Below are 222,565 nucleotides of genomic sequence, written 5' to 3'. Positions count from 1 at the left end.
GGTCGTCACGATGGACTTCATGACGCAGGTGCAGGCCTACATGATGTCGCAGCAGTACGAGAGCCTGCTCAAGAAGGCGAACTTCAAGGGCGGAGTCCCGAGCCGCTGATGGCCAAGGAAGACACGATCCAGATGCAGGGGGAGGTGGTGGAGATGCTGCCGAACGCCACCTTCCGCGTGAAACTCGAGAATGGACACGTGGTGCTGGGCCACATCTCCGGGAAGATGCGGATGCACTACATCAAGATCCTGCCCGGCGACAAGGTCACGGTGGAGATGACGCCCTACGACCTGTCGCGCGCGCGGATCACGTTCAGGGCGAAGTGATTCAGCAGTCAGTTGACAGTTGTCAGTTGACAGTAGCATCGGCGATACCGGTGGCGCGCCGTCGAAGGCGCGGCGGGACGGCGGCGAGGAGAGCGAGATGAAGGTACTGGCGAGCGTGAAGAAGATGTGTCGCAACTGCAAGATCATCAAGCGCCACGGCGTGGTGCGCGTGATCTGCACGGAACCGCGCCACAAGCAGCGGCAGGGCTGAATCCACTGTCAACTGACAACTGTCAACTGACAACTGAATAGAGCAGGAGCGAAGCGATGGCTCGTATCGCGGGCGTCAACATCCCCAACCACCAGCACGCGGTGATCGCGCTGCAGGCGATCTACGGCATCGGCCCGGCGCGCGCGAAGGCGATCGTCGCGGCCGCCGGCGTGGTGCCGTCGACCAAGATCAAGGACCTGAACGACACGCAGATGGACAAGCTGCGCGAACAGGTCGGCCGGTTCGCGGTCGAGGGAGACCTCCGCCGCGAGACGACGATGAACATCAAGCGGTTGATGGACCTCGGCTGCTACCGCGGCGTGCGCCATCGCAAGGGACTGCCGGTGCGCGGCCAGCGCACGCGGACCAACGCGCGCACCCGCAAGGGTCCGAAGAAGGGCCGCACCGTCGCGCTGTCGAAGGCAGCGCCGGCGAAATAAACAGGAACCCCGACGATGGCACAGCAACCGTCCCAGAAGGCCGCCATGGCGGCGCGCGCCCGGAAGAAGGTCAAGAAGAACGTCTCCGAGGGCATCGCGCACATCCACGCGTCCTTCAACAACACGATCATCACGATCACCGACCGTCAGGGCAACGTGCTCTCCTGGGCCACCTCCGGCGGCGCCGGATTCAAGGGCTCGCGGAAATCGACCCCGTTCGCGGCGCAGGTCGCGGCCGAGGCCGCCGGCCGCGCGGCGCAGGAGTGCGGCGTCCGGAACCTCGAGGTCCGCATCAAGGGGCCGGGCCCGGGTCGCGAGTCGGCGGTCCGGGCGCTGAACGCGCTCGGATTCAAGATCGCGTCGATCTCCGACGTGACCCCGGTGCCGCACAACGGCTGCAGGCCGCCGAAGCGGCGCCGCGTCTGATTCCCCAACCTTCGATCACTGGATAGCGACTGTGGCCAGATATACCGGACCCAAGTGCAAGCTGGCGCGACGGGAGGGAACCGATCTCTTCCTGAAGAGCGCGCGTCGATCGCTCGACTCCAAGTGCAAGCTCGAGATGAAGCCCGGCCAGCACGGGCAGAAGTCGGGCATGCGCATGTCCGACTACGGCAACCAGCTTCGCGAGAAGCAGAAGCTCCGCCGCATCTACGGACTGCTCGAGCGCCAGTTCCGCCGTTACTTCGTCGAGGCGGCCCGCCGCAAGGGCTCGACCGGCGAGAACCTGCTGAAGCTCCTCGAGTCGCGGCTCGACAACGTCGTCTACCGGATGGGTTACGGCTCGACCCGCGCGGAGGCGCGACAGCTCGTGACGCATGGCGCGATCCTCGTGAACGGCAAGCGCGTGAACGTCCCGTCGGCGCTGTGCCGTACCGGCGACGTCGTGTCGGTCGCCGAGAAGGCGAAGGCGCAGCTCCGGATCACCGATTCGCTGCAGCTCGCCGAGAAGGTGGGTTTCCCGGCATGGGTCGACGTCGATCCGAAGAAGCTGCAGGGCACGTTCAAGGGCGCGCCCGACCGCTCCGAGTTCGGCCAGGACATCAACGAGAGCCTCGTCGTCGAGTTGTACAGCAAGTAAAGGCCCGGTGCAGGTCCGGTCGCGCCGCGTCGTGGCGACGCGACCGACGCCGGGCGACGCGTTTTTCCTCTTTCACGAGGATTCCGAATGCAAAGCAACGTTCTCCTCAAGCCGCGCATCATCGATGTCCAGAGCATGTCTCCGTTCCACGCGAAGGTCGTGATGGAACCGTTCGAGCGCGGCTACGGCCACACGCTCGGCAATGCGCTGCGCCGTGTCCTGCTGTCGTCGATGCCGGGATACGCTCCGACCGAGGTCCGCATCTCGGGCGTGCTGCACGAGTACTCGGCGCTCGACGGCGTGCAGGAAGACGTCGTCGACATCCTCCTCAACCTGAAGGGTGTCGTGCTGAAGCTGCACAACCGCGACCACGTCGTGCTGAAGCTCGCCAAGTCGGACGAGGGCGCCGTGACGGCGGCCGACATCGAGCCGAACCACGACGTCGAGATCATCAACCCCGAACACGTGATCGCCCACCTGACGGCGGGCGGCAAGCTCGAGATGGAGATCCGGGTCGACAAGGGCCGCGGCTATCAGCCGGCGACCTCGCGCGTGAAGCCGGAAGGCGGCCGTTCGATCGGTTCGATCCTGCTCGACGCGTCGTTCTCGCCGGTCCGCCGCGTCAGCTACGCCGTGGAGAGCGCGCGGGTCGAGCAGCGCACCGACCTCGACAAGCTCGTGCTGGACATCGAGACCAACGGCGTGGTCGAGCCGGAGCAGGCGGTCCGCTACGCGGCGAGCGTGCTGGTCGAGCAACTGTCGGTGTTCGCCGACTTGAAGGGCACGGATGTCCCGGTGGCGGAGCGCAGCTCGCCGCAGGTCGATCCGCTCTTGCTGCGTCCGGTCGACGACCTCGAACTCACGGTGCGCTCGGCCAACTGTCTCAAGGCCGAGAACATCTACTACATCGGGGACCTGATCCAGCGCACCGAAACCGAGCTCCTCAAGACGCCGAACCTCGGCCGCAAGTCGCTGAACGAGATCAAGGAAGTGCTCGCCTCGCGCGGGCTCTCCCTCGGCATGAAACTCGAGAACTGGCCGCCGGCCGGACTCGACCGTCCGTAACCCCGAACAAGCAAAGAAGAAGAACCGAGCGCCGTGCGAATCGGCGCCGTCACGCTGAAGGGCCGAAACCATGCGTCACCGCCACGGACAACGCAAGCTCAACCGCACCAGCAGCCATCGCGTCGCGATGCTGCGGAACATGACCAACTCGCTCTTCACCCACGAGGCGATCAAGACCACGCTCCCGAAGGCCAAGGAGCTGCGCAAGGTCGCCGAGCCGCTGATCACGCTGTCGAAGGAGCCGACGCTCGCGAACCGCCGCCTCGCGTTCGACCGGCTGCGCGACCGCGGCGTCGTGACCAAGCTCTTCGCCGAGCTGGGCCCGCGCTACAAGGCTCGTCCGGGCGGCTACCTGCGGATCCTGAAGTTCGGCTTCCGCCAGGGCGACAACGCGCCGATGGCGCTCGTCGAGCTCGTCGACCGGCCGCTGGCGGCCGAAGCGGGCGAGGACGCGAAGGCGGAGTAACGCCGCCGCGTCGCACGAGCGAAGGCCGGGCCGCGCGCCCGGCCTTCGCGCATCCGGGCCTGCGGATGCGCCGGGCCGCGTCGTGTACGATGCGGCCCCATGGACGGAAAGATCCTCGTGACGGGAGGAGCGGGGTTCATCGGGTCGCACGTCGTCGTCGCGCTCGCCCGGTCCGGCGTCGAGCCGCTCGTCATCGACACCTTCGTCAACAGCTCGCGGTCGGTCGTCCCGCGGCTTTCGGAGCTGTGCGGTCGCCCGGTCGAGGTGATCGAAGCGGACGTGCGCGACACCGAGGCGCTGCGCCGGATCTTCCACGACCACGCCATCTCCGGCGTCGTCCACTGCGCGGGACTCAAGGCGGTCGCGGAAGGCGAGGAACGGCCGCTCGCGTATTGGGACGTCAACGTCGGCGGCACGGTCGCGCTCGCCGAGGTGATGGGCGAGGCGGGCGTCGCGCGACTCGTCTACTCCAGTTCGGCGACCGTCTACGGGCAGCCGGACGTGCTTCCGGTCCCCGAGGACGCCCCGCTCAAGCCGCACAGCGTGTACGGCCGCACGAAACGGTCCGCCGAGGACTTCCTGCGCGACCTCGCGCGCGCCAACGCGAACTGGCGCATCGGGATCCTGCGCTATTTCAATCCGGCCGGGGCGCATCCCTCCGCGCGCATCGGCGAGGCTCCCGCCGCCCGCCCGCAGAACCTCGTGCCGCTCCTGTGCCGGATCGCAGCCGGCGAGATCGGCGAGCTCCGGGTGTTCGGCAGCGACTGGCCCACGGAGGACGGAACCTGCGTGCGCGACTACCTGCACGTGCAGGACCTCGCCGAAGGGCATGTCGCCGCGCTGGCCCACCTCGCGACCGCCCCGGGCGCCGCGACGTTCAACCTCGGCATGGGGCGCGGCTGGTCGGTGCTGCAGGTGGCGCACGCCTTCGAGCGCGCGTGCGGGCGGCGCATCGCCCGGATGTTCGCGGCGCGGCGCCCCGGCGACGTCGCGTGCATCTACGCCGACCCCTCGCGCGCGGAAACGCAGCTCGGGTGGCGCGCGACGCGCGATCTCGAGACCATCTGCGCCGACGCGTGGCGCTGGCAGCAAGCCGGCGGGCGCTACTGAGGCGCCGCGGCGCGGCCGCGCGCGATCATCGAGGGGAGAAGCGCATCGTCGCGACGATCGCCGCGCGGTCCGAGGTTGCGTCACCGCGGCGGAGGTCAATCACCGGCGAACGCGGCGCCTTCGACCTTCAGCGCCTCGGCGCGGATCTCCTCGGTGAGCCGCGCCTTGAGCGAGGAGAACGACGGCGTCGTCTTCACCGTGTAGTGGCGCGGGTGCGCGAGCGGCACCGCGACGTCGGCCTTGATGCGGCCGGGGCGCGCGCTCATCACGACGACGCGGCTCGCCATGAAGATCGCCTCCTCGATGTCGTGCGTGACGAACAGCACGGTCGTCTTCTCGCTCTCCCAGATCGCGAGGAGCAGCTCCTGCATCAGGCCGCGCGTCTGGTGGTCGAGCGCGCCGAACGGCTCGTCGAGCAGCAGGATCTTCGGCGCGTTCGCGAGCGCGCGCGCGATCGCGGTCCGCTGCTGCATCCCGCCCGACAGCATCTTCGGGTAGTGGCGGGCGAAGCCGTCGAGGCCCACCTTGTGGATCCAGTGGGCGGCGATCGACGCCTGCTCGGAGGCGGGCAGGCCCTTCTCGTTCAGGCCGAAGCGCACGTTCTCCTCGACGGTGAGCCAGGGAAAGAGCGTGTAGCTCTGGAACACCATGCCGCGGTCGGCGCCCGGGCCGGTCACTTCGACGTCATCGAGGAGCACGCGGCCGGTCGTCGGGCGGTCGAGTCCGGCGACGATCCGCAGCAGCGTCGACTTGCCGCAGCCCGACGGGCCGAGGATGGTGATGAAGTCGTTGTCCGCGACATCGAGCGAGATCGGCGTCAGCGCGACCGTCGCGGCGCCGCCGCGCACGCCCGGGAACGTGCGTCCGACGGCATCGATGACGAGCTTGCTCATCGACGTCCTACGCGAGGCTCCAGGGGAAGAGCTTCTGGTTCGCGGCCTTGAACGCGAAGTCCGAGACGAGACCGATGAGTCCGATCATGATGATGCCGAAGATGATCTGGCCGGTGTTGAGCAGCGCCTGGCTGTCGGTGATCATGTGCCCGATGCCCGACGACGCGCCGATCAGTTCGGCGACGATCACGTAGGTCCACGCCCATCCGAGCACGAGGCGAAGCGTCTCCGCGATCTGCGGCGCGGCGGAGGGCAGCAGCACACGGCGGACGATGCCGGTCGATCCCGCGCCGAGCGTGTAGGCGGCCTCGACGAGGTCCCGGCGCGTCGAGCCGACGGTGACCGCGACCATCAGCACGATCTGGAAGAAGACACCGAGGAAGATCACCATGAGCTTCTGCGTCTCGCCGATGCCGGCCCACAGGATGAGCAGCGGAATGAACGCCGAGGCGGGCAGGTAGCGCGCGAACGACACGAACGGCTCGAAGAACGCCTCGACCGGCTTGTAGGCGCCCATCGCGATGCCGAGCGGCACGCCGGCGAGCGCGGCCAGCACGAAGCCGCCGAGCACACGCCAGACGGTGATGCCGACGTCGGCCGCGAAGCCGTGCTTCGCGAACAGCGTCCAGCCTTCCTCGAGCATCGTGATCGGGTCGGCGAGGAAGGTCTTCGACACGAAGCCGCCGAAGGTCGCGACGCTCCAGGCCGCGACGAACAGCACGAAGAACGCGATGCCGAGCGCGACCTTGCGCGTCCGGCCAACGGGAACGAGCGGCTTCATGACGCCGTGGCGCGGGCGTCCGCCCGATAGCGCGGGGCCTCGAACGTCGGCCTGAAGGCCGACCCACGGGATGGGGTGGGTCGGGCTTCAGCCCGACGGCGGCGGGACACGAATGTCGGCCTGAAGGCCGACCTACTGGATGAACCGGGTGTCGGCGAGCTTCGAGAGATCGGGGATCGCCTTGATGATGCCGATCTCGAGCAGGAGGTCGGCGGCCTCCTTCGAGAACTGCTGGTGGGGACCGGCGAAGAACGCCTTGTTCGCCGCGCGGTCCTGCCAGCGCAGGTACTTCTGCGACGCCTCGAACTGCTCGCCGGACTGCTTCACGTCCGCGCCCATGATCTCGAAGCTGCGCTTCGGGTCGTTCCGGATCATCTCGACGGCGTCGAAGTAGCCGTCCGCGAGCGCGCGCGCCGCTTTCGGGTTCTCCGCGAGGAACTTCGGCGTGCAGCCGAAGGTGTCCATGATCATCGGGTAGTCGAGCGTCGTCGCGATGATCCTGCCGGCCTGCGGGTTGGACCGGACGGTCGAGAGGTACGGCTCGTAGGTCATCGCCGCGTCGTTCTGGCCGGCGACGAACGCCTGTGCGGCGGGGCCGGGTTCCAGGTTGACCACCGTCACGTCCTTCACCGACAGCCCGTTCTTCTTGAGGAACCAGGCGAGCGTGAAGTACGGCGCGGTGCCGGGCGCCGACGCCGCGACGGTCTTGCCCTTGAGTTCGGCGATCTTCTGGACGTTGTTGCGCACCGCCATGCCGTCGGCGCCGTAGCTCTTGTCCATCTGGAAGATCTGCGTGGTCGGCACGCCGTTGGCGTTCCACACGATCCAGGTCTCGACCGTCGTCGCGGCGCACTGGATGTCGCCGGACGCGATCGCGAGATGACGGTCCTTCTGCGGGATCTTCTTCAGCGAGACGTCGAGCCCGTGCTTCTTGAAGAGTCCGGCTTCCCTGGCGAGCGTGAGGGGCGCGAATCCGGTCCAGCCGGACAGTCCGATCGCCACCTTGGTGTCCTGCGCGGACACGGGCTGGGCGGCGGCGAAGGCCAGGACGGTGAGCGTGACGGCGAGGCGGCGCATGGCGGAAGGCTCCGGGGCAGGCGGGGAAACGAGCATCTTGGCGAGGCGCTTCGCGGCTGTCAACGGACGAAGGTCGCTCGTCGCGATGGCATACAATGCGCCGTCCCGCGCGCCCGGCAGCAGCGCCCGGCCGGGTCCACGATGACGAGCTTCCGCCTGCTTTCCCCGCACGACTTCCGGCGCGTGCCCTGGCGCAACGGCGGTGGCACCACGGCCGAGATCGTCACCTGGCCGGCGGACGCCGGTGGCGATGCGTTCGCCGGGCGCGTGTCGATCGCGAACCTCGACCGGGACAGCGTGTTCTCGGCCTGGCCGGGGATCGACCGGACCTTCGTGCTGCTCGACGGCGACGGCGTCGTCCTGGTCCACGATGGCGCTGAAGTCACGCTGACCGCGCTGCACGATCCGTATCGGTTCTCCGGCGATCGTCCCTCCTCCTGCCGGCTGGTCGGCGGATCCGCCCGCGCGTTCAACCTGATGGTTCGCCGTGGCGAGGCGCGCGGCGAGGTCGTGGTGGCGGGGGGCGCGAGCGCCATCGCGGGGGCATGGCGTTCATGCGTCTGCTACTCGGTGCGCGGAAAGAGCGAGTGCCTGCTCGCGGGCCGGGCGCCGGTGCCCCTCGCCGAAGGGTGCGCCTTCGTCGTCGACGCTCGCGATCCCGAGGCGGCATTGCACGTGAATCCGCTCGAGCGCGGCGCCGTGGCGATCGTCGCGTCGCTCGCGTCTGCAGCGTGAAGGTGACATGACACGGCGGATTCATGCCGATCGCGCGCTGCTGCCGCAAGGCTGGGCGCGCGACGTGACCGTCGTCATCGGTGCCGACGGGGCGATCGTCGAGGTTCGATCCGGCGCCGCGCGCGACGGCGCGGAGGACGCCGGCGGGCCGCTCGTGCCGGCGATGCCGAACCTGCACTCTCACGCGTTCCAGCGCGGCGTGGCCGGCCTCACCGGGCGATCGAACACGGACGGCGACGACAGTTTCTGGACCTGGCGGCGCGCGCTCTACGCGTTCCTCGACCACCTCGACCCGGACCGTTTCGAGGCGATCGCCGCCCAGGTCTACGTCGAGATGGCGAAAGCGGGCTACGGCGCGGTCGCCGAGTTCCACTACGTGCACCACGACGCGAAAGGGCGGCCCTACGCGGATCGCGCCGAGATGTCGCGGCGCGCGCTCGCGGCGGCGCTCACCGCCGGGACGCCGCTGACGCTCCTGCCGGTGTACTACGCGCACGGCGGATTCGGCGCGGCGCCGCCGTCGTCGGCACAGCGGCGGTTCGTGATGTCGGTCGACGAGTACGCCGCGCTCGTCGATGCGCTGGTGCCGCTCGCGCAAGCGCGCGGTGCGGTCCTGGGCGTCGCGCCGCACAGCCTGCGCGCGGTCGCGCCGGACCAACTCGGCCGCGCGGTCGCGGCGGCCCCGCTCCGTTCGCCGGTGCACATCCACGTCGCCGAACAGACCGCCGAGGTGGACGACTGCCTCGCGTGGTCGGGGCAGCGTCCGGTCGCGTGGCTGCTCGACCATTGCGCGGTGGACGAGCGCTGGTGCCTCGTGCACGCGACGCACATGGTCGATGCCGAGACCACCTCGCTCGCGTCGAGCGGAGCGGTCGCCGGACTCGCCCCGACGACCGAGGCGGACCTGGGCGACGGCACGTTTCCGGGCGTCGCCTTCGCCGCTGCCCACGGCCGATGGGGCGTCGGAAGCGACTCGAACACGATCGTCGATCCGTTCGCCGAACTGCGGCAGTTCGAGTATTCGCAGCGCCTCGCGTGGCGCCGCCGCAACCTGATGCGCCATGGCGCGGGAGACTCGGTCGGTGCGTCGATGTGGCTCGCGGCGGCGCGTGGCGGCGCGCAGGCGTGCGGGCGGCGCACCGGCGCCATCGAGCCGGGCGCGATGGCCGACCTCGTCGTGCTCGACGCGGAGGAACCCGCGCTCGCCGGGCACGGGGACACGATCCTCGATGCGGCGATCTTCGGGCCCTGCCGCGCGCCGGTGCGCCACACGATGGCGAGCGGCTCCTGGATCGTGCGCGACGGCCGCCATCGCGATGAGGAGGCCGTGTGGTCGCGGTTTCGCGCGGCGATGGGGCGTTTCCCGGATGCGGCGGCATGAACGCGCCGTCCCGTTTCGATGTCGTGCTGTCCGGCGTGCATCTCGCGACGCTCGACGGCGAGGGCTGGGGCATCGTGCGCGACGCCGCGATCGGCGTCGTCGGCGACACGATCGCCTGGCTCGGGCCGCGGGTCGACCTTCCGAACCTTCCGGCGGCGCGGCGCCTCGCGTTCGACGGCGCGTGGGCGATACCCGGACTCGTCGATTGCCACACCCACCTCGTCTACGCCGGCAATCGCGCGGGCGAGTTCGAGCGACGCCTCGCCGGCGCGACCTACGAGGAGATCGCCCGTTCGGGGGGCGGCATCCTGTCGACGGTGCGCGCGACACGCGCGGCGGGAGCGGGCGAACTCGCCGACGCGAGCCGGCCACGCCTCGTGGCCCTCGCCGCCGAGGGCGCCACCACCGTCGAGATCAAGTCCGGCTACGGCCTCGAACGCGACGCGGAGCTGAAGCAGCTCGAGGTCGCGCGGAGGCTCTCCGCCGAACTCGGTGTCGACGTGCGCACGACGCTCCTCGCCGCGCACGCCGTTCCGCCGGAGTTCGCGGGGCGCGCCGATGCGTGGATCGATGTCGTGTGCGCGGACATCGTGCCTGCGGCGGCGCGCTCCGGACTCGCCGACGCGGTCGATGCGTTCTGCGAACGGATCGGCTTCACGCGCGACCAGACGCGGCGTGTCTTCGTCGCGGCCCGCGCGGCGGGATTGCCGGTCAAGCTCCACGCCGAACAGCTCTCCGACCAGGACGGCGCGGCGCTCGCGGCGGAGTTTCGCGCGCTGTCGGCCGACCACCTCGAATGGCTCTCGCCGCGCGGCATCGCGGCGATGGCCGCCTCCGGCACCGTCGCGGTGCTGCTGCCCGGGGCGTACTATGCGTTGAGGGAGACGCGGCTGCCGCCGATCGACGCGCTGCGGAGCGCGGGCGTGCCGATGGCGGTCGCGACCGACTGCAACCCGGGCACCTCGCCCACGACCTCGCCGCTGCTGATGCTGAACATGGCCTGCACGCTGTTCCGCCTGACGCCGCTCGAGGCGATGCGCGGCATGACGCACGTCGCCGCGCGCGCGCTCGGGCTCGCCGACCGCGGACGGCTGCGGGTCGGCATGCGCGCCGACGTCGCGGTGTACGCGGTGGGCGAGCCGGCCGAACTCGCCTGGCGCTTCGGCGGCAATCCCTGCGTCGGGACGCTTCGTGCGGGCGTGCCGCACTTCGCGGGGGTATCGTGAGTCTGTGGCGGCTCGCGCGCGGCGAATCGCCGCTCGTGATCGACGTGCCGCACGCGGGCACCGACGTGCCCGACGCGATCGCAGCGCGCATGACGGCGGAGGCGCGAACGCTGCCCGACACCGACTGGCACGTCGAGAAGCTCTACGCGTTCGCGCGCGAGACCGGCGCGACTCTGCTCGTGGCGACGCACTCGCGCTACGTCGTCGACCTCAACCGCGACCCGGGCGGCGTCGCGCTCTATGCGGGCGCGGACAACACGGAACTCGTGCCGACGCGCACCTTCGCCAACGCCCCGATCTGGCGCGATGGCGAGGTGCCCGACGCCGCCGAGGTCGCCGCCCGCATCGAAGGCTACTTCACGCCGTACCACGAGGCCCTGCACGCGGAGATCGACCGCGTGCGCGCGATCCACGGTCATGCGGTGCTGCTCGATGGCCACTCGATCCGGGCGGAGGTGCCGCGCTTCTTCTCGGGCCGCCTCCCCGACCTCAACCTCGGGACCGCCGACGGCGCGAGCGCCGATCCCTCGGTCCAGGCGCTCGCGGCCGGACTCCTCGCCGGCGAGCGCGGCTTCAGCTCGGTCGTGAACGGGCGCTTCAAGGGCGGCTTCGTCACGCGCCGCTACGGACGCCCGCGCGAGGGCGTGCACGCGCTGCAACTCGAGATGGCGCAGGCAGCCTACATGGACGAGGCGCCGCCGTACCGCTTCGATCCTTCGCGCGCGTCGACGCTGCAGGCCCTTCTGCGGCGATTGGTCGCGGCGCTCGCGGACTGGAGGCCGGCGCGGACGTGAAGCGGCTCTACAGCGCCCACAGCCGGGTCGATGCGTGGCTCCTGCGCGACCGGCTGCTGCACGCGGACATCGAGGCGCACGTCTTCAACCAGCACATGTCGTCGATCGTGGGCGACGTCCCGCCCGACGTCGCCGGGCCGCAGGTGTGGGTCGACGACGAGGACTACGCGCGCGCGAAGGACGTGCTCGCGGCGTTCGACGCGGAGCGCGCCCGCGCGGGCAGCCTGCGCTGCGCGCACTGCGGCGAGGACAATCCGGCGACCTTCGACTTCTGCTGGAAATGCGGCCGGTCGCTGTGATGCGACGCGTTCCGTCGCGTCAGGTGCGCGGCGCGTCGTCGAGCAGCGCCCGCGCGCGGTCAGCCGCGTCCTGCGACAGAGGGGCCTCCGCGCTGGCGGCAGCGCGACGCCTGCGCACGATCAGGAACCACGCCGCCCCGCCGCCCGCGAGGAGCAGGAACGGGCCGAACCACAGGAGCCAGGTCGCCGGCTTGACCGGGGGCTGGTAGAGCACGAAGTCGCCGTAGCGCGCGACGAGGAACGCGCGGATCTCGTCGTCCGAGCGGCCCGAGGTCGCGAGTTCGCGCACTTCGCGCCGCAGATCCTCCGCGAGCGGAGCATTCGACTCGGCGAGCGTCTGGTTCTGGCAGACGAGGCAGCGCAGTTCGGTCTCGAGGTGCTTCAGCCGCGCGTCGAGCGCGGCGTCGCCCGTCTGCGCCGCCACGGACGCGGCGCACGCGAACGCGAGCGGCAACACGAAGCGGACGAGACCGGAGGTGGTCACGATTGCTGCAGCTTGCGCACGAGCGGCAGGATGGTCTGCTGCAGCGCCTCGGAGGTGACCGGCCCGATGTGCTTGTGGCGGATCACGCCCGCCTTGTCGACGACGAAGGTCTCGGGCACGCCGTAGACGCCCCAGTCGATGCCCACGCGGCCGTCGGCGTCGACGACCGACAGCGTGTACGGATCACCGTGTCGCGCGAGCCAGGCGAGGCCCTCGTCGGTCTTGTCCTTGTAGTTCAATCCGACGATCGGCACCGCCTTGGAGTTCGCGAGTTCGACGAGCAGCGGGTGCTCGACGCGGCAGGAGACGCACCACGAGGCCCAGACGTTCAGGAGCCACACCTGGCCGCGGAAGTCGGCGGTCGCGATCCTGCGCGAGGGGTCGTGCAGGTCGGCGAGCGCGAACGCCGGCGCGGGCTTCCCGACCAACGGCGAGGGCACCTCGCGCGGATCGCGGAACAGGCCGACGAACAGGAACGCGACGATCGCGGCGAAGATCGCGAGCGGGACCGCGAAGCGCCACTTCATCGACGGCGTCTCCTCATGCGCGCGCCGCCGCGAAGGTCGCCTGGGCCTTCGCGCGGACGGCGATCCGGTAGCGACGGTCGCTCACCGCGAGGAAGCCGCCGAGCGCCATCAGCAGGCAGCCGGCCCAGATCCAGTCGACGAACGGCTTCACGTAGATGCGTACGCCCCACGCACCGTCGACGCCCGAGGCGCCCACCGGCTCGCCGAGCGACACGTACAGATCGCCGGTGACGCGCGTGCGGATCGCCGCCTCGGTCATCGACTGGCCGGACGCCGCGTAGACGCGCTTCTCCGGATGGAGCGTGTCGACGAGGACGCCGGCGCGGCGGACCTCGATCGTGCCGACCAGCGACTGGTAGTTCGGGCCCGGGCGCGGAGCGACGCCCTTGAACGCGAACGCATGGCCGCCGACCTCGACCGACTCGCCCAGGTCGAGGCGCACGTCGCGCTCGACCTCGTAGGCGTTCACCAGCGTCACGCCGACGATGAACACGGCCACGCCGAGGTGCGCTGCCAGCATGCCGTACCACGAGGCCGAGTTCGCGCGGAGCTTCGCGGCGAGCGTCGCCTGCGGAGAGCCGCGCAGGCGCCCTGCCACGAGTGCCGCGGTCGCCGCGACCACCCACAGCGCGAGGAACAGTCCGAACGCGACGCCCGCCGACCAGCGGCCCATCGCGAAGGGCAGGAGCAGCGCCGCGACGGTCGAAGCGGCGAGCGCGACGCGCAGGCGCGTCCACAGCGCGAGGAGGCTCGCGCTGCGCCAGCCGGCGAGCGGCCCGACGCCCATCAGGAACACGAGCGGCGCCATCAGCGGGACGAACACCGCCTCGAAGTAGGGCGGGCCGACCGAGATCTTGCCCGCGTTGAGCGCGTCGAGCGCGAGCGGGTAGAGGGTGCCCAGCAGCACGCTCGCCATCGCCACGACGAGGAGGATGTTGTTCGCGAGCAGCATCGATTCGCGCGACACCGGATCGAACGGCGCACCGCCGCCGACCGCCCCCGCGCGCGCCGCGTAGAGCACGAGCGAGCCGCCGATCACGACCACGAGGAAGCCGAGCACGAACACGCCGCGCGCCGGATCGGTCGCGAAAGCGTGGACCGAGGTCAGCACGCCGGAGCGCACGAGGAACGTGCCGATGAGCGAGAGCGAGAACGCGAGGATCGCGAGCAGCACGGTCCAGTTGCGGAACGTGCCGCGCTTCTCGGTGACCGCGAGCGAGTGGATGAGCGCGGTCCCGACGAGCCAGGGCATGAACGACGCGTTCTCGACCGGGTCCCAGAACCACCAGCCGCCCCAGCCCAACTCGTAGTAGGCCCACGCGCTGCCGAGCATGATGCCGAGCGTGAGGAAGCACCACGCGACCGTGGTCCACGGTCGCGACCACCGCGCCCAGGTCGCGTCGAGGCGCCCGCCGAGGAGCGCCGCGATCGCGAAGGCGAACGCGACCGAGAAGCCGACGTAGCCCATGTAGAGGAGCGGCGGATGCACGACCATCCCCGGATCCTGCAGCAGCGGATTGAGGTCACGTCCTTCCGGTGCGGGCGGCACGAGGCGCTCGAACGGGTTCGAGGTGAGGAGCAGGAACGCGAGGAAGCCGACCGCGACCAGACCCATCACGCCCAGCACGCGCGCGAGCATCGGGGCGGGCAGGTTGCGCGAGCGCAGCGCGACCGCCGCGGACCAGCCTCCGAGCATCAGCGTCCACAGCAGCAGCGAGCCCTCGTGCGAGCCCCAGGTCGCCGCGAACTTGTAGCGGGGCGGCAACGCCGAGAACGAGTTCTGCGCGACGTTCGCGACCGAGAAATCCGACGCGAGGAAGCTCGCCGCGAGGCAGCCGAACGCGATGGCTACCAGCGCGAACTGCACGAGCGCGGCGGGGCGCGCGAACGCCATCAGCGCCGCGTCGCGTCGTGCCGCGCCCCAGAGCGGGACGACGCCCTGCGCGAGCGCGACGCAGAACGCGAGGATCAGGGCGAGGTGGCCGAACTCGGGGATCATCGCGCTCCCACCGTCAGCGGCCGGACGATGACATGCTGCCGCCCTTGTGCGCCTGCTCGATCGCGGCGGCGGCCTCCGGCGGCATGTAGTTCTCATCGTGCTTCGCGAGCACCTCGGTCGCGCGGAACACGCCGTCGGATCCGATCGCCCCTTGCGCGACGACGCCCTTGCCTTCCTTGAAGAGGTCGGGCAGGAGGCCGGTGTAGACGACGGTCATCTTCTGCGCGGTATCGGTCACGACGAAGCGCACGGTCAGCGAATCCTTCTCGCGCTGCAGGCTGCCCGACTCGACCATGCCGCCGATGCGGAACGGCCGGCCGACCGGCGCCTCGTTCGCGAGCACCTGCGACGGCGAATAGAAGAACACGAGGTTCGACTGGAACGCGTTCAGCACCAGCGCGACCGCGACCGCGATCGCCGCGAGCCCGGCCGCGATCCATGCCAGGCGACGATGGCGCGCCTTCATCGCAGCTCCCCTGCCGTCCCGCCCTCCGGGAACGCCTCCGCGAGCGCGCGCCGCCGCCGGGCGCGAAGCGCGACCGCCTCGACGACGATCGCGAGCGCGCACGCGCCGTAGGCCATCGCGACGTACCAGCCGTAGCCGCCCATCGACGAGAAATCGCTCATGCCCGGCCCTCCAGTGCCGCGTGCGGGCCGATCCACGCGGCGCCACGCTCGCGTTCGAGCACGATGGCCGCGACCCGCCACAGCGCCGCGGCGATGCACCACGCCCACGCGGCGAGGGTCATCAGCAGCATCCCGGCGAGCATCGTCTTCGCCATCGTCGGCGCCGCGGTGAGGCTCACGCTCGCGCCCTGGTGCAGCGTGTTCCACCAGCGTACCGAGAAATAGATGATCGGGACGTTCACCGCGCCGACCAGCGTGAGCACTGCGCATGCGCGGTCGGCGCGTCGCGGGTCGTCGATCGCGCCGCGCAATGCGATCACGCCGAAGTACAGGAACAGGAGGATCAGGGTCGAGGTCATGCGCGCGTCCCAGGCCCAGTAGGTGCCCCAGGTCGGCCGGCCCCAGAACGCGCCGGTCCACAGCGCGAGCGCCGCCATGATCGCCCCCGACGGCGCGAGCGCCTGCGCCATCATCGACGAGAGCCGCGTGTTGAAGCCGAGCGCGAGCGCGCTCCAGAACGCCATCACGAGGTAGACGAACATCGCCATCCACGCGGTGGGGACGTGCACGTAGATGATCCGGTAGGCCTCGCCCTGCGTCGCGTCGGTCGGCGCGACCACGAAACCGACGTAGAGACCCGCGACCGCGAGCGCCATCGCCGCGATCGCGAAAACGGGCGCGAGCCGGCGCGCGATCGGGTAGAAGGTCGCCGGCGAAGCGTAGAAGTACCAGCGGTTGGCCATGAAATCTCAGTCGAGCGCGATGCGTACCGCCGCCGCGGCCGCGAACGGCGCTCCGAGCGCGGCGGCGATCAGCCCGGCGCCGAGGAGCGAGAGATTCGCGTCGACCGCGAGGCCGGCACGGTACGCATCGACCGCGCCGGCACCGAAGATCAGCACCGGCACATACAGCGGCAGCACGAGCAGGGCGAGGAGTCCGCCGGCGCCGCGCGCCCCCAGCGTCAGCGCAGCGCCGATCGCGCCGATGAGCGAGAGGATCGGCGTCCCGAGCGCGAGGCTCGCGCCGAGCACGCCGACCGCGCCGCGGTCGAGCCCGTAGGGCAGGGCGGCCAGCGGCGCGAGCACGACGACCGGCAATCCCGTCGTCAGCCAGTGCGCGGCTATTTTACCGGAGACGATGGCGGCGAGCGGCCAGGGCGACAGCGCCATCTGCTCGAGCGTGCCGTCCGCCTGGTCCTGAGCGAACAGCCGCGGGAGCGAGATGAGGGACGCGAGGAGCGCCGCCACCCACAGGACGCCCGGACCGAGCGTCGCGAGGACGGTGCGATCCGGCGAGGTCGCGAGCGGGAACAGGGTGGCCACCACGACGTAGAACGCGACCAGCACGGCGAGTTCCGAGCGCGTGCGCAGCGCGATGCGGAGATCGCGCGCGAGCGCCCACGCGAAGGCCGCGAGTACGCCGTCGCGCTCGTCTCCTTCCGCCGGGACGGTGACGCTCATCCCTGGAGCGCGAGCGGCCGCATGCGCGCGGGCGGCAGCGCGAGCGGCGCGTGGGTGGACAGGACGGCGAGGCCGCCTGCCTCGAGATGGCCGGTGACGAGCACCTCGAGCGTCGCGACGCCGTCGGCGTCGAGCGCTGTGGCGGGCTCGTCCAGGATCCACACGCGCCGCCGCGAGAGCGCGAGACGCGCGAGCCCGATGCGGCGCCGCTGGCCCTGCGAGAGCGAGCGTGCCGGCAATCCCTGGCGGGAGCGAAGGGACACGCGTTCGAGGGCGCTGTCAACCGCCGTCTCGTCGACCGGCATCCCCGACAGCGCCGCGAGCGAAACCAGGTTCTCGCGCGCCGAGAGTTCGTCCTTCAGCGCCGCGGCGTGGCCACTCCAGGTCACGGCGGCGCGAAGCGCGGGCGAACCCGGCACCACGCGCGCGCCGTCGAGCCGGACCTCGCCTGATTCGGGCAACGTGAGTCCGGCGAGGACGCGCAGCAGCGTGGTCTTGCCGCGCCCGTTGGCGCCGGTGACGACGAGCGCTTCGCCCTCGCCCACGCGGAAGCCCAGGCCGGCGAACAGGGGCGCGTTGCCGCGCCGCGCGGCGAGGTCGTGCGCTTCGAGCATCGGTGGGGCGGGCGATCGCCGGCGTGCGGCGGGGGCGGACCGGGAAGCGTCCAGGAACGCGGATTATAGCGGCGCCGCGCGGGCTCCCATGGCAGACGTCCGTCCGTGCCGAGGCTATGATGCGGCTGCCTGCCGGGCGTTGCGCCCGTTCGACCACGACGAGTTTCGCATGGCGACCGACCTCCGAATCCGACGCCGCCGCGTTCGCACCTGGCTGTGTGGCGTGGCCGCGATCGGCGCGGTCGCGGCGGCGTCCGCGTCCGCGCAGGGCTCTCTCACGGCGGAACTCGCCATCGCGCCAGCGACGATCCGGTCGGGCGGACCCGCGCAGATCGAGGTCGCGCTCGGCAACACGGCCGACGACGCGACGATCGGCGGCATCGCGTTCGATGTCGTGTTCCCGCCGGTGATGCATCGCTGGGGCACGCCCTCGTTGAACCCATGCGGCGGTGTCGTGACCGAGACCGCGACCGGATTCCGGTTCCGCAACGGTTCGCTCGGCGCGTCCGCATCCTGCGTCGTGACCTTCCCGATCACCGTCGAGCAGGACGACGACGGCGACGTCGCGCTCACGCTGGGTGCCGTGAGTTCGATCGACGGCGGGACGGTCGAAGGTCTCACCGCGAGCGTCCGCGTGATCGGCGGCATTCCGCCCACGATCACCTCGCCCCCGCCGCCGGCGCGCGGATACCTCGGCCTCGTCTATCGACACGTCGTCACGGTGACCGGCTCCGCGCCGGTCGCCGTCGAGGCGAGCGGGCTGCCGCCGGGGCTCGCCTACGACGATGCGACCCGCACCCTCTCAGGCAAGCCGACGCAGGCGGGCGAGTTCCTGATGACGCTTCGCGCCGTCAACCACGTGGCGTTTGGTACCGCGCAACGGGTCGTCGTCGTGGTCATCAATCCTCCGCTGCAGTTCACGTCGGTCGCGCCGTTGTCGCCGCCGTTGCCCGTCCTGGTGCCGGCCGCGGTCGTCGTGGAAGCCGCAGGCGGCCTGGCGCCGTACGCGTTCGAACTCGCAGGGGGTTCGCTGCCGCCGGGGCTCGTGCTCGGACGTTCGGGCAAGATCGGCGGCGTTCCGACCGCGCCGGGCACCTTCCGATTCACGCTTCGCGTGCGCGACAGGCTGTTCCAGTCCGCGACGCAGGACTATGAGCTCGTCGTCGGCGACGGCACCGGATCGGGGGGCGTCCTCGCCCTCGATCTCGCTCCCAACCCCGCGGTGATCGGGCAGTCGGTCGTGATGACGGCGACCGTGGCGTCGCTCTCGGGGACGCCGACCGGTGTCGTGGACCTGTGGGTCGCCGCCAGGGGGACCCGTTGTCCCGACCCGTTCGAGAGCGGCGACGCGCCGGTCACGTCGATCGCGCGCACGCTGCCGCTCGCGAGCGGCGGTGTCGCGCACTTCGTGTTCACCGACCTCGGTGCCGGGACGTTCCGCGTGTGTGCGCGCCACCGTGGCGGCGCGGATGCGCCCGTCGCGATGGCCGGCCCGTTGGAACTCTACGTGATCAAGGGCGTCGTGCTCGACGCGGACAAGGCGATGGACGGCGCCGTACCCGTGCCCGGTCCCGGACCGCTGATGCTGGTGTTCGTCGCCTGCGCGGTCGCGTTCGCGGGAGCGCTGCGCCTGCGCCGTCGCTCCGCGCGGCGTGCCGATCAGCAGTTGCCCGGCGCCGCGCAGCGGCGATAGCCCGCCGCGCCTTCGATGACGCCCGAGCGCGTGTTGAAGAAGTAGTCGAGACCGAGCCCCTGCGCCCCCGGACCCGCGAGGAATCCGGCGAAGTTCGTCGCGATCAGCGACTGGCACGCGCTGCCGCTGCAACTCCCGGCCGCGCCGATGCCGGTGGTGGAGAAGAGCGGTCCCACGAGGCTCGCGGTGCCGCCCAGCGTGTAGGTCGCGTCGGTGAACCCGACCTGCAGTCCGTTGACGCTGACCCGGGCGGTGCCGAAGTCGACGCCGATGCGCCCGCCCGAGACGAGCGTGCCGACCGCGCCGGTGGCCGAATCGGTGGGCCGCGTGCCGCCGATGAGCGCGAACTCGACGATGCCGGAAGTCGGAAGCTCGGTCGAGGCGATGCCGTAGACGTAGTGCAGATTCCCGCCGTCGTTGTTCACGATCACGCCGTTGGGGAGCTGCTGCGCGATCGACGAGCCCGGCCCCATCCACCGGCCCCAGTTGAGGTTGGCGCCGCCCGACACGCTGCTGCCGGCGTCGACGAGGCTCGCGGTGCCGAGCGACGCGATGAGGGTTTCGGTGTCGATGCCCACGAGCCGGCCGAGCGGGTCGAACCTCAGGCGTTCGGAGGCGACGTCGGTCAGGATCTCGAGCGTGGCTTCGTCGGAGCCGACGACCCCCACGATCGGCGGCGCGACCGGCTCGCCGAGCGCGAGGTCCTGCGTCGACTGGTAGGGGTAGCGCACGGTGGCGAGGAGCGACGAGTACGGACCCTGTGCGAACTCGGGCACGCGGCGGAACCCGGCGGCGTCCGCGACATTCACCGGCGCATCGACGATCGCGCGCGACAGGAACGCCGGTGGACCCATGAGCCTCTGCGGCGCGCCGCCGTCCGGCACGACGTAGAACTCGCGCTGGCGGAAGGTGGCGGTGAACGCCGGCGCGGTCGCGATGGCCGATCCGTCGTACACCGAGACATACAGGCCCGGCGCGGCGGGAGCATCGGCGCCCGGGTCGCGACAGGCCCCCGGCGCGCAGACGCCGATCTGGAGGTGCAGGCTGCGCACGTCGATCGCCGCCTGCGGCGTCGTCACCTGCATCACTTCGCGCGGCACCGGGCCGGTCAGCGGCCATTCGCTCGGGGGCCATTCGCTCGGCGGCGTCGCGGCCCGGATCGCGCCTCGCGCGAGATGGAGCGTCGGTTCCTCGCCGAGCGCGGCGATGCGCAGTTCGGACGAGGGCGCGATGGCGATCACGGCTCCGCCGGCGAAGCGCAGCTGCGCGCGGGCGTGCTCGCCGGTCACGATCGTGTCGCCGGCGCCGAGGCGCGCGCCAGCGGTGGCCGCGACGCGACCCGCGCCGCGGGCGATCGCGACCTCGCCGGTCGTGAACACGAGTTCGGCCGGTTGCGCCGAGGCGAGCGCGGGACCCAGTACTGCGGCGAGAACGAGGAGCGCGCGGGCGAGGACCGCGGGAAGCGGCGGGGCGGACGTGCGCACGCGGGTCATGCGGTCACCCTCAGGGGAAGTCGTAACGCAATTTCGCGCCCACGACCAGACGGTCGTACTGGTAGAGCGCGATGTTGGAATCGTTGCGCGTGAACTGCGCCTCGATGCGGCCGGTGAGCGACCTGGTGAAGAAGTAGAGCGCGGCGAGCGAGGCGCCGTAGTAGTCGTCGACCCGGTCGAGACCCAACAGCGGCATCGGAGCGCGGTAGTCGCTGCGCTGGAACGTGAACGCCCCGTTCAACGCCCACGCGGGTCGGGGCGAGAGCGTGAGGTCGGCGGTCGCGCCGTAGACGTCGCGCGACAGGTAGTCGAGGTCGTAGCGGTTGTCCTCGCGCGCGCCCACCGCCGACAGGTTGAGCACGGGCTGCCAGAGCGAGCGCCAGACACGTCGCGCCGCGAGCGACAGCGCGTAGAAGTCGCTGCCGCGCGCCTCGTTGACGCCGGGAAACGCGATGCGCGCGTACTGCGGCGTGATGCTCCCGGTCACGAGTTCGTTCGCGAGGTAGCGCCATTCCACCGCGAGCCCGTCGGAATAGCGGTAGCGGTCGCCGCCGACCAGCAGTTCGCCGTGCGCGTAGGTGCCGTAGATCGTGTGCGCGCCGCGCTGCCAGCTCGCGCCGAGCAGCGCGGCGCCCTGCGCGATGTCGAACTCGCTCGCCCCCGCGTTGAACTGGCCGCTGCCGGCGAGTCCGCCGTAGAGCGTGACACCGGGCGCGACCGGGTAGTGGACGTCGACCTTGCCGGCGAGCCAGCCGAATCCCGCCTCCTGCTCGACGCCGAAGTCCGCCACGGTGACCGAGCCCAGCACCGGCAGCGCGATGCTCGCTTGCTGCACGCCCGCGTTCACGTTGCTGTCGTAGCCGCCGCCCAGTTCGATCCAGCCGCGCACGCCGGGGCGGATCTGCGCCTCGCGCGCGTCGATCGCTTCGAGGTAGCGACCGATGCTCGTGCGCACCGCGGGCGGCGGATCGGTCGCGAGGACGGCGTCGAACGCGCGGCGCGCACCGATGTCGTCGCCGGCATCGAAGTACGCACGGGCGAGTTCGAGGCGCCCGCGCGCGTCGGCCGGATGGCGCAGCACGTAGCGCTCCAGCGCCACGACGCCTTCGGGCGCGCGTCCCAGGTCGACCGCGGCGATGCCGCACCACAGGTCGAGCTGCGGTTCGGCGACCCGGTCAGCCGCCTCGCACAGCGGCCAGGCTTCGAACGAGCGGCCCGCCTCGACCAGCGCGCGGATCGTGTCGGCGGGCCGCGCCTGCGCGTGCGCCGTCGACCAGCTTGCCGCTAGCGTGATCGCCGCGAATGCGGCGGTCCTGACGACGCGTCGGGTGAGGGGCGCCATGGGGCGCGGGGATCATATCAGGAGACAGGAGTCAGAGGACAGAGGACAGAGGCGGCGGCGTCTCCGGTGGCGGCGCATCGAGCGCCGATGCGAACTCCTCGCAGGTCGGTGGCGCAACGAGCGCCGTTGCGAACTTCTCGCAGGTCGGTGGCGCATCGAGCGCCGTTGCGAACTCCTCGTGGGTCAGGCTTTAGCCTGACGGGGTTCATCGCATCGGAGCGGAAGGCGTCCGGTTGAAGCCGGACGCATGACGACCGCGCACCGACGCGCAACGTGCCGCCAGCGACGCCACGCGGATCCTCCCTACGGCAGCACGCGATCGATCGTGACGACGATACCCGCTGTGCCCGGCCGCACCGGAGCGCTCGTGCCGGCGAGATCGCCGCTGGCCGGCGTCGCGCTGCCCGATGCGGAAACGCGCGCCTCGACCACCACCTCGGATGCGCTCGACAGCGTGGCGTCGCGCGACATCGCCATCGAATCGTCGAGCGCGAACTCGAACGGCAGGTCGCGCGCGGCGCGCCGCACGATCGCGAGCGGCATCCGCGAACCCTGCGCCGCGCGCGCGTACACGAACAGCGTCGCGTCGGGGGTCACTTGCGCTGCGAGTTTCGGCGCGACGACGACACGGCCGGCGACGCGCGCCGCGGCAGCGGGCGCGGCAGGCTCCGCTGCCGCGCGCGGCGCGCCGCCTCCGAGCGTTGCGATCGTCTCGCGAATGCTCTTCGCGTCCTCGCTCTCCGGAGGCACGACCGCCAGCAGGCGCCGCCAGTAACCGATCGCGGCCTGGTCGTCACCGCGCTCCATCGCGGCCGAAGCCGCCAGCGCGAGGGACTTCGGATGGCGCGGGTCCGCCGCGAGGGCCTGCGCGACGAGTTCGGTCGGCCGCCCGGCGAGCGTGCGACCTTGCGCCATGCCCAGAGCGTCGGCCCAATCCGCGAGCACGCCGGCATCGTTGGGGAGCCGCAGGGCCGCCTGTTCGTAGGCTTGCGCCGCCTCCTGGTAGCGCTGCAGCGCGTCCATCGAGCGGCCGAGCAGCAACCAGCCCTGCGGATCGTCGGGGTGCTCCTTCATGCGCTGCGCGAGGCGGTCGACCATCGCGACGATCTCGGCATCGGTGAATCGCGACCGCGCGGCGTTCGCGTCGAGCGCATCGGGCCGGCCGAGCACGAGGTAGGCGACGAGCGCCGTCGCGGGCACGATCGCCACCAGCGCGATCGCGACGATCCACGACGCGCGTCCTGGCGGCACGGCGGGCGCGGGCGGCGCGCTGGCGAGTTCCGCGCCCAGCCGCGCCACCAGTTCCGCGCTGGTCGCGTCGCGCTCGTCCGCGCCGATCGCGCCGGAGGCGACGTCCGCGTCGAGTTCGTGTTTCCGGTCGCGGTAGACCGCCGCCGACGCTTCGGCATCTGCCGGATGCTCGCGCGAGCGCCCGGAACGCAGGAGCGGCACGACGAGGACCGCGAGCGTGGCGAGGACGAGAACGAGCGCGAGGGCCCAGAAGAGCGTGCCGGTCGACATGGATCGGGCCGACCAGGTGTGAGGGCCGGCGACGGTGGAACCCGGCATTATAGGGGGCCGATGCTGCGGCGCCGGTTTCCAAAGGGCGCCCGCCCCGATACACTGGCCTCGCCCTCCCGCCCGCGCCCGACCCGGCGAACCTCCATGTCCGATCAACGCTCGCTCCGCGAAGCCTCGCTCGAGTACCACCGTCTCTCGCCGCCCGGCAAGATCGCGATCGCCCCGACCAAGCAGCTCTCGAACCAGCGGGACCTCGCGCTCGCGTACTCGCCCGGCGTCGCCGCCGCCTGCGAGGAGATCGTGCGCGATCCCGCGCAGGCGCGAAGCCTCACCTCGCGCGCGAACTTGGTCGGCGTCGTGACCAACGGGACCGCGGTGCTGGGGCTGGGCGCGATCGGCGCGCTCGCCGGGAAGCCGGTGATGGAGGGCAAGGCGGTCCTGTTCAAGAAGTTCGCGGGGATCGACTGCTTCGACATCGAACTCGACGAGCGCGATCCCGACAAGCTCGTCGACATGATCTGCGCGCTCGAACCGACGTTCGGCGGGATCAACCTCGAGGACATCAAGGCGCCCGAGTGCTTCTACATCGAGCGCGCCTGCCGCGAGCGCATGAAGATCCCGGTATTCCACGACGACCAGCACGGCACGGCGATCATCGTCGGCGCGGCGATCGTCAACGGGCTGCGCGTCGTCGGCAAGGACATGAAGGACGTGAAGCTCGTGTGTTCGGGCGCCGGCGCCGCGGCGCTCGCGTGCCTCGACCTGCTGGTGTCGCTCGGCATTCGCCGCGAGAACATCTGGGTGTCGGACATCAAGGGTGTCGTCTACCAGGGCCGCCAGGAGGAGATGGACGACCACAAGGCGATCTACGCGCAGGCGACGCCGGCGCGTACGCTGAAGGAGATCCTGCCGGGAACCGACGTGTTCCTGGGCCTGTCGGCCGCCCGGGTGCTGAAGCCCGAGTGGCTGCCGATGCTCGCCCGGGATCCGCTGATCCTCGCGCTCGCCAATCCCGAGCCCGAGATCATGCCGGACATCGCGAAGGCGGCGCGCCCGGACGCGGTCATCGCGACCGGCCGCTCGGACTTCCCCAACCAGGTCAACAACGTCCTGTGCTTCCCGTTCATCTTCCGCGGCGCGCTCGACGTCGGCGCCACGACGATCAACGAGCCGATGAAGCTCGCGGCGGTGCGCGCGATCGCGGACCTCGCGATGGCCGAGCAGTCCGAGGTGGTCGCGCACGCGTACAACCTCGAGAACATCCGCTTCGGCCCCGAGTACCTGATCCCGAAGCCCTTCGATCCGAGGCTCATCGAGCGCATCGCGCCCGCGGTCGCGCGGGCCGCGATGGAGTCCGGCGTCGCGACGCGCCCGATCGAGGACTTCGACGCCTACGGCGTGCGGCTCACGCAGTTCGTCTACCACTCGAGCCTGCTGATGAAGCCGATCTTCTCGGCGGCGAAGCAGGCGCCGAAGCGCATCGTCTACGCGGAAGGCGAGGACGAGCGTGTGCTCCGTGCGGTGCAGGTGGTCATCGACGAGGGCCTCGCGAAGCCGATCCTCATCGGCCGCCCGGCGGTGCTGCAGCAGCGCATCGAGCGCTTCGGCCTCCGGCTCGTGCCGGGCCGCGACTTCGACGTCGTGAACCCCGAACAGGACGATCGCTTCCGCGAGTACTGGACCGAGTACTACCGGCTGACCGAGCGCAAGGGCATCTCGCAGGAGTACGCGAAGATCGAGCTGCGCCGGCGCAACACGCTGATCGGCGCGATGATGATCCACCTGGGCGACGCGGACGGGATGCTGTGCGGCACCTTCGGCACCCACCAGATGCACCGCCGCTACATCGACCAGGTGATCGGACTGCGCCGCGGCGCGAAGACCTACGCCGCGATGAACGCGCTCATCATGACCGACCGGACGGTGTTCATCGCCGACACCTACGTCAACGCCGATCCGACGGCGGAGCAGGTCGCCGAGATCACGATCCTCGCGGCGGAGGAGGTGCGCCGGTTCGGCATCACGCCGAAGGTCGCGCTGGTGTCGCATTCGAACTTCGGCACGAGCGAGGCGCCGTCCGCCACCAAGATGCGCCGCGCGCTGGCGATCGTGAACAGCCTCGATCCCGACCTCGAAGTCGAGGGCGAGATGCACGGCGACGCGGCGCTCTCGGAGGAGGTGCGCTCGCGCGTGTTCCCGAACTCGCGCCTCAAGGGCGAGGCGAATCTCCTCGTCATGCCGACGATCGACGCCGCGAACATCTCGTTCAACCTGCTGAAGGTCAGCTCGGGCAGCGGCGTCACGCTCGGGCCGATGCTCCTCGGCGTCGCGAAGCCGATCCACATCCTGACCCCGTCGGCGACCGTCCGCCGCATCGTCAACATGACGGCGCTCTCGGTGGTCGACGCGAACATCGAGCGGCAGGCCGCGCTCATCTGAGGCGCTGCTGTCGCGGCGCCGGGCCGGTGGCTGGGCCGCCGACGCGCGCGCGGGCGCGCCGTGGTGCACAATGCGCGGGTCCGGCGAGAGGCCGGTTCCAGACGACGGGAGAGGGCATGAAACGGGGAGTCAAGGGCGCCCTGCGGGGCGCATGCGCGATCGTGCTGGCGGTGTTCGCCTGGACGCTCGCCGGCGGCGCGGTGGCGCAAGACACGAAGGTGAAGTTCCAGCTCGACTGGCGCTTCGAGGGGAACGCGGCGCCGTTCCTGCTCGCGAAGGCGAAAGGCTACTTCGCGCAGGAGAAGCTCGACGTCGAGATCGACGCCGGCAGCGGCTCGGGCAACGCGGTGAACCGCGTCGCGTCCGGGGCCTACCAGATGGGCTTCGCGGACCTGGCGTCGCTGATCGAGTTCGTCGGCAACAACCCGACCGCGCCGAACAAGCCGGTCGCCGTGATGATGGTCTACGACGCGACGCCCGCCGCGGTGTTCTCGCTCAAGAAGACCGGCATCCGCGCGCCCGCCGGCCTGCAGGGGAAGAAGATGGGCGCCCCGGTGTTCGACGCCGGGCGCCGCGCGTTCCCGATCTTCGTGAAGGCGAACCACCTCGACGCCTCGAAGATCGCGTGGACCGCGATGGACCCGCCGCTGCGCGAGACGATGCTCCTGCGCGGCGACGTCGACGCGATCACCGGCTTCTACTTCACGAGCCTCCTCAACCTCAACCGCGGCGGCGCGAAGGACGAGGACATCGACGTGATGCTCTACGCGCAGCACGGCGTCGACCTCTACAGCAACGCGATCATCGTGTCCGAGCCGTTCCTGAAGGAGAAGCCGGAGGCGGTGCGCGGCTTCCTGCGCGCGATGACCAAGGGCCTGCGCGACGTGCTCGCCGACCCCGACGCGTCGATCCGCTACGTCAAGGAGCGCGACGCGCTGATCGACGAGGCGCTCGAGAAGCGCCGGATGCGCCTCGCGATCTCGAGCGCGATCGTCACGCCTACGACGAAGGCCGAGGGCGTCGGCGACGTGAAACCGGCGCGCCTCGCGAACATGGTCGTCCAGGTGTCCGAGGCGTTCGGGTTGAAGAGCCAGGTGAAGCCCGAGCAGGTGTGGAACGGCAGCTACCTGCCGCCGCGCGCCGACCGGATGATCGTCCCGAAGTAGCCGGAACATCCCGGGATCCGATCGCAGAGCGGCGGCGCCCGGGTATCCCCGCGTGACCGCCGTCGCCCAACCGCCGTTCGTCGACTTCCGCAACGTCTGGCTCGCCTACGAGGGCCAGGACGCGTTCGCGGTCGAGGACCTGACGCTCTCGATCGCGCCGGGCGAGTTCGTCGCGATCGTCGGCCCCTCGGGCTGCGGCAAGAGCACGTTCATGAAGCTCGCGACCGGCCTCAAGGCGCCGACGCGCGGCGAGGTCGACGTCGAGGGGGTCCGGCTCACGCGCACACTCAAGATCGCCGGGATGGCGTTCCAGGCGCCCACGCTGCTGCCGTGGCGCACCACGCTCGACAACGTGCTGCTGCCGCTCGAGATCGTCGAGCCCTACCGCTCGACCTTCAAGCGTGAACGTGCCACCTACGTGGCGCGCGCGAAGGCGCTGCTCGCGACCGTGGGCCTCGCCGGCTACGAGGACACCTACCCGTGGCAGCTCTCCGGCGGCATGCAGCAGCGCGCGTCGATCTGCCGCGCGCTGGTGCACCAGCCGAAGATGCTCTTGCTCGACGAGCCGTTCGGCGCGCTCGACGCGTTCACCCGCGAGGAACTGTGGTGCGTGCTGCGCGACCTCTGGGCCGAGCACCGTTTCACCGTCATCCTGGTGACGCACGACCTGCGCGAGGCGGTGTTCCTCGCCGACACCGTCTACGTGATGAGCAAGCGCCCGGGCCGCATCCTCGCGCGCCGCGCGGTCGACCTGCCGCGTCCGCGAGATCTGGAGGTGACCTACAGCGAGGCGTTCACCGGGCAGGTCCACGAACTGCGCGAGCGGATCGGCATGGTCCGCAAGGTATCCTGATGTCGAAGGCTGCGCGCCCCGGACTGGAGCAGCTCGCCCCGTGGCTGCTGTCGGCGCTGATCCTCGTGGTCTGGCAGTTCGTCTGCTGGGCGTTCGACATCTCGGACTTCATCTTCCCGTCGCCGCTGCAGGTGGCGCGCTCGCTCGTCGAGTACGCCGGCCCGATCGCGGGGCACGCGTGGCGGACGTTCTGGACCACGATGGCGGGCTTCGCGATCGGCGTGGCGGTCGGCGTGCTGCTCGGCGTGATCGTCGGTTCGTCGCGCTTCATCTACAACGCGCTCTACCCGCTGCTCGTCGCGTTCAACAGCGTGCCCAAGTCCGCGTTCGTCCCGATACTCGTCGTCTGGTTCGGCATCGGCACGGTCCCGGCGGTGCTGACCGCGTTCCTGATCTGCTTCTTCCCGATCGTCGTCAACGTCGCGACCGGGCTCGCCACGCTCGAGCCCGAACTCGAGGACGTGCTGCGCGCGCTCGGCGCGACGCGCTACGACGTGCTGACGAAGGTCGGCCTGCCGCGCTCGCTGCCGTTCTTCTTCGCCTCGCTCAAGGTGGCGATCACGCTCGCGTTCGTCGGAACCGTCGTGTCGGAAACGGTCGCGGCGAACGAAGGGATCGGGTACCTGATGATGTCCGCCGGCTCGTCGATGCGCATGCCGCTCGTCTTCGCCGGCCTGTTCGTGATCGGCGTGATGGCGATGGCGATGTACGAACTCTTCGCGATCCTCGAGCGCCGGATGACCGGCTGGGCGCACCGCGGGCAGGCGGCCGCGCCCTGAGGACCTCCCCCGACCCACTACTTCGCGAGGCTCCGATGCGTCCCCCGTGCCTCCAACGCAGTCTGACCGCGGCAGCCGCACTCGCCGCCGCCGCGCTCGTCTCCCGCGCGCATGCCGGACACGGCGACATCGCCGGCCTGGGCGACGGGATCCTGCACGTGACCTCGGGCAACGTGTTCATGCTCGGCGCGGTCGCGGTCGGCATCTGGGCCATGGCCTTCCCGTGGAAGCGGGCCTGGATCCTTTCCGTGGTCTTCGTGGCCGCGATGGCGGCCGGCGCGTGGGCCGGCCTCGGCCGGCCGCGCGAGGAAGGCGTCGAGATCGTCGTCGTCGCCTCGCTGGTCGTCATGGGCGCGCTCATCATGCGCGCGAACGCGTTCTCGCTCCCCGGTGCGGTCGCGATCTGCCTCGTGTTCGGCGCGCTGCACGGCTACGCGCACGGCACGGAGGCCGGCCAGAGCGGTGCATTCGGCGCACACGTGGGCGGGCTCACCATCGCCACCGCCGCGCTCGCGATCGCAGGCATGGCGCTCGGCCTGATGCTGCGCCTGTCCTCGCGCTACGGCCTGCGCATCGCCGGCGCCCTGGTCGCGCTCGCCGGACTGTGGTTCGCGGCCGGCCTCGCGCGGTAGCGCGGTCGCGCCCCGGCCGAACGGTCAGGTGTTGGCCACCGCGCCCCGACCCGCGAGCCCGATGATCGACAGGAACTCGCGGCGGGTGCGCGCATCGCTGCGGAAGGCGCCGACCATGCGGCTCGTCACCATCGAGACGCCCGACTTGTGCACGCCGCGCGTCGTCATGCACTGGTGCGCCGCCTCGACGACGACCGCGACGCCGCGCGGCTTCAGCACCTGCTGCAGCGTGTCGGCGATCTGCGCGGTCATCTTCTCCTGGATCTGCAGCCGCTTCGCATAGACCTCGACCAGCCGCGCGAGCTTGCTGATGCCGACGACGCGCCGGTCGGGCAGGTAGCCGATGTGCACCTTGCCGATGATCGGCACCATGTGGTGCTCGCAGTGGCTCTCGAAGCGGATGTCCGAGAGCACGATGATCTCGTCGTAGCCGTCGACCTCCTCGAAGGTGCGCGCGAGCACCTGGTTCGGGTCGTGGTGGTAGCCGGCGAAGAACTCCTCGTAGGCGCGCACGACGCGGCCGGGAGTCTCGAGGAGCCCTTCGCGCTTCGGGTCGTCGCCCGCCCAGCGGATGAGCGTGCGGACCGCTTCCTCGGCTTCGTCACGGCTGGGGCGATCCGGTGCGCGCTCGCGCGATCGGGTTGCTGGCTTGCGGGCGGTTCCGGGCATGCGATGCTCCCTCGTCGGCGTTCGATCTCGTATGGACGCGCGCTGCGAGCCGCACGTTCCGCAAGGGTAGCCCAACCCGGCGCGCCCGGAGCCCGTCGGGTAAAATCCGGCCCCACGGAGAGGTGGATGAGCGGTTTAAGTCACACGCCTGGAAAGCGTGCGTAGGCTAACCCCTACCGCGGGTTCGAATCCCGCCCTCTCCGCCAGCTCCTTCGCAATGTATTGATTGTTAAGGACAAATCGGAAGCGGTTCGAAGTCAAGGTGTCCCAAAGTGGTGACCCAAATTCCGTTGTGGAATGGGGTTGCCGATGGACCGTTTCGCATTCGCTGTCGCGCGCATTGCCACGCTTGTCGCGACTCGCGCGCGTCTTCGCGCTCTCCACGGACGCTCGTCGTCACGGAGTGAACGTCGCGGCCTCCGCGAACGATCAATTCGCGATCGGCGGCCCACGGTTTCCCAGCATGCTTCGTGGGTGCGCGCGTTGTGGGGCGCACCGGCCTGCCACGTCGCTACGCCTGGCTCGCGAGGGGCATGATCATGCGCCTGGCGAGCTTCCTGAAACGCAACCGGCACGGCGTCTTCTACCTGCGCTGGGTCAATCCGTTCGCGAAGCCCGACAGGCACGCCGTGTGCAGCACCGAGGTCGCCATCTCCTTGCGCACGACCTGTCGTCGCAGAGCGGCGGCGATCAGCCGCGATCTGAGCGCCCTGTCAGCGATCGGCATATAGGAGCCACCTCGTGATTGGCGTATAGGAGCCCGCTGGCTATGGCGGCTGCCGGCAATTCGCGTGGCGGCGCGCAGCGGCGACCCTGCGGCAGTCGCGATGCATGCGGACTTCCGCCGGGCGGTGGCCGCCTGGGTCGAGCAGCTGCATAGCGATCCTGTGCGCGTCGGCGCGAGAGCGGATCTGAATCGGTCCGACACCGACCTCGTAACCGGTGCGCCGCTTCCGGACGTGGTCGGCAGAATCCAAGACACCCCGCTGGGCCTCGCGGCGCGCGCCTTGCCGTCGAGTTCCGCGATTGCCGGGTCGACCGATCCTGCCGTGGCTCCGGCAGCGCCGGCCGCCGCGACGATGGTGCAGTCGATCGCGCATTCGCTCACCACCAATCGACCGGTGCGCACGCGCAAGACAACCGGCGAGTACGAGCGCATCTTCACAGCGTTCGCCGCCTGGTGTGCCGATCGCCGTATCACGACTCTCGCGCCGATCACCGCGGCGCACCTTGCGGCGTACAAGAAGCACTTGGTCGAAGCTCGGCAGCTCGCGCCGAAGACCATCAACAAAGCACTCACCGCCCTTGGCCAGCTGTTTCGCGATGCCCAGGCCGCCGGGCATTATCCACCCGCATTGCCGGTGCCCACTTGCGGCCATCTGTTCAAGAAGAAGGCCGTGAGCAAATCGGTGCGCTCGTGGCTGCCCCTCACGCCGGAGGACCTCACGCGGGTCTCCGATCCCGCCACCTTTGGTGCCTTCGTCAAACCGCACGAGTTCTGGGTCCCGCTCCTGCTGCTGCATCAGGGGTTGCGCGTCGGCGAAGCGTCACAACTGTCGACATCCGACATCCGCGAAGAGGATGGACTCTGGGTGCTCGAGGTAACGGACGAGCGAGAGGGAGCCTCGGTGAAGTCGGACGCCTCGCGGAGGATCGTCCCGTTGCATCCGGCATTGGTCGACCTTGGACTGCCCGACTATCTACAGGATGTCCGGACCACAGTAGGTGAAGGGCTACTGTTTCCGTACCTGCGCGTCGATTGGGTCAATGGGTTCGGCGACGTTCCCGGCGAGTCGCTGAAACGCTATCTCAAGCGGATCCTCGCCCATCCGCGCAAGCGCTCGCATTCCTTCCGACACACTGTCAATGGGATGCTCAAGCAGGCCGGCGTTTCCGAGGAGCACCGTGCCGAATTCGTCGGCCACGAGCATGACATCGTCAATTCCACCGTCTACGCAGAGCGGCTCGCGCCGACGGCAATGGCGAGCATCGTGTTTCCGTTTCTGAAGTTTCCATTGGACTACCCGCGGCTTCGCTACCAGGCGGGACGGTTAACGGAGATCATCCAGGCCGAACTGGGGCGCCGCCGGCGGCACGAGCGTCGGCGTACGGCGGCAAGGGCCAGGATCGCGTCGCCTTGAGCACTGCGACGAAGAGATCCGACAACCGGCTGCGGGCGGCCGTGGCTTCCGCCGGTGACGACGTAGCCACGCGCTGGCGGCAACCGGCCGCGTGCGCGCTACACGCACTCGCCGAGGCGATTCCAATCATGGAAAGGCTCCTCCCAGATCAAATTGAGCAAGCGCGGAGCGCACTACGCGCCCGCGGAATTCTCTACGCTCGATGCTCCGCGGTCACCGGCTTCCCCTCCGGCGCGCACAGCTTGCCCGCGTTCGCCGCCTTGACCCAGTTGCGCAGCGTCTGCTCCACCAGCCCCAGATCGCGGGCCACGGCACCCACCGCCTCCCCAGACTTCACCCGCTTCACCGTCGGCTCCTTGAACTGACCTGCAAATGGCCCGTCGCAGGGGTATATTTGAGGCTATCAGCGCCCCCGAGGCGATTCAAGTCATGGAAAGGCTCCTCCCAGATCAAATCGAGCAAGTGCGGAACGCACTACGCGCCCGCGGAATTCTCTACGCTCGACTTTTCGGCTCGGCAGCGCGAGGCGCTATGTCGTTCGACAGTGACGTGGACTTGGCCGTGTCGGCCGATGCGCCTTTGACAAGTCAGCAGAAACGGGAGCTCATCGAGGACGTCTCGGCCATCGTTCTGCGCCCGGTTGATGTTGTGGATTTCCGTACCGCTCATGGTGCCGTCTTCGACGAAGCACTCGATGGGCATGAGCTGTTCTGTGACAGCGAAGAAGCCAAAGCAGAGGCTCAGTACCGTCGCGTAACAGTGATTCAAGACGATCTCGAGTTCGCGAGGCAGGCGTTCGATTCCGCGAAGCATCGGATGTTTGTGCCATGAACTTCAGCCGCGATGTGCTCATCTCGAAGCTGGGCCAATTGCAGGACGTGATTGAAAGAATCCAGTCAAAGCGCCCGGCGACGCTGGACGTTTTGCTCAAGGACCGGGACGTTCAAGACATTCTCTCGAAGAATATTGAACGTGCGGTGCAGATCTGCGTAGACATTGCAACGCACATCGCGACGTCAAGCGGCATGTCGCCAAAGACCGCCGGCGAATCGTTCAAGATGCTCGTCGCGGCTGGAGCGCTTGATGAGAGCGTCGCGAAGGCCATGACGAACGCGGTCGGCTTCCGTAACATCGCCGTGCATGATTACGTGCGTATCGACTGGGAGATCGTGATGAAGATCGCGAGCGAAGGCCTCGACGACCTTCGGGCTTTTGGCGCATGGACGACGAAGCTGTGTGGTCATTCGACGCCACCGCCACCAGGAGGCCGGCGCTAACGTCCCCCATTTGTTTCTCCGAGCCCGCTTCGGTGTTGGCGGCACCCTCCGTCACCCGCCGCAACCGCGCCCACCGCCAGTAAAGGCGATCGCCGAGCGGCACTCGACTGCGTGCTGATCGCCCCAGGAAAGGTGATGTCACGATTGCCTGTCCCAGGTCGCAGTGGCGAGTATCACGATCGACGCGGACCTCCTCATGCAGCGCGTGCTGGTAGCGGTGCCAACGCCGGTCACTGGGCGTGCCCGAAATCGTTTGGCGCGACGGAAGCGACGCAGAACCGCGCCGGCGAAACATAGCCGAGCGTCGAGTGCTTGCGCCTGCGGTTGTAGAACACCTCGATGTAGTCGAACAGATCGGCGATCGCCGCCTCGCGCGTCGCGTACCGGGTGCCATGCACGCGCTCGTTCTTCAAGCTGTTGAAGAAGCTCTCGGTCGGCGCGTTGTCCCAGCAGTTCCCCTTGCGGCTCATCGAGCAGGTCATGCCGAACTCGACCAGCTTGTCCTGGAACACGCCGCTCGCGTATTGGCTGCCCCTATCGGAGTGATGCATCAATCCAGGCGCCGGCTTGCGGCGAAACCACGCCATCGTCAGTGCATCGACCACGATATCCGCCGTCATCCGCGGCTTGATCGACCAGCCGACCACCTCGCGGTTGAACAGATCGAGCACCACGGCCAGGTACAGCCAACCCTCATCGGTCCAGATGTACGTCAGATCGGCCGTCCCACCCGATTGGGCGACGCCGGCGCGCAAACTCCCGGGCCAGCAGGTTGTCCGCCACCGGCGGCGCGTGCCTGGAATCGGTCGTCGCCTTGAACCGGCGCTTGTGCCGCGCCCTCAGGTCATGCTCCCGCATCAGCCGCTCGACCCGCGCCTTGCTCACCTGGTAGCCGCGCTCCCCCGCAGCTCCCGATACATCCGCGGCGAGCCGTAGGCCGCCTTGTGCTGCGCGTGCACGCTGCGCAGCAGCGCCAGCAGTTGCCCATCGGTCAGCCGTGTGCGATCCGGCCTGCCGCCACCCTTCCAGGCCCGATACCCGCTGATGCTCACCGTCAGCGTGGTGCACATCGTCGGCAGCGGAAAGTTCTTCCGTTGCGTGTCGATCAGGCGTACTTCACAGTGCATCTTTCGCGAAGTACGCCGTCGCTTTTTAGGATTTCATTCTCCATCCGCAGCCGCGCGTTCTCGGCCCGCACCCGCGAGAGCTCCATCTGCTCCGGCGTAATCGCCTTGGCTCCCGGCGGATTGAGCTTCCCCGCCTTCGCCGCCTTCACCCAGTTTCGCAGCGTCTGCTCGACCAAACCCAGGTCGCGCGCCACGACCGCGACCCCCTGGCCGCTGCGAACCCGCTTGACCGCCAGTTCCTTGAACTCCGCCGTGAACTCCTGCTTCGGTACCTTGAACATTCCCAGCCTCCATTTCGCCTATCCTATCCAAAGACCCTTGGAAGACGAAATTCGAGGGGAAGCTCACGGCGGGGGAGCAAGCCCATGGCTACGGTGGCAGCCCCACGAATACCAAAATCCTCGATGTGTCCCCGGCGGCCACCCAAACTCCTCCACTCGTGGCCACCCCAATTTCCCCCACCTGATCGAGCATAGCGGCGCCTGATCGGGGCGCCGCGCGGCGGGACGTTACCGTTGCCCCTCACCATCGTGAGGGGGAAGGAGTGAACGTCTTGAAGCCGGAGTTGTTGACCACGATTCGCACGCTGCTCGCGCAGGGTGCGACGCAGCGGGAGATCGAGCGATTCACCGGGGTGGATCGCAAGACCATCCGTCGCTACCAGCGGGCAAATTCCTCCGGGGTGGCCACCGGCGCGGAAGCTGGGGACGAGCAAATTCCCCCACCCCGGCCACCGGCGCCGACGCTGTCGGCGTGTGCGCCGCACCGGGCCTGGATCGAGGCCCAGGTCGAGCTCGGGCGCAACGCCGTGAGCATCTACCAGGACCTGGTGGAACTGCACGGCTTCGCCCACTCCTACAACTCGGTGAAGCGCTTCGTGGCGAGCCTCAAGCGCCGCGCACCGGAACGCTTCGACGTGCTCGAGTTCCTGCCCGGGGAGGAAGCGCAGGTCGACTACGGCCAGGGCGCGCCCACGTTGCACGCCAACGGCAAGTACCGCCGCCCGTACCTGTTCGTGATGACGCTCAAGTTCTCGGGCAAGAGTTTCCGCAAGGTGGTCTGGCAGACCAGCCAGGAGACCTGGGCACGCCTGCACGAAGAAGCCTTCCGGGCCTTGGGCGGGTGCTGCAAGTACGTCGTGCTCGACAACCTGAAGGAGGGCGTGATCCGGCCCGACATCTACGCCCCGGAATTGAATCCGGTGTACGCGGCGATGCTCGCCCATTACTCGGCGGTGGCCGACCCGTGCCGGGTGCGAGACCCCAATCGAAAGGGCACGGTCGAGAACGCGATCCAACATACCCAGACCACGGCCCTCAAGGGTCGCCGTTTCGAGTCGATCGAAGCGCAGAACGAATGGCTCGCCCACTGGGAGGAGCGCTGGGCCGCCCCGCGTATCCACGGCCGCAAGAAACGGCAGGTGGCCGAGCTCTTCCGCGAGGAACAGCCGCATCTGCAGCCGTTGCCGGCGAGCGGCTTCGCATTCTTCCGCCAGAGCGTGCGAACCGTCGACGACGCCGGCCTGGTGCAAGTCGAAGGCTCCTACTACGCCGCACTTCCCGCTGCCCCTCATGGCGAAGTCACGGTGCGCGCCTTCGCCCAGTCGATCGAGATCCTCGATGCCCGCGGCCAACTGTTGCGCCGCCATCCAAAGGCTACGCGCAAAGGCGCGTTCGTGCTCGAGGGCACCGACCGCATCTTCAATCCCTCGCGCGAGACCACGCGAATGCTCGCGCGCATGGACAAGATCGGCCCCCGCACGGCAGCCTTCGCGCGCGAGCTCTTCGCCCGCCTCGGCCGCCCGGGCCAGCGCGCGATCTACGGCCTCGTGCAACTGCCGCGCCGATACACCCGTGCCGACATCGAGGCAGTCTGCGCGCAGCTGCTCGCCGCCGACTGCCTCTCCTACGCGGCGGTAAAACGCGCGCTCGACCGCCGGCAAGCCGCCGCCGCCTCGCCGCCGGCCACCACGAGCGTCGAAGGCCCGCAGATCCGACCGATCACCGACTATCAATCGTTCTGGGAAACCCACACCCGGACGCACCACGACGACGGAGACCTCGATGGCCATGTCCATCACTGAGCTCGAACGCGCGCTGCGCAGCCTGCGCCTGTCCGGCATGCGTGCCACCCTCGAAGCTCGTGCCCTGCAGGTCGCCAGCCACGAGATGGACTTCATCGAAGCGTTCTCCTGGCTCGTGCAGGACGAACTCGACCGCCGCCGCTCACGCTTGCTCGATCGCCGCTACCTGCTGTCCGGGCTCACCGAGCGCAAAGCCCTCAAGGACTTCGACTGGAGCTACAACCCGCGGCTGCCCAAACGCGACGTGCTCGAACTCGCCACCCTCAAATTCATCGACACCCACGAGGATGCACTGCTCATCGGCCCGCCCGGCACCGGCAAAAGCCACGCGGCCAAAGCGCTCGCCCTGCTCGCCGTCAACCGCGGCTACAAAGTCCTCTACCGCGAAGCGCATCAACTCATCGAAGACATCAGCGAAGCGCGCGAGCTCGGCGCACTACGGAAACTGCGCGCTCAGCTGCGAAGCGCCGATCTGCTGCTCATCGACGACCTGTTCTTGCGCAAGCTTCCGGCCACCGCCGGCGACGAACTGGCCGACGTGCTGATGAGCCGCCACGAAAAGGCCGCCACCGTCATCACGTCGAATCGGCCGCTCGAGGACTGGCCGAAGCTACTCGGCGATGTCGTCGTGGTCACCCCGCTGCTCGACCGCCTCATGCATCACGGACACCTACTCAAGTTCGAAGGAAAGAGCTGGCGCCTGAAGGAGGCCGCCAGCCGCATTGCCAAGCACGCATCAGCCCACTAAAGTTCCACCCGTCCCACCGCACCGGGTGGAGGAATTTGACCCGGCCACAGGTGGAGGAGTTTGAAGTGGCCGCCCGGGATGTGTATCGACGTCATCGACGAGGACGCTGAGCTTCCCCTCGAATTTCGTCTTCCAAGGGTCTTTGGATAGGATAGGCGAAATGGAGGCTGGGAATGTTCAAGGTACCGAAGCAGGAGTTCACGGCGGAGTTCAAGGAACTGGCGGTCAAGCGGGTTCGCAGCGGCCAGGGGGTCGCGGTCGTGGCGCGCGACCTGGGTTTGGTCGAGCAGACGCTGCGAAACTGGGTGAAGGCGGCGAAGGCGGGGAAGCTCAATCCGCCGGGAGCCAAGGCGATTACGCCGGAGCAGATGGAGCTCTCGCGGGTGCGGGCCGAGAACGCGCGGCTGCGGATGGAGAATGAAATCCTAAAAAAAGCGACGGCGTACTTCGCGAAAGATGCACTGTGAAGTACGCCTGGATCGACACGCAACGGAAGAACTTTCCGCTGCCGACGATGTGCACCACGCTGACGGTGAGCATCAGCGGGTATCGGGCCTGGAAGGGTGGCGGCAGGCCGGATCGCACACGGCTGACCGATGGGCAACTGCTGGCGCTGCTGCGCAGCGCACGCGCAGTACAAGGCGGCCTACGGCTCGCCGCGGATGTATCAGGAGCTGCGGGAGCGCGGCTACCAGGTGAGCAAGGCGCGGGTCGAGCGGCTGATGCGGGAGCATGACCTGAGGGCGCGGCAGCAAGCGCCGGTTCAAAGGCGACGACCGATTCCAGGCACGCGCTGCCGGTGGCGGACAACCTGCTGGCCCGGGAGTTTGCGCCGGCGTCGCCCAATCGGGTGTGGACGGCCGATCTGACGTACATCTGGACCGATGAGGGTTGGCTGCGGCCTGGCCGTGGTGCTCGATCTGTTCAACCGCGAGGTGGTCGGCTGGTCGATCAAGCCGCGGATGACGGCGGATATCGTGGTCGATGCACTGACGATGGCGTGGTTTCGCCGCAAGCCGGCGCCTGGATTGATGCATCACTCCGATAGGGGCAGCCAATACGCGAGCGGCGTGTTCAGGACAAGCTGGTCGAGTTCGGCGCGACCTGCTCGATGAGCCGCAAGGGGAACTGCTGGGACAACGCGCGCCGACCGAGAGCTTCAACAGCTTGAAGAACGAGCGCGTGCATGGCACCCGGTACGCGACGCGCGAGGCGGCGATCGCCGATCTGTTCGACTACATCGAGGTGTTCTACAACCGCAGGCGCAAGCACTCGACGCTCGGCTATGTTTCGCCGGCGCGGTTCCTGGCCGGTTGGATCAGCAGTCAGCACGAGCAAGCCGTGGCAGCATGACCCCGTTCCCTTGGCGGACGAAAAACAGAGGGAAGCTCACGCTTTCCGCAATCCGGATGGCTCACGCGCGACGTGGGTTGTCCCCGTGCCGGCATGGCGAAAGTGGGCGGTCTTCGGCGCGTGCTCTGCCCCGGGGCTCGCGCTTTTCGCCACCATGGCCGTAGGTCAGATTCAAAAGGGCTTGGACCTCGAGAATGCCGTCATCGTGACTGTCTTCGCGTTGCTGTTTGTCGGGTGGGGCTACGAACTCTTTGGGAAGGCGCGTCCGACCAAGCGCCTGTACTCGACTGAGTGGCAACCAATCCCAAATCGTGAACGCTACAAGCGGGCGGCCAAGTGGCTCGGTGCGTCACTGGTGCTGGGCACGTTTTTCGTATGGGCGCTCTTTGCGACTAAAGCAGAGAGCAGCCAATACCTTTGGCCGGCGGCGTGCTACCTCATTTTTGGCATCCCAGGCGTCTACCACCTGACGCAGCATCGCGAGCTAATGCTCACGAAGCAAGCGCTTGCCGCGAAGGCCTACTACACGAAACTCGACGAGAAGCCGCTACAGACCAATCGCGTGGCTGACGCGTTGGAGGGCGGCGGCGTCCGCGGATACCGCGCCAGGCTTGGACGGCTGCTCGCACGTCGTAGCACGCGCTATGTGCTTGCGGTGATTGCGTTCGGCTTGGCTTGGTACCTTGCGATGGACGAGCCGCACACAAAGAATGGGACGACCGCAGCATGGTTATCGTTATTTGCCGGCGTCGCGCTCGCCTGGGACCCGCTGCGCTGGCTGCTAATACGAACGCATTAAATAAAGTGACGAATGTGACTGAGCGGGGGTACACTGCCGAGACGTCGGTTCTTTGGGAGCGTAGGCATGCGGCCTCCAAGTCTGAATGTCGAGAGTCCTAAGGCGCGGCAGGAGTTGCTGGCGTTGGTCGAGCAGGTACCGGGAGCTTGGATCGGCATGAAGGTGGCGGCGCTGCTACTGGTTATGGAGGGACAACGCCCCAGCTGGATCGCCGAAGTTCTCGGACTGACCCGAATGAGCCTGTCGCGGTGGATTCATGCGGTCAATGAACAAGGGCCGCGGAGCTTGGTGCCCCGACCGAAGCCCGGCCGCCCCGCCGCACTGACCGCCGACGTGCGCCGCGAGTTGGAAACTCATCTGGAGCGTTCGCCCCAAGAGTTCGGGCTGAACCGACTGCAATGGGACGGGCCGACGTTGGTGACCCACCTGAGGCGACGCTTCGGCATCGCGCTGAAGGTGCGGCAGGCGCAGATCTGGATGCATCAACTCGGCTACAGCATGAAGCGCGCCAGCCACGCCTACTTACAAGCCCACGCCGAAGACGCACAACGTTTCCAGCGGGCTCTGAAAAAAAACTGCAGCGCCTTGAACCCGACGAGACCATCGTGTTCCAGGACGAGACCGGCTTCACCTTGCACCCACGCCTGGGCTTCGGCTGGGCTCGGCGCGGAGAACGATTGCGCGTTCCCACCACCAGCCAGCATCACACCCGTCTCAACCTTTCCGGATGGGTGGCGCCGTTGCTCGGTCGCCACGGCATGATCCGCACCGAACACGGCAATCGCGAGGGATTCCTCGACGTATTGCGTGATCTCCATCGTCGCTTGCGGCAGCGCCGCATCACGTTGTACGTGGATGGCGCTGGCTGGCACAAGGGGGAACCGGTCCGCGAGTTCCTGCGCACTCACCCGCGCCTGCAACTGCAATACCTTCCGCCGTACCAACCGGCCCTGAACATGCAGGAGCGCATCTGGCGCCGGATTCGCCACGAGGCGACGACCAACTGCTGGTTTGCCACTCTCGACGACATCTGGGCTACGGCACAACGCACCACCGACGCCTGGACGCCACGCAAGCTCCAACGACTTTGCAACATTACTTAACACGTTCGTATTAGTTCATTGAATCATTGAAATCGGATGTATTGTCCCCACATGATGGGGTATGGAACGAATCACTTTGAGCGAAGAACATCGGGCGGATTTGCAATCTTTGACGCGCTCGCGCCACGGCAGTGCGGCGGTGGTGCGTCGGGCGCGCTGCATCTTGTTGTGGTCGGCGGGAGAGCGACGGGTGGACATCCGCGACAAACTGGCGTGCAACGACGGCTTCATTACCCGCTGGACCCGTGCCTATGCCGAACAGGGGTTGCCGGGACTGGTGTCGTACTACCCGGGACGCGCGCCGCGCCAGCCGGCCGAGAAGATCGAGGCGCGAGTGCTCAACTACACCCTCAAGCGCACGCCGCGCGACGGCTCGACGCACTGGAGCAACCGCAAGCTCGCGGCCGAGTTGGGCGACATCAGCTTCATGAGCGTGCAGCGCATCTGGCAGAAGCACGGTCTGCGTCCGCATCGGCTGCGCCGCCATGATGTCCAACGATCCGGATTTCGAGACCAAGGCGGCCGACGTGATCGGCCTGTACCTCAACCCGCCCGAGCACGCGGCGGTGTTCAGCGTCGACGAGAAGACGGCGATCCAGGCCCTCGACCGCAAGGACCGGATGCTGCCGCTCTCCCCGGGGCGCGCCGAGAGTCACGGCTTCGAGTACAAGCGCAATGGGACGCTGAGTCTGTTCGCTGCCTTGAATACCCGCACCGGCGAGGTGATCAGCAAGACCGCCGCCCGCCACACCAGCGAGCAGTTCGTCACCTTTCTCGAAGAGATCAAGGCTTCGCAACCGGCCGACCGGGAAATCCATGTGATCTGCGATAACGTCAGCAGCCACAAGACCGAGCGGGTGCGTGCGTTCCTGCAGGCCAACCCGAATGTGCAGATGCACTACACGCCCACCTACTCGTCGTGGCTCAACCAGGTCGAGAACTGGTTCTCGCGCATCCAGCGCAGTGTCATCACCCGTGGCGTGTTCACCAGCGTCAAGGATCTCGACAAGAAAATCATGCGATTCATCCGCCAGTACAACAAGGACGCTCGGCCCATCAAGTGGAAGTACGACAATTCCAGACGTCGATATCACGCCGATTTTTCCGTTTCAGTGAACTAGGTGCTGGCGTCGTCATCGCCATATTCGTGCTCTTGTTCAAAGGCATTGCCGCGTTGCCGGTGAGTGTCGCCATCATCATTGGCGCCCTAATCATCGCAAGCAGCATGGAAGGCAAGAAGTAGAGGAGTCCAATGAACCAATGTGTCCGCAGATTGCGGAGTCCGGACTCCCGCCAAGATTCATAGGGGAAACCGCCCCAGCGTAGTCCGGAGCAGGCCAGAATCGGCCGGTTGCATCCGGGGCAACTGGGGGCAACATTGGGGGCAACTTCCCCCAAGACTTCCGGAGTTGCCCCCATGCCGCTGGCCGCCGGCGCGAATCGCTGCGCGAAGTCCGGCGAGCGTGCGCGCCCGAGGATCGCGATCCGCTCGCAGACTGGCCGCAGGATCTGTGCGACCGGCGCGTCGATCAAGGTCGATTCAGGTCGCAGCCGCGGTCACGACCCGGCGCCCTGACGATCGAACCATTGCACTTCGACGAGCCGGGGCGCGAGCAGGATGCCCTGCCGGCTGCGCACGACCACGCGCGCTTCGACGCCGAGGGACGGATTGGCGGCGCGTACCTCGCCTTCCACGGCGTTCATCAGGCGACCGAAGTCCGCCTCGCCCTGCGGACGTTGGGGCGCAACCGTGAAGCCGCGCGCGGCGAACTCCTTCGCGTAGAACGCGACGATCGGCGCAACGTCCTCGTGGCTCAGGAGTTCGAGGCTGCCGGCCTTCGACGGACGCCCCTTGTCGTCCACCACTCGCGAAGCGGTGATGCGAAGCGCTCCGGGCATCACCGGAATCCAGTCGGGCAGCGTGACGGCGGGGCCCGATACCTTCGTGGTCCGTGACCCGTCCGCGTTCTGGAACCAGACGGTCTGCTCACCGATGACGCGCGCGGTCACCCAGCCGAAATAGGGATCGCCCAGCAGAATGCCGATCAGCACTCCGACCGCCACGGCGATCGCACCGAAGAGCCCGCGTCCCATCGGGACATTGTGCCACCGGCGCGGACCCGCGGGCGGCGACGGCTTCGCGCTAGACTCCACGTTTCCAGCGCTTCGCGCACGACACCTGAATCGACTCGATGACATGGCGCGTCCGACGCTGAAACTCAACAAGGCGCTCCCGGCACCGGCGACGCCGCGCGAGCCCACCTCGCGGGCGATCCGAGCGATGCGCGGGGTGCGACGGTCCACCGCGGATCCCGCGACGTCTGCCGGTTCGCCGCCCGATCGTGCGGCGAAGGCGTCCGCGGGCACGGCACCGCCCGCGACCGCGCACGACAGGGGAAGCGCCGCAGCGACGTCCACGCCCACACCGCCGGTCGCTCGCCGGCGTCCTCGGGAGGTCCCGGCCAACGCACCGGACAGCCCGCGGCGCAGGCACCGCGACCGCCGCAGGGGCGGGGCGCCGCCTGCCCGCGAAGGCGCACGAGTCGCGAAGCCTGGCGGCCGCCCGCCACCGCGTCCGGTCGTGGTGAAGGCGGAATCGGACGACCCCCGCCTGTCGAAACGGATGAGCGAACTCGGCCTGTGTTCGCGCCGCGAAGCCGACGAGTGGATCCGGAACGGCTGGGTGCGCGTCGACGGCGCGGTGGTCGACACGCTGGGGACGCGGGTGCCGGCGAGCGCGCAGATCACGATCGAGCGTGCGGCGTCGCGCGAGCAGGCCGAGCGCGTCACGATCCTGCTCAACAAGCCGATCGGCTACGTCTCGGGGCAGGCGGAGGACGGCTATCGCCCCGCGTCGGTGCTGATCACGCAGGAGAATCGCTGGACCGGCGATCGCGCGCCGCTGTCGTTCCGCCCGCAGCACCTGCGCGGGCTCGCGCCCGCGGGACGGCTCGATATCGACTCCACCGGGCTCCTCGTGTTCACGCAGGACGGCCGCATCGCGAAGCGGCTGGTCGGCCGCGATTCCGAGGTCGAGAAGGAGTACCTGGTGCGCGTCGAGGGCAAGTTGTCGGCCGAGGGCTTGCGGCGGCTCGGACATGGGCTCGAACTCGACGGCGTGCGGTTGAAGCCCGCGAAAGTGTCGTGGCAGAACGAGGATCAGCTTCGCTTCGTGCTGCGCGAAGGCCGCAAGCGCCAGATCCGGCGCATGTGCGAACTCGTGGGGCTGGAAGTCGTGGGGCTCAAGCGCGTGCGCACCGGCAGCGTCGTGCTGGGATCGCTGCCGGTGGGGCAATGGCGCTACCTGCGTCCGGATGAGCGCTTCTGATGCGCCGCGCGCGCGGGCTCGAGCCGGGTCGGACGACGAGGAGGCATCGCACCGATGCGTGACCTCGAACCTCTGCGCGTGCGGCTGCGCGCGTTCGCCGCCGAGCGCGAGTGGGAGACCTTCCACTCGCCGAAGAACCTCGCGATGGCGCTCGCGGGCGAGTGTGGGGAGTTGCTCGAGGTGTTCCAGTGGATGACCGAGGCCGAGAGCCGCGCGCCCGATCCGAAGGCGCGTGCCGCCGCCGCCGAGGAACTCGCCGATGTGCTGCTCTACCTCGTGCGGCTCGCCGACGTGCTCGACATCGACCTGATCGATGCCGCGGCCCGCAAGCTCGACGCCAACGCGCAGAAGTATCCGGTGGACAAGGCGCGCGGCCATGCCCGCAAGTACACCGAGCTCTGACGGCGCCGACGCGCCGCGGATCGCCTGGAGCGAACAGGGCGTGGTGCACGAAGCGCGGTGGCGCTCCGAGCGCGGCGCTCCTGCACCGTCGCGCGTGGTGGTCGCAGACGACCGCACGGCGGCCGATCACGCCTACGGCCTCGCCGCGCAGGGCACGGGCCTCCTGTGGCGCGGCGACTTCCAGAATGCGCGCCAGCTCCTGTCCGCGATGGCCTCGCGCCTCGACCGACCGGCGCGCAGGGCGCGTGGCGCACGATCCGCGACCCCGGCGTCCGGGGATGCATCCGGCGCGACTCCGGCCGAACGCTTCCACCGGATGCGCCAGGCGCGCTCGCAGCGCGCACGCACGCTGGGGATGCTGCTCATCCCCATCGACGCCGACTACGGCGTGCCGCTGCGCCGCGCGCCGGACCTGCGCCTCGCGTGCACCGAGGCGTGGGGCGCGCCGGACGCCTCGGCGTCGGTCGCCTCGTTGCGCGAACTGCTGGGGATCGTCGGGGCGCACGAGTGGCGCCGGAAGGGCGTCGACGTGCCCGCGCTCGGTGCGCGGATCCACCCGCACTACGGCGTGTTCGCGCCGGTGCGCGGCGAGTACGTCGACCTGGTCGCCCGCGCAGCACTTCCCGATGCGCGGCGCGAGCACGACGTCGCGTTCGACCTCGGCACGGGCACCGGCGTGCTCGCGGCGCTCCTCGCGCGCCGTGGCTTCGCGCGCGTGATCGCGACGGAGCGCTCGCCGCGCGCGCTCGCCTGCGCGAGCGACAACCTGCAGCGGCTCGATCTCGACGGACGGGTCGAACTGGTTTCCGCGGACCTCTATCCCGAGGGCCGCGCGGCGCTCGTCGTCTGCAATCCTCCGTGGGTGCCGGCGCGGCCCGCCTCTCCGATCGAGGCGGGCATCTACGACGAAGGCAGCGCGATGCTGAAGGGCTTCCTGCGCGGATTGTCGGCGCACCTCGTTCCGGGCGGAGAAGGCTGGCTGCTGCTGTCGGACCTCGCCGAGCATCTGGGACTGCGCACCCGCGACGAACTCATCGCGTGGATCGCGGAAGCCGGCCTCGTCGTGGCAGGACGCGACGACGTGCGCCCGAGCCATCCGAAGGCATCGGACGACGCCGATCCGCTGCACGCCGCGCGGGCGGCGGAGGTCACGTCGCTGTGGAGGCTCGTGGCGCGGTCTGCTCGGCCGGCATAGCCCATTTACATTTCAATCCGGTGATGTAGACTCCCTTCGTCCACCGGGCTGCGAAGGCCGCGGCTGGCGAAGAGGAGCAGATGGCGGAGGCGCGGCTGCCGGGCGTGTCGGTCGAGGTGCAGGACCTGGCGCGTCGCTTTGCGCGCGGCGCCGATCGGCGGGTTGCGGGCGTGAACGGCATCAACTTCACGGCCCAGCCGGGCGAGTTCATGACGCTGCTGGGGCCGTCCGGCTGTGGCAAGACCACGACCCTGCGGATGATCGCGGGCTTCGAATCCCCCGACGCCGGCCGCGTTCTCATCGGCGGCGAGGACGTGAGCCGCACCCCCGTCTATCGGCGCAACATCGGCTTCGTCTTCCAGAGCTACGCGCTCTTCCCCCACCTGACGGTCTTCGAGAACGTTGCCTATGCGCTGCGCGTCCAGAAGATGGCGGAGCGCGAGATCGGCGCGCGCGTCGCGGCCACGCTGGAGACGGTCGGCCTTCCCGGCTACGAGACTCGCCATCCGGCGCAGCTGTCCGGCGGTGAGCAGCAGCGTGTAGCGGTGGCGCGCGCGGTGGTGATGCGCCCCAGGGTCCTGTTGTTCGATGAGCCGCTGTCGAACCTCGATGCCAAGCTCCGTGTCCAGATGCGCGAGGAGCTGCGGCGCCTCCAGAAGGATCTCGCCATCACGACGATCTACGTTACCCACGACCAGGAGGAGGCGATGGCCGTCTCCGACACGATCGTGGTGATGGAAGCCGGCGAGATCGCCCAGGTCGGGACGGCCGAGGATCTCTACTGCACGCCTGCTTCCGAATTCGTCGCCCGCTTCATCGGCAAGACCAATACGCTTCCCGCGCGCGTCGAAGGCACGCGGCCCGGCATCGTCGACCTTCGCGTTCTCGACCGGTCCTTGGCGGTGGCAAGCGAGCTGCCGTGGAGCGTCGGCGAAGAATGTACGCTGGTCGTCCGGCCCGAGGCACTCATGATCGAGGCCGAGGCGAGTGGCGCGGTCGAGGCCGTCGTACTGGACCGAACCTTCCTCGGCGAGAAGGCCGAGTATGCGCTGGCGGCCGGCGACCTGCGGCTGCAGGCAGTCGTCTACAACGACGCGCGGCGGACGGGGTTCCCCATCGGATCGCGTGTCGGCCTGCGCTGGAAGCCAGACAACGCGCATTTGATCAAACCGGCTCCGCGATCGAGTTGAGTCCCGTGAGCCACATGTTGGCACACCCCCCCAACGGAGGAGACCATGAGCAGAAGAACCGTCTTGCGGGCCATGTTTGGCATGGCCGGCGCCGCGATGATCTTCGTCACCACGGCCGTCACCGCACAGGCCCAGGAGAAGCTGCGCGTCTACACGGCCTGGCCCGAGCCCTTCTCCGCACCGCTCTTCAAGGCGTTCACGAAGCAGACGGGGATCGAGATCCAGTTCGTGCGCCAGTCGGCCGGTGAACTTCTCGCCCGGCTGCAGGCGGAACGAAGCAATCCGCAGGCCGATGTGATGTTCGGCGGTCCGGCGGACACGTTTCACGCCGCCAAGAACGCGGGGCTGCTCGAACCCTACAAAGGTCCCGGCTGGGCGGCCACCCCGGACATCTACAAGGACCCGCAAGGGTTCTACACCGGCTTCGCACGCCTGACCATCGTGTTCATGACGAACGCGGCGTTTCTCAAGGAGAAGAAGCTGTCCGCACCGACCTCCTGGGCCGACCTGCTTAATCCGGTCTATCGGAACCAGATCCAGACGGCCGACGCCCGCACCTCCGGCACCGCCATGACGCGCCTTCTGTCGATCTACTACGCGTTTGGCCAGGACGAGGCCAAGGCGCTCGACTACCAGAAGAAACTCAACGCCAACGTCCAGTCCTACACCAAGAGCGGAGCGGGTGGCGCCATTCCCGTCGCCATGGGGCAGGCGGCGGTCGCGCTCCTGCACACGGTGGAAGCCCTGGAGACCAAGAAGAAGGGGTATGACGTCGTGATCACCGCGCCGAAGGAGGGCGTGGTGGAGGGGATCGAGGGTATGGCGATGATCAAGGGCGCGAAGAATCGCGAACTGGCGGCCAGGTTCCTCGACTGGGCGGCCTCTCCCGCGATGCAGGATCTGTTCGTCGCCAACAGCATCTTCGTCCTGCCCGCGCATCCGCAGGCGAAGCCCGAGCCGGAGATGGCGGAGATGATGAAGGCGGTGAAGCTCTACCAGGTCGACCTGGAGTGGGCCGGCGCCAACCGCAAGCGCCTCGTCGATCAATGGGTCAACGAGGTGGCCCGCTGATCTGGCGCCCGCCGGGCGCCTCCCGCGATGGCCACCCTCACCACGGCCCTCGGCTCGGCATGGCGCGGGAAGCCACGCGATGCCGGGCTGGGGCCGGTGCTGGTCGTGCTATGGGTGTTGGTTGTCTCGTTCATCCTCTTTCCGCTGTTGCAGCTCGTCACGCAGGTGGTGCACGGCGAGGGCGGCTTCACCGGGAGGATCCTGCGCGATACGTTCGCGCACCGGACCACCTGGGTCGCGCTGCGCAACAGCATCGTGTTGGCGATCCTCGTCGGGGGGATCGGCACCGCGATCGGGTTTGCGATGGCGCTCCTCGCGACGCGGGGGAACCTCGCCAGGTGGGCGCGCCTCGCGATCGACGCCGTCATCCTCCTGCCCCTGGTGTCACCTCCCTTCGCGGTGGCAATCTCCATCATCCTGGCGCTGGGACCGCGGGGGCTCGTCAGCTATTCCGTCTTCGGTCTGGAACATTTCGTCATCTACGGCTGGCACGGGGTATTGATCGCCGAGACCCTGACTTATTTCCCGCTCGCCTACCTGGCGCTGAAGGGCGTGCTCGCCAACGCCAGCGGCAGCATCGAGGACGCGGCGTTCAGCCTGGGCGCGGCGCGCTGGCACGTGTTCCGGACCGTGACCCTCCCAATGGCGATGCCCGGCCTCGCCAACAGCTTCCTGCTGCTCTCCGCGGCCTCGCTCGCCGATTTCGCGACGCCGCTCGTCCTGGCGTCGACCAAGTTCCCCGTCCTGCCGACCCAAGCGTATCTGCAGATCACTGGCATGTACGACCTCGAGGGCGGCTCTGCGCTCGCCTTGCTGCTCGTCTTCCCGGCCCTCGGCATCTACATGATGCAGCGCTACTGGATCGGCGAACGTTCTTACGTGAGCGTATCGGGCAAAGCCGCGTCCGGCGGCGCGCTGACGACCCTCTCGAGCGGCGCGCTGTCGCTGGTCTGGGCGATCACACTCGTGGTGGTGATGCTCGTCGTGGTCTTCTACGGCATCATCGTCTATGCCTCGCTGGTCCAGGCGCTGGGCGCCAATCACACGCCCACCCTCATCCACTACACCACCGCCTTCACCCAGGGATGGCCGGTGTTTCGTGACACGCTCATTGTCGCCGGCATCAGCATGCCGATCGGCAGTGCCTTCGCCGTGATCCTGGGCTATGTGCTGGCACGCTATTCGTTCCCGGGGCGCCGGGCGCTCGAGTTCACCTCGATGCTCGACTACGCGCTGCCGGGCACCATCGTCGGAATCGCCTTCCTGATCACCTTCAGCCGTCCGCCGCTGGTGCTGACCGGAGGTGCGGCGATCCTGGTGATCTGCTACGTCTTTCGTTACAGCCTGGTCGGCACGCGGACGACGATCGCGCTGCTGCAACAGGTCGATCCGGCGATCGAGGAGGCCTCGGCCAGTCTCGGCGCCGGGCCGTTTTCCACCTTCCGGCGGGTCGTGACGCCCCTCGTCCTGCCGGCCTTCGCGGCCGGGATGACGGTGCTGTTCATCCGGGCCATGACGGCGATCAGCGCGACTGTGTTCCTCGTCTCGCTCAACTGGACGCTCGTCACCGTCAAGATCCTGGAGGGCATCACCAACGTCGAGCTGGGCCAGGCCTCGGCCTATTCCGTGCTGGTGATCCTGATCATCTTCGCCGTCGTGGCGCTGACCGGTGTGCTGCTCCGATCGCTCACCCGCGGGATGCGGAGTCCCGGCATGCTACTGGGCGGCTGAATGGACGGCATGGAACCCGGCGCCCCGTGGCCGGAAGACTCCGCGCTGATCGACCGCATCCGGCGGACCTTGGTGCAACTGCCGCGCGCGGAACGGCGCTTCGCGGAGCTCGTGCTCGACAAGCCGAACGTCACCGTGACCTGGACGGTGACGGACGCGGCGAACTTCGCTGGCGTCAGCGAGCCCTCGGTGATCCGGTTCTGCCGGCGGGTCGGCTGCGCCGGATTTCCCGATTTCAAACTGGAGCTGGTGCGCGCGCTCGCCAAGTCGCGCACCGAGGACCGCTCCGAGTTCGAACCGCGCGATCCGCTTGCCGGCATCGTAGGCAACGTGTTCGACCGGGCCGCAAGCTGCCTCGCGGACGCGCGGCGCGATCTCGATCTCGATGCCGTCACGCGCGCGATCGACAGGATCGCCACGGCCCGCCGGCTGGAGATCTACGGTTTCGGCATTTCAGGCTTCATCGCCAGCGACGTCCAGCACCGCATGTCCAGCATCGGCGTGAACGCGGTCGCCTATTCGGACCCCTACCTGCAATCGGTGGCGGCCCCGCTGCTCACGCCCGCCGATGCGATGCTGGCCCTGTCGCTGTCGGGACGAACGGGTTTCCTCGTCGAGAGCGCGGCGATGGTGAAGTCGACCGGCGCCCGGGTCATCGCCCTCGCTCCGGCGGGCTCGCCCGTTTCGGAGGTTGCCGACATACAGATCCACGTCAACTTGCACCGGGAGGACCGCCCGTTCGTTCCCCTCACGGCGCGCCTCGCCTTCCACGCGGTCCTGGACGCGATCGTCGCCGGTGTGGCGCTGCGCAGGCCATCGAGGCGACGAGCGCGCCGGGACGGGCGCCCCGCACCCCCGGGGCGGACGGCGGCCCGGTAGGAAAGGGGGCGGCTTCGACCGCGAATCGCGCCGGACTCCGCGGGCTGGCCCGGCCCGGAGAGCGACACGCGCTCCCACGCAGCGCATCCGAGCGTGCGCGCGAACGGACGCCAGCGAGCACTCGGAACGTTCATCGCGCGAGCCGTGCGACGCGCGTGCTCCGATCTATCGGACGATGACGTTGCGGAACTGCCACGGATCGTCGAGATCGAGATCCTCGGGATAGAGTCCATCGCCGCGGTTGTCGAGCGGCGTCCAGTCGGTGTAGGCGCCGACCAGCTTGCCGAGGTAGGACTCCTGGATCGAGAGGATGCGGTCGTGGTCGAGTTCGTCGGCCTCGACGACGCCGCGGCGCGGGTTCTCGATCGCCCAGATCATCGCGGCCACCACGGCCGAGGTGACTTGCAGGCCGGTCGCGTTCTGGTAGGGCGCGAGCGCGCGCGCGTCGTGGATCGTCAGGTGGCTGCCGTACCAGAACGCGTTCTTCGCATGCCCGTAGAGCAGCACGCCCAGTTCGTCCATGCCGTCGACGATCTCGTCGTTCATCACGCGCACCGACTCCGGGTGGCGCAGGTTGTGACCCTGGAATTCGTGCAGCGACAGGATCGTGTCGTCGCAGGGGTGGTAGGCGTAGTGGACCGTCGGGCGATAGACCGCCTCGCCGTCCTTCTCGATGGTCAGGTAGTCGGCGATCGAGATCGACTCGTTGTGCGTGATCAGGTAGCCCTGGATCGGGCCCGCGTTCGGGGTCCAGGAGCGCACGCGCGTCGTCGCGCCCGGTCGCGTGAGGAAGATCGCCGCACGGCAGCCGTGGACGTGGAACGTGGCCTCGGGCGGGATGTGGCGCTCGTGCGTGCCCCAGCCCAATTCGGCGGGCTGCAGCCCCTCGGAGAGGAATCCCTCGACCGACCAGGTGTTGACGAACTCGTTCGGCTGCTTCGGGATGTCGGCCCACTGGGTGTCGCGCTCGGCGATGTGGATGCCCTTGACGCCCAGGTCGCGCGAGAGTTCGGCCCACTCCTCGCGTGTCTCGGGCGCGACGGTGCGACCGAGGTCGGCGGCGAGCCGCACCAGCGCGTGCTTGTACAGGTGGCTCACCATGCCGGGATTCGCGCCGTGCGCGATGACCGCGGTCGGGCCGTCGCGGTGGATTCCCCGGACCTCCTCGCGCAGCGCGTAGTTCGTGCGCATCGCGAGCGGCTTCGACCGGTCGAGGTAACCGCCGGCCCACGGTTCGATGCAGGTGTCGATGTAGAGCGTCCCGATGTCCTTGCACAGGCGGATGAGCGCTGCGGACGACACGTCGACCGACAGGTTGACGAGGAAGCCGCCGCGGGCGAGCGGCGTCAGCATCTTGCGGTAGTTGTCAGGCGTCAGCGCGCACTTGATGAAGCGCACGCCTTCGAGTTCCGCCAGCCGCCGCGCGCTGTCGTCGGGGTCGATCACGACGATCTTCTTGCGCGGCGAGTTGATGTGCCGCAGGATCAGCGGCAGCGCGCCCTTGCCGATCGAGCCGAAGCCGACGATGACGATCGGTCCGTTGAATTCCGCGGTCGCGGGCGAGGTCGGCAGGGAGGGCGTGGGGGTCTCGTTCGTGGCCATGGCGTCCGGGTCGTGAGAGGCGAATCGTCGGCGCGTCGTCGCGCCCCCCGAATATACGACGGATGCGCGGCCCGCCCCGTGGACGGTGATGCGTCAGCTTCGCGGGCCGGACCCGCGATGCTCACGCCGTCCCGACATCACGAAGCCCCAGAACGAGAAGGCGCTCCCCGGCGGGAACCGGACGAGGCGGTCGACCTCGCCCAAGAGCAGCATGTCGACGAGCGCGTCGACGAAGCCCTCGACCGCGTTGGAGCCGAGGTGGAGTTCGCCCGCGCCCGCCGGGCGGAAGCGCTTCGGCCAGGTCACGACGCCGGGCAGCACGCGCCTGAGCATTGCATCGATCTCGCCGCTGTCGGTGCTCAGGAACACGACGGGCGGCGTGTCGCTCTCTTGCGCGAGCGCCGCCACTGCCGCTCGCACGTCGTCGGCGATGGCGAGGAGCGTCTGACCGGGTCGGTGCCAGTACGGTGCGTGCGTCCCGATGTCGCCGCCGTTGCCGTGCCGCACGTGGACGCCGACCGTCGGGCGTCCGGCGAATCGCTCGCGCACGAACCGTTCGACCGCGTCGCGCACGTCGTCGCGCACGCGAAGCGAGGACAGGAGGCGCCTGCTGGTGGGGGCGTCTGGGGCGAGCGGCGCGATGCAGCCGTCGAACACGACGACCGGGGCGGCGACGTCGGCGCCGGAAGCGATCCGTTCGACGACCTGCGCGTGGTTGCATCGCTCGCCCGCGACCGGCGCGTCGGCGAGCATCGCGCCGGTCCATCCGATCGGCCAGGTCGGCCCGGAGATCTCGAATCCCCGTCCGGCATCGACGACTTCGGTCGCCACGCCGTCCCAGACCATGGGTGCGGTGAAGGCGAGCGCGAACAGGTTGTCGCTGGGAGCATACGCGGTGAAACGCCAGTCGATCACCAGAGCGCGATTCGTCGCCTTCGCGTAGCGATGCGCCGCGAGCAGCGACACGAGGCAATCGCCCAGTCCGGTCCAGCGGCGCGCGACGACGATGCGGCGATCGCGCACGTCAGCGGTGGGCGCGACGCGGCGGGTCGTTCCGGGACAGGGCCGCCGACACGAGTTCGGTCACCATGGCCACCGCGGCCTCCTGGACCGGCGTCGCCGGTCGCTGCGACGAGACGGCGATGGCGAGCGAACTCGTCAGCGCGGGACGCACGATCGGACGCGCGACGAGCTTGTGCGCGACCTCGGCCGTGCTCGCCGCCCGCCGCGACAGGATCGCGTGGCCCTGGCCTTCGGCGACGAGTTCGAGGATCGCACCGACGGCGTCGACCTCGAGCACGACCTGCGGCCTCGCGCCGATCGACGCGAGCCGCGACTCGACCAGCGCCCGGATCGTGTGTGGACGGCTCGGAATGACGAGCGGATAGTCGGGGAGTTCGCGGAGCTTCACCGTGGCCGCAACGCGCCGCGTCGTGCGCCGGCTGACGAGGCACAGCGGCTCCTCGATCAGCGGCGTCAACGCGATCGCGGGCGAGGGGGCCGGGTTGTAGGGCACGCCCACGTCGACGCGGCCGACCGCGACCCATTCGAGGATGTGGACCGACAGTCCCTCGACGATGCTGATCGACGCTTTCGGATAGAGGCGGCGGAACTCGCGCACGATCTGCGCGGTGTGCGCGCGTGCGAGGGTCGGCGGCAGTCCCAGCACGACCTGCCCGACCGGCGCCCCCTTGACGTCGTCGACCTCGCGGCGCGCGCGCTCGACCTGCTGCAGGATGCTCCGGGCGTGCACCAGCAGGCGCTTGCCCGCCTCGGTGGGCGTCGCGCCGCGGCCGTTGCGCAGCAGCAGGTTCTGGCGCAACTCGACTTCGAGCGAGCGCACCTGCCGGCTGATCGCGGGCTGCGCGACACCGAGCATCCGCGACGCTCCGGTGAAGGTGCCGAGGTCGACGACGGCGACGAAGTATTCGAGCTGCTTCAGGTCCATGATCCGATGCCGGGACGGCATAGCTGTTAGTCTACCCATGCGCCTGTCCGCGGGGGCGGCGCCGGCGCACACTGGGAGCCACGCCCACGCCATGAACGCTCCGCTCGCGATCGTCTCGTCGATGGCCACCCGGCAGGTGCTCGCCGAGCTCCTCGCCGCGTACGAGAGCCGCGCGGGCCAGCCGGCGGCCTTGTCGGCGATGGGCGGCGTCGACGCGGCGAAGCGGCTGCGCGCGGGCGAGGCGTTCGACGTGGCGATCCTCGCGTCCGATGCGATCGGGGAACTCGCTCGCGAGGGCCGGCTCGTCCCGGGCAGTCGCGTCGATCTCGTGCGCTCCGGCGTGGCGATCGCGGTGCGCGCCGGCGGGCCGCGGCCGTCCATCGCCACCGAGGACGACGTGCGGCGCGCGGTCCTGGACGCCCGCGCGATCGGCTATTCGACCGGACCGAGCGGAGTGAGGCTCGCGAAGCTGTTCGAGCGCTGGGGCATCGCCGGTGCGATCGCCGAGCGGATCGTGCAGGCGCCGCCCGGTGTTCCGGTCGGCACGCTGGTGGCGCGCGGCGACGTGGATCTCGGGTTCCAGCAGCTCTCCGAACTCCGGGACCTCCCGGGCATCGACGTGCTCGGACCGCTGCCCGATCCGATCCAGATCGTCACGACCTTCTCCGGCGCAGTGACGGCGACCTCGGCACGGCCGGACGCGGGGCGCGCGCTGCTCGCCTACCTGGCCTCGCCTTCGGCGGACGTCGCCAAGCGCCGCCGCGGGATGGAGCCCGCGTAGCCGTCCCGCACGGTCGAGACGCTTGGCATGCCGATCCGGCATAACTGATAGTGCCGGCATAGCGCTTTTCAACCGATGGCCCGGGGGGCACACTGTCCGGAACGACAGGATCGCGGGCCGCGCCCGCGGTTCGTGGCGCCGCGAGGGCCGTGTTCCGGGCGGCGCAACCATGAAGGAGAGGGCATGAGCGAGTTCGGCAGGCTGGGCGTGGCGGTGCGCACCATCGCGCGCGCCGACGCGGGCGCGGTCGATCGCCTCGCGCGTGCCGGGGTGGCGACCGTGCACGAGGCCCAGGGCCGCACCGGCCTCATGAAGCCGTACCTGCGTCCGGTCTGGCCGGGCGCGGCGGTGGCGGGGACTGCCGTCACCGTGCTCGCGCACCCCGGCGACAACTGGATGCTGCACGTCGCCGCGGAGTTGCTGCGACCGGGCGACGTCTGCGTGGTCGCGGTCACGACCGACAACGACGACGGCATGTTCGGCGATCTCCTCGCGACCTCGTACCGGGCGCGCGGCTGCCGCGGTCTCGTCATCGATGCCGGCGTGCGCGACGCGGCCGTGCTGTCGGCGATGAAGTTCCCGGTGTGGTCGAAGGCGATCCACGCGAAGGGTACGGTCAAGGCGACCGTCGGGTCGGTCAACGTGCCCGTCGTCTGCGCGGGGATGCTGGTGAATCCGGGCGACGTGGTCGTGGCAGACGACGACGGCGTGGTGGTCGTGCCGCGCGAGCGCGCCACGGCCGTCGCGGACGCGGCACAGGCGCGCGAGCAGAACGAGGAGGCCAAGCGTGCGCGCCTCGCGGCGGGCGAACTCGGGCTCGACCTCTACGGCATGCGCGAGCCGCTGGCGAAGGCCGGCCTCAAATATGTCGACTGACATGACCGCGCGCACGGGCGAGGTCCGCGGGCCGGCAGCAGAAGCCGCGCAAGGTTCAGCGGCGACCCCGCGCACGACCGGGCAGCAGATGGACGCCGATTGGATCCCGTTCGACCCGAATCCGTCGAAGCCGCGCTTCCGGCCGCCGCCGGGCGCGGTAGACGCGCACTGTCACGTGTTCGGGCCGGGCGACGTGTTTCCCTGGGCGCCGGAGCGCAAGTACACGCCCTGCGACGCGCCGAAGGAGAAGCTCTACGCGCTGCGCGACTTCCTCGGGTTCGAGCGCAACGTGGTCGTGCAGGCCACCTGCCACGGCAACGACAACCGCGCGCTGGTCGATGCCCTGCTGCACTCGCAGGGCCGGGCGCGCGGTGTCGCGTCGGTCGCGCGGGGCGTGAGCGACGCGGAACTGCGGGCGATGCACGAGGCGGGCGTGCGCGGCACGCGCTTCAACTTCGTGCGCCGGCTGGTCGACTTCACGCCGCGCGAGGTGCTCGTCGAGATCGCGCATCGCATCGCGCCGCTGGGCTGGCACGTCGTCGTCTACTTCGAGGCGAAGGACCTGCCCGAGCTGCGGGATTTCTTCACCGCGCTGCCGACGGTCGTCGTCGTCGACCACATGGGCCGGCCGGATGCGGGGAAGCCCGTCGACGGCCCGGAATTCCAGCGTTTCGTGACGCTCATGCGCGAGCACCCCAACGTCTGGTCGAAGGTGAGCTGTCCGGAACGCCTGTCGGTGTCGGGGCCACCCGGCTACGACGACGTGGTGCCGTTCGCGCGGCACCTCGTCGAAACCTTCCCCGACCGCGTGCTCTGGGGCACCGACTGGCCGCACCCGAACATGAAGTCGCACATGCCCGACGACGGGAAGCTCGTCGACTACGTCCCGCGCATCGCGCCGACGCCCGAACTGCAGCGCGCGCTCCTCGTCGACAACCCGATGCGACTCTACTGGAACGACGCGCGCCCGACATGAAATACAACGAAGCGTTCAGGGACATTCCCGGCACGACGGTGTTCGACGCGACGCAGTCGCGGCTGGGCTACCACCTCAACATGTTCTGCATGTCGCTGATGAAGGACGCGAACCGGAAGGCGTTCAAGGCGGACGAGCGCGCCTATCTCGAGCGCTTCCCGATGACCGGCGAGCAGCGGCAGGCGGTGATCGACCGCGATTACAACCGGATGATCGCGCTCGGCGGCAACATCTACTTCCTCGCGAAGATCGGCGCGACCGACGGCTTCTCGTTCCAGAACCTCGCCTCGAAGATGACCGGGATGCCTGAGGACGAGTACAAGGCCATGATGGTCGCCGGCGGACGTTCGCCTTCGGGCAACCGCAGCAAGTCGGATCCGGCGCGATAGCGATGGCGCGCATCACCGCCGGCGTCACGACCTCGCACATCCCCGCGGTGGGCGCGGCGATCGACCTCGGCAAGACGGGCGAGCCGTACTGGCAGCCGGTGTTCGCGGGCTACGAGTTCTCCAAGCGCTGGATCGCCGGGCACCGGCCCGACGTCGTCGTGCTGGTCTACAACGACCACGCGTCGGCGTTCTCGCTCGAGATCATTCCGACCTTCGCGATCGGCTGCGCCGAGTCGTTCGCCCCGGCCGACGAGGGCTGGGGCCCGCGGCCGGTGCCGGTCGTGCGGGGCCATCCGGAACTCGCCTGGCACATCGCGCAGTCGACGATCCTCGACGAGTTCGACATGACGATCGTCAACCGGATGGACGTCGACCACGGGCTCACGGTCCCGCTGTCGCTGATGTTCGGACAGCCGGCGGCGTGGCCGGTGAAGGTGATTCCGCTGGCCGTGAACGTCGTCCAGTATCCGCCGCCGACCGGACGCCGCTGCTGGAACCTCGGCCGCGCGATCCGCAAGGCGGTCGAATCGTTCGACCGGGACCTGAACGTGATGGTGTGGGGCACCGGGGGCATGTCGCACCAGTTGCAGGGTCCGCGCGCCGGCCTCATCAACCGCGTGTTCGACACCGCGTTCCTCGATGCGCTCACGCGCGACCCGCAATCGCTGGTGCGAAAGCCGCACGTCGAGTACGTGCGCGAGGCGGGCTCGGAAGGCATCGAACTCGTCATGTGGCTCGTCATGCGCGGCGCGCTCGACGAGCGGGCGCGCGAGGTCTACCGCTTCTACCACGTCCCCGCGTCGAACACCGCGGTCGGGCACATCATCCTCGAGAACCCGTCATGAAGCTCTGCCTCGCCGGCGCCGGCGCGTTCGGCATCAAGCATCTCGAAGCGCTGGCCAGGATCGACGGCGTGCAGGTGACCTCGCTCGTCGGCCGCACGCGCGAGCCGACCGCGGAAGTCGCGCGCCGCTTCGGCATCGGCCACGTCGCCACGGACCTCGCCGAGAGCCTCGCGCGAAGCGACGTCGACGCCGTGATCCTCGCGACGCCGACGCCGATGCACGCGAGCCAGTCGATCGCCTGCCTCGAGGCGGGAAAGCACGTGCAGGTCGAGATTCCGCTCGCCGACTCGCTCGCCGGCGCACAAGCCGTGCTCGCCGCCCAGCGCGCGTCGGGCAAGGTCGCGATGGTGGGGCACACGAGGCGGTTCAATCCGAGCCACCAGTGGGTGCGGCGGAGGATCCTCGCCGGCGAGTTCCACCTCCAGCAGATGGACGTGCAGACCTACTTCTTCCGGCGCCGGAACATCAACGCGCTCGGCCAGCCGCGCTCCTGGACCGACCACCTGCTGTGGCACCACGCGGCGCACACCGTGGACCTGTTCGCCTGGCAGGCGCGCGGCGAGGTGATCACCGCGCATGCGGTCCAGGGTCCGATGCACCCGGAACTGGGCATCGCGATGGACATGTCGATCCAGTTGAAGAGCTCGACCGGCGCGATCTGCACGCTGTCGCTGTCGTTCAACAACGACGGGCCGCTCGGGACCTTCTTCCGCTACATCGGCGACACCGGGACGTACATCGCGCGCTACGACGACCTCGTCGACGGCAAGGACCGGAAGATCGACGTCTCGAAGGTCGACGTGTCGATGAACGGCATCGAGCTGCAGGACCGCGAGTTCGTGGCGGCGATCCGCGAGGGTCGGGAGCCCAACGCGAGCGTCGCGCAGGTGATGCCCTGCTACCGGACCCTGGCGAAGCTTGAGCGGGACCTGGCGCAGCAGCCCTGACGGGGAGGGGCTTGGCGATCGGTTGACGCGGAGCAAGGCCGGCGGCCCGGGCGAAACGCAGACTGGACCGATCGCGGAGGGCGGCGCCCCTATGGGGACCGGACCGCGACCACGGGACACCCTGAGGAGACGGACATGGGTACAGGCAAGCGGGACTACGGCATACCGGGAACACCGATCTTCGACGGGCACATGGCTCAGAAGGGCTACGCGCTGAACGCCATGTGCTACTCGTTCAACTCGGCGGAGAACCGCGAGGCGTTCAAGCGGGACGAGGACGCGTACTGCGCGAAGTTCGGGCTCTCGCCCGAGCAGCGCGCGGCGGTCGCGCACCGAAACGTGCTGGAACTGATCGCGGCGGGCGGCAACATCTACTACCTCGCGAAGTTCGCGGGCATCTTCGGGCTCGACGTGCAGGATGTCGGGGCGCAGCAGACGGGCATGACGAAGGACGCCTTCAAGGCGAAGCTCGTCGAGGCGGGGAGGTAGCCATGGCCACCATCGTGGGCAGCATCATGACGTCGCATGTTCCGGCGATCGGCGGCGCGATCGCGAAGCACCGTGAGTCGGAGCCGTACTGGAAGCCGTTCTTCGACGGCTATCCGCCGGCGCGCGCGTGGCTCGATCGCGTGAAGCCCGACGTCGCCGTCGTGTTCTTCCAGGACCACGGCCTCAACTTCTTCCTCGACAAGATGCCGACGTTCGCGGTCGGTGCGGCGCCGGAGTACCGCAACACGGACGAGGGCTGGGGCATTCCGACGCTGAAGCCGATCCAGGGCGATCCGGCCCTGTCGTGGCACGTCATCGAGGCGCTCGTCGCCGACGAGTTCGACATCACGACCTGCCAGGAGATGAAGGTCGACCACGCCCTCACGTTGCCGATGGCGCTGCTGTGGCCCGGCGGCGGCGACTGGCCGGTGCGCGTCGTCCCGATCACGATGAACCACGTGCAACATCCGCTGCCCTCGCCGAAGCGAAGCTGGCGGCTCGGCGAGTCGGTGGGTCGCGCGCTGCGGTCGTGGAAGAGCGACGCCCGGATCCTCGTGATGGGCACCGGAGGCCTGTCGCACCAGCTCGACGGCGAGCGCGCCGGCTTCATCAACAAGCCGTTCGACCTGATGTGCATGGACGCGCTCCTGACCGACCCGCTGAAGCTGACCCGCTACTCGGCGCTCGACCTCGTCCGCGAGGCCGGCGCCCAGGGCACCGAATTCATGGCGTGGATGGCCGCGCGCGCGGCGCTGCCCGGTCGCGTGACCAAGGTGCACTCGAACTACCACGTGCCGATCTCGAACACGGCGGCGGGACTGATGGTGTTGCAGAACGACGACGCCGCGCTGGCGAAGGCCGCGTAGGCTGCATCGCCCCGGGCCGCGCGCCGCTGGCGGGCGCGCGGCCGGGGGCACGAGACGGGGATGGACCACCGATGATCATCGACTGCCACGGCCACTACACGACGGCGCCCGCCGAACTCGAGGCCTGGCGCAAGCGGCAGGTCGCCGCGCTCGCGGATCCGTCGAAGGGTCCGCGGCGTTCCGAACTCGTGATCCGCGACGACCAGATCCGCGAGAGCCTCGAGAACGCGCAGCTCAGGATGCAGCGCGAGCGCGGGACCGACCTCACGATCTTCTCGCCGCGCGCGAGCTTCATGGCGCACCACGTCGGCAACGAGCAGACGAGTCGCGAGTGGTCGGAACTGTGCAACGACCTCGTCCATCGCGTATGCCAGCTCTACCCGGACAACTTCATCGGCGTCTGCCAGTTGCCGCAGTCGCCTGGCGTGAAGCCGGAGAACTCGATCCCCGAACTCGAGCGCTGCGTGAAGGAGCTGGGGTTCGTCGGGTGCAACCTCAACCCCGACCCGTCGGGCGGTCACTGGACGGAGCCGCCGCTCACCGACCGCTGGTGGTATCCGCTCTACGAGAAGATGGTCGAGCTCGACGTGCCGGCGATGGTGCACGTCAGCACGTCGTGCAATCCGGCGTTCCACGCGACCGGCGCGCATTACATCAATGCCGACACGACGGCGTTCATGCAGTTCCTGACTTCGGACCTCTTCCGCGACTTCCCGACGCTCCGGTTCATCATCCCGCACGGCGGCGGCGCGGTGCCCTACCACTGGGGCCGCTACAAGGGCCTCGCGCAGGACATGAAGCGCCCGCCGTTGAAGGAACTGGTGCTGAACAACGTCTGGTTCGACACCTGCGTCTACCACTATCCGGGCATCGAGCTCCTGACCAAGGTCGTGCCGGTCGACAACATCCTGTTCGCCTCGGAGATGGTCGGCGCCGTGCGGGGGATCGACCCGGATACCGGCCACCACTACGACGACACGCGCCGCTACGTCGACCAGGTGCAGGCGCTGTCCGCGGAGGACCGGCACAAGATCTTCGAAGGGAACGCGCGCCGCGTGTTTCCCCGGCTCGGCAGCCGCAGTGCACGTGCGGTCAACGCCGCCGCACGGCGCGGCTGACGTTCGCTTCGCGCCATCGACGCGCCCGAGCAACGCGACGCACGACCCGCCCCACCACGACTCGAAGGAGGAGAACCATGAAGAACCGCTTCCAGCCTGCTCGCCGCCGCGTGCTGCAGGGCGCCGCCGGCGCCGCGGCGCTCGGAGCCCTGCCGCGCTTCGCGTTCGCCCAGAACGCGCCGGTGAAGATCGGCCTGATCCTGCCGATGACCGGCCCGTTCGCGTCGACCGGCCGGCAGATCACCGCGGCGTGCCGGCTCTACATGGCGCAGCACGGCGACAGCGTCGCCGGCCGCAAGGTCGAACTGATCATCCGTGACGACACCGGCCTCGCGCCGGAGACGACCAAGCGCATCGCGCAGGAGATGGTCGTGCAGGACAAGGTGACGGTGCTCGCCGGCTTCGGCCTGACGCCGCTCGCGTTCGCGGCCGCCCCGGTCGCGACCGAGGCGAAGGTGCCGATGATCGTGATGGCGGCGGGCACGCAGGTGATCCCGCAGCGCTCGCCGTTCATCGTGCGTTCCGGGTTCACGCTGCCGCAGAACACCGCGCCGGTCGCGCTGTGGGCCTCGCAGAACAACCTGAAGCGCGTGTTCACGCTCGTGACCGACTACGCGCCCGGCCTCGACTCCGAGAAAACGTTCCTCACCCGGTTCAAGGAAGCCGGAGGCACGATCGTCGAGTCGGTGCGCACGCCGCTGCGCAACCCCGACTACGCGCCTTTCCTGCAGCGCGCGAAGGACTCGAAGGCGGACGCGCTGTTCGTGTTCGTCCCGTCGGGCGAGGGCCTCGCGCTGATGAAGCAGTTCGACGAGCGGGGATTGAAGCAGGCCGGGATGAGGATCATCGGCCCCGGCGACGTCGTCGACGACGACATCCTCGTCAGCATCGGCGCGCCCGCCGTCGGCGTCATCACGTCGATGCACTACTCGGCGGCGCACGATTCGCCCGAGAACAAGACCTACGTCGCTGCCATGATGAAGGCGAACCCGGGCATGCGCCCGAATTTCCACTCGGTCGGCGGCTTCGACGGCATGCACCTGATCTACGAGGCGGTGAAGAAGGCGCCCGGCGGCACGGGCGAACAGCTCGTGAACGCGATGAAGGGCATGAAGTGGACGAGTCCGCGCGGGCCGATGTCGATCGATCCCGCCACGCGCGACGTGGTCCAGACGGTCTATCTCCGGGAAACCAGGATGGTGAACGGAGAGCCGTGGAACATCGAGTTCGCGAAGTTCGAGAACGTCGGGCCGGGAGGCCAGATTTGATCGGCGCGGAACGCGCCTCGGCGATCGCACCGCGCAGGACCGGGCGGCGGGCGGGCACGCCGCCGGCCGCCCGGTCGCGGATCCCGCTCCGGGCGGGCGCGCCATGATCGGCAACGCGCTCGGCGTCCTGTTCGACGGCATCGCCTACGGCAGCCTGCTCTTCGTCATCAGCATCGGCCTGTCGGTCACGATGGGCCTGATGAACTTCGTCAACCTCGCGCACGGCGCCTTCGCGATGCTGGGCGGCTACGCCTGCGCGGTGCTGATGAACCGGGCGGGCGTCCCGTTCCTCGCGACGCTCCCGGTCGCGTTCGTCGTGGCGGCGCTCGCGGGCATCGTGCTCGAGCGCACACTCTACGTGCGCCTGTACCGGTCGACGCCGCTCGACCAGGTGATGTTCACGATCGGCCTCGTGTTCATGTCGATCGCCGCGACGACGTACTTCTTCGGACCGTCGCAGCAGCCGGTGCACCTGCCCGACTTCCTGCGCGGGCAGGTCCAGGTGGCCGGGATCGGGCTCGGCGCCTACCGCATGTTCCTGATCGCGGTCGTCGCCGTGATCACGCTCGCGCTGCACCTCTTGCTCGTGAAGACGCGCTTCGGCGCGCAGGTGCGCGCGTCGGTCGACAACGCGGTCGCTTCCTCGGGGCTCGGCATCAACGTGAACCGGGTGTTCGGTGTCACCTTTGCGCTGGGCTCGGGCCTCGCGGGCCTCGGCGGCGCGCTCGGCATCGACGTGCTCGGGCTCGATCCGACGTTCCCGTTCAAGTACATCGTGTACTTCCTGCTCGTCGTCGCGATCGGCGGCGCGGGCACGATCAAGGGCGGACTCGTCGCAGCGATCGTCCTCGGCATCTGCGACGTCGCCGGGAAGTACTACGTCCCGGAAATCGGCTCGTTCATCATCTACTTCCTGATGGTCCTCCTGATGATCCTGTTCCCGGCGGGGCTCTACGGGAGGCGGGCGTGACCGGGGCGGAGGCGTCGATCGCGGACGCCTTGCCCGCAGCGCAACTCCCCACCGACCGCTGGCGCGCGTCCGAGATCGTCTTCTGGATCGCGCTGGTGGCGGTGTTCTTCGCGTTTCCGCAGCATCGCGTGCTCGCGAGCCAGATCCTCGTCACCGGCCTGTTCGCGGTGTCGCTCGACTTGATCCTGGGCTACGCGGGCATCGTGTCTCTGGGCCACGCGGCGTACTTCGGCATCGGCGCGTACACCGCGGGTGTGCTCGCCGTCCACGGCTGGGGCGAACCGATCTCGGGCCTCGTCATCGCGGCGGCCGCCGCCACGGTGGTCGGCTTCGCGACGAGCTTCCTCGTGGTGCGCGGCTCGGACCTCGCGCGCCTGATGGTCACGCTCGGGATCGGGCTCATGCTCTACGAGGCGGCGAATCAGATGTCGTCGATCACCGGCGGCGCCGACGGGCTGTCCGGCGTGGCCATGAACAGGCTCTTTGGGGTGTTCTCCTGGGACCTGGCCGGCAGCACGGCGTACGGCTACAGCCTCGTCGTGGTGTTCCTGATGTTCGTGATCGCCCGACGCATCGTCGCCTCGCCGTTCGGGCTGTCGCTTCGCGGCGTGCGCGAGAACGTCAAGCGGATGCCGGGGATCGGCGCGCCGGTCCAGCGGCGCCTCGTCGCCGTCTACACGGTGAGCGCGACCTTCGCCGGCGTCGCGGGCGCGCTGCTGACGCAGACGACGCAGTTCGTGGGCCTCGACGTCTTCGGATTTCCGCGCTCCGCCGACCTGATGATCATGCTCGTCCTGGGTGGCATCGGGCGGCTCTACGGCGGGCTCGTCGGCGCGGCGGTGTTCATGGTCGCGCACCACTGGCTCTCCGACCTGAACCCGATCTACTGGCAGTTCTGGCTCGGCCTCCTGCTCGTGCTTGTCGTGCTGTTCGCGCGCGGCGGCATCCTCGGTGCGCTCGATTCGCTTCGCACCCGATTCGCGAGGAGCGGGCGGTGACGGCGGCGCTGCGCACCGAACGGCTGTCGAAACACTTCGGCGCCTTCAAGGCGGCGAGCGAAGTGTCGCTCGCGTTCCCACGCGGCGTGCGCCACGCGCTGATCGGCCCCAACGGCGCGGGCAAGACGACGCTCATCAACCTCCTGACCGGTGTGCTGCCGCCGACCGGAGGGCGCGTGTTCCTCGGCGACGAGGACGTGACAGCGCTGCCGCCGCACCAGCGGGTCAAGCGCGGCGTGACCCGCACCTTCCAGATCAACACGCTGTTCGGCAGACTCTCCGTGCTGGAGTCCGTCGTGCTCGCGGTGAGCGAGCGCAAGGGGCGCGCCGGCGTCTGGCACCGGACGGTCGCGTCCGGTCGCGGGGAGGCCGAGGAGGCGCTCGCGCTGCTCGCGACGCTCCACCTGTCCGCGGAGGCGAACACGCTGACGCGAAACCTGCCCTACGGCAAGCAGCGCCTGGTCGAGATCGCCCTCGCGCTCGCCACCAGGCCCTCGATTCTCCTGCTCGATGAGCCCGCGGCCGGCATTCCTGCGGGCGAGAGCGCGGAACTCTTCGAAGTCATCGCGAAGCTGCCGCGCGAGGTCACCATCGTGTTCATCGAGCACGACATGGGGCTCGTGTTCCGGTTCGCCGAGCGCATCACGGTGCTCGTGGGCGGGCGCGTGCTGACCGAGGGCGCGCCAGACGAGATCCAGCGCGATCCGCGCGTGCGCGAGGTGTACCTCGGCGAGGCGCAGCATGGCTGAGCTCTTGCGCGTCGAGCACCTGACCGCCGGATACGGCGAGGGCGTCGTCCTCGACGACGTGTCGTTCGAACTGGAGGAGGGCGACAGCCTGGCGCTGCTCGGCCGGAACGGCGTCGGCAAGACGACGCTCCTCGTCACGCTGATGGGGCTCACGCACCTGCACCGCGGGACGCTCCGCTGGCGCGGCGGCGACCTCGCCGCGCTGCCGACCCACGCGCGCAGCCGGGCAGGACTCGGATGGGTGCCGCAGGAGCGGTTCATGTTCGCCTCGCTCACCGTCGAGGAGCACCTGACCGCGGTGGCGCGACCGGGGAAGTGGGACCTGCGCGGCGTCTACCGCGTGTTCCCGCGGCTCGAGGAGCGCAAGGCGAACCTCGGCAACCAGCTCTCGGGCGGCGAGCAGCAGATGCTCGCGATCGCGCGCGCGCTGATGGTCAACCCGTCGCTGCTCCTGCTGGACGAGCCGATGGAAGGGCTCGCGCCGATCATCGTGCAGGAGCTGATGAACGTGATCCGCGAGCTGGTGGTCGAGAGCGGCATGGCGGTGATCGTTGTCGAGCAGCACGCGAAGCTCGCGCTGTCGCTGACCCGGCACGCGATCGTGCTCGATCGCGGGCGCGTCGCGCATCGGTCGTCCAGCGACACGCTGCTCGCCGACCCGGCGACGCTCCAGAAGCTGGTCTCGGTGGCGTGATCGGAGAGGGCCGGTGAAATCGCTTCGCATCATCGAGGACGAGCACCGCGCGATCACCGCGGTGATCGAGGGCCTGCGGCACCTCGTCGCGGCGATCCGCGACGGCAGCATGGCACCCGACCACGGATTGCTCGGCGCGCTGTTCCACTACATCGAGGCGTTTCCGGAGAAGCTGCACCATCCGAAGGAGGACGACTATCTGTTCGCGCGGCTGCGCCTGCGGCGTCCCGGGGCAGCGCCGGTCCTCGACGCCCTGTCGCGCGAGCACACCGTCGGCAACGAGCGCTTCCACGATCTCGAGGCGATGTGGGAGCGATTCCGTGCCGACCCCGGCGCGCTCGACACCTTCGCCGACGGCGTCGAGCGTTACGCGCACTTCCACTGGAAGCACATGCGAAAGGAGGAGGACGAGGTCTTCCCGCTCGCCCGCGAAGCGCTCACCGCGGAGGACTGGACGGCGATCGATGCCGCGTTCGCGTCGAACGAGGACCCGGTCGTCGGCGTGCCCGCGTCGAAGGCGTTCCGCGAACTGTTCCGCCGGATCGTCGCGATCGCGCCGCCGCCGTGGGGCGTGGGGCCGGAGGCGAAGCCGCGCTGAGGGTGCAGGCCCCGTCGGCCGCGGTCCCGGCTCGTGGCCTGTGGCAGCCTTCGGTCCGCAGCGCGTCGGACCAGTGGCGCGGTTGCCAACGGTGCCTTGCCGCCACGACTCCCGGGCATGCCGCTGCCTCCCCGCCTTCATCGTCCACGTGGACGATGGACGGGATCACGCCGGTTCGCTCAATCTGGTGCCGTGATCGAGGAATGACGCCGCGAGGAGGCGAACGAGCCTTCGGATGCCGCCCGCCAGACCCAAGACCGAGAACCTGGCACCGCTGATCTTCCTGGCTCGAGGGGAGAAGGTGCTGCTCGACACTGACCTGGCCGCGCTCTACCGCGTCCCGACGAATGCCCTGAATCAGGCAGTCAAGCGAAATCGGAGCCGGTTTCCCAGCGACTTCATGTTTCGCCTGACAGCGGAGGAATACGACCGCGTCCGCGAGCGACCGCACATGTCATCACAATCTGTGATGACATCCCCGCGTCGACGGGCATACCGCTACCGCCCCTACGCCTTCACCGAGCAGGGCGTGGCCATGCTCTCCAGCGTCCTGCGCTCGGCGCGCGCGGTCGAGGTGAACATCGCGATCATGCGCACCTTCGTCCAGTTGCGGCGCCTGATGGACTCCAATCGCGACCTCGCGAGAAAGATCGAGGCCATGGAGGAGAAGTACGACGAGCAGTTCTCCGTGGTGTTCGATGCCATCAAGAAACTCATCGCCGCCGACGATGCGCGCAAGGCTCTACCCACGCGCCGCATCGGCTTTGTCGCCTGACCGCCCCACGCTCCTGAACCGAACTTTCGCGGAAAGTCGCCCATGTCGGGTCTGACCGCGCATCCTGACTACTGCTCGTTGCGCGCCTCGCAGGCGAGCGCCTCGGCATCCGCTTCGTCGCCGACAGTCGAGTCCAGCCGCAGCTTCGCGAACTGGACGAAGGCGCCGACGAGGCCCGACTGGATGCGCTCGCGCGGATAGACGGCCGTGAGTTGCCGCGTGATCGGCGGCGAGAGCGGGATGCCGGCGAGCAGGCCCAGGCGCACTTCCTTGCGGATCGAGACGCGCGACATGATCGCGATGCCCATGCCCGCGGCGACGAGCCCCTTGAGCGCTTCGGGACTGCTCGCCTCCATGACCACGTTGAGCGTCGCCGGTTCGATCCCGGCCTGCGTCAGGTAACGGTCGATCACCTCGCGCGTGCCGGAGCCCTGCTCGCGCGTGAGGTAGGCGTGCTCGACGAGGGCGCCGGCAGCCACCGACTTCCGTTGCGCCAGCGAATGGCGCGGCGTGCAGACGACCTGCAACTCGTCGCTGCACAGCCGTTCGCCCGCGAGCGTCGGCAGGTACGAACCGCCCTCGATGAATCCGACGTCGAGTGCCCGGTCGCCGAGGCGCTGCTGGACGACCTCGGAGTTGCCCGCGAACAGGCTCGGCACGACGCCCGGGTAGGCCGCCTTGAACTCCCCGAGGATCTGCGGCAGCAGGAAGTCGGCGATGGTCGTGCTCGCACCGATCAACAGCGGACCGGCGACCTGGCCGCCCAGGTCCTTCAGGCGCGCATCGAGCTCCGCGGTCAGCCCCAGGATCTTCTCGGCGTAGCCGAGGGCGACCACGCCCGCGGGCGTGAGGCTGATGCGGCCGTGGGTGCGGTCGAACAGCCGGGTGTTGAAGTGGTCTTCGAGCTGGCGGATCTGGAAGGTCACCGCCGGCTGCGTCATGCAGAGCGCTTCCCCCGCCTTGGTGAACGAGAGATGCTTCGCGACCGCGTGGAACACCTGGAGCCGCCGATCCGCCATGCCCGGTCCCCGTTTCGAGGGGACTATTCAAGCACAAAACCGGCGCCCCCCGGGGCAGGGGCGCGCCGTGCGGCGCTACGGTTTCTTCGGCGTCTTGTACTCGACTTCCTTCTGGAACTTCTTCCAGATGGTCTCGAAGCCGACGAAGCCCTTCTCGTTCGGCGGCATCTGCCGCGTCGTCACGTAGGGCGTCACGCCGTCGGGGACCTTGGCCGGTGGGGGTTTGTGGTCGCTCATGGTTCGCCTTTGCAGTTGCGGATGAGGATTGCCGTTCACACCGATCGCAGCAGCGACGCGTCGACGTCGGCGCCCTTCGCGATCGTCCCGCCCGCGCGCGTCTCGTCGTCGGTGGCGTCGCGCACGTTCAGGATCTCGAGCGCGAACACGACCACGCGGCCGCACAGCGGGTTGTTGCCGTCGACCGTGAGCGTGTCGTCGTCCAGGTGGGTCACGACGAAGCTGCGGGTCTCGCCCCGGTCGTTCTCCATCAGGATCGACGTGCCGACCTTCCGATACTCCTCGGGGACGTTCTCGATCCGGTCGGAGAATACGAGCGACTCGTCGCGCGGGCCGAAGATGTCGTTGCCGTCGATCGGCACCTCGATGACGTCGCCGGCGGACTTGCCTTCGAGCTGCATGTGGACCGCGGGGGCGAGGATCTCGTTGTGCCCGTGGACGTAGCCCAGCGGAAATTCGACCTGCGTGAGGACGTGGCCGGTCTTGCGGTCGGTCACCTTGTAGGTGAGTTCGACGAACTTGCCGGTGCGGATGACCTCGCTCACGTCAGTCTCCGGCTCGCCGATCAGAAGATGGAAGCGCCGAAGATCCGGAGCTTGCCGTCCTCGTAGCCCAGCACCAGCCGGCCGAGCCATTCGCCCGGCTTCCTGGTGCTTCGCTGCCGGAACAGCACCGTCACATGCTCGCCGCGCCGGATGGTGCCGAGCGCGTCGAACTCCGCCGACAGGTTGCGCGCGAGTTCGCTGTGCGCGAACTGGTGGCCGGCCGCGACCTGATCCATCGCGCGCGCGAGCGAACCGGAGAAATTGCGCGAGAACTCGCCGTACTTGCCCTCGTTCGAGTACTTGACGAGATCCCCCCACAGCGGCTTCGCCAGCGCCAGGATCTCGTCGTCGGTCTTCTCGGTGAGGTTCACGCGCGCGCGGCGATCGCTGCTACTTCTCGTCGGCCACGAGGTGGTAGCAGGGCGCCTTCTCCATCGTGTATTCGCCGGTCTTCGGGTCGCGGCGCGACACCGTCAGCACGTGCCAGTTCGCGTCGTCGACCTTCATCGCGTCACCGCGGTAGTAGTAGCCCGGCCAGCGCGTCTCCTTGCGGAACAGCGTGTGCTGGGTGACGCACTCGGCCGCGCGGTGGCGGTGCTTCAGCTCCCAGGCGCGCAGCAGTTCGTGGATGTCCTCGGCGGCGAGGCTCTGGAGATCCTCCTCCATGATCGCGAGCTTCTTCAACCCGATGTGCAGCAGCTTCTCGTTGGTCATGTAGTTGACGCTCGCCCCGCCGCAGTACTCGTCCATCAGCTTCTGCAGCCGGTCCAGCCCCTGCTTGGGGTTGATGTAGTGCGGGTTGACCGAACCGGCGACGATGGCGTTGCGGTAGATGCGGTAGTGCTCGAGCGGCTTGTAGATCTCCTCCTTGCGGCGGTCGATCTGGGCTTGCGAGACGACGATGCCCTCGCCCTTGCCGTCGTCGATGTACTTGCAGGCCGCCTTGGCGGCGAGGCGCCCCTCGGTGAACGACCCCGACGAGAACGCGTGCGGCGTGCCGCCCACTGCGTCGCCGGCGCCGAAGAGGCCCTCGACCGTGGTCATGCGGTTGTAGCCCCAGAAATACTCAGGCGGCGAGAGGTCCTCCGGACCCGAGCACCACGCGCCCGAACCGGTCGCGTGCGAGCCCATGACGTAGGGCTCCGAGGTGGTGAGTTCGGGGTTCTCGTTCTTCGGGTCGACGTCGGTCGCGGCCCACAGCACCGCCTGGCCGACCGTCATGCCGAGGAAGTTCTCCCAGCCGACTTCCTCGAGGTGCGGGTCCTGGAAGGCGCGCATCGTCACCATGTGGATCGGGCCACGGCCCGCGTTGACCTCGCTGATCAGCGCGTGGTTGCGCAGGCAGGTGGGAATCGGCCGATGCGTGAGGTGCGAGGCTTCCGGGTCGAGGTACTCCTTGCCGACCATCTTCTGCAGTTCGGGGAACCACTTCGACTCGTACTCCTCGCCCAGACCGTTCTGCGTGTAGGTCTTGAGGTGCAGGAAGTAGGCGCCGACCGGGCCGTAGCCGTCCTTGAACCGCGCCAGCACGATGCGGTTCTCCATCTGCGTCATCTTGGCGCCGGCGTCGATCAGGAGGCCGTAGGCGGATGCCGACGACCACGGCGCGTACCAGGTGCGGCCGGAGCCTTCGCCGACCGAGCGCGGCTTGAAGATGTTGGACGCGCCGCCCGCGCCGCAGATCACCGTCTTCGACTTGAACACGTGGTAGTCGCCGGTGCGGACGTTGAACCCGACCGCGCCCGCCACCCGGTTCTCCCGGCTCTCGTCCATCAACAGATGGGTGACGCAGATGCGGTTGAACACCTTGTCCGCGGACTTCTTCGCCGCTTCCGCGACGATCGGCTTGTAGGACTCGCCGTGGATCATGATCTGCCAGCGACCTTCGCGCAGGTACCGCCCGGTCTTCGGGTCCTTCATGATCGGCAGGCCCCACTCCTCGAACTGGTGCACCGTCGAGTCGACGTGGCGCGCCATGTCGAACAGCAGGTCCTCGCGCACCATGCCCATCAGGTCGATGCGGGCGTAGCGGACGTGGTCCTCGGGGTTGTTCTCGCCCCAGCGCGTGCCCATGTAGCAGTTGATGGCGTAGAGGCCCTGCGCGACCGCGCCCGAGCGATCGATGTTCGCCTTCTCGGCGATGACGATCTTCTTGTCCTGCCCCCAGAAACGCGCCTCCCAGGCGGCGCCCGTGCCGCCGAGTCCCGCGCCGACGACGAGGATGTCGATGCCGTCTTCGATGATGGTTTCGTAGGCCATTAGTAGGACACCCCTTTTTTGAGCTTCAGGCCGGCCGTCGCGAGCGTGCGCAGCCCGTCGCCATCCATGCGGATGTACTTCGGCTCGTTGTAGAGCAACTCGCTGTCGCGCATCTCCTTGCTGGGCGCGGGAACGTCGGCGAGCTTGGGAATCGCCTGGCCCCAGGGCTTGGTGGTGATGGGCGACAGGAAGTTCTTCTCGGTGCCGTTGCGGAACTTGATCCGCCACGCGATCGTGCCCTTCTGCTCGTCGCGGTGGACGCGCACGCTGTGGCCGAGCGGGGCGAAGTCGGCGTAGCCGCGCACGTCGATCGCGTGCTGCGGGCAGGCCTTGACGCAGGAGTAGCACTCCCAGCACATGTTCGGCTCGATGTTGTAGGCGCGCCGATAGGTCTTGTCGATGTGCATGATGTCCGAGGGACAGATGTCGACGCAGTGTCCGCATCCGTCGCACCTCGTCATGTACACGAAGGTAGGCATGGTGACTCGCTCCTGGTTCGGTTCCGCGGGCTTCCGGCGGGCGGGTGTTCGGGTCAGTAGTGGCGCGGCGCGTCGCGCTTGATGCCGAGGCCCATGTCCATCGGGGCGTCGCGCAGCAGTTCCATCGAGTGCCGTTCGCGCTGCGCGGGGTCGTCGCGGGTCTGCAGCGGCAGGTTCATGTTCGTGCCGTCGGCCTCGGCGATCCGCTTGTCGAACGCCGCCGCGGGCTTGAAGAACATGTGCGCGAATTTCGACCAGTACACCCCGACGAACAGCACGGTCGTGGCGAGGAGGTAGAGGCCGAAGAAGACGCGGGACGCCGAACTGCCGCTCGCCTGCAGCCCGGCCCACAGGACGCCGAGCGTGACGCTCGCGAGGAGCGAGAGGACGAAGAGGTCGGCGCGCATCAGCCGCAACGGCGATTGGCCTTCGGCTGCGACGTCCACGCGGATGAAGAACCAGAACCAGTAGCCGCCCACCATGACCATCAAGGCGCCGAGCCACCAGAGCTGCGGCACGATCGACGGCGTCGTCGTCGCGGCGGTCGGATAGCAGTACACCATCAGCGCGGTGGTGACGAGGTACAAGATGAACCCGTACATCGCGAGCAGGTGGGCGACGCGGCGGCGCGGGTTGCAGAATTCGCCCGACGCGAGGACGTCGACCGCCAGCGTCCTGGCCGCGATCGCCGCCTTGTTGACCGGCTTCCCCCGGGCGCGCGTCTTGCGCGCATTGGCGAAGAAGTACTTCGCGCTGCCCTTGTGGATCATGTCGAGGACCGTGCCGACGATGACCGCCAGGACCATCAGGCCCACGTACCACTGCATGAATCCGGCGGGCAGACTCTCGGATACCGCCGCGAAGGCGTTGCTGCTGAACATCGGGGGTCCTCCCTGCGGGACGATCGGTCGAATCAACCGGGAAGTATGGGCTGCGAACCTGGGCGCGTGGAACGAATCGGATGATACGGCCATAAGGCGGGCGTATGGAGCCCGGCCGCGGCTGCGCCGGAAGCGGGAGCCCGGGCCGGCGCCGGGGAGGGGCGGAAGGGGCGGGCAGACCCCGGTTTCGCGGACATTGTCGGCGCGCCCCGGGTCTGCCAGCATGCGGAGCCACGAGCGCGGTCCCCGCCCTCGGCTCCGGAAGAGGCATGTGAAGAGCGAAGACTACGGCGTCCACCATCCTGTTGCGGGAGAGATGCGCGAGGCCCGCGAGTTGCGCGATCGCCTCGCCCAGCAGGGCACGTCCGGCACGCCGAGTCCGTTCAAAGGCCAGGGGATCGGCGCCGCGAGCGGCTGGGCGTTCTTCTTCGGCATGGTCGGCGCCATCCTCGGCGGAATCGTGGGCGGCGTGACCGGTGCGATCGTCGGCGCCGTCCTGACGGCTGGCGTGTTCATGGCCTTCGCCTTCATCGCCGGGAAGACGATGTTCATCTGGAACCGGGGGCCCATCATCGTCTGGTTCGTCGTGGGCGGCGTGCTGTTCTTCCTCGTCGGCGGGATTCTGCACGGCGAGGGCATCAACTGGGCGTTCGTCGGCGCGCCGTTGGCCGCCGCGTTCCGCTACATGATGAAGGATGTGAAGTAGCGAGGCGCGAGGTCGGGAAAGTCGAGTCCGCCCCTGCTTTCCCTTGGGGGCATTCGCCGCAGAGGCGCCCGACCGAAACGGAACGCTCGCGCCCGACCCGGTTTCCCGCCAAGAGGGGTCAGACGCCGCCCCAGACGTCGCGGGCGACGTCGATGCAGAGCCGGAGCTTGGCGGCCTGCGTGGCGACGGCGATGTCGTTGCCGTGGACGGTCGAGCTGAAGCCGCACTGCGGCGAGACGGCCATCTGATCGACCGGCATGTATTGCGCCGCGAGATCGATCCGGCGCTTGACGTCGTCCTTCGTCTCCATCCGATCGAGCTTGGTGCTGACGAGCCCGAGGACGACGGTCTTGCCCTTCGGGACATGGCGCAGCGGAGCGAAGTCGCCCGAGCGCGCGTCGTCGTACTCGAGGAAGTAGCCGTCGACCGCCAGCTCGTTGAACAGCACCTCGGCCACCGGCTCGTAACCGCCTTCCGCCGCCCAGGCGCTCTTGAAGTTGCCGCGGCAGAGGTGCACGCAGACCGTCATCGACGCCGGCTTCGTCGCGATCGCGGCGTTGATGAGTTCGGCGTACCGGCGCGGCAGCTCGTCCGGATCGTCGCCGCGCGCCTTCGCGCCCTCGCGCATCTTGGCGTCGCACAGGTAGGCGAGGTTGGTGTCGTCGAGCTGCAGGTAGGTGCAGCCGGCGGCGGCGAGGTCCGCGATTTCGTCGCGGTACGCCTGCGCGATGTCGTCGAAGAAGTCCTCCATCGCCGGATACGCGTCCTTGCTGATCGCGCCGCGGCCGCCGCGGAAGTGGAGCATCGTCGGCGACGGAATCGTCACCTTCGGCGTGCGTGTGGCGACCGACTTCAGGAACTCGAAGTCGCGGCGCTGGATCGGATTCGAGTGACGTACCTTCTTCGTGACCTGCATCACCGGCGGCGCGAAATCGACGTTGCCCGCGTTGCTGTGGAAGCTGATCGCGATGCCGCCCCTGGTCTCGACGCCATCGAGCCGGGTCAGGAAGTCGATGTGGAAGTAGGTGCGGCGGAACTCGCCGTCGGTGATGCCGCGCAATCCCAGGTCCTCCTGGAAGGCCACGATGTCGCGTATCGCGGCGTCCTCGACCGCACGCAGCGCCGCGGCGTCGATCGCCCCCTTCGCGAACGCTTCGCGGGCGTCGAGCAGCGCGCGTGGGCGCAGGAAGCTTCCGACGTGGTCGGCGCGAAACGGCGGCGTCTGGCGGACGGGGGCGTGGGACGAGGTGGAAGGCGGAGACATGGCGGGCCGTCGCAGCGGAAGTGGGTACTTGAATTCTAGACGCAGTTCGGCTGGCCGCGGGCACCGCGGATCGCATGTGGGTCCGACTTCAGTCGGACGCCTTGCGTCACGGGGTCACGAACCCCGTCAGCCTGACCCACGAGAACCGAAGCCCGACCCGCTGCGATCGAGCGAACTGTCCGAGGCGCTACAGCAACCCGCGCTGCGCGAGATTGCGCATCAGCGCGCCGGCGCCCATCGTCCAGGGAGCGACGGTGTCGCTCGTCCTCACGCGATTGACGAGCGCGCCGAGTGTCGGTGTCGCGATGGTGACGATGTCGCCGACGACATGCGTGAATCCCTGCCCGGGACCGTGGCGGTCCTTGACCGGCGCGAACATCGTGCCGAGGAACAGCACGTAGCCGTCCGGGTACCGGTGGTTGCCGGCCATCGCCTGCTGCGCGAGGTCGAGCGGGTCGCGGCTGATCTCGGACATCGGACTCGCGCCGTCGAGCACGAAACCGTCGGGTCCCTCGACGCGCAGCGCGAGGTCCGCGCGGCGGACGTCCTCCACGCCGTAGTGCTCGTCGAACAGGCGCACGAACGGGCCGATCGCGCACGACCCGGTGTTGTCCTTCGCCTTGCCGAGCAGGAGCGCGCTGCGGCCCTCGAAGTCGCGCAGGTTGACGTCGTTGCCGAGCGTCGCGCCGATCACCCGCCCTTCGGCCGACACCGCGAGCACGATCTCCGGTTCCGGGTTGTTCCACGACGACTTCGGGTGGATGCCGATGTCGGCGCCGGTTCCCACCGCGGACATCGGCTGCGACTTGGTGAAGATCTCCGCGTCGGGGCCGATGCCGACCTCGAGGTACTGCGACCACGCCTTCTCGGCGATCAGCGCCTGCTTCACGCGCGCGGCCTCGGGCGAGCCGGGCTCGACCGCGAGCTTCTCGCCGATGATCGCGACCAGCGCCGCGCGGACGCTCTCGGCCTTCGCGGGATCGCCGCGCGCCTGTTCCTCGATCACGCGTTCGAGCATGCTCGACACGAACGTGACGCCGGCGGCCTTGATCGCCTGCAGGTCGTTGGGCGCTATGAACCAGGGCTTGCGCGCGTCGCGCGAGGCTTCGTCGCTGTTGGCGAGCAGGTCCGCGGCCGGTCCGACCTGCGGCAATCCGGCCGTGCGCGCCGCGCGCAGCGGGTCGGGCAGGTTGAGCAGTTCGCTCGTCGTCGGCGCGACCGCAGCGAGGTCGAACACCGCGCCGTCGCGCACGACGACCGGGGAAGGGCCGTCGCGATCGGGGAGCCAGACACGCCCGATCAGCGTCGCACGGGATGCGTCGCGCGGCAGCGCGCGGATGGGATCGAGGGAGGCGAGCATCGCGGTCCGGTCGTCGAACGGTCCGCGCATCATAGCGCGCCGCCGCGCGAGGGCCTCCGCGCTCAGGACGCGATGGCGATCGCGCGCACGTCGATGGCGCTGGCCGGGCAGGTCCGCACGCACGCGCCGCAGCCGGTGCAGCGCGCGAAGTCGACGCGCGGGTCGGGCACCGGACCCGCGTGCACGCGGAACCGGATCGCCTGCGCCTCGCAGGCGTCGCCGCAACTGCGGCATTCGACGCCCAGGCGGGCGAGACAGGTCGCGTCGATGCGGGCGACCGCCGTCCACGGCCGCGCGGACGCCGCGCGCGCGGCGAGATCGAACGCGGGCTCGGGGCAGACGTCGGCGCATGCACCGCAGAACGTGCATTCGCCGTCCGCGTAGTCGACCCGGGCGAGGTTCGACGCGAGGGTCAGCACGTGCGTCGGGCAGGCGTCGACGCACTTCGCGCAACCGGTGCAGGCGCGGTCGAACGCGTCGGGGTCGCGCGCCCAGGGTGGCCGCAGCGTGCCCTGGACGGTATCGTCTCCCAGGACCGCACGACGCACGAGGCTCGCCGGCACGCCGGTGTCGGCTTGCCCAGGCGTTGTGCGCTCCTGTCGGCGGGCTCCCATCGTCGCAGTCCTGACGATCGCGTCGATGTCATTCTAGGCGCGTCCGGCGCCCGTGCGCGCAACTATTTTCACCCTGTTGCGGCCGCCGCGGGACGCCCTCGCTGATCGGTGCTTCGCGGCGCGACACGATCGCCGTCCCCGACGATCCTCCGGCGCCACTGCGGAACCCGAGGGGCTCGCCCCGGGCGGCTCGCGCGACGTCCGCGTCGCCATCGCCGTCCGGCTTTTCACGGCGGCGGCTTCGTGCCAGAATCGCGCCAACCCATCGATTCCGAGGCATCACGCGATGCTGGATCGCGACGGCTTTCGCCCGAACGTCGCCATCGTCATCGCCAACGGCAGGAACCAGGTCTTCTGGGGCAAGCGGATCCGCGAACATTCGTGGCAGTTCCCGCAAGGGGGCATCAACACCGGTGAGACGCCCGAAGCGGCGATGTACCGGGAACTCCGCGAGGAGGTCGGCCTCCTTCCCCAGCATGTCCGCGTTCTCGGCCGGACGCGAGACTGGCTGCGCTACGAGGTGCCGCAGCACTGGATCAAGCGCGAATGGCGCGGCAGCTACCGCGGCCAGAAGCAGATCTGGTACCTGCTGCGCCTGACCGGACGCGACACCGACGTGTCGCTCCGCGCGTCCGACCACCCCGAGTTCGACGCGTGGCGTTGGCACGACTACTGGATCCCGCTCGACAACGTCATCGAGTTCAAGCGCGAGGTCTACCGTCGTGCGCTGATCGAGCTCGAGCGCTTCCTGCATTCGCGCCCGCAGACGCGGCGCGAACGACTGTTCGGCGTCCACCATCCGGCGATGCCGGACGGCTACGCGGAGCCGGTCGAGGGAACCTGAGCCCCGGTCCGTCGCGGGTTCAGAACGGCCGGCGCGCACCCATCGCGTAGCCGGCGACGACGAACAGCGCGATCGCGCACAGCACGACGATCAGGGTGAACGGGATCGCCTTGTCGGCGCTGCACTTGCGCAGCACCGGCGCGCCGAGGAAGAACGTGTAGAGCGCGTAGACCGCGACCACCCACATCACGAGCTGGGCGAACGCGCCCAGCAGGTGCAGGATGCCGGCGAGCCAGACGACCGTGCAACTGTACGCGACGAGTTTCAGCGACGCGACGTAGTCCCGCTCCCCCCCGAACGATGGCGCGATGACGTCGACGATGAGCGCCAGCACCGCAGGCACCACGAGCGCCGTGACGTACGCCGACACCGCGACGCGCAGCGCCCAGGATACGCCGAGCTCGGAGTAGCCGAAGAGCATCGCCACCGGGCCGATGGCGGCGAGCATCAGGATCCAGCCGGTGTAGACCGACATCGCGGTCGCGGGCTCGGCGGCGATCGACGACCACTCGTGCGCGGGCTCGGTCACGATGCCCCTGATCCGGTCGATCACCGCCATCGTTCGTCCTTCGCTCTGCGGGCGAAGGTCAAGTGTAGGCGAGCGGGGCGCCCCTGTCGATTGCAGGGGCGCTCTGGACGTTGGACGTTGAACGTCGAACCCGCTCTACGCGAGCAGGACGAGATTGTCGCGGTGGATGAGTTCGGGCTCGTCGACCCATCCGAGGATCGACTCGATCCGGCTCGACGGCTGGCCGAGGATGCGCGACACGTCGGACGCGCCGTAGTTGACCAGGCCGCGCGCGATTTCGCGTCCGTCGGGCGCGAAACAGCCGACGACCTCGCCGCGCTCGAATGCGCCGTCGACCGCGGTCACGCCGATCGGCAGCAGGCTCTTGCCTTCGCGCGCGAGCGCGCGCACCGCGCCGGCGTCCAGGCGGAGGCTGCCGGCGAGTTGCACGTGGTCGGCGAGCCATTGCTTGCGCGCGCCGAGCGACTGGGCCTCCGCGACGAGTTCGGTGCCCACCGCCTCGCCCGAGGCGAGACGCGCGAGGACGTCGGCTTCGCGGCCGCTCGCGATGACCGTCGAGGCGCCCGAGCGCGCAGCGCGCTTCGCGGCGAGCACCTTCGTCAGCATCCCGCCGCGGCCGATCTCGCTGCCCGCGCCTCCCGCCATCGCTTCGAGCGCGGGATCGCCGGCCCGCGCGGTGCGCACGAGCGTCGCCTTCGGATCGCGGCGCGGATCGGCCGAGTAGAGTCCCGGCTGGTCGGTCAGGAGCACCAGTACGTCGGCCTCGATCAGGTTGGTCACGAGCGCGCCGAGCGTGTCGTTGTCGCCGACGCGGATCTCGTCGGTGGTGACCGTGTCGTTCTCGTTGATGATCGGCACGACGCCGAGCGCGATCAGCGTGCGCAGCGTGCTGCGAGCGTTCAGGTAGCGCCGGCGGTCCGCGAGGTCGTCGTGGGTGAGCAGGATCTGCGCGGTGTGCAGCCCGTGCTTCGCGAACACGGCTTCGTAGGCCTGCACGAGTCCCATCTGACCGACCGCGGCGGCGGCCTGCAGGTCGTGGATCGCCTTCGGCCGCTTGTCCCAGCCGAGCCGTTGCATGCCTTCCGCGATCGCGCCCGAGGAGACCAGCACGGCCTCGCGGCCGTCGCGTTTCAGCGCGGCGATGCCCGCGGCGAGGCGCGTGACCGCGGCGTGGTCGAGTCCCCGGCCGTCGTTGGTCACGAGGCTCGAACCCACCTTGACCACCCAGCGCCGGGCGCGCGCGGCGGCGGTCACGATGCACTCTCCGCGCGCTTCCGTCTTGCGCGCACCGGAGCGGGGGTGAGCACCGTCGGCGTGCCGGATGCCGGCTCCGCCACCGCGGACAGCGCAGGATGGGCGTCGAGCCAATCCTGGATCGCCCAGGTGAGTGCGCGGCAGCCTTCGCCGGAGATGGCCGAGATCGGGAACACCGGCCCCTTGTGCCGTAGCGCCTCGACGAATGCCGCGACGCGCGCCTCCCGCTCGTCCGGCGGCACGAGGTCGAGCTTGTTCGGCACGAGCCAGCGCGGCTTCTTCGCGAGCGCGGGATCGTACTTCTTCAACTCGGCGGCGATCGCCTTCGCCTCGCGCACCGGGTCCGCGTCGGGATCGAGCGGCGCCAGGTCGACGACGTGGAGCAGGAGCCGCGTGCGCTGCAGATGACGCAGGAACCGGTGGCCCAGTCCCGCGCCTTCCGAGGCGCCTTCGATCAGGCCGGGAATGTCGGCCACGACGAAGCTCCGCCGCTCGTCGGTGCGCACGACGCCGAGCGAGGGCGCGAGCGTGGTGAACGGATAGTCGGCGACCTTCGGTCGCGCCGCCGACACCGCGCGGATCAGCGTCGACTTGCCCGCGTTGGGCATGCCGAGGAGCCCGACGTCCGCGAGCACCTTGAGTTCGAAGCGGATGCGGCGTGATTCGCCCGGTTCGCCCTTCGTGAACTGGCGCGGCGCCCGGTTGGTGCTCGACTTGAAGTGGATGTTGCCGAGCCCGCCCTTGCCGCCCCTGGCGAGCGTCGCCTGCGCGCCATCGGTCGCGAGGTCGGCGATGGCCTCGCCGGTGTCGGCGTCGGTGACGACGGTGCCGACCGGCACGCGCAGCACGACGTCGTCGGCGCCGCGGCCGTACTTGTCGGCGCCCATGCCGTTCTCGCCGCTCTTCGCGCGGTGGATGCGCGCGTAGCGGTAGTCGATCAGCGTGTTGATGTTGCGGTCGGCGATCGCGTGGATGCTGCCGCCGCGGCCGCCGTCGCCGCCGCTCGGCCCGCCGCGCGGTACGTACTTCTCGCGCCGGAACGCGGCGACGCCGTTGCCGCCGGCGCCGGCGTGCACGTCGATCACCGCCTCGTCGACGAACTTCACGCTGGACTCCGGTCGAAGAGCACGAACCGCTCGGTGTTGTCGCCGCGGCGCGATCCTTCCCATACCCGCTTCCAGCCCTCGATCGCGGGCGCGTTGAGGTCGGGGCGGTTGACCTGCATGAGCAGGTACCGGCAACCGCCGCCTTCGCCGGACTCGACGCGCTGGGTCGTGATCCCGGCGAAGTACGCGAGGAGCGCGCGCTGCGCCTCGCCCAGGTTGCTGCTCGCAATGCAGGCGTCCGGCGGCAACTGCGCGCGCAGCGATTCGGCCACCACGCGGTAGCTGCGCCGCGAGTCGATGTAGGGGAGCCAGATCGTCGACACGAGCGCCCACAGGAGCGTCACGCCGATCGCCCAGTTCAGTACCGCGCGGCGGTTCGAGCGCCGCGCCGGCCGCACCATCACGACCCACAGGATCGTCATGCCGAGCGCGGCGAGCATCGCCCACAGCTTGAACGACGGGCGGAAGCCGACCTCGGTATCGCGGAACAGGCGCGCGGTCGTTTCCGACATGCCGTACAGGTATGAGTCGATCCAGACGCCCCAGACGAGGATCGCAGTGAGGCCGAAGGTCAGGATGCCGAACCAGTCGAGCGCCCCGGAGAAGCCGCGCTTCAGCGAATCGACCTCGATCGACGCGAGCAAGGCGAGCGGGACGAGCAGCGGCATCGCCGAGATGAGGCGCGGGTCGCGCTCGAGCGCGAGCCCGGCGAGGATCACGAGCGCGAGGACGCCGGGAAGCACGACGCCCGCATCGCTCAGGCCGCCGTTGAAGCCGCGACCGCGGATCCACAGCATCCACAGCACGAGCGGCACCGCGGGCCACGCGAGCCAGGGCAGGTTCTTCGCGATGTAGAGCGGGTCGAAGCCGCCGTCGGCCGCCGGGGCGAAGTAGTCGCGCCAATGCTCGGCGGACGTCCACGCTTCGAGGAGCGCGGGCGAGCGTTCGAGGAGCGCGAGCGGCCACCACGCCGCCAGCGGCAGCGCCACCGCGATCGCGACCGCCGCCGTCGCGACGTGCGCGCGCGTCCGCCACAGCGGCGACGCGCCCGGGAGGAGCAGGGCGGCGATCGTGATCCAGATCGGTCCGCCCAGTCCGCAGGACAGGAACGCGACCGCGGCGCCCATGCCGATCGCGACGCCTCCCGCGACCGGCCGGCGCAGCGCCAGCGCGAAGCCGTAGAGCGCGACCGCGATGCCCGCGGTCAGTCCGAGTTCGCCGGAGAGCGCGTGCGCGCGCTCCCACATGCCGATCGACCCGACGAGCACGAGCGCCGGGAGCCAGCGGAACGCGCGGCCGTTCAGTTCCCGGCTCGCGAGCGAGGTGAAGACGAGCACCAGGGCGAGCAGCAAGCCGGCCGCGAGGCGCGCGGCGTTGTGCGGGGCGAGCGGCGGCGCGAAGAGTTTCATCGCGCCCGCGGCGAGGGCGGGCACCAGCGGACCGCGTTCGAGCCACGGCTCGCCGGCGAGCATCGGAACGACGACGTCACCGGACTGCGCCATGCCATGTGCGATGCCGAAGGTGGTCGCGTCCTCCGCCTTCCAGGGATCGTGGCCGACGAGCCCGAGCGCGATCCACGCGAGGCAGAGCAGGACGAGGCCGGCCTGCTTGAGCGAGCGCTGCGGACCCGATGGGGAGACCGCTTCCGGGTCGACGGGCTCGGGGGGGGCGGATCGGGGTGCGCGCATGCGGTTTGACGCGGTGGCTTCGCCACGAACGAAAAAGGCAGCCGAAGCTGCCTTTTCGCGCGGCACCGTGCCGTTCGACTCGCGGCGCCGGATCAACTGCGCGCGGCAGCGGCCTTGGCCGCGGGCTTCGCCGGCGTCGCCTTCGCGCCGTAGCGCTGCTTGAACTTGTCGATCCGCCCGGCGGTGTCCATCACCTTCTGCTTGCCGGTGTAGAACGGATGGCAGGACGAGCACACTTCGATGTGCAGCGACTTGGCGGGCGAGGCGGTGCGCGTCTCGAACGTGTTGCCGCAACTGCAGGTCACCTGGATCGCCTCGTACTTCGGATGGATGCCGGTCTTCATGGAGTCCTCTCGTCGCGGGCCGGGCGCGCCGGCTGCGCGGGCCGGCCGCCACGCGGGTCCGGGACGGTCCCACGCCCCTGCGGCGGGCAATCGATAATTATGCCGTGATTCGGTCGACGCCGCAACGGGAATCCGGGCGTCGGGCCGCCGAAGGGATCCGCGGCCTGGTCGATGGAGCGCGCCCGATGGTCGCGGCGGGCGCCCCGCCGCTACGGTTGTGTCGGACTCAGACGCGGCGCGAGGTGCCGATCCGGCCCGTCCGGGCCCCGCGCAGCGCGAACGCCGCGAACAAGGCCAGCAATCCGGCCAGCGCGATCGTCCCCCATTCTGCGAGGGTCGGGACCGCCAGTGGCGCCGCGACCGACGTCGTGATCGCGACATCGTCGATGCGCTGTTCCGCCGCGAGGCTGCCGGTCCGGGCGCCGAACGTGAACTGATACTGGCTCGACGGGACGTATCCCGGCAGCAACGCGTTGGTGAACACGATCGCGCCGGAGTTGAAGTTCAGGTCGAGTCCGCCGCCGTCGACATGGATCGACACCGGCACGAACGCGCCGGCGGTGAAGAGCGTGCCCGTCGTTGCAGCGACCTGCGTGCCGTTGACCATGATGCGGATGACCGGCGGCGTCGGAGTCTCGCCGTTGTCGTAGATGTCGAAGACCACGGCGATGCCGGTCGGTGCGCCGGACTCGCCGTAGGTGCCCCCTGGAGGTGGGCCGAAACTGAAGCTCACGCCGTCCGCCGGCGGAGTGGACCCGGGCCCGATCGCCAGCGTGAAGGAGGCGTCGAAGCTCTGCACGGTGCGCCCGGGATCGAGGTTGTCGATCACCAGCGAGCCTTCGTTGCCCCCCGCATTCGGTGTGAGCCTGACGCTGCCGCTGTCCACGACGGCGCTGCCGCGCAGGCTCGCGGCACCCACGCCCGACGAGAAGTCGTTGCTGTAGCTGCCGGCGAAACAGGTGCCGGAGAAGCCGACGGCCAGTACCGTGGTGATCGCGAGAATTCGAGTTTTCAAGGGCCCTCCCTGCCGCTGGGGGCCTTCATAGCCCCGGGGCGGGTGGTGGGTCGGGCTTCAGCCCGACGGGGCGGGTGGTGATGCGATGAATCGTGTCGGCCTGAAGGCCGACCCACGGGACGGGTGGTGGGTCGGGCTTCAGCCCGACGGGGCGGGTGGTGATGCGATGGATCGTGTCGGCCTGAAGGCCGACCCACGGGACGGGTGGTGGGTCGGGCTTCAGCCCGACGGGGCGGGTGGTGATGCGATGGATCGCGTCGGCCTGAAGGCCGACCCACGGGACGGGTGGTGGGTCGGGCTTCAGCCCGACGGGGCGGGTGGTGATGCGATGGATCGTGTCGGCCTGAAGGCCGACCCACGGGACGGGTGGTGGGTCGGGCTCAGCCCGACGGGGCGGTGGTGATGCGATGGATCGCGTCGGCCTGAAGGCCGACCCACGGGACAGGTGGTGGGTCCGACCGACGGGCGGGCGGTGATGCGATGGATCGCGTCGGCCTGAAGGCCGACCCACGGGACGGGTGGTGGGTCGGGCTTCAGCCCGACGGGGCGGGTGGTGATGCGATGGATCGTGTCGGCCTGAAGGCCGACCCACGGGGCGGGTGGTGGGTCGGGCTTCAGCCCGACGGGGCGGGTGGTGATGCGATGGATCGTGTCGGCCTGAAGGCCGACCCACGGGCAGGGCGGCGGTGGTGGGTCGGGCTTCAGCCCGACGGGGCGGGTGGTGATGCGATGGATCGTGTCGGCCTGAAGGCCGACCCACGGGGCGGGTGGTGGGTCGGGCTTCAAGCCCGACGGGCCCCGGCGACTCAGCCCCGCCGCATCGAATCGAAAAATTCGGCGTTGTTCTTGGTCGCCCGCACCTTGTCGACGAGGAACTCGGTGGCCTCGAGGTCGTCCATCGGATAGAGCACCTTGCGGAGCACCCAGACCTTCTGCAGGACCTCGGGCTTCAGCAGCATCTCTTCCTTGCGCGTGCCCGAGCGGTTGACGTTGATCGCCGGGTAGGTGCGCTTCTCGGCCATGCGGCGATCCAGGTGGATCTCCATGTTGCCGGTGCCCTTGAATTCCTCGTAGATCACGTCGTCCATCCGCGAGCCGGTGTCGATGAGCGCGGTGGCGATGATCGTGAGCGAGCCGCCTTCCTCGATGTTGCGGGCAGCGCCGAAGAAGCGCTTGGGGCGCTGCAGCGCGTTGGCGTCGACGCCGCCGGTCAGCACCTTGCCGGAGGCGGGCACGACGGTGTTGTAGGCGCGCGCGAGCCGCGTGATCGAGTCGAGCAGGATCACGACGTCCTTCTTGTGTTCGACCAGGCGCTTCGCCTTCTCGATCACCATCTCGGCGACCTGCACGTGGCGCGTCGCCGGCTCGTCGAAGGTCGAGGCGACCACCTCGCCGCGCACCGTGCGCTGCATCTCGGTCACTTCCTCGGGGCGCTCGTCGATCAGGAGCACGATCAGCACGCACTCGGGGTGGTTCGCCGCGATCGAGTGCGCGATGTGCTGCAGCATCACCGTCTTGCCGGACTTCGGGCTCGCGACGAGCAATCCACGCTGGCCCTTGCCGATCGGCGCGATGATGTCGATGACCCGTCCGGTGAGGTTCTCCTCGGCCTTGATGTCGCGCTCGAGCACCATCGGCTCGTCGGGAAAGAGCGGCGTCAGGTTCTCGAACAGGATCTTGTTCTTCGACGCCTCGGGCGGCTCGCCGTTGACCTTGTCGACCTTGACCAGCGCGAAGTAGCGCTCGCCGTCCTTCGGCGTGCGGATCTCGCCCTCGATCGTGTCGCCGGTGTGCAGGTTGAAGCGGCGGATCTGCGAGGGCGAGATGTAGATGTCGTCGGTGCCCGCGAGGTAGCTCGTGTCGGGCGAGCGCAGGAACCCGAAGCCGTCGGGCAACACCTCGAGGACGCCGCCGCCGAAGATGCTTTCGCCCTTCTTCGCCTGCGTCTTCAGCATCGTGAAGATCAGGTCGTGCTTGCGGAGCCGGTTGGCGCCGTCGATCTCCATCGCGTTCGCGAGGTCGACGAGTTCGGAGACGTGCTTGGCCTTGAGGTCGGACAGGTGCATGGACGGAAAGGAAGAGTGCGCGCGGGTGGCGCTCTGGGCGGGACGGCCGACGGGGCGCGGCCGGGAACGACGGGGTTCGGGGTCGGGGAGGCGCTTCGCTTCGCTCGCCCCGATCAAGCCGGGGGGCGGTGCGCCTCTCGGGCGCCGGTCAGGGTGCGGCCGGCGCCTGTGGTTCGAGGAGGGGGAAGGTAGCGGTCTTACAGGTTGCTGTCAAGGAAGGTGGTCAACTGAGCCTTCGAAAGAGCCCCGACCTTCTGTGCATGCGGCTGCCCGTCGCGGTAGAGGATGACGGTCGGAATGCCGCGGATCCCGTAGCGGGCGGGAGTCGCGGGATTGGCGTCGATGTCGATCTTCGCGACCTTGAGCTTGCCCTGGTACTGGCGGGCCACGTCGTCCAGGATCGGCGCGAACATCTTGCAGGGACCGCACCATTCGGCCCAGAAATCGACCAGCACCGGCTGGCCCGCGGAGAGGACATCCTGTTCGAAATTGGCGTCGGAGACGTGCTGGATCAGGTCACTCATGGAAAGCCTCGGGAGGCGTGCGGCCCGCGGGAAGCCGGCGGGCGAGGGTCGGCGGGAAGGCGCCCAAGGTAACGGTTGGGCGCGCCGCGCGCAAGCGGCGGAAGGGGACATCGGGGCGGTCTGCTAGAATTCAAGGCCTGCATCCCGTATCGCCCCGCCGGCCTTCCCGGACATGACCTACGTCGTCACCGAGTCCTGCATCCGCTGCAAATACACCGACTGCGTCGACGTCTGCCCGGTCGACTGCTTCCGCGAGGGCCCGAACTTCCTCGTCATCGACCCCGACGAGTGCATCGACTGCACGCTGTGCGTCGCCGAATGCCCGGTCGAGGCGATCTACGCCGAGGACGACGTGCCGGCCGACCAGGAGGCGTTCAAGGCGATCAACGCCGAGCTCTCGAAGAAGTGGAAACCGATCATCGAGCGCAAGCCCGCGTTGCCCGACGTGGACGACTGGAAGGACGTCAAGGAGAAGAAACACCTGCTCGACCGCGGCGGCGTTTGACCGGTCCGCGCCGCAAACCCTAGAATCGCGAGCTTTACCAGCCGACCCCGGCGTCCGTTCCGCTGAACGGTTCGCCGTCCCGACCCGAAGAGTCCATGAATCGAACCCAGATCGTCCTCGCCCTGGCCGCCGCGCTCGCCGCGGGCGCCGTCGCGGCGCAAGGCGCCGCCCCCGCGGGCGATGTCGCCAAGGGCCGCGAGAAGGTCCAGATGTGCCGGGGATGCCATGGCATCGATGGCTGGCGGACCGCGTTTCCCGAGGTCTACAACGTTCCGAAGATCGCCGGGCAGCATCCGGGCTACCTCGTCGCCGCGCTGAAGGAATACCAGGACGGCAGCCGGACGCATCCGTCGATGCGCGCCATCGCCGCCACGCTCTCCGACCAGGACATGGCGAACATCGCCGCGTACTACGCGCAGCACGGCCTGACGACGCAGGTGAAGTGATGACGACCACGCTCCGCGTCACCACCCTCGCCGCCGCGCTCGCGTTCGCGGCACCGGTCGCCGCCGCCGACCTCTCTGCCGGCAAGCAGAAGGTGCAGGAAGTCTGCCAGGCCTGCCACGGCATGGACGGCCTGTCGGCGCAGTTCCCCGATTATCCGAAGCTCGCGGGCCAGCACCCGGACTACCTCGCGAAGGCGCTGCGCGACTACAAGTCGGGGGCGCGCAAGAACGCGGTGATGAGCGCGATGGCGGCGGGCCTGACGCCGAAGGACATCGACAACGTCGCGGCCTATTTCTCCGGACAGACCGGTCCGTTGCACTCGCGCTACTGACCGGGAATCGCAAACGACGAAGCGGGGCGCTGCGGCGCCCCGCTTCGTTTGCGCGGCCCGGCCGGGCGCGGCGCGCCGGAGCTCACCCTCCGCGCGTGCGCGCGCCGGCGGGTCAGCTCCGGCGCCGCAGGCAGTCGAGGTAGACCGTCGCGTCGGGGCCGGTGCCAAGGCGCTGCGCCTGCCACATCGTCTCGCCCAGGCATTCGAGCACCGCGTGCAGCGCGTCGTGCTCGTCGCCGTGCGCCGCGGCGAGCCGCTGGTACTCGGCGCGAAGGCCCGGCGGCTGGTCGATCGCGAGTTGCTCGGCCACCGCGAGGTGCAGCGACAGGTGCAGGAACGGGTTGGTCGCGCCGCCCTCCGGCGCGAAGTCGCGTTCGAGGTGCCGTTCGCCGTCCTCGATCATCGCGTGGTACTCGGGATGCATCGCGATGAGCGATGCCGCCGTGCGTTCGAGCGCGGAGAGCGGCTCGCCCGCGCGGAACTTCGCCCAGGCTCCGATCAGGAACCGGCGCGCCTCGTCGCGGGAGGGCGTGAACATCAGCGCGAACGGCCGCGGCGCGCTCCGGCGCGTGCGGTCTTCGCCATCGGCTGGCGGCCGCGAGCGGGGGGTGCCGGCGGCCGCGTCGACGGCTTGCGCACCGGTTTCGCGGCCGCCTTGGCGGATCGATCGTCGTCCGGCAGGTTCTTGTCGCGGAACTCGCAGAGGTCGGCGATCAGGCACGACCCGCATTTCGGCGATCGCGCGACGCACACGTAGCGGCCGTGCAGGATGAGCCAGTGATGCGCGTCGCGCAGGAATTCCGGCGGCGTCGTGCGCTCGAGCTTGCGCTCGACCTCCGCGACGTCCTTGCCCGGCGCGAGTCCGGTGCGGTTGGCGACGCGGAAGATGTGGGTGTCCACCGCGATGACCGGCTCGCCGAACGCGGTGTTCAGCACGACGTTCGCGGTCTTGCGTCCGACGCCAGGCAGGCGCTCGAGCGCCTCGCGCGTGCGCGGCACTTGGCCGCCGTGCTCGCGCTCGATGAGTTCGGCGAGCCCGACGACCGCCTTCGCCTTGTTGCGGAAGAGCCCGAGCGACGCGATGAACGGCGTCAATCCCTCGACGCCGAGGCGCGCGATCGCCGCGGGCGTGTTCGCGACCGGATAGAGCTTCGCCGTGCACCGGTTGACGCCCTTGTCGGTCGATTGCGCCGAGAGCACGACCGACACCAGCAGCTCGAACGGCGTCGTGTACGCGAGTTCCGAGCGCGGGCTCGGGTTGGCTCCGCGCAAGCGCGTGAAGATCTCGCGGCGCTTCGCGTCGTTCACGACTGGCGCGCGGTTCCGGCCGCGCGTTCCGGAGGCTTGGGCGCGGGCGCCCCCGCCGCGGCGAGCTCCTGCAGCCGCGCGAGCCTGGCGGGTTCGCGTGCGGCGAAGCCGGCGTCGGAGGCGAGGAGTGGAAGGGCGCGCCTCGCCCAGGTCGATGCCGCGGCCCCATCGCCGCGCGCGGATGCGATCTCGGCGAGTTCCTCGAACACGTAGCCGTCCGGCGCGCCGGCGCGGTCCAGCTCGTCGGCGAGCGCCGTCTGGATCGCCTGCGCCTCGTCGAGGCGGCCGACGGCGCGCATGCCGCGCGCGACGGTCCACCGGGCGATGCGGGTGCGCGTGGCGTCGCCCATGGATTCGCGAGCCTGGAGCGCGCGCTGCCAGTAGGCGAGCGCCGTGGACGGATCGCCGCGTTCGAAATACAGCCAGCCCAGGTTGTTCAGGAGCGAGGCTCGCCAGCCGCGCGCGCGCGGATCCTTCGATCGCTCGGCGGCCGCGAGCGCCTGCTGGTTCCAGCTCGCGCGCGCGGCCGGCGGCGCGGCGATCCCCAGCATGTGCAGCGCATCGATCCGGTAGAACTCGGCGCCGGCTTCCGGGTCCGCGCCCGCGGCCGCCGCCGCGTCGGTGAAGAGCGGCACGGCGCGTTCGGGCGAACCCGACGAGTTGAACACGCGCCCGCGTTCGAGCAGGTAGCGCACCCGCACGCGGATCGCCGCGCCGTCGAGCTTCGCCTCGACCGCGTCGAGCGTGCGGTGCGCGGCATCGAAGGCCCGCTGCAGGCCCTGCGCGCGCGCGATCTGCGTCTGCAGTTCGAGCGCCTGGCGCGAGAGGGGATCGGCCTTCGCGGCCTCGGCTCGAAATCGCGCCTCCGAGGCCGCCGGATCGTCGTAGTTCCAGAGCTGGTCGATCGCTTCGGACACCTGGGCCTCCACGGGAAAGGCGGCGAGCGCGGCGGCGAGCACGAGCAGGGCGGCGGACCGGCGGGCGGCGCTCATCGCACGGCAGCGTTCTTCGCGCGTCGCGCCTTCGCCCGCTCGATCGCGTCGGCGATCGCGGCCGCTCGTCGCATCCGCGCATCGTCCCGATGCGCCGCCGAGCGTCGTTCGGCGATCCGTTCGCCCTGCGCGAGGCGTGCGTCGCGCGCGACGTGCCGCAGGCGCGCCGCCTTCGCGTCGGCGGGGCTCCACAGCCGCGACGACGGCACCATCGCGATGCAGTCGACCGGGCAGGGCGCGATGCACAGTTCGCAGCCGCTGCACAGCGCCTCGAGCACCGCGTGCATGCGCTTCGGCGCGCCGAGGATCGCGTCGACCGGGCAGGCTCGAATGCAGATGGTGCAGCCGATGCAGCGCGACTCGTCGACCACCGCCACGGCGAGCGCCGCGGGCGCACCGCACGCGGGGTCGAGCGGCAGGGGTTCGCGCCCGGTCAGTGCGGCCAGTGCCTCGAGCGTCGCCTCGCCGCCGGGCGGGCAGCGGTTGATCGGCGCATCGTCGTCGACGATCGCGCGGGCATACGCGACGCAGTCGGGATAGCCGCAGCGCGTGCACTGCGTCTGCGGCAGCAGCGCATCGGCGGCCAGGACGGTCGGCTTTCGCAGCGCGGGGACCATCCGGGGATTCTAGCGCGCGGTCCCCTGCTAGACTCGGCCGGGCGGCGCGGCAGCGTGGGCGGCACCGCACGATGCTCCGTGGACGACACCTCGACGATCTCCGGCGCGCCGGCGCTCTCTTCGCCCCGCGCGCCGGGCGTGGGCGCCCGGGCCGCGTGGCTCGCGCTCCGCGCGGTCGGCTGGCGCGTCGTGCTGGCCGGGCCTGCTCCGCCGAAATGCGTCGTCGTGTTCTACCCGCACACGTCGAACTGGGACTTCGCGATCGGCCTGTGCGCGAAAGCCGTCGTCGGCATCGATGTGCGCTGGGCCGGCAAGGACACGTTGTTCGCCACGCCGCTCGCCCCCTGGTTCCGCCGCTGGGGCGGCATCCCGGTCAACCGCCGCGAACGCACGGGGTTCGTCGGGCAGATGCGTGCCGCGTTCGAGGCGCACGTCGAGTTTCGCCTCGCGATCGCGCCGGAGGGCACGCGGTCGGCGGCGCCGCACTGGAAGAGCGGATTCTGGCATCTCGCGCGCGAGGCCCGCGTGCCGATCGGACTCGCCTTCGTCGACTACCGTGCGCGGGAGATCGGCATCGGAGCGTGGATCGAGACGACGGACGATGCCGATGCGGACGTCGCGCGCATGGCCGCGTACTACGCGCGGTTCACCGCGAAGCGCCCTCGGAATGCGGGGCCGGTGCGGCTACGCGAGTAGCGGGTCGCCGCCGTCGCGTCGCCGGAGGGGAGCAGGGTCCCCGGAGCATGCCGGCCTGGCCGCCCGCGTCGGGGTGGGGGAGAATGGGGCGCGAGCACCGCCATGCCCCACGACCACCACGACCACGCACCGTTGCCGCGACGGCACGGACACGCCCACGCGCACGCGCCCGACCATGACCACGGCGCCGGAGGCGGGCATGCCGCGGCCCGCGGCGCGCTCGTGCTCGCGCTCGCGCTCACCGGCGGCTTCGCGCTCGTCGAGGCGCTCGCCGGCTGGTTCGCCGGATCGCTCGCGCTGCTGTCGGACGCCGGACACATGGCCACCGACGCGGCGTCGCTCGGCCTCGCGCTGTTCGCGCACGCCTACGCGAGCCGGCCGCCGACCGCGCGGGCGTCGTTCGGCCACGGGCGCGCGGAGGTGCTCGCGGCGTTCGTCAATGCGATGGCGATGCTCGCGATCGTCGTGGCGATCGGAGTCGAGGCGGTGCACCGGCTCCTCGCACCGCAGCCGGTCGCGGGCGCCACGGTGCTCGGCGTGGCGCTCGTCGGCCTCGCGGTCAACCTGTTCGTCGCGTGGCGGCTGTCGAGTTCGTCGGGCTCGGTGAACACGCGCGCCGCGCTGCTGCACGTGATGGGGGACCTGCTGGGTTCGGTCGCGGCGATCGTCGCGGGCGCGGTGATCCTCGTCACCGGCTGGACGCCGATCGATCCCATCCTGTCGATCGTCGTCGCGCTCCTCATCCTGCGCTCCACCTGGCGCCTCCTGCGGCAGACGACCGACGTGCTGATGGAGCGCGTGCCCTCGCATCTCGACTATGCCGCGATCGGACGCTCGCTCGCCGCGATACCCGGCGTGCGCGACGTGCACGACCTGCACATCTGGTCGATGGGCGCCGACGAAGTGTCGCTCTCCGCGCACATGGGCGTCGCGTCGGGCGAGGCGTGGCCCGCGGTGCTCGCGGCGGCGCAGCGCCACCTGCGCGAGCGCTACGCCATCCGGCACGTCACGCTGCAGCCCGACTGGCCGCGCGCGCCGCGCGCGGTGGGCAAACGCGTCATTCCGGTCGCCGAGAGCCGGCGATAGCCTCCGCCGGCGCAGCGCATCGGACGCAACGGGAGGCGTCCGGGTGCGCGCCCCGCCTCAGAGCCACCCGGCCTTGCGGAACCGGTAGACGAGGTAGCCGTCGATGGCCACCATCATCCCCACCGCGAACGGGTAGCCGAAGAGCCACTTGAGCTCCGGCATGTGCTCGAAGTTCATGCCGTAGACGCCGGCGATGAGCGTCGGGATGGTGATCAGCGCACCCCAGGCGGCGAGCCGCTTGGTGGTCTCGCTCTCCGCGAGGTTGATCAGCGTGAACGACACCGAGATCGCGGTCTGCAGCATTTCGCGCATCTGCTCGACCGCGGCGTTCACGCGGTTCAGGTGGTCGTAGACGTCGCGGAAGTACTCGCCCAGCCCGGCGCAGAGCGCCGGCACGCGCCCGCCGTAGAGCTTGCCCGCGACCTCCATCAGCGGACCGACCGCGTGCTTGAGCGTCATGACCTCGTGTTTGAGGTCGTAGAACGCCTCGATGCTGGCGCGCGTCGGCGTCGAGCGGAAGATGGCCTCCTCGTGCCGCTCGAGTTCCTCCTCGAGCGAATCGAGGATCGGGAAATAGCGATCGACGACCGCGTCCATCAGCGCGTAGAACACGTAGCCCGAGCCGTGGCGCAGCAGTTCGGGTTCGCGTTCGTTGCGCACGCGCACGTCGGTGAAGCCCTTCAGCACGTTCTTGCGCACCGAGAGCACGTAGTTCCGGCCGATGAAGACCGCCACCTGGCCTTCCGAGAGTTCGGCGTCGGGCGTGGCGCGCTCGACCGTGCGCAGGATCGCGAAGAGGTCGTCGCCGTATTCGTCGAGCTTGGGTCGCTGGTGCGGGCGCTTCGCGTCCTCGACCGCGAGTTCGTGCAATCCGAATTCCTGGGCCAGCTTGTCGATCTCGCCGTCGGGAGGATCGGCGGCGGCGACCCAGACGAAGCAGTCGGGCCGTCCCACGTAATCGCTGATGTCGTCGATCGGGATGTCGGCGAGCTTGCGGCCGTTCTGGTAGGCGACGCAGTTGACGAGCATGCCCGGCATGATAGCGAAGCACGTGCCGTTGTCGAGGCGTCGCGAACCGCGGATGTGCGATCCTTGCCGGCATGGGCATGGATGGGAGACGCCTGCCGGCGGGTGGTTGGCCCGGCGATCGCGGGGACGACCGCCGCCGGCAGCCTGACGGGCGCCGTCGGCCTCGCCGCGGCCCCGCCGGCGGTGCCGCCGCGCCCGCCGCACCGGCGCCCGGGGCGACGCCGCGTTGAGCGAACTCTCGCGCCCGCGCGAACTCGCGCTGCTCGGCACGCTCGCCGCCGTGCAGTTCACGCACGTCGTCGACTTCATGATCATGATGCCGCTCGCGCCGCAACTCATGCGGCTGTGGGACATCGGCCCGAAGGCGTTCGGAGCGCTGGTCTCGGTCTACACCTTCGCCGCGTCGGCGAGCGGGCTCCTCGCGGTGTTCGTGATCGACCGCTACGACCGCCGCCACGCGCTCCTCGTGGTCTACGCCGGCTTCACGGTCGCGACCGCGCTGTGCGGCGTTGCGCCGGGTTACGAGGCGCTGCTCGCCGCGCGCGTGCTGGCCGGCGCCTTCGGGGGTGTGGTCGGCGCGCTGATCCTCGCGATCGTCGCCGACGTGATCCCCTGGGCGCGCCGCGCGCGCGCCAACGCCCTCGTGGCGAGCGCGTTCTCGCTGGCCGCCATCGCCGGCGTGCCGGTCGGGCTGTGGCTCGCCGCCCATTTCACCTGGCGCACGCCGTTCCTCGGCGTCGCGTCGGTGGCGATCGTCGTCGGCACGCTCGCCTGGCGCGTGGTCCCGCCGATCGCCGGGCACGTCGAACACGGCCGTTCGCACGGAGCGCTCGCGCGCCTGCGATCGGTCGTCGTCGTCCCCAACCACTGGCGGGCGTTCGCGTTCGTCGTTTCGCTGATGTTCGCGGGGTTCACCGTGATCCCGTTCATCGCCGCCTACTCGGTCGCGAACGTGGGCATCACCGAGGCCGAGCTTCCGGTGATGTACGCCGCCGGCGGGCTCGCGACGCTCTTCACCGCGCAGGTGATCGGACACCTCGCCGACCGCTACGGCAAGCAGCGCGTGTTCGCCGTGGTCGCGCTCGCCTCGATCCCGGCGATCCTCGTTCTGACCCACATGCCGCGCGCCACGCTCGCCGCCTTCCTGCCGGTGTCGGTGGCGTTCATGGTGCTCGCGACCGGCCGGTTCGGGCCGGCGATGGCGCTCGTTTCGGGGAGCGCCGAAGCGCGCGTGCGCGGCAGTTTCATGAGCCTCAACGCCGCGGTCCAGCAGTTCGGCGCCGGCATGGCGGCGTTCGTCGCGGGCGCCATGATCGGCGAGGCCCCGGACGGGTCGCTGACCGGCTACGGCGGCGTCGGCTGGCTCGCCACCGCGTTCACGCTGGTGGCCATCGCGCTCGCGTTTCGCGTGAAGGTGGTGGATGCGCAGCGTCCCGGCGGACCGACGGCGGTATCATCGAACCCCCTCCCGGCGCACCGCCGCGACCCGTGATCATCCGCTCGCTCCTCGACACCGACCTCTACAAGTTCACGATGATGCAGGTCGTGCTGCATCATTTTCCCGGCGCGCAGGTCGAGTACCGGTTCCAGTGCCGTACGCCGGGCGTCGACCTGGTGTCCTCGATTCCGGACATCGAGCGCGGCATCGCCGACCTGTGCTCGCTCGGTTTTACGGCCGACGAACTCGACTACCTGCGCCGCTGGCGGTTCTTCAGGAGCGATTTCATCGACCTGCTCGGACTCTTCCGCCTCGACGCGCGCTTCGTGAGCGTCAAGCCGCGCGAGGGCCATCCCGGAGAGATCGACATCGCGATCAAGGGGCCGTGGCTGCACACGATCATGTTCGAGGTCCCGCTGCTCTCGATCGTGTCGGAGTCGTGGAACCGGCGCCGATACCCGTCGCCGGACCGCGACGAAGGACGGCGGCGCCTCGCGGCGAAGATCGCGCGGATCAACGCCGTGGCCGATCCCGATTTCCGCATCGCCGACTACGGGACGCGCCGGCGCCACGGGCGCGACTGGCAGGAGGAGGTCGTCGCGACGCTCAAGGCCGGCATCGGGCCGAAGTTCGTCGGCACGAGCAACGTCGACCTCGCGCGCCGTCACGATCTCACGCCGCTCGGCACCATGGCGCACGAGTACCTGCAGGCCTGCCAGGCGGCCGGTCCGCGGTTGCGCGACTCGCAGCGTTTCGCGTTCGACACCTGGGCCAAGGAGTATCGCGGCGACCTCGGGATCGCGCTGTCCGACGTCTGCGGCATGGACGCGTTCCTGCGCGACTTCGACCTCTATTTCTGCAAACTGTTCGACGGCGTGCGTCACGACTCCGGCGATCCGTTCGAGTGGGGCGAGAAGCTGCTCGCGCACTACAAGTCGATGCGCGTGGACCCGAAGTCGAAGGTCATGGTGTTCTCCGACCAGCTCGACGTGCCGCTCGCGATCCGCCTCTTCGAGCGGTTCCGCGGACGCAGTCAGGTGGCGTTCGGGATCGGGACCAACCTCACCAACGATCTCGGGCACCCGGCGCTGTCGATCGTGATCAAGATGACCCGCTGCAACGGCCAGCCGGTCGCGAAGATCAGCGACGAGCCGTCGAAGTCGATGGACTATGATCCTTCCTACGTCGCCTATCTCCGCGAAGTGTTCCAGGTTCCGCCCCACGAAGCGGCCCGTGCGTCCGTGCGCCCGGCCTCCCCACCATCGCCCTGATCGGAAGTTGCGCACGGCGTCCGGCCGTGGCATCGTTCGCACCCTTATGAAAACCCTTCCACGTCTGCGTCCGCTGTCGGCCACGCTCGCTTCCGCGCTGGCGGTCATCATGATTCCCGGTTGCGCCACGGTCGAGCCGGCGGGAGGGTCGGCGACGAACGCGTCCGTGTCCGCGGCACACGTCATCCGCGGTTCGGTCGTCTACCGGGAGAAGGTGGCGCTGCCGGACGACGCTGAACTCGTCATGGAGCTGATCGAGGTCAGCCGTCCCGACCGTCCGGTCAAGATCGCGACGAACACGATTCCCACCGCCGGGCGCCAGGTGCCGCTGCCGTTCACGCTGCCGTTCGATCCCGCGCGGACCGCGGTGGGCGGCATCTATTCGCTGCACGCAACCATTCGCTACGGCGGCAAGACCCGGTTCGTGACCGGGACGCGCGTCAACATCGACGTCAAGGCCCTGCCGCTGGCGCTGACGATGCTGGTCGTCGCCGGCGAGGCCGAATCGACCGCGGAAGACTCGCCGGCTCCCTCGGCCGGTCCGAATCGGGGCGGGCCCGCGCCTGGGACCATGCCCGGGCGCGGCATGGCTCCCCCCGGAATGCCCAGGCCCCGGTAGCCACGACCCCCGTCAGACTGAAGTCTGACCTACGAGGAAGGCGAGGCGTCTCGGGTCATGCGTGGGTCCGGCTTCAAGCCGGACGTTTTTCGTGTCGTCGTGACGAATCCCGTCAGGCTTGAAGCCTGACCCACAAGGTCGGCGCTTCGGCGCTCATTGCGCCGCCACCGGAATCTCCGGCGCGTCTGTCCTCTGTCTTCTGTCCTCTGACTCCTGACTTCTGTAGAGTGGCGCGATGGCCACACCCGCCACCGGCGCACGACCGGTCGCCACCCGCGACCCCTCCAGGAGCGGCGACCGGCGCCTGCGCCTCGACGACATCCTGAAGCTGATGGCGGCGGACGGCCTGGTGCCGCGCGCCGACGCCGACAAGCTCGCCCGCGCGCGCACGCGCCAGTACGAGCACCCGCTGGAACTCGTCGCCGCGCAACACTGGAAATCCGCGAAGGCGCCGCACGCCCCGCTCACGCTGGAGTGGCTGGTCGAGTGGCTCGCCGGCAAGCTCGGCGTGCCCTACCGGCACATCGACCCGCTGAAGATCGACCTGACCGCGGTCACCTCGACGATGTCGAACGCCTACGCCGAGCGCTTCCGGATCCTGCCGGTCGAGGTGGCGGCGGGCCGGCTCGTGGTCGCGACGAGCGAGCCGTTCGTGACCTCGTGGGCGAAGGAGCTGTCCGCGATCCTGAAGCTCGACGTCGCGCTCGAGTTCGCGAATCCGGTCGACATCAAGCGCTACCTCGGCGAGTTCTACAACCTCGCGCGGTCGATGAAGAAGGCGGCCGAGGCGCAGCCCGGCCAGGTGTCGCTCGCGCGGAACTTCGAGCAACTGGTCGAACTCGGCAAGCGAGGCGCGCTCGACGCCAACGACAGCCACGTCGTCCACATCACCGACTGGCTGTGGCAGTACGCGTTCGAGCAGCGCGCCTCCGACATCCACATCGAGCCGCGCCGCGACGTGGGCCTCGTGCGCTTCCGGATCGACGGCGTGCTGCACCAGGTCTACGCGATCCCGACGCCGGTGCTCGTCGCGATGACCTCGCGCATCAAGCTGCTCGCGCGCATGGAGATCGTCGAGAAGCGGCGCCCGCAGGACGGGCGCATCAAGACGGTCACGCCGGGCGGCCAGGAGGTGGAACTCCGGATCGCGACGATGCCCACGGCCTTCGGCGAGAAGATCGTGATGCGCATCTTCACGCCCGAGGTGCTGGTCCGCGACTACGCGGACCTGGGCTTCACGCCGGACGACACCGCGCGCTGGGAGCAGATGGCCCGCGAACCGCACGGCATCATCCTCGTCACCGGGCCGACCGGCTCGGGCAAGACGACGACGCTCTATTCGACGCTGCGCCAGCTCGCCACGCCCGAGGTGAACGTGTGCACGATCGAGGACCCGATCGAGATGATCGAGCCCGCGCTGAACCAGATGCAGGTACAGCCCTCGATCGGCGTCGACTTCGCGAGCGGCGTGCGCACGCTCTTGCGGCAGGATCCCGACATCATCATGGTGGGCGAGATCCGCGATCGAGATACCGCCGAGATGGCGGTCCAGGCGGCGCTGACCGGGCACCTCGTGCTCTCCACGCTGCACACGAACGACGCGCCGACCGCGGTGACGCGCCTGCTCGACCTCGGCGTGCCGGCCTACCTGATCAACTCGACGCTGCTCGGCGTGATGGCGCAGCGCCTCGTGCGCACGCTCTGCCCGCACTGCAAGCGGCCGGGCGAGCCCCCCGAACCGGAGATCTGGTCGATGATCACCGCGCCCTGGCGCGTGGAGCGACCCGCCTCCGGCACGATGGACCCCGTCGGCTGCCTCGAATGCCGGATGACCGGCTACCTCGGGCGCATCGGGCTCTACGAGATCATGCTGATGACGCCCGCCCTGCGCAAACTCGTCGACGACCACGCCGACGACGTCCGGGTGCGCGAGCAGGCGTACAAGGACGGCATGCGGCCGCTGCGCGTGTCCGGGGCGATCAAGGTCGCCGCCGGCATCAGCACCGCGGACGAAGTGATGAAGGTCGCGCCGCTGGGCTGACCTACGCCCGGCGTCCGGCTTGCCGCCAACGATCGCGTACGAACCCGATCCGGGACTGCCGCCGCCGGCGTGGTGCACCCGCGCGCGGAGTTCTTCCTCTCGAGCCCCGCGGCGATCACCGACGCGGCGGCGCTCGACCTCCTTCGCGCCGAGCGCATGCACATGCTGTGGCGCTCGACCGCGCTCTGCCACTTCCACTGGGGGTGCGCCAAAACGATGGAACGCTACGCCCGGCATTGAACCGCTCGGCAAAACGGCACCGTCCGCGCCGTCGACCGCGCGATGGACGGCGGGACGGAGACCGGATGGCGCGCGGTACTCAGAGCTTCGAGAAATGCACCCTGCAGGGACGCAGCTCCTGGCGGACGCCGATGCCGCCCGCGCCGTCGAACTTCGCCTTCACGGTGTATGCATAGGGCGTGCTCGTGGCGACGTTGCCCACGGTGAACTTGGGGTCGCCGGTGTGGCCGGACACGTTGAATCGGGCGGTTCCGTCGGCCTGGATGTCGCCTTCGAGCAAGAGCGAGTTCGGCGCGCCCTCGGTTCCGCGCAGCGCGCGCATCCGGCTGTCCTTGACCGTGCCGGTGACCTCGACCCGGTAGCCCTGGGCGCCCTTTTCCGGTGCGCAGGCGATCGTCACCGACCACGCGCCGTCGAATGGGTGTCCCGCGTTCGAACCCGAGCCTGCCGTAGCCGGGGGAGCCGCCGGCGCGGAAACAGCCGGCGCCGAGGGTCCTTGGGGCGCTGCGTCCCTGGACGCCGAGGCGAGCACCGCGGGTGCCGCGGCCGTGGCCTGCTTCCGCGCATCGGCCCGGATGCGTGCCGCGTCCGCTTCCGCCTGTGCGCGGGTCCGCGCGGCTGCGGCGTCGGCTTCCGCCCGGGTCTGTGCCGCACGCTGCGCCTCCGCATCGGCGCGGATCTTCGCCGCGTCGGCTTCGGCCTGGCGCTTGATCGCCTCGGCGTCGGCCCGGATCTTCGCGGCATCGGCCTCCGCCTGTGCGCGCTTCGCGGCGTCGTCGACCGCCGGTGCGGCGGGCGCCGCGACCTTGGGAGCGGCCGCGCGCGAACCTTCCCCGATCCAGCCCGCCTGCCACGCTGCAATGGCGGCGACGACGACGAGCGCCACGGCGCCGCCGGCGACGAGGCCGGCCGGCTTTCGTGCTGCCGCGACCGTGGGCACCGGCGCTGCGGCCTTCGCCGGGGACGACGCAGGCGCGGTCCCCGAGATCCGGTACACGCGGATCGGGCGCGAGATGTTCTTGAGCGGCTGCTCGCCGATGTCCTGGAAGCCGAGATCGAGCTTCCCGGTCACCTGGTCGTATACCGACGACGAGATGCACACGCCTCCCGGCTCGGCGATCGACTCGAGCCTCGCCGCGACGTTGACGCCGTCGCCCAGGATGTCGTTGTCCTTGACGACGACGTCGCCGAGGTTCACGCCGACGCGGAAGATCATCCGGCGGTCCTCGGGCAGCGAGTCGTTGCGCGTCCGGATCGCGTCCTGCATCTCGATCGCGCAGCGCACCGCCTCGACCGCGCTCGCGAACTCGGCCAGCACCGAATCGCCGGCCGTGCCGATGATGCGACCCTGGTGGAAGGCGATGATGCCGTCGATGACCGCGCGGTGCGCCGCGAGGATGCGGATGGTGCCTTCCTCGTCCAGCGACATCTGCTTGCTGTAGCCGACGGCGTCGGCGGCCAGGATGCAGGTCAGCCGGCGCTTGACGTTCAACGGATCCATGGGTTCCCCTGTGCCGCCGGCGAAGGGTTCCGGCCAGCGTGCGGATGATGCCTCCGCCACCGGGGGAGGTGCAATGCCGGCCGACCCGCGGGTCAGGGCGAGCGCAGCGAGGCGCCCATGTCGGGCAGCCGGTGCGCGATGCCCTTGTGACAGTCGATGCAGGTGCGCTCGCCGGTGAAGAGGAAGGCGGAGTGCGTGGCGGCGGCGCGCGGGCTCTGCCGGGTGATGTCCATCGACTCGGCGCTGTGGCAGTTGCGGCATTCGAGCGAGTTGTTCGCCTTCATCCGTGCCCACTCGCTCCGCGCGAGGACGAGGCGGTGGTCGACGAACTTCTCGCGCGTGTCGATCGTGCCGAAGATCTTGCCCCAGACCTCCTTCGACGCCTGCATCTTGCGGGCGATCTTGCTCGTCCATTCGTGCGGCACGTGGCAGTCCGGGCAGTGCGCGCGCACGCCGCTGCGGTTCGAATAATGGATCGTGCGCTGCAGTTCCGGGTAGACGTTGTCGCGCATCTCGTGGCACGAGAGGCAGAAGGTCTCGGTGTTGGTGAGCTCCAGGCCGGTATTGAACGCGCCCCAGAACACGACCCCGGCGGTGAACCCGCCGAGCACGAGGAACGCGAGGCTGAAGTGCCGGCTCGGGCGCCAGATCGTCGCCCAGTAGCGCTTCGCGAGTGCGACGAGCCCGCGCATCGCCTATTTCTTCTGCGCGCCGGCCGCGGCGCCGCCGCGCAGGATCTCGTCGACGTCGACGAAACGGTTGCCGACCAGCGGCTTCGCGTCCTCCTGCGGCACGTGGCACTGCTCGCAGAAATAGCGCCGCGGCGAGATCTCGGCCAGGAAGTTGCCGTCCCGGTCCATGTAGTGGCTGACGCTCACCGCGACCGCCTGCGTCACCGGCGCGCGACCGCGGCTGTGGCAGCCGAGGCAGGCGTTGACGTTGAGGTCGACCTGGTAGCCGTCGATCTTGTGCGGGATCGTCGGCGGCTGCATCGAGTACGAGCGCTCGCGGCGCAGGTCGCGGTTCTCGGCGTTGCCGAGCGGAGGCGGGCGGGTTTCGTCGGCGACCGGCGTCGTGCCGCGCAGGCGGTCGGTCAGCGGGGACTGCGCCAGCGCGGCGAACGCGGCGAACGCCGCGACGGCGGCCAGAAGGATCGCGCGCATCATGCGTCTCCCACCTTCTCGATCCGGACCGCGCACTTCTTGAAGTCGGTCTGGAGCGAAATCGGATCGGTCGCGTCGAGCGTCACCTTGTTGATGAGCTGCGAGGCGTCGAACCACGGCACGAACACGAGGCCGCGCGGCACGCTGTTGCGCCCGCGCGTCTCGACGCGCGTGCGCATCTCCCCGCGCCGCGAGACGATCTTCACCTCGCTGCCGCGGCGCACGCCGAGCGCCTTCGCGTCCTCGGGGTGCAGGTACACGACGGCGTTGGGGAACGCGCGGTAGAGCTCGGGCACCCGCCGCGTCATCGAGCCCGAGTGCCAGTGCTCGAGCACGCGGCCGGTGGAGAGCCAGAACGGATACTCGCTGTCCGGCGATTCGGCCGCCGGCTCGTAGGGGAGGGCCCAGATCACGGCCCGACCGTCGGGATTGCCGTAGAACTGGAAGCCCGCGCCCTTCCTGACGTAGGGGTCGGTGCCCTCGCGGTAGCGCCAGCGCGTCTCCTTGCCGTCGACGACCGGCCAGCGCAGGCCGCGCGCCTCGTGGTAGACGTCGAACGGCGCGAGGTCGTGGCCGTGGCCGCGGCCGAAGGTCGCGTACTCCTCGAAGAGGCCCTTCTGCAGGTAGAAGCCGAACGCCTTCGCCTCGGCGTTCGCGTAGCCCGCGTCGACCTGCGCGAGCGGGAAGCGGTCGACGTTGCCGTTGCGGTAGAGCACGTCGTAGAGCGTCTTGCCGGCGAGTTCCGGCTTCTTCGCGATCAGCTCGGCGGGCCAGACCTCCTCGACCTTGAACCGCTTGCTGAACTCGACGAGTTGCCAGAGGTCGGAGCGCGACTCGCCCGGCGCGTCGACCAACTGGTGCCAGAACTGCGTGCGCCGCTCGGCGTTGCCGTACGCGCCTTCCTTCTCGACCCACATCGCGGTCGGCAGCACCAGGTCGGCCATCAGCGTCGTGACCGTCGGGTACGCGTCCGACACGACGATGAAGTTCGCCGGATTGCGGTAGCCGGGCAGGCCCTCCTGCATCAGGTTGGCGGCCGCCTGCATGTTGTTGTTGACCTGGACCCAGTAGCAGTTGAGCTTGCCGTCCTTGAGCATCCGGTTCTGCAGCACCGCGTGGTAGCCGGGCTTGTCGGGGATCGTGCCGGCCGGGAGCTTCCAGATGCGCTCGGCCTCGGCCCGATGCTTCGGATTCGCGACGACCATGTCGGCGGGCAGCCGGTGCGAGAACGTGCCGACCTCGCGCGCGGTTCCGCAGGCCGACGGCTGGCCGGTGAGCGAGAACGGGCTGTTGCCGGGCGTCGAGATCTTGCCGGTCAGCAGGTGCAGGTTGTAGACGAGGTTGTTGCACCACACGCCGCGCGTGTGCTGGTTGAAGCCCATGGTCCAGAACGACATCACGCGCACCTTCGGGTCCGCGTAGAGCTCGACCAGCTTGTCGAGCTGCGCCTTCGGCACGCCGGAGAGCCGGGTCACGTACGCGGCGTCGTATTTCGAGACGTACTTCGCGTACTCGTCGAAGGTCATCGGCTTGCCGCCGCCCGCCTCGCCGGCGTTCTTCGCCGCCTTCTGGCGCGGATCCTCCGGGCGCAGCCCGTAGCCGATGTCGTCGTTGCCGAGCTTGAACGTCGTGTGGCGGTCGACGAACTCCCGGTTGACCCGGTTGCTGCGGATGATCGCGTTCGCGATGTGGTTGAGGATCGCGAGGTCGGTCTGCGGCTTGAAGATGACCGGGATGTCGGCCAGCTCGAAGCTGCGGTGCTCGAACACGGAGAGGACCGCGACCTTCGTGCGCGGCGCGGACAGGCGGCGGTCGGTGACCCGGGTCCACAGGATCGGATGCATCTCCGCCATGTTCGAGCCCCACAGCACGAACGCGTCGGCGTGCTCGATGTCGTCGTAGCAGCCCATCGGTTCGTCCATGCCGAAGGTGCGCATGAAGCCCTGCACCGCGGAGGCCATGCAATGGCGGGCGTTCGGGTCGATGTTGTTGCTGCGGAAGCCCGCCTTCATCAGCTTCAGCGCCGCGTAGCCCTCGAACACCGTCCACTGGCCGGAGCCGAACATGCCGACCGCGGTCGGCCCCTTCTCCTTCAGCGTGCGCTTCCACTGCGCGGCCATCTCGTCGAACGCGCGGTCCCACGACACCGGGGCGAACTCGCCGTTCTTGTCGTACTTGCCGTCCTTCATGCGCAGGAGCGGCGTCGTGAGCCGGTCCTCGCCGTACATGATCTTGGAGAGGAAGTAGCCCTTGACGCAGTTCAGCCCGCGATTGACCTCGCTGTTGATGTCGCCGTGGGTGGCGACCACGCGGCCGTCCTTGACCGCGACGTTGACGCCGCAGCCGGTGCCGCAGAACCGGCACGGCGCCTTCGACCACTTGAGCCGCGTGAGCGACGCATCGGTGACGACGTTCTGCGCGGCGCCGGGCAGCGGTACGCCGGCCACGGCGGCAGCCGCTGCCGCTGCCGATTGCTTAACGAAGGTTCGGCGCGTGATCTTCAAGTTCCACCTCGGTATCCATGGCGGCAGAGCTCTCGCCGTGCTGGTAGACGAGCGAGGCCGCGAGTACGCCGTCGAGCGTCTGGATGCGGACGAGCGCGTCGGCGATGGCGGCCTCGCCCGGACCTTCGAGCGTCACGACGAGCCTGCCGTCGGCGCTGGAGGCGTGGACGTCCGCTCCCGGGACGGCTCGTACCGCCCGGGCGACTTGCGCAACGGCTTGCGGCCAGGCGTGCACGACCAGCCCGGCGATGTGCACTTCGGCGGAGGCGGATGTGTTCATCCGGTCGGAGGGCCCGCGACGAGCTGGAACATCCAGACGGCGAATCCGTAGCCGGAGACGATCAGCACCGACAGCACCGGCACCATGACGACGGTCAGGAAGAGGAAGCTGCGAAGCTCCTCGCGACGGCTGCTCTCGATCTCGCCTTCGGACATCCGCTTCCCCGGGCTGGCGCTGGCCGGTTGTCGAGAAATGCAAGGCTTCGGCGGAACGCCGCGCGATCGACCGAGCCTGCTGCGGCCGAAGTGTGCCGCAAACGCCGCGCGATTGCCACGGGTCGCCGTCGCGTCGACCGGGCAACTCGCGTGGAGGGTGGCGGACGAATCGTGCGCCGCGATCGCGTCAGGGAGCGCCCGGCAGCGTGTCGCGCATCGCGGAAGCGAGCGGAGCCTGCCCGTGCGCGTCGAGCGCGTCGGCGGCGGCGCGCCGGTCGCGTTCGTCCTTGTTCTGCGAGAGCTTCCATTTGCCGACGATGCGCTCGACGGCGACTTCGATGCCGACGATGCGCGTGAGCATCTCGTCCAGGTAGGCGGGGTCGGCGTCGCCCATCTTCCACGGATCCGGGTCGCCGGTGCGCGCCTCGTGGCGGCGCGTGAGCCGCGCGACGACGCCGCGCACGAACCGTTCGTCGTCGCGCACGCGCACGCGGCCGTGGACGTGCACGACGCGGTAGTTCCAGGTCGGCACCTGCCGGTGCGCCTCGTGCTTGCTCGGATACCAGTTCGGCGAGACGTACGCGTGCTCGGCGCGGAAGATCACGAGCGCCTCGTCACCGTCGCGCAGTTCCTGCCACACCGGATTGGCGCGCGCGACGTGCCCGATCAGCGCGCCTTGCGATCCCTCGCCGGGCAGGAGTTCGAACGGCAGGTGGTTCGCGTCGAGTCCTTGACGGCCCCGCACGACGAGCGCGCCCAGCGGATGGTCGGCGATCAGTGCGTGGAGTTCAGCGGTGTCGCGGCATTCGAAGTGCGCGGGGTTGTACATCGGGCCGGGGCTCGTGGTGATCGGGGATTCGGGGAGGGCGCGCGAGCGGTTCGAAGGTCAGGTTCCGCGTCGGGCCGTCGGTCTCGTGATGCGCGCGGGCGCGGAGCCGGGGGCTGTCGGGGCGGCAGAACCTGCTCCCGCGTTCGCGGGCACCAAGCCGATCATCCCAGCAGCGCGCGGAAGTCGCCGGCGAGCCGTTCGCCGTGCTCGCTCGACAGTGGGAAGCTCCCCTGGAGCGCGAGCCGCATGAAGTCCCGCTCGCCCGGCTCCGCAGGCGACAGGCATTCGGCGAGGTAGAACGCAACGACGGGCGGTCGACCGGCGGCGAAGCGCACGGTCAGGCGGAAGTCGTAGGTGCCTTCGAGCGTGACGCGTCCCGAGCCCGCCGCCTTCGCGTCCTGGAGATCGCGGAGAAACGCGTCCTTCCGGAGGAGCGCGATGTCCCCGTACGACACTTCGCGGCCGCCGAGCGAAGCCGCGATCCAGAAGCTGCTCGCGCCGATCTCGGGCATCGGCTCGAACGCGATCCAGGCGTCCGACCGGTCGCTGGCGATTCGCATCGACGGCCCATCCTGTTCCGGGTTCGCGGAACGCGTGCCTCGCGTCAGCGCTCGCCCAGCGCGAGCTTCGCGCCGAGCCCGGCGAAGGCCGCCGCGAAGCCGACCCGGAGCCGGTCCTGGACCTTTGCGGACTCGATCACCCGCCGGCGGAACGCATGCGCGATCAACCCGTAGACGACGAAGACGGCGAAGGTCATGCCCATGAACACCGCGCTGAGCTTCAGGAGTTGCGTCGTCGGCGCGCTCGCGCCCGGGTCGACGAACTGCGGCAGGAACGCGAGGAAGAACAGCGTGAGCTTGGGATTCAGGATGTTGAGCAGGACCCCGCGGGTCACGATCGAGGTCGCACTCGCCTTCGCCACGCTGCCGTCGACCACGAATGCTGACCGGTCGCGCCACGTCGCGAAGGCCAGGTAGAAGAGGTAGGCGACGCCGGCGAACTTGAGCGCCTGGAACGCGAGCGCGCTCGCGTGCATCATCGCCGCGAGACCGAGTGTCGTGGCCGCGAGGTGCGGGAGGATGCCGGCGGTGCAGCCGAGGCTCGCCCACACGCTCGCGCGGCGTCCCCCGATCAGGCCGGTGGACACCGTGTAGATCACGCCGGTGCCCGGGATCAGCACGACGACGAGCGAGGTGAGCAGGAATTCGGGACCGATCATGGGGGCTCCGAGGCGAGGCGCGACGCAACGATAGCAGGTCCGGACGCGCGGCGCGCCGACATCGCTGCCGACGATGGCCGGACGGCGGTCGCCACGGGCGAACCGCCCCGGCTCAGGCCCGCAAAGGGAGCCAGGCGCCGATGGCGATGAAGACGCCGCCGCAGGCGCGGTTGAACGTCCGGCCGATGCGCGCGAGCCACCCGGTGACGCGGTGCGCCAGGCTCGCGAGCAGGAACTCGGTGACCAGCTCGATGGCCACGAACGTCGCGGCCATCACGAGGAACTGGACGAAGACGTTGCGCGCCGGATCGACGAACTGCGGCAGGAACGCCGCGAAGAACAGGATGCCCTTGGGATTGGTGGCCGCCGCGAGGAAACCCTGGCGGAACAGCGAACCGTTGTTCGCCGCGGGTGGCGTGCCGCCGCGTTCGATCCTGATCGGCGGCGCGCGCCACACCTGGATTCCGAGCCAGACGAGGTAGGCCCCGCCGAGCCACTTGAGCACCGTCAGCCAGACGAGCGAGGCCTTGAGCAGCGCGCCGATGCCGAACATCGACAGCGCGATGATCGTGACGAAACCCAGCGCGCCTCCACCGAGCGTGTAGAGCGCCCGGCGGCGGCCGTGCAGGGCGCCGTGGGTGAGCGCGAGCAGGCTGTTGGGCCCCGGCGAGAGCGACAGGCCGAGCGCCGCGAGGAAGTAGATGAGCCAGACGTGGAGGTCCATGGTCGCATTCGGGTGCGCCCGGACATTCTCTCATCCGGGCGCCCATGCGTTGCGACGGTATGCCGCGAGGTCGTGCATGGCGCCGGGCGAACGCCGCGTTGTCGGATTTCCTTGCGCCGTCTGAATCTACCGGGGCGCCGGAACGCGGCGCCCCGGAGTGCCTGCGTCAGTCGCCCACGTCGGTCATCGGGATGCCGAGCGCCTTCGCGACGCCTGCGCCGTAGGCCGGATCGGCCTTTCCGCAATGGCGGACGTGCCGCAACTGCACGTCGCGCGAGGCCCCGCCGATCGCGCGCGCGGTGTTGTCGAACAGCGCCTGGCGCTGCGCCGCGTTCATCAGGCGGAACAACGCGCCGGGTTGAGAGTAGTAGTCCTCGTCGGCGCGGTGGTTCCAGTGGTCGGCCGCGCCTTCGGTCGTGAGCGGAGGCTCGCGGAAATCCGGCTGTTCCTGCCACTCGCCGAGCGTGTTCGGCTCGTAGCCCTTGGTGCTGCCGAAGTTGCCGTCGACCCGCATCGCGCCGTCGCGGTGGTAGCCGTGCGCCGGGCAGCGCGGCGCGTTGACCGGGATCTGGTAGTGGTTGACGCCCAGTCGGTAGCGCTGCGCGTCGCCATAGGAGAACAGGCGCGCCTGCAGCATCTTGTCCGGCGAGAAACCGATGCCCGGGACGATGCTCGCGGGGTTGAACGCCGACTGCTCGACCTCGGCGAAGAAGTTCTCCGGGTTGCGGTTGAGTTCCATCACGCCGACGTCGATCAGCGGATAGTCCTTGTGCGGCCAGACCTTGGTCAGGTCGAACGGGTTGTACGGCGTCTTCGCGGCGTCCTTCTCGGGCATGACCTGGATCTTCAGCGTCCACTTCGGATGCTCGCCGCGCTCGATCGCCTCGTAGAGGTCCTTCTGGTGGCTCTCGCGGTCCTTGCCGACGATCGCCTCGGCCTCGGCGTCGGTGAGGTTCTTCACGCCCTGCTGCGACTTGAAGTGGAACTTCACCCAGAACCGCTCCTGCCTCGCGTTGATGAAGCTGAAGGTGTGCGAGCCGAAGCCGTGCATCGTGCGGTAGCTCGCCGGGATGCCGCGATCCGACATGACGATCGTGACCTGGTGCAGCGCCTCGGGGAGCGAGGTCCAGAAGTCCCAGTTGTTCTGCGCCGAGCGCAGGTTGGTGCGCGGGTCGCGCTTGACCGCGTGGTTGAGGTCGGGGAACTTGAGCGGGTCGCGCAGGAAGAAGACCGGCGTGTTGTTGCCGACCATGTCCCAGTTGCCCTCCTCGGTGTAGAACTTCACCGCGAAGCCGCGGATGTCGCGCTCGGCGTCGGCCGCGCCGCGCTCGCCGGCGACGGTGGTGAAGCGCGCGAACAGGTCGGTCTTCTGGCCGACCTTCGAGAAGAGCCTCGCCCGCGTGTAGCGGGTGATGTCGTGGGTGACGGTGAACGTCCCGTACGCGCCCGAGCCCTTGGCGTGCATGCGCCGCTCGGGAATCACCTCGCGGTCGAAGTGCGCGAGCTTTTCGAGCAGCCAGACGTCCTGCAGCAGGACCGGGCCGCGCGGGCCGACGGTCATCGTGTTCTGGTTGTCCGCCACCGGACATCCGAATGCAGTGGTGAGTTTCTTTCGATCGGTCACAGCGTGCTCCTTCGAGGCTCGGGCGTGGAACGGCGCCCGGGGAGAGCCGGGTCCCGGGCGCGGCAGGGGATCGGGGCGGGGCGCGTTGCGGCGGCTCGCCGCCCGGGCCGCGTGGGGGGCGGGCCGGGGCGGCGCGAATGGCGGATCTCGAGCGTCCCCGTCCGATCATAGCGCGCCCGCCGCACACGACGGCCGCCGCGTGCAACGACGCTCGTTCGCTGCTGCGCGCGGCCGTCGCGCTCCGTGACGGCGACGAACCTGGGGGCCGCGCCGTCCAGCCCGCGGAGATTCACGGCCGGGATCGGATCGCCCTTCGGATCGGCGCCCTCGGCGCGCGTACGCTGCCGATGGCCCGGAAGCTTTCGGCTAGACTCTATCGGCAGTCCGCCCCAGCCGATTCACGTTCACGCAAGGAGAGAACCATGGGTGTCAAGCTCGCCGTCGTCTACTACTCGACCTACGGTGCCAACCACGAGATGGCTTCGATCGCCGCGGAAGCCGCGAAAGCCGCGGGCGCCGAGGTGCGGCTCGTGAAGGTGCCCGAGACCGCGCCCGCGGACGTGGTGAACAAGGTCGATGCGTGGAAGGCGACGGCACAGAAGACCGCGCACGTTCCGGTCGCGACACCCGCGGACATGGAGTGGGCCGATGCCTACCTGTTCTCGGCGCCGACGCGCTTCGGCGTGCAGGCGAGCCAGATGCGCGCGTTCATCGACACGCTCGGCGGCCTGTGGGCCAAGGGTGCGCTGTCCAACAAGGCGGTCTCCGCGATGACCTCCGCGCAGAACGCGCACGGCGGGCAGGAGCAGACGCTGATGTCGTTCTACGCGACGATCATGCACTGGGGCAGCATCATCGTCGCGCCGGGTTACACCGATCCCGTCATCTACAAGACCGGCGGCAATCCCTACGGGTTCAGCCACAACGCAGGCGCGCCGTTCACCGACGACGACCGCGCGGCGATCGGGCATCAGGCGCGCCGGTTGGTCGCGTTCGCGGCGAAGCTCGCGGCGTAGCACGTGAACCCGCGCACGTCGCGGGGTTGCGCAGCGTTTCCCTCGGTCACGACCACCCGAGCGTCTGATCCGCGGCTTCGCGGCAGAGCGGCAGGTCGGGCTGCGTGCGCTTCCGTCCGAGTTCGCGGCGTGCGGCCTGCAGCGCGGTACGGAGACCTTCCTCGACGGTCGGATGGTAGACCGGCATCTGCAGCATCGCGTCGACGGTCGAGCCTTGCTGGATCGACCAGGCGACGAGGTGCAGCAGGTGCTCGGCATCGGGCGCGACCGCTTCGGCACCGAGGACACGGCCGCTGTCGGACGCGACGTAGACGTGCAGCCGCCCGGCGTTGCGCCCGGCCATCACCGCGCGACCCTGACGCGAGAAGTCGACCGCACCGGTGACCACACCGGTGCCGGGCAACTCCCGGTGCGCGAGGCCCGCCCGTCCGGCGCCCGGCTCGGTGAAGACGATCCCGAGGGGCACGCGTCGCGCAAGGCACTCGGCGTTCGGGTGGAGCGCGTGATACGCCGCGATGCGCCCTTCGTCGGCGGCCTCGTGCAGCAGCGGCCGCAATCCGCTCACGTCGCCGGCGATGTAGATCGGCAACTCGCCGATGCGAAGCGTGGCTGCGTCGAAGGCCGGCATGCCGCGCTCGTCCAGGTCGACGCCCAGCTTTTCGAGGCCCAGCCCCTCGAGGTTCGGGCTGCGTCCGAGCGACGCGAGCACCCAGTCGACCTCGACGCTGCCGGCGCCGCTCGTTACGCGCACGCTGTCGCCGGCCGGTTGCACGGACACGTCGGCGCCGGTCACGACGCTCGCCATGCTCGTCTCGAGCGCGTCGACGAGGCTCTGGTTGACGGCGGGGTCGGACAGGCCGGCCACGTGCGGCCCGCGCGTGAACGCGTGCACTTCGCAGCCCAGGTGCGCGAACGCCTGGCCGAGTTCGACGCCGATCGGCCCGAGCCCGACGACGGCGACGCGTCTCGCGGGCGCGGTCAGTTCGAACACCTCGTCGGAAGTCACCAGGCGATCGCCCAGCGCCTTCCAGGCTTCCGGAACGATCGGCCGGGATCCGGTGGCGATCACGAAGGCGTCGGCCTCGATGCGCTCACCGTTGACTTCGAGGGTGTGCGCGTCGACGAAGCGCGGCCTGCCATGGATGCTGCGCTCGCCCAGTCCCGACACCGCCCGGGTGGCACCGGCCGTGAAGCGGTCGCGCAACGCACGCACGTGCGCCATCACGGCCGGGAGGTCGGGTTCGAGCGATGTGCCGCCGCGGATGCCGGCACCGGCGAGCCAGGTGCGCCGCGCGTACGCGTGCGCGACTTCGACGAGCGCCTTCGACGGCATGCAGCCGACCCGCGCGCAGGTCGTGCCGTAGGGGCCGTCGTTGATCAGCAGGACGTCGTCGGTGCGCCGCCGCGCCTCCTCGAGCGCGGTCATGCCGGCGGTGCCGGCGCCGAGGATCGCGAGGCGTACGCTTCGGGTCATGACGATCGAGTTCCGTGTTCGGTGGTGGGGATCAACGTTGGGTGCCCGCCCGCGTCCGTGGGGACCCCGGTGCCGTCGGTGTGAGCGGCGCGGGGCGCAGTTCCGTTTCTCAGGTTCGTACCGGGGGTGGCTGGCGGAAGGGGTGGGATTCGAACCCACGAACGGTTGCCCGTTGCCGGTTTTCAAGACCGGTGCCTTCAACCGCTCGGCCACCCTTCCGTCTCCGCGAGCCACCAGCATAGCCCGTCACCCCTCCGGCCCGGAACCGGATGAACGCGTCCACGGTGCGGCAGAGGTGGTCAGACAAGGATCGCACGCCTCCGGCCCGGAACCGGATGAACGCGTCCACGGTGTGCAGGACGCTAACCCCTTGATTTCCTGCCGGGGCGGAGGAACATGGTCGATCGGCGGACGCGCGTGGAAAAGGGCGCTGACGCCGAACTTCCGGGGTTTCTGCTAGTCTATTCGGCATGGGCCAACGTCGGCCCGACGAGGAGGGTGTACATGGATCCGAAGTTTGAACCCGTCATGGCCTCGGGCCGCGATGCGGCCGCCGGCCGCCCCGCGCCGATCCCGGGCGGATTCGAGACGACGCAAGTCGAACGTAACCGCGTCCTGCGCAACACTTACTGGCTGCTCGCGATCTCGCTCCTGCCGGTGGTGGCGGGCGCGTGGATCGGCATGCAGCTGAACTTCGTGGCGTTCTTCAAGGCGGCGCCGATCATGACGCCGCTCCTGATGTTCGCGGCGATGCTGGGGTGCCTGTTCGCGGTCACGCTGCTTCGCAACAGCTCGTGGGGCGTCGCGGCGCTCCTGGGCTTCACGTTCGTCTCGGGGGTGTTCCTGACGCCGATCCTGTCGGTGGCGGCGGGCCTCAGGAACGGCGGCCAGCTCGTGGCGCTCGCGGGCGGCATGACCGCCGCGATCTTCTTCGCGATGGCGACGATCGCCACGGTGACGAAGCGCGACTTCAGCTTCCTGGGCAAGTTCCTGTTCGTCGGGCTGATCCTGCTCATCGTCGCCTCGCTCGCCAACCTGTTCTTCCAGGTGCCGGCGATGTCGCTCACGATCTCGGCGATCGCGGTGCTGCTGTTCTCGGCCTACCTGCTGTACGACGTGAGCCGGATCGTCAACGGCGGGGAGACGAACTACATCGTCGCGACGCTCAACATCTTCCTCAGCCTGTACAACCTCTTCATCAGCCTGCTCAACATCCTGATGGCGTTTTCCGGCCAGCGCGACTGAAACGGGTTCCGACGGCGTTCGCGGGGCGAGGCGACTCGCCCCGTTTTTTTGCCCTGACGGAGCGCGCCGGCCGTTGAGCGAGGGAGTGCGGCGCCGGCACCGCGCCCGCAGGGCATCCTAAGTCTCGCCCGCGTCCCGCACGAACAGCGCCAGCGACTCCACGTGCGCGGTGTGCGGGAACATGTTCACCACGCCGGCGGCGGCGAGCGCATAGCCCCGCTCGTGGACGAGCACCGCGGCGTCGCGCGCGAGCGTCGCGGGGTTGCAGCTCACGTAGACGATGCGCTGGGGCGCGGCGTCCTCGACTGCCGGCGGCAGCGCCTTGACGAGTTCGACCGCACCCTCTCGCGGAGGATCGATCAGCACGCGGTCGAGCGGCAAGAGCGGCGCGATCGACTCCGGCGTCGCCGCGAACAGGTTCGCCGCGGTGAACGCCGTCCGCTCCGCGAGGGCGTTCACCGCGGCATTCATGCGCGCCCGCGCGACCAGCGCTTCGCTGCCCTCGATGCCGACGACGTTCGCGCCCCGCCGCGCGATCGGCAGCGTGAAGTTGCCCAGTCCGCAGAAGAAGTCGGCGGCCCGCTCGCCTGCGCGCGGGTCGAGCAGCGCGATCGCCCGGCGGACGAGCGCCTCGTTCACCCCGGGGTTCACCTGGGTGAACTCGGTGGGCGAGAACGGCATGACGAGAGCGAATTCGGGGAGCGCGTAGGCGAGCCCGGGATCGCCCGCTTCGAGCGGCGCGGCGCTGCCCGGACCGCCCGGCTGCAGCCAGAGCGAAACCGCGTGACGCGCGGCGAACGCCCGGAGCGCCGCCTCGTCCTCGGGCGTCGGCGGGTCGAGCACGCGCGCCACCAGCACGAGGTGCTCGCGCGACGGATCGTCGGCGCGCACGCCGGAGGCGACCTCGATCTGCGGGAGCCGGTCGCGGATCGACAGTCCCATGACCAGTTCGCGCAGCAGCGGCAGCAGCGCCGAGACGCGCGGCGGCAGCACGTGGCACTCGCGCATGTCGGCGACGTAGCTCGACTTGCGCTCGTGGAAGCCCACCAGCACGCCGCCCTTCTTGACCACGTGGCGCACCGACAACCGCGCGCGCGTGCGGTAGCCCCACGCGGGACCGTGCAGCGGCGGCAGGAGCGTCGCGGGCTTCACGCGTCCGATGCGCGTGAGCGCGTCCTCCAGCGTGCGCTGTTTGGCGGCGACCTGGAGCGGCATGCCAGCGTGCTGCAGCGTGCAGCCGCCGCAGACGCCGAAATGCGGGCAGCGCGGGGCGACGCGATCGGGCGCTGCGCGCTCGATCGCGGTGGCGCGCGCGAGGTCGAAGCTCGGCTTGCGCTTGACGATCTCGACCACGGCGGTCTCGCCGGGTAGCGCGCCCTCGACGAAGACGGCCTTGCCCTCGATGCGGGCGACGCCGCGTCCTTCGTAGTCGAGCGCGACGACGTCCGCGCGGTTCATGGTGTCCGGGCCGGGAGGAAAGCGCGGATTCTACCGGGCCGTGGAGGCGGCCGCGCCCGCAGTAGAATTCGCGCATGCGGCTCCTCGCCATCGACTGCTCGACCGAGCGCCTCTCCGTTGCCTGCGGAGACGGGCGGAGCTTCGTCCTGCGCGACGAGCGCGCCGGGCAGGCGCATGCCGAGCGCGCGCTGCCGCGCGTGCGCGAGGTGCTCGCGGAGCAGGGCTGGACGCTGGGCTCGCTCGACGCGATCGCGTTCGGCGCCGGCCCCGGTTCGTTCACCGGCGTGCGGATCGCCTGCGGCATCGCGCAAGGATTGGCGCTCGGCGCCGGACTTCCGCTGGTGCCGGTCGGCACGCTGGAAGCGCTCGCGCAGGAAGCGTGGCACGTTCACGGCGCGGACGACGTGTTCGCGTGCCTCGACGCGCGGATGCGCGAGGTCTACATCGGGACCTGGCGGCGCGAGGGAGCGTCCGGCTGGATCGAGGCGGACGCACCGTCGGTCGCGAAGCCCGACGCCGTGGCGGCAGCACGGACGTCGAGCTTCGGCGCCGGCGATGGTTTCGCCGCGTACCCCGCGCTCGCCGCACGCATCGGACTCGCCCGCGTCGACGCGACGCTCGCGCCCACCGCGCGGGCGATCGGTGAACTCGCGGCCCCGCGCGTCGCCCGGGGCGAGACCGTCGGCGCCCGAGACGCGCGTCCGCTCTACGTCCGCCACCGCGTTGCGCTCACCGCTGCCGAGCGTGCGGCGGGCGCGGCGCTCTGAGGGTGGCACACGAACGCTCCGATGGCCACGATCGCCTCCGAGTCCGGCCTTCGCGCAGTCAGCTGGCGCCCGTTGGAGGAGCGCGACCTCGCATACGTCGCGGCGCTGGAGCGCGGGATCCACGCGGTGCCCTGGACGCTCGGCAATTTCCGCGACGCGATCGCGGCCGGGTATTGCGCGAGAGTCGGCGAGCGCGAAGGCCGCATCGTCGTGTTCGGCGTGCTGATGCTCGCGCCCGGTGAGGCGCAGGTGCTGAACCTCTCGGTCGTCACCGACGCGCGCCGGCAGGGCCTCGGACGCGCGTTGCTGCGGCAGTTCCTCGATGTCGCGGAGCGCGCCGGCGCTGGCCAGTGCTTCCTGGAGGTTCGCGTGTCCAATGCGCCTGCCCTGGCGCTGTACGCCGCCGAGGGATTCCTGCCGGTCGCCCGCCGCGACGACTACTACCCGGCGACCGCCAGCGCCCCGCGCGAGGACGCGCTGGTCTTGAGGCGCGACCTGCCGCGCCGGACAGCCGGCGAGGCGTAGATGGCGTCGCGCGCCGAGGTCCTGCGCGAGTTGAAACTCGCCCCCGAGTGGCGCCTGCGCGAGCACGCGGCCGCCGCGCGGGCCGCCCGCGACACGCCTGTCAACGAAAGCGCGGCGCCGCGAACGATCGTGACCGTCGAGGATCCCGACGCGCGCCGCAGGCGCATCGCGGCGCTCGACTGGGACGCCTTCGACGCCGACGTCGCCGCGTGCACGGCGTGCGCCCTGTGTCGCACGCGCAACCGGCCGGTACCCGGCGTCGGCGATCGCGAGGCCGACTGGCTCTTCGTCGGCGAAGGGCCGGGTGCCGAGGAGGACGCGAAGGGCGAACCCTTCGTCGGGCAGGCGGGCAAGCTCCTCGACGCCATGCTGGCCGCGCTCGACATGGATCGAGGCCATCGCGTGTACATCGCGAACGTCGTCAAGTGCCGCCCACCGGGCAACCGCACGCCCGAACCGGGCGAAGCGGAAGCCTGTCGACCGTACCTCGAGCGCCAGATCGCGCTCATCCGCCCGAAGCTCATCGTCGCGCTCGGGAAGAGCGCTGCATCGCTGCTGCTTCGCACCGATGCGACGATCGCGAGCCTGCGGGGCCGGCGCCACCGCTACGGCGAGACGCCGCTGGTGGTCACCTACCACCCGGCCTATCTGCTGCGCAACCTTCCGGACAAGGCGAAGGCCTGGGAGGACCTGCTGTTCGCGCGCCGCGTGGCCGCGCAAGGCACGCCCAGCGCGCTTCCGGGGCCCTGACCCCTTGCGCGACCGTCCCCCTGCCCGCATAGTGGGGAACGCGCGAAACGCGCGTCCGTTCATCCAGGATGGAGACATCATGTCGAGGAAGCTCGCCACGCTCGCGGCGCTCGTCGTCGTGCTCACGCTGTCCGGCTGCGGCTACAACACGCTGCAATCGCAGGACGAGCAGATCAAGGCCTCGTGGTCCGAGGTGATCAACCAGTACCAGCGCAGGGCCGATCTGGTCCCGAACCTCGTCAACACGGTCAAGGGCTACGCCGCGCAGGAGCGCGAGGTGCTCGAGGCGGTCACCAACGCGCGCGCCAACGTCGCGGGGATCAAGGCGACGCCCGAACTCATCAACGATCCGGCCGCGTTCGCCAAGTTCCAGCAGGCGCAGGGCCAGCTCAGCGGCGCGCTGTCGCGGCTGCTGCTGGTGGTCGAGAACTACCCGCAGCTCAAGTCCGACGCGCTGTTCCGCGACCTGCAGTCGCAGCTCGAGGGCACCGAGAACCGGATCACCGTGGCCCGCAAGCGCTACATCGACAGCGTGCAGGCGTTCAACACGACGGTCCGCTCGTTCCCGACCAACCTGACGGCGATGCTGTTCAAGATGGACGTGAAGCCCAATTTCACGGTCGAGAACGAGGCCGCGATCGCGAAGCCGCCGGCGGTCGACTTCGGCAAGGGCGCGCCGGACAAGAAGAGTTGACGCGAAGCGAGCACGGCTGCGGCGGACCTGCGCGTCCGCCGCAAAGCGTTCGTTCGCGTCGCGTCCCGCGCATGCGCATCGCCATCGCTCCGGCGCTCGCGGCAGCCGCGCTCGCGGCGTGGCTGCCGCTCGCCGTGCCTGCGCAGGCGCCGGCCTGGGAGGGCGGCTCCGACGGCCTGAAGCCGGTGCCCGCGCTCTCGGCGCGCGTCACCGACCTCGCGTCGACGCTTTCCGCGGCTGACCGGCAGGCGCTGGAGGCGAAGCTCGCGGCGTTCGAGAGCGCCACCGGCGCCCAGATCGCGGTGCTGATCGTGCCGACGACCGAGCCCGAGCCGATCGAGGCCTATTCGATCCGCGTCGCCGATGCGTGGAAGGTCGGACGCAAGGGCCGCGACGATGGGGTGCTGTTCCTCGTCGCGAAGGACGACCGGCGCATGCGCCTCGAGGTCGGCTACGGGCTCGAGGGGATGATCACCGACGCGATCGCGCGAAGGATAATCGCCGAGGACGTGGCGCCGAAGTTCCGCGGCGGGAACTTCGCCGCGGGCATCGACGCGGGCGTCGATCGCATCATTGCGATCGTCGAGAAGGGCGAGTTGCCGCCGCCGGAGCAGCGATCCTCGGCGCAACGCGGCACGGCGGGCATCGACTGGGGCATGGTCGCGATCCTCGCTCTCGTCGTTCTGCCGACGCTCGGAGGGGTGTTGAAGTCGATCTTCGGCAAGGTCGGCGGCGCGACCGTGGGCAGCGCATTCGCGGGCGGGCTCGCGTGGTGGTTTCTCGGTTCCCTCGCGATCGCCGCGGTCGCGGCGATCTTCGTGTGGTTCGCGATCCTCCTGTTCGGCGGCGCAGGCAGCGCGCTGGGCGGGCGCCGCGGCGGGGGCGTGTGGATCCCGTCCGGCGGCGGTTGGGGCGGCGGCGGGGGCATGGGCGGGGGCGGCTGGTCGGGTGGCGGCGGCGGCTTCGGCGGCGGTGGCGCCTCGGGGAACTGGTAGGAGGCGCGATGACCTGGCAGCGGTCCGGACGCTGGTGGCGCCACGCGATCACCGATCGCGCGGACGTGAGGCGCGCGTTTCCCGAGGCCTCGCTCGACCGCATCGAGCGCGCGATCGGCGCCGCGGAGGCGCGGCACGCCGGGCAGATCGTGTTCGCGATCGAGCCCGCGCTGCCGGTCTCGCGCGTCGTCGCGAAGCTTTCGCCGCGCGACCGGGCGCTCGAGGTGTTCGGATTACTCCGTGTCTGGGACACCGAGCACAACAACGGCGTGCTCGTCTACCTGCTGCTCGCCGACCGCGATGTCGAGATCGTCGCCGACCGGGGCATCCATGCGCGCGTCGGCCAGGACATGTGGCAGCACGTGTGCGAGGCGATGGAGGCGGCGTTCCGCGAAGGCCGGTACGAGGACGGCGCGCTCGCGGGCATCGAGGCGGTCTCCGCGCTGCTCGCGAAGGCGTTTCCACGCTCGTCGGGCTCGGGGGAGTTGCCGAACCGGCCGGTGGTGATCTGAGAGTCCGGCCCGGGTCAGTGCCCGGGGCCGCCCCCGGGCTTCTGCGCGCCGATCAGGTGCAGCGAATCCCCCTGCCGCTGGTTGTGCCGGTGGAGATGCATCACGAGCAGCATCGTCGAGCTGACGAACAGTCCGAACATCAGGATCGCGAGGTTCACCGACAGGCCCGAGCGCACCATCAGCGCGTAGAGGCCGACCATGACCAGGATGCCGATGTTCTCGTTGAAGTTCTGCACCGCGATCGAGTGGCCGGCGCCCATCAGCACGTGGCCGCGATGCTGCAGGAGGGCGTTCATCGGCACGACGAAGAATCCCGCGAGCGCGCCGACGGCGACCATCAGCGCGATCGCCACGGGGAGCTGTGTGACCACGGTCATCGTGATGACGACGAAGCCCATCGCCACGCCCATCGGCAGCACGCGCACCGAGTCGCGCAGCGTCACGATGCGCGCGGCGAGCACCGCCCCGATCGCGATGCCGACCGCCACCACGCCCTGGAGGTAGGACGCCTGCGACAGATTGAAGCCCAGGTTGCGCGCGGCCCAGTCGATCACGATGAATTGCAGCGTCGCGCCCGCACCCCAGAACAGCGTGGTCGTGGCGAGCGAGATCTGGCCGAGCTTGTCGCGCCACAGCAGCGTCACGCAGTGCGAGAACTCGCGGATCAGCGCGACCGGATTGCCGCTCGGCGTGCGATGGTCGACGCCGGTATCGGGGATGTACCAGTTGAAGACGGCGGCGATCACATAGGCGCTCATGATCACCGCGATCGCCGCCTCGGGCGGCGTGTTGATGCCGGTGTCGATCATCGGCAGGTCGAAACCGAGGAGCGCGGTCGACACGAGCGGGCTCACCAGGGCGCCGCCGAGGAGCACGCCGAGGATGATCGAGCCGACCGTGGTGCCCTCGATCCAGCCGTTGGCGATCACGAGCTGCTCGGGCGGCAGCAGCTCGGTCAGGATCCCGTACTTGGCCGGGGAGTATGCCGCGGCGCCCAGCCCCACGACCGCGTAGGCCAGCAGCGGGTGCACCGAGAGCAGCATCAGCGAACAGCCGACGATCTTGATGCCGTTGGTGATGAGCATCACCTTCCCCTTCGGCATCGAATCGGCGAACGCGCCGACGAGCGGCGCGAGCAGCACGTAGGACACGACGAAGCTCTGCTTCAACGCCGGCGTCATCCACGCCGACTCGTTCAACTGGCGCAGGAACGCGATCGCCGCGACGAGGAGCGCATTGTCGGCGAGCGAGCTGAAGAACTGCGCCGCCATGATCGTGTAGAAGCCGCGCTTCATGGCGGATCCGCGAGGTGCCGGGTCGGGACGGGGGGAACGCTCGCCCGCGCGGTCCGGGCGACGGAACGCCGCGGTGCGGAGGGCCGCCGGTGCTGCGGGCCGGAACACCGGCCGGTACGGGGGTTCTGCAAGCGGGCTCCGCGTCGGTACGTGGGCGCGGGACCGCCGCGAACACGAACGCGCCTTCCGCCGGGGAAGGCGGTCGCGGGCCCGGCGGGGCGGTTTGGTATGATCCCTTCGATCCGGATGCGCGACCGGCGCGTTTATACCACGAACCCGCGCCGCGCCGGTGACGCGGCGCGGCAAAGCGAACCACGACCGGCGCGTGCCGCGTTGCCGGGCCCATGCTCCGCGAGCCTTCGACCACCGTGGCCCGTCCGCTTCACGCACAGATCAACCTGGCCGCATTGCGCGCGAACCTCGCGAAGGCGCGCGAGGCCGCGCCCGGGGCCAAGGTCCTCGCGGTCGTCAAGGCCAATGCCTACGGCCACGGCCTCAGCCGCGTGCTCCCGGCGCTCGACGACGCGGACGGACTCGCGCTGGTCGAACTGGATGCGGCCGCCACGCTGCGCGAGCACCGCTACACGCGCCGCATCCTGCTGATCGAAGGCTTCTTCGACGAGCGGGAACTCGCCGAGCTCTCGGCCCGTCGGCTCGCGACTGTGGTGCACAACGAGGAGCAGGCGTCGATGCTCGAGCGGGCCGTGCTGCCGCGGCCGCTCGAGGTGTTCGTCAAGGTCAATACCGGCATGAACCGGCTGGGCTTTGCGCCCGATCGCGTCGCCCGCGTGTGCGAACGGCTGGCTCAGGCGCCGTCGGTGGCGGCGCTGCGACTGATGACCCATTTCGCGCGTGCGGACGAGGAGGACGGCGTCGCGGAGGCGCTCGCGACGTTCGAGGCCGCGTGTCGCGGTCTCCCCTACCCGCGTTCGCTCGCGAACTCCGCCGGCGTGTTCCGCCACCGCGAGATCGGCGGCGACTTCGTGCGCCCCGGCATCATGCTCTACGGCGCGACGCCGTATCCGTTCGACACCGCCGAGATGCTCGGCCTGCAGCCGGTGATGACGCTGCGCTCCGAACTCATCGCGGTGCAGGAGCTGCGCGCGAACGACAGCGTCGGCTACGGCGCGCAGTACACGGCCTCGCGGGCGCACCGCATCGGCGTCGTCGCCTGCGGCTACGGCGACGGCTATCCACGCGGGGCGCCCAACGGGACGCCGGTGCTCGTCTGCGGCCGGAAGGCCCGCATCGCGGGTCGCGTTTCGATGGACCTCATCACCGTCGACCTGACCGAGGTGCCGGAGGCTCGCGTCGGCAGCCCCGTCGTGCTGTGGGGCGAGGGCCTGCCGGTCGACGACGTCGCCACCGCCGCCTCGACCGTGGGTTACGAACTCCTGTGCGCGCTCGCGCCGCGCGTGCGGGTCCACGTCACCGAGGTCGGGCGCGTCGACCTCGTGTTGTAGGGTCTCGCCATGGCCATCGTCGTCACCGGCGCCGCCGGGTTCATCGGAGCCAACCTGGTGCGCGCGCTCAACGCGCGCGGCGAGCGCGATGTCCTCGCCGTGGATCGGCTCGACGGCTCCGACAAGTTCAGGAATCTGGTCGGCTGCGACCTGGCCGACTACCTCGACGCCGACGAGTTCGTCGATCGGCTCGAGGCCGGGGACTTCGACGGCGATCTCGCCGCGATCCTGCACCAGGGCGCGTGCTCGGACACGATGGAGCGCGACGGCGCGTTCATGATGCGCAACAACCACCGCTACTCGACGCGGCTCCTCGAGCACTGCCAGAACGACGACGTGCCGTTCCTCTACGCGTCGAGCGCCGCGGTCTACGGCGGCGGCACGACCTTCGTCGAGGCGCGCGAGCACGAGGCACCGCTCAACGTCTACGCGTACTCGAAGGCGCTGTTCGACGATCGCGTCCGGCGTACTCTGCCCGAGCGCACCGCGCCGATCGCGGGCTTCCGCTACTTCAACGTCTACGGCCCGCACGAGGGGCACAAGGGCAGGATGGCCTCGGTGGTCTGGCACTTCTTCCACCAGTACCTCGCCGAGGGCCGGGTGAAGCTGTTCGAGGGGACCGGCGGCATCGCGAACGGCGAACAGCGCCGCGACTTCGTCTCGGTCGAGGACGTCGTGCGCGTGAACCTCGACTTCCTCGACCACCCGGAGCGCTCGGGCATCTTCAACGTGGGCAGCGGCCGCGCGGAGACCTACAACGCCGTCGCCGCCGCGGTGATCAACGCGGTGCGCGCCACCGAAGGCGCGAGCCCGTCGAGCGTCGAGGCGCTCGTGCGCGAGGGCGCGATCGGCTACATCCCGTTCCCCCCGGCGCTCGCCGGCAGGTACCAGAACTTCACCCAGGCGGACCTGACGAAGCTGCGCGCGGCGGGCTACCGCGAACCGACGCTGGAACTCGTGCAGGGCGTGCGCAACTACGTCGAATGGATGATGGCGCGCGATCGCGCCTGACGAAGACACTGCCGTCACGGCCGGGAAGCGTGCGCGCGACGCGCCGCCTTCCGATCGGCCGCATGTCCCGACCGGGAGTGTCACGATGAACCGTATCCTCGCGCTGTCCGCCTTCGCGGCCGCCTTCCTGGGCGTCGCCGTCCCGTCCGCCGCCTTCGCGGCGGTCAACCTCAACACCGCGACCCACGACGAACTCGTCGCCGTGCCGGGCATCGGGCCGGCGAAGGCGCAGGCGATCGTCGAGCACCGCAACGCCCACGGCCCGTTCGCGTCGGTCGACGACCTGAAGGAGGTCAAGGGCTTCCGCGCGAAGCTCGTCGAGAAGCTCCGGCCCGAGTTCACCGTCGCCGCTCCGCCGCCCAAGCCCGCGGCGAAAGGAGACGCGAAGGCGGCGCCCAAGGGAGAGGCGAAGGGCGGCAAGGGGGCGGTCGTTGCCTCCGGACGCATCGCCGACGAGAAGCCCCGGCGCTGAGCCTGCAACGATGCGCGGCGACGGGCAGCGGAGCCTTTGCCCGATGCTAGACTTCGTTCAGCCGCCGCCGCGCTCGCGCATGCACCCGACGCTCGAATCCACGATCGGCAACACGCCGCTCGTCCGCCTCGTTCGAATGGCGGGCGCGACGTCGAACATCGTCCTCGCGAAGCTCGAGGGACACAACCCCGCGGGCTCGGTGAAGGACCGTCCGGCGCTCTCGATGATCGTGGAGGCGGAGAAGCGCGGCGACATCCGGCCCGGCGACACGCTCGTCGAGGCGACGTCGGGCAACACCGGCATCGCGCTCGCGATGGTCGCCGCGACGCGCGGCTACCGGATGATCCTCGTCATGCCGGACAACCTGTCGCTCGAGCGGCGCCAGGCGATGACCGCGTACGGCGCGGAGATCGTCCTCGTCACGAAGGAAGCCGGCATGGAGGGTGCGCGCGACCTCGCGGAACGGATGCGCGCGGAAGGACGCGGAATCATCCTCGACCAGTTCGCCAATCCCGACAATCCGCTCGCGCACTATCGCAGCACCGGCCCCGAGCTGTGGCGGGACACCGGCGGGCGCATCACCCACTTCGTGTCCGCGATGGGCACGACCGGCACGATCATGGGCGTGTCGCGCTACCTCAAGGAGAGGAATCCGGCGGTGGCGATCGTCGGGGCGCAACCGGCCGAGGGCGCGTCGATCCCCGGCATCCGCAAGTGGCCGGCGGCGTACCTGCCGAAGATCTACGATGCGAAACGCGTCGACCGCATCGAGCCGGTGTCCCAGAAGGAGGCGGAGGACACGATGCGCCGCCTCGCCCGCGAGGAGGGCATCTTCGCCGGCGTGAGCTCGGGCGGCGCCTGCGCCATCGCGCTCAGAATCGCACGCGAAGTCGAGAACGCGACCATCGCGTTCATCGTGTGCGACCGCGGCGACCGCTACCTGTCGACCGGCGTGTTCGCCTGACGATCCCGCCGCGATGACGCCGATCCTCGTCTTCGACCTCGAGACGGTGCCCGACGTCGACGGGATCCGCAAACTGAACGATCTGCCCGCGGAGCTCCCCGACGCCGACGTCGCCGAGGGCTACGCGCAGTCGCGCCGCGCAGCGACCGGCAGCGACTTCCCGCCGCACTACCTGCACAAGGTCGTCGCGATCGCCTGCGCGCTGCGGCGCGGCGACGACCTCAAGGTCTGGTCGGTCGGTGAGCGCGACGAGACCGAGGCCGATCTCATCCGGCGCTTCTTCGAGGGCGTCGAGAAATTCACGCCGCAGCTCGTGAGCTGGAACGGCGGGGGCTTCGACCTGCCGGTGCTGCACCACCGCGCGATGATCCACGGCGTGTCCGCCCCGCGCTACTGGGACTGGGGCGATCACGACCGCGAGTTCAAGTTCAACAACTACCTCAACCGCTACCACACCCGGCATGTGGACTTGATGGATGTGTTGGCGCAGTTCCAGCCGCGGGCGAACGCGCCGCTCGACGCGATGGCGAAGCTCTGCGGCTTTCCGGGCAAGCTCGGGATGGACGGCAGCGAGGTCGCCGCGGCGATCGCGCGCGGCGGGATCGACGACGTGCGGCGCTACTGCGAGACCGACGTCCTCAACACCTACCTCCTGTACCAGCGCTTCCGCCTGCTGCGTGGCGAATTGACCGCGGGCGCGTACGCCGCCGAGATCTCGCTCGTGCGCGAGAGGATCGCGGCGACCGGCGCGCCGCACTGGCAGCAGTTCCTCGCCGCCTGGGCGTGATCAAAGGGGTCAGACTCGTTTGATTGCCGGGTCGGGCCCGCCATGGGCAGCGTCAGACCGAATCAATCGAGTCTGACCCCTTTGGTCAGGCGCGAAGGAGCGGCAGCGGCTCGAACCGCGCGCCCAGCACGCCGCGGGAATCCGCGCCCCACCAGCCGTCGAGCACGGTCGCGTAGACCTGCCGGAAGTCGATCGCGTAGGGCAGGTTGCCGTCACCGACGCCGTCGAGCCGCGGCGCGGCGCCGTAGATGCCGCCCGCGATCCGCCCGCCCAGCGCGAAGTGCACGCTGGCGGCGCCGTGGTCGGTGCCGAGCGACTGGTTCTCCTTCGGCCTGCGACCGAACTCGGCGTAGGTGAGGACGAGCGTGCGGTCCCAGCGTCCGAGTTCGCGCAGCGCGGCCTCGAGCGCGGCGAGCCCCTGCGCGAGTTCGGAGAGGAGCCTCGCCTGGGTCGCGGCCTGCCCGGCGTGGGTGTCGAAGCTGCCGAGCGAGAGGTGCACGACCGCGACGCCCGCCTCGTTGGCGACGACGCGGGCCGCCGTCTTCACGGCATTGCCGAAGGCGCCGTTCGGGAAAGTCGTGGCGAACGTGTGCGACCCGGCGAGGTGCGAGGCTGCCTGCACGATGTCGCTCTCGGTCTTGAGGATGTGCGCGAGCGCGGCATTGCGCGCGGCGCCCTCGGGGGCGGCGAGCTTCGCGCGGCGCAGGAACTGTTCGGGATTGGCGAGCGCGATCGCGCGCGCGCCGCCGCCCGCCAGCGGACCGAGGTCGTTGCCTCCGATGACCACGCCGTCGGCGGCGAACGACGAGGGGACCGGCGACTTCGCGAACGCGCGCGCGAGCCAGCCCTCCGCGAGCGTCTGGTCGCTCGCGGACGCGGTCTCCCAGATCTCGATCGAGCGGAAGTGCGAGAGGTTCGGATCCGGATAGCCGACGCCCTGCAGGATCGCGAGTTGCTTGTGCTCCCAGGCGGGCATCAACGGGGCGAGCGAAGGGTGGAGCGCGGCCCGGTCGGACAGCACGAGCGCCTCGTCGCGGCGGATGCCGAGCTTCGGCCGCAGCCTGGCGTAGGCCGGATCGGCGATCGGCACCACGGTGTTCAGGCCGTCGTTGCCGCCCTTGAGTTCGACCAGCACCAGCAGGTTCGAGTAGCGCGAGGTCGCCGCCGACGCGGGCGCCGCTGCGAACGCGACGCTGGCGCCGCGACCGACCGCGCCGAACGCGAGCGCACCGGCGCCCGCGGCGAGGAAACGGCGGCGGCTGGTCGGCGAAGTCATCGGAGCGACGCAGTCATTTGAGCTGGTAGGCCGGATCGAGCAGCACGGCGCGGACGAACCCGAGTGCGTCGGCGTCCTTGGGGACCTCCGCGCCGCTGCCGACCGGAGGAATCGGCAGCAGGAGCGCAACCGCGGCCTGCCGCCGGTCCGCCGACGAGTCGCCCGGCAGCGAGGCGATCCAGCGCGTCGCCGAGAAGCCGAGGTCGCGGAACGCGCGGTCGATGGCGCGTGCGATGCGCCGGGCGCGGGCCTGCGGGTCCTCGTCTCCGTCCGCCGCGGGGATGCCTTCGGACGCGATGGCGGCGCGCGGCAGGCGCGCAGGCAGCGGCGCGGCGGCCGTCGCCGCCGGTTGCATCGCGATGCGCGACTCCTCGTAGCGCGAGACCGACTCGACGAACTGCTTCCGCGCGAGCAGCGTATTGGTGTCGATCCATGCGTCGCCGCCGCGCCAGCCCTTGACGTTGGGTGGAGAGAACAGGTTCTGTCCCATGCCGGCGATCGCGAGCGCGAACGGCGTCGCGTTCCGGGGCGCGACGTCGAGCGAGACGAGCGTACCCACGACGAGTTCGACCGGGCTCTTGACGAGCACGCCGCGCTGGGCCGGCGCCCAGAACGCATCGCTCGCGAGGAGCGAGCGCAAGGCCACAGTGATGCGCCAGCCCGATCGCCGGAAGTCCGCCGCGATGCGCTTCACCTCGCGCTCGTCCGGTTCGGGCGAGACGAACTCGCGCCACAGCTTGGCGACGACGAACTCCGCCGTCTCGGGGCGCGCGAGCAGGAGGTCGAGCACTTGGTCGCCGTCGAAGCGTCCGGTGGCGCCGAGCACCGTCTTCATTCCGGAATCGTGGAGCGCGCGCCGGAACACGAACCGGCCGGTCTCGCGGTCGATGCTCCAGCCGGAGAACGCGCGCGCCGCCTCCTTCACGTCCGCTTCGCTGTAGTGCCCTTCGCCCAGCGTGAACAGTTCCATCACCTCGCGCGCGAAGTTCTCGTTGGGCGCGCCGCGGCGGTTGCGCACGCCGTCGAGGTACACGAGCATCGCGGCGTCCTTCGACGCGGCGTGCAGCAGCGCGCGGAAGTCGCCGAGCGCGTTCGCGCGGAACGTGACGTTCTGCAGATACATGAGCCGCGCGACGCGCACCTTCTGCTGACTCGAGACGAAGTGGTTGTGCCAGAAGAGCGTCATGCGCTCGGTGAGCGGCGAATCGGTCGAGAGCATCTCGCCCATCCACCAGCCGCGAAGCTCGACGCCTTCTCGGATCTGCTCGGTCATGAACGCCTTGCGATCGGCCGGGGCGGCGTCCTTGCGCGGCACGCGCAGCGGCGCGTCGGCGATGAGGTCGGCGGGCGGCGCGGTGACCGGCGTCGTCCGGGCGGTGGCGAGCACCTTCGCGATCGCCGCGTCGCGTTCGAGCAGGGCGTACGCCCGGATCCCCGCTTCGGTCGGCCCGAATCCGGTGCGTGCGAGCAGGTGTCGTGCGCCGTCCTCGCCGATCGGCGCTGCCGCCAGCGCGGCCGGCGGGGTCGCCAGCATCGCAATGACGAGGACGACGAGTCGCGGTGCCGACATGGTCGCGAACCTGTTCGTGAGAGCTTCCGGTGTTCCGGAATCAACGGACTCGCCGCACGGCCTGTTGACACCCGTCGAGGCGAACGATGCCCATGCTGCCAGATTCCGTGGCGCAAATCGGTAACCGGGTGTAACCGGCGGTCACCCAGGTTCGGGGAAGCCGGATGCGGGCATGCGTCTGGCCGGCGTCAGAAGGCGAGCCGGCCGGCAGCGATTTCGACGACGGCGAGCGGGCTGCCCGCGAGCGGGGACTGCGCGAAGACGTTGACGACGCGGAAGTCGAGCGTGGGCATGTCGGTGGGGAGGGGGTCAGCGCAGGTCGGCCGCGGCGAGGAGGCGCGCGAGGGCCGTCCAGTCGGGCGGCGCGAAGCCTGCCGGCGCGACACGCTCCGCCGTCGCGAAGCCGGCGTAGTTGCGGGCCATGCCGCGCGTGTAGGCGGGATCGTAGTGCGTTTCGAGGAGGTCCGCGACGAGGCGGTCGAACGCGCGGGCCTCTGCGAGCGCGGCCCAGCGGTCGAGCGTCGCCTGGCCGACCAGCGGCGTCAGGTGCGCGAGGCGCGCGACGAGTCCCGCGGGGTCGGCGAGGAAGTGCGCGTATTCGCCCTCGAGCAGCGCGACGCGATCGGCGATGCCGAGGTCGACGCGCACGCAAGGTGCGGCGCGCATCGCCGCGAGCAGGCGTTCGGGGACCTGCAGTGCGCCGATCTTGCGGCTCTCCGACTCCACCCAGACCGGACGGTGGCCGTCGAATCGCGCGAAGGCCTCATGGAGCGCGGTCTCGAACGCCTTCTGCGACGGTTGCGGCTCGCCGGGGAGATCGCCCAGCAGCGATCCGCGGTGGCGCGCGAGAAGCTCGAGGTCGAGCACGTTCGCGCCCTCGTCGGCGAGCGCGGCGAGGAGCCGGCTCTTGCCGGTGCCGGTGAGACCGCAGACGACGCGGAACCGAAACGCGTCCGGCAGGCGTTCGAGGCGGGCGAGCACGTGGCGGCGCCACGCCCGATAGCCGCCGTCGAGCTGGACCGCGGGGAAGCCGATCTCGTTCAGCACGTGGACCAGCGAACCCGAGCGCTTGCCGCCGCGCCAGCAGCAGACGAGCGGCGCCCAGTCGCGCGGTCGGTCGCGCGCGACCGTCTCGACGATTCCGGCGATCCGGCGCGCGACGATCACCGCGCCGACCTTGTTGGCCTCGAACGCGCCCTGCTCGTTGTGCAACGTGCCCACGCGCGCGCGCTCGTCGTCGTCGAGCACCGGGCAGTTGATCGCGCCCGGCAGGTGGTCGTCGGCGAACTCCGACGGGCTGCGCACGTCGATCCGGTCCGGATGCGAGGCGAGCGCATCGAGTCCGACGACGCGCCCGGCGCGCCGCCGCGGACTCACCGCTCTTTCAACATGCGCTCGAGCGTCGGCCACAGGTTGTCGAGCAGCTTCGGCTGCGCGCCCTCGGTCGGATGGATGCCGTCGGCCTGGAAGAGGTCTCGGTTCTCCGCGAAGCCGTCGAAGAAGAACGGCACGAGCGGCACGCGCTCGGCCTTCGCGACTTCCGCGAACAGCGCGTCGAACTGCCGCGCGTACGCGGCACCGTAGTTCGGCGGGAGCTTCATTCCGACGATCATCGGGCGCGCCTTGGCGGATTTCGCGGCGCCGACCATCGCGACGAGGTTCTCGCGCGTGGCGGCGAGGCTGCCGCCGCGCAGCCCGTCGTTGCCGCCGAGTTCGATGACCACGATCGCCGGCTTGTGCCGGGCGAGGAGGAGAGGCAGGCGCGATCGGCCGCCGGCGGTCGTGTCGCCGCTGATGCTCGCGTTCACGACGCGATGCGGATAGCCGCGCTCCGCGAGACGTTGCTGCAGCAGGTGGGTCCATCCGGTACCCGGCGGCAGTCCGAAGCCCGCCGAGATCGAATCTCCCAGCACGAGGATCACCGGCGGGCCGGCGCCGAACGACGCGAGCGGTGCGAGCGCCAGGACGGCAACGAGGGCGCGGCGGAGCGGGTCGATGCGCTTCATCGCCGACATTGTAGGGCGCTCGCCGCCGCCGGCCGCGTCCGCGCACTCGAAGCGATCGGCATCGTGCCCGATCCCGCCATGTCCTCGCATCGGCGCTCGATGCGCCGCCACCGGAAGCACCGTCGCCACTGTCAACTGTCAACTGACAACTGACTCCTGCACCGCAAGGCGTCAGCCCGCGGCCATTCCCGTAGAATGCCCGGTCCCCGCGCCGCGATCTCCCGGCGCGCCCTTGCCGAAGTGCGAGGGCGACCCCATCGTCCCCAGATGACCCCGACCGTCCCGCTGCTTCGCGCCGAGCGCCTGACCAAGACCGTCTCGAGCGGCGAGGCGCCGCTCACCATCCTCGACGACGTGTCGTTCGACATCGATCAGGGCGCCTCGGTGGCGATCGTCGGAGCGTCCGGATCGGGCAAGACGACGCTGCTCGGACTCCTCGCCGGCCTCGACCGTCCGACCGGAGGCGAGGTGTGGGTCGCGGGCCAGGCGCTCTCCGGCCTGACCGAGGACGCCCGCGCCGCGATGCGGCAGCGGCTCGTCGGGTTCGTGTTCCAGTCGTTCCAGTTGCTGCCGGCGCTGACCGCGCTCGAGAACGTGATGCTGCCGCTCGAACTCGCCGGCGATGCCGGCGCGGTCACGAAGGCGCGGGGCTGGCTCGACCGCGTCGGCCTCGGCAGGCGCACGACGCACTATCCGAAGCAGCTCTCGGGCGGCGAGCAGCAGCGGGTCGCGATCGCTCGGGCGTTCGCCGGCGATCCGAAGCTCCTGATGGCCGACGAGCCGACCGGCAACCTCGACGGCGCGACCGGCGGCGAGATCGCCGAACTCATGTTCCGGCTCAACCACGAGCACGGCACCACGCTCGTGCTCGTCACCCACGATTCGACGCTTGCATCACGGTGCTCGCGCCGCCTCTCGCTCGCGTCCGGCCGGCTCGTCGGCGACGAGCGCCTGCACTGACATCCCGTTGCGCGACCGCCTCGCACCGGCCAAGCTCCTGCGTCTCGCGCTGCGCATGCTCGCGCGCGACTGGCGCGCCGGCGAACTCACGGTCCTCGCCGCGGCGCTCGCGCTCGCCGTCGGCAGCATGGGAACGGTCGGATTCTTCGCCGACCGCGTGAAGACGGCGCTGACCGCACAGGCGGGGCTGCTGCTCGGCGCGGACGCGCTGATTTCGTCGGACCGTCCGCTGCCGCCGTCGTTCGAAGCCGCCGCGCGGGCGCGCGGTCTCGACACGATGCCCGCGGTCCGGTTCAACAGCATGGTGCAGAAGCCGGGTGTCGACACGGCGCCGGTGCTCGCGAACGTGAAGGCGGTGACCGACGGCTACCCGCTGCGCGGGGCGATCCTGCTCGTCGACGGCGCGCACCCGGACGGCGTGCGCGCGACGCACTCGCCGCCGCGCGGCGAAGCCTGGCCCGACCAGCGGCTCGCGCAGCGGCTCGGCCTCAGTGCTGGCGACCGGCTCGTGGTCGGAGAGGCGACGCTCGTCGTCGGACCGACGATCCAGCAGGAGCCGGAAGTGGCGACCGGGATCCTGTCGTCCGGGCCGCGACTGCTGATCCACCACGACGACCTCGCCGCGACGAATCTGCTGCAGCCGGGCAACCGCGCCACCTGGCGTCTGATGGTCGCCGAGCCTCCCGGCCGCGGCACGCTCGCCGATTTCACGCGCGTCGCGTCGGCCGAACTCAAGCCCGGCCAGCGGATCGAGAGCGTGCGCGACGTGCAGCCGGAGGTGCGGCAGACGCTCGACCGGGCGGAGCAGTTCCTCGGGCTCGCGGCACTCGTCGCGGTGATCCTCGCGGCCGTCGCGGTGGCGCTGACCTCGTCGCGCTACCTGCGCCGGCATCTCGACACCGCGGCGATGCTGCGCTGCCTCGGGGCATCGGAGCGGCGCACGCTCGCGCTGTTCATCACGCAGTTCGTGGCGCTCGGGCTCGCCGCCAGCGCGGTCGGCGTGGTGCTCGCCCTCGGCGGGCAGGCGCTGCTCGCCAGCGTCCTCGCGTCGCTCGCGCAGGTGGAGTTGCCTTCGTCCCCGGCGTTTCGTCCGGGCGCGCTCGCCTTCGCGACGGGCATCCTGCTCCTCTTCGGCTTCGCACTGCCGCCGCTCACCGCGCTCGCGAGCGTCCCGCCGCTGCGCGTCCTGCGGCGCGACCTGCCGCGTCCGAGGCCGTCTGCGCTCGTCGCGTACGGCCTCGGTGCGGCGGTGATCGGCCTCCTGCTCGCCGCGCAGGCCCAGGATGCGCAGACCGGCGCGATCGTCGTCGGCGGCGTCGTGGCGCTGATCGTCGTCGCCGCCCTCGCGGCGTGGCTCCTGATCGTGGCGCTGAAGCGGCTGCCGCAGCGCGGCATCACCTGGCGCTTCGGTCTCGCGAACCTGCGGCGGCGTCCGCTCGCGTCGAGCCTGCAGGTCGGCGCGCTCGCTCTCGGACTGATGGCGCTCCTGCTCCTGACCGTGGTGCGCGGCGAACTGATGCGGAGCTGGCGCGCGAGCCTGCCGCCCGACGCGCCCAACCACTTCGTGATCAACGTGCTGCCCGAGCAGGTCGACGGCGTGCGCGCCGCGATGCGCGAAGTCGGCGGCCCGACGACCGACCTCTACCCGATGGTGCGCGGGCGCCTCGTCGCGGTGAACGGCGCGCCGCTCGACACGCGTCAGTACGACAGCCCGCGCGCCCGGCGGCTCGCCGAACGCGAGTTCAACCTGTCGTCGTCCGACGAGTTGCCCTCGACCAACCGCATCGTCGCGGGAACGTTCTGGGGGAAGGGCGCGAAGGCGGACGCGGGGATCTCGATGGAGGACGGCATCGCGGACAACCTGCGGCTGAAGCTCGGCGACGAGCTGACCTTCGACATCGCCGGTTCCGCGGTGTCCGGGCGCATCACCAGCCTGCGCAAGGTGGACTGGGACAGTTTCCGCCCCAACTTCTTCACGCTGTTCCCGCCCGGCGCGCTCGACGACATGCCGACTTCGTACATCGGTGCGGTGCGCGTGCCCGAGGGGCCGCGGGCCGGCGCGTGGGTGTCCGCCCTGCTGCAGCAGTTCCCGAACGTGCTCGCCATCGACGTGGGTGACGTGATCCGCCAGGTGCAGTCGATCATGGAGCAGGTGTCGCGCGCGGTCGAGTTCGTGTTCCTGTTCACGCTCGCCGGCGGCCTCCTCGTGCTGCAGGCCGCGATCGCCGCGACCCAGGACGAGCGCCGCTTCGACGCCGCGATCCTGCGCACGATCGGGGCGTCGTCGACGCAGCTCTCGGCGGCGCAGGTCGCGGAATTCCTCGTGCTGGGCGCGCTCGCCGGCATCCTCGCCGCCGCCGGCGCGACCGCGATCGGATGGGTGCTCGCCGACCGGGTGTTCTCCGTTCCCTACTCGCCCGGCGTGGGCGTGTGGCTCTACGGGGTCCTCGGCGGCGCGATCGTCGTGGCCCTCGCCGGCTGGCTCGGCACGCGCAACACCGCGCGCCAGCCGCCGCTCGCGGTGATCCGGCAGCTCGGCTGAGACCGGGCGCCGGCCGCGATTCGATGGGCAACGACGATCCTGCTGCCGCGAAGTCCGCCTCGCCCTACGAACGGCTGGGCGGCGACGCGGGCGTGCGCGACCTCGTCGACGCGTTCTACGACCGGATGGACCTGGAGCCGTCGTTCGCGGGCATCCGCGCGCTGCACCACGCGACGCTCGACGGCTCGCGCGACAAGCTCTACTGGTTCCTGTCCGGCTGGCTCGGCGGCCCGCAGCTCTACGTCGAGCGGTTCGGCCATCCGCGGCTGCGCGCCCGGCACCTGCCGTTTCGAATCACGAGCGCCGAGCGCGACGCCTGGCTCGCGTGCATGCGCATGGCGCTCGACGACGTCGAGGCTCCCGCCGATCTCGTGGGCCCGTTGATGGAGGCGTTCCGGGGCACGGCGGACTGGATGCGCAATCGGCCGGACTGATTGGCGTCCAGCTTGAGCTTTACGTTCGCGTCCGAAGGCGTCAGGCCGGACCGCGCTCACCGGCTCCCGGGGCCAGCATCCGCACCAGCTCGCGCTTGACGACCTTGCCGGCGGCGTTGCGCGGCAGGCGGGTGACCACGAAGACGCGCCGCGGCGCGCGCTGTCCGAGACGGGACCGGGCGTATCGAACGAGGGAACGCTCGTCGGTGGAGACGCCTTCGCGCAGTTCGACCGCCACCGCCGGAACGTCTCCGTAGATGGGCGAAGCGATCGGGAAGGACGCGGCGGCGGCGACAGCCGGATGCGCTTCGAGTGCGCGCTCGATCTCCACCGGAAAGATGTTGATGCCGTTCAGCACCATCATGTCGTCGATGCGGCCGAAGAAGCGCAGCACGCCATCCTCGGTCATCGACCCCAGGTCGCCCGGGTGGAACCACCCGCCGCGATAGTGCGAGGCCGTGGCGTCGGGATCGTCGAGGTATCCGCTCGCCATCGCGGCCGATCGAATCCGGATCTCGCCGGGCTCGCCGCGCGGGACCGGTTCGCCCGACGCATCGACGATCTCGACCTCGACGCCCGGGGCCGGCACGCCCACGGCATCGTCGATGCCTCGATCGCCCGCAGGCCACGTCGTGGCGATCAGGCTTCCTTCGGTGGTTCCGTAGCGATCGAATACCGGCGCGCCGGCCACGTCGCGAAACTGTCGCGGAAATCCGGGGGGCATGCGAGCCGCGCCGAGGAACACGCGCGTGTACGGCGGCAGGCGACGCCCATCGGTCGCCGCGACCATGAGGCTGCGCGCCTGCAGCACGGTCAACTGCAGGTAGGTGACCTGCAGTTCGTGGCACAACTCGAAGAGGCTCGAGACCGGCGCGCCCGGACCGCCGGTCGCCAGGACCGCGGTGGCTCCGTGCCAGATCGCGACCAGGCGCGCGAACTTCCCGGTGTGGGTCGCGACCGGCATCGCGACCATGATCCGCTCGTCGATCGCGTAACCCTGCGCAACGGCGATCGACTCGGCACGACGGGCGAATGCGCGCTGGCTGTAGCCGAAGAGCTTGGCTTTGCCGGTGGTCCCGGAACTGGTCGCATAGATCGCGAGCGCTTCGCTGTCCGGCTCGCCGGCGATGGCCGGCGCTCCGGCCGCCTCGGCATCGCGTTCGACGCGGATCATCGGAATGCCGGCGAGCGCCTGCCGGTCGTCGTCGGCGACGACGTGGGTCATCGACAGCCGGTTCGCGAGCTCGCGCCGCAACGGGAGCGGGTCCGCGGCCGGCAGCGCGATCTGCGGAACGCCGAGCCACAGCAGCGCGAGACTCGTCACCAGATTGTCGAGATCATCGTCCACCGATACGCCGACCGGTGCCGTCGGCCTGCATCCGGCGCGTGCAAGTCGACCGGCGGCTGCATGCACGCGATCGATCAGCTCGGCGTAGCCGATCGATCGGCCGGGCAGGACCAGCGCCGGGTGCGCGGGACGCCCCCGGCGGATTTCGTCGAGGCGGAGCGCGGTCAGCGTTGCCATCGCGTCAGCGCGCCGGCCGCGCGGAACGTCTCACTCGATGCGGATGCCGTTGGACTGCACGACCTTCGCCCATTTCGCGATCTCGGCCTGCTGAAAATCGCCGAACTGCGCAGGCGTCATGGTCGGATGGACCAGCGCGCTCGCGACCAGACGCTGGCGGATCTCGTCGGACGTCATGATCCTGTCGACCTCGGCGTTCACCCGTGCCGCGATCCCGGGCGGCAGGTTCGCAGGGGCGAACATGCCGATCCACGCGGTGCCGGAGATGCCGGGCAGGGATTCCGCGATGGTCGGGACATTCGGCATCGGCGCCGCGCGTGTCGATCCGGTGGTCGCGATGACACGAATCCTGCCCTCGGCAACATGAGGCACGACGGAAGCGACCGAGACCTGTGCCAGCGTCACGTCGCCGCGCAGCGCGGCGAGCAGCGCATCATTTTCCCCCTTGTAGGGGACGTGGATCATCCGGATCCCCTCGCGCGACGCCATCCACGAAATCATCAGGTGGCCGAGCGTCCCCACGCCGGCACTCGCGTAGCTCAGCTTGCCCGGCTGCGCCCGGGCGAGCGCGACCAGTTCGTCGACGGTCGAGACGTCAACCGTCGCCGGGACGATCCATGCGGACGCGCCCTCGGCGATCAGGGCGACCGGGGTGAAGTCGCGCACCGGATGAAACGGCAGATCGCGATAGAGGGACAGGTTCACCGCATGGGTGTTGATCGCCGTGACGAGGAACGTGTAGCCGTCGGGTGCCGCCTTGGCGACCTGGGCGCTGCCGGTGTTTCCGCTGGCGCCCGGCCGATTCTCGACGACCACGGACTGGCCGAGCGCCGGACCGAGGCGCGCCGCCACCACGCGGGCGTAGGTGTCCACGTAACCGCCCGGGACGAAGGGCACGACGATCTGGATCGGCCTGGCCGGCCACTCCTGCGCCTGCGCGAGCGTCGTCGAAGGAACGCCGGCGAGACCTGCGGCGAGGAGCAGAACGCGGAGACTCTGCAGGGCCATGGTCATGAGGGGGGCGGAGGGGATGGGTAGTGTCGCATGTCCCGGAATCAACGGCTCGCGAGGATCGACTCGTCCGCGTAGCGCCGCGCCGTCGCCCACCACGCGCAACCGATCAGCGCGACCGGCAATCCCCACGACAACACGAGGTCGGCAATCGCGAGCGCCTCGCCGCGCAGCGCGCGGTTGAGCAGCAGGTACTGGCCGGAGACCGGGACGGCGACGAGCCAGTCCGGTTCGCGCCGCTGCAGGAAGATCTGGGCGACCGGCAGCACCGAGACGACGAACAGCAGCAGCGACAGGTTGGTCTGCGCCTCCTTGATGGTGCGCGCGCGGCTCGCGAGGAACAGCAGCGCCGCGGGCATGAGAAGGATCATCGGGGCGAGGATCACGAGGAAGCGGACGAACTCGCGCCCCCCGAACAGGAACGGAATGCCGACCGGCGGGAGCGGGGCGAACCGCAGCGTCAGCGTGAAACCGGTCAACGTGACGACGACCACGAGCGCCGCGAATGCGGCGACCGCGGCCCATTTGCCCGCGACGATCTCCGCCGGCGACGCGGGCGTCGCGAGCAGCGGTTCGAGCGATTGCCGCTCGCGTTCGCCGGCGGTCGTGTCGAGCGCGACCGGCATGCCGCCCATCAATGCCGCGAACAAGCCGTAGTAGGCGACGAGGAAGAGCACGAACGCACCCGACTGCTGCGGCGTGGCGAGGTCCTCGGCGACGACGTCGAGCGGCGACGCGACCGACGGCGCGATGCCGCGCGCGAAGAGGCGCTGCCGGCCCCATTGGGCGGCGTAGGCACGCAGCAGCCCCTCGGCCTGTTCGATCGAGGCGCGGGCGCGGTCGCGGGAACGATCGTAGAGGAGCCGCACCTTGGCCGGCCGGCCTTCGGCCACCTGCTGCGGGAACGACGGGTCGATCGCCATCGCGACGTCGAGGTCGCCCGCGCGGATGCGGTTCGCGGCGTCCGCAGGCATCGGCGCGATCGTGACGCCTTCGCGCTCGAGGAACGCGACGAGCGCGGGTGCGCGCTCCGCGCCGTCGACCGGCAGGACCAGTGTGCGGGCCCGCTCGCCCTGTCCGGCGATCATGTTGAAGATCAGCGCGAGGAACAGCGGACCGGCGAGTGCTGCCGAGAGCAGCGTCACCACGACGGCGCGCCGGTCGCGGAACGTCTCGACGAGTTCCTTCCGCGCGATCGTGACGGCGCGCTTCATCGCGCCGGCCTCATGCCGCGAGTCCCTCGCCGCTGCCGAGCAGCGCGACGAACGCGTCCTCGAGCGTCGCGCTGCCCGCCTGGGCGACGAGTTCGGCCGCCGTGCCGCTCGCGACCACCCTGCCGTGACCGAGGATGACGATGCGGTCGCACAGCGCGCCGACTTCCTGCATCACGTGCGAGCTGAACAGCAGCGTCTTGCCGCCCTTGCGGAGGCCCCGGAGCAGGTCGCGCAGCGCGCGCACGCTCATGATGTCGAGACCGTTGGTGGGTTCGTCCAGCAGGATGGTGTCCGGATCGTGCACGAGCGCGCGCGCAATCGCGACTTTCATCCGCTCGCCCTGCGAGTAGCCCTGCGCCCGCCGGTCGGCGATGTCGTCCAGCCCGAGGTCCGCCACGAGTGCGCCGATGCGGCGGTCGCGCACGTCGGACGGCATGCCGTGGAGCGCGGCGTAGTACGCGATGTTCTCGCGGCCGGTGAGGCGCGGATACAGTCCGCGCGCATCGGAGAGCACGCCCAGGCGGCGGCGCACCTCCGGGCGGTCGGACACGACGTCGCGTCCGTCGATCGTCGCGCGTCCGGCGTCCGGCACGACCAGCGTCGCGAGGATGCGCTGCAGCGTCGTCTTGCCGGCGCCGTTGGGTCCGAGCAAGCCGGTGATCGCCCCGGCGGGTGCGGTGAACGACACGCCGTCGAGCGCGCGCACCTCGCCGCGCCGGCCGAAGGTCTTGGTGAGCGCTTCGACCGCGATCATCGTGGCGCAGGCCCGAGCACGCCGGTCCACAGCGCGGGCGGAACCGAGCTCTCGAACTGCCTGACGCAGTCCACCGGCAGCCGCGCGAATCCCGCGTCCTCGACGAACGCGGCGAGGAGGCGCGGTCCGCAGGCGTGCGGCGACACGATGTGGCCATACCCGGGCGCGACGACGTGCCGCGAGTGCGTGAGCGACTTCGCGACCTCGTCGCCCCGCGAGGGCGGGGTCACCGGGTCGAGCCCGCCCGAGAGGATCAGCGCCGGCACGTCGCCGACGACCGGCGAGTGCGCGTCGAGCGGCGCCGGTCCGGCGGGCCACACGTCGCAGACGCCAAGCGCCCCGCGGGCGATCCGGGCGGAGCGCGCGCCGCGCAGGGCCTGCCTGCGCAGGCCCAGTCCGACGCGCGAGGTGTCCTCGGCGCAGGTGACCGAATAGTGCAGCGGCAGATTCAGTTGCTCGAGCACGCTGCCCGTGAACGCGCCGGCGGCGGCGACCAGCGGCGCGTAGTCGCCCTCGCGGGCGCGGTCGAGCAGGGCGGGGACCAGCGCGGCGGTCTCCGGCGCGTAGAGAAGAGGCTGCAGGAGCCCGACCACGAGGTCGGTCGACGCGGGCACGTCGACCCTCTCGCCGGTCGCCGGGTCGTCGATCGCGATCGTCGTGCCCGCGCGTGCGAGGTTGCGCGCGATGGCCTTGAGCGTCGCATCCGGATCGGGCAGGACCCTCGCGCACGCCGGCGTCGCGCGGCAGCGCTCGAACAGATGGTCGAGCGCGCGCTCGCGCGCGGTCCACACGTCGAGGCTGATCATCATGTCCGGGGACACGACGGCGTCGAGGGTCACGGTGCGCACGCGATCCGGATGGCGGCGCAGGTATTCGAGCGCGACGCGCGTGCCGTAGCTGCCGCCCCACAGGTTCCAGCGCGGCGCGCCGAGCGCGTGCCGCACGTCCTCGAGATCCGCGACGAACGCGGCCGTCGTGTAGAGGCTCGGATCGACGCCTGCGCGCGCGAGTTCGGCCACGCACGCCCGGGCGCGCGGCAGCGGATCGGCCTCGAGCATCGCGGCGCGCATGCCCGCTTCGGAGTAGGCGGCGCAGTCGAGCGGCGAACTCCGACCGGTGCCGCGCTGGTCGATCAGAACTACATCGCGCGTGCGCCGGATCGCGGCGAGACGCGCGGCGAACGGCGCGAGTTCGCTCGCGGCCTGGCCCGGCCCTCCGGCGAGGATGACGAACGGATCCGGATGGGGCGAGCGCGTGTTGGCCGGCAGCACCGCCACGTGGATCGCGATCGTGCGACCGTCGGCTTTCGCACGATCCTCCGGCACGCCGACGCTGCCGCAGCGCGCGGCAGCCGCGAGGTGCGGCAGCCGGCAATCCGCGAGGACGAGCGCGCGCCCGGCATCGCGCTCCGTGCCGCAGCCTGCGAGCGCGAGGCACGCTGCGAGCGCGACGGCCGCGGGGCGGGCGGGCTTCGGCATGGCCCGGATGCTAGCAAACACCGTTGCGCGCGGGGTTCCGGCGCGGGCGGAGCGCCGCATTCGCGTGGCCGCGCGGGGTCTATACTGCGGCCACCGCGACTCGCCCCATGTGACGATGGAGTTCCGCGACCTCGAGCCCGGCATCCACACCGACCTGCGCGATCGGATGACCTACGGCGGGTATCTCCGCCTCGATCGCCTGCTCGACGCGCAGGAGCCGCGCTCCCGCGACGCCGACGGCGCGCCGCTGCACGACGAGCTGCTGTTCATCGTGCAGCACCAGGTGTCGGAACTCTGGATGAAGCTCGCGATCCACGAGATCCGCGCCGCCATCCTCCGCGTGCGCGCCGATCGGCTCTCCGAGTGCTTCAAGATCCTCGCGCGCGTGAAACTCGTCCAGCGCCAGCTCTTCGAGCAGTGGGCGGTGCTCGAGACGCTCACGCCGTCGGAGTACGAGGCGATCCGTCCCTCGCTCGGCACGTCGTCCGGATTCCAGTCGCTCCAGTACCGGGTGCTCGAGTTCCTGCTCGGCAACAAGCAGGCCGGCATGCTCGACGTCTTCCGCCACGACCCGGACGCGCTCGCCGAACTCGACGCGACGCTCCACGCGCCTTCGCTCTACGACGAGTTCCTGCGCCACCTCGCGCGGCGCGGACTTCCCGTGCCGCCGGAGTGCGTGGAACGCGACTGGGCGCAGCCCTGGCAGCGCTGTCCGGAACTGGTGCCGGTCTTGCGCGAGATCTACGCCGATCCGCGCCGCTGGTGGGACGCCTACGACATGTGCGAGAAGCTCGTCGACATCGAGGAGGCGTTCCAGCTCTGGCGCTTCCGCCACCTGAAGACGGTCGAACGGATCATCGGGCACAAGCCGGGCACCGGCGGCTCGTCGGGCGTCGCGTTCCTGAAGCGCGCGCTCGACATCCGGTTCTTCCCCGAGCTCATCGACGTGCGCGGCGAGATCGGCGCGCGCTGACGTCGGCTCCGCCGCGGGTACCGACGCGATGAACGGTCCGCGCGATCCGGCCGGCGATGTCTTCTCCGCCGTCGCAGCCGCACTCGGTCCGCCGCCCTGGGCCGACGACGCGGTGCGCGCCCATGTCGCGCCGCTCTTCTCGCGCCATCGCGCCGCGTACCGGGATCGCGTCTATCTCGCCAACCATTCGCTCGGCCGGCCGCTCGACGCGACCGCGCACGATCTGCGCGAGGGCCTCGATGCATGGATCGCCGGCCTGGGCGACGCGTGGGACGCATGGGAGGCCGAGAATCGCGCATACCGGGCGCGAGCGGCCGCGATCCTCGGCGCCGCGCGCGGCGACACGATCGTCCCGAAGACGAGCGCGGGAGCGGGCCTGCGCGCCGTGCTGTCGACGTTCGACGCTCCGCCGCGCGTCGTGTCGACGCACGGCGAGTTCGACTCGCTCGACCTGATCCTGCGCGAGTGGGCGCGTCGCGGGCGGCTCTCGCTCATGCAGGTCGCGCCGCGCGCGCCGGTGGCCGGAACCCGCGACCACCGTGCGCTCGAGCACTACGACACGGACGATCTCGTCGCGGCGATCGTGCCGGGCACCGATCTCGTCGTCGTGTCGGACGTGATGTTCCAGACCGGCCAGCGCGTCGATCGCCTCGACGAGGTCGTCGCGCGCGCGCACGCGGTCGGCGCGAAGGTGCTCGTCGACGTCTACCACTCGGCGGGCGTCGTGCCGCTCGACGTCGACGCGAGCGGCGTGGATTTCGCGGTCGGTGGCGCCTACAAGTACCTGCGCGGCGGACCGGGCGCGTGTTATCTCTACGTCGCGCCGCGCTGGCTCGACGCGGGGCTGCGCACGCTCGACACCGGATGGTTCGCGAAGGACCGCCCGTTCGACTATCGCCGCCCCGATCCGCCGGACTTCGCGCGCGGCGGTGACGGCTGGCTCGAATCGACACCGCCCGTGCTCACGATGTACCAGGCGCGCGCCGGCCAGCGGTTCGCGCTCGCGTTGCGGGCCGCGGCACTGCGCGAGGATTCGCTCGCACGCCAGCGGGACCTCGTCGCGCGGCTCGACGCGGCAGGGATCGCCGCGGTCGGCGGAACGACGGCGCGTGGCGCCTTCGTCGTCGTGCCGTTCGCAGGCGATGGACGCGCCGCCCGGGTGGCCGGTGACCTCGCCCGGCGCGGGATCGACACCGATGCGCGCGGTGCCTGCCTGCGGCTGTGCCCGGATCTCCTCACGTCGACCGACGACCTCGCCCGTGCGGTCGAAGAACTGGCGAGCATCGTCCGAAGCGGGCGCATCGCAGGCACGCCCTGACCGGTCGTCGCGTGACGCGAGTCGCGCGGCTTACGCGCCCGCGAACGTCAGGATGGTCCGCACCACCACGAGCAGCGTGAGCACGAACACCGCCGCGGCGACGACGCCGACAATGATCACCTGGTGCGGCCGGACCGTGACCGCGTCGTGGCGCATCGCCTTGCCCTTGCGCACGCCGAAGAAGCTCCAGAACACCGCGCCCGCGACCTGCCGCAGCGATGCCTGCGGGGGCGACGCGGGGAGCGAGTCGTGGGCGGGGTCCGGTGGTGGGAAGTCGGCCATGGTCGTGGGGAGCGGCGGCTGGCTTCGGTCCCGGGTGCCCCGGGCCGCGGTCCGGCGCGCGGCGTCGCCTGTTCCATTGTATCGTCGCGCGCCGGAAACTCGCCGCGGTACCGTGCAAACCCCTTGAATCGATGCGGGATTGCCACATCTAGCCGGTATCGGGTGCCCGAGGACGGGCGCCCGCAGGAGCCCCCATGCGTTTCGACAAGCTGACCACCAAGTTCCAGCAGGCCCTCGCCGACGCCCAGTCGCTGGCGCTCGGCCACGACGCCGGATTCATCGAGCCCCAACACCTCCTGGCCGCGCTGCTCGCGCAGGAGGACGGCGGGACCGCGTCGCTGCTCGCGCGCGCAGGCGTCGCCGTGCCGAAGCTCCAGGCCGCGCTCAAGGCGTCGATCGGGCGGCTGCCGAAGGTCGAGGGCACCGGAGGCGAGATCGGCCTCGCGCGCGACCTCAACAATCTGCTGAACCTCGCCGACAAGGAAGCCACCAAGCGCGGCGACCAGTTCATCGCGAGCGAACTGTTCCTGCTCGCGCTCGCCGACGACAAGGGCGAGACCGGACGCATGCTGAAGGACGCCGGGCTCGCGAAGAAGTCGCTGCAGGACGCGATCGAGGCGGTCCGCGGCGGGGCGAACGTCGGTTCCGCGGAGGCGGAGGGCCAGCGCGAATCGCTCAAGAAGTACACGATCGACCTCACCGAACGGGCGCGCGAAGGCAAGCTCGACCCGGTGATCGGCCGCGACGACGAGATCCGCCGCGCGATCCAGATCCTGCAGCGGCGCACCAAGAACAACCCGGTGCTGATCGGCGAGCCCGGCGTCGGCAAGACCGCGATCGTCGAGGGCCTCGCGCAGCGCATCGTCGACGGCGAGGTGCCCGAGACGCTCAAGAACAAGCGTGTGCTCTCGCTCGACATGGCGGCGCTCCTCGCCGGCGCCAAGTACCGCGGCGAGTTCGAGGAGCGCCTGAAGGCGGTGCTGAAGGACATCGCCGCCGACGAGGGCCGCACGATCGTCTTCATCGACGAACTGCACACGATGGTCGGCGCCGGCAAGGCGGAAGGCGCGATCGACGCCGGCAACATGCTGAAGCCCGCGCTCGCGCGCGGCGAACTGCACTGCGTCGGCGCGACCACGCTCGACGAGTACCGCAAGTACATCGAGAAGGACGCCGCGCTCGAGCGCCGCTTCCAGAAGGTGATCGTCGGCGAGCCGTCGGTCGAGGCGACGATCGCCATCCTGCGCGGTCTCAAGGAGCGCTACGAGATCCACCACGGCGTCGAGATCACCGATCCGGCGATCGTCGCCGCGGCCGAGCTCTCCGCCCGCTACATCACCGACCGCTTCCTGCCCGACAAGGCGATCGACCTGGTCGACGAGGCCGCGGCGCGCATCAAGATGGAGATCGACTCCAAGCCCGAGTCGATGGACAAGCTCGACCGCCGGCTGATCCAGTTGAAGATCGAGCGCGAGGCGGTGAAGAAGGAAAGCGACGACGCGTCGAAGAAGCGCCTCGCGCTGATCGAGGACGAGATCGCCCGACTCGAACGCGAGTACGCCGATCTGGACGAGGTCTGGAAGGCCGAGAAGGCCGACGTCGCGGGCACGCAGCACCTGAAGGAGGAGATCGACAGGATCAAGCTCCAGATGGAGGAGGCCAAGCGCAAGGGCGACTGGCAGAAGGTGTCCGAACTCCAGTACGGGAAGCTGCCGCAGCTCGAGGCCCAGATCCGCAAGGCGGACAGCGCGCTGGACAAGGACCAGGCGAAGAAGCCGAAGCTGGTGCGCACCCAGGTCGGCGCCGAGGAGATCGCCGAGGTGGTCTCGCGCGCGACCGGCATTCCGGTGTCGAAGATGATGCAGGGCGAACGCGACAAGCTCGTCCACATGGAGGAGCGGCTGCACCGGCGCGTCGTCGGGCAGGACGAGGCGGTGCGCCTCGTGTCGGATGCGATCCGGCGCTCGCGTTCGGGCCTCTCCGACCCCAACCGCCCCTACGGCTCGTTCCTGTTCCTCGGGCCCACCGGCGTCGGCAAGACCGAACTCACCAAGGCGCTCGCCGAGTTCCTGTTCGACTCCGACCACGCGCTCATCCGCGTCGACATGTCCGAGTACATGGAGAAGCACTCGGTCGCGCGGCTGATCGGCGCGCCGCCGGGCTACGTCGGCTACGAGGAGGGCGGCGCGCTCACCGAGGCGGTGCGGCGCAAGCCCTACAGCGTGATCCTGTTCGACGAGATCGAGAAGGCGCACCCCGACGTGTTCAACGTGCTGCTGCAGGTCCTGGACGATGGTCGTCTCACCGACGGCCAGGGGCGCACCGTCGACTTCAAGAACACGGTGGTCGTGATGACGTCGAACCTGGGCTCGCACAAGATCCAGCAGCTGACCGACGAGGGCGCCGACCCGGGCGTGATCAAGATCGCGGTGATGGCGGAGGTCAAGACGAACTTCCGGCCCGAGTTCGTGAACCGCATCGACGAGATCGTCGTGTTCCACCCGTTGGACGAGGCGCAGATCGGCAGCATCGCGCGCATCCAGTTGAAGGCGCTCGAGGCGCGGCTCGCGAAGCTCGAGATCGCGCTGGCGGTCGACGACTCCGCGCTGAAGGCGGTGGCCTCGGCGGGCTTCGACCCGGTGTACGGCGCGCGGCCGCTGAAGCGCGCGATCCAGCAGCAGATCGAGAATCCGCTCGCGAAGGAGATCCTCGGCGGCCGCTACGCCCCCGGCGACACGATCCGCGTGACCGCGACCGGAGGTGAGATCGCCTTCGCGAAGGGGTGAGCGCGCGCCGCGTGTCGGTCGACGGCCGCGGCCGCTGCAGGGGGCGGTGACGTCGCGGCGGGGGCGCGAGCCTCCCGAATGCAGTCCGACTCCATCGGCTCGGCGCGGAGGGCCATGCCGGCAACGGGGCTTGACATGCAAATGAGACTCGTTATCATTTGCGCGACCCCCACCCGAGAAAGCTCCCGATGAACCACGGGCCGGCATGGCGCGACGACGAGCGCCCCGATGCCATGATCGCGGGCACGTTGTGCCTGATGAGTTGCTACGCGCAGCATCCGGCGCCGGCCTACGCGGCGCGGATCGCGGACAACCTGGCCCGTCTCGCCGCGGCCGGCACGCTCTCCGCAGAGTTCCGATCGGTGTGCCGCCGCATGGCGGAGCGCTGGTGCGCGCTGGAAGCGCAGGCGCGCGACCGATGCGCCTGCGGTGCGCGGATGCGGGACGACCGCACGCTGCAATGACGGCGTTCGAACGACTTCGCGACGCCGCCGTCGTACGCGACCCGGAAACGCTGATCGGGCCGCTGTTCTTCCTGTTCACGCGCCTCGCGGCAACACGGGACGCGATCGCCGGGCCGATGCTCGCCGATCACCTGGCCGTCCTCGCGGCCCATCCCGGTGTCGACCCCGAACTCCGGCTCGCCGCCGGCGCACTGGCGATCGAGCATCGCGGCCCGTTTCGTTGACGCCGCCGCACGCGCGGCGCACCGGAAACTCGCTCACAGGTAGGGCACGAAGCGCCGGCCGAGCCGCTCGTTCGCCACGCGGGCGATCCACCGGCGCGCACGCGCGGGTTCGACCGCGCTGGCCAGCGGAACGATGGCGCCCGCGGCGCCCGGACCGGTCAGGTCGATCAACGCGGGGCTCTGGGCCTGCACGATCGTGCGGCCGTTCCGTTCGACCGCCCAGGCGTCGCCGGCGTCGAGCACGTGATCGACCGCATCCCCGTGCTGCGTGAGCCAGACGCGGCCGCTCGCGACGCGGACCACGGTCCCGCGGGCGTCGTCGAGGTCGACGATTTGGTCGGTCGTGAGGGCGAGGCGGCGGAAGGTCGCGGACATTGTCATTCTCCACGTTCATGGATACAGTCGATCCCCGGAGGAGCGTCCCCGTTCGACCGGGGCGGGCGGGGGCCATGGACACGTAGATGAATATAGAATCGGAGCGGCCCGGGCTCAAACGACGAATCGGCATGTGAGCCATGCGTCAGAATCATGCATAAGACGTTGCGGCGCCTGCCGTCGCTCGATTTCCTCCGGGGGTTCGAGGCCTCGGGCCGGCTGCTCTCGTTCACCCGCGCGGCGGAGGAACTGCATCTCACGCAGTCGGCGCTGTCGCGGCAGGTCGCCTCGATCGAGCGCTCGCTCGGCGTCGCGCTGTTCGAACGACGGCATCGCGCGCTCGCGCTCACCGCCGAAGGCGAGATGTTCCTGCGCGAGATCACGACGCACCTCGAGGGCATCGCACGCGCAGCGGAGTCGGTCGGCAGCGTGCGGCGCCCGCCGGGCCTCACCGTGACGACGACCGTGTCGTTCGCGTCGCTGTGGCTGGTTCCGCGCCTCGCACGCTTTCGCGCGCGCCGTCCCGACCTGGAGGTCTACGTGTCCGCGGACGACCGTACGGTCGATCTCGCGCGCGGCGAGGTCGACGTCGCGATCCGCTACGTCGGCCGCGAATCGAGGCTGCCCGCGGGCGCGCTCGCGATGTTCGGCGAACGGATGCTGCCGGTCGTGAGTCCCGACGTCGTGCGCTCGCCCGGCACGCCGCTGGCGACGCCTGCGGACCTCGCGCGGCACGTGCTCTTGCACCTCGACGATCCGGAAGGGCGCGTGCCGTGGCTCAACTGGGACATCTGGCTCACGTCGAACGGCGCCGCCGGCCTGAAGCCCGCCGGGGCGTTGCGGTTCACGCTCTACGACCAGGTGATCCAGGCCGCGGTCGGCGGGCAGGGCGTGGCGCTCGGACGCCTGCCGCTGGTCGCGGAGCACCTGCGCGAGGGCAGGCTGGTGGCGCCGTTTCCGAAACGCTACGACTCGGAGCGCGGGTACTTCGCGTTGGTCGCACCGCGGAGCACCGCGCGCGAGGACGTCGCCGACTTCGTGCGCTGGCTCGACGACGAATCGGCGCCGATGCGCTCCGAGATCGAATCGGGGTCGAGCCGGCCGCGCGGACGCCGCGCTACTCTTTCCACGCGCTGAACACGTAGTCGCGCCCGCGCTGCGGTTCGTGGCAGCCGAAGCAGGCGCCCTTTGCGTTCGTCCCGACCGCGCGCTCGGTGCGCGAGTCGCCCTTGAAGCCTTCGAAGCCCCAGCCGCCGGTCGCGGCGTAGCGCTTCGCGTCCTTGTGCATGACGCCGACGACCTTGCGGTTGCCGTCGGTCACCGTGTGGTCCGCGTTCACCGGCGCGAGCAGGTCGAACACGATGACGGCGCCGTCGGGAAAGCGGCCGCTGCGGTAGCCCTGCATGGCCTTCGGATTGGCGTAGAGATGGTGGATGCCGCCGAACGAGGCGAACAGCGGATGGCCTTCCAGGATCTGCATCGTCTTGACGTGGGTCCAGGAGCGGTAGCCGGCCGGATAGGGCACGGGAGGCGGATCGGCGGCGAGCACGGGAGCGGCGGCGAGCGTCGCGGCGAGCGCGACACCAACGAGGTCGGTACGGGCGGTCATGTCGGTCTCCGGTTAGAATCGGATGCATGCGCGCCGGCGAAGCTCCGCCGCGCGCGCCGTTCCAGCGTGCCGCAGCTCGCGCCTGGCGAGAAGCGGGCACACAGCGGTCCGGTACGCACCAAACGGTGCACATTCCTGATGCCGCAGGCGAAAAAAATCCTGCCCGACCCGCCACCCGCCGCGCGGATGGTCGAGGACATCGTCGGCTGCAAGTGGTCGCTCGCGGTCCTCGACCGCGTGCGCCACGGCGTGCACCGCCCCGGCGCGCTCGAGGCGAGCCTGCCGGGGCTGTCGACCAAGGTGCTGAACGAGCGCCTGCGCAAGCTCGTCCGCTTCGGCATCCTCGAACGCACCGCGTTTCCCGAGATTCCGCCGCGGGTCGAGTACACGCTGACGCCGTTCGGCCGTCGTTTCACGCACGTGCTCGACGAGATCGCCGCGCTCGAGGACGCCGCGCCCCGCGGCGGACCGTGACGGTTCAGCTGGCCCCCGAGCCGTCGGCATGGGTGCGGCGATTCGCCGCACTGGTCCCGCGCGGCGCGCGCGTGCTCGATCTCGCGGCCGGTCACGGCCGGCACGCGCGGCTGTTCGCCTCGCTCGGGCATCCGGTGCTCGCGGTCGACGTCGATGCGTCGGCCCTCGCCGTCCTCGACGGTGTTCCCGGCGTGGCCACGCGCGTCCTCGACCTCGAATCCGGACCCTGGCCGCTCGCCGGCGAGCGTTTCGGCGCGATCGTCGTGACGAACTACCTGCACCGGCCGTCGTTTCCGGCCATGCTGGACGCGCTCGCGGACGACGGCGTGCTCGTCTACGAAACCTTCGCCGTGGGCAACGAAGCGCACGGCAAGCCGTCGAATCCGGCGTTCCTGCTCGAACGCGGAGAACTCCTCGAACGGGTGCGCGGCCGCCTCGGCGTCGTGGCGTTCGAGGAAGGGCTCGTTGAGCGGACCGGAGGGGGCCGCGCGGTCGTTCAGCGTCTGGCGGCCGTCGGGCGCCTCGGGACGGCCCCCTGGCCGCTGCCATGAAGCGCCCGCAAACGGGAACCGCCGGCCGAAACGGGGTTCGAATGCGGTAAAATCACCTGTTTATCCGGACCTGCCGCCATGCCCATTCCGACCGGTAGCCTCGTCGCCATCGTGACCCCGATGAAGGCGGGCGGTGCGCTCGACCTCGAGGCGTTGAAGCGCCTCGTCGACTGGCACGTCGAGAGCGGCACCGCGGCGATCGTGGTCGTCGGCACCACCGGCGAGTCCCCGACCGTCGACGTCGACGAGCATTGCCTCCTGATTCGCACGGTCGTCGAGCACGCGCGCCGCCGCGTCCACGTGATGGCCGGTGTCGGCGCGAACGCCACCTCGGAGGCGATCGAACTCACCGCGTACGCGAAGAAGGTCGGCGCGGACAGCGGGCTCTCGGTCGTGCCCTACTACAACAAGCCGACGCAGGAAGGCCTCTACCGGCACTTCCGCACGATCGCCGAACGCGTCGACCTGCCGCTCGTCCTCTACAACGTACCCGGCCGCACCGTCGCGGACCTCGCAACCGAGACCGCGCTGCGGCTCGCCCAGGTCCCGGGCATCGTCGGCATCAAGGACGCGACCGCCGACCTCGGGCGCGGCAGCGAACTCCTGCGCGGTCTCTCGATGTCGGGCCGCAAGGACTTCTCGGTCTACAGCGGCGAGGACATCACGGCGCTGCCGTTGATGTTCATGGGCGGGCAGGGCGTGATCTCGGTGACGGCGAACGTCGCCCCCGCGCTGATGGCGCAGATGTGCCGCGCAGCGTTCGCCGGCGAATACGAGAAGGCGCGCGCGATCAACGACCGCCTGCTTCCGCTGCACCGCCGCCTGTTCATCGAAGCGAACCCCTCGCCCGCCAAGTGGGCGCTCGCGGAGATGGGCAGGATCGAAAACGAGGTGCGGCTCCCGCTGGTGCCGCTCTCCGCGCAACACCACGAGACCGTCCGCGCCGCCCTGCGCGAAGCGGGGTGTCTCGAGCCCACACGGATGCACGCCGCATGACTTCATGCATCACCCTCTCGCGCCCGGGCGCGATCGTCGCCGTCCTGTCGCTGGCGCTCGCGCTGGCGGGCTGCGAGTCGATGCAGATGACCAAGCGCATCGACTACAAATCGACGTCCAGTTCGCCGTCGCTCGAGCTTCCACCCGACCTCACGACGCCGCGCTACGATGACCGCTATTCGGTCACGACCGCGACCGGACTCGCGGCGCAGCAGGCGGGCGGCGCCGCGCGCAAGTCGGAGTTGCTGCTGACCGTGCCCGACGCGCGCATCGCGCGCGCCGGCAACGAGCGCTGGCTCGTCGTCAAGACCACGCCGGAGAACGCGTGGAACATCACGCGCCAGTTCTGGAACGAGAACGGCTTCGTGCTCGCGGTCGAGCAGCCCGCGCTCGGGCTCATGGAGACCGACTGGGCCGAGAACCGCGCCGACATTCCGCAGGACCTGATGCGCCGCACGCTCGGCCAGTTCGCCGACGTGTTCTTCACGACCTACAAGCGCGACAAGTACCGGACCCGCGTCGAGCGCGGCGCCGAGGCGGGCACCGTCGAGGTGTACCTGTCGCACCGGGGCATGGAACAGGTGCCGACGGCGAAGATCGACAACTCGTCGCCGGCTGCCTTCGCTTGGGCGCTGATGCCGCCCAATCCCGACCTCGAGGCCGAGATGCTCACTCGGTTGATGGTCAAGTTCGGCACGGCCGAGCCGCAGGCCGTCGCCGCGGTCGCGCAGGCCGCCGCCCAGCCGGACCGCGCGCGCATCGAAAAGGGGAGCGACGGCGTGTCCAAGCTCGTCGTCGACGAGTCGTTCGACCGCGCGTGGCGCCGCGTCGGGCTCGCCCTCGACCGCAGCGGGTTCACGGTGGTCGATCGCGACCGCAGCAGCGGGCTCTATTTCGTCCGCTATGCCGATCCCGACAGCGCCGCCGTCAAGCGCGACGAGGGCTTCCTCGCCAAGCTGATGTTCTGGAAGAAGGACGAGGCCGAGAAGCCGGAACAATACCGGATCGCGGTCGTCGAGGCGGCACGCACGAGCCTCGTGTCCGTGCAGGATCCGAAGGGCGCGCCGGACAAGTCTCCCACGAGCGATCGCATCCTCGCGCTCCTCAAGGAACAGCTCAAGTAGGCCGCGGGGCGCGCGCCGATGCGCTTCGCGTCGTTGGGGAGCGGCAGCGAGGGCAACGGCCTCGTCGTCGAGGTTGGCGGTTCCCGCCTGATGATCGACTGCGGCTTCGGCGTGCGCGACGCCGCGAAGCGCCTGGGCCGCCTCGGGCTCGCCCCCGGCGACCTCCACGCGATCGTCGTGACCCACGAGCACAGCGACCACGTCGGCGGCGTGGCCGCGTTCGCCGCGAAGCACGCCGTTCCGGTCTGGCTCACGTTCGGGACGCTCGCCTGCGTGGGCGAGCGCTTCGCCGGCATCGATCGCGTGTTCGGATTCGACAGCCACGAATCCTTCTCGGTCGGCTCGATCGAGGTGCGGCCGTTTCCGGTGCCGCACGACGCGCGCGAGCCGGTGCAGTTCGTGCTCGGCGACGGCGCGGTGCGCCTGGGCGTCGTCACCGACCTCGGCACGTCGACGCCGGCGGTCGAGCGCGCATTGACCGGCCTCGACGCGCTGGTGCTCGAATGCAACCACGACGCGGCGATGCTCGCGGAAGGCCCGTACCCGGCGAACCTCAAGGCGCGGATCGCGGGGCGCTTCGGGCACCTCGCGAACGACGCCTCGGCGGCGCTCCTCGCCGCGCTCGACAACTCGCGGCTGAAGCACATCGTCGCCGCGCACCTGTCGAAGCAGAACAACACGTCGGCGCTGGCGCGTGCGGCGCTCGCGGGCGCGCTGGGCTGCACGGAAGGCTGGATCGGCATCGCCGACCAGGACGACGGATTCGACTGGCGGGAGGTCTGAATGCACAAGGGCGCGGAACGCTACAAGGGCAAGGCGAAGACGGTCTACGCGACCGACGACGCGCGCTATCTCGTGATGCACTACCGCGACGACGTGTCGGCGTTCGACGGCGCGAAGCTCGCGAAGCTCGAGGGGAAGGGCGAGACGAACAACCGGATCAACGCCCACGTCATGGGGAAGCTCGAGGCGGCGGGCGTGCCGACGCACTTCGTCCGGCTCCTCGACGAGCGGGAGTCGCTGGTGCGGGCGATGAAGATGATTCCGGTGGAGTGCGTGGTGCGGAACGTCTGCGCCGGGTCGATGGCGAAGCGCTACGGCGTCGCGGAGGGTACGCGGCTCGCCGAGCCGATCTTCGAGTTCTTCTACAAGAGCGACGCGCTGCACGACCCGTTGTGCAACGACGACCACATCCGCGTGCTCGGGTGGGCGAGCGAACGCGAGATCGCCGAGATGAAGGCGATCACGCACAAGGTGAACGACGTGCTGAAGCCGCTGTTCGCGAACGCCGGCGTCGACCTCGTCGACTACAAGCTCGAGTTCGGCCATCCGGTCGACGATCCGGACGGACCGCTCACGCTGGGCGACGAGTTCACGCCCGACGGCTGCCGTCTCTGGGACGCCACGACCGGCGAGAAGTTGGACAAGGACCGGTTCCGGCGCGACCTGGGCGAAGTCATCGAGCACTACCGCGAGGTCGGGCGCCGGATCGGCGTGCCGCAGCTCTGAAAGCAGGGTCAGACTCGACTTTCCACCGACGGACGGCGGCCGGACGCCCGCGAACGAAAGTCGAGTCCGACCCTGCTTAGAGGCCGAGCACGGTGCCGGAGAGGCCCGGCTCGCCGGTCGCCCAGATCTCGTCGAAGCGCTCGATGAGTGGTCGGGCCGCCGAGGGCGTGTCGAACACCAGCACCGCGCGTGCGCCGTCGACGTGGAACCGGTGCAGGAAGTGGCGATCGTCGGCGACGACCAGCGGATCCATCGCGCTTCTCGCCTCCGGTCCGGTCCGGTAGACGGTCATCGCGTGCCCCCAGGTCCTGAGGAGCGCGAGGAGGCGCGGGCACGATTGTTCGAGCCAGCGCGTCTCGTGGACGATCATGTCGATGCGCGCGCCGCGTCCGCGGCGGAGGAACGCGGTCACGCGCTCCGCGCGCTCGGCCCGCTGCCAGCCCCAGTCACTGCCGTCGACGTCGAAGATGCGGAGCCGCGACCGTGCGCGGTCGATCAGCACGTCGACGGCCTCGACCTGCTCGGCGATCGACGCGAGCGGACGTTCGACCGGTCCGGTGGCGCTGTCAGCGGCTTCCGACATGGAGCCATCCGTGGCGGTGCCAGTCGTGGAGCACCGCGATCGCCTCACGCGGCAGCACGGCGGCCTCGCGCGGGGCGAGCCCGCGGCGATCGGCGAGCCGGGCGAGCGATGCGCGAATGATCGGGTTCATCGAGAGCGATTCGCCGTTCACGTACATCGTGCGGCCATCGTAGAGGGCCTGCGTGCCCAGGTCCAGCCTGACACCGCGGCGCGCGATCGTGCGCGCGAAGGCCGGGGCCGAAGGCGGCCGCGCGGGCCGCGCGAAGGTCACGTGCGCCTTCGGCTCGGTGAGCCAGGCCCCGAGGAACGCATCGACCTCGGCCCTCGCGACGCGAATGCGCGAGAGCGTTTGCGCCACCTGGTCCTGCATCGCGCGCGAGATGCGCGCGGGCGAGCGGGCCGGCGCGAGGTCGGGGTCCGCGTAGCGTCCCGGCAGGTCGACACGCTCGGCGAGCCGCGTGAGGAAGGCTTCCGCGATCTCGCTCGACAGCGCCGCGCGAAACCCGATCGAGTAGGTCGTGCACGCCTCGACCGCCACTCCGTCGTGCGCGTCGCCCGGCGGCAGGTAGAGCATGTCGCCGGGACCGAGCACCTCGTCGTGCGTCGGCGTGAAACGCGCGAGGATGCGAAGCGGCAGGCCGGGCCGGAACGACGCGTCGCGCTGCCGGCCCCAGCGCCAGCGTCGGCGGCCGAATCCCTGCAGCAGGAACACGTCGTAGGAATCGAGGTGCGGCCCCACGCCGCCGCCGGGCGCCGCGTAGCTCACCATGACGTCGTCGAGACGCGCGAACGGCAGGAAGTCGAAGCGGCGCATCAGGGCATCCGCCCGTTCGTCGACGAGGTTGGTGCCCTGGACCAGCAGCGTCCAGTCCCGCGCAGGGAGCGACGCGAAGCGCCGGCGTGCGAACGGGCCGTGTTCGACGAGCCAGCTTCCGCGCGTGCGCACGACCAGCCGCGATTCCACGTCGTCGCGACAGGCGAGCGCGACGAGATCGCCGCGCGTGAACGGCCCGGTGAACCCGGGCATCGCGGCGCGCAGGAGCTTCGAGCGCTTCTGCCAATGGCTTCGCAGGAACGCGGCGGGGGCGAGTCCGGCGATCGGAGGGGCGGACGCTTGGTCGGGCATGGGCTGAGCGTTGCCGCGATTATAGGCGCCGTTGCGGCGAGGCGTAGAATGCGCGCCAACCGCGCGGCGTCCCGGACGCGCACCTCCCCGAGGATCCCCATGAATGTCTTCCGCAACACCGTCGTCTCGCTCACGTTCAGGCTGTTCGACGATCGCAACGGCTTGATCGAGGAGGCAGTCGAGCCGATCGCCTACCTGCACGGCGGTTACTCCGGAATCTTCCCGCTGGTCGAGAAAGCGCTCTCGGACAAGCAGGCAGGCGATTCCGTTTCGGTCACGCTCGAACCGGCGGATGCGTTCGGCGATTACGACGCGTCGCTGGTGCGCATGGAGCCGGTCGACACGCTGCCCGACGACGTCGCGGTCGGCGGCTACCTCGTCTCCGAGAAGGATGGCGAGGAGATCGTGTGGCGCGTCACCGACATCGCCGAAGGCAAGGCGGTGCTCGACGGCAACCACGAACTCGCCGGGCAGCGCGTGCGCTTCGACGCGACCGTGGTCGAGGTGCGGCCCGCGACGCAGGAGGAGATCGCGCACGGCCACGTCCACGGCGCGCACGGCCACCACCACTGAATGCCGTCAGCGCCGGGGGTCCTCGTCCCGCCTCAGCATCGTGTGACGCTTGACGCCGTGCGGCAGGACGTCCAGCGTGAACACGATGCGGTAGCCCAGCTTCTCGTAGAAGCGAGGTGCCTGGAAGTCCAGGGTCTCGAGATAGAACGTCCGGCAGCCCCGCGCGGCCGCGGCTGCCTCGAACGAGCGGACCAGGCGCGATCCGATGCGAGCGCCGCGGAACGTCTCGTCCACCCAGAGTTCCTGGATCTCGGCGCAATCCCCCCAGGTGCGGCCGAGCGCGCCGCCGACGACCTCGCCCCGGGCGTCGCGCGCGAAGCACGCGAGGGGGCGAACCTCGTGGAGCGGCGCCGCCGCGTGATTGAACGCGGTGAGTCCGGCGTCGACAGTGGCGGCGTCGCCCGCAGGCACGTCGTCGTGCGCGGAGATCGCGACCGGACCGGTGTGCGGCGGCGGCAGGCCGGTCGCCTCGTCCATCAGGCTTCGCCCGCGCCGATGCGTTTCAGGGCGTAGAGCGCGTCGAGGGCCTCGCGCGGCGAGAGCGCGTCCGGGTCGATCGCGGCGAGGCGGTCGGCGAGCGCGTGCGCGCGCGTCGTCTGCGGGTCCGCAGCATCGCCCGCCGGGGCAGCGAACAGGTTGCCTTGCCCCTCGCCAGCGTGCGCGAAGGCGTCGAGCCGCGCGAGGTAGTTGCGTGCCTGGCGCACCGTGTCGGCGGGAACGCCCGCGAGCTTCGCGACCGCGAGGCCATGGCTGCGGTTCGCCGGGCCCTCCTCGACCGCGTGCATGAAGACGATGCCGTCCTTCGGCGTCTCGAGCGCGTCGAAGTGCACGTTGGCGCAGCCCGGGATCTCGGCGGCGAGCGCCGTCAATTCGAAGTAGTGCGTCGCGAAGAGCGTGAGCGCGCGATTGGTCTCGGCGAGCCGGTGCGCGATCGCCCACGCGAGCGCGAGGCCGTCGTAGGTGGAGGTCCCGCGCCCGATCTCGTCGACGAGTACGAGGCTTCGCGGCGTCGCGCGGTGAAGTATCGCGGCAGCCTCCGTCATCTCGACCATGAACGTCGACCGGCCGCCGGCGAGGTCGTCGGCGGCGCCGATCCTCGTGCAGATCGCGTCGATCGGGCCGATCGTCGCCGCCGCCGCGGGCACGAACGAGCCGCAGCACGCGAGCAGCGCGATGACCGCGGTCTGCCGCATGTAGGTCGACTTGCCGCCCATGTTCGGGCCGGTGACGACCAGCAGCCGGCGATCGGGCGCCAGCACGACGTCGTTGGCGATGAAGTGCTCGACCTGACGCTCGACGAGCGGGTGCCGACCGCCGCGGATCTCGATCCGCGCCTCGTGCGTGAACGCGGGCCTCGTCAACCCGAGGGCCTCCGCGCGATCCGCGAGCGAGGCGAGGACGTCCAGCGTGGCGAGTGCGCCGCCGGCCTTCTGGAACGCGGGGACGGCGGGCACGAGCGCGAATACGAGCTTCTCGAACAACACCCGTTCGCGGGCGAGCGCGCGCTCCTGCGCGGACAACGCCTTGTCCTCGAACGCCTTCAATTCCGGCGTGACGTAGCGCTCGGCGTTCTTGAGCGTCTGGCGCCGCCGGTAGTCGTCGGGCACCTTCGCCGCGTGGGCGTGCGTCACCTCGATGTAGAAGCCGTGCACGCGGTTGTACTCGACCTTGAGTCCGGGAATGCCGGAACGCGCACGCTCGCGGGCCTCGAGATCGGCGAGGAATGCGCCGCAGTCGCGGTCGATCGCGCGCAGCTCGTCCAGTTCTGCGTCATGGCCCTCGGCGATGACGCCGCCGTCGCGGACCTGCGACGAGGGCTCCGCTGCCAGGGCGGACGACAGGAGCGCGGTCCAACGTGCGTCGACGTCCACGGCGTCGAGTGCGCCGCGGACGAGCGGGAGGTCGATGTCGCCGAGGAGCGCGCGCAGGCCGGGCAGGGCGGCGAGCGTGTCGCGCAGCGCGGCGAGTTCGCGCGGCCGCACCTGCGCGAGCGCGATGCGCGCGGCGATGCGTTCGACATCCGCCACGTCGTCCAGCGTCTCGCGCAGCCGGCGGCGCAACGCCGGCTCGCCGACGAAGCGTTCGACCGCATCGTGACGTGCCGACGCCGCCTCGAGGTCGCGCAGCGGCGCCATCAGCCAGTCGCGCAGCAGGCGGCTTCCGGCCGAGGTCACGCAGGCGTCCAGCATCGACAAGAGCGTCGGCGCGCGCTCGCCTGCGAGCGTACGCGCGATCTCGAGGTTGCGCCGCGTGGCGCTGTCGAGCGCAACGTGCGTTCCGGGCCGCTCGACGGCGAGCGTCGTCAGGTGCGCGATCGACGAGAGCTGCGTGGCCGCGGCGTAGTCGAGGAGCGCGCCGGCCGCCCCGGTGGCGATCGGCGCCTCGTCGGCGCCGAACGCGCCCAGGTCGTGCGTGCCCAGGTGCTTCGCGAGCGCCTTCGCGCCGGCGTCGGCGTCGAACAGCCACGCGGCGCGCGCGCGGGTCGGCGGCGAGCCGCGCGGGAGCGACGGAGCGGCCATGCCGTCGGGGATGAGCAGTTCGGCGGGCTCGATGCGTTCCAGCGTCGCGGAGAGTTCGGTCGAGGCGACGTCGACCATGGCGAGCCTGCCGGCGGCGAGGTCGAGCCACGCGACGCCTGCGCGCTTGCCGGCGACCACGCAGGCGGCGAGGAGCGAGGAGGCCCGCGCGTCGAGGAGCGTCGCGTCGACGAGCGTGCCCGGGGTCACGATCCGCGACACTCTCCGCTCCACCGGGCCCTTGCTCGTCGAGGGGTCGCCGACCTGCTCGACGATCACCGCCGATTCGCCGGCGCGGATCATGCGCTGCAGATGCTGCTCGATCGCGTGGAACGGCACGCCCGCCATCGGGATCGGCGCGCCCGCCGACTGCCCGCGTGCGGTAAGAGTGATGTCGAGCAGCCGCGCGGCGCGCTTCGCGTCGTCGTAGAAGAGCTCGTAGAAGTCGCCCATCCGGTAGAACACCAGCTTGTCCGGGTGGTCCGCCTTGACGCGCAGGTACTGCTGCATCATCGGCGTGTGGGCCGCGAAGCGGTCGGCGGGCACGGGGGCGGCGTCCTTCACGATCGGGTCGCCGCTTCGCGCGCGGCCCAGTCGCGGTCGAGTTCTGCGGCGTAGCGGCTTCCCCCGCCGATGCACTCGATGACGGGGCGGAGGTCCCCGCTCGCGCGGGCGCGGGCGAGCAGCCTCGCCTCGGACTCGGCGACGCGCAGATACGGGAACGACCCGGCCGACGCGAGCCAGCGGTTGAGCGCTAGGCGCACGACGCGGCCGTTCGCGTCGGCGAAGACGTGCATCTCGAGGAGCGCCATGTAGAGGAACACCGCGCGCGGCGCGCCGCCCGGTACGCGCGAGGCGATCTCGACGACGGCCTCCAGCGTCGCCGCGATCTGGCCGGGCGCCGTGCGCGGGACGTGCACCGCTGTTCCGACCACGTTGTTGATCAGCTTGACCATTCCGGGGCCGATCTCGGGGCGGTGCGCGACGATCTGCGCGTGGCGCAGCCTCAGCCACCCCTCGAGGGCGATCGGGTCGCGATCGTCGGGCGGCGACGAAGTCGCGGAGGCGACCGCGCGCGCATAAGCCAGCACGTCGAGATCCGCGTCGCCCGACCTGCGTTCGGGATGCGCGAAGAGCGACACGCTTCGCGCGATCGCCCCGGCGTCGCGGGTCGGCAGCACGTTGTGATGGGCCTCGATGGCGAACCAGGCGGACGACGCAGGTGCGCCCGATGCGAACGACGCGCCCGAACCGTCCGACGCCGCAAGGCCCGACGCGATCCGTTCGAGGTCGTCGACGAGCGCGCGGTCGATGGTGTCGGGACGGCGCAGCGCGCGCAGGCCGGCGATGAGCGGCGCGGGGTCGTCGCTCGAACGCGCCGCGGCCAGCGGAGCCGCGAGCGACGCGCGCTCGGCGAGCATCGAGCGCGCGTCGGCGATCTCGCTTCGTGCGTCGGGCGGGAGATTCGCCGTCGCCGACGCCGCGTCGAGCATCGCCTCGCCTTCCTCGATCCGGCCGCGCTCGAGCAGCAGCGTGGCCAGGTTCACCTGTGCGTACGGATGGCCGGGCGCGCGCGCGAGAGCCTTGCGCAGCATCGCTTCGGCGTCGTCCAAACGGCGCGCGAGGCGCGCGATCACCGCCGCCTTGGCGTTCGCTTCCGGGTCGTCGGGCGCGAGGGCGACTGCGTGTCGATAGGCGTCGGACGCGGCTTCGAGCCGGCCTGCCTGGCGCAGCACGTCGCCCAGGCCGAGGTGCGCCGCCGGGACGGCCGGAGCGAGCGCGACGGCGCGTCGTGCGTGCTCGACGGCGTCGTCGTGTCGGCCGAGCATCGATTGCGCGACTGCGGTCGCGAGCCACGCCGCCGGAAGGCCCGGAGCCTGCGCGCGCAGGCGATCCAGCACCGGCAGGGCGTCGGCAGGCCGGCCCGTGCGGATGTGCGCCTGGGCAAGTCCGAGTTGCGCTGGCAGGAACGCGCCATCCGATGCCGCCGCGCGCGCCCAGACGGCGGCCGCCTCCGTAAACGCACCCCGCGCTTCGAGCGAGGCCGCCTGCCTCGCCAGCGCGAGCGTGTGCGGTGGCGCTGGCGTCGGTGGCCGATTCATGCGGCGATTATAGGCAGGCGTCCGGGCTGCTCCCGCGCCGAGGCCACGCGGATCAGCGCGGATCGCGCGCCGCCCACGCGCGGTCGAGCTCCGCCGCGTATCGGCTGCCCGCGGAGAGCCAGTCGACGAGCGGCTCGAGGTCGGCCGTCGCCCGCGCGGCAGACTGGATGCTGCCGTCGTTGCCCGGCGGGTGCAGGTGGGGATAGCGGCCCGCGCCCGCCAGCAGGCGGTTCACCATGAGGCGCATCGTGCGGCCGTTCCCGTCGGTGAACGGATGCAACTCGCCCACCGTCAGGTAGAGGAAGACCGCGCGCCACGCGCCGCCCGGCACCCGCGGCAACAGTTCGTCCAGGACCCGGCGCAGCGTCGCCGGGATCCGCGCCGGCGGAGTGCGCGGCACGTGTCTTGCTCCGCGCACGATGTTGTTGACGATCGAGAACTGTCCGGGATCCAGTCGCGGCCTGTGGGTCGCGAGCTGCGCGTGGCGCAGGCGCAGCCACGCTTCGAACGCGACCGGGTCATCGTGATCGGGCGAGCTCGCGCGCGCGACGATCCTCGCGTAGTGCACGAGGTCGCGGTCGTCATCGTCAGCCACCGGACGCTCGCCCGCGACCAGCGCGACACTGTGCGCGAGGGCCGCGTCGTCGCGCGGTCGCTTCAGGTTGTGGTGGGCTTCGAGGGCCGGCCAGGCGAACGACGCGGGGGCGCCCTCCGGGAAGCGATCGTCGATGCGGGGCGCGGACTCGAGGCGCTCGACGATCCGGGAGAGGTCGGCGAGCAGGACCTCGTCGACCGCCGCGCCACGGTCGAGCGAGCGCAGCGCGAGCGCGATGGGGCGCGGATCGCCGCCGGCGACCGCCTCGTCGATCGGTCCATCGAGCAGGCGACGCTCGTCGATCATCGCCACCGCATCGCGTGCTTCCTCCCGCGCGTCTGCCGGAAGCAGCGCATCGTCGAGCGCCGCGGCGAGCCGGGCACGACCGGCGTCCAGGTTGCCGCGTACGGCCTCGAGCGTGCCGAGATTCACGCGTGCATACGGATGACGCGGCGCGAGGACGAGTGCGTCTCTCAGCAGCGCTTCCGCGCGATCGTGGCGGCCCATCGTGCGCTCGGCCGTCGCGAGTTTGTTGAGCGCGTCGGCGTTCGCGGGATCGAGTTCGACCGCCCTCCGATAGGCGGCCGAGGCATGGGACAGACGACCGGCCTGCCGCAGCACGTCGCCCAACCCCAGGTGGAGCGGCGCCATCGACGGCGCGAGGGACACGCCGCGCTCGGCGCTCGCGATCGCGTCTCCATGCTTCCCCAGCATCGACTGGGCGACGGCAGTCGCGAGCCAGACCGCGGGCATCGCGGGGGCCGTTTCGCGCAGCGCGGCCAGCGCGGACAGGGCATCTGCCGGACGGCCCGCGCGAATCTGCGCCTGTGCCAGGCCAAGGCGCGCCGGGAGGAGCGAAGGATCGGCGGCGATCGCCTGCGCCCACGCGTCGGCGGCGCCCACATGCGCGCCGCGCGCATCGAACTCCGACGCCCGTCGCATCAGCGCGAGCGCGTCCTCGTGGTCCGGTTTGCGGTGTCCGATCATCGACAGAGCGAGAGGGTCCGTTCGCGGTTCGGCGTTGCGGGATGGAGGACGAAGGGCATCGTCGCCGATGTCGTCCGCAGCTCGGGTCAGCGCAGGGTGCCCGCGGCCCATTCCGCGTCGAATCGCGCCGACTCGCGGCTCGCGGCGGCGAGCCACGTGGCGAGCGGCTCGGCGTCGCGTCGTTCTCTCGCCTCGATCGCGAGGTGGAGCAGCTTGCGGACCTTTCCCGGCGAGTGCATGTGCGGCATCAGTCCGGCCGCTTCGAGCTCTCCGTTCGCGATGAAGCGCGCCAGCCGCTTGTTGCCGTCGACGAATGGATGGATGAGCAGGATCGCGGCCAGCACGAGCGTCGCGCGCCAGCCGCCCGGCGGCAGGCGTCGCGTGATCTCGGGCAGGATCGTGCGCACGGTCCCGCTGACGTACGGGGGGGATACCCGCGCATGGGCCGATCCCGCGAGCTGCGTCGAGTGGGTTGGCTTGTAGAAGCCCGGCCAGCACTCGACGCGATGCGCGAGCAGACGCGCGTGGGCGAGCCGCAGCCACGCGTCGAGCGCCAGCGCATCCTCGGGCGGGCGGTTGGCCGGCCGCGACTTCACCGCGCACGCGTGACGCACGACGTCGTCATCGACGCTGTCGGCCGGGGCGATCCCGCTCGCGACCAGACGCAGATCCCGTTCGAGCGCGGGGGCGCCGCGGCTCGTGCGAAACGCCAGATGCGATTCGATCGCGTGCCAGCGGCCCGACCGATCGGAGCGCGGAGCGAACGCGTGATCGATGGGCGCAGCATTGGCCGCCCGATCGACCATCTCGCGCATCGCGTCGGCCAGGGCGTTGTCGGTCAACGGACTGCCGGGTTCCCGGCGCAACGCTTCTGCGAGCGGATCGACGTCGTCGCGCGCGAGCGCATCCGCGACCGGAGCGGCGAGCCGATCGCGTTCGTCGAGCAGGGCGAGGGTCTCCAGCGCCGTGGTGTGCATCTCCCGGTCGAGGCCAGGCATCGCGAGCAGCGCTTCTACTTCCCGGCGGGCCTCCTCGACACGACCATCGAGGACGGCCAGCACCGCGAAGTTGTAGCGGGTCGTCGGATGGCTCGGCGACTGCGCGAGCGCGCGCTCGAGCAACGCCCGGGCCTTCGGGCGCTCCTTCCGGATGTGCGCGATGTGCGCGAGCTTGCCGAGGACGTCGGGATGGTCGGGGGCGATCTCGTGCGCGCGTTCATAGGCGCGCCGTGCGCCGGCCCAGTCGCCCGACCGGTAGAGCACGTCGCCATGCCCGAGGTGCACCTCGCAGATGCCGGGCGCCATTGCCGTCGCCCGTTCGCAGGCGCGCAAGGCTTCGCGATATCGGTCGAGGAGCGCGAGTGCCACGCCGTACGCGAGCCAGGCCGCCGCTGGCGCGCCCGGCATCGCGATCAGCGCTTCGAGCAGCGGAAGCGCGTCGCCGGGTCGGGCGGCCCGGATCAACGACTGGGCGTACCCCAGCCGGATCTCCGGGCGCGTCGGTGCGCGTACATGGGCACGGGACCAAGCCTCCGCCGCGGCTCGAACGTCGCGGCGGGCATCGAAGTCGGACGCGATGCGGACGAGGTCGGTCACGTCCTCCGGCGGGTCTGCGGGCATCCGTCATTCTAACCAGTCGAGTCCGGGCCGCGCGCGCCGGGACATCCCCGAACGGCGAGGGCACCGCTACACTGACCGGCTTCCCCTTTCCGTCCCGCTGCCCCCGATGACGCTCTCGCTCGCGCCTGCCCGTCTCACGCTCGACCTGATGCGGTCGGTCTGGTCGGCGTCCCGGCGGATCGCGATCGACCCGACGGCCCGGCGAGCGGTGGACGCCGCGGCGGCCGCCGTTTCACGCGTCGTCCGCGAGCATCGAACCGTCTACGGGGTCAACACCGGCTTCGGCCTGCTCGCGCGTACCCGCATCGACGACGCGCGCCTCGCGGAACTGCAGCGTGCGCTCCTGCTCTCGCACTCCGCGGGCACCGGAGCGCTCCTCGACGACGGCGTCGTGCGGCTCGCGATCGTGCTCAAGGCCGCGTCGCTCGCCCGCGGGCATTCGGGGGTTCGCTGGGAGGTGATCGAGGCGTTGATCGCGCTCGCGAACGCCGACGTGCTGCCTTGCGTGCCCTCGCTGGGGTCGGTCGGAGCTTCGGGCGATCTCGCGCCGCTCGCGCACCTGTGCGGCGTGCTGATCGGCGAGGGCGAGGTGCGGATCGACGGCCGCGTCGCGCCGGCCGCCGAAGGGCTGGCGCGCGCGGGACTCGCGCCGCTCGAGCTCGCGCCGAAGGAGGGCCTCGCGCTCATCAACGGCACGCAGGTCTCGACCGCGCTGGCGCTCGCCGCGCTGTTCATGGCCGAGCGCGTCGCCGCGGCGGCGTTCGTCGCCGGCGCGATGAGCGTCGACGCGTGCTTGGGCAGCGACACGCCGTTCGACCCGCGCATCCACGCCTTGCGCGGCCATGCCGGACAGCGCGACGCGGCGGCGATCTACCGGCGCCTGCTCTCCGGCAGCGCGATCCGCGCATCGCACGTCGACTGCGCGCGCGTGCAGGATCCCTACAGTCTGCGGTGCCAGCCGCAGGTGATGGGCGCGGTGCTCGACCAGATGCGCTCGGTCGCGTCATCGCTCGCCGTCGAGGCGAACGCGGTCTCCGACAACCCGCTGGTGTTCGCCGATCGCGACGAGGTGCTGTCCGGCGGCAACTTCCACGCGGAACCGGTCGCGTTCGCGGCGGACAATCTCGCGCTCGCGATCGCGGAGATCGGGGCGCTCGCCGAGCGCCGCATCGCGCTCCTGATGGACGCGAACCTGTCGGGATTGCCGCCGTTCCTCGTGGAGGACGGCGGCGTGAACTCCGGATTCATGATCGCGCAGGTCACCGCCGCGGCGCTCGCCTCGGAGAACAAGGCGCTCGCGCATCCGCGCAGCGTCGACTCGCTGCCGACCTCCGCGAACCAGGAGGACCACGTCAGCATGGCGACCGGCGCCGCCCTGCGCCTCCTGACGATGGCCGGGAACGCGGCGGCGATCGTCGCCGTCGAACTGCTCGCGGCCGCGCAGGGCATCGACCTGCGACGTCCGGTCGCGACCTCTGTGTTGCTCGCTCGCGCGCACGCCCGCATTCGCGCCGCCGTGCCGTTCTGGGACCGCGACCGCGCGTTCGCGCCCGATCTCGCCGCCATACGCGCCCAGGTCGAGCGCGGAGACTACCTCGCCGTGGCTCCCGAGGCCGTGACGCCGGGTTGAGCGGCGTCGGCCTGAAGGCCGACCCACGGCGGCGGGATGCAATGTCGGCCCGAAGGCCGACCTGCGGGAAGAACGGTGGGTCGGGCTTCAGCCCGACGTATTCGTGCCGATGCGACGGCGAAGCGTCGGCCTGAAGGCCGACCCACGGCGGCGGGATGCAATGTCGGCCTGAAGGCCGACCTGCGGGAAGAACGGTGGGTCGGGCTTCAGCCCGACGCCTCCGGGCGTCGGCCCGGCGAAGCTAATCGCCGTGCGCCCCCGCGCGGAACCAGGTGTCGAGCGCCGCGCGCTCGGCGTCGGTCATCTGCGTGAGGTTGCCGATCGGCATCGCCTTCGACACGACGGCCTGCTGGTGGATCGCCGGGGCCAGGGTGACGATGCGCTCCGGAGTGTCGAGCTTGACGTCCTTGGGCGGCGAGGCGAAGCCGGCGAAGGTCGGCCGCTCGGCGTGGCACCCGGCGCAGCGTTCCGTGACGATCGCCTGCACCTGCGCGAAGGTCGCGCTGCCGGTGGACGGCGGCGCGGCGCGCGGCATCAGCGCGACGAACGTCGCCGCGAGCAGCGCGACGCCGGCGGCGGCGAGCCACGGCTTCGCGGGTCCCCGATGCCGGCTCGTGAAGTACAGCCGGATCAGCACGCCGGAAAGCGAGAGCGCGACGAGCACGGCCCAGGCGCGGGGCGCGTTGGTCAGGCCCGCGTAGTGGTTGCTGATCATCGTGAACAGCACCGGCAGCGTGAAGTAGGTGTTGTGGACGCTGCGCTGCTTGCCGCGCGCGCCGTGCGACGGATCCGGAACGCGACCTTCGACCTTCGCCTTCACCATCTCGCGCTGGCCCGGCATGATCACGAAGAGCACGTTCGCGGCCATGATCGTGCCGAGCATCGCGCCGAAGTGGATGAACGCGCCGCGACCCGAGTAGAGGTGGGTGAGCGCGTAGGCCGCGATCGCGCACAGCACGAGCATCACCGCGGCGAGCACGGGCTCGCGCCTGCCGAGCGGCGAACGGCACAGGAGGTCGTAGACGACCCAGCCGCCGGCGAGGAACACGAGGCCGAAGGCGATCGCCGCGCCCTGGCCGAGGTCGGCGACCGAGCGATCGATCAGCGTGATCTCGGCGCCCCAGTAGTAGACGAGCCCGAGCAGGAACATGCCCGACAGCCAGGTGGTGTACGCCTCCCACTTGAACCAGTGCAGCGGCTCGGGCAACGCGGGCGGCGCCACCGCGAACTTCTGCGCGCGGTAGAAGCCGCCGCCGTGCAGCGCCCACACCTCGCCCGACAGGCCGAGCCGGCGTGTCTCCTCCGCGTCCCGCGGCGGGAGCAGATGCCCGTCGAGCCAGATGAAGTAGAACGATGCGCCGATCCAGGCGATGCCGGCGATCATGTGGAACCAGCGGCCGAGGAATCCCAGCCACTCGACGGCGTAGGCCTCCATCAGCTGCCGCGGTAGGTCGAGTACGCGAAGGGCGTGCAGACCAGCGGCACGTGGTAGCCGCCGCGCTCGTCCGCGATGCCGAACTCTATCGGCACGACATCGAGGAACGGAGGGTCAGCGAGCGTGACACCGATCGAGCGGTAGTGTTCGCCGAGGTGGAAGACCAGCCGGTAGCGGCCGCGTTTCACCGCGTCGCCCTGGAGAAGCGGCGCATCGGTGCGGCCGTCGGCGTTGGTGCGCGTCGTGACGATGAGCCGCGGTCCGGCCGCCTCGAGCGCGTAGAGGTCGACTCTCACGCCGGCTGCGGGGCGCCCCTGCCAGGTGTCGAGGACGTGCGTGGAGAGTTTCGCCATCGTCAGGGAAGGAGGTCGAGGAGACGAAGCCGCGCGATCTCGCCGATCTGCGCGACCGCGTTCGCGATCTCCTGTTCGCGCGTGTTGGCGAGGCGCGCACGCAGCGTGCCGATGATCGCGTCCTTGCGATTCAGCCGTGCGCAGATGACGAACGGGAAGCCGAAGCGCTCCTGGTAGCAGGCGTTCAGCCGCCGCAGCTCCGCGGCCTCGTGCGCCTCGAGCGTGCCCAGTCCCGCCGAGGCCTGCTCGCGCACGGATTCGCGCGTGAGCGCTCCATCGCGGGCCTCGCGGCCCGCGAGCTCGGGGTGCGCGCGTATCAGCGCGAGCTTCTCGGCCTCGGACGCCGACCGCACGACGCCGCAGAGCGCGAGTTCCAGGTCGAGCCGCGATGCGAACGGGCGCCGCGCACAGGCGCGCTCCGCGACCCAGGGCGAGCGCTCGTAGACCGGCCCGAAGGCGCGCGAGAACTCGTCGGGCGCCGCGCGGTTCAGTTCATCGAGCGAAGGCATGACCGCGACGTTACCCGGTAGGTAAAATGGAAGTCAAACGCCCGAGACGGACCGGGCACGGAGGCCGGGTGCGATTCGGACAGGACATTCTGCGGCAGGCGGACGATCTCGCGGCGTTCAGCGAGGACGCTCCGCGCATCACGCGGCGCTACCTGACGCCGGAGCACCGGCAAGCCGGCGGATACCTGCTCGGCTTGATGCGCGACGCCGGCATGGAGGCGGGCTACGATGCGCTCGGCAACGTCGTCGGCCGCTATCGAGCCGAGGCGCCGGAAGCTCCGACCGTCATGTCCGGTTCGCACATGGACAGCGTGCGCAACGCCGGACGCTACGACGGCCTCTTCGGCATCCTGACCGCGATCGCGTGCGTGCGGGACCTGTCGTCGCGGGGCAAGCGCCTGCCGTTCACGTTCGAGGTCGTCGCGTTCGCCGACGAGGAGGGCGTCCGGTTCGGCGTGACGCTCGTCGGCAGCAAGGCGATGGGCGGCAGCTTCGACCCGGCCTGGCTCGACGTGAAGGACGCCGGCGGGACGACGCTGCGCGAAGCGCTGGTCGCGTTCGGCGGCGATCCGGACGGCTGGCGCGGCCTCGACCGGCGTGGCCGTGACGTCATCGCCTACGTCGAATCGCACATCGAACAGGGGCCGGTGCTGCTCGACGCCGGATTGCCGGTGGGCGTCGTGACCGCGATCGCCGGCGGCAGCCGCATCCGCGTGACGGTCACCGGACTCGCGGGCCACGCGGGCACGGTGCCGATGGGCGCGCGGCGCGACGCGCTCGCCGCCGCCGCGGAGATGGCGCTCGCGGTCGAACGCATTGCGTCGTCGCCGGGACGGGACGGCGTGGCGCTCGTCGGCACCGTCGGCGTCATGACCGTCGCCCCGGGCGCGATCAACGTGATACCGCAGGACGTGACGTTCACCGTCGATCTGCGTTCTGCGTCCGATGGTGCGCGACGCGCCGCCGTGGCGGAGCTGCGCGAGGCGTTCGCGGCGATCGCGGAACGCCGGCGCGTCGAGGTCGGGGTCGACGAGTTCTACGAGCTTCCCGCCGCGCCCTGCGACGGCGCGCTGCAGGACGCGCTCGCGGCGTCGATCGCCCGCCAGCGCGTGCCGGTGCGGCGCCTCGCCTCCGGCGCCGGCCACGACGCGATGGCGTTCCCGCCGGTCTGCCCGATCGCCATGCTGTTCGTGCGCTGCGGCGCCAACGGCATCAGCCACCACCCCGACGAGACGATGAGCGCCGAGGACGCCGAGATCGCCACCGCGGTGCTGCTCGACTTCCTCGAACACTACGAGCCGCCGCAGCGATGACCGCGCGATCCGACAGCGAACCCACGGCTGTGCGCGGCGCGCTCCACGCCGCCCTCGTCGCGCACGTCGACGCGCACCACGGCCGTCAGATCGCGTTCCTGCGCGACATCGTGCGCGTGCCCTCCGACACGCCGCCCGGCGACAACGCGCCGGCCGCGGCGAAGGCCGCGGAACTCCTCGAAGCACTCGGCCACGAGGTCGAGCGCCACCCGGTTCCCCCCTCCTTCCTGAACGACTACGGCATGGCGAGCGTCGTCAACCTGATCGTGCGCCACCGCTTCGGCGCGGGCGGCCCGACGATCGCGCTGAACGCGCACGGCGACGTCGTGCCTCCCGGCGAGGGTTGGACGAAGCCCCCCTACGAAGGCGTCGTCGAGGACGGGCGCATGTACGCGCGCGGAGTGGCCGTGTCGAAGTCCGACATCGCGAGTTACACGTTCGCGCTGGAGGCGCTGCGCGCGGCGCAGCGGAACGGCGCGAAGCTCCGCGGCGCGGTCGAGCTGCATTTCACCTACGACGAGGAGTTCGGCGGCCTCGCCGGTCCGGGTTGGCTCCTGTCGCACGGCCTCACGAAGCCGGACTACGCGATCGCCGCCTCGTTCAGCTACGCGATCGTCACCGCGCACAACGGCTGCCTGCAACTCGAGGTGACCGTGCACGGCAGGGCCGCGCACGGATCGATGCCGAAGACCGGCGTCGACGCGCTGCGCGCGGCGGCGGCGATCCTCGACGGGCTCTACGCGGAGGCCGACCGGCTCGAGACGGTGAAGTCGTCGGTCCCGGGCATCGATTCGCCGACGCTCGTCGTCGGCCGCATCGAGGGCGGCATCAACACCAACGTCGTGCCCGATCGCGTCGTGCTGAAGCTCGACCGCCGCATGATCCCCGAGGAGCGGCCCGACGCGGTCGAGGCCGCGCTGCGCGCGCGGATCGAGTCGATCGCGCTCGCGCATCCGGGCGTGCGCGTCGACATCCGCAGGCTCCTGCTCGCGCGCGCGCTCGAGCCGCGACCCGGCCACGAGAAGCTCGTCGGCGCGCTGCGGGTCCACGCCGAGCGCATCTTCGGCGTGCCGATCCCGGCGGTCGGCGTGCCGCTCTACGCCGACGCGCGCCTGTACGGCGAGCACGGCGTGCCGATCGTGATGTACGGCGCGGGCCCGCGCACGATCCTCGAGGCGAACGCGAAACGCGCCGACGAGCATCTCGTCCTCGAAGACCTGCGCCGCGCGACGGCGGTCGTCGCCTGCGCGCTGGCCGACCTGCTGTCGGCCTGATCGCGTCGCGCTCCGCGACGAATGCTCCGGAGCGGCGATGCGGAATCGTCGCCTCCGGGCGGCGGGCCGCGCCGCCATCATGGCGTCGAGCGGCGGACCCGCGCCGCGCCATGGAACCCCGGATGAACCTTCCCCCCAACGAATGGATGCCCGTGTTCGCGATCGTCTTGCGAGCGCGGACTCGAGGCGGACGCCGCGCGGGGGCGCGGCGTCCGCTCTCGGCCGCGGACGAGACGCTCGAGCGCGTCGGGACCGCGTGGCGCGACGACGACGGCAGCTACCTCGTCTCGCTCGCCGTGATCCCGGAAGGCGGCGAACTCCTGATCCGTCCGCCGCGCCACGGCGATCCGCTGCACGTCGCGGCGAAGCGCGGAGGTGCGATCGTGACGCTGGAGCGGTCCGAATCGCCCGGTTGAGGCCGGCTCGAACGAAAACGCCGCGGCGGCAGGCCGCGGCGGCGTCGATCAAGGCACGGGAATGGTCGGGGTGAGAGGATTCGAACCTCCGGCCTCTACGTCCCGAACGTAGCGCTCTACCAGGCTAAGCTACACCCCGAGGCCCCAGGCGGATCGCGTCAGTTCGTTCGATCCGCCGAGAAAGTCGCCAATTGTATCAGAGTCCCGACGTCCGGTTCGCCGGCCCAGGGAGCGAGCGCCTCGGCAGCGACCTGCGCCTCGCGCCGGGCGCACTCGCGCGCGTAGGCGATCGCGCCCGCCTCGTCGAGGGCCGCCGACACCTGCGCGAAATCGTCGATGCGCCCGCCGCCTTCGATCGCGTGCCGGATGCGGGAACGGACCTCGGCCGATCCGATCTCGAGCGCGCGGATCAGCGGCAGCGTCATCTTGCCCTCGGCGAGGTCGTCGCCGAGATTCTTGCCGATCGCCTGCGCGTCGCCGGTGTAGTCGAGCACGTCGTCCATGATCTGGAACGCGCTGCCGAGGTGCCGGCCGTAGCTCGCGAACGCCTCCTCCCGCGTCGAGTCGTGCCGGCCGAGCACCGCCCCCAGGCGGGCGGACGCCTCGAAGAGCTTCGCGGTCTTGCGGCGGATCACCTCGAGATAGCCGGCCTCGTCGAGCGTGGCGTCGCCGGCGTGCATCAGTTGCAGCACCTCGCCTTCGGCGATGACGTTGGTCGCCTCGGACAGGATCTCGAGCACGCGCATCGACGAGAGGCCGACCATCAACTGGAACGCGCGCGAATAGAGGAAGTCGCCGACGAGCACGGAGGCCGCGTTGCCGAACGCGGCGTTGGCGGTCGCGCGGCCGCGCCGCTGCGACGATTCGTCGACGACGTCGTCGTGGAGCAGCGTCGCGGTGTGGATCATCTCGACGACCGCCGCGAGCACGTGGCGATGGCCGCCGGGGTCGCCGCAGGCCCTCGCCGCGAGCAGGAGCAGGGCGGGACGCAGTCGCTTGCCGCCGCCGCCGACGATGTACTCGGCGATCTGGCGGATCAGCACGACCTCGGAGGCGAGGCCCTGCCGCAGGACCGTGTCCACGCGCGCCATGTCGGCGCCGATCGAGGCTTTCAGGAAGTCGGGGAGCAAGGCCGGGGCTTCGGAAGGGCGGCGAGCGGCGCGTGGCCATGGGCCGCGCCGGACGGGACACGGGCCGGGCGGATTGTAGCCGACGCGGACGCCGCGGCGCCGCGCCCGCGGCGCCGCGGCGGCGGCGGGACGACCCGTTTTGACAGCCTCTCCCGAAAGGCGCTATAATTCAAGGCTTTCCGCAATCGGCCTGCGAGGCCCGCGCGGGAAACCCCTCCAGCACCAACCCGGAGCCAACCATGTACGCGGTCGTAAAAACCGGCGGCAAGCAGTATCGCGTCGTCGCCGGCGACAAACTCAAGGTAGAACAGATACCGGCGGACGTGGGCGCGGAAGTGATTCTCGACCAGGTGTTGATGGTCGGCGAAGGCGAAAGCGTCCGACTCGGCCAACCCACGCTCGCCGGCGCCTCGGTGAAGGCGACCGTGCTCGCGCACGGACGCGGCGAGAAGGTGAAGATCTTCAAGATGCGCCGGCGCAAGCACTACCAGAAGCATCAGGGGCATCGTCAGGGCTACACCGAGCTCGAGATCGACGCCATCGTCGGCTGAGGAGGACACCATGGCACACAAGAAGGCAGGCGGCAGCTCGCGCAACGGCCGCGACTCCAATCCGAAGATGCTCGGCACGAAGGTGTACGGCGGCGAGGCGATCCGCGCCGGCGGCATCATCGTGCGCCAGCGCGGGACGAAGCTCCACCCGGGCGCCAACGTCGGCATCGGCAAGGACCACACGCTCTACGCGCTCGTCGACGGCACCGTCAGCTTCACGACGAAGGGCGAGCGCCAGCACAAGTACGCGAACGTGACGCCTCCGGCGCCGGAAGCCGCGTAAGGCGCCCCAGCCGCAACGTGAAGGCCCCCGCGCTGCGGGGCCCTTTGCATCCGGGTCCGCGCGGTCCGGCTGAGGCCGTCATTCTCGCGGGCTGTCGCGAGAACGGCGGCCCTGACCCGGATTCACCGCCGCTCGATCCACACGAGCATGCCGACTGCGACGCCCCCGAAGATCAGGAGCGGCAGGACCGCCGAGACCAGCGGCGGCCAGTCGTTCAGCACGCCGAGGCTCGAGAACAGGCGGCCGATCAGGAAGAACGCGAGGCCGAGCATGGTTCCGGTGAACATCCGGAAGCCGACGCCGCCCTGGCGCCGCTGGAAATGCGCGAACGGCAGCGCGACGATCATCATCGCCAGCACGGCGAACGGATAGAAGATCTTGTTCCAGAACGCGATCTCGAACCGGCTGGTCTTCGCGGCGCCGCCCGCGCCCAGCACGCGGATGTTGTCCCACAGCGTCGCGAGTTCGAGACGCTCGGGCGCGACCTGGTAGACGGTCAGGAGCGACGGGCGCAGCACCGTGTGCCAGGTCCAGGTCGCCGCGGTCGTGGCGCGGGCGCGGTCGCCTTCGATCTCCGTCGACTCGACGTTGGTGAGCTCCCAGCGGCCATCCGCGACGAAGCGGCCGCTCTCGGCGGCGCGCGCCGCGGTGAGCCGCATCGCGTCGTCGAACTCGTAGATGCGCACGCCGGAGAGCGTGAGGTCGGCGAGGACCGTGCGGATGTTGACGAACATGCGGTCCTGCCGGAACCAGAACCCCGACGCGAACTGCTGCGCGAAGACGCGCGAGCTCTCGCCTTTCGCGGCGACCCGGAGCGTCTGCGCCAGGCGCTCCGCGGGCGGCGCGACGAACTCGCCGGCGAGGAAGGTGAGGACCGCGAGCGGGATCCCCACGCGCACCACCGCCCAGCCGACCCCCCACAGCGACGCGCCGGAGGCGCGCATCACCGTGTACTCGGAATTCGCGACGAGCTGCGCGAGCCCGAACAACGTTCCGATCAGGGCCGCGACCGGGAAGAGCTCGTATACGCGCGACGGGAGGTGCAGCGCCACGTAGACCATCGCGCTCGAGATCGTGTAGCCGCCCTTGCCGACGTCGGACAGCTCGTTGACCAGGTCGAAGAACGCGAACAGCGACAGCAGCGCGGCGAACACCGCGAGCGTCGCGAAGAGGACGTCCCGGCCGATGTAGCGCGTGAGCGTGCGCACGTCAGGCTCCGACGGACGCCGGCGGTCCCGGTGGCGGCGGCCTGCGGAACAGTCCGAACACCGACATCTGGTGCCGGAACAGCACCACGACCACGAAGAGCGCGATCGCGTGCGGCACGACGAGCCCGATCCAGAAGTCGAGCCTGCCCTGCGCGATCAGGCTCTGCACGATGTTGAGGCAGTTCGTGTAGAGCATGTAGAGGAACGCCGCCGCGACGAGGTTGAACGAGCGGCCGAGCCTCGGGTTGACGTTCGAGAGCGGGATCGCGAGCAGCGTCAGCATCAGCGCGAGCACCGGCACCGAGACGCGCCAGAAGAGCTCGCCGCGCTCGAACGCGCCGTCGCTCGTGAACAGCACCTCGGTCGGGATCGTCTTGCGCGTGATCGGGATCGCGCGCGCCACGGCAGGCTCGATCACGCGGCCCAGCCGTTCGAACTCGATGATCCGGAACTCCGGGCTGCCCGGCGTGCCCTCGTAGCGCCGTCCGTCCTCGAGCACGACGTAGCGCGCGCCGTCGGTCCCCTCGGCGAGGCGGGCCGCGCGCGCGACGGTCGTCGCCGGCTTGTCGTCGTCGATCGAGTGCAGGAAGACGCCGCGGATCGTCCCGTCGAAGGTGTTGATGCTCTCGAGGAACACGACGAGCTTCGCACGCGAGAACTCGCGGAACAGGCCCGGCGTGACGAACGCGAGTTCGTCGCGCGACTCGAGCTGGCGTTCGAACTCGAGCTTGCGCCGTTCCGCCCAGGGCGACAGGAACAGCGAGAGGACGAGGATCGCGACCAGGAACGGCGCGGAGAACCAGAGGACCGGTTTCAGCAGCGCCGTCATCGACTGGCCCGAGGCCATCCAGACGATCATCTCGCTGTCGCGGTACCAGCGCGACAGCGTGAGCAGCACGGTCAGGAACAGCGCGACCGCCAGCAGCACGTTCAGGTAATAGAGCGCGTTGAACCCGAGCAGCGCCAGGATGCCGTCGGGCGCCACCGCCCCGCCGGCCGCCCGGGCGAGCAGGCGCAGCACGAGGTTGGTGAACAGGATGGCGACCAGGACGATCGACAGGCCGATCGCCGTGGCCGTGAGCTCGCGGACGAGCGTGCGGCGGAAGATCATGACGGCGGGAAAAGTTTTGACTTTTTCGCCGGCATTTGTCGATAATGCGCCGAAACGGCCCTAACGGCAATAATGTGTGCCAAGGGCCCGATTGCGGGAATCGAAGGACGATCGATGGAATTTACCATAAAAAGCGGCAGCCCCGAGAAGCAGCGGAGCGCCTGCGTCGTCGTCGGCGTGTTCGACAACCGGAAACTGTCGCTGTCGGCGGAACTCGTCGACCGGGCGTCGAACGGATACATCGGCGAGATCATCCGGCGCGGCGACATGGAGGGCAAGCTCGGCTCGACGCTGCTCCTCCACAACGTTCGCGGGACGCTCGCCGATCGGGTGCTGCTGGTCGGGCTCGGCAAGGAACGCGACTTCCGCGACCGCGAGTTCCGCAAGGCGGTCCTCGCCGCGGTGAAACTGCTGAACGAGACCGGATCCTACGAGGCCGTCGTCTACCTGACCGAGGAGAAGGTCAAGCGCCGCGAGGTGGCCTGGCGCGTCGAGCACGCCGTCTGTGTCGCGATGGAGGCGGTCTACCGGTTCGACCAGATGAAGAGCGAGCCGGCCGAGGTGCGCCGGCCGTTGCGCAAGCTCACGCTGTCGGTGCCGCAGCGCTCCGACCTCGCCGCGGGCGAGCGGTCCGTCGCGCGCGGACTCGCCATCGCCCACGGCGTCGAGTTCGCGCGCGACCTCGGCAACCTGCCGGGCAACGTGTGCACGCCGACTTACCTGGGCGAGGCGGCGGAGAAGCTCGCGTCGGAGTTCCCCGCCGTCAAGGTCGAGGTGCTCGGGAAGGAGGCGATCGAGGCGCTCGGCATGGGCTCGTTCCTCTCGGTCTCCCGCGGGAGCGCGGAACCGCCGCGCTTCATCGTCCTCGAGTACCGCAACGCGCCGAAGAAGTCGAAACCGGTCGTGATCGTCGGCAAGGGCATCACCTTCGACACCGGCGGCATCTCGATCAAGCCCGCGCCCGACATGGACCAGATGAAGTTCGACATGGGCGGCGCGGCCTCGGTGCTCGGGGTGTTCCGCGCCGTCGCGGAACTCGGGCCGGCGGTCGATCTGGTCGGCCTGATCCCGACCTGCGAGAACATGCCGTCGGGCAGCGCGACCAAACCCGGCGACATCGTGAAGAGCATGTCCGGCCAGACGATCGAAGTGCTCAACACCGACGCCGAGGGACGGTTGATTCTCGCCGATGCGCTCACCTACGCCGAGCGTTTCGAACCCGAGGCGGTCATCGACATCGCGACCTTGACCGGCGCGATGGTGGTCGCGCTCGGCCACGTGGCTTGCGGCGTGTTCAGCAACAGCGACACGCTGTCGCGCGCGCTGGTCGCGGCCGGCGAGGACGCCCACGATCGCGCCTGGCCGATGCCGCTGTGGGACGACTACCACGAAGGGCTCGAGAGCAACTTCGCCGACTTCGCCAACGTCGCCGGCCGCGCGGGAGGCAGCATCACCGCGGCCTGCTTCCTCTCGAAGTTCGCGCGCAAGTACGACTGGGCGCACCTCGACATCGCCGGCGTCGCCTGGCGCGAGGGCAAGGAGAAGGGCGCGACCGGCCGCCCGGTGCCGCTCCTCGTGACCTGGCTTCTCGGCGGGGAAGCCGGGGCCACCTGACCGACCGCGCCGGACGATGACGTCGATCGATTTCTACACCGGCGCGGACGACGCGATCGACGTCGCGGCGCGCCTCGTCGCGAAGGCATGGAAGCAGCACGGCTTCGTGCGCGTGCTGACGCCCGACCGTGCGACGACCGATGCGCTCGACCGGCGCCTGTGGACGGTGCCGGCGACGGCCTTCGTGCCGCATTGCCGGTTGGGAAGTCCGCTCGCGGCCGAGACGCCGGTTCTCGTCGACGAGCGCCTCGAGCACGACGGACCGGCCTGCGTGCTCGTCAACCTGCATCCCGAACCGCCGCCGTTCTTCAGCCGTTTCGAGCGCCTGGCCGACGTCGTGGGCCGCGAAACCGCGCTCGCCGAGGCCGGTCGGCGCCGCTGGAAGTTCTACCGCGACCACGGCTACGCGATGGCCCACCACGCGGTGGGCGAACGTACCTGACGATGCCGACGGCGCGCGAACTGCTCGAGCAGGCCGACGCGCTGATGCGCCGCAATCGCCAGGAGTCCGCGCGCGCGACGTCGCTGCCCGCGGCGCCTGAACCCCCGGTGCGGCATGCCGCTGCGCCGGTCATCGACCCCGGACCGCGCATCGTCGGTCCGCTCCCGAGGCCACCCGCCGAGTCGCCGGTCGACGCATCGGTTTCGACTCCACCTGCGATCGAAATGCCGGTCGCCGAGCGCCACGCAGCCGCGGCCGACGAGGACATCCCGCTGCTCGAGGACGCGGTCGCTGCGGACGACGACGAATTTCCGGTGCTGACCGAAGCGGTCGACGAGATCGAGGTGGCGGCCCCCGCGATCGACGAAGGGGAGCCGTCCGACTGGCTGGAGCAGCCTGCCGGCGAAGAGAGCGTCTTCGGCGTGTCGCCGCCTTCGGTGGTGCTGGTGCCGCCGGCGATGCCCGAGGTTCGCGCGGAGCGACCTTCGGGAATGTCCGGGAGTTCTTCCGCCGCGTGGCGGGTCGAGCCGACGCCCGACATCGAGGACTTCCTTCCCGAACCGATCGATCCCGACGTCACCATTCGCAGGGTGGATCCGGCTGAGGGGCGTTTCGAACCACTTGCGGTCGGGCCCGCGTTGGTCGAACAGGCCGCCGCTCGCGCTCCCGGGACCGACGCAACCGACGGCGGTCAGCGTCCGTTGCCGGTGGCGGCGCCGATCGACACGCCGACCGGAGACGTCGAATCCGGTACGCATCCCGCACAGCCGCCCGAACCCGGCGAGGCGGGCGTGGTGCCCGGTTCGTCGGGCCAGCGCGACGTTCCGACCGGAGCCGAGCGCGAAGCGCTCGCCGAGGAGATCCGCATGCAGGTGCTGCAGCGGATCGACATGTTCACCGATGCCGGCCTGCGCGAGCGTCTCGGTGAACGGCTGAAGCCCATCGTCGACCGCGCGAGCGCCGATCTCGTCGACGCGATCAACCAGCACGTCGGCGAGATCCTGCGCGCCTATGTCGCGGAGGCGATCGAGCGCGAGATCGATCGCTGGCGTTCGGGGCGTTAGGCGGACGAACGCGGCGCACCGGTCCGCGGAGATACCCCCCGCGGCCGCGACCGGACTAGGACGCTCCCTGCTCGCGCGCGCGCTTGCGCAGTTCGAGCGCCGTCATGCTCGTCGGAGCGAACACGCCGCGCGCCTTCTCCTCCATCATCGATTCCAGGATTTTCTGGTTCTGGAGTTCGGTGATGCGCTCGAGCACCTCCGCCAGTGCGAGCATGATGAGTTTCAGGTCGGTTTCCTGGGAAGTCGGCATTGCATGCGCTCCGTCGTCGTGGCCGGGGTCGCGCCGAGGGCGGTCGGAGGTGCCGCCCCGGCGCGAATCCCCGAACCTTGCCACAAATCGGCGCGCGCATCGCGCCGTGTTCGGTGGCCTACAAGCGGACATGCGCGCAAGGACTTGATTCTCCGGGGCTTGTGCGGCGCTCTGGTAAAATTCCCCCCTTTTGCCCGCCGTACCTCGATCGACGGCGCCGCCATGGAACTCGCGAAGAGCTTCGAACCGCACGCCGTCGAGGCGAAGTGGTATCCGCTGTGGGAGTCGGGGGGCGTGTTCGCGCCGTCGCTGAAACCGGGCGCCGCTCCGTACTGCCTGCAGCTTCCGCCGCCGAACGTCACCGGGACGCTGCACATGGGGCACGCGTTCCAGCAGACGCTGATGGACGTGCTGGTCCGCTGGCACCGGATGCGCGGCGACGACACGCTCTGGCAGGTCGGCACCGATCACGCGGGCATCGCGACCCAGATCGTCGTCGAGCAGCAACTCGTCGCCGAAGGCACGACGCGCCGCGATCTCGGGCGCGAGGCGTTCGTCGAGCGGGTCTGGTCGTGGAAGGAAGCCTCCGGCGGCGCGATCACGCGGCAGATGCGGCGCCTGGGCGCGTCCGGCGACTGGACGCGCGAGCGGTTCACGATGGACGAGGGCCTGTCCGCCGCGGTCGTCGAGACCTTCGTGCGCCTGCACGAGGACGGCCTCATCTACCGCGGCAAGCGGCTGGTGAACTGGGACCCCAAACTCGGCACCGCCGTGTCGGACCTCGAGGTCGACAGCGAGGAAGAGCAGGGGAAGCTCTGGGAACTGAGCTACCCGCTCGCGGACGGTTCGGGTTCGCTCGTCGTCGCGACGACGCGACCGGAGACGATGCTCGGCGACACCGCGGTCGCCGTGCATCCGGAGGACGAGCGCTATCGCCACCTGATCGGGAAGAACGTGCGCCTCCCGCTCGCCGGCCGCGACATCCCGGTGATCGGCGACGAGTACGTCGACCGCGAGTTCGGCACCGGCGTGGTCAAGATCACGCCGGCGCACGATTTCAACGACTGGCAGGTCGGGCAGCGGCACGGACTGCCGGTGCTCGCGATCCTCGATCTCGAGGCGAAGGTCAACGCGAACGCGCCGGAGAAGTACCGGGGCATGGACCGCTACGTCGCGCGCAAGGCGGTGCTCGCGGACCTCGCGCACCTGGGCCTCGTCGTTTCGGAGAAGGCCCACAGGATGGTGGTGCCGCGCTGCGGTCGCACCGGCGAGGTGGTGGAGCCGACGCTGACCGACCAGTGGTTCGTCGCGACGACCAAGCCCGGGCCGGCGAACCATCCGTACTTTCCCGGGTGCTCGATCCGTGACGTCTGCCTCGCGGCGGTCGACGCCGGTGGATTGCCCGGCGACGGTCCCGGGCGCGGCGAGCACCTGCGTTTCGTCCCGGGCGAGTGGCTCGCCACCTACCTGCACTGGATCCGCAACCTGCAGGACTGGTGCATCTCGCGGCAGTTGTGGTGGGGCCACCAGATCCCCGCGTGGTACGACGAGACCGGCGGCTGCCACGTCGCGCGCACCGAGGCGGAAGCGCGCGCCAAGGCGCGCGCCGCGCTCGGACGCGAGCCGGAGAGCTTCACGCGCGACCCCGACGTGCTCGACACGTGGTTCAGTTCGGCGCTGTGGTGTCATTCGACGCTCGGCTGGACCGGCGACCCGGAGAAGGACGCCGCCAACCCGTACCTGCGGACCTTCCTGCCGTCGTCGACGCTCGTGACCGGTTTCGACATCATCTTCTTCTGGGTCGCCCGGATGGTGATGATGACCACGTGGTTCACCGGCCGCATCCCGTTCCGCGACGTGTACATCAACGCGATCGTGCGCGACGAGGAAGGCCAGAAGATGTCGAAGTCGAAGGGCAACGTGCTCGACCCGATCGACCTGATCGACGGAATCGGCCTCGAGGCCCTCGTGGCCAAGCGCACCGCGAACATGCTCGATCCGCGGCAGGCGGAGTCGATCGCGAAGCGGACGCGCAGGCAGTTTCCCGACGGCATCCCGTCGTTCGGCGCCGACGCGCTGCGCTTCACCTTCGCGAGCCTCGCGACCTTCGGGCGCACGCTCAACTTCGACCTCGACCGCTGCGAGGGCTACCGCAACTTCTGCAACAAGCTGTGGAACGCGACGCGCTTCGTGCTGATGAACGTCGAGGGCCGGGAGGTGCACGCCGGGGACCTCGTGCCCGCCGAGTTGTCGTTCATCGACCGCTGGCTCCTCGGACGGGTCCAGCGGGCTAAGGCGGACGTCATCGACGCGCTCGCGGGCTACCGCTTCGACCTCGCGGCGAAGGCGCTCTACGAGTTCGTCTGGGACGAGTACTGCGACTGGTTCGTGGAACTCGCGAAGGTGGAACTCGCGGAAGCCGAGCGATCGGGCGACGCGAAGGCGGCCGCGCGCACGCGCGCGGTGCTGGTACGCGAACTCGAGGCGACGCTGCGGCTCGCGCATCCGATCATGCCGTTCATCACCGAGGAGCTGTGGCAGAAGGTCGCACCGCTCGCCGGGAAGCCCGGCGGGTCGATCTCGCGCGCGCCGTTCCCGAAGCCGAACGACGCGTTCCGGTTTCCGGCCGACGCGGCGCGCGTCGATTCGCTCAAGGCCATCGTGAACGCGGCGCGCTCGCTGCGCTCGGCGATGGGCCTCGCGCCGGGCGCCAAGGTCGACATGCTGGTGTCGGGCGGACCCGCCGCGTCGCGCGTGCACGAGTTCCGGCCGTTCGCGATGGCGCTCGCGCGGCTGTCCGATTTCCGGATGGTCGATGCGCTGCCCGACGTCGATGCCCCGGTCGAGATCGTCGGGACGCTCAAGCTCATGCTCGACGTGAAGGTCGATCCCGCGGCGGAGCGGGAACGGCTGTCGAAGGAGCGCGCGCGCCTCGACGGCGAAGCGTCGAAGGCACGCGCCAAGCTCGCCAACGAACAATTCGTCGCGCGTGCTCCGGCCGCGGTGGTCGAGCAGGAGCGCGCGCGGCTCGCGGGTTTCGAAGCCACGCTCGCGAAGCTGGACGAGCAGTTGCAGCGGCTCTCCCTCTGATGCCGCTCGCGCGCGTCTGCGTCTACTGCGGGGCGAACCGGGGGAACGATCCCGCGTACGCGGTGGCGGCCCGGGCGATGGGCCGCGCGCTCGCCGGGCGCGGCATCGGGGTCGTCACCGGCGGCGGTCGGGTCGGCCTGATGGGGGTCGTCGCCGACGCGGCGCTCGAAGCCGGCGGGAGGGTGACCGGCGTCATCCCCGAGGCGCTGATGAAGAAGGAACTCGCGCATCGCGGACTCACCGAACTCGTCGTCACCGCGTCGATGCACGAGCGCAAGGCGAGGATGGCCGAGCTCGCCGACGCGTTCGTCGCGCTTCCCGGCGGGCTCGGCACCTGCGAGGAACTCTTCGAGATCTGGACCTGGGCCCAACTCGGCTGGCACGCGAAGCCCTGCGGCGTCCTCAACGCCGCCGGCTACTACGACAAGCTCGTCGCCTTCGTCGATGCCGCCGCCGCCGCGGCGTTCCTGAAGCCCGAGCACCGCTCGATGCTGGTGGTCGAGCGCGAGCCGGACCGGCTCCTCGACCGTTTCGGGGCGTACGTCGCGCCCACGGTCGCGAAGTGGATCGGGCACGACCAGACCTGACCGGCACCGCGTGCGCGGGGTCGCGATGATCGAACGGCTCGCCGAGCGCGCGCATCAGACGTTCCGGTCGCTGCGCCACCGCAACTACCGGCTGTTCTTCGCCGGGCAGGGCGTCTCGCTGATCGGCACCTGGGCGCAGCAGGTCGCGATGGGCTGGCTCACCTGGCGCCTCACCGGTTCGCCGTTCCTGCTGGGACTGGTCGCGTTCTGCGCGAACGTCGGCATGCTCACCCTCGGCACGTTCGCGGGCGTCCTCGTCGACCGCGTCGACCAGCGGCACGCGCTCCTCGTCACCCAGTCGCTGCTGATGTTGCAGGCCGCCGCGCTCGCGATCCTGGCCTGGACGGGGAGGATCGAAGTCGCCCATCTGATCGCGCTGGCGTTGTTCCTGTCGGTGGTGCAGACCTTCGACGTCGTGCTGCGCCAGTCCTCCTACGTCCGCTTCGTCGACGATCGCGCCGATCTCGCCAACGCGATCGCGCTCAATTCGATGATGGTGAACGGCGCGCGCGTCGTCGGGCCCGCGGTCGCGGGACTGGTGCTCGCGGTGACGAGCGAGGCGGTGTGCTTCGCGATCAACGCCGTGTCGTTCCTCGCCGTGCTCGCGTCGCTCCTGCGCATGCGCTGGCCGGCGGAACCGGCGGGCAGGCGCGATGCATCCTGGTGGCGAAGCTACGTCGAAGGCGCGCGTTACGCGATCGGATTTCCTCCCGCGCGCGCGCTCCTCGCGCTCGTCGCGACGCAGGCGTTCACGATCACGCCCTACAGCTCGCTGATGCCGATCTACGCGGAGGTCCGCTTCCAGGGCGGTCCGCAGACACTGGGGTTCCTGCTCGCGGCGGCCGGCCTCGGCGCGTTCGCGAGTACCGCGTGGCTCGCGGGGCGTGCGTCGGTACGGGGGCTGGGGCGCGTGATCGGCGGGGCGTCGCTCGCGAGCGGGCTGGCATTGGCGGCGTTCTCGCACCTCGGCGTCCTGCCGCCCGCGCTCGCGCTGATGGTCGTGGTGGGCGGGGGCCTGATCCTCGCCGCGGCGTCGTCGAACTCGATCCTCCAGACCATCGTCGAGGATCGCCTGCGCGGCCGCGTGGCCGGCTTCTACACGCTCGCGTTCCTCGGAGTCGCGCCGATCGGGCACATGTGCGCGGGGGCGCTCGCCGCGCGGATCGGCGTCGAGGCGACGTTCCTCATCAATGGCCTCGTGTGCGTGCTGGGCGCGCTCGTGTTCCTGCGCGCGCTGCCGCGCCTCGCGGTCGACATCCGGCCGATCTACCGGCGGCTCGGGCTCATCAGCGACGAATGACGGCACGGCGCCGCCGCCGGCGCGAAGGCGCGCCGCGGAGTGCCGGCGACGCGCATCCGCCCGGACGATGACGCTGCCTCCCGCATACCGAAGCACCTTCCGGGCGATGGGGTCGCCCTGCGAGGTCCAGCTCGTCGCCGGCGACGACGCTGCGGCACGATCGATCGCCGGCGCGATCGTCGCGCTGGTGGAAGCGCTCGAGGCGCGGCACTCGCGCTACCGGCCGGCGAGCGTGCTCGGCGGCATCAATCGCGTCGCCGCCGTCGGGGGGACGATCGACGTCGACGACGAGACCGCGAGTCTCCTCGACTACGCCGCGACCTGTCATCGCGAGAGCGGCGGCCTCTTCGACATCACCTCCGGGGTGCTGCGCGAAGCCTGGGACTTCGCGAGCGCCCGCCTGCCGGATCCCTCGCGCGTCGCGGCGCTGCTGCCGCGCGTCGGCTGGGACAAGGTCCTGTGGCGGCGCCCGACGCTGCGCTTCACCGTCCCCGGCATGGAACTGGACCTCGGCGGCATCGTGAAGGAGTACGCCGCCGACCGCTCGGCGGCGCTCGCGCGCGAGTGGGGAGCGACCGGCGGACTCGTGAACCTCGGTGGCGACATCGCGATCGTCGGGCCGCGCGCGGACGGCGGTCCGTGGCGGATCGGCGTGCGCGATCCGGACGGTGCCGGTGCCGCCTTGGCGTCGGTGCGGCTTCGCGCCGGGGCCCTCGCGTCGAGCGGCGACTACGAGCGGTGCATCGTCGTCGACGGCGTGCGCTACGGGCACCTCCTCCACCCGCGCACCGGCATGCCGGTGCGCGGTCTCGCGGCGGTGTCCGTGACCGCCGAACTCTGCGTCGTCGCGGGCAGCGCCGCGACGATCGCGATGCTGAAGGAGGACGATGGCCCGGCGTGGCTCGCCGGCCTCGGGCTGCCGCACCTGTGGGTCGATGCCGGCGGCCGCATTGGCGGCTCGCTCGCCGACGGCGCTGGCGCGAACCGCGGCGGCGACGACGCGTAGTCGGAAGCGTGCGGCCCGCGTTCAGGTCGCGCGGGCCGGCCGACCGCGATCGCGACGTCGTCCCGGACCGCGGCCTCCTGCCTCGACGTAACCGGTGACCTCTTCGCGGTCGTGGTAGAGGTGCCGGAAGGCGACCGTGGCGTCGACACCCGCGCTCTCGAAGCGCGAGCGCATCTGCGCTTCGCAACGCGCGACTTCGTCGTGGCGCGACTTCATCGGCAGCTTCAGGTTGAAGACGGCGCGCGCGGTCGCGCCCGACGCGATCCAGTCGGCGACGAGCGAAGCGACGCGCGACGGCCGCTCGACGATGTCGCAGACGAGCCAGTCGACCGGGCGCCGCGGACGCCACGCGAAACCGTCGGCGCGCACGTGCTCGACGTTGACGTCGCGCGCCAGCGCGGGCGAGAGCGCGCCGTGGTCGACGGCGGTGACCTGGAGGCCGCGGGCGACGAGTTGCCAGGTCCAGCCACCCGGTGCGGCGCCGAGGTCGACCGCCGCCTGGCCGATGTGCAGGAGTTCGCGTTCGCGTGGCCCCAGGAACACCGCGATCGCTTCGGCGAGCTTCAGCGTCGAGCGGGACGGTGCCTCGCGCGGCATGCGCAGTCGGGGGATGCCGAGCGGCCACCTGGGCTCGTGCCCGGCGGCGCAGGTTCCGACGTACGCGCGGCGGCCGTCGACGAGCGACACGTGCGCGCGTGTCGCCGCGCCGTCGCGCACGAGGCCGCGTTCGCGCAGGGCCGCCGCGAGACGGGCATCGAGCATCTGCGCGAGCGGGGAGAGCGCCTTGCCCTCGTTGGTGTCCGGGTACTCGATCCAGGGGGCGAGCCACGGCGGTTCGTGACCGGGCATGCGCGCGAGCGCGTCGAAGGCGGCGACCAGCGCGGCGACGCGATCGGGGCGCCGCTCGCCATCGACGGCGAGGACGTGCGGACCGGTGCCGACGAACGACGTCCGCACGAACACCGGGGGGCGACCGGCCGCTGCTCGATGCCAGGACGCGGCATCGTCGCCATCGACGTGCGCGACGACGCGCGCCTCGCCCGGCGTCGTTTCGCAGCGGATCGCGAGCCGCGCCGCATTCGCGATCGCGGCGAGGTCGAGCGCGGCCTCGCGCTCGAAGCCCGCGCGGCACAGCGCGACGACGACCATCGGCATCGTCGGCCGCGGATCTCGTCCGGCGTTACGCCTTCTCGGCTTCCGATGCGGCGGCCGGCACGACCGCGGGGGCCGAGTCGGCCGCGGGCGCCGCGGCCGGGCGCTTCATCAGCAGCGCCGGCACCGGCCGATTCGCGCCGAACCCGCGACGCTGACCCGCCTCGGAGCGAACCTGCGGCGAGGGTGCCGCCTTGCGTACCACCGGCTGGTCGGGATTGCGCGCGTACGCGGCTTCGCGCTCGGCCTCGCGTGTCGAGCGCGGCGCTGCGGGGGAACGTGTGGCCTTCGGTTCGCGCACGGCGCGTTCGCCTCTCGGCGCGCGCTCCGCGCGTTCGGCCTTCGGGCGCGGCTCGCGCACCGGCGTGCGGCGCTCGGGCCGCTCGCGCCGCTGTCCGGCGGCTTCGGGGTCGAACCCATCGGGGGTCGCGATCGCGATCGGCTTCTTGAGCAGGCGTTCGATCTCGGTCAGGTACTTGGTCTCGCTCGGGTCGACGAGCGAGATCGCCTCGCCCTGCGCGCCCGCGCGGCCGGTGCGGCCGATGCGGTGGATGTAATCCTCGGGGACGTGCGGCAGCTCGTAGTTGACGACCAGTGGCAGGTCGTCGATGTCGAGGCCGCGCGCGGCGACGTCGGTCGCCACGAGCACCTCGAGCTTCGCTTCCTTGAACGCGGCGAGCGCCTCCAGGCGCGCGGCCTGGGTCTTGTCGCCGTGGATGGCGGAGGTTTCGAGCCCGTCCTTCTCGAGCTGCCGCGCGAGGCGCGACGCGCCGTGCTTGGTCCGCACGAAGCAGAGGACCTGGCGCAGCCCGCGCGACTTCACGATGTGCGCGAGGAGCGCGCGCTTCGCGTCCTGCGGGCACTTGTACACGCTCTGCGCGACCGTCTCCGCCGCGGTGTTGCGCCGCGCGACCTCGATCAGCTGCGGCTGGTTCAGGAGCGAGTCGGCGAGCTTCTTGATCTCGGCGGAGAACGTCGCCGAGAACAGGAGGTTCTGGCGCTTCGCGGTCGCGGGCAGGAGCGCCATGATGCGCTTGATGTCCGGGATGAAGCCCATGTCGAGCATCCGGTCGGCCTCGTCGAGCACGAAGATCTCGACCTGCCCCAGATGCACGCTCTTCTGCTCGATGTGGTCGAGCAGGCGCCCCGGCGTGGCCACGAGGATCTCGACGCCGCCGCGCACGATCGGCAGTTGCTGCTTGATGTCGACGCCGCCGAACACGCAGGTCGAGCGCAGGTTCGTGTGCTTGCCGTAGGTCTTGACCGACTCCTCGACCTGGATCGCGAGTTCGCGGGTCGGCGCGAGGATCAGCGCCCGCACCGGATGGCGCGCGGGCGACGGGCTCGTGTTCGCGTGCGCGAGGAGCTTGTGCAGGATAGGAAGCGCGAATCCGGCGGTCTTGCCGGTGCCGGTCTGGGCGCCGCCCATGACGTCGCGTCCCGCGAGAACGACGGGAATCGCCTGGGCCTGGATCGGGGTGGGGTGGGTGTAGCCGGAGTCAGCCACCGCGCGGAGCAACTCCGGCGCGAGGCCGAGCTCCGCGAAGCTCGGGGCACTGCTCATCTCGACATCTCCTGGAACGCGGCCCACTCGCATGCGCGAGTTCCGGTCCAGGCTGCGGCATCGACAGTGGAAAAAGCGACCGGAAACAATGACTTCGACATGATAGCGCAGCGGGGGTTCCGGGGGAAGGCCGTTCGGGCGGGCGCGAACCCCGGTCGCCGGTCGGGGTCCACCGCCGCCCGGCAAGTGCGGCGCGCCGGCCGGAGGCACCGTCGTCGCTTGGTTTGGGCACCCCAAGTTGCTATAATCAAAGGCTTTTTTGGCGTCCACCCCATGCCCGCCCTGCGCAACATCGCGATCATCGCCCACGTCGACCACGGCAAGACCACGCTGGTCGACAAGCTGCTCGTCCAGGCCGGCACCTTCGCCAAGCACCAGCAGGTCGGCGAGCGCGTGATGGACAGCAACGACATCGAGCGCGAGCGCGGCATCACGATCCTCGCGAAGAACTGCGCGATCCGCCTCGCCGACACGCGCATCAACATCGTCGACACGCCGGGCCACGCGGACTTCGGCGGCGAGGTCGAACGCGTGCTCGGCATGGTCGACGGCGTGCTGCTCCTGGTCGACGCGGTCGAGGGCCCGATGCCGCAGACGCGCTTCGTGACGCTGAAGGCGCTGAAGCAGGGCCTGAAGCCGATCGTCGTCGTCAACAAGGTCGACCGCCCGGGCGCGCGGCCCGAGTGGGTCGTCAACCAGACCTTCGAGCTCTTCGACCGCCTCGGCGCGAACGACGCGCAGCTCGACTTCCCGGTGGTGTACGCCTCCGCGCTCGGCGGATGGGCGACGCTCGACGTCAAGGTCGCGAAGTCCGGCAGGCCCCCCGAAGGCGGCGGCGACATGAAGGCGCTGTTCGACACGATCCTCTCCTGTGTGCCGGAGCCTTCCGACGATCCGGCGGCGCCGCTGCAGTTCCAGGTCTCCGCGCTCGATTATTCGAGCTACGTGGGCCGGCTCGGGATCGGCCGCATCCGGCGCGGGACGCTTCGGGCCGGAACCGAAGTCGCCGTGCTCCACGGGCCGCTCGCGCCCGGTGCGGTGCCGCCGAAGGCGAAGATCGCCCAGGTGTTCACCTTCGCCGGTCTCGAACGCGTGGCGGTGGACGAGGCGTTCGCCGGCGACATCGTCATGGTGAGCGGCGTCGACGACCTCACGATCGGCACGACGCTCGCCGACGTCGAGACGCCCGAGGCGCTCCCGCCGATCGCGGTCGACGAGCCGACGCTCGCGATGAACTTCCTCGTCAACACGTCGCCGCTCGCCGGGCGCGAGGGCAAGTACGTCACGTCGCGCAACCTGCGCGACCGCCTGCAGCGCGAGCTCCTCACCAACATGGCGCTGCGCGTCGAGGACACCGGGGACACCGACGTGTTCTCGGTGCTCGGCCGCGGCGAACTCCACCTGACGATCCTGGTCGAGAACATGCGGCGCGAAGGCTACGAACTCGCGGTGTCGCGCCCGCGCGTCGTCACGCGCGAAGTCGCAGGCGTGATCGAGGAGCCCTACGAAGCGCTCACCGTCGACGTCGAGGACGCGCACCAGGGCGCGGTGATGCAGGAACTCGGCGGCCGCCGCGGCGAACTCGTGCACATGGAGTCGGACAGCCAGGGGCGCACGCGGCTCGACTACCGCATCCCCGCGCGGGGCCTGATCGGCTTCCAGGGCGAGTTCATGAACCTGACGCGCGGGACCGGACTCATGAGCCACGTCTTCGACGGCTACGCGCAGGTGAAGGGCGAGATTCCCGAGCGCCGCAACGGCGTGCTGATCTCGCAGGACGACGGCGCGGCCGTCGCCTACGCGCTGTGGAAGCTGCAGGAGCGCGGCCGGATGTTCGTCTCGCCCGGCGAGCCGCTGTACGAAGGCATGGTGATCGGGATCCACTCGCGCGACAACGACCTCGTCGTCAACCCGATCAGGGGCAAGCAGCTCACCAACGTGCGCGCATCGGGCAAGGACGACGCGATCCTGCTGACCCCGCCGATCAAGCTCACGCTCGAGTACGCGGTCGAGTTCATCGCCGACGATGAACTCGCCGAGGTGACGCCGAAGTCGATCCGCATCCGCAAGCGCCACCTGAAAGAGCACGAGCGCAAGCGGGCGAGCCGCGAGGCGGTGGTCGAGTAGGGCGCGTTCGTTCGCGCGCGAATGCGCATCAGGCGGAGTGCGTGGCCGATGACCACGACGCGGGAGGAGCCGATGGGGCCTGCCGGGGAGGCGGTTTGACGATGCGCGATCCTGCGCGAAGCGATCTCGCCGGGCGGGCGCCGGCGTTGACGCCCGACGTCGCCTCGCGCCTCGCGCGAGTTGCGCTCGCGAGCCTCGCCGTCGAGTACCCTTCGATGCAGGTCCACGTCCTCGGTTCGCCCGACGACCTTCGTTCGCCGCGCGAATGGCATCCCGCCTTCTTCGGATCCTTCGACTGGCATTCCAGCGTCCACATGCACTGGACGCTCGCGCGGCTCGCGCGGCTCGTGCCCGGCTTGCCGGAACGCGCGTCGATCGTCCGCGTGTTCGACGCGCACGTCACGGCCGAGACGATCGCCTCCGAGTGCGCCTACTTCGCTCGGCCGCTCTCCGCGTCGTTCGAGCGGACCTACGGCTGGGCATGGCTCCTCGAACTGGTGCGTGAACTGCGCGCGGACGGGGGCGGCGACGCGCGACGATGGGCACGCACGCTCGCGCCGCTGGCCGAGCTCGTCGCGGCGCGCTGGCGGACGTGGTTGCCGCGCACACAGATCCCGATCCGCCACGGCGTGCACGCCAACTCGGCCTTCGGTCTCGCGCTCGCGCTCGACTACGCGCGAGCGGCGGGAGACGGAGCGCTGGAGTCCGCATGCGTCGCGAAGGCGTTGTCGTGGTTCGGCGAGGACGCCGACGCGCCCGCCGCATGGGAGCCGTCCGGCGCGGACTTCCTGTCGCCCGTCCTGATGGAGGCCGACCTGATGCGCCGGGTGCTGCCGCACGAGCGCTTCGGCGCGTGGCTCGGCGGCTTCCTGCCGGGGCTCGAGCGCGGCGAGCCCGCGTCGCTGTTCACGCCGGCGGTGCCCTCCGACCGCTCGGACCCGCAGATCGTGCACCTCGACGGCCTCAACCTGTCGCGCGCCTGGTGCCTGCGCGGGATCGCGAACGCACTTGCGCGGGACGATCCCCGCGTGAGCGTGCTCGTCGCGTCGGCGCATCGCCATCTCGCGGCCGGGTGGGCCGGGCTCGACAGCGACGACTTCGTCGGCACGCACTGGCTCGCCTCGTTCGCGCTGCTCGCCCTCACCGAGTCGTGATCGGTCGGCTCACGCTGTGAGCCGCACCGGCTGCTAGACTTGTTCCATGCAGGACTCCCCGCTCCTCATCACGATCCTGGCGGTCGCCATCGTCGCCGGCGTCGCCGTGATCGGGCTCGCCGTCGTGGCGATCACGCGGCTCGGGTCGCTCGCGCGCGAGATCGCCGTCGTCCGCGCGCAGGGCGAAGACCTCGAGCGTGATCTCAAACTGGACATGCAGGGCGCGCGCGCCGAGTTGCGGCAGGACCTCGCGATCGCGCGCGACGAGCACGGCAAGGCGTCGCAGACGCTGAGAGGCGAGGTCGGAGACCGCCTGACGCAGTTCGCCGGAACGATGGCCCAGCAGTTCGCCGGGCTCAACCGCGGCCAGGGCGACGCGTTCACCGCGTTCGGCGAGCGGCTGAACGAGTTCCGGACCTCGACGCAGGAGGGGCTGCGCGCCGCCGCCGACCAGCAGACCGCGCAGGCGCGCACGCTCGCGGATCGGGTCGCGGAACTCGCGCAGCGCAACGACCAGAAACTCGAGGCGATCCGGTTGAACGTCGAGCAGCGCCTCGATACGCTGCGCGTCGCGAACGACGCGAAGCTCGAGCAGATGCGGGTGACCGTCGACGAGAAGCTGCAGGCGACGCTCGACGAACGCCTCGGCGCGTCGTTCAAGCAGGTCTCCGATCGCCTGGAGCAGGTGCACAAGGGTCTCGGCGAGATGCAAAGCCTCGCCGTAGGCGTGGGCGACCTGAAGCGCGTGCTGACGAACGTCAAGAAACGCGGTACCTGGGGCGAAATGCAGCTCGGCGCGCTGCTCTCGGAGGTGCTCACGCCGGGGCAGTTCGCGACCAACGTCGAGACGGTGCCGGGCAGCGGCCGGCGCGTCGAGTTCGCGATCCGGATGCCGGGCAAGCCCGACGAGCAGGCGGTCTGGATCCCGGTCGACGCCAAGTTCCCGGTCGAGGAATGGGAGCGCCTGCAGGACGCTCTCGAGCGGAACGATGCCGGCGCGGCCGAATCGGCGCGCCGCGCCCTCGCGCAGTTCCTGCGCGCGCAGGCGAAGACGATCCGGACGCTGTACGTGTCGCCGCCGCATACCAGCGATTTCGCCTTCCTGTACCTGCCGACCGAGAGCCTGTACGCCGAGATGATGGCGCGCCCGGGCCTCGCGGACGACCTGCAGCGAGAGTTCCGCGTGACGCTGTCGGGGCCGACCAACTTCCTCGCGCTCCTGAACATCGTGCAGATGGGCTTTCGCACGATCGCGATCGAAGAGCGGTCCGCCGAGGTCTGGCGCACGCTCGGTGCGGTGCGCACCGAGTTCGGGAAGTTCGGCGAAGTCCTTGCCCGTGCGAAGAGGAGCCTCCAGGCCGCGGCCAATACCATTGATGAGGCGAGAGGGAAGACCACGACCATCGGTCGCAAGCTTCGAAGCGTGGAGGCACTGCCGGAAGCCGAGGCCGCCGCCCTTCTGGAGCTCAGGGCGGAGGGAGGTGCTGACGGCGGCGACGATGCCGAGGATCAGGAGCGACGCGATTCTTGACGCGCTGAAGCGCTGGCGCCGCCGGCGCGTGCTGTCGCGCTCGGCCCTTCCCGACGCGCTGTGGGACGAGGCGATCTCGGCGCTGCCGTTCCTCGCCGGCACGAGCGAGGCCGAGCGCGCGACGCTGCGCGAACTGGTCGTGCTGTTCCTCGAGGCCAAGTCGATCGTGGGCGCCGGCGGGCACGAGGTGACGCCGCTGCAACGCGTCGTGATCGCGGTGCAGGCCTGCGTGCTCGTCCTCGGGCTGTCGCTCGACTGGTACGACGACTTCGAGAACGTCGTCGTCTATCCGGCCCAGTTCGTGCCCGACTGGACCTGGGAGGACGACGCGGGCGTCGTGCACGTCAACGACGGGCCGCTCGCCGGCGAGGCGATGCCCGGCGGTCCGGTGGTGTTGTCGTGGCCCGACGTCGAGGCCTCGTCGGACTTCGACGTTGCGGGCATGAACTTGGTGATCCACGAGTTCGCGCACAAAATCGACATGCGCGACGGCGACGCGAACGGTTGCCCGCCGCTGCCTCCCTCGATGGATGCCCGGGCCTGGAAGCGCGCGATGTCGGACGCGTACCACGACTTCTCCGCGCGCGTCGATCGCGACCTCGACACCGCGATCGATCCCTACGCCGCGGAGAGTCCCGGCGAGTTCTTCGCGGTGCTCTCCGAGGTGTTTTTCGCGTCACCCGCGACGCTGGCCGGAGAATATCCGGAGGTCTACCGGCAGTTCGCGGCGTTCTACGGACAGGATCCGAAGGCGCGCGCGGCCGCGCGGTAGCAGGTCAGCTGCGCCAGTCGGAGAGGTCCCAATCCAGCAGGCCTTCGAGGTCGCGCAGGTCGTCGTCGTACATGGCGCGCACCGTGCGCCGGTCCTCGGGGGCGATCGGGGCTGCGTAGACACCGACGTTGCGCCGTTGCCCCTCGACCTCGTCCATCGGCTCGACGCCGACGAACGCCAGCACATCGGCGACGGTGCCGGCGGGATCGTCGTCGAGCCGGTCGCTGCGCAGGATCAGCGTCTGCTCGCGCGGGAACAGGCTCCAGAGGCGGCGAATCTGATGGGCGTAGAGGCCGCGCGAGAAGTAGGAGACGCGCTGGGCCTGGTCGGGATCCGCCGTGCGCATGCGCTCCTGCTCGACCCGGAGGGCGTCGACGAATCCCAGCTCCTCGGTGCCGCGCGAGCGCATCATGTTCCAGTGCGAGTACGCGCGATCGACCGGGTCGCGCAGCAGCACGATCCAGCGCATTGCCGGGTTGTAGGCACGGATGCGTTCCGGCGCCCGCGGCCACCACAGGTAGCTCGGCGTCGCGTCGAAGAGCGTCGTGCCGGGTTCCGCGCCCGCGAAGTACGCCTGCTCGTAGGTCGAGACGGGCTTCCCGCCACGGCGGAAGTTCCGCTCGTCGTCGAACCAGTGCGCCTCCTTGCCCATCGCGATCGTGAGCTTCGGGTGGTCGACGATCATCCAGGCGAGCGCGGTCGTCCCGGCCTTCTGCGCGCCTCCGATGACGAACCCGACGCGCTGCGGGCCGGACTCGGCGGACGCCGTCGTCACGCCGCCCTGCCTGCTGCGGCGGGCGGCATCGGGTAGAGCACGTCGAGCGCGATGGTGCCGCCGGTCGGCTGCACGAGGCGCACGTGTCGGCGCTCCAGTTCGCGCGCGTGCCGCACGCCGCAACTGTGCGCGATCATGTCGATCTCCCGGTTCATCGCGGTGGCGTAGTTCGCCACGCGCTGCCACTTCTCCTCGACGACGAGCCCGCGCTGGAGGCGCGGGTTGTGCGTGGTGATCCCGGTCGGGCAAGTGTTGGTCTGGCAGCGCAGAGCCTGGATGCAACCCAACGCGAACATGAAACCGCGCGCCGTGTTCACGAAATCGGCGCCGCAGCACAGCGCCCACGCGGCGCGCGCCGAGGTGACGAGCTTGCCTGACGCGATGACGCGGATGCGCGGCTTCAGTCCCGCGGCGACGATCGCATCGACGACCCTCGGTAGCGCCTCGTCGATCGAGAGTCCGACGTGGTCGGCGAGCGCCTGCGGTGCCGCGCCGCTGCCGCCTTCGCCGCCGTCCACCGCGAGGAAATCCGGTGCGGAATCGGGCCCGCGCGCGAGGATCCGCTCGCACAGCTCGTTCGCGAAGTAGCGGCCGCCGACCGCGGTCTTGATGCCCACGGGCTTCCCGGTCAGGTCGCGGAGCCACGCGACGCGATCGAGCAGGTCGTCCATCGTCGCGATGTCGGGGTGGCGATTCGGGCTGATCGAATCCTTGCCCGGGGAAATGCCGCGGATGCTCGCGATGAGCGGAGTGACCTTGCCGCCGGGCAGCACGCCGCCCTTGCCGGGCTTCGCGCCCTGCGAGAGCTTGATCTCGAAGGCACGAACGGACTCACGCGCGGCGATCTCGCGGATCTTGCCGAGGTCGTACTCGCCGTGGGCGTCGCGCACGCCGTAGCGCGCCGTGCCGATCTGCATGATCACGTCGCAGCCGCCCTCGAGGTGGAACGGCGACAGCCCGCCCTCGCCGGTATCGAGCCAGCAGCCCGCGGTGTGCGCGCCACGCGAGAGCGCCCGCACCGCGGGCTCGGAGATGGCGCCGAAGCTCATGCCGCTCACGTTGACGACCGAGCGCGCGAGGTACGGAGTGCGGCAGGAGCCCTCGCCGATCGCGAGCGGCGGCGTCGGCAGGCGGTCGGACTCGAGGACCGGGAACGGCGCATTGACGAAGATGAGCGCGCCGGGCGCGTGCAGGTCGTAGGTCGAGCCGAAGCCGATCAACCCTCCCTCGTCCTTCGCGAGCCGGTAGACCCAGGAGCGTGTCGCGCGATTGAACGGCATCTCCTCGCGGTCGTTCGCGAAGAAATATTGCCGGAAATATTCGCCCAGTTCCTCGAACCAGTAGCGGAACCGTCCGATGACCGGGAAGTTGCGCAGGACCGTGTGCTTCTTCTGCGTCACGTCCTTCACGAACATGACGAAGAGCCCGCCGACGAGGACGATCGCGACGAGCGTTCCCAATCCCGCTTTCAACAACTGCAGCCAGTCGAAGTCCATGTCGCCTCCCCCTGCAGTGCAGGGCCGCGCGCATCTTACCGCGCCGGGCGGTGGGCGAGGCGCCTCACGAGGCCGGCGAACACCGGAAATCGGACGGCGCGCTCGCCGGGGCGATGACGACCCGCGACCTCAGGAAGGGCTTCGGGCGAGCAGGACGGCCGCCGCGAGGATCAGCGCTCCTCCGGCGAGCTGGATCGGCTCGACGCGCTCCCCGAAGAGCGCCGCGGCGAGCGCGACGGTGACGACCGGTTCGATGGTCGAGAGCGTCGAGGCGCGCGTGGGACCGACGCGTGCGAGGCCCGCGAAGAACCAGGTGATCGCCGCGACGGTCGAGACCAGCGCGATCGCGATCGCCGCCGTCCAGCCGATCGCGCTCGCGGGGAGGCTCGCGCCCCGGGCGAGCGCGATCGCCCCGAACACGAGTCCGGCGCTCGCGATCACCACGGTGGACATGGCGAGCGGATCGACGCGCGACGCCACGCCCGTGGAGGCGACGATGTAGATCGCGTAGACGAGGGCGGCGAGCAAGCCGAGCGCCACCCCTGCCGGATGCGCGCCCTGCGCGGTGCCGGAGAGTGTCGGCCCGAGCGTCAGGGCGAGGCCGCAGAGCGCGATGGCGATCGCTGCGACGCTGCGCCGCGCCAGCCGCTCCTGGCCGCGCACCGCGGCGAGGACCGCGACGATCGCCGGATTGAGGTAGAGCAGCAGCGCCACGAGCCCTGCAGGCGCGAGTTCGAGCGCCGAAAAAAAGGTCGCCGCCTGCGCGGCGTAGCCGATTCCCCCGAGCGCGACGAGGATCGCCAAGTCGCGTCCCCGTGGCCAGCGGACGCGCAGGACGAGGCCGAGCGCGATGAGGAACGCGCCGGCGATCGCGAAGCGCACCGCGAGCAATCCCGTCGTGTCCGCGCCGTCCCGGGTCGCGAATCGCGCGAAGATCGCCATTGCCCCGAACGCCGTGGCGGAGGCGACGACGAATGCGGTGCCCGAGTAGCGGTTGTCAGTAGTCAGTTGACAGTTGGCAGAGGCGCCGGAGTCTTCGGTGGCGGCGCATCGAGCGCCTTTGCGACATCGCTGTCGACCAGGAGTCAGGCCGACGGGTTGTCTCGTCATCGGGGGGGGGCCACCTCACGCCGCGGGCGGTCGCTCTCCGGACTTGGGACGGAACGCCTTGCACACGGCCGGTTCAGTCTCGACGTAGGGTCCGCCGATGAGGTCGAGGCAATACGGCACGGCGGCGAAGACGCCGTGCACCAGGACCGCGCCATCGTCGCCGCGGACGCCTTCGAGCGTCTCGCGGATCGCCTTCGGCTGGCCGGGCAGGTTGAGGATCAGCGTGCGTCCGCGCACCACGCCCGCCTGGCGCGACAGGATCGCGGTCGGCACGAAGCGCAGCGACACCTGGCGCATCTGCTCGCCGAATCCCGGCATCACGCGGTGCGCGATCGCGAGCGTCGCATCGGGCGTCACGTCGCGCGGTGCGGGGCCGGTGCCGCCGGTGGTGAGCACGAGGTCGCATCCGATCACGTCCGCGAGGTCGACCAGCGTCCGTTCGATGACCGGCTGTTCGTCGGGGATGAGGCGCTTCTCGGTGCGAAACGGCGTGACCAGAGCGCTGGCGAGCCAGGATTCGAGCGCGGGCAGGCCCGCGTCCTCGTAGACGCCGCGAGAGGCGCGGTCGGAAACGGAGACGAGTCCGATCGTGAATGTGGTCATGGGAGTCAAGCGTCGCCGTACGCGCGACGCAGGGTGCGGAAGAGGTCGCGAAACGCGCGCGTGGACTCGCCGCGCGCGCGTTCGGCATGCGCGGAGGCGATCGCCTTCGCGATCACGGCGCGATCCGCCTCCGGATGTTCGTGCACGAACGCGTCGAGAGCGTCCGCCTCGTCCAGCAGACGCTCGCGCCAGCGCTCGATCGCGGCGAAGCGCGCCTTCTCGGCCCGTGGCACGCTGTCGAATCGCTCCAGCGCCTCGCGGATCGGTGCCGGATCGACCTCGCGCATCAGGCGCCCGATGTACTGCATCTGGCGCCGGCGCGCCTCGTGCCGGGTGATGCCGCGGGCGAGCGTGATGGCGTCCACGAGCCGCTCCGGCAGGTCGAGCGACGCGAGCCGGACGGGATCGAGGTCGACGAGCGAGACGCCGAGGTCCTGAAGCGAGGCCATCTCGCGCTTCTGGCGGGTCTTCGACGGGCGCGGGCCGTCCCGGCCGTCGGTCGGAAGGTCGTTCGAGGCGTTCGGGCGGCGGTATGCAGGCGTCATGGGCGTCGGGGGCTTTGCTATGATAGACGACCGCACGTACGCGGAGCGCCGCGACGTTCCCGTCGCGCGCGAAATCTCCCGATGAACGCGCCCCCGCCCTTCGACCGGACCCGCGATGCCGATCTGGCAACGGGGGGCCGCTTCCCGGTGCCGACTGCGGAACTCGAGCGCGTCGCGGCGCAGGTGCTCGACGTCGCGCGCCGGGGCGGCGCCAGCGCCGCCGAGACCGACGTCTCGCAGGGCGTCGGCCAGAGCGTGACGGTGCGCAAGGGCGAGGTCGAGACCATCGCCTACAACCGCGACAAGGGCATCTCGGTCACCGTGTACCTGGGAGCGCGGCGCGGCAACGCGAGCAGCGCCGACTTCTCCGACGACTCGATCCGCGACACGGTGGAGAAGGCCCTCGCGATCGCGAAGTTCACGGCGGAAGACCCCTGCGCGGGCCTCGCCGACGCCGACCGCCTCGCGCGGCACTGGCCCGATCTCGACCTGTTCCATCCGTGGGATCTCGGCATCGACGAGGCGATCGACCTCGGTCGCGCGGCAGAGGCGGCGGCGCTCGCGGTCGACCGGCGTCTCGTCAACTCCGACGGCGCCTCGGTGTCGCGCGGCGAGAGCGAATTCGTCTACGCGAACTCGCGCGGTTTCCACGGCGGCTACCGCAGTTCGCGCCACCACATCGACGCCTCGGTGATCGGCGAGGACGAGAACGGCATGCAGCGCGATTTCTGGTACAGCGCCGCGCGCTCGCCCGACGACCTCCAGGAGGCCGCCGAGGTGGGCCGCATCGCCGGCGAGCGCACCGCGCGCCGGCTCGGAGCGCGTCCGGTCGCGACGGTCGAGTGCCCGGTCCTGTTCGAGGCGCCGGAAGCCGCCGACCTGATCGGCGCGTACGTGCAGGCGGTGTCGGGCGGCAGCCTCTACCGCAGGAGTTCGTTCCTCGTCGATTCGCTCGGCAAGGAGATCTTCGCGCCCGGGGTGACGATGGTCGAGGAGCCGCACCTCGCTCGGGGGCGCGGCAGCGCGCCGTTCGACGCGGAGGGGGTGGCCACGGCACGCCGGATCGTCGTCGATCGCGGTGTCGTGAACGGCTACTTCCTCGGCAGCTACGCTGCGCGCAAGCTCGGGATGCCCACGACCGGCAATGCCGGCGGCAGCCACAACCTCGTCGTGTCGCACGGCGACGACGACCTCGCCTCGCTGATGAAACGCATGGGCCGCGGCTTCCTCGTCACCGAACAACTGGGGCACGGGGTCAATGCGGTGACCGGCGACTACTCACGCGGCGCCGCGGGGTACTGGATCGAAGGCGGCGAGATCGCGTACCCGGTCGAGGAGGTGACGATCGCCGGCAACCTCCGCGACATGTTCCGCCGCATCGTCGCCATCGGCCGCGACGTCGACCGCCGCGGCTCACGCCACGTCGGCTCGATCTTGATCGAGCGGATGACGGTCGGAGGACGGTAGTGGCCACCCCGCAGCGCGCGCCGGTGGGGCCTTCGCGCAGTTTCGGCAATCCGCTGGTCGCCTGGGTCCGGCGGCTGTCCGATCCGCTCGCGAGCGCGGCGCACGCGGAACGCTGGATCGCGGATCTTCCCGGCGGCGACGTCCTCGCCACGCAGAAGGAAGCGCTCGAACTCGTCGCCGGCTTTCCCGGCTCGCGGCGCGACGTCGGACCCTCGCAGGTCGAGGCGCTCCTGCGCATCGACGCGCGGCTCGAGTCGGCGCTCGCGCAGATCACGCGTCAGTACACGGCGAACTACCAGAAGAGTTCGTCGGTCGAGTCGCGGCTGTGGCATGCAGCGTTCGATCTCGTCAAGGCGTTCATCACCGCCTACCAGCTCGCGCTGAAGGCCGGCTATCCGCGCGCGGACCACCGGCGCTGGCGCGCGATCCTGCCGTGGGTGCTGGTGCGTCTCGCGCACCATCGCGGGCTCGATGGACGCTATCGGCTGTTCCGCTACAGCCACTGGATTCCCGCGCAATGGCGCGATTTCCACGAACTCTACGAGTTCGCGCGGATGCGCAACCTGCAGCGCGAACAACTGGTGCTCGGCGGCGGAGGTTTCGCCCAGCCCGGCATCACGCTCGAGCAGGAATACGTCCAGACGCTCCTCCTGATGCGGCTCGATTCCGGCAATTTCACGCCCGACCAGGTGGAGTGGGTCGCGAAGCAGGTCGCCGACTGGGCGCCGACGCTCACGCTCGTGCCGCCGCCTGGCGAAGGCGCGGGATTCTACGTCGACTTGACCGGCGCACAGGGGCTGCGGCGTCGCGACAGGCCCGCGGTCGGGGGGCGCCTGCTGTTCCTCGACCTCGCGCCGGTGTATGCGCGCGTCGTCGAGCGGATGCGCTGGCTGCCCGAGCAGGACGACGCCGCGCCGGAGCCCGGCGACCTGCCGCCGCGGGAGCAGCGCCTGCTGCTGATGCGCCTCGCTTCCCTCTACGGCCCGGACGCGATCGCTCAGGCGCCGCGCGCCGAGCGCTTCCGCACCGAGGCGCAGGTGCGGGTCGTCACCGGTTTGCCCTCGCTCACGCGCGCGATCGCCGAGATCGACAAGCTGCCCGACCAGGCGCGCATGCCCGGCGTCGCCGCTGCGTACGACGAGATCACGCAGATGGTGAACCCGGTGGCGAATCCGGAGAGCGTCGCGCGGCGCATCCGGGGCGCGACCTGGACGATGACCGACCGCAGCGAGACCGGATGTCGGCTGCTCGCGCCGGCGAAGGAAGCGCCGGCTCGCCTCGGTGAACTGGTCGCGATCCAGGACGCCGAGCGCTGGACGCTCGCCGTCGTCCGTCGGATGCAGCGCCAGCAGGTCGACGAGATCACCGTGGGCGCGGAAGTAATTGCGCGGCGGATGGTCCGCGTGCTGCTGCGCAGTTGGAGCGCGCCCGCGGACGGTGCGCGCCAGGCGGCCGACCGCCCGTTCTTCGGGGTCTACCTGCCGGCCCATGCGGACAATCGCCAGTCCGCGCAGCGGAGCCTCATCGGTCCGGACGACAAGTTCGTGCCCGGGGGGATGATCGAACTCGACACCGGGAACGCCCGCTACCTGATCCGCTTCACGCAGATGCTCGAACGGCAGTCGGGCTGGGCCTGGGGGCTCTTCAGCGCGGTCCGCAAGCTCGGATCCTAGGATCGCACGGGCGAGGTCGCGCAGCGCGCCGATCCTGCGCACATGCGAGCCGCGGGTATCGGGCCATCACATTTCGGCACCAAAGTGGCGCAGATCGCCGTCCGTCACGGGTGCTCGAAAATTCATGGCATTTCGGCCAGCAGCCCCCTAGAATCCACGGGCTGGTCGCCGGGGGCTCCCTCGACGCGGCCCGATACCCGAACATACCCTTGGAGGAGATGATGGAACGTCGTTCGTTTCTGAAGCATTCCGGACTGGCGGGCATCCTCGCCGCCGGCTCGGCTCCTGCGTTCGCCCAGGCGCCGACGATCAAGTGGCGCTGCGCGTCGAGCTTCCCGAAGTCGCTCGACACGATCTTCGGGGCGGCGGAAACAGCCTCGAAGGCGCTGGCGGAGGCCACCGGCGGCCGATTCCAGATCCAGGTGTTCGCGGGCGGCGAAATCGTCCCGGGCCTGCAGGTCGCCGACGCCGTCCAGAACGGCACCGTCGAGTGCGGCCACACCGCGCCTTACTACTACATCGGCAAGGACCCGACGTTCGCGTTCGGTACCGCGATTCCGTTCGGCCTGAACCAGCGCCAGTTCGACGCCTGGTGGTACTTCGGCCAGGGCCGCGAGCTCTACAACGAGTTCCTGAAGGAGTACAACATCCACTCGGTGCTGTGCGGCAACACGGGCGCGCAGATGGGCGGCTGGTATCGCAAGGAGATCAAATCGGTCGCGGACCTCAAGGGCCTCAAGATGCGGATCGGCGGCTTCGCGGGCCAGGTGCTCACGAAGCTCGGCCTGGTCCCGCAGCAGCTCGCCGGCGGCGACATCTACCCGGCGCTCGAGAAGGGCACGATCGACGCGGCCGAGTGGGTGGGCCCGTACGACGACGAGAAGCTCGGCTTCAACAAGGTCGCCAAGTACTACTACTATCCCGGCTGGTGGGAAGGCGGCCCGGCGCTGCACATGTTCGTGAACGCCGCGAAGTGGAACGAGCTCTCGCCCGAGTACAAGGCGTCGTTCAACAACGCCTGCGCCGAGGGCAACACCTGGATGATGGCGAAGTACGACGCGCAGAATCCGGCGGCGCTGCGCCGGCTCGTGGCGGGCGGTACGCAGCTTCGTCCGTTCCCGAAGTCGGTGATGGACGCCTGCCACGCGGCGGCCGTCGAGCGCTACGCCGAGGAGAGCGCCAAGAACCCGAAGTGGAAGAAGATCTACGACAACTACTCGGCGTTCCAGCGCGAGCAGATCCTCTGGTTCCGGGTGACCGAGAACACCTACGACAACTACATGGCGACCGTCGGCGGCCTGAGTGTGCGGGCGAAGGCGCCCGCGAAGAAGAAGTAGTAGCAGTCGCCCTTCACCGCAGACTCGAAGGCCCGCGGATGCGAATCCGCGGGTCTTTTTCATCGGATCGCCGCCTCCAACGGAAGCCTGCCCTGCAACGATTCCCGGCGCCGTTGTGCGTTGCGCGCAGGTTCGGCTTCAGCCGAACGCCTTTCGCTTCGATGCGGCGAACCCCGTCGGGCTCGAGCCCGACCCACAAGAGTCGCCGCCGACGCGCCGCCAACATCGTGGGGCCGATCATTGTGGGTCCGACTTCAGTCGGACGCCTTTCGCTTCGATGCGGCGAACTCGTTACTTCGCCTTCAGCGCATCCTCGAGCGCCTTGTTCGCGTCGTCCGCCGACGGCGGCACGATCGCCTCGTCCTGTCCGGCCGCGGGCGGCGCGTTCAGGTCGCCGGACGGCGCCTGGTCGTCCGACGGCGCATCCTCCGCGGCTGGCGCATCGCCGTCGGCCGGTGCCGGCGTCCCGTAGTCGACGCCCGGGATGACGACCTCGATCTTGGTGGGATCGACCATGCTCGCGTCGTCCTTGTAGACCATCACCATCTGCGGGAACAGGATGACCAAGCCGACCATGATCACCTGGATGACGACGTAGGGCACCGCGCCCCAGTAGATCTGGCCGGTCGTGATCGGCGCCATCGTCTGCTTGGTGACCTTGTCGACGTACTCCTTCGCCGGCGCGACGCTGCGGAGGTAGAAGAGCGCGAACCCGAACGGCGGGTGCATGAACGAGGTCTGCATGTTCACGCCGAGCAGTATGCCGAACCAGATGAGGTCGATGCCGAGCTTCTCGGCCACCGGGCCGAGCAGCGGGATCACGATGAACGAGAGTTCGAAGAAGTCGAGGAAGAACGCGAGCAGGAAGACCAGGATGTTGACGACGATGAGGAAGCCGATCTGTCCGCCGGGGAGACTCGTCAGCAGATGCTCGACCCACTTGTGGCCGTCGACGCCGTAGAACGTCAGGCTGAACACCCGGGCGCCGATCAGGATGAAGAGGACGAACGACGAGAGCTTGGCGGTCGTTTGCATTCCCTGCACCATCAGCTTCATGCTCAGGCGCCGGCGCGAGATCGCCATCACGAGCGCGCCCGCCGCGCCCATCGCTCCACCCTCGGTCGGCGTCGCGACGCCGAGGAAGATCGTGCCCAGCACGAGGAAGATCAGCGCGAGCGGCGGGATCAACACGAACGTGACCCGTTCCGCCATGCGCGACAGCATCCCGAGGCGGAGCATGCGATTGGCCACCGCCGCGATGAACGCGACGCCGAAGCCCACCGAGATGCAGAGGACCAGCCGTTCGTCGGTGGGGGTCTCCGGCCTCAGGCGGTCGAAATAGAACACCCAGAACGCGAAACCGGCCGCGACCGAGAGGATCGTGAGCACGAGGAGCGAACGGGTGCCCGGCGCGCCGTTCGGTTCGGTGAGCGTGCGCGCCTCGGGCGGGAGCGCCGGCGCCCATTGCGGCTTGAAGATCGAGACCAGCATCGCGTAACTCGCGTAGAGTCCCGCGAGGACGATCCCGGGGATGAACGCGCCGGCGTACATGTCGCCGACCGAACGGCCGAGCTGGTCGGCCATCACGATCAGCACCAGCGAAGGCGGAATGATCTGGGCGAGCGTCCCCGAGGCGGCGATCGTCCCGGACGCGAATCGGCGGTCGTACCCGTAGCGCAGCATGATCGGGAGCGAGATGAGCCCCATCGAAATCACGCTCGCCGCGACGACGCCGGTGGTCGCCGCGAGCAACGCCCCCACGAAGATCACGGCGTACGCGAGACCGCCGCGCACCGGACCGAACACCTGCCCGATCGTCTCCAGCAGGTCCTCGGCCATGCCGCTTCGTTCGAGGATCAGGCCCATGAAAGTGAAGAACGGCACGGCCAGCAGCGTGTCGTTCGACATGATCCCCCAGAGGCGCTCGGGCAACGCGCCGAAGAGCGCCGGGGACAGCAACCCCAGTTCGATGCCGATGAGCCCGAACATGATGCCGTTGGCGGCGAGCGCGAACGCGACCGGATACCCCAGCAGCAGGAAGACGACGAGCGCCGCGAACATCAGCGGCGCGAGATTGGCGGCGAGGAAGGCGGTCATGCGCTCTCCCCGCGCTGGCGCAGGATTTCCTCGGCCAGCTCTTCCTCGGCGGAGCGCTCATGGAAGCGCTCGGTCGGGTCGGGCCCGAGCCCGCGCAGGAACGCGATCCGCTTGATGAGTTCGGAGACGCCCTGCAGCAGGAGCAGCGTGAAGCCGATCGGCACCAGGATCTTCGCTGGCCACAGGATGAGCCCGCCCGCGTTGGGCGATATTTCACCGGACTCGATCGCCTGCTGCGCCCACGGGAGCGATTCGTAGAGGATCAGAATCGACATCGGGATCAGGAAGAAGACGGTCCCGAACACGTCGATCCAGGTCTGCACGCGCTTCGAGTACCGGCCCGCGATCACGTCGATGCGGATGTGCTCGTTGCGAAGCAGCGTCCAGCCGGAGCACAGCAAAAATATGGCCGCGAAGAGATACCACTGGATCTCGAGGAAGGCGTTCGAACTCATGTCGAACACCTTGCGGATGATCGCGTTGCCGGCGCTGATCACGACCGCCGCGAGGACGAACCACGTGACCCAGCGTCCGACCCGCTCGTTCACGGCATCGATCGCCCGGGCGAGGGCGAGCAGGGCGTTCATGGAGGCTCCTTCGTCCGTCGACCGGAGTGTCGTGCCACCAGCGGGGGAACGCGTTCCCGGCGCTCGCGCGGCCGTGCATTATAGGGGCATTCCCCGTGGCGGTGGGCGCTGATTTGCAGGTGGGCGCCACGCCGGAGAGACCCTCCCTCCCGGGTGGTAGAATCGCCCCTCCCGCCTTGCACATTGACCCCATGTTCGATCGCTCCCGCACGCTCGCGAAGTCGGATCCCGACCTGTGGGCGGCGATCGTCGCCGAGAACCGGCGGCAGGAAGCGCACATCGAGCTGATCGCCTCCGAGAACTACGCGAGTCCCGCGGTGCTCGAGGCGCAGGGATCGCAACTCACCAACAAGTACGCCGAGGGCTACCCCGGCAAGCGCTACTACGGCGGCTGCGAGTACGTCGACATCGCCGAGCAGCTCGCCATCGACCGGGCCAAGGCGCTGTTCGGCTCCGACATGGCCAACGTCCAGCCGCACTCGGGCGCGCAGGCCAACCAGACCGCCTTCTTCGCGGCATTGAAGCCGGGCGACACCGTGCTCGGGATGAGCCTGCCCGACGGCGGCCACCTGACGCACGGCTCGCCGGTCAACCAGTCGGGCAAGTGGTTCCACGTGGTCGCCTACGGTCTCCATCGGGACACCGAACTGATCGACTACGACGCGGCCGAGGCGCTCGCCCACCAGCACAAGCCGAAGCTCGTCATCGCCGGCGCGTCCGCGTACTCGCGCGTCATCGACTGGAAGCGGTTCAAGGCGATCGCGGACGGCGTCGGCGCGAAACTGATGGTGGACATGGCGCACTACGCGGGGCTCATCGCCGCCGGCGTGTATCCGTCACCGGTCCCGCACGCCGACTTCGTGACGACGACCACCCACAAGACGCTGCGCGGTCCGCGCGGCGGGATGGTGCTCGCGACGGCGGAGCACGAGAAAGCGGTCAATTCGGCCCTGTTCCCGGGCCTGCAGGGCGGGCCGCTGATGCACGTGATCGCCGCGAAGGCGGTGGCGCTCGGCGAAGCGCTCGCGCCCGAGTTCAAGACCTACCAGAGACAGGTGCTCGACAACGCCCGGGTGCTGGCCACGGTGCTGCGCGACCGCGGCTTGCGGATCGTGTCCGGCGGCACCGACTCGCACATGTTCCTCGTCGACCTGCGGCCGAAGAAGCTGACCGGCAAGGAAGCCGAGGCGGCGCTCGCCCGCGCGCACATCACCGTCAACAAGAACACGATCCCGAACGATCCGGAGAAGCCGTTCGTCACCTCGGGCATACGCATCGGCAGTCCCGCGATCACGACGCGCGGCTTCCGCGAACTCGATTGCGAGGAACTCGGCCACCTGATCGCCGACGTGCTGGACAAGCCCGACGACGAAGCGACCGCGGTGCGCGTGAAGGCGGGGACGGCGGTGCTGACGTCGAAGTTCCCAGTTTACAGTTGACAGTTGTCAGTTGGCAGTAGCGTCGGTGTCTCCGGTGGCCGCGCGTCGAGCGCGGTGAACGGTCGTGCATGTCGGCCCAACGCCTGGCCCGCGCTCATGCCGCGATCGCCGCGTTTGCCAGATCCCGACACCGTCGACCGGCGCTGAATGCGCCGCCACCGGAGATTCCGCCGCACTGTCAACTGTCAACTGTCAACTGACTCCTGAACATGAAGTGCCCGTTCTGCAACAGCGCCGACACGCAGGTGATCGACTCGCGGGTGTCCGACGCGGGCGACTCGATCCGTCGCCGCCGGCGCTGCATGGCCTGCCAGAAGCGCTTCACGACCTACGAGACGGTCGAGCTCCGGCTGCCGCAGGTCGTGAAGAGCGACGGATCGCGCGCGGACTTCGACGAGCACCGCATCCGCGTCGGCTTCCAGCGCGCGCTGCACAAGCGCCCGGTGCCCACCGAATACGTCGACGCGTCGATCCAGCGGATCGTCCACCAGGTCCTCGCGCTGGGCGAACGCGAGATCCCGGCGCGCCAGATCGGCGAACTCGTGATGGACGAACTGCGCAAGCTCGACAAGGTCGGCTACATCCGCTTCGCCTCGGTGTACCGGTCGTTCCAGGACGTCGCCGACTTCCGCGATGCGATCCGCGAGGTCGAGATGCCCGCGCGGCGCGGCAAGCGCAAACCGGGGGCCGAGCCGTAGCCCGGAGCGGGTTCCGGCTCGGATCCCGATGGTGATCCAACCGTAGAGGCGGGCAGATCACGACTCCGACTCCGATCGAGATCGACCGCGCGATGATGGCACGCGCGCTGGCGCTCGCCGCGCGCGGGCTCTACACGACGACGCCCAATCCGCGGGTCGGTTGCGTGATCGCGCGCGGCGATGTCGTGCTCGGCGAAGGCTGGCATCGGCGGGCCGGCCTTCCGCACGCCGAGGTCGAGGCGCTCGACGACGCGCGCGCGAAGGGCCACGACGTCCGCGGCGCCGTCGCGTACGTGACGCTCGAACCTTGCGCCCACGCCGGACGCACCGGTCCGTGCAGCGAAGCGTTGATCGCCGCCGGCATCGGTCGCGTGGTCGCTGCGATGCGCGACCCCCATCCCACGGCGGCGGGCGGGGCAGAGCGATTGCGCGCGAAGGGCATTCCGGTGGAGTTCGGACCTGGCGAGGCCGAGGCGCTCGTCATGAACCGCGGGTTCGTGTCCGCGGTGACGCGCGGATTGCCCTGGGTGCGGACCAAGCTCGCGGCGAGCCTCGACGGCCGCACCGCGCTCGCCAACGGCACGAGCCAGTGGATCACCGGCACTGCCGCGCGCGCCGACGGGCATGCCTGGCGCGCGCGCGCCTGCGCGATCCTCACCGGCGTGGGCACGGTGCGGGACGACGACCCCGAACTCACCGTGCGGGCGGTCGAAACGCCGCGCCAGCCGCTCCGTGTGATCGTCGACCGTCACGGCGAAACGCCACCCGGGGCGCGCGTGCTCGCCGGCGGGCACGCCCTCGTCGTCACGGCGGGCGGCGGCAACGCGCATTGGCCACGCGGCGTCGAGACGATCGAACTGCCCGACCGCGAGGGGCGGGTCGACCTTCCCGGGCTGATGCGTGCGCTCGCCTCGCGCGGCATCCGCGAACTGCACGTCGAGAGCGGTGCGCGGCTCAACGGCGCGCTGCTCGCCGCGGGCCTGATCGACGAGGTCCTGGTCTATCTCGCGCCGTCGGCGATCGGCGACCCCGCCCGCGGCATGTTCGACCTGCGCGAAGGGCTCGGGTCGCTCCGCGATCGGGTCCGCCTCGCGTTCGAATCGGTCGAGCGCGTCGGCGAGGACCTGCGTATCGTCGCGCTCGTCCACAGGGAAGGAAGCTGATGTTCACGGGCATCGTGCAGGCGGTCGGCCGGATCACGTCGTCGGAGGCGCGCGCCGGCGCGCGCAGGCTCGTCGTCGATGCCGGAACGCTCGATGCCTCCGATGTCGCCATCGGCGACAGCATTTGCGTGTCGGGTTGCTGCCTCACCGTGGTCGAAGTCACCCGCGGGCCGGGCAACCCTCGATTCACCTTCGACGTGTCGGCGGAGACGCTTGTGTGCACGACCGGTCTCGCCGGCCGCGGCGAGGTCAACCTGGAGAAGGCGCTGCGGCTCGCCGACCGCCTCGGCGGCCACCTGATGACCGGGCACGTCGACGGCGTGGGCACCGTCGCGTCGTTCGAGGCGGCGGGCGGCGGCAGCATGACGCTCGCCGTCGATGCCCCTGCCGCGCTCGCGCCCTACGTCGCGACGAAGGGATCGGTCGCCGTCGACGGCGTCAGCCTCACCGTCAACGGGGTCTCTCGTGCGCGCTTTCACGTGAACCTGATCCCGCATACACTGGCCGTGACGACGCTGGGCAGGCTCGCCGCCGGCGCCCACGTCAACTTGGAAGTCGACCTCATCGCGCGCTACGTCGCGCGCCGGGAAGAGTTTCCCGGGCAGGCGTTCGCCCGCCCCTGATCGCGCACTGGAGAAGACCATGGACCTTTCGACGCTGGAGCGGTTGCCGATGTGGATCGCCGGCCGCGCGCACGCCCCGACGACCACCCGCTACGGCGAGGTCACCAATCCCGCGACCGGGCACGTCGTCCGCCACGTGCCGTTCGCGAACGCTGCCGACGTCGATGCGGCGGTCCGTTCCGCCGATGCGGCGTTTCCCGCGTGGCGCGCGATGCCGCCGTTGCGCCGCGCGCGCATCCTGATGCGGTTCCGCGAGCTGATGGACGCGCACCGCAAGGACCTCGCGAAGCTCGTCACGCAGGAGCACGGCAAGACGCTCGCCGACGCGGAGGGGTCGATCACGCGCGGCATCGAGGTCGTCGAGTTCGCGACCGGGATCCCGCATCTCCTCAAGGGCGAGCACAGCGAGAACGTCGGCACCGACGTCGACACCTGGTCGATCCGCCAGCCGCTCGGCGTGTGCGCCGGCATCACGCCGTTCAACTTCCCGGCGATGGTGCCGATGTGGATGTACCCGATCGCGCTCGCCTGCGGCAACACCTTCGTGCTCAAGCCCTCGGAACGCGATCCGACGCTCGCGCTGCGCATGGCCGAACTGCTGAAGGAAGCGGGCCTGCCCGACGGCGTGTTCAACGTGGTCCATGGCGACAAGGAATCCGTCGACGCGCTGCTCGCGCATCCGCTCGTGCGCGCGGTGTCGTTCGTCGGTTCCACGCCGATCGCCCGCTACATCTACGAAACCGGCGCGCGCCACGGCAAGCGCGTGCAGGCGCTGGGCGGCGCCAAGAACCACGCGATCGTGCTGCCCGACGCGGACCTCGACTTCACGACCGAGGCGATCATCGGCGCCGGTTACGGCTCGGCGGGCGAGCGCTGCATGGCGATCTCCGCGGTCGTCGCGGTCGGCGACGCGGGCGATGCGCTCGTCGGCAAGCTCGCCTCGCGCGCGAAGCGCATCGCCACCGGCCCCGGCGATGCGGCCGGCACCGAGATGGGGCCGGTGATCACCTGCGCCGCGAAGGACCGGATCACCGGCCTGATCGACAAGGGCGTCGCCGAGGGGGCGAAGCTCGTGCTCGACGGGCGGCGTCCGTCGATCCCGGGACACCCCGACGGCTTCTTCGTCGGCCCGACGCTCTTCGACCACGTAGAGCCGTCGCACGCGATCTACCGCGAGGAGATCTTCGGGCCGGTGCTCTGCGTCGTGCGTGCGGAATCGCTCGACGACGCGATCGCGCTCGTCAACCGGAATCCCTACGCGAACGGCGCCGCGGTGTTCACCCGGTCGGGCCATGCCGCGCGGGTGTTCCAGCAGGACTGCGAGGTCGGCATGGTCGGCGTGAACGTGCCGATCCCGGTGCCGATGGCGTTCTTCAGTTTCGGCGGATGGCGCAACTCGCTCTTCGGCGACCTGCACGTCCACGGCATGGACGGCGTGCGCTTCTACACCCGCACCAAGGTGATGACCGCCCGCTGGCCCGACGACGGCAGCGCCGCGCCGGGGTTCCACATGCCGGTCATGGGCTGAGAAGCTGTGAATGAACCCTGCATCCCCGCGTTGACCGCTGCCGCGCCACGCATTCGGGAGCGCGCTGCGTCGGCGGCGTGCGGCCGCGGGCAACTCTGCGAGCCGCGGCGTCCCGGGGTGCTGGCGGGTGTTGCGCCCCTTGCGTGGGCTGTGAGCCCGCGCTGCGGGGCGCGCCTACGCCAGCACCCCGGGACACCCCGTCGCGGGGACGCCGGATTCGTTCGCGGCTTCTGAGTCTTCGATCGGCCTTGGGGCGGCGAAGTTCGATCTGCAAGTTGTCGCGCCCGCGAGCGGGCACGATCGTCCACATCGTCTCCTCCGCGTAACGCTTCGTCCGGACGAGGCTCGATCGCCGGCGTCCACGCTCGGCGTCGATGCGTCGGCCTGTGATCGGCATCGGCCGAACGACCTATCGGCGTCGGCGCACCGAAGCTCGATACTTTGCGCTTGACTCCCCACCACGGCATGTATAAGATTTTATACGTGCGAGGCCGTGCGCGACGAGAAGGAAATCCGCTGGATCGGATCCTCGTACGTCGATCTGCTCGCGTTTCCGGACGACGCCCGCCGGAACGCGGGCTTTCAGCTCGGGAAGGTACAGGCCGGACTCGAGCCCGATGACTGGAAGCCGTTCGAGGAAATCGGACCCGGAACGCGCGAGATTCGCATCCGCGAGGTGGAAGGCGCATTTCGCGTCCTCTTCGTCGCCAGGTTCGAGGAAGCCGTGTACGTCCTGCATTGCTTCCGGAAGACCTCGCAGCGGACCAGTTGGCGCGACAAGACGATCGCCGCGACGCGATACCGCGCCGTCGTCGGCATGAGGAAGGTGCCGCCGCGATGAAGATTGATACCGGGGTTCGCCATGTCACCGCGCCGGATGCGAATCTGTTCCTCGAGCTCGGCTTCTCGCCGCGGGAGGCCAGGCGCCTTCATTCCGCCTCGCGCCGGCAGATCGAGGATGCGCGCCGGCTGAAGGAGCAGCTGATGGACGAGCTTTCGGCCTGGATCGCCGATCATGGGCTCCGTCAAGTCGATGCGGCGGCGATCCTGATGATCTCCCGACCGCGGGTATCCGACGTCGTGAATCGGAAGACCGCCAAGTTCACGATCGACGCGCTCGTCGAGATGCTGAGCCGCATCGGCAAGCGGGTGAGGCTCGCAGTCGGTTGATTGGATGGACGCCGGGGCGGGTCGCCCGGCGCAGCGTCCGCGCGTCGTCGCAGCCTTCCCGAGAGGATGAGAACTCGAGCGCCATCCGGAAACAGGCACGGGAGTGTCGGCATCGTTGAGTGGCAGGCGCGCGATCCGTCGGCTCAATCGAACCTCGACCCATCCGCGAAGCGCATTGCGGCCACGGTGCATGGTGACATCCGGAGCCTCGCTTTGCTCGTTGGGGGACGTCGAGCCTGACCCTGCTTTCCTCGATGACGGCGGTGCTTCTCCCATACACCGAAGGCCGAGCCCCCGACCCTGCCTGCCGCGCGTTCCCCGCGGTCATTTCGCGGGTTCCCGCGCCTCTGCGCGTTCTTCGTCGCGCCTCGCGCGATCCTCCGCGGCCTCACGCATCGCGCGGGCGGCCTCTGCTGCGTCGCGCGAAAAGTCGATCTCGAGGGCGACCCAGCCGCGGACCGGCTTCAACTCGTCACGCGCCGGCTTGTCGACGATGCGGTCGAGGCGAGGAAGCACCCACTCGACGAGTTCCGGCGGGCCGTCGAGCGCTTCTCGGTCGATGACCTTGCCTTCCTCGTCGACGCCGAACCAGAGCAGGACCCGACCTTCGATGCCTTTCGCGAGCACGTCCAGCGGATAGCCCAGCGCTTCGGGCGATTTCAGGATCACCGGGTAACGCGGTTCGCCGGGATATTCGGCGGCAATCCGGCGATCGATCCGCTCGTCGAGCGCCGCGCGGTTGCGCGTTTCGAAGAAGGCGACGCCCTCCGCGAGCACCGGGGGCTCGAAGAACGACGCAGGCAGGTCGACGCTCCGCGGCATCGCGGCCCAGGGTGCGGGTTCGGGGGCGGGCGCGGGAGCGCTGGGCTCAGGAGCGCGTGCCGGGGGGGCTGGTGCCACTGCTTGCGCGGTGCGGACGACCGCGGGAGGTGGCCTCTCGGGCACCGCGGGCGGCGCGTGCGACACGAGCATCGCCTGGATCGGAAGGGCGATCGCACCGGGCGTCGCCGCGGCCGGCGCGCGCGCCAGCACCGTGGCGACCGCCGCGAGCGCGAGCGCGTGGATCAGCGCGGACGCGGCGAAGGCGCCTCCCACCGGCGGCCAGTCGATGCCGCCCGCGGGGCGAGACTCGAACTCAGGGGGAGGGGTCGGAGTCGATCTCATGTCGTCGCTGCAAACGACGACGGCCGGACGCATCCGCCCGGCCGCCGCTCGTCTCGCGGGCGCGACGCGCCCGGGTCGGTCAGTGTCCCATCAGGCGCCACGACATCCGATGATCGCCGGACAGTGTCCCCTTCTTGAGCGAGATGTACATCGTCTTGCCGTCGGTTCCGAGCGTGATCGCGAGTTTCAGCGTCGGGTCGTTCGGCGTCTCCGAGTACAGGTTCACGAGTTCCATGCCGACCGCACCCTCGTCCACCTTGACCGACGCGACCGGGTTCCCGCCGCTGTCGACCAACTGCGAGTCGGCGTGCGGGAAATCGCGGACGTAGATGTTCGCCGAGAGTCCTGGCAGGCACTCGTTCTCCGGTGGCAGCGACCCCGCCCATCCGAGGACGTTCAGCTCGGCGGCGATCGGGGCGATGATCCGTTCTCCCACCGGCAGGTCCATGTACCAGCCTTTCACCGACAGGCCGGACATTCCGGCCGTGCTGCTGGAGCTGATCGACGTGAAGTCGCCGTCGGTCCTCGGCTTGTGCGGCAACCCGGCATCGTTCATCTTGAGCGCCGTGCCGTCGCGGATCACGTACATCGTCTGCACCTGGCTGCCGTAGGTGAGGAGGTCGTCCTCGTGCAGCAGGCGCCCGGTGCCGACCATCACGTAGCGGTCGACGCCATTGGCGAAGTCGACCTCGATCTGCGGGGCCGTCGTTACCGACTGTGCAGTGCTGTCGGTGCTGGTGAGCGTCGCGAGCTTCTCGACCTTCCAGTTCCCGGTGTCCGCGGACGAGATGTCGAAGCGCCAGACGTTGCCCAGCAGGTCGCCGCCGTAGATCTGCTCGATGAACTGATTCTTGTACGTCAGCACGAAACCCGAGACCTGCGTGAGGCCGGACGGGTCGGAGGCCGAGCCCGCGGTGGTCTCGAGCGTGCGCAGCAGGTGGCCGTCGGACAGCCGCACGAAGAAGAGCTTGCCCTTGCCCGAGCCGTTGTTGTAGCCGGCGGGCAGGATCGCCACCCAGGTTCCGTCGGCGTAGGTCTTGCCGATCAGCGGCTTGCCGAACGTGTAGCCCATGTCGGAATCGGTGAACTCCCACAGGACCTTCGAGGCGGCGTCCGCCTCCGACGTGACGCTGGCCGGCTCGGTGATGTCGATCGCGTAGTAGCTCTTGCCGCCCTTGCCGACGCCGCCGATCAGGAGCGTCTTCCAGGTGCCGCCGACGTTCACGTCGACCGCTACCGGCGTCGAGTCGACGAACATCTGGTGTTTGAAGAACGGCTCCTTCTTCGCGAGCATGGCGAGCCCGGAATCCGGGTCCGAGCTGTAGACCGTGCTCGGCACGTAGGCCCAGACCTCCTGGCCGGTCGCCTCGTCGAAGGCGTGCAGCATGCCGTCGTTGCTGCCGACGTAGACCATCTTCTTGCGCGACGCATTGGCCGCCTTGAACGCCTCGTAGCCCGGGTCGGTCGCGTCGGAGTACTGGCCGCGCGAGGGGCCGACGACCACCGGCGAGCTGTTGACGATGTCGCCCAGGATCTGCGACCGCACACGGAAGTTCTTGAGCCCCGTGCCTTCGTTGCTGCGGTCGCCGCGCAGGTAGGCGATCACCTTCGCGCGCTTGGCGTTGTCGCTGCCGAGCGTGTCGCTCTGCGCGGTCGGCATGTCGCCCATCCGGAACGGCACCGCCTTCTGCGCGGACGGATCCCAGGTGATCACGTTGCGGCTGTCGAACCACGGCGTCGGATTGCCCGAGGTCGGCGTCAACTGCGCGGCGAGGGTGTCGTGGTACTTGGTGCTGATCGCGATTTCACCACCGCCGGAGGGATCGACGAGCACCTTGGTCAGCGTGCCGCCCCAGCCCGGCTCGATCGTGACGCGGTAGATGAAATTGTCGTCTTTCGCGAAGTTGACGCTCGAGAACGCCGCTCCCGCGCGTGCGGCCTGCGCGTTCTTGATCTCGTTCAGGATCGACGCCATCCCGGTCTGCAGCTCCAGCGGATCGCGGGCGTTCACGAACTGGCTGCGGCCGGCGATCGCCGCGTGCCAGAGGTCGTCGACGCCGGTGACGCCGGGGCGGTTGACGGTGGGGAACGGGGTCGTCCACTTGACCGCACCCGAAGTGATCTGGTCTTCGGTCTTCTTCGGGTTGAACGACGAGAGCACGCCTTCGGTGCCGAGCGAGAGCGCGGCGAAGTTCAGGTGCTGCCAGGTCGCCGGGTCGTTCTCGGTCGCGGGCACGTTGTTGTCCGAGACCTTGGTGGGGAGGGCAGGCGGCCGGAAATCCTTCATCCAGTAGTAGAGCGCATAGTCCGCGAGCGAATCCGCCACCGCGGTCGGGCCCTCGATGACCTTGTTCGGCCACGGGTCGCCGGGCTTGAGATCGAGGATCGACTCCGGCATCAGGTCGTCGACGCCCTTCGGCGGGATCGCCACGCCGTCGCGGTTCCCGACCAGCGCCGTCGGCTTCGCGGGCTGGTTGGTGTACCCGTCGGTGAACAGGATGTGGTAGTTCTTCTGGCAGGAGAGGTTGATCGGGTCGGTCGAACCCGAAAGTTCCGCCGACGTGCCGGACGCCGCGTTGAACCATTCGCCGATCCGGGCGACTCCGCTCAGGAGCGGGGTGTCGTTGCCCATCGGGATCGCGACGTTCGCCAGCCGGTTGTACCAGGTTTCACGCTGATTGCCGGTACCCCCCTCGAAGTCGGCCAGCGTGAGGAAGGAGGTGGCCGGCACGTTCGACAGCGTGTGGAAGCCGACGCGGAACTTGTCGGTGAGTTCGGAGAACGCGAGCGAGGTCACGGTCTTCGCCGCGAGGATCCGTGAACGATAGTAGGCGAACCAGTTCGCGTAGTTGACGAGTTCGCTCGTCGCGGGCGTCGACGAGGCCGCGTCACGCGTGATCGTGTCGCCGTCGATCAGCGTGTGCGTGATCGAGGTGCCCGGCGTGCCGTTCGCCTCGATGATCTTCTTGTTCTTGTAGTCGAGTTCGACCAGACGGAACGCCGTGTTGTCGCCGTAGTTGTCCTGCGTCGTGTTGAAGTCCGCGTCCGCATAGGCGCCCGCCTTGAAGAATCGCGGATACTTGAAGACCGACGTCTTCTCGGCCTGGCAGGTGCCGGTGCCGAAGCCGCGCCACTTGTCGTTCGTGCCGGTGGAGATCCGTGCGTTGCACCACTGGACCATCGCCTTGTAATAGTGCCGGTTGATCGACGCGTAGATCGATCCGCAGGAGCCCACGGACTTCGTGAATCGTCCCGACGGGTATTTCCAGCCGCCGGCCACGCCGTCGGAGTAGGTGAAATTGTTGCGACGGCAGACGTCGCCGTTGAGGTTCGCGTCCTGCTCGTAGGTCGTCGTGCCCAGGACCGTGCCGGGAGACGGCGTCCACGGAACCTTGCTGAACGTTCCGCCCTTGATCTTGGTGTTGCAGGCCGAGCTATCCGGATTCCAGGAACCCGTGGTCGCGCAGGCGCCCGCATGCGTGACACACCGCTGGTTCGGCCCCGGGTCGCAGGTCCTCGGCTGTGACGGATAGTTGCCTCCGCCGACCGCAACGCAGTTCAGGGCCGGCGTCGTGCAAGTCCTGCCGCAGGAATAGGTCTTGTCCACCGGGCATTTGAGGTTGCACTTCGTGCACTCGACGGGATTCCTGCACCCAAGGTCGCATCCCGGCGGGCTGCTCGGATCCTCGACCTGGGGCACCGGGCAAGTCGCGGTGCAGGTCTCGCAGGTCGGTGCTCCGGGCGCGCGCTCCGCGCTGCCGGTGCCCAGCGTCCCGTTCATCCGGTCCGGGTCGCACCAGATGGTGCGCGTCGTCGTCGCGAAGTACTTGGAATTGTCGGCGTCAGCGGCGACCTTCGCGAACGGGTAGCTGTAGTCGCCCAGCGTCTTCGGCGCGCCGTTCCCTCCGATCTCGTAGGCGAACCCGTTGATGCGGCAGTAGTCGCCACCGATCGTGAGGCCGTTGCGGTCGGCCGAACTGCCGTTCGGCAGAGTGAAGTTGCCGGCGTAGCTGGTATTGCACCAGACGCCGACGTTGACCTTGGTCTGCAGGTTCGCGTACTTGGTCGGGAACAGGTACGGGTCGGCCGGCACCTTGGTCCAGTCGGTCGTGTTGGCTGCGTTCATGTCCGGGTACGACGACCCGTCGGCGTAGAGCGGCGCCGTGTAGGTCACCGCCGGGTTGTAGAACATCGCGTTGAACGCCGAGGCCATGACGATCGGCGGTCCGTAGCTGCCGCTGCCGTATCCGGATGGGTAGGGGAAGGAGCCGGGTGCGCCGAGCACGGTCCAGGAGGGGGACGAGCCCGACATCCACGTCGCGTAGTCGTACTGCGGCACCGTCGCATTTCCCGGGCTGCCGCATTGGGTGAGGCCCGTGGAGGATCGGCAGTAGGACGTGGCCGCGTTCGTGAGCGAATCCACGACCACGTAGTCGGGCAGGAACTCGAGCTGCATCGACGTCGAGTCGTCGAGCGTGAACACGATGTTCGGATGGGCCCGGATGCTGACGTTGATCGGGCCGTCGGCGAGCGGCGTCGGCGCGGCGAGCGCGAGCGGCGTCATCGGTCCGAAGCCGATCAGGAAGGCCAGCGCCCCGGACGTCAGGCGTCGGGCGAGGCTCGGGCGGGCGGGCGAGGCGGTCATGGGGGCTCCCTGGCGCATGCGGTCAGCGCAGCATCGCCTGCGCGAAGGTCGTCGTGTTGTTCGGGCCGTCGATCCGGATGGTGACGCGGTAGAACGGCACGCGAACGAGGTCGGGCTTCTCGAGTTCCATCGCGGTCGTGGCCTCCGACTTCTTCGGCGGCGACATGTCGCAGTTCGCGGCGGTGGCCGGGCCCTCGTCGAGGCACATCCGCTCGATCACGTAGCGGACCGTGTTGCCGGCGCCGTCGGTGGTCTTCTGGAACGACCCCGGGTAGTTCGACGGCGACTCGCCCTGAAGGTGGAACGGCACGCCGGTGGCGTCTTCCTTCTCGCTCGTGTACTTGATCTCGTAGCGGAACGGATAGTAGTTGTTGTTCAGGTCCTTCTTCTCGAGGTCGATCGTCTTGGCCTCGAACATCGCGTGGATCGCGTTCTCCACGGCCCAGGTGGACGGCGGCACCGACGCCTGGCGGAAGCCCAGGTTGCCGATCACCGACAGTCCGGTGTCGACCGAGCGGACGAGCGCGATGCCGGCGATCGACATCGCCACCATCACGATCAGCGCGATGAACAGCACGACGCCGGACTGCGCGCGGCGGGGCACGGTTGGACGGGCGGCGAAGGCGGCGGTTTTCATCATCGGTTCCACATCGGATTGCGCAGCGGAACGATCGTCTCGTAGGTGCGGTAGCGGTAGTTGGCCGGCAGCGTCCCGGTGAGCGGATCGGGGCAGGCGTAGGTGGTCTTCTCCTGGGCGGTGCACGCGAAGAGCGTCCAGGTGAACGCGGGGGCGTCGCGGTCGAACTCGTCGCTGCGCACGACCATGCCGATCTTGACCGCCTTGATCCGGCGCAGGTTGGCGCCGGTCGCGGTGAGCACGCTGGCGGTCGAGTAGTTGCCCGTCGGCGGCGTCCAGGTGTCGATGGCGCCGTTGCCGTCGGTGTCCACGCCGTAGAGCAGCTTCATGTTCATGATCGACGACGACAGCGGCTGCGCGGTCGCGCCCGCGGTGACGAGATCGGTGCTGCGGAGCACGCCGTTCGACACGTCGTAGCGCACGCGCTGCGTGGTGTCCGACGGCCCGATGTTGATGATCCGCATCGTCGGCAGGAGTTCGAATCCGGAGGCCTTGCTGACCGTGAGCACGACGTTGCCGTTCGCGTCGGGGTTCGTCACCGCGGTGACCGTATTGCGCTCGCACGGGCCGTTGCCGGTGATCGTGACGACCATGTCGCCCTTCTTGAAGCCGGTCGGGCTCTGCACCGTGTAGGTCGTGTCGCCGGCGTTGGTCTTCGCCATGAACACCGAGGGCGTCACCACCGAGCGGGCGGTGCTGTAGTTGACGACGAAGCTGTCGGGCGTGTCGTCGTCCGCGCCGGGCTCGATCAGCACCGAGAACGGCCGCATCGTCGTGACCACGTTCCCGGTATCGGTGCAGGTCGCGAGGTCGTCCTGGTTCAGCATGATGCCGCTGCCGGCGTTCGCGAGTTCGCCGCCCACGAGGTACATCGCGATCATGCCGGTCTTCTGCGCGTCGCCGGCCGAGATCGTCTGGCGCTTGACGCCTTCGGCGACGGCGAAGGTCTGGTAGATGACGAGCACGGCGAGCAGCCCGATCACGACGCCCACCATCAGTTCGATGAGCGACATGCCGCGCTGCCGCGCGGCGACGACGGATGCGGACGGGCGGCGCGCCATGTCAGTTCAACCCCACCATCACCGAACTCACGAACTGGTGCGGCGACGCCTCGCCCGGAAGCTGCCAGCGGATCGTGACGGTCACGAGACTGCTGTTGGCCGACGGCCCGGCGGCGACCACGACGGTGGGCGCGAGCGCGTTGACGCCCTTGACCCCGGGCAGGCGCTCCGCGGCCTCGACGAGCGCGGTGTAGCCGTCACCGCCGGTGCCGGCGTCGCCTTCGAACGCGGTCTTGAGGTTCGCCTTGTCCATCGTCCACATCTGGCCCATCGCCGCGTTGGCGATCTGGATCGCCTCGCCCCGGTACTGCAGATCGTTGGTGTTGCGGATCGCCACCGCCTGCAGGCCGACGAGGCCCAGGATGCCGAACGCGAACACGAGCACGCCGACGAGGGCCTCGAGCAGGAACGCGCCGGACTGCGCGCGCGACGAGGAGCGGTGGAGCGGACGGGTGCGGATGCGGGCCATGGCGGCGGTCTCGTGACCTAGGCGGGGCAGGCGCGGGGATCGCCGGTCGGGAGCTGCGGATCGCAGCTGCGGATGCCGACGCCGGTCGCCGCGGCGGTGTCGATGATGACCCGCTGCGCCCTTGCGTCGGTGAACCCCGTCTTCGTCTTCACGTCGATCGTGATGCGGGCTGCGAGGGGCGATTGCGCGTCGTCCAGCGCTCGGCCGAGGCCGTCGAAGATCACCGTGGTGGCGTTGGCGGGAGCGACGGTCACTTCGACGTTCGGCGAGCCTTCGATGAGCTTGGTCTCGCGGAGGACCGAGTCGTCGGAGACGAGCTTGACCGTCCAGCCGGTCGCCGGCGCGAGTTCGAAGGCGACCGGATTGTTGCGGCGCACCGCCTCGGTCTGCGCGACGCGGATGCCCTCGTAGACCGACTCCGCCGCGGTGCGAACCTGCTGGCTCGCGATCCAGGTCGAGTACATCGGCAACGCCATCATCGCGAGCGTGGTCCCGATGGCGATCGTGATCATCAGCTCGATCAGCGTGAGCCCACGCTGGTCCGCGGCGACGGCGCGGGCGGCCACGATCAGCAACTCCCGTCCTTGCGGGTGACCCAGCATCCGGTGGTCGTGGTCCAGCCGGACGGAAGCGCTTTCGTGGTCTTGGTGCCCGCCTGGTTGATCTCGTATTCGAAGCCGCTCATGCCCGCGGACGAGAGTCCGGTCGCCGTCGCGGTGTAGGCGGTCGCGCTGGCGCCGGTGCACTTGATCTGGAATGCCTGGTCGCTGGTGACGGACGGATCCGCGACACCGCACGCGCCGCCCACCGATTCGTACGTCCGGTTGTTCATGAAGAACTGCTCCATGCGCACCCGGAAGTCGGACAGGCGCGACGTGGCGTCGATGATCCGGCTGCGGACGACGTAGTCCCGGTACATCGGGATGGCGACCGCCGCCAGGATCGCGGCGATCGCGACGGTCATCATCAGCTCGATGAGCGTGAAGCCCCGCGCGCGGCGGGTCGATCGGGTGGCGGGCATGGTGGGGGCATCCTCTTCGACGTTACGCATGCTAGGGGGCGCGACCGGGGGCCGCAAACGGCTCCGACCAGTGGCGCGCGGGGGGGAACAGACGGCATTCAGTTGTCAGTTGACAGTTGTCAGTTGACAGTTGGGCGGCGTCAGGCGCGTTGCCCCACTGCCACCTGCCACCTGCCACCTGTCAACTGACAACTGACAACTGTCAACTGACAACTGTCACGGGCACCGCGTCCGCGTCCGGTTCGTCCGCACGCGCCCGGTCGCCGCGAGCACGACCTCCACCGCCTCGTGGCCCGGCCGGCACAGCGTGAACGTGCCCATCTGCAGCGCGCCCGAGACGCGTCGCGGTTCGCCGAGCGGGGTGAACGACACGTAATCGTCGACCGGGCGGTTGCCCTCGATGGAGACCGACGGAATCGACGGCGGGTCCCATGCGATGGGCGGTGCGTCTCCCTCGGGACGAGCCTGCGCGCGGGCGTCCGGGTGCATGATCCAGCCATGGGCCCAGTCGCCGTCGTCGGCGCAGGTGCGGGCGTCCGCGCTCTTGCAGAGATTGACGCGGACGCCGCGCTTGATCGCCTCGGTCCGGGCGCGCTCGAGCGCGGTCGCGAGCGCCTGCGCGCGGTTCGCGAGTTCCTGCCTGGCGATCCAGTGATGCCAGGTCGGCACGGCGAAGGTCGCCACGACGACCGCGAGGATGAGTGTCACCATCAACTCGATCAGCGTCACGCCTCGGATGTGGCGGACGGCGACCCTGTTCCGGGTTCGAGCGGGGGGCGGCATGGCTCACCCATGCTGACCGTCGCGCTGCGTGCTCGCCTTCGGCCGGATGGACGATGGATCGGTGCATGTTGCAGTTCGTTGGGTGAATCTGGATGGAGTTGCGCGACGTTGCCGCTGATTCGGATCGGGCCGGCAACCAAGCCACGGATCCGTTCTCCTGGCCCGCGGTCGATCGAATTGCCCCGATTGCCCCGCGACCGACCACTCCCGACGACGTCGATCGGTCGGGGTCGGTTCGGGCCGTCGCGCAGGAGGGGCTTGACGTCATTTAGTTCAGAACTAAAATTCCCCAACCTGCGGTCCGCGTGGAAATCGCCCGCCGACCGGGGACGCGGCCCGAGATCGCGCAGGACGGGCGCCCGACCGAACCCGGACGGCCAACTCCGGCATGTTGCACCCGAGGGCGCATGCGCCCAGGCGAGGACCGGCATGGCGGCAGCGAAACGGATCCTGTGCATCGGCGGCGGGCCCGCCGGGCTCTACTTCGCGCTCCTCGCGAAGAAGGCCGATCCGACGCGCACGGTGCGCGTCGTCGAGCGCAACCGGCCCTACGACACCTTCGGCTGGGGCGTCGTGTTCTCCGACCAGACGCTCGGCAACCTCGAGGCGGCTGATCCGGAGACGGCTCACCAGATCGTCGGCGCGTTCAACCGCTGGGACGACATCGACATCCACTTCCGCGGGCGCACGATCCGCTCCGGCGGCCACGGCTTCTGCGGCATCGGGCGCAAGCGCCTGCTCAACATCCTGCAGGCGCGCTGCGAGGCGCTCGGCGTCGAACTGGTGTTCGAGCGGCAGGTCGCCGACGACGTCGCCGAGGCCGAAGCGTTTCGCGCCGACCTCGTGATCGCGTCCGACGGCATCAACAGCCGTATCCGCGAACGCTACGCCGCGAGTTACGCGCCCGACGTCGACCTGCGCGCGTGCCGCTTCGTGTGGCTCGGCACCAAGAAGCGCTTCGACGCGTTCACGTTCGCGTTCGTCGAGACGCCGCACGGGTGGTTCCAGGCGCACGCCTACCGCTTCGACGACGACACCTCGACCTTCATCGTCGAGACGCCCGAGTCGACGTGGCGGGCCGCGGGACTCGAAGCGATGAGCCAGGAAGACGGAATCGCGTACTGCGAAAAACTGTTCGCCCCCTGGCTCGACGGCCATCCGCTCATGTCGAACGCGGCGCACCTGCGCGGCTCGGCCGCGTGGATCCGCTTCCCGCGCGTGGTGTGCGGGCGCTGGGTCCACTGGGTCGAGCGAGCTGGAGGCGAGCGCAGCGAGCTTCGGGGAGACAACCCCCGTCCGGTCGTGCTCATGGGCGACGCCGCGCACACCGCGCACTTCTCGATCGGATCGGGCACCAAGCTCGCGTTCGAGGACGCGATCGCGCTCGCTCAGGCGATCGAGGCCGAACCGGACCTGCGGCGCGCGCTCGACGCCTACGAGGTCTCGCGCGGCGTCGAGGTGCTGAAGATCCAGAACGCGGCGCGCAACTCGACCGAGTGGTTCGAGAACGTGAAGCGGTACACCGCGCTCGAGGCGGAGCAGTTCGCCTACAGCCTGCTCACGCGAAGCCAGCGGATCTCGCACGAGAACCTGCGGCTGCGCGACCGCGGCTACGTCGGCGGCGTGGAGGCGTGGTTCGCCGGCCGGACCGGCGTTTCCGCGCGCCCGCCGATGTTCGCGCCGTTCACGCTGCGCGGCGTGACGCTCGCCAATCGCGTCGTGGTGTCGCCGATGGCGCAATACTCTTGCGTCGACGGCATGCCCGACGACTACTACCTGGTGCACCTCGGCAGCCGGGCGCACGGCGGCGCCGGGCTCGTGTTCACCGAGATGGCCTGCGTCGCGCCCGACGCGCGCATCTCCGAGGGCTGCGCGGGTCTGTGGAACGACGCGCAGGCCGCGGCCTGGAAGCGCATCGTCGATTACGCGCACGCGCGCACGCCGGCCAAGGTGGCGCTGCAGCTCGGGCATGCGGGGCCCAAGGGCTCGACGCAGAAAGGCTGGGAGGACGCCGACCAGCCGATCGTCCCCGCGTCGCGCAACTGGCCGCTCATCGCCCCGTCGGCGGTCCCCTACGGTCCGGAGAACCAGGTGCCGCGCGCGATGACGCGCGAGGACATGGACCGGGTGCTCGAGGCGTTCGTCGCGGCGACGCGACGCGGCGCGCAGGCGGGATTCGACTGGCTGGAACTCCACTGCGCGCACGGCTACCTGCTCTCCGCGTTCCTGTGTCCGCTCACCAACCTGCGCGCCGACGAATACGGCGGCCCGCTCGGGAACCGCTGTCGCTATCCGCTCGAGGTGTTCCGCGCGATGCGCGCGGCCTGGCCCGCCGACCGCCCGATGTCGGTGCGGCTCTCCGCGCACGACTGGGCTCCGGGCGGCAACACGCCCGACGACGCGGTGGAGATGGCGCGCCTCTTCCGCGAGGCCGGCGCGGACCTGATCGACGTCTCGTCGGGCCAGACGACGCGCGACGCGAAGCCGGTCTATGGACGCATGTACCAGACGCCGTTCGCCGATCGCATCCGCAACGAAGTCGGCATCGCCACGATGGCGGTCGGCGCGATCTTCGAGCCCGACCACGTCAACAGCATCCTGATGGCCGGGCGCGCCGACCTGTGCGCGATCGCGCGGCCGCACCTCGCCGATCCGTACTGGACGCTGCACGCGGCGGCGCAGCTCGGTTACCCGGACGTGCACTGGCCGGTGCAGTATCTGGCCGGGAAGGCACAGCTCGAACGCAACCTCGCGCGCGCGGCGGTCGACGCGGCGAACCGTCCCGAGGCGAACGGGTGACCGCGGAGCGGCCGCTCGCCGGCGCGCACGCCGTCGTCACCGGCGGCGGGCGCGGCATCGGGCTCGCGATCGCCCGCACGCTCGCGCAGCGCGGGGCGTCGGTGTCGCTCGTCGGACGCGACCGCTCGCGACTCTACGACGCGGTGCAGGCGATGCCGGAAGGGTCGAGCTGCGATGCTCACGCCTGCGACGTCGCCGACGCATCGGCCGTCGCGGCGGCGTTCGCCGCGATCACCGCAGCCGGACATCGCACGACGATCCTCGTCAACAACGCCGGCGTCGGGAAGAGCGCGCGCCTCGCCGCCACGAGCGACGCGCTGTGGCGCGAGATGATCGACGTGAATCTCGGCGGCACGTTCTACGCCATCCGGGCCGCGCTTCCGGCGTTGCTCGAGGCGAAGGCCGGCCGGATCGTGAACGTCGCGAGCACCGCGGGAATCGTCGGGTACCCGTACGTGGCGGCGTACTGCGCGGCGAAGCATGGCGTCGTCGGGCTCACCCGCGCGCTCGCGCTCGAACTCGCGGGGACGACGGTAACGGTCAACGCCGTGTGTCCCGGCTACACCGACACCGACCTGGTGCGCGACGCGGTGGCGAACATCGTGACGCGCACCGGCCGCAGCGAGGCCGACGCGCGCGCCTCGCTCGCCGCGCGCAATCCGCAGAAGCGATTCGTGACGCCCTCCGAAGTGGCCGAGGCGGTCGCGTGGCTGTGCCTGCCCGGATCGGCGTCGGTGACCGGCCAGGCGATCGTCGTCGACGGCGGCGAGACGGCCCGGTGAGCGCCGAGACGATGAGCACGACGCTCGACGCGGCGCGTCCGGATTTCGAGACGCGCCTGCACGACGACCACCACGACGCGCTGCGCCTGTGGCTGCGGCTCCTGACCTGCACGACGATGATCGAGCGCGGCATCCGCCGCAGGCTGCGCGAGCGCTTCGGCATGGCGCTCGCGCGCTTCGACCTCCTGTC

At 70.1% G+C, this 222,565-nt stretch carries 221 protein-coding genes, 3 tRNA genes and 5 pseudogenes (2 of these 229 running past the window's edge); 126 read left to right on the top strand and 103 right to left on the bottom strand.

From position 1 onward, the window contains the following. From secY to galE, 9 genes are all read left to right on the top strand, one after another. A protein-coding gene (gene secY, locus HS109_15180; protein ID MBE7523710.1) for a preprotein translocase subunit SecY crosses the window boundary here: on the top strand, positions 1-109 show its end. 1,217 nt of this gene lie to the left of the window's left edge; the window shows 109 of its 1,326 coding nt (coding positions 1,218-1,326); the start codon falls outside the window, past its left edge; the stop codon is at positions 107-109. Then, on the top strand, positions 109-327 hold the full coding sequence (gene infA, locus HS109_15175) for a translation initiation factor IF-1 (GenBank protein ID MBE7523709.1): 219 nt from the start codon (positions 109-111) through the stop codon (positions 325-327). The genes secY and infA overlap by 1 nt, the downstream gene beginning before the upstream one ends. A 97-nt stretch (positions 328-424) precedes the next feature. Next, the gene (gene rpmJ, locus HS109_15170; GenBank protein MBE7523708.1) at positions 425-538 is read left to right on the top strand and encodes a 50S ribosomal protein L36; all 114 of its coding nucleotides are present in this window, start codon (positions 425-427) and stop codon (positions 536-538) included. 56 nt (positions 539-594) lie between these two features. Beyond that, on the top strand, positions 595-978 hold the full coding sequence (gene rpsM, locus HS109_15165) for a 30S ribosomal protein S13 (protein ID MBE7523707.1): 384 nt from the start codon (positions 595-597) through the stop codon (positions 976-978). A 15-nt stretch (positions 979-993) separates the two neighbouring features. Further along, entirely contained in the window at positions 994-1,404 is a 411-nt protein-coding gene (rpsK, locus tag HS109_15160; GenBank protein ID MBE7523706.1) for a 30S ribosomal protein S11, read from the top strand. 31 nt (positions 1,405-1,435) lie between these two features. After that, complete coding sequence (gene rpsD, locus HS109_15155; GenBank protein ID MBE7523705.1) at positions 1,436-2,059, top strand: 30S ribosomal protein S4; 624 nt, start codon at positions 1,436-1,438, stop codon at positions 2,057-2,059. A gap of 87 nt (positions 2,060-2,146) precedes the next feature. Continuing rightward, positions 2,147-3,124, top strand: coding sequence for a DNA-directed RNA polymerase subunit alpha (gene rpoA / locus HS109_15150; GenBank protein MBE7523704.1), 978 nt, complete (start codon positions 2,147-2,149; stop codon positions 3,122-3,124). A gap of 70 nt (positions 3,125-3,194) precedes the next feature. Then, complete coding sequence (rplQ, locus tag HS109_15145) at positions 3,195-3,590, top strand: 50S ribosomal protein L17 (GenBank protein ID MBE7523703.1); 396 nt, start codon at positions 3,195-3,197, stop codon at positions 3,588-3,590. 99 nt (positions 3,591-3,689) lie between these two features. Then, a complete protein-coding gene (gene galE / locus HS109_15140; GenBank protein ID MBE7523702.1) occupies positions 3,690-4,700 on the top strand; it encodes a UDP-glucose 4-epimerase GalE in 1,011 nt (336 codons plus the stop codon). Between the two features lie 95 nt (positions 4,701-4,795). Here the strand turns inward: galE and HS109_15135 are convergent, their stop codons facing one another. The 3 genes from HS109_15135 to HS109_15125 all read right to left on the bottom strand — a co-directional run bounded on the left by HS109_15135 (position 4,796) and on the right by HS109_15125 (position 7,451). Further along, positions 4,796-5,593, bottom strand: a complete 798-nt coding sequence (locus HS109_15135) for an ABC transporter ATP-binding protein (GenBank protein MBE7523701.1) — start codon at positions 5,591-5,593, stop codon at positions 4,796-4,798. Between the two features lie 7 nt (positions 5,594-5,600). Then, positions 5,601-6,374: an ABC transporter permease gene (locus tag HS109_15130; protein ID MBE7523700.1), complete on the bottom strand. Its 774-nt coding sequence runs from the start codon at positions 6,372-6,374 to the stop codon at positions 5,601-5,603. Positions 6,375-6,506: 132 nt separating this feature from the next. After that, a complete protein-coding gene (locus tag HS109_15125) occupies positions 6,507-7,451 on the bottom strand; it encodes an ABC transporter substrate-binding protein (protein ID MBE7523699.1) in 945 nt (314 codons plus the stop codon). Between the two features lie 141 nt (positions 7,452-7,592). Here HS109_15125 and HS109_15120 point away from each other — a divergent pair, with 141 nt between their 5' ends. From HS109_15120 to HS109_15100, 5 genes are read left to right on the top strand one after another with little or no spacing between them, the layout of a single operon-like run. Continuing rightward, on the top strand, positions 7,593-8,186 hold the full coding sequence (locus HS109_15120) for a HutD family protein (GenBank protein ID MBE7523698.1): 594 nt from the start codon (positions 7,593-7,595) through the stop codon (positions 8,184-8,186). 7 nt (positions 8,187-8,193) lie between these two features. Beyond that, entirely contained in the window at positions 8,194-9,567 is a 1,374-nt protein-coding gene (locus HS109_15115) for a formimidoylglutamate deiminase (GenBank protein MBE7523697.1), read from the top strand. After that, on the top strand, positions 9,564-10,793 hold the full coding sequence (locus HS109_15110) for an imidazolonepropionase (protein ID MBE7523696.1): 1,230 nt from the start codon (positions 9,564-9,566) through the stop codon (positions 10,791-10,793). Before HS109_15115 ends, HS109_15110 begins: the two co-directional genes overlap by 4 nt. After that, entirely contained in the window at positions 10,787-11,587 is an 801-nt protein-coding gene (gene hutG / locus HS109_15105; protein MBE7523695.1) for an N-formylglutamate deformylase, read from the top strand. The genes HS109_15110 and hutG overlap by 7 nt, the downstream gene beginning before the upstream one ends. Beyond that, positions 11,584-11,886: a DUF2007 domain-containing protein gene (locus tag HS109_15100; GenBank protein ID MBE7523694.1), complete on the top strand. Its 303-nt coding sequence runs from the start codon at positions 11,584-11,586 to the stop codon at positions 11,884-11,886. The genes hutG and HS109_15100 overlap by 4 nt, the downstream gene beginning before the upstream one ends. Positions 11,887-11,905: 19 nt before the next feature. On the opposite strand, the gene HS109_15095 is transcribed toward HS109_15100, so the two are convergent. The 8 genes from HS109_15095 to ccmA are packed head-to-tail and all read right to left on the bottom strand — an operon-like array spanning position 11,906 to position 17,597. Next, positions 11,906-12,343: a cytochrome c-type biogenesis protein CcmH gene (locus tag HS109_15095; protein ID MBE7523693.1), complete on the bottom strand. Its 438-nt coding sequence runs from the start codon at positions 12,341-12,343 to the stop codon at positions 11,906-11,908. Positions 12,344-12,366: 23 nt separating this feature from the next. Continuing rightward, positions 12,367-12,897 (bottom strand): DsbE family thiol:disulfide interchange protein, encoded by a 531-nt coding sequence (locus HS109_15090; GenBank protein ID MBE7523692.1) that lies wholly within the window; start codon positions 12,895-12,897, stop codon positions 12,367-12,369. A 13-nt stretch (positions 12,898-12,910) separates the two neighbouring features. Then, a complete protein-coding gene (locus tag HS109_15085; GenBank protein MBE7523691.1) occupies positions 12,911-14,896 on the bottom strand; it encodes a heme lyase CcmF/NrfE family subunit in 1,986 nt (661 codons plus the stop codon). A 13-nt stretch (positions 14,897-14,909) separates the two neighbouring features. Next, positions 14,910-15,362 carry a cytochrome c maturation protein CcmE gene (ccmE, locus tag HS109_15080; GenBank protein MBE7523690.1) on the bottom strand — a complete coding sequence of 151 codons (453 nt, stop codon included), beginning with the start codon at positions 15,360-15,362 and terminating at the stop codon, positions 14,910-14,912. Further along, a complete protein-coding gene (gene ccmD, locus HS109_15075) occupies positions 15,359-15,523 on the bottom strand; it encodes a heme exporter protein CcmD (GenBank protein MBE7523689.1) in 165 nt (54 codons plus the stop codon). Before ccmD ends, ccmE begins: the two co-directional genes overlap by 4 nt. After that, positions 15,520-16,266: a cytochrome c biogenesis protein CcsA gene (ccsA, locus tag HS109_15070; GenBank protein ID MBE7523688.1), complete on the bottom strand. Its 747-nt coding sequence runs from the start codon at positions 16,264-16,266 to the stop codon at positions 15,520-15,522. The genes ccmD and ccsA overlap by 4 nt, the downstream gene beginning before the upstream one ends. 6 nt (positions 16,267-16,272) lie before the next feature. Next, positions 16,273-16,983, bottom strand: a complete 711-nt coding sequence (ccmB, locus tag HS109_15065) for a heme exporter protein CcmB (GenBank protein MBE7523687.1) — start codon at positions 16,981-16,983, stop codon at positions 16,273-16,275. Then, complete coding sequence (gene ccmA, locus HS109_15060; GenBank protein ID MBE7523686.1) at positions 16,980-17,597, bottom strand: cytochrome c biogenesis heme-transporting ATPase CcmA; 618 nt, start codon at positions 17,595-17,597, stop codon at positions 16,980-16,982. The genes ccmB and ccmA overlap by 4 nt, the downstream gene beginning before the upstream one ends. 169 nt (positions 17,598-17,766) lie before the next feature. Here ccmA and HS109_15055 point away from each other — a divergent pair, with 169 nt between their 5' ends. Next, on the top strand, positions 17,767-19,290 hold the full coding sequence (locus HS109_15055) for an Ig-like domain repeat protein (GenBank protein ID MBE7523685.1): 1,524 nt from the start codon (positions 17,767-17,769) through the stop codon (positions 19,288-19,290). Here the strand turns inward: HS109_15055 and HS109_15050 are convergent. From HS109_15050 to ccmI, 3 genes are all read right to left on the bottom strand, one after another. Further along, entirely contained in the window at positions 19,257-20,783 is a 1,527-nt protein-coding gene (locus tag HS109_15050; protein ID MBE7523684.1) for a FecR domain-containing protein, read from the bottom strand. The genes HS109_15055 and HS109_15050 overlap by 34 nt on opposite strands. Positions 20,784-20,793: 10 nt before the next feature. Further along, positions 20,794-22,125 (bottom strand): hypothetical protein, encoded by a 1,332-nt coding sequence (locus HS109_15045; GenBank protein ID MBE7523683.1) that lies wholly within the window; start codon positions 22,123-22,125, stop codon positions 20,794-20,796. Between the two features lie 303 nt (positions 22,126-22,428). Continuing rightward, positions 22,429-23,646 (bottom strand): c-type cytochrome biogenesis protein CcmI, encoded by a 1,218-nt coding sequence (ccmI, locus tag HS109_15040; protein ID MBE7523682.1) that lies wholly within the window; start codon positions 23,644-23,646, stop codon positions 22,429-22,431. Between the two features lie 144 nt (positions 23,647-23,790). Between ccmI and HS109_15035 the strand changes: the two genes are divergently transcribed. The 5 genes from HS109_15035 (at position 23,791) to HS109_15015 (ending at position 29,515) form a co-directional block, all read left to right on the top strand. Continuing rightward, positions 23,791-26,085, top strand: a complete 2,295-nt coding sequence (locus HS109_15035; GenBank protein ID MBE7523681.1) for an NADP-dependent malic enzyme — start codon at positions 23,791-23,793, stop codon at positions 26,083-26,085. Positions 26,086-26,201: 116 nt separating this feature from the next. After that, positions 26,202-27,251: an ABC transporter substrate-binding protein gene (locus tag HS109_15030; GenBank protein MBE7523680.1), complete on the top strand. Its 1,050-nt coding sequence runs from the start codon at positions 26,202-26,204 to the stop codon at positions 27,249-27,251. Positions 27,252-27,258: 7 nt separating this feature from the next. After that, positions 27,259-28,104 carry an ABC transporter ATP-binding protein gene (locus tag HS109_15025; GenBank protein MBE7523679.1) on the top strand — a complete coding sequence of 282 codons (846 nt, stop codon included), beginning with the start codon at positions 27,259-27,261 and terminating at the stop codon, positions 28,102-28,104. Then, positions 28,104-28,883 (top strand): ABC transporter permease, encoded by a 780-nt coding sequence (locus HS109_15020; protein ID MBE7523678.1) that lies wholly within the window; start codon positions 28,104-28,106, stop codon positions 28,881-28,883. Before HS109_15025 ends, HS109_15020 begins: the two co-directional genes overlap by 1 nt. A 35-nt stretch (positions 28,884-28,918) precedes the next feature. Beyond that, the gene (locus tag HS109_15015) at positions 28,919-29,515 is read left to right on the top strand and encodes a HupE/UreJ family protein (GenBank protein MBE7523677.1); all 597 of its coding nucleotides are present in this window, start codon (positions 28,919-28,921) and stop codon (positions 29,513-29,515) included. 24 nt (positions 29,516-29,539) lie between these two features. On the opposite strand, the gene folE is transcribed toward HS109_15015, so the two are convergent. Beyond that, a complete protein-coding gene (gene folE / locus HS109_15010) occupies positions 29,540-30,184 on the bottom strand; it encodes a GTP cyclohydrolase I FolE (GenBank protein ID MBE7523676.1) in 645 nt (214 codons plus the stop codon). A 116-nt stretch (positions 30,185-30,300) separates the two neighbouring features. On the opposite strand from folE, the gene HS109_15005 reads away from it, so the two are divergent. The 3 genes from HS109_15005 (at position 30,301) to HS109_14995 (ending at position 32,325) form a co-directional block, all read left to right on the top strand. Further along, positions 30,301-30,390 (top strand) — tRNA-Ser (locus HS109_15005). Between the two features lie 327 nt (positions 30,391-30,717). Next, positions 30,718-30,915 carry a hypothetical protein gene (locus tag HS109_15000; GenBank protein MBE7523675.1) on the top strand — a complete coding sequence of 66 codons (198 nt, stop codon included), beginning with the start codon at positions 30,718-30,720 and terminating at the stop codon, positions 30,913-30,915. A 60-nt stretch (positions 30,916-30,975) separates the two neighbouring features. Further along, a complete protein-coding gene (locus tag HS109_14995; protein MBE7523674.1) occupies positions 30,976-32,325 on the top strand; it encodes a tyrosine-type recombinase/integrase in 1,350 nt (449 codons plus the stop codon). 193 nt (positions 32,326-32,518) lie between these two features. On the opposite strand, the gene HS109_14990 is transcribed toward HS109_14995, so the two are convergent. After that, positions 32,519-32,662, bottom strand: coding sequence for a transposase (locus HS109_14990; GenBank protein ID MBE7523673.1), 144 nt, complete (start codon positions 32,660-32,662; stop codon positions 32,519-32,521). A 92-nt stretch (positions 32,663-32,754) separates the two neighbouring features. Between HS109_14990 and HS109_14985 the strand changes: the two genes are divergently transcribed. Continuing rightward, positions 32,755-33,156, top strand: a complete 402-nt coding sequence (locus HS109_14985; GenBank protein ID MBE7523672.1) for a nucleotidyltransferase domain-containing protein — start codon at positions 32,755-32,757, stop codon at positions 33,154-33,156. After that, complete coding sequence (locus tag HS109_14980) at positions 33,153-33,602, top strand: DUF86 domain-containing protein (protein MBE7523671.1); 450 nt, start codon at positions 33,153-33,155, stop codon at positions 33,600-33,602. Before HS109_14985 ends, HS109_14980 begins: the two co-directional genes overlap by 4 nt. Positions 33,603-33,832: 230 nt before the next feature. Here HS109_14980 and HS109_14975 read toward each other — a convergent pair. After that, positions 33,833-35,010: pseudogene (locus HS109_14975) on the bottom strand (IS3 family transposase). 263 nt (positions 35,011-35,273) lie between these two features. Here HS109_14975 and HS109_14970 point away from each other — a divergent pair. The 7 genes and pseudogenes from HS109_14970 (at position 35,274) to HS109_14940 (ending at position 41,936) form a co-directional block, all read left to right on the top strand. After that, a pseudogene (locus HS109_14970) lies at positions 35,274-36,578 on the top strand (IS21 family transposase). A gap of 214 nt (positions 36,579-36,792) precedes the next feature. Then, positions 36,793-37,560 carry an ATP-binding protein gene (locus HS109_14965; protein MBE7523670.1) on the top strand — a complete coding sequence of 256 codons (768 nt, stop codon included), beginning with the start codon at positions 36,793-36,795 and terminating at the stop codon, positions 37,558-37,560. A 173-nt stretch (positions 37,561-37,733) separates the two neighbouring features. Then, positions 37,734-38,913: pseudogene (locus tag HS109_14960) on the top strand (IS3 family transposase). 10 nt (positions 38,914-38,923) lie between these two features. Next, on the top strand, positions 38,924-39,712 hold the full coding sequence (locus tag HS109_14955) for a hypothetical protein (protein MBE7523669.1): 789 nt from the start codon (positions 38,924-38,926) through the stop codon (positions 39,710-39,712). A 66-nt stretch (positions 39,713-39,778) separates the two neighbouring features. Beyond that, entirely contained in the window at positions 39,779-40,474 is a 696-nt protein-coding gene (locus HS109_14950; protein MBE7523668.1) for a helix-turn-helix domain-containing protein, read from the top strand. Then, positions 40,390-40,815 (top strand): transposase, encoded by a 426-nt coding sequence (locus HS109_14945; protein MBE7523667.1) that lies wholly within the window; start codon positions 40,390-40,392, stop codon positions 40,813-40,815. Before HS109_14950 ends, HS109_14945 begins: the two co-directional genes overlap by 85 nt. Before the next feature lie 61 nt (positions 40,816-40,876). Continuing rightward, positions 40,877-41,936 (top strand): annotated as a pseudogene (locus HS109_14940) (IS630 family transposase). Between the two features lie 436 nt (positions 41,937-42,372). On the opposite strand, the gene HS109_14935 reads toward HS109_14940, so the two are convergent. After that, positions 42,373-42,909 carry a hypothetical protein gene (locus tag HS109_14935; GenBank protein MBE7523666.1) on the bottom strand — a complete coding sequence of 179 codons (537 nt, stop codon included), beginning with the start codon at positions 42,907-42,909 and terminating at the stop codon, positions 42,373-42,375. Between HS109_14935 and HS109_14930 the strand changes: the two genes are divergently transcribed. The 7 genes from HS109_14930 to HS109_14900 all read left to right on the top strand — a co-directional run bounded on the left by HS109_14930 (position 42,854) and on the right by HS109_14900 (position 50,611). Then, complete coding sequence (locus tag HS109_14930; GenBank protein MBE7523665.1) at positions 42,854-44,143, top strand: pseudouridine synthase; 1,290 nt, start codon at positions 42,854-42,856, stop codon at positions 44,141-44,143. The two genes, HS109_14935 and HS109_14930, sit on opposite strands and share 56 nt — an antisense overlap. 54 nt (positions 44,144-44,197) lie before the next feature. Continuing rightward, positions 44,198-44,545 carry a nucleotide pyrophosphohydrolase gene (locus HS109_14925; GenBank protein ID MBE7523664.1) on the top strand — a complete coding sequence of 116 codons (348 nt, stop codon included), beginning with the start codon at positions 44,198-44,200 and terminating at the stop codon, positions 44,543-44,545. Then, positions 44,520-45,740: a class I SAM-dependent methyltransferase gene (locus HS109_14920; GenBank protein MBE7523663.1), complete on the top strand. Its 1,221-nt coding sequence runs from the start codon at positions 44,520-44,522 to the stop codon at positions 45,738-45,740. The genes HS109_14925 and HS109_14920 overlap by 26 nt, the downstream gene beginning before the upstream one ends. An 80-nt stretch (positions 45,741-45,820) precedes the next feature. Next, a complete protein-coding gene (locus tag HS109_14915) occupies positions 45,821-46,930 on the top strand; it encodes an ABC transporter ATP-binding protein (protein MBE7523662.1) in 1,110 nt (369 codons plus the stop codon). A 96-nt stretch (positions 46,931-47,026) separates the two neighbouring features. Continuing rightward, on the top strand, positions 47,027-48,001 hold the full coding sequence (locus HS109_14910) for an ABC transporter substrate-binding protein (GenBank protein ID MBE7523661.1): 975 nt from the start codon (positions 47,027-47,029) through the stop codon (positions 47,999-48,001). Positions 48,002-48,028: 27 nt separating this feature from the next. Beyond that, the gene (locus HS109_14905; GenBank protein MBE7523660.1) at positions 48,029-49,732 is read left to right on the top strand and encodes an iron ABC transporter permease; all 1,704 of its coding nucleotides are present in this window, start codon (positions 48,029-48,031) and stop codon (positions 49,730-49,732) included. Continuing rightward, positions 49,733-50,611, top strand: a complete 879-nt coding sequence (locus HS109_14900) for a MurR/RpiR family transcriptional regulator (GenBank protein MBE7523659.1) — start codon at positions 49,733-49,735, stop codon at positions 50,609-50,611. Between the two features lie 165 nt (positions 50,612-50,776). Here the strand turns inward: HS109_14900 and HS109_14895 are convergent, their stop codons facing one another. The 3 genes from HS109_14895 to HS109_14885 all read right to left on the bottom strand — a co-directional run bounded on the left by HS109_14895 (position 50,777) and on the right by HS109_14885 (position 54,161). After that, complete coding sequence (locus tag HS109_14895; protein MBE7523658.1) at positions 50,777-52,213, bottom strand: homospermidine synthase; 1,437 nt, start codon at positions 52,211-52,213, stop codon at positions 50,777-50,779. Positions 52,214-52,306: 93 nt separating this feature from the next. Next, complete coding sequence (locus tag HS109_14890; protein MBE7523657.1) at positions 52,307-53,236, bottom strand: hypothetical protein; 930 nt, start codon at positions 53,234-53,236, stop codon at positions 52,307-52,309. Position 53,237: 1 nt separating this feature from the next. Further along, the gene (locus HS109_14885) at positions 53,238-54,161 is read right to left on the bottom strand and encodes a LysR family transcriptional regulator (GenBank protein MBE7523656.1); all 924 of its coding nucleotides are present in this window, start codon (positions 54,159-54,161) and stop codon (positions 53,238-53,240) included. A 91-nt stretch (positions 54,162-54,252) separates the two neighbouring features. On the opposite strand from HS109_14885, the gene HS109_14880 reads away from it, so the two are divergent. From HS109_14880 to HS109_14805, 16 genes are all read left to right on the top strand, one after another. Further along, the gene (locus HS109_14880; protein MBE7523655.1) at positions 54,253-54,942 is read left to right on the top strand and encodes a substrate-binding domain-containing protein; all 690 of its coding nucleotides are present in this window, start codon (positions 54,253-54,255) and stop codon (positions 54,940-54,942) included. A 183-nt stretch (positions 54,943-55,125) separates the two neighbouring features. Further along, entirely contained in the window at positions 55,126-55,818 is a 693-nt protein-coding gene (locus tag HS109_14875; protein ID MBE7523654.1) for a 4-carboxy-4-hydroxy-2-oxoadipate aldolase/oxaloacetate decarboxylase, read from the top strand. Positions 55,819-55,906: 88 nt separating this feature from the next. Then, positions 55,907-56,794, top strand: a complete 888-nt coding sequence (locus HS109_14870; protein MBE7523653.1) for an amidohydrolase family protein — start codon at positions 55,907-55,909, stop codon at positions 56,792-56,794. Next, entirely contained in the window at positions 56,791-57,183 is a 393-nt protein-coding gene (ligA, locus tag HS109_14865; GenBank protein MBE7523652.1) for a protocatechuate 4,5-dioxygenase subunit alpha, read from the top strand. Before HS109_14870 ends, ligA begins: the two co-directional genes overlap by 4 nt. A 2-nt stretch (positions 57,184-57,185) precedes the next feature. Beyond that, a complete protein-coding gene (locus HS109_14860) occupies positions 57,186-58,028 on the top strand; it encodes a protocatechuate 3,4-dioxygenase (protein ID MBE7523651.1) in 843 nt (280 codons plus the stop codon). Then, entirely contained in the window at positions 58,025-58,975 is a 951-nt protein-coding gene (locus tag HS109_14855; GenBank protein MBE7523650.1) for a Gfo/Idh/MocA family oxidoreductase, read from the top strand. Before HS109_14860 ends, HS109_14855 begins: the two co-directional genes overlap by 4 nt. A 135-nt stretch (positions 58,976-59,110) precedes the next feature. Then, positions 59,111-59,464 carry a protocatechuate 4,5-dioxygenase subunit alpha gene (locus tag HS109_14850; GenBank protein MBE7523649.1) on the top strand — a complete coding sequence of 118 codons (354 nt, stop codon included), beginning with the start codon at positions 59,111-59,113 and terminating at the stop codon, positions 59,462-59,464. 2 nt (positions 59,465-59,466) lie between these two features. Continuing rightward, the gene (locus HS109_14845; GenBank protein MBE7523648.1) at positions 59,467-60,330 is read left to right on the top strand and encodes a protocatechuate 3,4-dioxygenase; all 864 of its coding nucleotides are present in this window, start codon (positions 59,467-59,469) and stop codon (positions 60,328-60,330) included. A 71-nt stretch (positions 60,331-60,401) separates the two neighbouring features. Continuing rightward, positions 60,402-61,448, top strand: a complete 1,047-nt coding sequence (locus HS109_14840) for an amidohydrolase (GenBank protein ID MBE7523647.1) — start codon at positions 60,402-60,404, stop codon at positions 61,446-61,448. A 77-nt stretch (positions 61,449-61,525) separates the two neighbouring features. Further along, positions 61,526-62,716, top strand: coding sequence for an ABC transporter substrate-binding protein (locus HS109_14835; GenBank protein ID MBE7523646.1), 1,191 nt, complete (start codon positions 61,526-61,528; stop codon positions 62,714-62,716). Between the two features lie 103 nt (positions 62,717-62,819). Beyond that, a complete protein-coding gene (locus HS109_14830; protein ID MBE7523645.1) occupies positions 62,820-63,686 on the top strand; it encodes a branched-chain amino acid ABC transporter permease in 867 nt (288 codons plus the stop codon). Next, positions 63,683-64,684 carry a branched-chain amino acid ABC transporter permease gene (locus HS109_14825; protein MBE7523644.1) on the top strand — a complete coding sequence of 334 codons (1,002 nt, stop codon included), beginning with the start codon at positions 63,683-63,685 and terminating at the stop codon, positions 64,682-64,684. Before HS109_14830 ends, HS109_14825 begins: the two co-directional genes overlap by 4 nt. Next, entirely contained in the window at positions 64,681-65,433 is a 753-nt protein-coding gene (locus tag HS109_14820) for an ABC transporter ATP-binding protein (GenBank protein MBE7523643.1), read from the top strand. The genes HS109_14825 and HS109_14820 overlap by 4 nt, the downstream gene beginning before the upstream one ends. Then, positions 65,426-66,127 carry an ABC transporter ATP-binding protein gene (locus HS109_14815; GenBank protein MBE7523642.1) on the top strand — a complete coding sequence of 234 codons (702 nt, stop codon included), beginning with the start codon at positions 65,426-65,428 and terminating at the stop codon, positions 66,125-66,127. Before HS109_14820 ends, HS109_14815 begins: the two co-directional genes overlap by 8 nt. A gap of 13 nt (positions 66,128-66,140) precedes the next feature. Next, positions 66,141-66,725 carry a hemerythrin domain-containing protein gene (locus tag HS109_14810; protein MBE7523641.1) on the top strand — a complete coding sequence of 195 codons (585 nt, stop codon included), beginning with the start codon at positions 66,141-66,143 and terminating at the stop codon, positions 66,723-66,725. 235 nt (positions 66,726-66,960) lie between these two features. Further along, a complete protein-coding gene (locus HS109_14805; protein ID MBE7523640.1) occupies positions 66,961-67,500 on the top strand; it encodes an ORF6N domain-containing protein in 540 nt (179 codons plus the stop codon). A 68-nt stretch (positions 67,501-67,568) separates the two neighbouring features. Here the strand turns inward: HS109_14805 and HS109_14800 are convergent, their stop codons facing one another. The 7 genes from HS109_14800 to HS109_14770 form a co-directional block, all read right to left on the bottom strand. Next, positions 67,569-68,519: a LysR family transcriptional regulator gene (locus HS109_14800; GenBank protein ID MBE7523639.1), complete on the bottom strand. Its 951-nt coding sequence runs from the start codon at positions 68,517-68,519 to the stop codon at positions 67,569-67,571. A gap of 75 nt (positions 68,520-68,594) precedes the next feature. Beyond that, positions 68,595-68,756 carry a hypothetical protein gene (locus HS109_14795; GenBank protein MBE7523638.1) on the bottom strand — a complete coding sequence of 54 codons (162 nt, stop codon included), beginning with the start codon at positions 68,754-68,756 and terminating at the stop codon, positions 68,595-68,597. Positions 68,757-68,791: 35 nt separating this feature from the next. Then, positions 68,792-69,301, bottom strand: coding sequence for a peptidylprolyl isomerase (locus tag HS109_14790; protein MBE7523637.1), 510 nt, complete (start codon positions 69,299-69,301; stop codon positions 68,792-68,794). Positions 69,302-69,321: 20 nt separating this feature from the next. After that, a complete protein-coding gene (locus tag HS109_14785) occupies positions 69,322-69,672 on the bottom strand; it encodes a hypothetical protein (protein MBE7523636.1) in 351 nt (116 codons plus the stop codon). A gap of 19 nt (positions 69,673-69,691) precedes the next feature. Then, positions 69,692-71,560, bottom strand: a complete 1,869-nt coding sequence (locus HS109_14780) for an adenylyl-sulfate reductase subunit alpha (GenBank protein ID MBE7523635.1) — start codon at positions 71,558-71,560, stop codon at positions 69,692-69,694. After that, on the bottom strand, positions 71,560-72,039 hold the full coding sequence (gene aprB, locus HS109_14775; protein MBE7523634.1) for an adenylyl-sulfate reductase subunit beta: 480 nt from the start codon (positions 72,037-72,039) through the stop codon (positions 71,560-71,562). The genes HS109_14780 and aprB overlap by 1 nt, the downstream gene beginning before the upstream one ends. Positions 72,040-72,092: 53 nt before the next feature. Next, a complete protein-coding gene (locus HS109_14770) occupies positions 72,093-72,866 on the bottom strand; it encodes an adenylyl-sulfate reductase (protein ID MBE7523633.1) in 774 nt (257 codons plus the stop codon). Between the two features lie 325 nt (positions 72,867-73,191). Between HS109_14770 and HS109_14765 the strand changes: the two genes are divergently transcribed. After that, positions 73,192-73,626 (top strand): hypothetical protein, encoded by a 435-nt coding sequence (locus HS109_14765; GenBank protein MBE7523632.1) that lies wholly within the window; start codon positions 73,192-73,194, stop codon positions 73,624-73,626. Positions 73,627-73,744: 118 nt separating this feature from the next. Here HS109_14765 and HS109_14760 read toward each other — a convergent pair whose 3' ends face one another. The 3 genes from HS109_14760 to napF form a co-directional block, all read right to left on the bottom strand. Continuing rightward, positions 73,745-74,890, bottom strand: coding sequence for a 5-methyltetrahydropteroyltriglutamate--homocysteine S-methyltransferase (locus HS109_14760; GenBank protein MBE7523631.1), 1,146 nt, complete (start codon positions 74,888-74,890; stop codon positions 73,745-73,747). 187 nt (positions 74,891-75,077) lie between these two features. Further along, positions 75,078-76,250 (bottom strand): fumarylacetoacetate hydrolase family protein, encoded by a 1,173-nt coding sequence (locus HS109_14755; protein MBE7523630.1) that lies wholly within the window; start codon positions 76,248-76,250, stop codon positions 75,078-75,080. Between the two features lie 62 nt (positions 76,251-76,312). Then, positions 76,313-76,864 (bottom strand): ferredoxin-type protein NapF, encoded by a 552-nt coding sequence (napF, locus tag HS109_14750; protein ID MBE7523629.1) that lies wholly within the window; start codon positions 76,862-76,864, stop codon positions 76,313-76,315. A gap of 286 nt (positions 76,865-77,150) precedes the next feature. Between napF and HS109_14745 the strand changes: the two genes are divergently transcribed. Then, entirely contained in the window at positions 77,151-77,708 is a 558-nt protein-coding gene (locus HS109_14745; GenBank protein ID MBE7523628.1) for an RNA pyrophosphohydrolase, read from the top strand. A gap of 19 nt (positions 77,709-77,727) precedes the next feature. On the opposite strand, the gene HS109_14740 is transcribed toward HS109_14745, so the two are convergent. The 8 genes from HS109_14740 to trxA all read right to left on the bottom strand — a co-directional run bounded on the left by HS109_14740 (position 77,728) and on the right by trxA (position 86,234). Further along, positions 77,728-78,267 carry a YIP1 family protein gene (locus tag HS109_14740; protein ID MBE7523627.1) on the bottom strand — a complete coding sequence of 180 codons (540 nt, stop codon included), beginning with the start codon at positions 78,265-78,267 and terminating at the stop codon, positions 77,728-77,730. A gap of 105 nt (positions 78,268-78,372) precedes the next feature. Beyond that, the gene (locus HS109_14735) at positions 78,373-79,494 is read right to left on the bottom strand and encodes a glutamate 5-kinase (GenBank protein ID MBE7523626.1); all 1,122 of its coding nucleotides are present in this window, start codon (positions 79,492-79,494) and stop codon (positions 78,373-78,375) included. Continuing rightward, a complete protein-coding gene (gene obgE, locus HS109_14730) occupies positions 79,488-80,597 on the bottom strand; it encodes a GTPase ObgE (protein MBE7523625.1) in 1,110 nt (369 codons plus the stop codon). Before obgE ends, HS109_14735 begins: the two co-directional genes overlap by 7 nt. After that, on the bottom strand, positions 80,594-82,285 hold the full coding sequence (locus tag HS109_14725; protein MBE7523624.1) for a glycosyltransferase family 39 protein: 1,692 nt from the start codon (positions 82,283-82,285) through the stop codon (positions 80,594-80,596). Before HS109_14725 ends, obgE begins: the two co-directional genes overlap by 4 nt. Before the next feature lie 92 nt (positions 82,286-82,377). Next, positions 82,378-82,629: a 50S ribosomal protein L31 gene (gene rpmE, locus HS109_14720; GenBank protein MBE7523623.1), complete on the bottom strand. Its 252-nt coding sequence runs from the start codon at positions 82,627-82,629 to the stop codon at positions 82,378-82,380. A 226-nt stretch (positions 82,630-82,855) separates the two neighbouring features. Continuing rightward, on the bottom strand, positions 82,856-83,644 hold the full coding sequence (locus HS109_14715) for an IPTL-CTERM sorting domain-containing protein (GenBank protein MBE7523622.1): 789 nt from the start codon (positions 83,642-83,644) through the stop codon (positions 82,856-82,858). Between the two features lie 806 nt (positions 83,645-84,450). Beyond that, complete coding sequence (gene rho, locus HS109_14710) at positions 84,451-85,710, bottom strand: transcription termination factor Rho (protein MBE7523621.1); 1,260 nt, start codon at positions 85,708-85,710, stop codon at positions 84,451-84,453. Positions 85,711-85,907: 197 nt separating this feature from the next. After that, positions 85,908-86,234, bottom strand: a complete 327-nt coding sequence (gene trxA / locus HS109_14705) for a thioredoxin TrxA (GenBank protein MBE7523620.1) — start codon at positions 86,232-86,234, stop codon at positions 85,908-85,910. A 172-nt stretch (positions 86,235-86,406) separates the two neighbouring features. Between trxA and HS109_14700 the strand changes: the two genes are divergently transcribed. The 3 genes from HS109_14700 to HS109_14690 all read left to right on the top strand — a co-directional run bounded on the left by HS109_14700 (position 86,407) and on the right by HS109_14690 (position 87,517). Continuing rightward, entirely contained in the window at positions 86,407-86,739 is a 333-nt protein-coding gene (locus HS109_14700; GenBank protein MBE7523619.1) for a ferredoxin family protein, read from the top strand. A 95-nt stretch (positions 86,740-86,834) separates the two neighbouring features. Further along, entirely contained in the window at positions 86,835-87,185 is a 351-nt protein-coding gene (locus HS109_14695; protein ID MBE7523618.1) for a cytochrome c, read from the top strand. Then, positions 87,185-87,517, top strand: coding sequence for a cytochrome c (locus HS109_14690; GenBank protein ID MBE7523617.1), 333 nt, complete (start codon positions 87,185-87,187; stop codon positions 87,515-87,517). Before HS109_14695 ends, HS109_14690 begins: the two co-directional genes overlap by 1 nt. A gap of 112 nt (positions 87,518-87,629) precedes the next feature. Here the strand turns inward: HS109_14690 and HS109_14685 are convergent, their stop codons facing one another. The 4 genes from HS109_14685 to HS109_14670 are packed head-to-tail and all read right to left on the bottom strand — an operon-like array spanning position 87,630 to position 90,434. Beyond that, on the bottom strand, positions 87,630-88,055 hold the full coding sequence (locus tag HS109_14685) for a DUF1841 family protein (protein ID MBE7523616.1): 426 nt from the start codon (positions 88,053-88,055) through the stop codon (positions 87,630-87,632). Further along, complete coding sequence (nth, locus tag HS109_14680; protein MBE7523615.1) at positions 88,055-88,825, bottom strand: endonuclease III; 771 nt, start codon at positions 88,823-88,825, stop codon at positions 88,055-88,057. The genes HS109_14685 and nth overlap by 1 nt, the downstream gene beginning before the upstream one ends. Next, positions 88,822-89,817, bottom strand: a complete 996-nt coding sequence (locus HS109_14675; protein MBE7523614.1) for a tetratricopeptide repeat protein — start codon at positions 89,815-89,817, stop codon at positions 88,822-88,824. Before HS109_14675 ends, nth begins: the two co-directional genes overlap by 4 nt. Then, positions 89,814-90,434 carry an RnfABCDGE type electron transport complex subunit B gene (locus HS109_14670; GenBank protein MBE7523613.1) on the bottom strand — a complete coding sequence of 207 codons (621 nt, stop codon included), beginning with the start codon at positions 90,432-90,434 and terminating at the stop codon, positions 89,814-89,816. The genes HS109_14675 and HS109_14670 overlap by 4 nt, the downstream gene beginning before the upstream one ends. Positions 90,435-90,512: 78 nt before the next feature. Here HS109_14670 and HS109_14665 point away from each other — a divergent pair, with 78 nt between their 5' ends. Both HS109_14665 and HS109_14660 read left to right on the top strand, forming a co-directional pair. Continuing rightward, positions 90,513-91,130, top strand: coding sequence for a 1-acyl-sn-glycerol-3-phosphate acyltransferase (locus HS109_14665; protein MBE7523612.1), 618 nt, complete (start codon positions 90,513-90,515; stop codon positions 91,128-91,130). Between the two features lie 102 nt (positions 91,131-91,232). After that, the gene (locus HS109_14660; GenBank protein MBE7523611.1) at positions 91,233-92,216 is read left to right on the top strand and encodes a cation transporter; all 984 of its coding nucleotides are present in this window, start codon (positions 91,233-91,235) and stop codon (positions 92,214-92,216) included. Between the two features lie 57 nt (positions 92,217-92,273). On the opposite strand, the gene corA is transcribed toward HS109_14660, so the two are convergent. Further along, complete coding sequence (corA, locus tag HS109_14655) at positions 92,274-93,245, bottom strand: magnesium/cobalt transporter CorA (protein MBE7523610.1); 972 nt, start codon at positions 93,243-93,245, stop codon at positions 92,274-92,276. Positions 93,246-93,471: 226 nt separating this feature from the next. On the opposite strand from corA, the gene HS109_14650 reads away from it, so the two are divergent. The 5 genes from HS109_14650 (at position 93,472) to HS109_14630 (ending at position 98,854) form a co-directional block, all read left to right on the top strand. Next, positions 93,472-94,737 (top strand): MFS transporter, encoded by a 1,266-nt coding sequence (locus HS109_14650; protein MBE7523609.1) that lies wholly within the window; start codon positions 93,472-93,474, stop codon positions 94,735-94,737. Next, positions 94,734-95,954 (top strand): nicotinate phosphoribosyltransferase, encoded by a 1,221-nt coding sequence (pncB, locus tag HS109_14645; GenBank protein ID MBE7523608.1) that lies wholly within the window; start codon positions 94,734-94,736, stop codon positions 95,952-95,954. The genes HS109_14650 and pncB overlap by 4 nt, the downstream gene beginning before the upstream one ends. Before the next feature lie 46 nt (positions 95,955-96,000). After that, positions 96,001-96,573: a YbaY family lipoprotein gene (locus HS109_14640; GenBank protein ID MBE7523607.1), complete on the top strand. Its 573-nt coding sequence runs from the start codon at positions 96,001-96,003 to the stop codon at positions 96,571-96,573. Positions 96,574-96,808: 235 nt separating this feature from the next. Beyond that, entirely contained in the window at positions 96,809-98,614 is a 1,806-nt protein-coding gene (tadA, locus tag HS109_14635) for a Flp pilus assembly complex ATPase component TadA (GenBank protein ID MBE7523606.1), read from the top strand. A 69-nt stretch (positions 98,615-98,683) separates the two neighbouring features. Continuing rightward, positions 98,684-98,854: a hypothetical protein gene (locus tag HS109_14630; protein ID MBE7523605.1), complete on the top strand. Its 171-nt coding sequence runs from the start codon at positions 98,684-98,686 to the stop codon at positions 98,852-98,854. A 985-nt stretch (positions 98,855-99,839) separates the two neighbouring features. Here the strand turns inward: HS109_14630 and HS109_14625 are convergent. The 11 genes and pseudogenes from HS109_14625 to HS109_14575 form a co-directional block, all read right to left on the bottom strand. Continuing rightward, positions 99,840-100,355, bottom strand: a pseudogene (locus tag HS109_14625) (adenylate/guanylate cyclase domain-containing protein). A 92-nt stretch (positions 100,356-100,447) separates the two neighbouring features. Beyond that, on the bottom strand, positions 100,448-101,047 hold the full coding sequence (locus tag HS109_14620; GenBank protein MBE7523604.1) for a NapC/NirT family cytochrome c: 600 nt from the start codon (positions 101,045-101,047) through the stop codon (positions 100,448-100,450). 3 nt (positions 101,048-101,050) lie between these two features. Continuing rightward, entirely contained in the window at positions 101,051-101,521 is a 471-nt protein-coding gene (locus HS109_14615) for a nitrate reductase cytochrome c-type subunit (protein ID MBE7523603.1), read from the bottom strand. Beyond that, on the bottom strand, positions 101,518-104,022 hold the full coding sequence (gene napA / locus HS109_14610; GenBank protein MBE7523602.1) for a periplasmic nitrate reductase subunit alpha: 2,505 nt from the start codon (positions 104,020-104,022) through the stop codon (positions 101,518-101,520). The genes HS109_14615 and napA overlap by 4 nt, the downstream gene beginning before the upstream one ends. Continuing rightward, entirely contained in the window at positions 103,994-104,302 is a 309-nt protein-coding gene (locus HS109_14605) for a chaperone NapD (protein ID MBE7523601.1), read from the bottom strand. Before HS109_14605 ends, napA begins: the two co-directional genes overlap by 29 nt. Then, positions 104,299-104,457 carry a periplasmic nitrate reductase, NapE protein gene (gene napE, locus HS109_14600; protein MBE7523600.1) on the bottom strand — a complete coding sequence of 53 codons (159 nt, stop codon included), beginning with the start codon at positions 104,455-104,457 and terminating at the stop codon, positions 104,299-104,301. Before napE ends, HS109_14605 begins: the two co-directional genes overlap by 4 nt. 187 nt (positions 104,458-104,644) lie before the next feature. Next, positions 104,645-105,286: an FMN-binding negative transcriptional regulator gene (locus HS109_14595; GenBank protein ID MBE7523599.1), complete on the bottom strand. Its 642-nt coding sequence runs from the start codon at positions 105,284-105,286 to the stop codon at positions 104,645-104,647. A gap of 161 nt (positions 105,287-105,447) precedes the next feature. After that, the gene (locus tag HS109_14590) at positions 105,448-105,846 is read right to left on the bottom strand and encodes a hypothetical protein (protein ID MBE7523598.1); all 399 of its coding nucleotides are present in this window, start codon (positions 105,844-105,846) and stop codon (positions 105,448-105,450) included. A gap of 44 nt (positions 105,847-105,890) precedes the next feature. Then, positions 105,891-106,505, bottom strand: a complete 615-nt coding sequence (locus tag HS109_14585) for a LysE family translocator (protein ID MBE7523597.1) — start codon at positions 106,503-106,505, stop codon at positions 105,891-105,893. A 112-nt stretch (positions 106,506-106,617) separates the two neighbouring features. After that, positions 106,618-107,229, bottom strand: a complete 612-nt coding sequence (locus HS109_14580; GenBank protein ID MBE7523596.1) for a LysE family transporter — start codon at positions 107,227-107,229, stop codon at positions 106,618-106,620. A 166-nt stretch (positions 107,230-107,395) separates the two neighbouring features. After that, positions 107,396-108,853 (bottom strand): catalase, encoded by a 1,458-nt coding sequence (locus HS109_14575; GenBank protein ID MBE7523595.1) that lies wholly within the window; start codon positions 108,851-108,853, stop codon positions 107,396-107,398. Positions 108,854-109,275: 422 nt separating this feature from the next. Here HS109_14575 and wrbA point away from each other — a divergent pair, with 422 nt between their 5' ends. Beyond that, the gene (gene wrbA, locus HS109_14570) at positions 109,276-109,869 is read left to right on the top strand and encodes an NAD(P)H:quinone oxidoreductase (GenBank protein MBE7523594.1); all 594 of its coding nucleotides are present in this window, start codon (positions 109,276-109,278) and stop codon (positions 109,867-109,869) included. A 46-nt stretch (positions 109,870-109,915) separates the two neighbouring features. On the opposite strand, the gene HS109_14565 is transcribed toward wrbA, so the two are convergent. Next, positions 109,916-111,343, bottom strand: coding sequence for a dihydrolipoyl dehydrogenase (locus HS109_14565; protein MBE7523593.1), 1,428 nt, complete (start codon positions 111,341-111,343; stop codon positions 109,916-109,918). Positions 111,344-111,474: 131 nt separating this feature from the next. Continuing rightward, a tRNA-Ser gene (locus HS109_14560) sits at positions 111,475-111,562 on the bottom strand. Between the two features lie 309 nt (positions 111,563-111,871). On the opposite strand from HS109_14560, the gene HS109_14555 reads away from it, so the two are divergent. Then, the gene (locus HS109_14555; GenBank protein MBE7523592.1) at positions 111,872-112,588 is read left to right on the top strand and encodes a Bax inhibitor-1/YccA family protein; all 717 of its coding nucleotides are present in this window, start codon (positions 111,872-111,874) and stop codon (positions 112,586-112,588) included. Positions 112,589-112,705: 117 nt separating this feature from the next. Here the strand turns inward: HS109_14555 and rlmD are convergent, their stop codons facing one another. Further along, positions 112,706-114,046, bottom strand: a complete 1,341-nt coding sequence (gene rlmD, locus HS109_14550) for a 23S rRNA (uracil(1939)-C(5))-methyltransferase RlmD (GenBank protein MBE7523591.1) — start codon at positions 114,044-114,046, stop codon at positions 112,706-112,708. Between the two features lie 74 nt (positions 114,047-114,120). Between rlmD and tsaB the strand changes: the two genes are divergently transcribed. The 6 genes from tsaB (at position 114,121) to HS109_14520 (ending at position 118,289) form a co-directional block, all read left to right on the top strand. Further along, the gene (gene tsaB / locus HS109_14545; protein MBE7523590.1) at positions 114,121-114,813 is read left to right on the top strand and encodes a tRNA (adenosine(37)-N6)-threonylcarbamoyltransferase complex dimerization subunit type 1 TsaB; all 693 of its coding nucleotides are present in this window, start codon (positions 114,121-114,123) and stop codon (positions 114,811-114,813) included. Between the two features lie 21 nt (positions 114,814-114,834). Next, positions 114,835-115,338 carry a ribosomal protein S18-alanine N-acetyltransferase gene (rimI, locus tag HS109_14540; GenBank protein ID MBE7523589.1) on the top strand — a complete coding sequence of 168 codons (504 nt, stop codon included), beginning with the start codon at positions 114,835-114,837 and terminating at the stop codon, positions 115,336-115,338. Further along, the gene (locus HS109_14535) at positions 115,339-116,088 is read left to right on the top strand and encodes a uracil-DNA glycosylase (GenBank protein MBE7523588.1); all 750 of its coding nucleotides are present in this window, start codon (positions 115,339-115,341) and stop codon (positions 116,086-116,088) included. Positions 116,089-116,167: 79 nt separating this feature from the next. After that, entirely contained in the window at positions 116,168-116,782 is a 615-nt protein-coding gene (locus tag HS109_14530) for a LemA family protein (GenBank protein MBE7523587.1), read from the top strand. 71 nt (positions 116,783-116,853) lie between these two features. Beyond that, a complete protein-coding gene (locus HS109_14525; GenBank protein ID MBE7523586.1) occupies positions 116,854-117,777 on the top strand; it encodes a YgcG family protein in 924 nt (307 codons plus the stop codon). Between the two features lie 8 nt (positions 117,778-117,785). Continuing rightward, complete coding sequence (locus HS109_14520; protein ID MBE7523585.1) at positions 117,786-118,289, top strand: TPM domain-containing protein; 504 nt, start codon at positions 117,786-117,788, stop codon at positions 118,287-118,289. Between the two features lie 14 nt (positions 118,290-118,303). On the opposite strand, the gene lplT is transcribed toward HS109_14520, so the two are convergent. Continuing rightward, positions 118,304-119,584, bottom strand: coding sequence for a lysophospholipid transporter LplT (gene lplT, locus HS109_14515; GenBank protein ID MBE7523584.1), 1,281 nt, complete (start codon positions 119,582-119,584; stop codon positions 118,304-118,306). Between the two features lie 368 nt (positions 119,585-119,952). On the opposite strand from lplT, the gene alr reads away from it, so the two are divergent. The 5 genes from alr (at position 119,953) to HS109_14490 (ending at position 124,281) form a co-directional block, all read left to right on the top strand. Then, positions 119,953-121,047 carry an alanine racemase gene (alr, locus tag HS109_14510; protein ID MBE7523583.1) on the top strand — a complete coding sequence of 365 codons (1,095 nt, stop codon included), beginning with the start codon at positions 119,953-119,955 and terminating at the stop codon, positions 121,045-121,047. A gap of 9 nt (positions 121,048-121,056) precedes the next feature. After that, positions 121,057-122,058 carry an ADP-glyceromanno-heptose 6-epimerase gene (gene rfaD / locus HS109_14505; protein MBE7523582.1) on the top strand — a complete coding sequence of 334 codons (1,002 nt, stop codon included), beginning with the start codon at positions 121,057-121,059 and terminating at the stop codon, positions 122,056-122,058. 85 nt (positions 122,059-122,143) lie between these two features. Continuing rightward, positions 122,144-122,530, top strand: coding sequence for a helix-hairpin-helix domain-containing protein (locus tag HS109_14500; GenBank protein ID MBE7523581.1), 387 nt, complete (start codon positions 122,144-122,146; stop codon positions 122,528-122,530). A gap of 79 nt (positions 122,531-122,609) precedes the next feature. Continuing rightward, positions 122,610-123,494: a cysteine synthase CysM gene (gene cysM, locus HS109_14495; protein ID MBE7523580.1), complete on the top strand. Its 885-nt coding sequence runs from the start codon at positions 122,610-122,612 to the stop codon at positions 123,492-123,494. Positions 123,495-123,507: 13 nt separating this feature from the next. After that, positions 123,508-124,281, top strand: a complete 774-nt coding sequence (locus tag HS109_14490) for a 3'-5' exonuclease (protein MBE7523579.1) — start codon at positions 123,508-123,510, stop codon at positions 124,279-124,281. An 85-nt stretch (positions 124,282-124,366) separates the two neighbouring features. On the opposite strand, the gene HS109_14485 is transcribed toward HS109_14490, so the two are convergent. From HS109_14485 to HS109_14470, 4 genes are all read right to left on the bottom strand, one after another. Next, on the bottom strand, positions 124,367-125,557 hold the full coding sequence (locus HS109_14485; GenBank protein ID MBE7523578.1) for a DUF1501 domain-containing protein: 1,191 nt from the start codon (positions 125,555-125,557) through the stop codon (positions 124,367-124,369). A gap of 13 nt (positions 125,558-125,570) precedes the next feature. Beyond that, positions 125,571-127,091: a DUF1800 domain-containing protein gene (locus HS109_14480; GenBank protein MBE7523577.1), complete on the bottom strand. Its 1,521-nt coding sequence runs from the start codon at positions 127,089-127,091 to the stop codon at positions 125,571-125,573. A 345-nt stretch (positions 127,092-127,436) separates the two neighbouring features. Further along, positions 127,437-128,504, bottom strand: a complete 1,068-nt coding sequence (gene mnmH, locus HS109_14475) for a tRNA 2-selenouridine(34) synthase MnmH (GenBank protein MBE7523576.1) — start codon at positions 128,502-128,504, stop codon at positions 127,437-127,439. Beyond that, a complete protein-coding gene (locus HS109_14470; protein MBE7523575.1) occupies positions 128,501-129,133 on the bottom strand; it encodes an arylesterase in 633 nt (210 codons plus the stop codon). The genes mnmH and HS109_14470 overlap by 4 nt, the downstream gene beginning before the upstream one ends. Before the next feature lie 267 nt (positions 129,134-129,400). On the opposite strand from HS109_14470, the gene HS109_14465 reads away from it, so the two are divergent. The 3 genes from HS109_14465 to HS109_14455 are packed head-to-tail and all read left to right on the top strand — an operon-like array spanning position 129,401 to position 133,069. Further along, the gene (locus tag HS109_14465; protein ID MBE7523574.1) at positions 129,401-130,093 is read left to right on the top strand and encodes an ATP-binding cassette domain-containing protein; all 693 of its coding nucleotides are present in this window, start codon (positions 129,401-129,403) and stop codon (positions 130,091-130,093) included. 7 nt (positions 130,094-130,100) lie between these two features. After that, the gene (locus tag HS109_14460; protein ID MBE7523573.1) at positions 130,101-132,635 is read left to right on the top strand and encodes an FtsX-like permease family protein; all 2,535 of its coding nucleotides are present in this window, start codon (positions 130,101-130,103) and stop codon (positions 132,633-132,635) included. A 23-nt stretch (positions 132,636-132,658) separates the two neighbouring features. Beyond that, a complete protein-coding gene (locus HS109_14455) occupies positions 132,659-133,069 on the top strand; it encodes a group II truncated hemoglobin (protein ID MBE7523572.1) in 411 nt (136 codons plus the stop codon). A gap of 40 nt (positions 133,070-133,109) precedes the next feature. Here HS109_14455 and HS109_14450 read toward each other — a convergent pair whose 3' ends face one another. The 5 genes from HS109_14450 to HS109_14430 are packed head-to-tail and all read right to left on the bottom strand — an operon-like array spanning position 133,110 to position 139,051. Continuing rightward, positions 133,110-134,594, bottom strand: a complete 1,485-nt coding sequence (locus tag HS109_14450) for a long-chain fatty acid--CoA ligase (GenBank protein MBE7523571.1) — start codon at positions 134,592-134,594, stop codon at positions 133,110-133,112. A 30-nt stretch (positions 134,595-134,624) separates the two neighbouring features. Next, a complete protein-coding gene (locus HS109_14445; GenBank protein ID MBE7523570.1) occupies positions 134,625-135,704 on the bottom strand; it encodes a tripartite tricarboxylate transporter substrate binding protein in 1,080 nt (359 codons plus the stop codon). Further along, positions 135,650-136,819, bottom strand: coding sequence for an ABC transporter permease (locus HS109_14440; protein ID MBE7523569.1), 1,170 nt, complete (start codon positions 136,817-136,819; stop codon positions 135,650-135,652). The genes HS109_14445 and HS109_14440 overlap by 55 nt, the downstream gene beginning before the upstream one ends. A gap of 10 nt (positions 136,820-136,829) precedes the next feature. Next, positions 136,830-137,573 carry an ATP-binding cassette domain-containing protein gene (locus HS109_14435; GenBank protein MBE7523568.1) on the bottom strand — a complete coding sequence of 248 codons (744 nt, stop codon included), beginning with the start codon at positions 137,571-137,573 and terminating at the stop codon, positions 136,830-136,832. Beyond that, positions 137,570-139,051 (bottom strand): alpha/beta fold hydrolase, encoded by a 1,482-nt coding sequence (locus HS109_14430; GenBank protein ID MBE7523567.1) that lies wholly within the window; start codon positions 139,049-139,051, stop codon positions 137,570-137,572. The genes HS109_14435 and HS109_14430 overlap by 4 nt, the downstream gene beginning before the upstream one ends. Positions 139,052-139,166: 115 nt before the next feature. On the opposite strand from HS109_14430, the gene HS109_14425 reads away from it, so the two are divergent. Both HS109_14425 and HS109_14420 read left to right on the top strand, forming a co-directional pair. Further along, positions 139,167-140,024 carry a tryptophan 2,3-dioxygenase gene (locus HS109_14425; GenBank protein ID MBE7523566.1) on the top strand — a complete coding sequence of 286 codons (858 nt, stop codon included), beginning with the start codon at positions 139,167-139,169 and terminating at the stop codon, positions 140,022-140,024. A 28-nt stretch (positions 140,025-140,052) separates the two neighbouring features. After that, complete coding sequence (locus tag HS109_14420) at positions 140,053-141,342, top strand: aminotransferase class V-fold PLP-dependent enzyme (protein MBE7523565.1); 1,290 nt, start codon at positions 140,053-140,055, stop codon at positions 141,340-141,342. Between the two features lie 30 nt (positions 141,343-141,372). Here the strand turns inward: HS109_14420 and HS109_14415 are convergent, their stop codons facing one another. Continuing rightward, a complete protein-coding gene (locus HS109_14415) occupies positions 141,373-141,624 on the bottom strand; it encodes a DUF2970 domain-containing protein (protein MBE7523564.1) in 252 nt (83 codons plus the stop codon). 194 nt (positions 141,625-141,818) lie between these two features. Between HS109_14415 and clpB the strand changes: the two genes are divergently transcribed. From clpB to HS109_14400, 3 genes are all read left to right on the top strand, one after another. After that, positions 141,819-144,410, top strand: coding sequence for an ATP-dependent chaperone ClpB (gene clpB / locus HS109_14410; GenBank protein ID MBE7523563.1), 2,592 nt, complete (start codon positions 141,819-141,821; stop codon positions 144,408-144,410). Between the two features lie 188 nt (positions 144,411-144,598). Continuing rightward, entirely contained in the window at positions 144,599-144,874 is a 276-nt protein-coding gene (locus tag HS109_14405; protein ID MBE7523562.1) for a hypothetical protein, read from the top strand. Next, complete coding sequence (locus tag HS109_14400) at positions 144,871-145,098, top strand: hypothetical protein (GenBank protein MBE7523561.1); 228 nt, start codon at positions 144,871-144,873, stop codon at positions 145,096-145,098. The genes HS109_14405 and HS109_14400 overlap by 4 nt, the downstream gene beginning before the upstream one ends. Before the next feature lie 33 nt (positions 145,099-145,131). On the opposite strand, the gene HS109_14395 is transcribed toward HS109_14400, so the two are convergent. Further along, on the bottom strand, positions 145,132-145,473 hold the full coding sequence (locus HS109_14395) for a DUF2917 domain-containing protein (protein ID MBE7523560.1): 342 nt from the start codon (positions 145,471-145,473) through the stop codon (positions 145,132-145,134). A gap of 153 nt (positions 145,474-145,626) precedes the next feature. On the opposite strand from HS109_14395, the gene HS109_14390 reads away from it, so the two are divergent. Beyond that, the gene (locus HS109_14390) at positions 145,627-146,610 is read left to right on the top strand and encodes a LysR family transcriptional regulator (protein ID MBE7523559.1); all 984 of its coding nucleotides are present in this window, start codon (positions 145,627-145,629) and stop codon (positions 146,608-146,610) included. On the opposite strand, the gene HS109_14385 is transcribed toward HS109_14390, so the two are convergent. Continuing rightward, positions 146,591-147,082, bottom strand: coding sequence for a cytochrome P460 family protein (locus tag HS109_14385; GenBank protein ID MBE7523558.1), 492 nt, complete (start codon positions 147,080-147,082; stop codon positions 146,591-146,593). The genes HS109_14390 and HS109_14385 overlap by 20 nt on opposite strands. Before the next feature lie 186 nt (positions 147,083-147,268). Here HS109_14385 and HS109_14380 point away from each other — a divergent pair, with 186 nt between their 5' ends. The 6 genes from HS109_14380 (at position 147,269) to purC (ending at position 151,736) form a co-directional block, all read left to right on the top strand. Beyond that, complete coding sequence (locus HS109_14380) at positions 147,269-147,556, top strand: winged helix-turn-helix transcriptional regulator (protein MBE7523557.1); 288 nt, start codon at positions 147,269-147,271, stop codon at positions 147,554-147,556. Continuing rightward, complete coding sequence (locus HS109_14375) at positions 147,553-148,107, top strand: SAM-dependent methyltransferase (GenBank protein MBE7523556.1); 555 nt, start codon at positions 147,553-147,555, stop codon at positions 148,105-148,107. Before HS109_14380 ends, HS109_14375 begins: the two co-directional genes overlap by 4 nt. Positions 148,108-148,185: 78 nt before the next feature. Then, positions 148,186-149,103, top strand: a complete 918-nt coding sequence (locus tag HS109_14370) for a 4-hydroxy-tetrahydrodipicolinate synthase (protein MBE7523555.1) — start codon at positions 148,186-148,188, stop codon at positions 149,101-149,103. Next, a complete protein-coding gene (gene bamC / locus HS109_14365) occupies positions 149,100-150,227 on the top strand; it encodes an outer membrane protein assembly factor BamC (protein ID MBE7523554.1) in 1,128 nt (375 codons plus the stop codon). Before HS109_14370 ends, bamC begins: the two co-directional genes overlap by 4 nt. Positions 150,228-150,245: 18 nt before the next feature. Further along, positions 150,246-151,010 (top strand): MBL fold metallo-hydrolase, encoded by a 765-nt coding sequence (locus HS109_14360; GenBank protein ID MBE7523553.1) that lies wholly within the window; start codon positions 150,246-150,248, stop codon positions 151,008-151,010. Then, positions 151,011-151,736, top strand: coding sequence for a phosphoribosylaminoimidazolesuccinocarboxamide synthase (purC, locus tag HS109_14355; GenBank protein MBE7523552.1), 726 nt, complete (start codon positions 151,011-151,013; stop codon positions 151,734-151,736). Between the two features lie 76 nt (positions 151,737-151,812). Here purC and HS109_14350 read toward each other — a convergent pair whose 3' ends face one another. Beyond that, positions 151,813-152,319, bottom strand: a complete 507-nt coding sequence (locus tag HS109_14350; GenBank protein MBE7523551.1) for a hypothetical protein — start codon at positions 152,317-152,319, stop codon at positions 151,813-151,815. Then, positions 152,303-153,445 (bottom strand): cupin domain-containing protein, encoded by a 1,143-nt coding sequence (locus tag HS109_14345; protein MBE7523550.1) that lies wholly within the window; start codon positions 153,443-153,445, stop codon positions 152,303-152,305. Before HS109_14345 ends, HS109_14350 begins: the two co-directional genes overlap by 17 nt. 99 nt (positions 153,446-153,544) lie before the next feature. Between HS109_14345 and HS109_14340 the strand changes: the two genes are divergently transcribed. Next, positions 153,545-154,018, top strand: coding sequence for a peptidylprolyl isomerase (locus HS109_14340; protein ID MBE7523549.1), 474 nt, complete (start codon positions 153,545-153,547; stop codon positions 154,016-154,018). Between the two features lie 6 nt (positions 154,019-154,024). On the opposite strand, the gene HS109_14335 is transcribed toward HS109_14340, so the two are convergent. The 5 genes from HS109_14335 to HS109_14315 form a co-directional block, all read right to left on the bottom strand. Further along, positions 154,025-154,495 carry a GNAT family N-acetyltransferase gene (locus tag HS109_14335; GenBank protein ID MBE7523548.1) on the bottom strand — a complete coding sequence of 157 codons (471 nt, stop codon included), beginning with the start codon at positions 154,493-154,495 and terminating at the stop codon, positions 154,025-154,027. Further along, positions 154,495-157,044 (bottom strand): DNA mismatch repair protein MutS, encoded by a 2,550-nt coding sequence (gene mutS, locus HS109_14330; GenBank protein ID MBE7523547.1) that lies wholly within the window; start codon positions 157,042-157,044, stop codon positions 154,495-154,497. The genes HS109_14335 and mutS overlap by 1 nt, the downstream gene beginning before the upstream one ends. 50 nt (positions 157,045-157,094) lie before the next feature. Then, complete coding sequence (locus tag HS109_14325; protein ID MBE7523546.1) at positions 157,095-158,636, bottom strand: tetratricopeptide repeat protein; 1,542 nt, start codon at positions 158,634-158,636, stop codon at positions 157,095-157,097. 52 nt (positions 158,637-158,688) lie between these two features. Further along, positions 158,689-160,218, bottom strand: a complete 1,530-nt coding sequence (locus HS109_14320; protein ID MBE7523545.1) for a tetratricopeptide repeat protein — start codon at positions 160,216-160,218, stop codon at positions 158,689-158,691. Between the two features lie 86 nt (positions 160,219-160,304). Continuing rightward, entirely contained in the window at positions 160,305-161,837 is a 1,533-nt protein-coding gene (locus HS109_14315) for a tetratricopeptide repeat protein (GenBank protein MBE7523544.1), read from the bottom strand. 106 nt (positions 161,838-161,943) lie between these two features. On the opposite strand from HS109_14315, the gene hutH reads away from it, so the two are divergent. Further along, a complete protein-coding gene (gene hutH, locus HS109_14310) occupies positions 161,944-163,467 on the top strand; it encodes a histidine ammonia-lyase (protein ID MBE7523543.1) in 1,524 nt (507 codons plus the stop codon). A 241-nt stretch (positions 163,468-163,708) separates the two neighbouring features. Here the strand turns inward: hutH and HS109_14305 are convergent, their stop codons facing one another. Genes HS109_14305 through uraD form a run of 3 tightly spaced genes read right to left on the bottom strand, consistent with a single transcriptional unit; the run spans position 163,709 to position 165,764 of the window. Continuing rightward, complete coding sequence (locus HS109_14305) at positions 163,709-164,902, bottom strand: urate hydroxylase PuuD (protein MBE7523542.1); 1,194 nt, start codon at positions 164,900-164,902, stop codon at positions 163,709-163,711. After that, positions 164,902-165,255 (bottom strand): hydroxyisourate hydrolase, encoded by a 354-nt coding sequence (gene uraH, locus HS109_14300; protein MBE7523541.1) that lies wholly within the window; start codon positions 165,253-165,255, stop codon positions 164,902-164,904. Before uraH ends, HS109_14305 begins: the two co-directional genes overlap by 1 nt. Positions 165,256-165,257: 2 nt before the next feature. Next, on the bottom strand, positions 165,258-165,764 hold the full coding sequence (gene uraD, locus HS109_14295) for a 2-oxo-4-hydroxy-4-carboxy-5-ureidoimidazoline decarboxylase (GenBank protein ID MBE7523540.1): 507 nt from the start codon (positions 165,762-165,764) through the stop codon (positions 165,258-165,260). A 26-nt stretch (positions 165,765-165,790) separates the two neighbouring features. Here uraD and HS109_14290 point away from each other — a divergent pair, with 26 nt between their 5' ends. The 3 genes from HS109_14290 (at position 165,791) to HS109_14280 (ending at position 168,767) form a co-directional block, all read left to right on the top strand. After that, positions 165,791-167,077, top strand: a complete 1,287-nt coding sequence (locus HS109_14290; protein ID MBE7523539.1) for an allantoate amidohydrolase — start codon at positions 165,791-165,793, stop codon at positions 167,075-167,077. Further along, entirely contained in the window at positions 167,074-168,351 is a 1,278-nt protein-coding gene (locus HS109_14285; protein MBE7523538.1) for a M20/M25/M40 family metallo-hydrolase, read from the top strand. The genes HS109_14290 and HS109_14285 overlap by 4 nt, the downstream gene beginning before the upstream one ends. 122 nt (positions 168,352-168,473) lie before the next feature. Continuing rightward, positions 168,474-168,767 (top strand): hypothetical protein, encoded by a 294-nt coding sequence (locus HS109_14280; GenBank protein ID MBE7523537.1) that lies wholly within the window; start codon positions 168,474-168,476, stop codon positions 168,765-168,767. 62 nt (positions 168,768-168,829) lie between these two features. Here HS109_14280 and HS109_14275 read toward each other — a convergent pair. Next, positions 168,830-168,906: transfer RNA gene (locus HS109_14275), tRNA-Pro, on the bottom strand. Between the two features lie 19 nt (positions 168,907-168,925). Beyond that, positions 168,926-169,858: a polyprenyl synthetase family protein gene (locus HS109_14270; GenBank protein MBE7523536.1), complete on the bottom strand. Its 933-nt coding sequence runs from the start codon at positions 169,856-169,858 to the stop codon at positions 168,926-168,928. A 278-nt stretch (positions 169,859-170,136) separates the two neighbouring features. On the opposite strand from HS109_14270, the gene rplU reads away from it, so the two are divergent. Together rplU and rpmA are read left to right on the top strand one after the other, a co-directional pair. Next, complete coding sequence (rplU, locus tag HS109_14265; GenBank protein ID MBE7523535.1) at positions 170,137-170,448, top strand: 50S ribosomal protein L21; 312 nt, start codon at positions 170,137-170,139, stop codon at positions 170,446-170,448. Between the two features lie 10 nt (positions 170,449-170,458). Continuing rightward, positions 170,459-170,731, top strand: a complete 273-nt coding sequence (gene rpmA, locus HS109_14260; protein ID MBE7523534.1) for a 50S ribosomal protein L27 — start codon at positions 170,459-170,461, stop codon at positions 170,729-170,731. Positions 170,732-170,853: 122 nt separating this feature from the next. Here the strand turns inward: rpmA and lptG are convergent, their stop codons facing one another. Then, on the bottom strand, positions 170,854-171,939 hold the full coding sequence (lptG, locus tag HS109_14255) for an LPS export ABC transporter permease LptG (GenBank protein MBE7523533.1): 1,086 nt from the start codon (positions 171,937-171,939) through the stop codon (positions 170,854-170,856). 1 nt (position 171,940) lies between these two features. Further along, complete coding sequence (gene lptF / locus HS109_14250) at positions 171,941-173,050, bottom strand: LPS export ABC transporter permease LptF (protein MBE7523532.1); 1,110 nt, start codon at positions 173,048-173,050, stop codon at positions 171,941-171,943. Between the two features lie 114 nt (positions 173,051-173,164). Between lptF and HS109_14245 the strand changes: the two genes are divergently transcribed. Genes HS109_14245 through HS109_14235 form a run of 3 tightly spaced genes read left to right on the top strand, consistent with a single transcriptional unit; the run spans position 173,165 to position 176,170 of the window. Further along, complete coding sequence (locus tag HS109_14245; protein ID MBE7523531.1) at positions 173,165-174,664, top strand: leucyl aminopeptidase; 1,500 nt, start codon at positions 173,165-173,167, stop codon at positions 174,662-174,664. Positions 174,665-174,680: 16 nt separating this feature from the next. Next, a complete protein-coding gene (locus HS109_14240) occupies positions 174,681-175,106 on the top strand; it encodes a DNA polymerase III subunit chi (protein MBE7523530.1) in 426 nt (141 codons plus the stop codon). Positions 175,107-175,108: 2 nt separating this feature from the next. Continuing rightward, a complete protein-coding gene (locus tag HS109_14235; protein ID MBE7523529.1) occupies positions 175,109-176,170 on the top strand; it encodes a hypothetical protein in 1,062 nt (353 codons plus the stop codon). Positions 176,171-176,225: 55 nt separating this feature from the next. Here the strand turns inward: HS109_14235 and HS109_14230 are convergent, their stop codons facing one another. Further along, the gene (locus tag HS109_14230; GenBank protein ID MBE7523528.1) at positions 176,226-176,420 is read right to left on the bottom strand and encodes a hypothetical protein; all 195 of its coding nucleotides are present in this window, start codon (positions 176,418-176,420) and stop codon (positions 176,226-176,228) included. Between the two features lie 222 nt (positions 176,421-176,642). On the opposite strand from HS109_14230, the gene HS109_14225 reads away from it, so the two are divergent. The 4 genes from HS109_14225 (at position 176,643) to HS109_14210 (ending at position 182,403) form a co-directional block, all read left to right on the top strand. Beyond that, a complete protein-coding gene (locus HS109_14225; GenBank protein MBE7523527.1) occupies positions 176,643-179,510 on the top strand; it encodes a valine--tRNA ligase in 2,868 nt (955 codons plus the stop codon). Further along, positions 179,510-180,097: a TIGR00730 family Rossman fold protein gene (locus HS109_14220; GenBank protein MBE7523526.1), complete on the top strand. Its 588-nt coding sequence runs from the start codon at positions 179,510-179,512 to the stop codon at positions 180,095-180,097. The genes HS109_14225 and HS109_14220 overlap by 1 nt, the downstream gene beginning before the upstream one ends. 10 nt (positions 180,098-180,107) lie before the next feature. Beyond that, complete coding sequence (locus HS109_14215; GenBank protein MBE7523525.1) at positions 180,108-181,397, top strand: MFS transporter; 1,290 nt, start codon at positions 180,108-180,110, stop codon at positions 181,395-181,397. A gap of 67 nt (positions 181,398-181,464) precedes the next feature. After that, a complete protein-coding gene (locus HS109_14210) occupies positions 181,465-182,403 on the top strand; it encodes an FAD:protein FMN transferase (GenBank protein ID MBE7523524.1) in 939 nt (312 codons plus the stop codon). Positions 182,404-182,424: 21 nt separating this feature from the next. Here the strand turns inward: HS109_14210 and rlmM are convergent, their stop codons facing one another. Then, positions 182,425-183,558, bottom strand: coding sequence for a 23S rRNA (cytidine(2498)-2'-O)-methyltransferase RlmM (gene rlmM, locus HS109_14205; protein MBE7523523.1), 1,134 nt, complete (start codon positions 183,556-183,558; stop codon positions 182,425-182,427). A 25-nt stretch (positions 183,559-183,583) separates the two neighbouring features. Continuing rightward, entirely contained in the window at positions 183,584-185,119 is a 1,536-nt protein-coding gene (locus HS109_14200) for a DEAD/DEAH box helicase (GenBank protein ID MBE7523522.1), read from the bottom strand. Between the two features lie 273 nt (positions 185,120-185,392). Between HS109_14200 and typA the strand changes: the two genes are divergently transcribed. The 4 genes from typA (at position 185,393) to HS109_14180 (ending at position 190,703) form a co-directional block, all read left to right on the top strand. Further along, positions 185,393-187,246, top strand: coding sequence for a translational GTPase TypA (gene typA / locus HS109_14195; GenBank protein ID MBE7523521.1), 1,854 nt, complete (start codon positions 185,393-185,395; stop codon positions 187,244-187,246). Between the two features lie 101 nt (positions 187,247-187,347). Then, on the top strand, positions 187,348-188,400 hold the full coding sequence (locus tag HS109_14190) for a DUF2891 domain-containing protein (protein MBE7523520.1): 1,053 nt from the start codon (positions 187,348-187,350) through the stop codon (positions 188,398-188,400). A 46-nt stretch (positions 188,401-188,446) separates the two neighbouring features. Beyond that, positions 188,447-189,931 carry a DNA recombination protein RmuC gene (gene rmuC / locus HS109_14185; protein ID MBE7523519.1) on the top strand — a complete coding sequence of 495 codons (1,485 nt, stop codon included), beginning with the start codon at positions 188,447-188,449 and terminating at the stop codon, positions 189,929-189,931. Next, complete coding sequence (locus HS109_14180; GenBank protein ID MBE7523518.1) at positions 189,924-190,703, top strand: zinc-dependent peptidase; 780 nt, start codon at positions 189,924-189,926, stop codon at positions 190,701-190,703. The genes rmuC and HS109_14180 overlap by 8 nt, the downstream gene beginning before the upstream one ends. A gap of 4 nt (positions 190,704-190,707) precedes the next feature. On the opposite strand, the gene HS109_14175 is transcribed toward HS109_14180, so the two are convergent. The 5 genes from HS109_14175 to HS109_14155 all read right to left on the bottom strand — a co-directional run bounded on the left by HS109_14175 (position 190,708) and on the right by HS109_14155 (position 195,232). Further along, on the bottom strand, positions 190,708-191,478 hold the full coding sequence (locus tag HS109_14175; GenBank protein MBE7523517.1) for a sulfotransferase: 771 nt from the start codon (positions 191,476-191,478) through the stop codon (positions 190,708-190,710). Beyond that, a complete protein-coding gene (locus tag HS109_14170; protein ID MBE7523516.1) occupies positions 191,475-192,974 on the bottom strand; it encodes an FMN-binding glutamate synthase family protein in 1,500 nt (499 codons plus the stop codon). Before HS109_14170 ends, HS109_14175 begins: the two co-directional genes overlap by 4 nt. 129 nt (positions 192,975-193,103) lie before the next feature. Continuing rightward, on the bottom strand, positions 193,104-194,084 hold the full coding sequence (locus tag HS109_14165; protein MBE7523515.1) for an EamA family transporter: 981 nt from the start codon (positions 194,082-194,084) through the stop codon (positions 193,104-193,106). 15 nt (positions 194,085-194,099) lie between these two features. Further along, a complete protein-coding gene (gene mog, locus HS109_14160; protein ID MBE7523514.1) occupies positions 194,100-194,687 on the bottom strand; it encodes a molybdopterin adenylyltransferase in 588 nt (195 codons plus the stop codon). Positions 194,688-194,692: 5 nt separating this feature from the next. Further along, on the bottom strand, positions 194,693-195,232 hold the full coding sequence (locus HS109_14155; protein MBE7523513.1) for a DUF615 domain-containing protein: 540 nt from the start codon (positions 195,230-195,232) through the stop codon (positions 194,693-194,695). An 81-nt stretch (positions 195,233-195,313) separates the two neighbouring features. Here HS109_14155 and pmbA point away from each other — a divergent pair, with 81 nt between their 5' ends. The 3 genes from pmbA to HS109_14140 all read left to right on the top strand — a co-directional run bounded on the left by pmbA (position 195,314) and on the right by HS109_14140 (position 199,709). Beyond that, complete coding sequence (gene pmbA / locus HS109_14150; GenBank protein MBE7523512.1) at positions 195,314-196,699, top strand: metalloprotease PmbA; 1,386 nt, start codon at positions 195,314-195,316, stop codon at positions 196,697-196,699. Further along, the gene (locus HS109_14145) at positions 196,699-198,372 is read left to right on the top strand and encodes a hypothetical protein (protein MBE7523511.1); all 1,674 of its coding nucleotides are present in this window, start codon (positions 196,699-196,701) and stop codon (positions 198,370-198,372) included. Before pmbA ends, HS109_14145 begins: the two co-directional genes overlap by 1 nt. Before the next feature lie 221 nt (positions 198,373-198,593). Continuing rightward, positions 198,594-199,709, top strand: a complete 1,116-nt coding sequence (locus HS109_14140; protein MBE7523510.1) for a TRAP transporter substrate-binding protein — start codon at positions 198,594-198,596, stop codon at positions 199,707-199,709. Between the two features lie 291 nt (positions 199,710-200,000). Here the strand turns inward: HS109_14140 and HS109_14135 are convergent, their stop codons facing one another. Both HS109_14135 and HS109_14130 read right to left on the bottom strand, forming a co-directional pair. Beyond that, the gene (locus HS109_14135) at positions 200,001-201,806 is read right to left on the bottom strand and encodes a TRAP transporter large permease subunit (GenBank protein MBE7523509.1); all 1,806 of its coding nucleotides are present in this window, start codon (positions 201,804-201,806) and stop codon (positions 200,001-200,003) included. Further along, positions 201,803-202,393, bottom strand: a complete 591-nt coding sequence (locus HS109_14130) for a TRAP transporter small permease subunit (GenBank protein MBE7523508.1) — start codon at positions 202,391-202,393, stop codon at positions 201,803-201,805. Before HS109_14130 ends, HS109_14135 begins: the two co-directional genes overlap by 4 nt. A 191-nt stretch (positions 202,394-202,584) precedes the next feature. Here HS109_14130 and HS109_14125 point away from each other — a divergent pair, with 191 nt between their 5' ends. The 7 genes from HS109_14125 (at position 202,585) to HS109_14095 (ending at position 209,014) form a co-directional block, all read left to right on the top strand. Continuing rightward, positions 202,585-203,832, top strand: a complete 1,248-nt coding sequence (locus HS109_14125) for a serine hydroxymethyltransferase (GenBank protein MBE7523507.1) — start codon at positions 202,585-202,587, stop codon at positions 203,830-203,832. A 209-nt stretch (positions 203,833-204,041) separates the two neighbouring features. Then, entirely contained in the window at positions 204,042-204,530 is a 489-nt protein-coding gene (gene nrdR / locus HS109_14120; protein ID MBE7523506.1) for a transcriptional repressor NrdR, read from the top strand. Positions 204,531-204,625: 95 nt separating this feature from the next. Beyond that, a complete protein-coding gene (ribD, locus tag HS109_14115; GenBank protein ID MBE7523505.1) occupies positions 204,626-205,693 on the top strand; it encodes a bifunctional diaminohydroxyphosphoribosylaminopyrimidine deaminase/5-amino-6-(5-phosphoribosylamino)uracil reductase RibD in 1,068 nt (355 codons plus the stop codon). Further along, entirely contained in the window at positions 205,693-206,316 is a 624-nt protein-coding gene (locus HS109_14110; GenBank protein MBE7523504.1) for a riboflavin synthase, read from the top strand. Before ribD ends, HS109_14110 begins: the two co-directional genes overlap by 1 nt. Before the next feature lie 19 nt (positions 206,317-206,335). After that, positions 206,336-207,844 (top strand): CoA-acylating methylmalonate-semialdehyde dehydrogenase, encoded by a 1,509-nt coding sequence (locus HS109_14105; protein ID MBE7523503.1) that lies wholly within the window; start codon positions 206,336-206,338, stop codon positions 207,842-207,844. Between the two features lie 493 nt (positions 207,845-208,337). Next, a complete protein-coding gene (locus HS109_14100; protein MBE7523502.1) occupies positions 208,338-208,685 on the top strand; it encodes a type II toxin-antitoxin system RelE/ParE family toxin in 348 nt (115 codons plus the stop codon). Beyond that, the gene (locus HS109_14095; protein MBE7523501.1) at positions 208,682-209,014 is read left to right on the top strand and encodes an XRE family transcriptional regulator; all 333 of its coding nucleotides are present in this window, start codon (positions 208,682-208,684) and stop codon (positions 209,012-209,014) included. Before HS109_14100 ends, HS109_14095 begins: the two co-directional genes overlap by 4 nt. A 324-nt stretch (positions 209,015-209,338) precedes the next feature. Here HS109_14095 and HS109_14090 read toward each other — a convergent pair whose 3' ends face one another. The 8 genes from HS109_14090 to HS109_14055 form a co-directional block, all read right to left on the bottom strand. Further along, positions 209,339-210,109, bottom strand: coding sequence for a hypothetical protein (locus tag HS109_14090; GenBank protein MBE7523500.1), 771 nt, complete (start codon positions 210,107-210,109; stop codon positions 209,339-209,341). Between the two features lie 148 nt (positions 210,110-210,257). Then, positions 210,258-214,823 (bottom strand): PQQ-binding-like beta-propeller repeat protein, encoded by a 4,566-nt coding sequence (locus tag HS109_14085; protein MBE7523499.1) that lies wholly within the window; start codon positions 214,821-214,823, stop codon positions 210,258-210,260. Positions 214,824-214,845: 22 nt separating this feature from the next. Beyond that, positions 214,846-215,460 carry a hypothetical protein gene (locus HS109_14080; protein MBE7523498.1) on the bottom strand — a complete coding sequence of 205 codons (615 nt, stop codon included), beginning with the start codon at positions 215,458-215,460 and terminating at the stop codon, positions 214,846-214,848. Further along, positions 215,460-216,521, bottom strand: a complete 1,062-nt coding sequence (locus HS109_14075) for a PilW family protein (GenBank protein ID MBE7523497.1) — start codon at positions 216,519-216,521, stop codon at positions 215,460-215,462. The genes HS109_14080 and HS109_14075 overlap by 1 nt, the downstream gene beginning before the upstream one ends. A 1-nt stretch (position 216,522) precedes the next feature. After that, positions 216,523-216,990, bottom strand: coding sequence for a pilus assembly protein PilV (locus tag HS109_14070; GenBank protein ID MBE7523496.1), 468 nt, complete (start codon positions 216,988-216,990; stop codon positions 216,523-216,525). 17 nt (positions 216,991-217,007) lie between these two features. Further along, entirely contained in the window at positions 217,008-217,556 is a 549-nt protein-coding gene (locus tag HS109_14065) for a type II transport protein GspH (protein ID MBE7523495.1), read from the bottom strand. A 2-nt stretch (positions 217,557-217,558) separates the two neighbouring features. Then, positions 217,559-218,011: a prepilin-type N-terminal cleavage/methylation domain-containing protein gene (locus tag HS109_14060; protein ID MBE7523494.1), complete on the bottom strand. Its 453-nt coding sequence runs from the start codon at positions 218,009-218,011 to the stop codon at positions 217,559-217,561. 216 nt (positions 218,012-218,227) lie between these two features. Further along, complete coding sequence (locus HS109_14055) at positions 218,228-218,740, bottom strand: type II transport protein GspH (protein ID MBE7523493.1); 513 nt, start codon at positions 218,738-218,740, stop codon at positions 218,228-218,230. A 483-nt stretch (positions 218,741-219,223) separates the two neighbouring features. Between HS109_14055 and HS109_14050 the strand changes: the two genes are divergently transcribed. The 3 genes in view from HS109_14050 to HS109_14040 are tightly spaced (at most 11 nt apart) and all read left to right on the top strand, a layout consistent with a single transcriptional unit that may run on beyond the window. Further along, positions 219,224-221,593, top strand: a complete 2,370-nt coding sequence (locus HS109_14050) for a bifunctional salicylyl-CoA 5-hydroxylase/oxidoreductase (protein MBE7523492.1) — start codon at positions 219,224-219,226, stop codon at positions 221,591-221,593. Then, positions 221,590-222,375: an SDR family oxidoreductase gene (locus HS109_14045; GenBank protein MBE7523491.1), complete on the top strand. Its 786-nt coding sequence runs from the start codon at positions 221,590-221,592 to the stop codon at positions 222,373-222,375. The genes HS109_14050 and HS109_14045 overlap by 4 nt, the downstream gene beginning before the upstream one ends. An 11-nt stretch (positions 222,376-222,386) precedes the next feature. Then, positions 222,387-222,565: the beginning of a MarR family transcriptional regulator gene (locus tag HS109_14040; GenBank protein MBE7523490.1), read on the top strand. The gene runs 364 nt beyond the window's last position; 179 of the gene's 543 nt are visible here — the first part of the coding sequence; its start codon is at positions 222,387-222,389; the stop codon falls past the right edge of the window.

Source organism: Burkholderiales bacterium, from assembly GCA_015075645.1.
Taxonomy (GTDB): domain Bacteria; phylum Pseudomonadota; class Gammaproteobacteria; order Burkholderiales; family Casimicrobiaceae; genus VBCG01.
Note: the sequence above shows the minus strand (reverse complement) of the source record. Positions and strands in the feature narration are given on the sequence as shown.

What these genes read in the sequence shown, in the direction of transcription:
- infA (MBE7523709.1), top strand. Translation starts at nt 109, where the DNA reads ATGGCCAAGGAAGACACGATCCAGATGCAGGGGGAGGTGGTGGAGATG.
- rpmJ (MBE7523708.1), top strand. Translation starts at nt 425, where the DNA reads ATGAAGGTACTGGCGAGCGTGAAGAAGATGTGTCGCAACTGCAAGATC.
- rpsM (MBE7523707.1), top strand. Translation starts at nt 595, where the DNA reads ATGGCTCGTATCGCGGGCGTCAACATCCCCAACCACCAGCACGCGGTG.
- rpsK (MBE7523706.1), top strand. Translation starts at nt 994, where the DNA reads ATGGCACAGCAACCGTCCCAGAAGGCCGCCATGGCGGCGCGCGCCCGG.
- rpoA (MBE7523704.1), top strand. Translation starts at nt 2,147, where the DNA reads ATGCAAAGCAACGTTCTCCTCAAGCCGCGCATCATCGATGTCCAGAGC.
- rplQ (MBE7523703.1), top strand. Translation starts at nt 3,195, where the DNA reads ATGCGTCACCGCCACGGACAACGCAAGCTCAACCGCACCAGCAGCCAT.
- galE (MBE7523702.1), top strand. Translation starts at nt 3,690, where the DNA reads ATGGACGGAAAGATCCTCGTGACGGGAGGAGCGGGGTTCATCGGGTCG.
- HS109_15135 (MBE7523701.1), bottom strand. Translation starts at nt 5,593, where the DNA reads ATGAGCAAGCTCGTCATCGATGCCGTCGGACGCACGTTCCCGGGCGTG.
- HS109_15130 (MBE7523700.1), bottom strand. Translation starts at nt 6,374, where the DNA reads ATGAAGCCGCTCGTTCCCGTTGGCCGGACGCGCAAGGTCGCGCTCGGC.
- HS109_15125 (MBE7523699.1), bottom strand. Translation starts at nt 7,451, where the DNA reads ATGCGCCGCCTCGCCGTCACGCTCACCGTCCTGGCCTTCGCCGCCGCC.
- HS109_15120 (MBE7523698.1), top strand. Translation starts at nt 7,593, where the DNA reads ATGACGAGCTTCCGCCTGCTTTCCCCGCACGACTTCCGGCGCGTGCCC.
- HS109_15115 (MBE7523697.1), top strand. Translation starts at nt 8,194, where the DNA reads ATGACACGGCGGATTCATGCCGATCGCGCGCTGCTGCCGCAAGGCTGG.
- HS109_15110 (MBE7523696.1), top strand. Translation starts at nt 9,564, where the DNA reads ATGAACGCGCCGTCCCGTTTCGATGTCGTGCTGTCCGGCGTGCATCTC.
- HS109_15090 (MBE7523692.1), bottom strand. Translation starts at nt 12,897, where the DNA reads ATGAAGTGGCGCTTCGCGGTCCCGCTCGCGATCTTCGCCGCGATCGTC.
- HS109_15085 (MBE7523691.1), bottom strand. Translation starts at nt 14,896, where the DNA reads ATGATCCCCGAGTTCGGCCACCTCGCCCTGATCCTCGCGTTCTGCGTC.
- ccmE (MBE7523690.1), bottom strand. Translation starts at nt 15,362, where the DNA reads ATGAAGGCGCGCCATCGTCGCCTGGCATGGATCGCGGCCGGGCTCGCG.
- ccmD (MBE7523689.1), bottom strand. Translation starts at nt 15,523, where the DNA reads ATGAGCGATTTCTCGTCGATGGGCGGCTACGGCTGGTACGTCGCGATG.
- ccsA (MBE7523688.1), bottom strand. Translation starts at nt 16,266, where the DNA reads ATGGCCAACCGCTGGTACTTCTACGCTTCGCCGGCGACCTTCTACCCG.
- ccmB (MBE7523687.1), bottom strand. Translation starts at nt 16,983, where the DNA reads ATGAGCGTCACCGTCCCGGCGGAAGGAGACGAGCGCGACGGCGTACTC.
- ccmA (MBE7523686.1), bottom strand. Translation starts at nt 17,597, where the DNA reads ATGCTCGAAGCGCACGACCTCGCCGCGCGGCGCGGCAACGCGCCCCTG.
- HS109_15055 (MBE7523685.1), top strand. Translation starts at nt 17,767, where the DNA reads ATGGCGACCGACCTCCGAATCCGACGCCGCCGCGTTCGCACCTGGCTG.
- HS109_15050 (MBE7523684.1), bottom strand. Translation starts at nt 20,783, where the DNA reads ATGACCCGCGTGCGCACGTCCGCCCCGCCGCTTCCCGCGGTCCTCGCC.
- HS109_15045 (MBE7523683.1), bottom strand. Translation starts at nt 22,125, where the DNA reads ATGGCGCCCCTCACCCGACGCGTCGTCAGGACCGCCGCATTCGCGGCG.
- ccmI (MBE7523682.1), bottom strand. Translation starts at nt 23,646, where the DNA reads ATGTCGACCGGCACGCTCTTCTGGGCCCTCGCGCTCGTTCTCGTCCTC.
- HS109_15035 (MBE7523681.1), top strand. Translation starts at nt 23,791, where the DNA reads ATGTCCGATCAACGCTCGCTCCGCGAAGCCTCGCTCGAGTACCACCGT.
- HS109_15030 (MBE7523680.1), top strand. Translation starts at nt 26,202, where the DNA reads ATGAAACGGGGAGTCAAGGGCGCCCTGCGGGGCGCATGCGCGATCGTG.
- HS109_15020 (MBE7523678.1), top strand. Translation starts at nt 28,104, where the DNA reads ATGTCGAAGGCTGCGCGCCCCGGACTGGAGCAGCTCGCCCCGTGGCTG.
- HS109_15015 (MBE7523677.1), top strand. Translation starts at nt 28,919, where the DNA reads ATGCGTCCCCCGTGCCTCCAACGCAGTCTGACCGCGGCAGCCGCACTC.
- folE (MBE7523676.1), bottom strand. Translation starts at nt 30,184, where the DNA reads ATGCCCGGAACCGCCCGCAAGCCAGCAACCCGATCGCGCGAGCGCGCA.
- HS109_15000 (MBE7523675.1), top strand. Translation starts at nt 30,718, where the DNA reads ATGATCATGCGCCTGGCGAGCTTCCTGAAACGCAACCGGCACGGCGTC.
- HS109_14985 (MBE7523672.1), top strand. Translation starts at nt 32,755, where the DNA reads ATGGAAAGGCTCCTCCCAGATCAAATCGAGCAAGTGCGGAACGCACTA.
- HS109_14980 (MBE7523671.1), top strand. Translation starts at nt 33,153, where the DNA reads ATGAACTTCAGCCGCGATGTGCTCATCTCGAAGCTGGGCCAATTGCAG.
- HS109_14965 (MBE7523670.1), top strand. Translation starts at nt 36,793, where the DNA reads ATGGCCATGTCCATCACTGAGCTCGAACGCGCGCTGCGCAGCCTGCGC.
- HS109_14950 (MBE7523668.1), top strand. Translation starts at nt 39,779, where the DNA reads ATGCGGCCTCCAAGTCTGAATGTCGAGAGTCCTAAGGCGCGGCAGGAG.
- HS109_14930 (MBE7523665.1), top strand. Translation starts at nt 42,854, where the DNA reads ATGCCGATCAGCACTCCGACCGCCACGGCGATCGCACCGAAGAGCCCG.
- HS109_14935 (MBE7523666.1), bottom strand. Translation starts at nt 42,909, where the DNA reads ATGGGACGCGGGCTCTTCGGTGCGATCGCCGTGGCGGTCGGAGTGCTG.
- HS109_14925 (MBE7523664.1), top strand. Translation starts at nt 44,198, where the DNA reads ATGCGTGACCTCGAACCTCTGCGCGTGCGGCTGCGCGCGTTCGCCGCC.
- HS109_14920 (MBE7523663.1), top strand. Translation starts at nt 44,520, where the DNA reads ATGCCCGCAAGTACACCGAGCTCTGACGGCGCCGACGCGCCGCGGATC.
- HS109_14915 (MBE7523662.1), top strand. Translation starts at nt 45,821, where the DNA reads ATGGCGGAGGCGCGGCTGCCGGGCGTGTCGGTCGAGGTGCAGGACCTG.
- HS109_14910 (MBE7523661.1), top strand. Translation starts at nt 47,027, where the DNA reads ATGATCTTCGTCACCACGGCCGTCACCGCACAGGCCCAGGAGAAGCTG.
- HS109_14905 (MBE7523660.1), top strand. Translation starts at nt 48,029, where the DNA reads ATGGCCACCCTCACCACGGCCCTCGGCTCGGCATGGCGCGGGAAGCCA.
- HS109_14900 (MBE7523659.1), top strand. Translation starts at nt 49,733, where the DNA reads ATGGACGGCATGGAACCCGGCGCCCCGTGGCCGGAAGACTCCGCGCTG.
- HS109_14895 (MBE7523658.1), bottom strand. Translation starts at nt 52,213, where the DNA reads ATGGCCACGAACGAGACCCCCACGCCCTCCCTGCCGACCTCGCCCGCG.
- HS109_14885 (MBE7523656.1), bottom strand. Translation starts at nt 54,161, where the DNA reads ATGGACCTGAAGCAGCTCGAATACTTCGTCGCCGTCGTCGACCTCGGC.
- HS109_14880 (MBE7523655.1), top strand. Translation starts at nt 54,253, where the DNA reads ATGAACGCTCCGCTCGCGATCGTCTCGTCGATGGCCACCCGGCAGGTG.
- HS109_14875 (MBE7523654.1), top strand. Translation starts at nt 55,126, where the DNA reads ATGAGCGAGTTCGGCAGGCTGGGCGTGGCGGTGCGCACCATCGCGCGC.
- HS109_14870 (MBE7523653.1), top strand. Translation starts at nt 55,907, where the DNA reads ATGGACGCCGATTGGATCCCGTTCGACCCGAATCCGTCGAAGCCGCGC.
- ligA (MBE7523652.1), top strand. Translation starts at nt 56,791, where the DNA reads ATGAAATACAACGAAGCGTTCAGGGACATTCCCGGCACGACGGTGTTC.
- HS109_14860 (MBE7523651.1), top strand. Translation starts at nt 57,186, where the DNA reads ATGGCGCGCATCACCGCCGGCGTCACGACCTCGCACATCCCCGCGGTG.
- HS109_14855 (MBE7523650.1), top strand. Translation starts at nt 58,025, where the DNA reads ATGAAGCTCTGCCTCGCCGGCGCCGGCGCGTTCGGCATCAAGCATCTC.
- HS109_14850 (MBE7523649.1), top strand. Translation starts at nt 59,111, where the DNA reads ATGGGTACAGGCAAGCGGGACTACGGCATACCGGGAACACCGATCTTC.
- HS109_14845 (MBE7523648.1), top strand. Translation starts at nt 59,467, where the DNA reads ATGGCCACCATCGTGGGCAGCATCATGACGTCGCATGTTCCGGCGATC.
- HS109_14840 (MBE7523647.1), top strand. Translation starts at nt 60,402, where the DNA reads ATGATCATCGACTGCCACGGCCACTACACGACGGCGCCCGCCGAACTC.
- HS109_14835 (MBE7523646.1), top strand. Translation starts at nt 61,526, where the DNA reads ATGAAGAACCGCTTCCAGCCTGCTCGCCGCCGCGTGCTGCAGGGCGCC.
- HS109_14830 (MBE7523645.1), top strand. Translation starts at nt 62,820, where the DNA reads ATGATCGGCAACGCGCTCGGCGTCCTGTTCGACGGCATCGCCTACGGC.
- HS109_14815 (MBE7523642.1), top strand. Translation starts at nt 65,426, where the DNA reads ATGGCTGAGCTCTTGCGCGTCGAGCACCTGACCGCCGGATACGGCGAG.
- HS109_14805 (MBE7523640.1), top strand. Translation starts at nt 66,961, where the DNA reads ATGCCGCCCGCCAGACCCAAGACCGAGAACCTGGCACCGCTGATCTTC.
- HS109_14800 (MBE7523639.1), bottom strand. Translation starts at nt 68,519, where the DNA reads ATGGCGGATCGGCGGCTCCAGGTGTTCCACGCGGTCGCGAAGCATCTC.
- HS109_14795 (MBE7523638.1), bottom strand. Translation starts at nt 68,756, where the DNA reads ATGAGCGACCACAAACCCCCACCGGCCAAGGTCCCCGACGGCGTGACG.
- HS109_14780 (MBE7523635.1), bottom strand. Translation starts at nt 71,560, where the DNA reads ATGGCCTACGAAACCATCATCGAAGACGGCATCGACATCCTCGTCGTC.
- aprB (MBE7523634.1), bottom strand. Translation starts at nt 72,039, where the DNA reads ATGCCTACCTTCGTGTACATGACGAGGTGCGACGGATGCGGACACTGC.
- HS109_14770 (MBE7523633.1), bottom strand. Translation starts at nt 72,866, where the DNA reads ATGCAGTGGTACGTGGGCCTGATGGTCCTGGCGGTCATCGTCGGCACG.
- HS109_14760 (MBE7523631.1), bottom strand. Translation starts at nt 74,890, where the DNA reads ATGTCTCCGCCTTCCACCTCGTCCCACGCCCCCGTCCGCCAGACGCCG.
- HS109_14755 (MBE7523630.1), bottom strand. Translation starts at nt 76,250, where the DNA reads ATGCTCGCCTCCCTCGATCCCATCCGCGCGCTGCCGCGCGACGCATCC.
- napF (MBE7523629.1), bottom strand. Translation starts at nt 76,864, where the DNA reads ATGGGAGCCCGCCGACAGGAGCGCACAACGCCTGGGCAAGCCGACACC.
- HS109_14745 (MBE7523628.1), top strand. Translation starts at nt 77,151, where the DNA reads ATGCTGGATCGCGACGGCTTTCGCCCGAACGTCGCCATCGTCATCGCC.
- HS109_14740 (MBE7523627.1), bottom strand. Translation starts at nt 78,267, where the DNA reads ATGGCGGTGATCGACCGGATCAGGGGCATCGTGACCGAGCCCGCGCAC.
- HS109_14725 (MBE7523624.1), bottom strand. Translation starts at nt 82,285, where the DNA reads ATGCGCGCACCCCGATCCGCCCCCCCCGAGCCCGTCGACCCGGAAGCG.
- rpmE (MBE7523623.1), bottom strand. Translation starts at nt 82,629, where the DNA reads ATGAAGACCGGCATCCATCCGAAGTACGAGGCGATCCAGGTGACCTGC.
- rho (MBE7523621.1), bottom strand. Translation starts at nt 85,710, where the DNA reads ATGCACCTGTCCGACCTCAAGGCCAAGCACGTCTCCGAACTCGTCGAC.
- trxA (MBE7523620.1), bottom strand. Translation starts at nt 86,234, where the DNA reads ATGAGTGACCTGATCCAGCACGTCTCCGACGCCAATTTCGAACAGGAT.
- HS109_14700 (MBE7523619.1), top strand. Translation starts at nt 86,407, where the DNA reads ATGACCTACGTCGTCACCGAGTCCTGCATCCGCTGCAAATACACCGAC.
- HS109_14695 (MBE7523618.1), top strand. Translation starts at nt 86,835, where the DNA reads ATGAATCGAACCCAGATCGTCCTCGCCCTGGCCGCCGCGCTCGCCGCG.
- HS109_14690 (MBE7523617.1), top strand. Translation starts at nt 87,185, where the DNA reads ATGACGACCACGCTCCGCGTCACCACCCTCGCCGCCGCGCTCGCGTTC.
- HS109_14685 (MBE7523616.1), bottom strand. Translation starts at nt 88,055, where the DNA reads ATGTTCACGCCCTCCCGCGACGAGGCGCGCCGGTTCCTGATCGGAGCC.
- HS109_14675 (MBE7523614.1), bottom strand. Translation starts at nt 89,817, where the DNA reads ATGAGCGCCGCCCGCCGGTCCGCCGCCCTGCTCGTGCTCGCCGCCGCG.
- HS109_14670 (MBE7523613.1), bottom strand. Translation starts at nt 90,434, where the DNA reads ATGGTCCCCGCGCTGCGAAAGCCGACCGTCCTGGCCGCCGATGCGCTG.
- HS109_14660 (MBE7523611.1), top strand. Translation starts at nt 91,233, where the DNA reads ATGCCCCACGACCACCACGACCACGCACCGTTGCCGCGACGGCACGGA.
- corA (MBE7523610.1), bottom strand. Translation starts at nt 93,245, where the DNA reads ATGCTCGTCAACTGCGTCGCCTACCAGAACGGCCGCAAGCTCGCCGAC.
- HS109_14640 (MBE7523607.1), top strand. Translation starts at nt 96,001, where the DNA reads ATGAAAACCCTTCCACGTCTGCGTCCGCTGTCGGCCACGCTCGCTTCC.
- tadA (MBE7523606.1), top strand. Translation starts at nt 96,809, where the DNA reads ATGGCCACACCCGCCACCGGCGCACGACCGGTCGCCACCCGCGACCCC.
- HS109_14620 (MBE7523604.1), bottom strand. Translation starts at nt 101,047, where the DNA reads ATGCGCGGGCTCGTCGCACTCGCGAAGCGCTACTGGGCGACGATCTGG.
- HS109_14615 (MBE7523603.1), bottom strand. Translation starts at nt 101,521, where the DNA reads ATGATGCGCGCGATCCTTCTGGCCGCCGTCGCGGCGTTCGCCGCGTTC.
- HS109_14605 (MBE7523601.1), bottom strand. Translation starts at nt 104,302, where the DNA reads ATGAACACATCCGCCTCCGCCGAAGTGCACATCGCCGGGCTGGTCGTG.
- napE (MBE7523600.1), bottom strand. Translation starts at nt 104,457, where the DNA reads ATGTCCGAAGGCGAGATCGAGAGCAGCCGTCGCGAGGAGCTTCGCAGC.
- HS109_14595 (MBE7523599.1), bottom strand. Translation starts at nt 105,286, where the DNA reads ATGTACAACCCCGCGCACTTCGAATGCCGCGACACCGCTGAACTCCAC.
- HS109_14590 (MBE7523598.1), bottom strand. Translation starts at nt 105,846, where the DNA reads ATGCGAATCGCCAGCGACCGGTCGGACGCCTGGATCGCGTTCGAGCCG.
- HS109_14585 (MBE7523597.1), bottom strand. Translation starts at nt 106,505, where the DNA reads ATGATCGGTCCCGAATTCCTGCTCACCTCGCTCGTCGTCGTGCTGATC.
- HS109_14580 (MBE7523596.1), bottom strand. Translation starts at nt 107,229, where the DNA reads ATGGACCTCCACGTCTGGCTCATCTACTTCCTCGCGGCGCTCGGCCTG.
- wrbA (MBE7523594.1), top strand. Translation starts at nt 109,276, where the DNA reads ATGGGTGTCAAGCTCGCCGTCGTCTACTACTCGACCTACGGTGCCAAC.
- HS109_14565 (MBE7523593.1), bottom strand. Translation starts at nt 111,343, where the DNA reads ATGACCCGAAGCGTACGCCTCGCGATCCTCGGCGCCGGCACCGCCGGC.
- HS109_14555 (MBE7523592.1), top strand. Translation starts at nt 111,872, where the DNA reads ATGGCCTCGGGCCGCGATGCGGCCGCCGGCCGCCCCGCGCCGATCCCG.
- rlmD (MBE7523591.1), bottom strand. Translation starts at nt 114,046, where the DNA reads ATGAACCGCGCGGACGTCGTCGCGCTCGACTACGAAGGACGCGGCGTC.
- tsaB (MBE7523590.1), top strand. Translation starts at nt 114,121, where the DNA reads ATGCGGCTCCTCGCCATCGACTGCTCGACCGAGCGCCTCTCCGTTGCC.
- rimI (MBE7523589.1), top strand. Translation starts at nt 114,835, where the DNA reads ATGGCCACGATCGCCTCCGAGTCCGGCCTTCGCGCAGTCAGCTGGCGC.
- HS109_14535 (MBE7523588.1), top strand. Translation starts at nt 115,339, where the DNA reads ATGGCGTCGCGCGCCGAGGTCCTGCGCGAGTTGAAACTCGCCCCCGAG.
- HS109_14530 (MBE7523587.1), top strand. Translation starts at nt 116,168, where the DNA reads ATGTCGAGGAAGCTCGCCACGCTCGCGGCGCTCGTCGTCGTGCTCACG.
- HS109_14525 (MBE7523586.1), top strand. Translation starts at nt 116,854, where the DNA reads ATGCGCATCGCCATCGCTCCGGCGCTCGCGGCAGCCGCGCTCGCGGCG.
- HS109_14520 (MBE7523585.1), top strand. Translation starts at nt 117,786, where the DNA reads ATGACCTGGCAGCGGTCCGGACGCTGGTGGCGCCACGCGATCACCGAT.
- lplT (MBE7523584.1), bottom strand. Translation starts at nt 119,584, where the DNA reads ATGAAGCGCGGCTTCTACACGATCATGGCGGCGCAGTTCTTCAGCTCG.
- rfaD (MBE7523582.1), top strand. Translation starts at nt 121,057, where the DNA reads ATGGCCATCGTCGTCACCGGCGCCGCCGGGTTCATCGGAGCCAACCTG.
- HS109_14500 (MBE7523581.1), top strand. Translation starts at nt 122,144, where the DNA reads ATGAACCGTATCCTCGCGCTGTCCGCCTTCGCGGCCGCCTTCCTGGGC.
- cysM (MBE7523580.1), top strand. Translation starts at nt 122,610, where the DNA reads ATGCACCCGACGCTCGAATCCACGATCGGCAACACGCCGCTCGTCCGC.
- HS109_14490 (MBE7523579.1), top strand. Translation starts at nt 123,508, where the DNA reads ATGACGCCGATCCTCGTCTTCGACCTCGAGACGGTGCCCGACGTCGAC.
- HS109_14485 (MBE7523578.1), bottom strand. Translation starts at nt 125,557, where the DNA reads ATGACTTCGCCGACCAGCCGCCGCCGTTTCCTCGCCGCGGGCGCCGGT.
- HS109_14480 (MBE7523577.1), bottom strand. Translation starts at nt 127,091, where the DNA reads ATGCTGGCGACCCCGCCGGCCGCGCTGGCGGCAGCGCCGATCGGCGAG.
- HS109_14470 (MBE7523575.1), bottom strand. Translation starts at nt 129,133, where the DNA reads ATGAAGCGCATCGACCCGCTCCGCCGCGCCCTCGTTGCCGTCCTGGCG.
- HS109_14465 (MBE7523574.1), top strand. Translation starts at nt 129,401, where the DNA reads ATGACCCCGACCGTCCCGCTGCTTCGCGCCGAGCGCCTGACCAAGACC.
- HS109_14455 (MBE7523572.1), top strand. Translation starts at nt 132,659, where the DNA reads ATGGGCAACGACGATCCTGCTGCCGCGAAGTCCGCCTCGCCCTACGAA.
- HS109_14450 (MBE7523571.1), bottom strand. Translation starts at nt 134,594, where the DNA reads ATGGCAACGCTGACCGCGCTCCGCCTCGACGAAATCCGCCGGGGGCGT.
- HS109_14440 (MBE7523569.1), bottom strand. Translation starts at nt 136,819, where the DNA reads ATGAAGCGCGCCGTCACGATCGCGCGGAAGGAACTCGTCGAGACGTTC.
- HS109_14435 (MBE7523568.1), bottom strand. Translation starts at nt 137,573, where the DNA reads ATGATCGCGGTCGAAGCGCTCACCAAGACCTTCGGCCGGCGCGGCGAG.
- HS109_14430 (MBE7523567.1), bottom strand. Translation starts at nt 139,051, where the DNA reads ATGCCGAAGCCCGCCCGCCCCGCGGCCGTCGCGCTCGCAGCGTGCCTC.
- HS109_14425 (MBE7523566.1), top strand. Translation starts at nt 139,167, where the DNA reads ATGGAGTTCCGCGACCTCGAGCCCGGCATCCACACCGACCTGCGCGAT.
- HS109_14420 (MBE7523565.1), top strand. Translation starts at nt 140,053, where the DNA reads ATGAACGGTCCGCGCGATCCGGCCGGCGATGTCTTCTCCGCCGTCGCA.
- HS109_14415 (MBE7523564.1), bottom strand. Translation starts at nt 141,624, where the DNA reads ATGGCCGACTTCCCACCACCGGACCCCGCCCACGACTCGCTCCCCGCG.
- clpB (MBE7523563.1), top strand. Translation starts at nt 141,819, where the DNA reads ATGCGTTTCGACAAGCTGACCACCAAGTTCCAGCAGGCCCTCGCCGAC.
- HS109_14405 (MBE7523562.1), top strand. Translation starts at nt 144,599, where the DNA reads ATGAACCACGGGCCGGCATGGCGCGACGACGAGCGCCCCGATGCCATG.
- HS109_14400 (MBE7523561.1), top strand. Translation starts at nt 144,871, where the DNA reads ATGACGGCGTTCGAACGACTTCGCGACGCCGCCGTCGTACGCGACCCG.
- HS109_14395 (MBE7523560.1), bottom strand. Translation starts at nt 145,473, where the DNA reads ATGTCCGCGACCTTCCGCCGCCTCGCCCTCACGACCGACCAAATCGTC.
- HS109_14390 (MBE7523559.1), top strand. Translation starts at nt 145,627, where the DNA reads ATGCATAAGACGTTGCGGCGCCTGCCGTCGCTCGATTTCCTCCGGGGG.
- HS109_14385 (MBE7523558.1), bottom strand. Translation starts at nt 147,082, where the DNA reads ATGACCGCCCGTACCGACCTCGTTGGTGTCGCGCTCGCCGCGACGCTC.
- HS109_14380 (MBE7523557.1), top strand. Translation starts at nt 147,269, where the DNA reads ATGGTCGAGGACATCGTCGGCTGCAAGTGGTCGCTCGCGGTCCTCGAC.
- HS109_14370 (MBE7523555.1), top strand. Translation starts at nt 148,186, where the DNA reads ATGCCCATTCCGACCGGTAGCCTCGTCGCCATCGTGACCCCGATGAAG.
- bamC (MBE7523554.1), top strand. Translation starts at nt 149,100, where the DNA reads ATGACTTCATGCATCACCCTCTCGCGCCCGGGCGCGATCGTCGCCGTC.
- HS109_14360 (MBE7523553.1), top strand. Translation starts at nt 150,246, where the DNA reads ATGCGCTTCGCGTCGTTGGGGAGCGGCAGCGAGGGCAACGGCCTCGTC.
- purC (MBE7523552.1), top strand. Translation starts at nt 151,011, where the DNA reads ATGCACAAGGGCGCGGAACGCTACAAGGGCAAGGCGAAGACGGTCTAC.
- HS109_14350 (MBE7523551.1), bottom strand. Translation starts at nt 152,319, where the DNA reads ATGTCGGAAGCCGCTGACAGCGCCACCGGACCGGTCGAACGTCCGCTC.
- HS109_14345 (MBE7523550.1), bottom strand. Translation starts at nt 153,445, where the DNA reads ATGCCCGACCAAGCGTCCGCCCCTCCGATCGCCGGACTCGCCCCCGCC.
- HS109_14340 (MBE7523549.1), top strand. Translation starts at nt 153,545, where the DNA reads ATGAATGTCTTCCGCAACACCGTCGTCTCGCTCACGTTCAGGCTGTTC.
- HS109_14335 (MBE7523548.1), bottom strand. Translation starts at nt 154,495, where the DNA reads ATGGACGAGGCGACCGGCCTGCCGCCGCCGCACACCGGTCCGGTCGCG.
- mutS (MBE7523547.1), bottom strand. Translation starts at nt 157,044, where the DNA reads ATGCAGCAGTACCTGCGCGTCAAGGCGGACCACCCGGACAAGCTGGTG.
- HS109_14325 (MBE7523546.1), bottom strand. Translation starts at nt 158,636, where the DNA reads ATGAATCGGCCACCGACGCCAGCGCCACCGCACACGCTCGCGCTGGCG.
- HS109_14320 (MBE7523545.1), bottom strand. Translation starts at nt 160,218, where the DNA reads ATGATCGGACACCGCAAACCGGACCACGAGGACGCGCTCGCGCTGATG.
- HS109_14315 (MBE7523544.1), bottom strand. Translation starts at nt 161,837, where the DNA reads ATGCCCGCAGACCCGCCGGAGGACGTGACCGACCTCGTCCGCATCGCG.
- hutH (MBE7523543.1), top strand. Translation starts at nt 161,944, where the DNA reads ATGACGCTCTCGCTCGCGCCTGCCCGTCTCACGCTCGACCTGATGCGG.
- HS109_14305 (MBE7523542.1), bottom strand. Translation starts at nt 164,902, where the DNA reads ATGGAGGCCTACGCCGTCGAGTGGCTGGGATTCCTCGGCCGCTGGTTC.
- uraH (MBE7523541.1), bottom strand. Translation starts at nt 165,255, where the DNA reads ATGGCGAAACTCTCCACGCACGTCCTCGACACCTGGCAGGGGCGCCCC.
- uraD (MBE7523540.1), bottom strand. Translation starts at nt 165,764, where the DNA reads ATGCCTTCGCTCGATGAACTGAACCGCGCGGCGCCCGACGAGTTCTCG.
- HS109_14290 (MBE7523539.1), top strand. Translation starts at nt 165,791, where the DNA reads ATGGAAGTCAAACGCCCGAGACGGACCGGGCACGGAGGCCGGGTGCGA.
- HS109_14285 (MBE7523538.1), top strand. Translation starts at nt 167,074, where the DNA reads ATGACCGCGCGATCCGACAGCGAACCCACGGCTGTGCGCGGCGCGCTC.
- HS109_14280 (MBE7523537.1), top strand. Translation starts at nt 168,474, where the DNA reads ATGAACCTTCCCCCCAACGAATGGATGCCCGTGTTCGCGATCGTCTTG.
- HS109_14270 (MBE7523536.1), bottom strand. Translation starts at nt 169,858, where the DNA reads ATGGCGCGCGTGGACACGGTCCTGCGGCAGGGCCTCGCCTCCGAGGTC.
- rplU (MBE7523535.1), top strand. Translation starts at nt 170,137, where the DNA reads ATGTACGCGGTCGTAAAAACCGGCGGCAAGCAGTATCGCGTCGTCGCC.
- rpmA (MBE7523534.1), top strand. Translation starts at nt 170,459, where the DNA reads ATGGCACACAAGAAGGCAGGCGGCAGCTCGCGCAACGGCCGCGACTCC.
- lptF (MBE7523532.1), bottom strand. Translation starts at nt 173,050, where the DNA reads ATGATCTTCCGCCGCACGCTCGTCCGCGAGCTCACGGCCACGGCGATC.
- HS109_14245 (MBE7523531.1), top strand. Translation starts at nt 173,165, where the DNA reads ATGGAATTTACCATAAAAAGCGGCAGCCCCGAGAAGCAGCGGAGCGCC.
- HS109_14240 (MBE7523530.1), top strand. Translation starts at nt 174,681, where the DNA reads ATGACGTCGATCGATTTCTACACCGGCGCGGACGACGCGATCGACGTC.
- HS109_14235 (MBE7523529.1), top strand. Translation starts at nt 175,109, where the DNA reads ATGCCGACGGCGCGCGAACTGCTCGAGCAGGCCGACGCGCTGATGCGC.
- HS109_14230 (MBE7523528.1), bottom strand. Translation starts at nt 176,420, where the DNA reads ATGCCGACTTCCCAGGAAACCGACCTGAAACTCATCATGCTCGCACTG.
- HS109_14225 (MBE7523527.1), top strand. Translation starts at nt 176,643, where the DNA reads ATGGAACTCGCGAAGAGCTTCGAACCGCACGCCGTCGAGGCGAAGTGG.
- HS109_14220 (MBE7523526.1), top strand. Translation starts at nt 179,510, where the DNA reads ATGCCGCTCGCGCGCGTCTGCGTCTACTGCGGGGCGAACCGGGGGAAC.
- HS109_14210 (MBE7523524.1), top strand. Translation starts at nt 181,465, where the DNA reads ATGACGCTGCCTCCCGCATACCGAAGCACCTTCCGGGCGATGGGGTCG.
- rlmM (MBE7523523.1), bottom strand. Translation starts at nt 183,558, where the DNA reads ATGCCGATGGTCGTCGTCGCGCTGTGCCGCGCGGGCTTCGAGCGCGAG.
- HS109_14200 (MBE7523522.1), bottom strand. Translation starts at nt 185,119, where the DNA reads ATGAGCAGTGCCCCGAGCTTCGCGGAGCTCGGCCTCGCGCCGGAGTTG.
- typA (MBE7523521.1), top strand. Translation starts at nt 185,393, where the DNA reads ATGCCCGCCCTGCGCAACATCGCGATCATCGCCCACGTCGACCACGGC.
- HS109_14190 (MBE7523520.1), top strand. Translation starts at nt 187,348, where the DNA reads ATGCGCGATCCTGCGCGAAGCGATCTCGCCGGGCGGGCGCCGGCGTTG.
- rmuC (MBE7523519.1), top strand. Translation starts at nt 188,447, where the DNA reads ATGCAGGACTCCCCGCTCCTCATCACGATCCTGGCGGTCGCCATCGTC.
- HS109_14170 (MBE7523516.1), bottom strand. Translation starts at nt 192,974, where the DNA reads ATGGACTTCGACTGGCTGCAGTTGTTGAAAGCGGGATTGGGAACGCTC.
- HS109_14165 (MBE7523515.1), bottom strand. Translation starts at nt 194,084, where the DNA reads ATGACGAGACAACCCGTCGGCCTGACTCCTGGTCGACAGCGATGTCGC.
- mog (MBE7523514.1), bottom strand. Translation starts at nt 194,687, where the DNA reads ATGACCACATTCACGATCGGACTCGTCTCCGTTTCCGACCGCGCCTCT.
- HS109_14155 (MBE7523513.1), bottom strand. Translation starts at nt 195,232, where the DNA reads ATGACGCCTGCATACCGCCGCCCGAACGCCTCGAACGACCTTCCGACC.
- pmbA (MBE7523512.1), top strand. Translation starts at nt 195,314, where the DNA reads ATGAACGCGCCCCCGCCCTTCGACCGGACCCGCGATGCCGATCTGGCA.
- HS109_14140 (MBE7523510.1), top strand. Translation starts at nt 198,594, where the DNA reads ATGGAACGTCGTTCGTTTCTGAAGCATTCCGGACTGGCGGGCATCCTC.
- HS109_14135 (MBE7523509.1), bottom strand. Translation starts at nt 201,806, where the DNA reads ATGACCGCCTTCCTCGCCGCCAATCTCGCGCCGCTGATGTTCGCGGCG.
- HS109_14130 (MBE7523508.1), bottom strand. Translation starts at nt 202,393, where the DNA reads ATGAACGCCCTGCTCGCCCTCGCCCGGGCGATCGATGCCGTGAACGAG.
- HS109_14125 (MBE7523507.1), top strand. Translation starts at nt 202,585, where the DNA reads ATGTTCGATCGCTCCCGCACGCTCGCGAAGTCGGATCCCGACCTGTGG.
- nrdR (MBE7523506.1), top strand. Translation starts at nt 204,042, where the DNA reads ATGAAGTGCCCGTTCTGCAACAGCGCCGACACGCAGGTGATCGACTCG.
- ribD (MBE7523505.1), top strand. Translation starts at nt 204,626, where the DNA reads ATGGCACGCGCGCTGGCGCTCGCCGCGCGCGGGCTCTACACGACGACG.
- HS109_14110 (MBE7523504.1), top strand. Translation starts at nt 205,693, where the DNA reads ATGTTCACGGGCATCGTGCAGGCGGTCGGCCGGATCACGTCGTCGGAG.
- HS109_14105 (MBE7523503.1), top strand. Translation starts at nt 206,336, where the DNA reads ATGGACCTTTCGACGCTGGAGCGGTTGCCGATGTGGATCGCCGGCCGC.
- HS109_14095 (MBE7523501.1), top strand. Translation starts at nt 208,682, where the DNA reads ATGAAGATTGATACCGGGGTTCGCCATGTCACCGCGCCGGATGCGAAT.
- HS109_14085 (MBE7523499.1), bottom strand. Translation starts at nt 214,823, where the DNA reads ATGACCGCCTCGCCCGCCCGCCCGAGCCTCGCCCGACGCCTGACGTCC.
- HS109_14080 (MBE7523498.1), bottom strand. Translation starts at nt 215,460, where the DNA reads ATGAAAACCGCCGCCTTCGCCGCCCGTCCAACCGTGCCCCGCCGCGCG.
- HS109_14075 (MBE7523497.1), bottom strand. Translation starts at nt 216,521, where the DNA reads ATGGCGCGCCGCCCGTCCGCATCCGTCGTCGCCGCGCGGCAGCGCGGC.
- HS109_14070 (MBE7523496.1), bottom strand. Translation starts at nt 216,990, where the DNA reads ATGGCCCGCATCCGCACCCGTCCGCTCCACCGCTCCTCGTCGCGCGCG.
- HS109_14060 (MBE7523494.1), bottom strand. Translation starts at nt 218,011, where the DNA reads ATGCCCGCCACCCGATCGACCCGCCGCGCGCGGGGCTTCACGCTCATC.
- HS109_14050 (MBE7523492.1), top strand. Translation starts at nt 219,224, where the DNA reads ATGGCGGCAGCGAAACGGATCCTGTGCATCGGCGGCGGGCCCGCCGGG.